Annotated in this window: 200 protein-coding genes and 1 tRNA gene (2 of these 201 running past the window's edge); 150 read left to right on the top strand and 51 right to left on the bottom strand. The window is 32.6% G+C overall.

What is annotated here, in order from left to right:
• From gldK to Q0829_RS16410, 5 genes are all read left to right on the top strand, one after another.
• A protein-coding gene (gene gldK, locus Q0829_RS16430) for a gliding motility lipoprotein GldK (protein ID WP_298545152.1) crosses the window boundary here: on the top strand, nucleotides 1–1176 show its 3' portion. Its footprint begins 198 nt before the window's first position; 1176 of the gene's 1374 nt are visible here — the last part of the coding sequence; its start codon lies off the left edge, out of view; it ends in the stop codon at nucleotides 1174–1176.
• Nucleotides 1177–1267: 91 nt separating this feature from the next.
• Nucleotides 1268–1894: a gliding motility protein GldL gene (gene gldL / locus Q0829_RS16425; RefSeq protein ID WP_298545150.1), complete on the top strand. Its 627-nt coding sequence runs from the start codon at nucleotides 1268–1270 to the stop codon at nucleotides 1892–1894.
• 42 nt (nucleotides 1895–1936) lie between these two features.
• Entirely contained in the window at nucleotides 1937–3484 is a 1548-nt protein-coding gene (gene gldM, locus Q0829_RS16420; RefSeq protein WP_298545148.1) for a gliding motility protein GldM, read from the top strand.
• 15 nt (nucleotides 3485–3499) lie between these two features.
• Nucleotides 3500–4390: a gliding motility protein GldN gene (gene gldN, locus Q0829_RS16415; RefSeq protein ID WP_298545145.1), complete on the top strand. Its 891-nt coding sequence runs from the start codon at nucleotides 3500–3502 to the stop codon at nucleotides 4388–4390.
• A 69-nt stretch (nucleotides 4391–4459) separates the two neighbouring features.
• Nucleotides 4460–5506, top strand: coding sequence for an FAD-dependent oxidoreductase (locus tag Q0829_RS16410; RefSeq protein ID WP_298545142.1), 1047 nt, complete (start codon nucleotides 4460–4462; stop codon nucleotides 5504–5506).
• Here Q0829_RS16410 and Q0829_RS16405 read toward each other — a convergent pair.
• Nucleotides 5498–5884 carry a DUF983 domain-containing protein gene (locus Q0829_RS16405; RefSeq protein ID WP_298545140.1) on the bottom strand — a complete coding sequence of 129 codons (387 nt, stop codon included), beginning with the start codon at nucleotides 5882–5884 and terminating at the stop codon, nucleotides 5498–5500. The genes Q0829_RS16410 and Q0829_RS16405 overlap by 9 nt on opposite strands.
• A 56-nt stretch (nucleotides 5885–5940) precedes the next feature.
• Between Q0829_RS16405 and Q0829_RS16400 the strand changes: the two genes are divergently transcribed.
• The 6 genes from Q0829_RS16400 to Q0829_RS16375 all read left to right on the top strand — a co-directional run bounded on the left by Q0829_RS16400 (nucleotide 5941) and on the right by Q0829_RS16375 (nucleotide 14789).
• Entirely contained in the window at nucleotides 5941–7857 is a 1917-nt protein-coding gene (locus tag Q0829_RS16400) for an ABC-F family ATP-binding cassette domain-containing protein (RefSeq protein WP_298545138.1), read from the top strand.
• 226 nt (nucleotides 7858–8083) lie between these two features.
• Nucleotides 8084–8539: a MarR family transcriptional regulator gene (locus tag Q0829_RS16395; RefSeq protein WP_298545136.1), complete on the top strand. Its 456-nt coding sequence runs from the start codon at nucleotides 8084–8086 to the stop codon at nucleotides 8537–8539.
• Between the two features lie 168 nt (nucleotides 8540–8707).
• The gene (locus Q0829_RS16390; RefSeq protein WP_298545133.1) at nucleotides 8708–9874 is read left to right on the top strand and encodes an HlyD family efflux transporter periplasmic adaptor subunit; all 1167 of its coding nucleotides are present in this window, start codon (nucleotides 8708–8710) and stop codon (nucleotides 9872–9874) included.
• Between the two features lie 2 nt (nucleotides 9875–9876).
• Entirely contained in the window at nucleotides 9877–13089 is a 3213-nt protein-coding gene (locus Q0829_RS16385) for an efflux RND transporter permease subunit (RefSeq protein WP_298545131.1), read from the top strand.
• Nucleotides 13073–14431: a TolC family protein gene (locus Q0829_RS16380; RefSeq protein WP_298545128.1), complete on the top strand. Its 1359-nt coding sequence runs from the start codon at nucleotides 13073–13075 to the stop codon at nucleotides 14429–14431. Before Q0829_RS16385 ends, Q0829_RS16380 begins: the two co-directional genes overlap by 17 nt.
• Nucleotides 14432–14606: 175 nt before the next feature.
• A complete protein-coding gene (locus tag Q0829_RS16375; protein WP_298545126.1) occupies nucleotides 14607–14789 on the top strand; it encodes a CPXCG motif-containing cysteine-rich protein in 183 nt (60 codons plus the stop codon).
• A 52-nt stretch (nucleotides 14790–14841) separates the two neighbouring features.
• Here the strand turns inward: Q0829_RS16375 and leuB are convergent, their stop codons facing one another.
• The 4 genes from leuB to leuC all read right to left on the bottom strand — a co-directional run bounded on the left by leuB (nucleotide 14842) and on the right by leuC (nucleotide 19814).
• Nucleotides 14842–15900, bottom strand: a complete 1059-nt coding sequence (leuB, locus tag Q0829_RS16370; protein WP_298545122.1) for a 3-isopropylmalate dehydrogenase — start codon at nucleotides 15898–15900, stop codon at nucleotides 14842–14844.
• A 125-nt stretch (nucleotides 15901–16025) separates the two neighbouring features.
• On the bottom strand, nucleotides 16026–17549 hold the full coding sequence (locus Q0829_RS16365) for an alpha-isopropylmalate synthase regulatory domain-containing protein (protein ID WP_298545120.1): 1524 nt from the start codon (nucleotides 17547–17549) through the stop codon (nucleotides 16026–16028).
• A gap of 110 nt (nucleotides 17550–17659) precedes the next feature.
• Entirely contained in the window at nucleotides 17660–18256 is a 597-nt protein-coding gene (gene leuD / locus Q0829_RS16360; RefSeq protein ID WP_298545117.1) for a 3-isopropylmalate dehydratase small subunit, read from the bottom strand.
• Between the two features lie 148 nt (nucleotides 18257–18404).
• A complete protein-coding gene (gene leuC / locus Q0829_RS16355) occupies nucleotides 18405–19814 on the bottom strand; it encodes a 3-isopropylmalate dehydratase large subunit (RefSeq protein WP_298545114.1) in 1410 nt (469 codons plus the stop codon).
• Between the two features lie 389 nt (nucleotides 19815–20203).
• Between leuC and Q0829_RS16350 the strand changes: the two genes are divergently transcribed.
• A tRNA-Met gene (locus Q0829_RS16350) sits at nucleotides 20204–20276 on the top strand.
• Nucleotides 20277–20763: 487 nt separating this feature from the next.
• Here Q0829_RS16350 and Q0829_RS16345 read toward each other — a convergent pair.
• From Q0829_RS16345 to Q0829_RS16335, 3 genes are all read right to left on the bottom strand, one after another.
• Nucleotides 20764–21687 (bottom strand): hypothetical protein, encoded by a 924-nt coding sequence (locus tag Q0829_RS16345; protein ID WP_298545112.1) that lies wholly within the window; start codon nucleotides 21685–21687, stop codon nucleotides 20764–20766.
• A 9-nt stretch (nucleotides 21688–21696) separates the two neighbouring features.
• A complete protein-coding gene (locus Q0829_RS16340; protein WP_298545110.1) occupies nucleotides 21697–25119 on the bottom strand; it encodes a hypothetical protein in 3423 nt (1140 codons plus the stop codon).
• Between the two features lie 166 nt (nucleotides 25120–25285).
• The gene (locus Q0829_RS16335; protein WP_298545108.1) at nucleotides 25286–25537 is read right to left on the bottom strand and encodes a hypothetical protein; all 252 of its coding nucleotides are present in this window, start codon (nucleotides 25535–25537) and stop codon (nucleotides 25286–25288) included.
• A 541-nt stretch (nucleotides 25538–26078) separates the two neighbouring features.
• On the opposite strand from Q0829_RS16335, the gene Q0829_RS16330 reads away from it, so the two are divergent.
• The 7 genes from Q0829_RS16330 (at nucleotide 26079) to Q0829_RS16300 (ending at nucleotide 37040) form a co-directional block, all read left to right on the top strand.
• Nucleotides 26079–27584 (top strand): aspartate aminotransferase family protein, encoded by a 1506-nt coding sequence (locus Q0829_RS16330; protein ID WP_298545105.1) that lies wholly within the window; start codon nucleotides 26079–26081, stop codon nucleotides 27582–27584.
• A 7-nt stretch (nucleotides 27585–27591) separates the two neighbouring features.
• Nucleotides 27592–28926 carry a lysine N(6)-hydroxylase/L-ornithine N(5)-oxygenase family protein gene (locus Q0829_RS16325; RefSeq protein ID WP_298545102.1) on the top strand — a complete coding sequence of 445 codons (1335 nt, stop codon included), beginning with the start codon at nucleotides 27592–27594 and terminating at the stop codon, nucleotides 28924–28926.
• Nucleotides 28923–30104, top strand: coding sequence for an MFS transporter (locus Q0829_RS16320; protein ID WP_298545099.1), 1182 nt, complete (start codon nucleotides 28923–28925; stop codon nucleotides 30102–30104). The genes Q0829_RS16325 and Q0829_RS16320 overlap by 4 nt, the downstream gene beginning before the upstream one ends.
• Nucleotides 30105–30114: 10 nt before the next feature.
• A complete protein-coding gene (locus Q0829_RS16315) occupies nucleotides 30115–32562 on the top strand; it encodes a GNAT family N-acetyltransferase (protein ID WP_298545097.1) in 2448 nt (815 codons plus the stop codon).
• 13 nt (nucleotides 32563–32575) lie between these two features.
• Nucleotides 32576–35020, top strand: coding sequence for a GNAT family N-acetyltransferase (locus tag Q0829_RS16310; RefSeq protein ID WP_298545095.1), 2445 nt, complete (start codon nucleotides 32576–32578; stop codon nucleotides 35018–35020).
• Nucleotides 35021–35089: 69 nt separating this feature from the next.
• Nucleotides 35090–36208 carry a heparan-alpha-glucosaminide N-acetyltransferase domain-containing protein gene (locus Q0829_RS16305; RefSeq protein ID WP_298545093.1) on the top strand — a complete coding sequence of 373 codons (1119 nt, stop codon included), beginning with the start codon at nucleotides 35090–35092 and terminating at the stop codon, nucleotides 36206–36208.
• A gap of 4 nt (nucleotides 36209–36212) precedes the next feature.
• Nucleotides 36213–37040 (top strand): crotonase/enoyl-CoA hydratase family protein, encoded by an 828-nt coding sequence (locus tag Q0829_RS16300; protein ID WP_298545090.1) that lies wholly within the window; start codon nucleotides 36213–36215, stop codon nucleotides 37038–37040.
• Between the two features lies 1 nt (nucleotide 37041).
• On the opposite strand, the gene Q0829_RS16295 is transcribed toward Q0829_RS16300, so the two are convergent.
• Nucleotides 37042–38061 (bottom strand): AraC family transcriptional regulator, encoded by a 1020-nt coding sequence (locus Q0829_RS16295; RefSeq protein WP_298545087.1) that lies wholly within the window; start codon nucleotides 38059–38061, stop codon nucleotides 37042–37044.
• Nucleotides 38062–38211: 150 nt separating this feature from the next.
• Between Q0829_RS16295 and Q0829_RS16290 the strand changes: the two genes are divergently transcribed.
• The 3 genes from Q0829_RS16290 (at nucleotide 38212) to Q0829_RS16280 (ending at nucleotide 43144) form a co-directional block, all read left to right on the top strand.
• Nucleotides 38212–40548 carry a TonB-dependent receptor gene (locus tag Q0829_RS16290; protein WP_298545645.1) on the top strand — a complete coding sequence of 779 codons (2337 nt, stop codon included), beginning with the start codon at nucleotides 38212–38214 and terminating at the stop codon, nucleotides 40546–40548.
• A gap of 31 nt (nucleotides 40549–40579) precedes the next feature.
• On the top strand, nucleotides 40580–41857 hold the full coding sequence (locus tag Q0829_RS16285; protein WP_298545085.1) for a DUF4374 domain-containing protein: 1278 nt from the start codon (nucleotides 40580–40582) through the stop codon (nucleotides 41855–41857).
• Between the two features lie 90 nt (nucleotides 41858–41947).
• The gene (locus Q0829_RS16280) at nucleotides 41948–43144 is read left to right on the top strand and encodes a PepSY-associated TM helix domain-containing protein (RefSeq protein WP_298545082.1); all 1197 of its coding nucleotides are present in this window, start codon (nucleotides 41948–41950) and stop codon (nucleotides 43142–43144) included.
• Nucleotides 43145–43413: 269 nt separating this feature from the next.
• Here the strand turns inward: Q0829_RS16280 and Q0829_RS16275 are convergent, their stop codons facing one another.
• Complete coding sequence (locus tag Q0829_RS16275) at nucleotides 43414–44235, bottom strand: dolichyl-phosphate beta-glucosyltransferase (protein ID WP_298545079.1); 822 nt, start codon at nucleotides 44233–44235, stop codon at nucleotides 43414–43416.
• 189 nt (nucleotides 44236–44424) lie between these two features.
• Between Q0829_RS16275 and Q0829_RS16270 the strand changes: the two genes are divergently transcribed.
• Genes Q0829_RS16270 through Q0829_RS16260 form a run of 3 tightly spaced genes read left to right on the top strand, consistent with a single transcriptional unit; the run spans nucleotide 44425 to nucleotide 50332 of the window.
• The gene (locus tag Q0829_RS16270; RefSeq protein WP_298545644.1) at nucleotides 44425–47571 is read left to right on the top strand and encodes a hypothetical protein; all 3147 of its coding nucleotides are present in this window, start codon (nucleotides 44425–44427) and stop codon (nucleotides 47569–47571) included.
• A complete protein-coding gene (locus Q0829_RS16265; protein ID WP_298545077.1) occupies nucleotides 47571–48788 on the top strand; it encodes a hypothetical protein in 1218 nt (405 codons plus the stop codon). Before Q0829_RS16270 ends, Q0829_RS16265 begins: the two co-directional genes overlap by 1 nt.
• A complete protein-coding gene (locus Q0829_RS16260) occupies nucleotides 48785–50332 on the top strand; it encodes a cellulase family glycosylhydrolase (RefSeq protein ID WP_298545076.1) in 1548 nt (515 codons plus the stop codon). Before Q0829_RS16265 ends, Q0829_RS16260 begins: the two co-directional genes overlap by 4 nt.
• Before the next feature lie 81 nt (nucleotides 50333–50413).
• Here Q0829_RS16260 and Q0829_RS16255 read toward each other — a convergent pair whose 3' ends face one another.
• The 4 genes from Q0829_RS16255 to Q0829_RS16240 all read right to left on the bottom strand — a co-directional run bounded on the left by Q0829_RS16255 (nucleotide 50414) and on the right by Q0829_RS16240 (nucleotide 53587).
• Nucleotides 50414–51625 carry a glycosyltransferase gene (locus Q0829_RS16255; RefSeq protein WP_298545074.1) on the bottom strand — a complete coding sequence of 404 codons (1212 nt, stop codon included), beginning with the start codon at nucleotides 51623–51625 and terminating at the stop codon, nucleotides 50414–50416.
• A gap of 115 nt (nucleotides 51626–51740) precedes the next feature.
• Nucleotides 51741–52976, bottom strand: a complete 1236-nt coding sequence (locus Q0829_RS16250; RefSeq protein WP_298545073.1) for a sugar isomerase — start codon at nucleotides 52974–52976, stop codon at nucleotides 51741–51743.
• Nucleotides 52966–53265: an STAS domain-containing protein gene (locus tag Q0829_RS16245; protein ID WP_298545070.1), complete on the bottom strand. Its 300-nt coding sequence runs from the start codon at nucleotides 53263–53265 to the stop codon at nucleotides 52966–52968. The genes Q0829_RS16250 and Q0829_RS16245 overlap by 11 nt, the downstream gene beginning before the upstream one ends.
• A 25-nt stretch (nucleotides 53266–53290) precedes the next feature.
• On the bottom strand, nucleotides 53291–53587 hold the full coding sequence (locus Q0829_RS16240) for an STAS domain-containing protein (RefSeq protein WP_298545068.1): 297 nt from the start codon (nucleotides 53585–53587) through the stop codon (nucleotides 53291–53293).
• A gap of 193 nt (nucleotides 53588–53780) precedes the next feature.
• Here Q0829_RS16240 and Q0829_RS16235 point away from each other — a divergent pair, with 193 nt between their 5' ends.
• The 3 genes from Q0829_RS16235 (at nucleotide 53781) to Q0829_RS16225 (ending at nucleotide 57052) form a co-directional block, all read left to right on the top strand.
• Nucleotides 53781–55850, top strand: a complete 2070-nt coding sequence (locus tag Q0829_RS16235) for a tetratricopeptide repeat protein (protein WP_298545065.1) — start codon at nucleotides 53781–53783, stop codon at nucleotides 55848–55850.
• Between the two features lie 153 nt (nucleotides 55851–56003).
• Nucleotides 56004–56465: a mobile mystery protein A gene (locus Q0829_RS16230; protein ID WP_298545063.1), complete on the top strand. Its 462-nt coding sequence runs from the start codon at nucleotides 56004–56006 to the stop codon at nucleotides 56463–56465.
• Nucleotides 56456–57052 (top strand): mobile mystery protein B, encoded by a 597-nt coding sequence (locus Q0829_RS16225; RefSeq protein WP_298545060.1) that lies wholly within the window; start codon nucleotides 56456–56458, stop codon nucleotides 57050–57052. Before Q0829_RS16230 ends, Q0829_RS16225 begins: the two co-directional genes overlap by 10 nt.
• Nucleotides 57053–57277: 225 nt before the next feature.
• Here Q0829_RS16225 and Q0829_RS16220 read toward each other — a convergent pair whose 3' ends face one another.
• The 6 genes from Q0829_RS16220 to Q0829_RS16195 all read right to left on the bottom strand — a co-directional run bounded on the left by Q0829_RS16220 (nucleotide 57278) and on the right by Q0829_RS16195 (nucleotide 64969).
• The gene (locus Q0829_RS16220) at nucleotides 57278–61237 is read right to left on the bottom strand and encodes a DUF4114 domain-containing protein (RefSeq protein WP_298545058.1); all 3960 of its coding nucleotides are present in this window, start codon (nucleotides 61235–61237) and stop codon (nucleotides 57278–57280) included.
• 120 nt (nucleotides 61238–61357) lie between these two features.
• Entirely contained in the window at nucleotides 61358–62074 is a 717-nt protein-coding gene (locus tag Q0829_RS16215; protein WP_298545055.1) for a LytTR family DNA-binding domain-containing protein, read from the bottom strand.
• A 15-nt stretch (nucleotides 62075–62089) separates the two neighbouring features.
• Nucleotides 62090–62410: an Hpt domain-containing protein gene (locus tag Q0829_RS16210; RefSeq protein ID WP_298545052.1), complete on the bottom strand. Its 321-nt coding sequence runs from the start codon at nucleotides 62408–62410 to the stop codon at nucleotides 62090–62092.
• Complete coding sequence (locus Q0829_RS16205) at nucleotides 62407–64002, bottom strand: PAS domain S-box protein (RefSeq protein ID WP_298545050.1); 1596 nt, start codon at nucleotides 64000–64002, stop codon at nucleotides 62407–62409. The genes Q0829_RS16210 and Q0829_RS16205 overlap by 4 nt, the downstream gene beginning before the upstream one ends.
• Complete coding sequence (locus tag Q0829_RS16200; protein ID WP_298545048.1) at nucleotides 64002–64541, bottom strand: heme NO-binding domain-containing protein; 540 nt, start codon at nucleotides 64539–64541, stop codon at nucleotides 64002–64004. The genes Q0829_RS16205 and Q0829_RS16200 overlap by 1 nt, the downstream gene beginning before the upstream one ends.
• Before the next feature lie 20 nt (nucleotides 64542–64561).
• A complete protein-coding gene (locus Q0829_RS16195; RefSeq protein WP_298545045.1) occupies nucleotides 64562–64969 on the bottom strand; it encodes a response regulator in 408 nt (135 codons plus the stop codon).
• A 445-nt stretch (nucleotides 64970–65414) separates the two neighbouring features.
• On the opposite strand from Q0829_RS16195, the gene Q0829_RS16190 reads away from it, so the two are divergent.
• From Q0829_RS16190 to Q0829_RS15875, 64 genes are all read left to right on the top strand, one after another.
• Entirely contained in the window at nucleotides 65415–67517 is a 2103-nt protein-coding gene (locus Q0829_RS16190; protein WP_298545044.1) for a tetratricopeptide repeat protein, read from the top strand.
• Nucleotides 67517–68254: a LytTR family DNA-binding domain-containing protein gene (locus Q0829_RS16185; RefSeq protein ID WP_298545042.1), complete on the top strand. Its 738-nt coding sequence runs from the start codon at nucleotides 67517–67519 to the stop codon at nucleotides 68252–68254. Before Q0829_RS16190 ends, Q0829_RS16185 begins: the two co-directional genes overlap by 1 nt.
• A 134-nt stretch (nucleotides 68255–68388) precedes the next feature.
• A complete protein-coding gene (locus Q0829_RS16180) occupies nucleotides 68389–68955 on the top strand; it encodes a hypothetical protein (protein ID WP_298545039.1) in 567 nt (188 codons plus the stop codon).
• Nucleotides 68956–68991: 36 nt separating this feature from the next.
• The gene (locus Q0829_RS16175) at nucleotides 68992–69381 is read left to right on the top strand and encodes a hypothetical protein (RefSeq protein ID WP_298545037.1); all 390 of its coding nucleotides are present in this window, start codon (nucleotides 68992–68994) and stop codon (nucleotides 69379–69381) included.
• Nucleotides 69382–69394: 13 nt separating this feature from the next.
• Nucleotides 69395–71038 carry a hypothetical protein gene (locus Q0829_RS16170; RefSeq protein WP_298545035.1) on the top strand — a complete coding sequence of 548 codons (1644 nt, stop codon included), beginning with the start codon at nucleotides 69395–69397 and terminating at the stop codon, nucleotides 71036–71038.
• A gap of 88 nt (nucleotides 71039–71126) precedes the next feature.
• Nucleotides 71127–71396, top strand: coding sequence for a hypothetical protein (locus Q0829_RS16165; protein ID WP_298545032.1), 270 nt, complete (start codon nucleotides 71127–71129; stop codon nucleotides 71394–71396).
• A gap of 114 nt (nucleotides 71397–71510) precedes the next feature.
• Complete coding sequence (locus Q0829_RS16160; RefSeq protein ID WP_298545029.1) at nucleotides 71511–71831, top strand: hypothetical protein; 321 nt, start codon at nucleotides 71511–71513, stop codon at nucleotides 71829–71831.
• Between the two features lie 18 nt (nucleotides 71832–71849).
• Nucleotides 71850–72155, top strand: coding sequence for a hypothetical protein (locus Q0829_RS16155; protein WP_298545027.1), 306 nt, complete (start codon nucleotides 71850–71852; stop codon nucleotides 72153–72155).
• Nucleotide 72156: 1 nt separating this feature from the next.
• Nucleotides 72157–72516, top strand: a complete 360-nt coding sequence (locus tag Q0829_RS16150; RefSeq protein ID WP_298545025.1) for a hypothetical protein — start codon at nucleotides 72157–72159, stop codon at nucleotides 72514–72516.
• Between the two features lie 41 nt (nucleotides 72517–72557).
• On the top strand, nucleotides 72558–73175 hold the full coding sequence (locus Q0829_RS16145; protein ID WP_298545023.1) for a hypothetical protein: 618 nt from the start codon (nucleotides 72558–72560) through the stop codon (nucleotides 73173–73175).
• Between the two features lie 14 nt (nucleotides 73176–73189).
• Nucleotides 73190–75121, top strand: a complete 1932-nt coding sequence (locus tag Q0829_RS16140; RefSeq protein WP_298545020.1) for a hypothetical protein — start codon at nucleotides 73190–73192, stop codon at nucleotides 75119–75121.
• A complete protein-coding gene (locus tag Q0829_RS16135; protein WP_298545017.1) occupies nucleotides 75114–75845 on the top strand; it encodes a hypothetical protein in 732 nt (243 codons plus the stop codon). Before Q0829_RS16140 ends, Q0829_RS16135 begins: the two co-directional genes overlap by 8 nt.
• A gap of 19 nt (nucleotides 75846–75864) precedes the next feature.
• Complete coding sequence (locus Q0829_RS16130; RefSeq protein ID WP_298545015.1) at nucleotides 75865–76158, top strand: hypothetical protein; 294 nt, start codon at nucleotides 75865–75867, stop codon at nucleotides 76156–76158.
• Nucleotides 76159–76190: 32 nt separating this feature from the next.
• Nucleotides 76191–76436: a hypothetical protein gene (locus Q0829_RS16125; protein ID WP_298545013.1), complete on the top strand. Its 246-nt coding sequence runs from the start codon at nucleotides 76191–76193 to the stop codon at nucleotides 76434–76436.
• A 122-nt stretch (nucleotides 76437–76558) separates the two neighbouring features.
• Nucleotides 76559–76918 (top strand): hypothetical protein, encoded by a 360-nt coding sequence (locus Q0829_RS16120; RefSeq protein ID WP_298545010.1) that lies wholly within the window; start codon nucleotides 76559–76561, stop codon nucleotides 76916–76918.
• 1 nt (nucleotide 76919) lies between these two features.
• On the top strand, nucleotides 76920–77339 hold the full coding sequence (locus Q0829_RS16115) for a hypothetical protein (protein ID WP_298545009.1): 420 nt from the start codon (nucleotides 76920–76922) through the stop codon (nucleotides 77337–77339).
• Nucleotides 77340–77352: 13 nt separating this feature from the next.
• Complete coding sequence (locus Q0829_RS16110; protein ID WP_298545006.1) at nucleotides 77353–77805, top strand: hypothetical protein; 453 nt, start codon at nucleotides 77353–77355, stop codon at nucleotides 77803–77805.
• A gap of 10 nt (nucleotides 77806–77815) precedes the next feature.
• Nucleotides 77816–78265 carry a DUF6756 family protein gene (locus tag Q0829_RS16105; protein ID WP_298545003.1) on the top strand — a complete coding sequence of 150 codons (450 nt, stop codon included), beginning with the start codon at nucleotides 77816–77818 and terminating at the stop codon, nucleotides 78263–78265.
• Nucleotides 78266–78273: 8 nt separating this feature from the next.
• Nucleotides 78274–78693 (top strand): DUF6678 family protein, encoded by a 420-nt coding sequence (locus Q0829_RS16100; protein ID WP_298545001.1) that lies wholly within the window; start codon nucleotides 78274–78276, stop codon nucleotides 78691–78693.
• Between the two features lie 30 nt (nucleotides 78694–78723).
• A complete protein-coding gene (locus tag Q0829_RS16095; protein ID WP_298544998.1) occupies nucleotides 78724–80040 on the top strand; it encodes a hypothetical protein in 1317 nt (438 codons plus the stop codon).
• A 39-nt stretch (nucleotides 80041–80079) separates the two neighbouring features.
• Nucleotides 80080–80382, top strand: coding sequence for a hypothetical protein (locus Q0829_RS16090; RefSeq protein ID WP_298544996.1), 303 nt, complete (start codon nucleotides 80080–80082; stop codon nucleotides 80380–80382).
• Nucleotides 80369–80614 carry a hypothetical protein gene (locus Q0829_RS16085; RefSeq protein ID WP_298544994.1) on the top strand — a complete coding sequence of 82 codons (246 nt, stop codon included), beginning with the start codon at nucleotides 80369–80371 and terminating at the stop codon, nucleotides 80612–80614. The genes Q0829_RS16090 and Q0829_RS16085 overlap by 14 nt, the downstream gene beginning before the upstream one ends.
• A gap of 11 nt (nucleotides 80615–80625) precedes the next feature.
• Nucleotides 80626–81135, top strand: coding sequence for a hypothetical protein (locus Q0829_RS16080; protein WP_298544992.1), 510 nt, complete (start codon nucleotides 80626–80628; stop codon nucleotides 81133–81135).
• Nucleotides 81132–81467 carry a hypothetical protein gene (locus tag Q0829_RS16075; RefSeq protein ID WP_298544990.1) on the top strand — a complete coding sequence of 112 codons (336 nt, stop codon included), beginning with the start codon at nucleotides 81132–81134 and terminating at the stop codon, nucleotides 81465–81467. Before Q0829_RS16080 ends, Q0829_RS16075 begins: the two co-directional genes overlap by 4 nt.
• Before the next feature lie 196 nt (nucleotides 81468–81663).
• Nucleotides 81664–82956: a right-handed parallel beta-helix repeat-containing protein gene (locus Q0829_RS16070; protein WP_298544988.1), complete on the top strand. Its 1293-nt coding sequence runs from the start codon at nucleotides 81664–81666 to the stop codon at nucleotides 82954–82956.
• A gap of 455 nt (nucleotides 82957–83411) precedes the next feature.
• Complete coding sequence (locus Q0829_RS16065; protein WP_298544986.1) at nucleotides 83412–83810, top strand: hypothetical protein; 399 nt, start codon at nucleotides 83412–83414, stop codon at nucleotides 83808–83810.
• A gap of 43 nt (nucleotides 83811–83853) precedes the next feature.
• Nucleotides 83854–84342 carry a hypothetical protein gene (locus Q0829_RS16060; RefSeq protein ID WP_298544984.1) on the top strand — a complete coding sequence of 163 codons (489 nt, stop codon included), beginning with the start codon at nucleotides 83854–83856 and terminating at the stop codon, nucleotides 84340–84342.
• Nucleotides 84343–84398: 56 nt separating this feature from the next.
• Nucleotides 84399–84851, top strand: a complete 453-nt coding sequence (locus Q0829_RS16055; RefSeq protein WP_298544982.1) for a hypothetical protein — start codon at nucleotides 84399–84401, stop codon at nucleotides 84849–84851.
• A 46-nt stretch (nucleotides 84852–84897) separates the two neighbouring features.
• Nucleotides 84898–85251 carry a hypothetical protein gene (locus tag Q0829_RS16050; RefSeq protein WP_298544980.1) on the top strand — a complete coding sequence of 118 codons (354 nt, stop codon included), beginning with the start codon at nucleotides 84898–84900 and terminating at the stop codon, nucleotides 85249–85251.
• 53 nt (nucleotides 85252–85304) lie between these two features.
• Complete coding sequence (locus Q0829_RS16045) at nucleotides 85305–85592, top strand: hypothetical protein (RefSeq protein ID WP_298544978.1); 288 nt, start codon at nucleotides 85305–85307, stop codon at nucleotides 85590–85592.
• Between the two features lie 93 nt (nucleotides 85593–85685).
• Nucleotides 85686–85817 carry a hypothetical protein gene (locus Q0829_RS16040; RefSeq protein WP_298544976.1) on the top strand — a complete coding sequence of 44 codons (132 nt, stop codon included), beginning with the start codon at nucleotides 85686–85688 and terminating at the stop codon, nucleotides 85815–85817.
• A gap of 117 nt (nucleotides 85818–85934) precedes the next feature.
• A complete protein-coding gene (locus Q0829_RS16035) occupies nucleotides 85935–87746 on the top strand; it encodes a leucine-rich repeat domain-containing protein (protein WP_298544975.1) in 1812 nt (603 codons plus the stop codon).
• 23 nt (nucleotides 87747–87769) lie between these two features.
• Nucleotides 87770–88030: a hypothetical protein gene (locus tag Q0829_RS16030; RefSeq protein WP_298544974.1), complete on the top strand. Its 261-nt coding sequence runs from the start codon at nucleotides 87770–87772 to the stop codon at nucleotides 88028–88030.
• A gap of 5 nt (nucleotides 88031–88035) precedes the next feature.
• On the top strand, nucleotides 88036–90093 hold the full coding sequence (locus Q0829_RS16025) for a leucine-rich repeat domain-containing protein (RefSeq protein ID WP_298544973.1): 2058 nt from the start codon (nucleotides 88036–88038) through the stop codon (nucleotides 90091–90093).
• A 41-nt stretch (nucleotides 90094–90134) separates the two neighbouring features.
• A complete protein-coding gene (locus Q0829_RS16020; protein ID WP_298544972.1) occupies nucleotides 90135–90338 on the top strand; it encodes a hypothetical protein in 204 nt (67 codons plus the stop codon).
• Nucleotides 90339–90426: 88 nt separating this feature from the next.
• The gene (locus Q0829_RS16015) at nucleotides 90427–91224 is read left to right on the top strand and encodes a hypothetical protein (RefSeq protein WP_298544971.1); all 798 of its coding nucleotides are present in this window, start codon (nucleotides 90427–90429) and stop codon (nucleotides 91222–91224) included.
• Nucleotides 91225–91229: 5 nt separating this feature from the next.
• The gene (locus Q0829_RS16010; RefSeq protein ID WP_298544970.1) at nucleotides 91230–91709 is read left to right on the top strand and encodes an imm68 putative immunity domain-containing protein; all 480 of its coding nucleotides are present in this window, start codon (nucleotides 91230–91232) and stop codon (nucleotides 91707–91709) included.
• A gap of 7 nt (nucleotides 91710–91716) precedes the next feature.
• A complete protein-coding gene (locus Q0829_RS16005) occupies nucleotides 91717–92145 on the top strand; it encodes a hypothetical protein (RefSeq protein ID WP_298544969.1) in 429 nt (142 codons plus the stop codon).
• A gap of 11 nt (nucleotides 92146–92156) precedes the next feature.
• Nucleotides 92157–92846, top strand: a complete 690-nt coding sequence (locus Q0829_RS16000; protein ID WP_298544968.1) for a hypothetical protein — start codon at nucleotides 92157–92159, stop codon at nucleotides 92844–92846.
• Nucleotides 92847–92939: 93 nt separating this feature from the next.
• Nucleotides 92940–93362 (top strand): hypothetical protein, encoded by a 423-nt coding sequence (locus Q0829_RS15995; protein ID WP_298544967.1) that lies wholly within the window; start codon nucleotides 92940–92942, stop codon nucleotides 93360–93362.
• Between the two features lie 2 nt (nucleotides 93363–93364).
• Nucleotides 93365–93961 carry a DUF6714 family protein gene (locus Q0829_RS15990; protein WP_298544966.1) on the top strand — a complete coding sequence of 199 codons (597 nt, stop codon included), beginning with the start codon at nucleotides 93365–93367 and terminating at the stop codon, nucleotides 93959–93961.
• Between the two features lie 2 nt (nucleotides 93962–93963).
• Nucleotides 93964–94245: a hypothetical protein gene (locus Q0829_RS15985; RefSeq protein ID WP_298544963.1), complete on the top strand. Its 282-nt coding sequence runs from the start codon at nucleotides 93964–93966 to the stop codon at nucleotides 94243–94245.
• A 2-nt stretch (nucleotides 94246–94247) separates the two neighbouring features.
• Entirely contained in the window at nucleotides 94248–95282 is a 1035-nt protein-coding gene (locus Q0829_RS15980; RefSeq protein WP_298544961.1) for a hypothetical protein, read from the top strand.
• 10 nt (nucleotides 95283–95292) lie between these two features.
• A complete protein-coding gene (locus tag Q0829_RS15975) occupies nucleotides 95293–95520 on the top strand; it encodes a hypothetical protein (protein WP_298544959.1) in 228 nt (75 codons plus the stop codon).
• 48 nt (nucleotides 95521–95568) lie between these two features.
• Nucleotides 95569–96111 carry a hypothetical protein gene (locus Q0829_RS15970; protein WP_298544958.1) on the top strand — a complete coding sequence of 181 codons (543 nt, stop codon included), beginning with the start codon at nucleotides 95569–95571 and terminating at the stop codon, nucleotides 96109–96111.
• Between the two features lie 19 nt (nucleotides 96112–96130).
• Nucleotides 96131–96442: a hypothetical protein gene (locus Q0829_RS15965; protein ID WP_298544955.1), complete on the top strand. Its 312-nt coding sequence runs from the start codon at nucleotides 96131–96133 to the stop codon at nucleotides 96440–96442.
• Nucleotides 96443–96453: 11 nt separating this feature from the next.
• Nucleotides 96454–97155: a hypothetical protein gene (locus tag Q0829_RS15960; protein WP_298544952.1), complete on the top strand. Its 702-nt coding sequence runs from the start codon at nucleotides 96454–96456 to the stop codon at nucleotides 97153–97155.
• 23 nt (nucleotides 97156–97178) lie between these two features.
• Nucleotides 97179–97631: a hypothetical protein gene (locus Q0829_RS15955; RefSeq protein ID WP_298544950.1), complete on the top strand. Its 453-nt coding sequence runs from the start codon at nucleotides 97179–97181 to the stop codon at nucleotides 97629–97631.
• Between the two features lie 37 nt (nucleotides 97632–97668).
• Nucleotides 97669–97974, top strand: a complete 306-nt coding sequence (locus tag Q0829_RS15950) for a hypothetical protein (protein WP_298544948.1) — start codon at nucleotides 97669–97671, stop codon at nucleotides 97972–97974.
• A gap of 68 nt (nucleotides 97975–98042) precedes the next feature.
• Complete coding sequence (locus Q0829_RS15945) at nucleotides 98043–98435, top strand: hypothetical protein (protein ID WP_298544945.1); 393 nt, start codon at nucleotides 98043–98045, stop codon at nucleotides 98433–98435.
• A 3-nt stretch (nucleotides 98436–98438) separates the two neighbouring features.
• Nucleotides 98439–99065, top strand: coding sequence for a hypothetical protein (locus Q0829_RS15940; protein ID WP_298544942.1), 627 nt, complete (start codon nucleotides 98439–98441; stop codon nucleotides 99063–99065).
• Between the two features lie 36 nt (nucleotides 99066–99101).
• Nucleotides 99102–99554 carry a DUF6210 family protein gene (locus Q0829_RS15935; RefSeq protein WP_298544939.1) on the top strand — a complete coding sequence of 151 codons (453 nt, stop codon included), beginning with the start codon at nucleotides 99102–99104 and terminating at the stop codon, nucleotides 99552–99554.
• 107 nt (nucleotides 99555–99661) lie between these two features.
• Complete coding sequence (locus Q0829_RS15930; protein WP_298544937.1) at nucleotides 99662–100018, top strand: hypothetical protein; 357 nt, start codon at nucleotides 99662–99664, stop codon at nucleotides 100016–100018.
• 5 nt (nucleotides 100019–100023) lie between these two features.
• Nucleotides 100024–100413, top strand: a complete 390-nt coding sequence (locus Q0829_RS15925) for a hypothetical protein (protein WP_298544933.1) — start codon at nucleotides 100024–100026, stop codon at nucleotides 100411–100413.
• Complete coding sequence (locus tag Q0829_RS15920) at nucleotides 100410–100916, top strand: DUF6678 family protein (RefSeq protein ID WP_298544932.1); 507 nt, start codon at nucleotides 100410–100412, stop codon at nucleotides 100914–100916. Before Q0829_RS15925 ends, Q0829_RS15920 begins: the two co-directional genes overlap by 4 nt.
• A gap of 9 nt (nucleotides 100917–100925) precedes the next feature.
• Entirely contained in the window at nucleotides 100926–101429 is a 504-nt protein-coding gene (locus Q0829_RS15915) for a hypothetical protein (RefSeq protein ID WP_298544928.1), read from the top strand.
• A 7-nt stretch (nucleotides 101430–101436) separates the two neighbouring features.
• Nucleotides 101437–101964, top strand: coding sequence for a DUF4303 domain-containing protein (locus Q0829_RS15910; RefSeq protein ID WP_298544925.1), 528 nt, complete (start codon nucleotides 101437–101439; stop codon nucleotides 101962–101964).
• Nucleotides 101965–101978: 14 nt separating this feature from the next.
• Nucleotides 101979–102539, top strand: a complete 561-nt coding sequence (locus Q0829_RS15905) for a hypothetical protein (protein WP_298544923.1) — start codon at nucleotides 101979–101981, stop codon at nucleotides 102537–102539.
• A gap of 6 nt (nucleotides 102540–102545) precedes the next feature.
• Nucleotides 102546–103244, top strand: a complete 699-nt coding sequence (locus tag Q0829_RS15900; protein ID WP_298544920.1) for a DUF6304 family protein — start codon at nucleotides 102546–102548, stop codon at nucleotides 103242–103244.
• A gap of 2 nt (nucleotides 103245–103246) precedes the next feature.
• Complete coding sequence (locus tag Q0829_RS15895) at nucleotides 103247–104233, top strand: hypothetical protein (RefSeq protein WP_298544918.1); 987 nt, start codon at nucleotides 103247–103249, stop codon at nucleotides 104231–104233.
• Between the two features lie 46 nt (nucleotides 104234–104279).
• A complete protein-coding gene (locus tag Q0829_RS15890) occupies nucleotides 104280–104771 on the top strand; it encodes a hypothetical protein (RefSeq protein WP_298544914.1) in 492 nt (163 codons plus the stop codon).
• Between the two features lie 184 nt (nucleotides 104772–104955).
• Nucleotides 104956–105093: a hypothetical protein gene (locus Q0829_RS15885; RefSeq protein ID WP_298544911.1), complete on the top strand. Its 138-nt coding sequence runs from the start codon at nucleotides 104956–104958 to the stop codon at nucleotides 105091–105093.
• Nucleotides 105094–105277: 184 nt separating this feature from the next.
• Complete coding sequence (locus Q0829_RS15880) at nucleotides 105278–106348, top strand: AraC family transcriptional regulator (RefSeq protein WP_298544909.1); 1071 nt, start codon at nucleotides 105278–105280, stop codon at nucleotides 106346–106348.
• Nucleotides 106349–106619: 271 nt separating this feature from the next.
• Nucleotides 106620–107768, top strand: a complete 1149-nt coding sequence (locus tag Q0829_RS15875) for an NAD-dependent epimerase/dehydratase family protein (RefSeq protein WP_298544906.1) — start codon at nucleotides 106620–106622, stop codon at nucleotides 107766–107768.
• A 273-nt stretch (nucleotides 107769–108041) separates the two neighbouring features.
• Here the strand turns inward: Q0829_RS15875 and Q0829_RS15870 are convergent, their stop codons facing one another.
• The 5 genes from Q0829_RS15870 to Q0829_RS15850 all read right to left on the bottom strand — a co-directional run bounded on the left by Q0829_RS15870 (nucleotide 108042) and on the right by Q0829_RS15850 (nucleotide 114309).
• Complete coding sequence (locus Q0829_RS15870) at nucleotides 108042–108911, bottom strand: hypothetical protein (protein ID WP_298544904.1); 870 nt, start codon at nucleotides 108909–108911, stop codon at nucleotides 108042–108044.
• Between the two features lie 154 nt (nucleotides 108912–109065).
• Complete coding sequence (locus tag Q0829_RS15865; RefSeq protein WP_298544901.1) at nucleotides 109066–109869, bottom strand: DUF4249 family protein; 804 nt, start codon at nucleotides 109867–109869, stop codon at nucleotides 109066–109068.
• Between the two features lie 4 nt (nucleotides 109870–109873).
• On the bottom strand, nucleotides 109874–112513 hold the full coding sequence (locus Q0829_RS15860; RefSeq protein ID WP_298544898.1) for a TonB-dependent receptor: 2640 nt from the start codon (nucleotides 112511–112513) through the stop codon (nucleotides 109874–109876).
• 249 nt (nucleotides 112514–112762) lie between these two features.
• Nucleotides 112763–113719 carry a FecR domain-containing protein gene (locus tag Q0829_RS15855; protein ID WP_298544895.1) on the bottom strand — a complete coding sequence of 319 codons (957 nt, stop codon included), beginning with the start codon at nucleotides 113717–113719 and terminating at the stop codon, nucleotides 112763–112765.
• A 71-nt stretch (nucleotides 113720–113790) separates the two neighbouring features.
• Complete coding sequence (locus Q0829_RS15850) at nucleotides 113791–114309, bottom strand: sigma-70 family RNA polymerase sigma factor (protein ID WP_298544892.1); 519 nt, start codon at nucleotides 114307–114309, stop codon at nucleotides 113791–113793.
• A 470-nt stretch (nucleotides 114310–114779) separates the two neighbouring features.
• Here Q0829_RS15850 and Q0829_RS15845 point away from each other — a divergent pair, with 470 nt between their 5' ends.
• A complete protein-coding gene (locus Q0829_RS15845) occupies nucleotides 114780–116324 on the top strand; it encodes an ATP-binding protein (RefSeq protein WP_298544891.1) in 1545 nt (514 codons plus the stop codon).
• 589 nt (nucleotides 116325–116913) lie between these two features.
• Here Q0829_RS15845 and Q0829_RS15840 read toward each other — a convergent pair.
• Together Q0829_RS15840 and Q0829_RS15835 are read right to left on the bottom strand one after the other, a co-directional pair.
• The gene (locus tag Q0829_RS15840) at nucleotides 116914–118068 is read right to left on the bottom strand and encodes a hybrid sensor histidine kinase/response regulator (protein ID WP_298544889.1); all 1155 of its coding nucleotides are present in this window, start codon (nucleotides 118066–118068) and stop codon (nucleotides 116914–116916) included.
• A gap of 22 nt (nucleotides 118069–118090) precedes the next feature.
• Nucleotides 118091–121669, bottom strand: coding sequence for a sensor histidine kinase (locus tag Q0829_RS15835; protein WP_298544886.1), 3579 nt, complete (start codon nucleotides 121667–121669; stop codon nucleotides 118091–118093).
• A gap of 589 nt (nucleotides 121670–122258) precedes the next feature.
• Between Q0829_RS15835 and Q0829_RS15830 the strand changes: the two genes are divergently transcribed.
• Genes Q0829_RS15830 through Q0829_RS15820 form a run of 3 tightly spaced genes read left to right on the top strand, consistent with a single transcriptional unit; the run spans nucleotide 122259 to nucleotide 123650 of the window.
• Nucleotides 122259–122720, top strand: a complete 462-nt coding sequence (locus Q0829_RS15830) for a hypothetical protein (protein ID WP_298544883.1) — start codon at nucleotides 122259–122261, stop codon at nucleotides 122718–122720.
• A gap of 56 nt (nucleotides 122721–122776) precedes the next feature.
• Nucleotides 122777–123199 carry a response regulator gene (locus Q0829_RS15825; RefSeq protein WP_298544880.1) on the top strand — a complete coding sequence of 141 codons (423 nt, stop codon included), beginning with the start codon at nucleotides 122777–122779 and terminating at the stop codon, nucleotides 123197–123199.
• A gap of 34 nt (nucleotides 123200–123233) precedes the next feature.
• Nucleotides 123234–123650 (top strand): response regulator, encoded by a 417-nt coding sequence (locus Q0829_RS15820; RefSeq protein WP_298544877.1) that lies wholly within the window; start codon nucleotides 123234–123236, stop codon nucleotides 123648–123650.
• 171 nt (nucleotides 123651–123821) lie between these two features.
• On the opposite strand, the gene Q0829_RS15815 is transcribed toward Q0829_RS15820, so the two are convergent.
• From Q0829_RS15815 to Q0829_RS15780, 8 genes are all read right to left on the bottom strand, one after another.
• Nucleotides 123822–125432, bottom strand: a complete 1611-nt coding sequence (locus Q0829_RS15815; RefSeq protein ID WP_298544875.1) for an isocitrate lyase — start codon at nucleotides 125430–125432, stop codon at nucleotides 123822–123824.
• A gap of 738 nt (nucleotides 125433–126170) precedes the next feature.
• Entirely contained in the window at nucleotides 126171–126662 is a 492-nt protein-coding gene (locus Q0829_RS15810) for an SDR family NAD(P)-dependent oxidoreductase (RefSeq protein ID WP_298544872.1), read from the bottom strand.
• Nucleotides 126663–126769: 107 nt separating this feature from the next.
• On the bottom strand, nucleotides 126770–127828 hold the full coding sequence (locus tag Q0829_RS15805; protein ID WP_298544870.1) for an XdhC/CoxI family protein: 1059 nt from the start codon (nucleotides 127826–127828) through the stop codon (nucleotides 126770–126772).
• Nucleotides 127829–127852: 24 nt separating this feature from the next.
• Entirely contained in the window at nucleotides 127853–128320 is a 468-nt protein-coding gene (locus Q0829_RS15800) for a (2Fe-2S)-binding protein (protein WP_298544867.1), read from the bottom strand.
• Nucleotides 128317–130584 carry a molybdopterin cofactor-binding domain-containing protein gene (locus Q0829_RS15795; RefSeq protein WP_298544865.1) on the bottom strand — a complete coding sequence of 756 codons (2268 nt, stop codon included), beginning with the start codon at nucleotides 130582–130584 and terminating at the stop codon, nucleotides 128317–128319. The genes Q0829_RS15800 and Q0829_RS15795 overlap by 4 nt, the downstream gene beginning before the upstream one ends.
• Nucleotides 130585–130589: 5 nt before the next feature.
• Nucleotides 130590–131258 (bottom strand): hypothetical protein, encoded by a 669-nt coding sequence (locus Q0829_RS15790; protein WP_298544863.1) that lies wholly within the window; start codon nucleotides 131256–131258, stop codon nucleotides 130590–130592.
• Nucleotides 131259–131260: 2 nt separating this feature from the next.
• On the bottom strand, nucleotides 131261–131959 hold the full coding sequence (locus tag Q0829_RS15785; RefSeq protein WP_298544861.1) for a DUF481 domain-containing protein: 699 nt from the start codon (nucleotides 131957–131959) through the stop codon (nucleotides 131261–131263).
• A 141-nt stretch (nucleotides 131960–132100) separates the two neighbouring features.
• Nucleotides 132101–133405, bottom strand: coding sequence for an epoxide hydrolase family protein (locus tag Q0829_RS15780; RefSeq protein WP_298544859.1), 1305 nt, complete (start codon nucleotides 133403–133405; stop codon nucleotides 132101–132103).
• Between the two features lie 309 nt (nucleotides 133406–133714).
• Between Q0829_RS15780 and Q0829_RS15775 the strand changes: the two genes are divergently transcribed.
• A complete protein-coding gene (locus Q0829_RS15775) occupies nucleotides 133715–133867 on the top strand; it encodes a hypothetical protein (RefSeq protein ID WP_298544855.1) in 153 nt (50 codons plus the stop codon).
• Nucleotides 133868–134173: 306 nt separating this feature from the next.
• On the opposite strand, the gene Q0829_RS15770 is transcribed toward Q0829_RS15775, so the two are convergent.
• From Q0829_RS15770 to Q0829_RS15745, 6 genes are all read right to left on the bottom strand, one after another.
• Nucleotides 134174–139480, bottom strand: a complete 5307-nt coding sequence (locus Q0829_RS15770) for a CHAT domain-containing protein (RefSeq protein ID WP_298544852.1) — start codon at nucleotides 139478–139480, stop codon at nucleotides 134174–134176.
• 406 nt (nucleotides 139481–139886) lie between these two features.
• Entirely contained in the window at nucleotides 139887–140216 is a 330-nt protein-coding gene (locus Q0829_RS15765) for a hypothetical protein (RefSeq protein WP_298544849.1), read from the bottom strand.
• Nucleotides 140217–140507: 291 nt separating this feature from the next.
• Nucleotides 140508–141956: a S41 family peptidase gene (locus Q0829_RS15760; protein WP_298544847.1), complete on the bottom strand. Its 1449-nt coding sequence runs from the start codon at nucleotides 141954–141956 to the stop codon at nucleotides 140508–140510.
• A gap of 180 nt (nucleotides 141957–142136) precedes the next feature.
• Complete coding sequence (locus Q0829_RS15755; protein WP_298544845.1) at nucleotides 142137–142886, bottom strand: LytTR family DNA-binding domain-containing protein; 750 nt, start codon at nucleotides 142884–142886, stop codon at nucleotides 142137–142139.
• Between the two features lie 8 nt (nucleotides 142887–142894).
• The gene (locus tag Q0829_RS15750) at nucleotides 142895–145936 is read right to left on the bottom strand and encodes a two-component regulator propeller domain-containing protein (RefSeq protein WP_298544842.1); all 3042 of its coding nucleotides are present in this window, start codon (nucleotides 145934–145936) and stop codon (nucleotides 142895–142897) included.
• A 280-nt stretch (nucleotides 145937–146216) separates the two neighbouring features.
• Nucleotides 146217–146783, bottom strand: coding sequence for a hypothetical protein (locus Q0829_RS15745; RefSeq protein WP_298544840.1), 567 nt, complete (start codon nucleotides 146781–146783; stop codon nucleotides 146217–146219).
• A 196-nt stretch (nucleotides 146784–146979) separates the two neighbouring features.
• Between Q0829_RS15745 and Q0829_RS15740 the strand changes: the two genes are divergently transcribed.
• Nucleotides 146980–147453 carry an RNA methyltransferase gene (locus tag Q0829_RS15740; RefSeq protein ID WP_298544838.1) on the top strand — a complete coding sequence of 158 codons (474 nt, stop codon included), beginning with the start codon at nucleotides 146980–146982 and terminating at the stop codon, nucleotides 147451–147453.
• 122 nt (nucleotides 147454–147575) lie between these two features.
• Entirely contained in the window at nucleotides 147576–148931 is a 1356-nt protein-coding gene (locus Q0829_RS15735; RefSeq protein WP_366893404.1) for an alanine/glycine:cation symporter family protein, read from the top strand.
• A 9-nt stretch (nucleotides 148932–148940) separates the two neighbouring features.
• On the opposite strand, the gene Q0829_RS15730 is transcribed toward Q0829_RS15735, so the two are convergent.
• On the bottom strand, nucleotides 148941–150890 hold the full coding sequence (locus Q0829_RS15730) for an OmpA family protein (RefSeq protein ID WP_298544835.1): 1950 nt from the start codon (nucleotides 150888–150890) through the stop codon (nucleotides 148941–148943).
• Nucleotides 150891–151193: 303 nt separating this feature from the next.
• On the opposite strand from Q0829_RS15730, the gene era reads away from it, so the two are divergent.
• The 3 genes from era to Q0829_RS15715 all read left to right on the top strand — a co-directional run bounded on the left by era (nucleotide 151194) and on the right by Q0829_RS15715 (nucleotide 159066).
• Nucleotides 151194–152075 carry a GTPase Era gene (era, locus tag Q0829_RS15725; protein WP_298544832.1) on the top strand — a complete coding sequence of 294 codons (882 nt, stop codon included), beginning with the start codon at nucleotides 151194–151196 and terminating at the stop codon, nucleotides 152073–152075.
• A gap of 397 nt (nucleotides 152076–152472) precedes the next feature.
• A complete protein-coding gene (locus Q0829_RS15720; protein ID WP_298544828.1) occupies nucleotides 152473–157386 on the top strand; it encodes a collagen-binding domain-containing protein in 4914 nt (1637 codons plus the stop codon).
• Between the two features lie 156 nt (nucleotides 157387–157542).
• On the top strand, nucleotides 157543–159066 hold the full coding sequence (locus Q0829_RS15715; RefSeq protein WP_298544825.1) for a choice-of-anchor I family protein: 1524 nt from the start codon (nucleotides 157543–157545) through the stop codon (nucleotides 159064–159066).
• 155 nt (nucleotides 159067–159221) lie between these two features.
• Here the strand turns inward: Q0829_RS15715 and Q0829_RS15710 are convergent, their stop codons facing one another.
• Nucleotides 159222–159974 (bottom strand): hypothetical protein, encoded by a 753-nt coding sequence (locus tag Q0829_RS15710; RefSeq protein ID WP_298544823.1) that lies wholly within the window; start codon nucleotides 159972–159974, stop codon nucleotides 159222–159224.
• 9 nt (nucleotides 159975–159983) lie between these two features.
• A complete protein-coding gene (locus tag Q0829_RS15705; RefSeq protein ID WP_298544820.1) occupies nucleotides 159984–160559 on the bottom strand; it encodes a sigma-70 family RNA polymerase sigma factor in 576 nt (191 codons plus the stop codon).
• 87 nt (nucleotides 160560–160646) lie between these two features.
• Here Q0829_RS15705 and Q0829_RS15700 point away from each other — a divergent pair, with 87 nt between their 5' ends.
• From Q0829_RS15700 to Q0829_RS15630, 15 genes are all read left to right on the top strand, one after another.
• Complete coding sequence (locus Q0829_RS15700) at nucleotides 160647–163832, top strand: CHAT domain-containing tetratricopeptide repeat protein (RefSeq protein WP_298544819.1); 3186 nt, start codon at nucleotides 160647–160649, stop codon at nucleotides 163830–163832.
• 193 nt (nucleotides 163833–164025) lie between these two features.
• On the top strand, nucleotides 164026–166626 hold the full coding sequence (locus Q0829_RS15695) for a T9SS type A sorting domain-containing protein (RefSeq protein WP_298544816.1): 2601 nt from the start codon (nucleotides 164026–164028) through the stop codon (nucleotides 166624–166626).
• A 125-nt stretch (nucleotides 166627–166751) separates the two neighbouring features.
• Nucleotides 166752–168911: a hypothetical protein gene (locus tag Q0829_RS15690; RefSeq protein ID WP_298544813.1), complete on the top strand. Its 2160-nt coding sequence runs from the start codon at nucleotides 166752–166754 to the stop codon at nucleotides 168909–168911.
• Between the two features lie 194 nt (nucleotides 168912–169105).
• On the top strand, nucleotides 169106–171859 hold the full coding sequence (locus tag Q0829_RS15685) for a CHAT domain-containing tetratricopeptide repeat protein (protein ID WP_298544810.1): 2754 nt from the start codon (nucleotides 169106–169108) through the stop codon (nucleotides 171857–171859).
• A gap of 130 nt (nucleotides 171860–171989) precedes the next feature.
• Nucleotides 171990–172223 carry a hypothetical protein gene (locus tag Q0829_RS15680; RefSeq protein ID WP_298544808.1) on the top strand — a complete coding sequence of 78 codons (234 nt, stop codon included), beginning with the start codon at nucleotides 171990–171992 and terminating at the stop codon, nucleotides 172221–172223.
• Nucleotides 172224–172444: 221 nt separating this feature from the next.
• Entirely contained in the window at nucleotides 172445–181000 is an 8556-nt protein-coding gene (locus Q0829_RS15675) for a PKD domain-containing protein (protein ID WP_298544805.1), read from the top strand.
• Between the two features lie 147 nt (nucleotides 181001–181147).
• Nucleotides 181148–181330, top strand: coding sequence for a hypothetical protein (locus Q0829_RS15670; protein WP_298544803.1), 183 nt, complete (start codon nucleotides 181148–181150; stop codon nucleotides 181328–181330).
• A 30-nt stretch (nucleotides 181331–181360) separates the two neighbouring features.
• Nucleotides 181361–181669, top strand: coding sequence for a hypothetical protein (locus Q0829_RS15665; protein ID WP_298544801.1), 309 nt, complete (start codon nucleotides 181361–181363; stop codon nucleotides 181667–181669).
• Nucleotides 181669–182085: a hypothetical protein gene (locus Q0829_RS15660; RefSeq protein ID WP_298544799.1), complete on the top strand. Its 417-nt coding sequence runs from the start codon at nucleotides 181669–181671 to the stop codon at nucleotides 182083–182085. Before Q0829_RS15665 ends, Q0829_RS15660 begins: the two co-directional genes overlap by 1 nt.
• 4 nt (nucleotides 182086–182089) lie before the next feature.
• Entirely contained in the window at nucleotides 182090–183133 is a 1044-nt protein-coding gene (locus tag Q0829_RS15655) for a S41 family peptidase (RefSeq protein WP_298544797.1), read from the top strand.
• Nucleotides 183134–183339: 206 nt separating this feature from the next.
• Complete coding sequence (locus Q0829_RS15650) at nucleotides 183340–183516, top strand: hypothetical protein (RefSeq protein WP_298544796.1); 177 nt, start codon at nucleotides 183340–183342, stop codon at nucleotides 183514–183516.
• A 92-nt stretch (nucleotides 183517–183608) separates the two neighbouring features.
• Nucleotides 183609–183767 carry a hypothetical protein gene (locus Q0829_RS15645; RefSeq protein ID WP_298544793.1) on the top strand — a complete coding sequence of 53 codons (159 nt, stop codon included), beginning with the start codon at nucleotides 183609–183611 and terminating at the stop codon, nucleotides 183765–183767.
• 87 nt (nucleotides 183768–183854) lie between these two features.
• Nucleotides 183855–184064 (top strand): hypothetical protein, encoded by a 210-nt coding sequence (locus Q0829_RS15640; protein WP_298544791.1) that lies wholly within the window; start codon nucleotides 183855–183857, stop codon nucleotides 184062–184064.
• A 355-nt stretch (nucleotides 184065–184419) separates the two neighbouring features.
• On the top strand, nucleotides 184420–185727 hold the full coding sequence (gene der / locus Q0829_RS15635; RefSeq protein ID WP_298544788.1) for a ribosome biogenesis GTPase Der: 1308 nt from the start codon (nucleotides 184420–184422) through the stop codon (nucleotides 185725–185727).
• Nucleotides 185728–185738: 11 nt separating this feature from the next.
• Nucleotides 185739–186347, top strand: coding sequence for a hypothetical protein (locus Q0829_RS15630; RefSeq protein WP_298544786.1), 609 nt, complete (start codon nucleotides 185739–185741; stop codon nucleotides 186345–186347).
• Nucleotides 186348–186367: 20 nt separating this feature from the next.
• On the opposite strand, the gene Q0829_RS15625 is transcribed toward Q0829_RS15630, so the two are convergent.
• Genes Q0829_RS15625 through Q0829_RS15615 form a run of 3 tightly spaced genes read right to left on the bottom strand, consistent with a single transcriptional unit; the run spans nucleotide 186368 to nucleotide 188801 of the window.
• Entirely contained in the window at nucleotides 186368–186697 is a 330-nt protein-coding gene (locus Q0829_RS15625; RefSeq protein WP_027395257.1) for a MerR family transcriptional regulator, read from the bottom strand.
• 2 nt (nucleotides 186698–186699) lie between these two features.
• Nucleotides 186700–187818: a CapA family protein gene (locus tag Q0829_RS15620; protein WP_298544783.1), complete on the bottom strand. Its 1119-nt coding sequence runs from the start codon at nucleotides 187816–187818 to the stop codon at nucleotides 186700–186702.
• 5 nt (nucleotides 187819–187823) lie between these two features.
• Nucleotides 187824–188801, bottom strand: coding sequence for a peptidoglycan DD-metalloendopeptidase family protein (locus tag Q0829_RS15615; protein WP_298544780.1), 978 nt, complete (start codon nucleotides 188799–188801; stop codon nucleotides 187824–187826).
• Nucleotides 188802–188975: 174 nt separating this feature from the next.
• Between Q0829_RS15615 and alaS the strand changes: the two genes are divergently transcribed.
• Nucleotides 188976–191606 carry an alanine--tRNA ligase gene (gene alaS, locus Q0829_RS15610; RefSeq protein ID WP_298544778.1) on the top strand — a complete coding sequence of 877 codons (2631 nt, stop codon included), beginning with the start codon at nucleotides 188976–188978 and terminating at the stop codon, nucleotides 191604–191606.
• Nucleotides 191607–191662: 56 nt separating this feature from the next.
• Nucleotides 191663–192610, top strand: a complete 948-nt coding sequence (locus tag Q0829_RS15605) for a GSCFA domain-containing protein (protein ID WP_298544775.1) — start codon at nucleotides 191663–191665, stop codon at nucleotides 192608–192610.
• 42 nt (nucleotides 192611–192652) lie between these two features.
• Here the strand turns inward: Q0829_RS15605 and Q0829_RS15600 are convergent, their stop codons facing one another.
• Together Q0829_RS15600 and Q0829_RS15595 are read right to left on the bottom strand one after the other, a co-directional pair.
• Nucleotides 192653–193072 carry a hypothetical protein gene (locus tag Q0829_RS15600; RefSeq protein ID WP_298544772.1) on the bottom strand — a complete coding sequence of 140 codons (420 nt, stop codon included), beginning with the start codon at nucleotides 193070–193072 and terminating at the stop codon, nucleotides 192653–192655.
• A gap of 195 nt (nucleotides 193073–193267) precedes the next feature.
• Nucleotides 193268–194071 carry a S24 family peptidase gene (locus Q0829_RS15595; protein ID WP_118460421.1) on the bottom strand — a complete coding sequence of 268 codons (804 nt, stop codon included), beginning with the start codon at nucleotides 194069–194071 and terminating at the stop codon, nucleotides 193268–193270.
• A gap of 291 nt (nucleotides 194072–194362) precedes the next feature.
• Between Q0829_RS15595 and Q0829_RS15590 the strand changes: the two genes are divergently transcribed.
• The 12 genes from Q0829_RS15590 (at nucleotide 194363) to Q0829_RS15535 (ending at nucleotide 209751) form a co-directional block, all read left to right on the top strand.
• Entirely contained in the window at nucleotides 194363–194518 is a 156-nt protein-coding gene (locus Q0829_RS15590) for a hypothetical protein (RefSeq protein WP_158596859.1), read from the top strand.
• Between the two features lie 2 nt (nucleotides 194519–194520).
• On the top strand, nucleotides 194521–197946 hold the full coding sequence (locus tag Q0829_RS15585) for a hypothetical protein (RefSeq protein WP_298544768.1): 3426 nt from the start codon (nucleotides 194521–194523) through the stop codon (nucleotides 197944–197946).
• 140 nt (nucleotides 197947–198086) lie between these two features.
• A complete protein-coding gene (locus Q0829_RS15580) occupies nucleotides 198087–199967 on the top strand; it encodes a hypothetical protein (protein WP_298544766.1) in 1881 nt (626 codons plus the stop codon).
• 12 nt (nucleotides 199968–199979) lie between these two features.
• The gene (locus tag Q0829_RS15575) at nucleotides 199980–200897 is read left to right on the top strand and encodes a hypothetical protein (RefSeq protein WP_298544763.1); all 918 of its coding nucleotides are present in this window, start codon (nucleotides 199980–199982) and stop codon (nucleotides 200895–200897) included.
• Between the two features lies 1 nt (nucleotide 200898).
• The gene (locus tag Q0829_RS15570) at nucleotides 200899–201396 is read left to right on the top strand and encodes a hypothetical protein (protein WP_298544760.1); all 498 of its coding nucleotides are present in this window, start codon (nucleotides 200899–200901) and stop codon (nucleotides 201394–201396) included.
• A 266-nt stretch (nucleotides 201397–201662) separates the two neighbouring features.
• The gene (locus tag Q0829_RS15565) at nucleotides 201663–204896 is read left to right on the top strand and encodes a M14 family zinc carboxypeptidase (RefSeq protein ID WP_298544758.1); all 3234 of its coding nucleotides are present in this window, start codon (nucleotides 201663–201665) and stop codon (nucleotides 204894–204896) included.
• A gap of 548 nt (nucleotides 204897–205444) precedes the next feature.
• Complete coding sequence (locus tag Q0829_RS15560) at nucleotides 205445–205873, top strand: TIGR02594 family protein (RefSeq protein ID WP_298544755.1); 429 nt, start codon at nucleotides 205445–205447, stop codon at nucleotides 205871–205873.
• Nucleotides 205866–206276 (top strand): phage holin family protein, encoded by a 411-nt coding sequence (locus Q0829_RS15555; RefSeq protein WP_298544752.1) that lies wholly within the window; start codon nucleotides 205866–205868, stop codon nucleotides 206274–206276. Before Q0829_RS15560 ends, Q0829_RS15555 begins: the two co-directional genes overlap by 8 nt.
• A gap of 184 nt (nucleotides 206277–206460) precedes the next feature.
• A complete protein-coding gene (locus Q0829_RS15550; RefSeq protein ID WP_298544750.1) occupies nucleotides 206461–207438 on the top strand; it encodes a hypothetical protein in 978 nt (325 codons plus the stop codon).
• 101 nt (nucleotides 207439–207539) lie between these two features.
• Nucleotides 207540–208148 (top strand): hypothetical protein, encoded by a 609-nt coding sequence (locus Q0829_RS15545; RefSeq protein WP_298544747.1) that lies wholly within the window; start codon nucleotides 207540–207542, stop codon nucleotides 208146–208148.
• Between the two features lie 224 nt (nucleotides 208149–208372).
• The gene (locus tag Q0829_RS15540; RefSeq protein WP_298544744.1) at nucleotides 208373–208729 is read left to right on the top strand and encodes a hypothetical protein; all 357 of its coding nucleotides are present in this window, start codon (nucleotides 208373–208375) and stop codon (nucleotides 208727–208729) included.
• Nucleotides 208730–208743: 14 nt separating this feature from the next.
• A complete protein-coding gene (locus tag Q0829_RS15535) occupies nucleotides 208744–209751 on the top strand; it encodes a type II toxin-antitoxin system antitoxin SocA domain-containing protein (protein ID WP_298544742.1) in 1008 nt (335 codons plus the stop codon).
• A 33-nt stretch (nucleotides 209752–209784) separates the two neighbouring features.
• Here the strand turns inward: Q0829_RS15535 and Q0829_RS15530 are convergent, their stop codons facing one another.
• Nucleotides 209785–211545 carry an aromatic amino acid hydroxylase gene (locus Q0829_RS15530; RefSeq protein ID WP_298544740.1) on the bottom strand — a complete coding sequence of 587 codons (1761 nt, stop codon included), beginning with the start codon at nucleotides 211543–211545 and terminating at the stop codon, nucleotides 209785–209787.
• Between the two features lie 216 nt (nucleotides 211546–211761).
• Between Q0829_RS15530 and Q0829_RS15525 the strand changes: the two genes are divergently transcribed.
• Nucleotides 211762–213441, top strand: coding sequence for a T9SS type A sorting domain-containing protein (locus Q0829_RS15525; protein WP_298544738.1), 1680 nt, complete (start codon nucleotides 211762–211764; stop codon nucleotides 213439–213441).
• 69 nt (nucleotides 213442–213510) lie between these two features.
• Here the strand turns inward: Q0829_RS15525 and Q0829_RS15520 are convergent, their stop codons facing one another.
• Nucleotides 213511–213939 (bottom strand): META domain-containing protein, encoded by a 429-nt coding sequence (locus Q0829_RS15520; RefSeq protein WP_298544736.1) that lies wholly within the window; start codon nucleotides 213937–213939, stop codon nucleotides 213511–213513.
• A 141-nt stretch (nucleotides 213940–214080) separates the two neighbouring features.
• On the opposite strand from Q0829_RS15520, the gene Q0829_RS15515 reads away from it, so the two are divergent.
• The 18 genes from Q0829_RS15515 to Q0829_RS15430 all read left to right on the top strand — a co-directional run.
• The gene (locus Q0829_RS15515; protein ID WP_298544733.1) at nucleotides 214081–214650 is read left to right on the top strand and encodes a TetR/AcrR family transcriptional regulator; all 570 of its coding nucleotides are present in this window, start codon (nucleotides 214081–214083) and stop codon (nucleotides 214648–214650) included.
• Nucleotides 214651–214728: 78 nt separating this feature from the next.
• A complete protein-coding gene (gene paaE, locus Q0829_RS15510; protein WP_298544731.1) occupies nucleotides 214729–215802 on the top strand; it encodes a 1,2-phenylacetyl-CoA epoxidase subunit PaaE in 1074 nt (357 codons plus the stop codon).
• Nucleotides 215803–215880: 78 nt separating this feature from the next.
• Nucleotides 215881–216861: a 1,2-phenylacetyl-CoA epoxidase subunit PaaA gene (gene paaA, locus Q0829_RS15505; RefSeq protein WP_298544729.1), complete on the top strand. Its 981-nt coding sequence runs from the start codon at nucleotides 215881–215883 to the stop codon at nucleotides 216859–216861.
• Nucleotides 216862–216920: 59 nt separating this feature from the next.
• Nucleotides 216921–217205, top strand: a complete 285-nt coding sequence (paaB, locus tag Q0829_RS15500; protein WP_027395271.1) for a 1,2-phenylacetyl-CoA epoxidase subunit PaaB — start codon at nucleotides 216921–216923, stop codon at nucleotides 217203–217205.
• A gap of 98 nt (nucleotides 217206–217303) precedes the next feature.
• Nucleotides 217304–218059 carry a 1,2-phenylacetyl-CoA epoxidase subunit PaaC gene (gene paaC, locus Q0829_RS15495; RefSeq protein ID WP_298544721.1) on the top strand — a complete coding sequence of 252 codons (756 nt, stop codon included), beginning with the start codon at nucleotides 217304–217306 and terminating at the stop codon, nucleotides 218057–218059.
• Nucleotides 218060–218148: 89 nt separating this feature from the next.
• A complete protein-coding gene (gene paaD, locus Q0829_RS15490) occupies nucleotides 218149–218652 on the top strand; it encodes a 1,2-phenylacetyl-CoA epoxidase subunit PaaD (protein WP_298544719.1) in 504 nt (167 codons plus the stop codon).
• A 1-nt stretch (nucleotide 218653) separates the two neighbouring features.
• Entirely contained in the window at nucleotides 218654–219037 is a 384-nt protein-coding gene (locus Q0829_RS15485; protein ID WP_298544717.1) for a VOC family protein, read from the top strand.
• 44 nt (nucleotides 219038–219081) lie between these two features.
• Nucleotides 219082–219861, top strand: coding sequence for an enoyl-CoA hydratase-related protein (locus tag Q0829_RS15480; protein WP_298544714.1), 780 nt, complete (start codon nucleotides 219082–219084; stop codon nucleotides 219859–219861).
• Between the two features lie 59 nt (nucleotides 219862–219920).
• Nucleotides 219921–221117 (top strand): 3-hydroxyacyl-CoA dehydrogenase NAD-binding domain-containing protein, encoded by a 1197-nt coding sequence (locus Q0829_RS15475; RefSeq protein ID WP_298544711.1) that lies wholly within the window; start codon nucleotides 219921–219923, stop codon nucleotides 221115–221117.
• A 121-nt stretch (nucleotides 221118–221238) separates the two neighbouring features.
• On the top strand, nucleotides 221239–221667 hold the full coding sequence (locus Q0829_RS15470; RefSeq protein ID WP_298544708.1) for a hotdog fold thioesterase: 429 nt from the start codon (nucleotides 221239–221241) through the stop codon (nucleotides 221665–221667).
• A gap of 32 nt (nucleotides 221668–221699) precedes the next feature.
• Nucleotides 221700–222245 (top strand): hypothetical protein, encoded by a 546-nt coding sequence (locus Q0829_RS15465; RefSeq protein ID WP_298544705.1) that lies wholly within the window; start codon nucleotides 221700–221702, stop codon nucleotides 222243–222245.
• A gap of 42 nt (nucleotides 222246–222287) precedes the next feature.
• Complete coding sequence (gene pcaF, locus Q0829_RS15460; protein WP_298544703.1) at nucleotides 222288–223499, top strand: 3-oxoadipyl-CoA thiolase; 1212 nt, start codon at nucleotides 222288–222290, stop codon at nucleotides 223497–223499.
• Nucleotides 223500–223875: 376 nt separating this feature from the next.
• Nucleotides 223876–226374, top strand: a complete 2499-nt coding sequence (gene paaZ / locus Q0829_RS15455) for a phenylacetic acid degradation bifunctional protein PaaZ (protein WP_298544701.1) — start codon at nucleotides 223876–223878, stop codon at nucleotides 226372–226374.
• A gap of 86 nt (nucleotides 226375–226460) precedes the next feature.
• The gene (locus Q0829_RS15450) at nucleotides 226461–227213 is read left to right on the top strand and encodes an enoyl-CoA hydratase/isomerase family protein (protein WP_298544699.1); all 753 of its coding nucleotides are present in this window, start codon (nucleotides 226461–226463) and stop codon (nucleotides 227211–227213) included.
• Nucleotides 227214–227249: 36 nt separating this feature from the next.
• On the top strand, nucleotides 227250–227591 hold the full coding sequence (locus Q0829_RS15445; protein WP_298544696.1) for a GIY-YIG nuclease family protein: 342 nt from the start codon (nucleotides 227250–227252) through the stop codon (nucleotides 227589–227591).
• 3 nt (nucleotides 227592–227594) lie between these two features.
• Complete coding sequence (locus Q0829_RS15440; RefSeq protein ID WP_298544694.1) at nucleotides 227595–228191, top strand: transferase hexapeptide repeat family protein; 597 nt, start codon at nucleotides 227595–227597, stop codon at nucleotides 228189–228191.
• A 133-nt stretch (nucleotides 228192–228324) separates the two neighbouring features.
• Nucleotides 228325–229665 carry a dihydrolipoamide acetyltransferase family protein gene (locus Q0829_RS15435; protein ID WP_298544693.1) on the top strand — a complete coding sequence of 447 codons (1341 nt, stop codon included), beginning with the start codon at nucleotides 228325–228327 and terminating at the stop codon, nucleotides 229663–229665.
• A gap of 140 nt (nucleotides 229666–229805) precedes the next feature.
• Nucleotides 229806–230686 carry the 5' portion of a branched-chain amino acid aminotransferase gene (locus tag Q0829_RS15430; RefSeq protein ID WP_298544692.1) on the top strand. Its footprint extends 193 nt past the window's final position, so 881 of the gene's 1074 nt are visible here — the first part of the coding sequence; its start codon is at nucleotides 229806–229808; its stop codon lies off the right edge, out of view.

The following is a 230686-nucleotide window of genomic DNA, read 5'->3' as shown; positions in this document are numbered from 1 at the left end:
AAGACAGTTACCGTTCGATCTTTCTACATGGACGAAACTGAAGTTACTAACAGTGAATACAGGCAATTTGTTCGTTGGGTTCGCGATTCTACCGTAAGGATGAAATTAGCTATAATGGCTGATGAAATGGGAAAAACTCCTGGTGATGACGGTATTGGAGAATATGCGTTTCTTGATGCGAATACCGAAGATATGTCTGTATATGAGAAATATGTCTATGACAATTATAGTGGAACCGGAGAAACAGGCTATGAAGGACGAAAACTCAATAAAGACATAGATATTGAATGGGATACCGATGATTATCCAGATGAGTTCTATACAGAAGTAATGGATTCTTTATATATACCATTAGAAGAGTCTTATAATGGAAGACGAACGTTTGATGTGCAAAACTTTAAATTCAGATTTACTTGGATGGATATTCAAGCTGCGGCTCGTGCGAAAAAAGGAAGAAGAAAAGATTTCGTTAAAGAGACTGTAATTGAAGTGTATCCTGATACTACTGTTTGGATCAAAGATTTTAATTATTCATATAATGAACCAATGCATAATGATTATTTCTGGCATAGTTCGTATGATGATTATCCAGTAGTTGGAGTTTCTTGGGAACAAGCCAAGGCTTTTTGTACCTGGAGAACTATAGAAAAGAATTCTTATCAGAAAAAACGTAATAAGGAATTTGTAAACTATTTTAGACTACCTACAGAAGCTGAGTGGGAATATGCGGCTAGAGGTGGGTTAGAATCAGGAACATACCCTTGGGGTGGACCTTATGCTTTGAACGACAGAGGTTGTTTCCTAGCTAACTTTAAACCTTTACGAGGTAATTATGCTGCTGATAATTTCTTATATACAGTAGAAGCAAAAACATTTGACCCAAATGATTATAATTTATATAACATGGCGGGTAATGTTTCAGAATGGGTGCAGTCTTCTTATGATCCTGCGGCCTATGAATATGTGTCATCAATGAACCCGAATGTAAATGATGATCAGAACAAACGAAAAGTTGTGCGTGGAGGATCCTGGAAAGATGTTGCTTATTTCCTACAGGTAAGTACCAGAGATTATGAATACGCAGATTCAGCTAGAAGTTATATTGGATTCAGAACGGTACAGGATTATATGGGTACTGACGTTACTGGAGAAGATAATACCCAAAATCAGAATTAGAATAAGTCCCAAAATTTATCTATCAACCTTAATTACTAACCCTTTTTTAATTTAATATTTAAAAAAATTTAAAAAACTAAACACATTTATTATGGCAAATTCAAAATCAAGCAAGAAATTAATGAACATGGTATACGGTCTGGGAGCGGCTGTAGTAATCCTTGGAGCGTTATTTAAAATTATGCACTGGCCTTTTGGTAATGAGATGCTTATTATCGGTCTAATTACTGAAGCATTAGTATTTACTGTGTCTGCATTCGAACCTGTTGATGATGATTTAGATTGGTCTTTAGTATACCCAGAGTTAGCTGGAGGAAATAAAAAAGACAAAAAAGAAGTTCAAACTCCTGAAGGAATGTTATCTAAGAAATTAGACGATATGCTTAAAGAAGCTAGATTAGATACTAACTTGATGAATAGTCTTGGAGAAAGTATCCGTAATTTTGAAGGTGCTGCTAAGGGTATTGCACCGAGTGTAGATGCTATCCAAGGAACTAAAAAATATAGTGAGGAAATGGCAACGGCAGCTACTCACTTAGAATCTTTAAATAGTTTGTATAAAGTACAATTAGAATCTTCTGCAAAACAAGCCGAAGCAAATGCTGCAATTGCTGATAATGCTAAGGCGCTTGAAGAGCAAATGAAAAGCTTGTCAAGTAACTTATCTTCTCTTAATGGAGTATATGGTGGTATGTTAAGTGCTATGAACAGAAACTAGTATTTAATTAAATTAAAAAAATAACTACCAAAATATAGAAACATGGCAGGAGGAAAATTATCACCAAGGCAGAAGATGATCAATCTGATGTACTTGGTATTTATAGCAATGATGGCATTAAATATGTCAAAAGAAGTATTATCTGCTTTCGGTTTGATGAATGAAAAGTTATCAGCATCAAACAGTATAGCAACAGAGCGTAATACAGCTTTTATGGCTGGTTTAGCTGATAAAGTTTCAGAGCAACCAGAGAAATATACACCACTTAAGGAAAAAGCTGATGAAATCAGTACTTTTTCTAATGAATTTAATGCATATGTAGAGCAATTGAAATCTGAATTGCTAGAGACTGCGGATGATCCAACGGATTATGAAACAATGGATAAGCCTGATGCTTTGGATTCAAAGTTCTTTGAAGGAGGAAAAACAACTGCGGCAGCTTCTGATTTTCTTGAAAAAATCAAAACTTATAAGGAAGGTGTTGTTACTGCAATACGTTCTGTGAAAGAAGTTGATGGTCAAGTAGCTGATGATGTAGAGAAAGCTTTTTCTACAGATGATGTAGAAAATAGAGATAAAGTAAAGGTTGATTGGTTGAAATATAATTTCGAAGGTTTCCCTTTAGTAGCTTCTCTTACCAAATTAACTCAAATGCAAGCTGATGTTAAGACCACTGAAAGTAAAGTATTATCTGCTTTACTAGCTGGGCAACAAGCTTCAGAACTTTCGTTTAGTAACTATGAGGCAATCGTTGTTCCGGACAAGACAGCTTTCTTTAGCGGAGAGAAGTTTAAAGGACGTATCGTTCTTGGTCGTTTTGATGCGACATTAAAGCCAACCAAAGTAATGGTTAATGGTAAGGAGCAAACAGAAGTAAATAATGGACAAATAATGTTAGATTTCCCTGCGGGTAATGTTGGAGAAAGAGAAGTAGAAGGTGAACTTCAATTTAAGGAAGGCGATTCTACTGTAACAATTCCAATTAAAAGTTCTTATGCAGTAATTCCGAAACCAAATTCTGCTGTAATTTCTGCAGATAAGATGAATGTGGTATACCGTGGAGTTCAGAATCCAATGACAATTTCTATTCCTGGTGTGCCTGCAGTTAATGCAACTGCACCTGGTCTTAAAAAGAGAGGTGGAGCTGGTAAATACGTAATGAATGTTACTACTGTTAAAGCAAGAGAAGTTAGTATTAAAGTAAGTGGTAAGCTTCCTAACGGTGCTACAGTAAGTGATAGTAAGAAATTTAGAATTAAAGATATTCCTAGACCAGTAGGTACTGTTAGAGGAGAAGATGGTAGTATCAAAATGTCTAAAAGTGGTCTAGATAAGGCTTCTATTGGAGCGATTCTTCCAGATTTTGATTTTGATATTAAATTAAAAGTAACAGGCTTTAAATTTAAGGTAGAAGGTCAGCCAACTGTAAACGTTAGAGGTGGTCGATTAGATTCTAGAGCGAAGTCTGCACTTAGAAAAGCTAAACGTGGATCTTCGGTTCAGGTGATAGATATTAAAGCACAGTTAACAACCAATGCTGGATATAAATTAAAGAAAATATCTCCGGTTATCGTTGAGTTAACGAACTAAAATAAACTAATAATTATGAATTTGAGAAATTTGTTATTAACCGTTTTTAGCCTATTCGTGACCTTGTTTTCGTTTGGTCAGGCTAATATTTTGAATGCTGATAGTCCAGAAGATATTGGAAAGAAAACGATCGAACAGATCCAAGCCGATAATGACCTTCCGCTGGAATATGGTTATGTGGACAAGCGTGATGTACTTTGGGCTAAGACTACTTGGGAGACAATTGATCTTGATGAGCGTATTAATTTCCCATTATATTATCCAATTGATACAGTTAATATCGGAGCAGATAGACGTGCATTATACGATGTTCTTTTAGCGAATGTTAAGAACGGAAAAATCCAAAAGATTTATGCAGATTCATATTTTACAGAAACACGTACATTAAGCGATCTTGATGGTACTTTGTCTAAGATAGATACCTTAGATTTAGGATATGAGCAATTTAATGCAGGAGAGCCTGTAGATCCACAGTATATTGAAGTAACTTCAATTAGTGCAGCGGATATTTCTGAATATAAGATTAGAGGTTATTGGTACTTTGATAAACGTCAGGGAGAATTAAGATATAGATTACTAGGTATCGCCCCAGTAGCTCCCGATGTAAACTTTATTAATGATGATGAACCGGATATGGTTCCATTGTTTTGGGTTTGGTATCCTGATGTGAGAGAGATACTTCATAATGCGAAAGCATTTAATAGAAAAAATACTTCTATGCCTTTTACATATGATCATGTGCTTAATGCCAGACGATTTAATTCTGTTATTTATAAAGAAGATAACATTCAGGGTGACCGGGAAGTTAATGATTATATAATTGACAACGCTTTAATGCAATTGCTAGAAAGTGAAAGAATTAAAGAAAGTATCAGAAACTTTGAAATGGATATGTGGAGTTACTAAACTCTGATGTTTCTAATATAATATATAAACGCCCAACTTACTAGTTGGGCGTTTTGTTATTTTTGATGTATGATAGATTATATAGTCGTTGGATTTGGATTATCTGGATTAGCTTTTGTAGAGGAGTTAAAGAAGAATAATAAGTCATTCCTTGTTTATGAAAATTATTCGCAGAAGTCTTCAAGGGTTGCAGGAGGATTGTATAATCCTGTAATACTGAAAAGATTTACAGCTGCGTGGCTGGCTTCAAAACAGATGGAACTAGCAATACCCTTTTATAAAAACATACAAGATAAACTTGGAAAACCCTTAGTGTACGAACTTCCAGTTTTGAGAAGGTTTAATAGTGTTGAAGAGCAAAACTTATGGTTCGAAGCTTGTGATAAGCCTATTTTAAGAACTTTTCTTTCATCTGAGTTAATCCGAAATGAAAATAAAGCCTTGGATATCCCTTTTCATTATGGAAGTGTTAAAGGGACTGGTAAGATTGATATTAAAAAGATGCTTTCTCTATATGTTTTAGATCTAGAAAAAAAAGAACTATTACTAAACGAATCGTTGGAACATAATAAATTAGTAATTGAAAACGATTTTATAACTTATAAAGGTTTAAAGGCTAAGAATATTGTTTTTGCTGAAGGTTATGGTGTAATAAATAATCCTTTTTTTAATTATTTACCATTGCAAGGGAATAAAGGGGAGTATATTATTATTAAATGCAAAGGTTTACAATTGAAAGAAGCAGTGAAATCATCCATATTTATTATTCCACTTGGAGATGATTTGTATAAGGTAGGGGCTACATATAATAATCAGGATAAAACACAGGATATTACTGTATCGTCTAGAGAACAGTTACAGATGAAATTAGAACGTTTCCTAAAAGTGGATTATGAAGTCGTTGATCAAGTAGCTGGAATTAGGCCAACTATCAGAGATAGAAGACCATTAATTGGAACACATCCTGAGTATGAAAATGTACATATCATAAATGGATTAGGAAGCAGAGGGATATTAATTGGACCTTATGTGGCGAATAAACTTTTTGATTTTATTGAGAATAAAAGGCCTTTAGAAAAGGAAATTGACATCAAACGTTTTGAAAATTTACGATAGGTTTTTCTTTTTTCCATAGTGCATAAAGATATTAATCCAGATATTCCTAGATAATCGAAGAATTATTGGGAAAAAAACCAATAAAGTACCAACTATTGCGAAAAATGTATTTAACAAATTTAGTCTTAGGAAAATATTTCCTATCACAAAGGCTGCCATGGCAAAAGCAATCCCGACGCCATAGCTCACATACATGGCTCCATAAAAAAATGATGGTTCTATCTTGTATTTAGTATTACAATGACTACAACGTTCATACATCTGAAAAACTTTCCCCAGTTTATAAGGATTCGTTTCCTTGTACATGCTTTCATTTTGGCAGACAGGGCATGTGCCTGTAAAGACGCTGTAGATTTTAGTTCCTTTTAAGAAGCCCATAGTACTTTTATTCTATCGCAAAATTAGTCATCTTTGCAGAAAATATTCAAAAGCTAATGTTAAACATACATAACCTTTCAATTTCATTTGGAGGAGAATATCTTTTCGAAGAAATAGCCTTTAGATTAAATGCAGGAGACCGGGTAGGACTAGTCGGAAAGAATGGTGCAGGAAAATCTACAATGCTTAAAATTTTATCTAAAGAACAAGAGCCAGATTCAGGTCAGATTGCTATGGATAAGGAGTTAAGGATTGGTTTTCTAAAACAAGATATAGATTTTGTCTTAGGAAGAACTGTACTAGAAGAATCCTATGAAGCCTTTACCGAAATAAAAAAAATAGAGAGAGAGATTGATGAGATTAATGCACAACTTGCCGAGCGCACGGATTATGAAAGTGAAGGATATAATCAGCTGATAACAGATTTAAGTGATCATACACATCAATATGAGATTCTTGGAGGGTATAATTATCAAGGAGAGACAGAACGAGTATTACAGGGGTTAGGATTTGTTAGAGAAGATTTTGGTAAGCTTACAGATACCTTTTCTGGAGGTTGGCGTATGAGAATAGAATTAGCAAAATTGTTATTACAGAATAATGACGTTCTTTTATTGGATGAGCCTACTAACCATTTAGATATAGAATCTATCATATGGTTAGAGAGTTTCTTAAAAAACTATCCAGGAGTTGTAGTTATCGTTTCTCACGATAAAATGTTTTTGGATAATGTAACCAATAGAACAATTGAAATATCATTAGGAAGGATTTATGATTATAATAAACCGTATTCTAAATATTTAGTACTTCGCAAAGAAATAAGAGATCAACAACTTGCTGCTCAGAAAAATCAATCCAAGCAAATTGAGCAAACAGAGAAACTGATCGAAAAATTTAGAGCAAAAGCTACAAAAGCTTCTATGGCTCAGTCGCTTATTAAAAAATTAGATAAAGTAGAACGTATCGAGGTTGATGAAGACGATAATGCTGTAATGAATATTAGTTTTCCGGTAAGTGTGCAGCCTGGAAAAGTCGTTATCGAAGCGGAAGAAGTGGGTAAGAGTTATGGAGAAAAAGAGATTTTAAAAGACATAAATTTATTAGTCGAACGAGGTTCAAAAACGGCCTTTGTAGGGCAAAATGGACAAGGAAAATCTACGCTTGCTAAAATCATTATTGATGAAATCTCACATAGTGGAAATTTAAAACTAGGTCATAACGTACAGATAGGATATTTTGCACAAAATCAATCAGAATATCTGGAAGGTGATATAACTATTCACGATACGATGATTAATGCTGCAAACGAAAAGACTCGAAGTAAAGTTCGAGATATGTTAGGAGCATTTTTATTTAGAGGCGATGAAGTTGATAAAAAAGTAAAAGTTCTTTCGGGAGGTGAACGTAATCGATTGGCTTTGTGTAAAATGCTTTTAGAGCCTTTTAATGTATTGGTAATGGATGAGCCGACAAACCATTTAGATATTAAGTCAAAGAATATTCTGAAGGAGGCGTTAAAAAGTTTTGAAGGTACATTAATCTTGGTGTCGCATGATAGAGATTTTCTACAAGGGTTGACCAATACTGTATATGAATTTAAGAATAAACAGATAAAAGAGTATCTGGGGGATATAGATTATTATTTAGAACAGAGACGAGTAGATGATCTTCGTGATATAGAAAAGAAGGATAAGCAGGTTAAGTCTACTTCGGATACAAAAGAAACTGCAAAACAATCTTATGAAAATCAAAAAAAACTAAAATCACTTAATAATAAGTTAAGTAATATAGAATCCAAGATCAATAAGATAGAAAAAGAGATCAAAGAAATAGACGTAGAATTGGCGATCAATTATGATCAGACAATTGCAGAACCAGATTTTTTTGATAAATACCAAGCAAAAAAAGATAAATTAGCTTCTTTGATGGATAATTGGGAAACTTTACAAGAAGAAATAGATACATTATCGTAATTTCTGTTTTAGGTGTAAAATTAGAAAATTATTCAAAAAATAGAGATGTAAAATAAGACTATTGTATTGTAACGCATCAATTTTTAAAGATCCTTGAATTAGAGTGTGTTACCTAAATGTTAAGATCAAACAAATCCCATACTTGAGAATAATTTTTATCGTTACTTTCAGGTACAACTGAATATTTATAGATATTTTTGTACCCGTAAATTAAATTATACAATGTATGAATGATACAAAAGCCATCGATTTAAATGCTCACGCACTATCTTGGGTTGGAAAGATTCATTATGATTTTGGGTTTTTAGTTCAAAAAGCCTTTGGTGAAAATGGGTTGGATTTATCCAAAGAGCAATGGAGCGTTCTTAAGCGTTTGAATGTTAAAGATGGACAACCGCAAAATGATTTGGCTTTTATTACCCATAGAGATAAGACTTCTATGACCAGATTGGTAAATACAATGGAGAGTAAAAATCTTGTGGTAAGAAAAAGTGATGAAAAAGATAGAAGAGTAAATAGAATTTTTCTTACAGATCATGGAAAAGAAGTGATAGAGAAGGTAACTCCGATTATGTATGACCTAATTCCGGCGGTACAGGAAAGTCTGAGCAATGAAGAAATTGAAAACTTGATAACTACGCTTAAAAAGATTAAAGTTAAAATCGCTGAAATAGCAGATTAACATAAATTAATTCTTAAAGAAAATTTAAAAGACATCTAATATATTTAGATGTCTTTTTTTTGTTTTAGGAGGGTGATTTTTTTTATGAGTTCTTTAACTGCAACACACGTTCGTTGTTGATAGTTTTGTGAGGCTTTTTAGATTAAAAGTTTAAACAAACGATTGTATATGAGAAATGTAATACTTTCTATCCTTGGATTATTACTTATAGCAGTAGCTTTATTTGGAGCAAAAAAGCTTATTGATAGTAAAACCAGAGTTAAGCCTAGATCTGCAAAGGTGATTAAAACCGTTTTTGTAGACACTATTAAAAACGGTACAGTCCCAATTAAGATCGCTGCTAGTGGTAATTTAACTGCAAAAAGAAGATTAGAGTTGTTTTCTGAAGTTCAAGGAGTATTTCGAGGAGGAACTAAACTGTTTAAAACCGGCCAGCAATATCAAAAAGGCCAAACATTAATCAGAATAGATGCCTCAGAATATTATGCTTCTGTACAATCTGCAAAAAGTAATTTATATAACTTGATTACTTCAATAATGCCGGATTTACGCTTAGATTATCCAGAGATCTTTGATAAATGGCAAAGCTATCTTACCAATTTTGATATAAATAAAGTAACACCAGAACTTCCTGAAACTGGATCAGAAAAAGAAAAATATTTTATTACAGGTCGAAATATCTACACAACATATTATAATGTAAAGAACCTAGAACAACGCTTGTCTAAGTATAGGATTTCTGCACCATTTTCTGGAGTACTTACAGAGGCTTTAGTCACAGAAGGAACACTAATTCGTCAAGGGCAAAAGCTAGGAGAATATATAGATACCAGTGCCTATGAGATTGAAGTAGCGATAGGAAAGGAATATTCGGATTTACTAAAAATAGGAGAATCTGTAGTGCTTTCGGATCTAAATAAATCTAAGACATATACAGGCGTCGTAACCCGAATAAACGGAAGAGTAGATCAAGCCACACAAACGATTACTACTTTTATTGAAGTCAAAGACTCCTCACTAAAAGAAGGAATGTATCTGGAGGCCAACCTGAATGCCAGAAAAGCCAGGAACGCTATAGAAATTGATCGTAATTTGCTTCAGGATGGAGATAGAGTTTTTGTAGTTAGGGATAGTATCTTAGATATGATTGACGTACAGCCTGTTCATTTTTCAGATAAGAAAGTTATCCTGAAAGGAATTCCAGATGGAGATGTTATTCTTAATAAACCAGTACCTGGAGCATATGCCGGAATGTTGGTAAAAATATATCAAGACAAAGAAAGGAAATCATCAACTGCTGGTAGTAAAGTTGGTAATGCTAATTCAAAACAGTAGTTATGCGTAAGATTATCTCTTATTTTATTAGATACCATGTTGCTGTAGATGTAATTGTCATTGCTTTTATTGCTTTTGGAATATTTGGAGCACTCTCGCTCAAGTCATCGTTTTTTCCACTTACAGATTCTAAAAACATCAATATAAGCGTTGTCTATCCTGGTGCTTCTCCATTGGAGATCGAAGAAGGGATAATACTTAAAGTAGAAGATAACCTTAAAGGTTTGGAGGGAGTGGAACGCGTAACTTCAACTTCCAGAGAGAATAGTGGAAATATCAATGTCGAAATTGAAAAAGGAAAAGATATTGATTTTATGTTGCTCGAAGTTAAAAATGCGGTAGATAGAGTACCTTCATTTCCTACAGGAATGGAACCTATCGTAACTTCTAAACAAGAAGCAATTAGGCCTACAATAGATTTTGCCATAAGTGGTACTGATATACCTTTGGTTACTTTAAAACAGATTGCCAGACAGATAGAAAATGATCTTAGAGCAATAGACGGCATCTCTCAGATTACAATTAGCGGTTATCCCGACGAAGAAATAGAAATCGCGGTAAACGAAAATGATTTGCTAGCCTTTAGACTTAGTTTTAATGAAGTAGCTCAGGCCGTAAGCCAAGCAAATATATTGACTACAGGAGGTACTATTAAGACCAATGCGGAAGAATACCTTATTCGAGCGAATAATAGATCATATTATGCAAATGAACTTTCTAATCTTATTATTCGCGCAGATGCATCTGGCCGTACAATTAGGCTTAAAGATGTTGCAGAGATTAGAGATCGTTTCTCAGAATCTCCTAATGCCACTTATTTTAATGGCAATCTTTCAGTTAATGTTCAGATAACGAGTACTAATACAGAAGATCTGATTTCTTCAGCAGAGAAGACTAAAGAATATATAGAACAGTTTAATCAGAAGTATAACAATGTTCAGCTTAATGTGATTAGCGATCGTTCTATCACGTTAGTACAACGTACCAAATTGCTTACGGAAAATGCAATTATTGGAATGATACTGGTACTTATATTCTTATCGTTGTTTTTGAATACTCGTTTAGCGTTTTGGGTAGCATTTGGATTACCGATTGCATTTTTAGGGATGTTTGTGTTGGCTGGATATTTTAACGTAACTATTAATGTATTATCGCTCTTTGGGATGATTATTGTAATCGGTATCTTGGTAGATGATGGTATCGTAATTGCCGAAAATATATACCAACATTATGAAAAAGGGAAAAGCCCTGTTCAAGCTGCTATCGATGGAACAATGGAGGTGATTCCTCCAATAGTTTCTGCAATTTTGACTACTATAATAGCTTTCGGAATCTTCTTGTTTTTAGATGGTCGTATTGGTGATTTTTTTGGAGAAGTATCGGTTATAGTAATTCTTACTCTTGGAGTATCATTGATAGAAGCATTAATTATTCTTCCTGCCCATTTAGCCCACTCCAAGGCTTTGAAGGCTGAGGATAAAAAACCTAAAAGAGGAATTGGAAAGCTGTTTTCTAAGCTTCGTTATATCAATACTTTTGGTGATAAAATCATGAGATGGCTTCGAGATAATGTGTATAGCCCGATGCTTAGTTTTTCACTAAAAAATAAACTTTTCACCTTTTCAATATTTATAGTTATACTCATCCTTACCGTAGGAAGTATCGGAGGAGGAATCGTAAGAACCGCATTCTTTCCTCGTATTGCCAGTGATGTAATTTCTATAGATCTAGGGATGCCTAATGGGACTAATGAAAAAATAACCGATTCTATTATTTCTATGATAGAAGAAAGAGCCTGGCTTGTGAATAAAGAGCTGAGTGAAGAATTTTTAGTTGGTGAAGATTACGAAGGAAAACAGTTATTCGAAAATGTAATCAGAAGTGTGAACTCTTCTTCTAATGCTTCTTTACGTATCAATATGTTACCAGGGCAAGAACGACCAAATGAGGTAAACTCTGGATTGGTTGCAAACCGAATACGAGAAAAAGTAGGTCCTGTTTTTGGAACTGAACGATTAATTTTTGGTTCTGGCGGGAATTTTGGGGGAAGTCCGGTTTCTGTTTCATTACTAGGAAGTAATATTAAAGAATTAAAAGCAGCGAAACAAGAATTTAAAACAGTTCTAGAAAATGATTCCAGGCTGAAGGATGTTGCGGATAATGATCCTGCAGGGATAAAGGAGATTCGACTAGAACTAAAAGAAAATGCGTATGCGCTTGGTCTTAATTTGCAAGACGTCATGTCTCAAGTAAGAGGAGGGTTCTTTGGAGTGCAGGCACAACGGTTCCAAAGAGGTCAGGATGAGATACGTGTTTGGGTTCGTTACGACAGAGAAAATAGATCTTCGATTCTGGATCTCGATAATATGAGAATTTCTACTTCAACCGGTGAAAGGATACCGATCAGTGAGATTGTCGATTATTCGATCGAGAGAGGAGATGTATCCGTTAATCACCTTGATGGAAGAAGAGAAGTTCAGATTTCTGCCGACTTAAAAAATCCTGAGACTACAAGTTCTACAGACGTACTAGAAGAAATTCGTACGATAATTATGCCTGAGATTATTGCGAAATACCCCACGGTAACACCTTCATACGAAGGACAGAATCGAGAAGCTGGAAAATTTCTAGGATCTTTAGGCCCTGTTGGTCTTACTGCATTAGCTTTAATCTATATTACGATTGCATTTACATTTAGAAGTTACAGCCAACCTTTGTTGCTTTTACTTCTTATTCCGTTAAGTCTTCCAGCAGTTGCATTTGGACATTGGGTTCATGGTTTTCCTATCAATATATTATCACTATTGGGAATTATAGCGTTAATTGGTATTATGGTGAATGATGGTTTGGTACTCATAGGTAAGTTTAATAGTAATTTACGAGCTGGGATGACATTTGATAGCGCTATTTATGAGGCAGGAAAATCTCGTTTTAGAGCCATTTTTCTAACTTCTTTAACCACTATTGCAGGATTGGCACCATTAATTTTTGAAGAAAGTCGTCAAGCAAAATTCTTGATTCCTATGGCAATTTCTATAGCATACGGAATTGGTTTTGCCACAGTACTTACCTTATTAGTATTGCCGCTATTTTTATCATTTAGTAATAAAGTAAAAGTAGGGACTAAGTGGTTGGCTACAGGAAATAAAATTACCAAAGAAGAAGTAGAACGTGCTATAAAAGAACAAAAGGAGGAACATGAATTACAAGCATAGATATATAGCAGGATTGATCTTGTTTTTGTTTATGGCTGGCGGTAACGCTTTTGCCCAAAAATTAACAAAACAAGAAGCAATTCGATTGACGTTAGAAAACAACTATGGAATTCTAATAGCCACCAATAATATCGAGGCAGCTAAAAATAATAAAGGAATATTAAACTCAGGGTATTTACCTACACTGGCAGCTAATGCAGGAGCAAATTATCAGGACGCATCCTCTACTACTTCATTTCCCGGAGTAATTAACCCAGACACAGGTCTGCCAAGAGAAGATATTGAAATAGATGGCGCTGAAACACAAAGATATAATGCTTCGCTTAATTTCAATTATACCTTGTTTGATGGCTTGGGGCGATTTTATAATTACAAAAGATTAAAAGAGCAATATAATTTGACAGAATTGCAAGCAAGAGAAACTATTGAGAATACGATATTACAATTGTTCTCCGTGTATTATGAAGTCGCTAGATTGACAGAGAATGAACAGGTTCTCGAGGAGACACTTAGGATTTCTAAGGAAAGAGTAACTAGATCCAACTATCAGTTTGAATATGGGCAGAATACAAAATTGAATGTATTGAATGCGGAAGTAGACGTAGCGAATGATAGTATTAATTTATTAAATACAAGACAACAGTTGATTAATACGAAACGAGATCTTAATATTATTGTGGATAATGAACTAGAAATAGAGTTTACTGTAGATACTATAGTGAACTTTACTTCAAGACTAGAGATAGATAGTTATTTAGAAAAGTCTATTGAAAATAATGTGACGCTATTACAAAATGAAAGTAACATTAGGATAAGTGACTACGATCTAAAAGTTAGTAAGTCAGGCTATTTGCCAGTTATAGGCCTAACTGGTTCATATGGCTGGAACGAAAACAGGAATCCACCTTCTGCTTTTTTTCCGGGTAATGTTGCAGATACTTATACATTAGCAGGTGGTGTGAGTTTAAGTTGGAATCTTTTTGATGGTGGTGGTACCATCACAAGAGTTAAGAATGCCAAAATTGCTTTAGATAATCAGGAATTGGCAAAAATTCAAGTAGAGCAACAGGTAAAAAGAGATATTGCTAATGCTTTGGGTAATTATAAGAATCGCTTAAAAGTTTATGAAATTCAGCAGCAAAATGTTCTTACTAATCAAAACAATTTTGATCGATCTAAAGAACGATTTAACCTTGGTCAAATCACCTCTATAGAATTTAGGCAAGCTCAAATTAACCTTATACAAGCCCAAACCAATAAAACATTGGCAAAATATGATGCAAAGCTAGCCGAATTACAATTGCTGCAACTTACAGGCCAATTGTTGAATATTGAGTTCTAGGTAGAATAACCTAACATCCATCAATTCGAGTACGTCGACTTAAGGTAAGGAGTAGTGCACTTCGATAGGCTATGTAGAACTATCGAGAATAGGGTTATTGATCGAAAAGATATGCTCGATAGTTTTGCTGATCCAGAATAAGTGTATTTAGAATGAATTCATAACTATTAATATAATGTTCGAACATTTTTTTCAATGCCCTTATTGTTGGGAGGAGATATCCATGCTATTAGATGTTTCAGTTTCTAATCAAGAATATGTAGAGGATTGCGAAGTTTGTTGTAATCCGATTATGGTGCAATCAAGATTCGAAGATCAAGAATTAGTATCTTTTGAAGCCTTAAGTATTGAACAGTAATTACTGTTGCATTAAACCTCACAGGTCTTTGAGACCTGTGAGGTTTGGTGTTTTATATATTATCTACCAACCAATCGCCTACTTCACTGGTTTTGTAGGCTTTTTGATCTCCAGCTAAATCTTCAGTAACAACACCTTCGTTTAGTGATTTATCTACAACATTTCTGATAGTTTGTGCTTCTTCATTAAGTCCAAAAGCAGTTTCGAACATCATTGCTGCGGATAATACCGTTGCTAGTGGATTAGCGATATCTTTTCCAGCGGCTTGCGGGTATGATCCATGGATAGGTTCAAACAACGCTGTTTTTTCTCCCAAAGAAGCAGAAGGCATTAATCCCATAGATCCTGATATCACAGAAGCTTCATCGGTAAGAATATCTCCGAATAGATTCTCTGTGATTAATACATCATACGAATTAGGCCATTGCACCAGTCGCATGGCTACGGCATCTACAAACTCATAACTTACCTCCACTTCAGGATAGTCTTTTTCCATAGCTTGTACCGTTTCTCTCCATAAACGAGAAGATTCCAGAACATTGGCTTTATCTACACAGCATAACTTTTTGCTACGTGTCATCGCCATCTCAAATCCTTTTTTGGCCAAACGCTTTACTTCTTCTCTAGTATACGTACAAGTATCATAGGCAGTATCTCCATTGTCTTCTCTTCCTCTTTTTCCGAAATAGATGCCACTGGTTAATTCACGAAGAAATACTAAATCGGTTCCTTCAATTCGTTCTTGTTTAAGAGGAGATTTGTCAATTAATGAAGGAAAAGTAAAAGTGGGTCTTACATTGGCAAATAATCCTAATTTCTGACGCATTTTTAGTAATCCCTGTTCCGGACGAACTTTTGCCGAAGGATCATTGTCAAACCTAGGATGACCGATTGCTCCAAATAATACGGCGTCTGCATTTGCACAAATCTCGTGAGTTTCATCGGGATAAGGCTCTCCTACCGCATCGATAGCGGCAGCCCCTGTTAATGCTGATGTCCAATTAATTTTATGCTCATATTTTTTTGCAACAGCATCGCAAACTTTTACTGCTTGATCTATAACTTCTGGTCCAATGCCATCTCCGGCTAGTAGTGCTATGTTTAATTCCATTCTTTTCTTTTATTCTAAATTCTATTTTATTAAGTTACTGTCATCTCGAGCGGAGTCGAGAGATGTTATATTCAAAAATCGATACATTTCTACTCCGCTCAATGTAACCGAGATATATGCTAAAATTATAATTCAATAATATTCAGCATTTTTTCTGTTGCTTTGATAGCAGAAACAGTTTGATCGGAATCTAGTCCTCTGGTAACAAATTCTTTTGCCTCAGTTTTCCAGGTGATAACGGTTTCGCATAGCGCGTCAGAATTACTTCCTGGAGGAATCCGAACGGCATAATCAATAAGTTTTGGCAGTGTCTTGTTTTTTTGTTTATATACTTTCTCTAATGCATTTATAAACGCATCATATTGTCCATCACCTTGTGCATGTTGCTCGATCACTTCATCATCCATTTTGATAGCAAGCGTTGCAGAAGGTTTTAGGCCTTTTGCATGATTTAGGACATAAGATTTGATTTTCACTTTGTCTTGATACAATTTACTGTCCAATACATCCGAAATGATATATGGTAAATCTTCTTGAGTTACGACTTCCTTTTTATCCCCTAGTTTAATAATTTTCTGAGTGACTTTTTTGATATCTTCTGGACTCAATTTTAGACCTAATTCCTGAAGGTTTTTTTCAATATTAGCTTTCCCCGAAGTTTTTCCTAATGCATATTTACGTTTTCGTCCAAAACGCTCCGGCATCAAATCATTAAAATATAGATTGTGTTTATTATCTCCATCAGCATGGATTCCTGCTGTTTGCGTAAACACATTATCTCCTACTACCGGTTTATTGGCAGGGATTTTAAATCCGGAAAATGTTTCTACTAGTTTACTAACTTTATACAGGGCAGATTCTTTTACATTGATAGCGACTTCTGGAAGATAGTCGTTAATTACTGCTACTACACTCGCTAGAGGAGCATTTCCTGCACGTTCTCCCATGCCATTCATAGTAAGGTGTAAGCCGTTAACTCCAGCTTTTACTCCTTCGATAGCATTGGCAACTCCAAGATCATAATCATTATGTGCGTGAAAGTCAAAATGTAGTTCAGGATATTTCTTTCGTAAAGCGGATATGTATGTATATGTCTCAGAAGGAATAAGAACTCCTAAGGTATCAGGTAACAATACTCTTTTTACTGGTTGTGTCGTCAAAAAATCAAGGAATTGGTATACATACTCAGGAGAGTTGCGCATACCGTTGCTCCAATCCTCTAAATACACATTGGTGATGATATCTTCTTGCGCTGCTTGCTGAAAAGCTAAAGCTATATCCTCAAAATGCTGTTCGGGAGTTTTTTTTAACTGATATGTGAGATGATTTAGAGATCCTTTAGTAAGAAGATTCTGAACTTTCGCTCCAGTATCTTTCATCCATTGTATGGATTTACCATTATCCACAAAAGTTAGTATTTCTACTTGATCAATATATCCATTTTCGTTAGCCCAATCAATAATGTTTTTAACCGCTTCAAACTCACCTTCGGAAACGCGAGCAGATGCAACTTCGATACGATCTACACTCAATTCTTCAATAAGAAGACGTGCGATTGTTAGTTTTTCTGAAGCAGAAAACGATATCCCAGAGGTTTGTTCACCATCTCGGAGCGTAGTGTCCATGATTTCCATTGATCGTATGCTCATGTGATTTGTTTTTGCGTTAGCCCTTCGACTTCGCTCAGGGCTCGATATAACGGACTTGCCTTTACTGTAATGCAGATAGTTTCACCTTATCAGAAATACCCAAATTATCTTTAAAAAGGACGCGTAGTTGCGAATTTCTGAATTTCTGATTTTATTTTAGTCAGATAATCGATATCATCATATCCGTTCAGCATGTTCTCTTTTTTATAACTATTAATGTCAAAGGATTCCGACTCACCAGAAGTTTTGATCGTAATCGTTTGCTGTGGTAAGTTTACTTCGATTTCTGTATCAGGATTTGTGTCAATAGCTTCGAATATTTTTTCTAAAAATTCTGGACTTACCTGAACGGGTAAAACACCAATATTAAGGCAATTACCTTTGAAAATGTCTGCAAAAAAACTAGAAACTACACATCTGAACCCATAATCATATACTGCCCAGGCAGCGTGTTCACGAGAAGATCCGGACCCAAAATTTTTACCACCTACAAGAATTTTTCCACTATAGGTTGGATTGTTTAATATAAAGTCTTCTTTTTGGGTGTTATCATTATGATATCTCCAGTCTCTAAAAAGGTTGTCTCCAAAACCTTTACGTTCTGTTGCTTTAAGAAAACGTGCAGGAATAATCTGATCAGTGTCTACATTCTCTATTGGTAATGGTACTGCTGTAGAGGTTACTATATTGAATTTATCGTATGCCATTTTTTAATTACGAATTATGAATTGAGAATTACGATTTCAGTATTCCAATTCTAAATTAATGTTATGCTAATGCTTCTTCTTTTAAATCCCTCATTCTTATTTCTCCCAAAAGGAGAAAAGGTTATAGGAATGTGTAATTAATTCTGATTTAGTTTATTACTTCTTCTAAAAGTGTTCTAGGATCAGTTACTACACCGGTAACTGCTGTTGCAGCTGCAACAAGAGGACTGGCTAGTAAAGTTCTGGATCCAGGTCCTTGTCTTCCTTCAAAATTTCTGTTAGACGTACTTACCGCTAGCTTTCCAGCAGGAATTTTATCAGCGTTCATGGCTAGACAGGCAGAACAACCCGGTTCTCTAAGCGTAAAGCCTGCTTGAGTAATAATATCTAAGATTCCTTCTTCTTTGATTAATTCTTCTACTTCATGAGATCCTGGAACTAACCAAGCGGTTATGTTTTCCGCTTTCTTTTTTCCTTTTATAATAGATGCAAAGGCTCTAAAATCTTCAATCCTACCATTCGTACAACTTCCTAGGAATACGTAGTCTACAGGTTTACCGATCATAGCATCTCCTTCATTAAAATCCATATATCCTAAGGATTTTTTGTAGGTAGCGACACCGCCTTCTACATTTGATGCATCCGGGATATGATTCGTAATACCAATTCCCATTCCTGGATTGGTACCATAGGTAATCATAGGTTCGATATCAGCTCCATTAAACGTAAGTTCTTTATCAAAAACAGCATCTTCATCTGTCTTTAAGGTTTGCCAATATTCCATTGCGGTATCCCATGCTTCTCCTTTTGGAGTTAATGGTCTTCCTTTAATATATTCAAAAGTTTTTTCGTCCGGTGCGATCATTCCACCTCTTGCCCCCATTTCTATACTAAGGTTACAAACGGTCATACGACCTTCCATAGTCATGTTGCTGAACACATCTCCAGCGTACTCAACAAAATATCCTGTAGCACCAGAAGTCGATAACTGAGAAATAATATATAATGCAACGTCTTTTGGTGTCACTCCAAAACCAAGTTCGCCATTAACATTGATCCTCATTTTCTTTGGCTTAGGTTGCATAATACATTGTGTAGATAATACCATTTCTACTTCTGATGTTCCTATGCCAAAAGCGATAGCACCAAAAGCACCATGTGTAGAAGTATGAGAATCTCCACAAACAATAGTTGCCCCTGGAAGTGTAATGCCATTTTCTGGTCCAACCACATGTACAATACCATTTTTCTGATGTCCTAATCCCCAATGCGAAATACCCCATTCTGCAGCATTTTCTTCAAGTGCTTTTAGTTGATTGGCGGAAAGTGGGTCTTCTACAGGTAAGTGTTGATTTATAGTTGGTGTATTATGATCTGCTGTTGCAAAAGTACGGTCAGGATATAATACAGTATTACCTCTGCTTTTTATGCCCAAGAAGGCCACTGGACTAGTTACTTCGTGGATGAAATGGCGATCAATAAAAAACACATCAGGTCCATTTTCTATGTTTCGTACTACGTGTGAATCCCACACTTTGTCAAATAATGTCTTACTCATTTTTGCGATCTTTACTACTATACGGATGATGCATTTCGCATCTTCTTATTAAAATGTTAAAAAGGAGGTAAATTTACGAGTTACGATAGATTTCAGCTAATAAAATCATAAAGAGAGGAGTAGTTTTAAGTATATCTCAATTTTAGCTAGAATTTTAGATAATTTGATAAAAAAGATATTGATTTTAGCAAATACCATTATTTTTATTTTAGTATATGATTTAAAATCAGAGTGTAAGAAAGGTAGCTTTAAAAAAAATGTTAGTTTTTGTTAAATATGCTTTGTAAAGCTAAAAAAGGTTGTATATTTGCCGTCCGCAAGGGATAATAAGTGATTTGTCGAGCTCATAACTCGAAGTTTAAGAGACAAGTAAATTACTAATTATATATCGCGAGGTAGAGCAGTAGGCAGCTCGTCGGGCTCATAACCCGAAGGTCACAGGTTCGAGTCCTGTCCTCGCTACTAAAACGAAAGCTTCACAGAAATGTGAGGCTTTTTTTCTTTGAATTTATTTTTGAAGAGGGCTCATATCCGCCTGAGGCGGACACAGGTTCGAGTCCTGTCCTTGCTACTAAAACGAAAGCTTCACAGGAATGTGAAGCTTTTTTCTTTGAATTGTTTTTTGAAGAGGGCTCATATCCGCCTGAGGCGGACACAGGTTCGAGTCCTGTCCTCGCTACAATGTATAATCTATTGATTTTCAAGGTTTAATTTTTATTTATAGACGTTTTTTCTTTTTGAAAAATTATCATTTTTTAACGTTTACGTACCGCATTTACGTACCGCAAATTTGAGTTTTTAGCTCTGAGAATCTTTTTTTCGTCTAAATTGAATTAGATTTTAGAAGCTTACCTGTTTTGTTTGTAAATAAAATTATATTATTTAGTAGTACCGATATTTGTTACTTCTCTAGGTGGTCACTACAGAAAACTGAAAGAAACTTTTTTTATCAATATGTTATTCCAGGAGCAAAAGCTTCTTCCCAATCGTGATAATTCATTTTTTGGATACTTTTTAGACCTTTTATAATTTCAGAATTTTCCCAGTTTCCATCAAGTATTTTTAAACCACCTTCTTCAACCAATATTTTATATAGATCAGATAAATTATCATCAATCTTTCTGGAAACCTTAATCACTTTTTCAGTCAATTTAAAATGTTTATCAAACATTTCAATGCCAGTACCTACAGCTATTCCTATGGCAATTACACCAATAACGCCTACGGCTGGACTAAAAGCAGCTAAAGCTGCAGCTCCCCCTAAAGTATTTATTGTAGAAGCTAAAATTAATCTTGCTGAAGCTTGTAGAACAACTCTTTTTGCAGACTTAATTGCTATGGTCTTGGCAATATATTCTTGTAAGAAAAATTTTGCTGTTACCATCACGCCTTCTCCAACAGCATCTGCAACTTTTCCTTCAATTAAACTTTTTGGAACTTTTGATGCCACAAGAGCTATACTAAGACCAAATGCTTTAGGCACTGATTTCATCTCTTTTCGTACATGTTGAACCGAATAAGAAACCTTAGTCACTTCGATTTTTTTATTAAGCTCCAAAAAAACTAATTTAATTTCTCCCGTTGCATTTACCATGAGATGTTTTATAACAGTCCTAGAGATAATGATAAAATTTACATGTACTTCTTCATATACTACTTTGTATTTTTTAAGCCAGTCGTATGCTTTAAAAGCATCAACAACAGTGCCTGGTTGAGTAGTTTGATTAATTGCTTCTTTAATAATATCATTCAGAATATTAATATCAATCAATACATCACTTTCCTTTAATAATAGATTTTTATTTGGAGATTGTATTGATGAAATTGCTGCTCCTGTATGACTTTGGATTGCGGGATCTAAACTTTTATGCATATTGAAAGGTTATATTCGTTGAGGTATTTCTTTCAGGTAAACTAAATCGACTACCCTAATCAATTCATATTTGGCTTCTGAATCTGATAGTGTAATCTCTTGAACTTGACTTGTCGCTATATCTAATACTCTATCGTCTAACATGATAAGCCAATTACCTTCTGAAAGTGGTTCTAGAAACTGAATTCGGACAATGTTATCGTTTTTGGTGATAGAAAATTCATTGTCATCTACGATTCTTAGTTGCGAATTACGATGTAATATCGCCGCCTTTGCCTCTATAAGTTTTGTCTCCATAGATGCTCTTCGCAATTGTTCTTCCCTCATGGCCTCAGAATATGGTTCTGTACTTGGATTCACTCCTAGTACAGAGTCTACATAAGTGGCTTTGCTTGGTAGGTTGATAAAATGTGTATTAATAGGTTCATTTTTGATTTTCAAATCAATCATGATTTCATTCGAAGTTGAAGAAGATGTCTCCTTATTTCTAACGAATACATGATCAAGATCTACGAGATAGTCATTGTGGATTACTTGCACAATAGATTGATATGCTAATTTAAAGATCTCCGTTTCTTCTTCAGGAGTAACACCGAATGATGATGTTAGTATAAAATCCTTCAAATAATCATTTAATTCTCTTCCTTCTTTTCTGTTAAAAACTACTTTATGTGTGATTCCCGAATCCTGAATAATTTCAATGGGATGAGTAATTTGCAACTCAAAATCTTTAACAAAAGTACCCGCAAAATAAGCATTATAGAGCTTGTGAAATAATAAATTTAATGAGACTCCTTGATTTATATTTTCCAAACTCATGGAAACTGATTCTTCATTACTTGAAGAAATCACCTCTGAAAAATCTTGAACTGTTTCTTCTTTGATAGATTTTGAATATTTACGTGCTGCTCTATCTGCGGTTGACTCAAATTCTTTAGTAAATTCACTTAATGAAGAGGAATCGTTACTGTTTTCACTATAACTAGCAGAACCTGAATTAGAACCATCAGAGGCGGAACCTGTAAGATTAAAACCTGATGAATCTTGAGAATTATCATTTGACTCAGTTCTTATTTCATCTTCGAGTTTTTGTTCGAAAGAGGTCTCATTTCCTGTTGAAATATCTAAAAAGTTTTTGACTGTTTTTCTCTTATCGAGTTTGTTTTCAAAACTTCTCTTATAAGTTATTTCCCTTTTTTCACCAGGAGAAAGCGCAATACTACTGCTTAATTCTCCTAACTCTGTTCCAGCCAATATTTTTCGATATTCTAAATGCTCTTTAATATGTATTTCAGGAAATGAAATTGGCGCTATTCCTGGCATAGGCTTATTAATCACATCATAATGTGTGATAACATTCCCTGCTGAAAATGAATAATCATAAACTGGCACGAAGACTACTAAATTTTTTCTAAAATCATCATCAACAATAGCTTGATCCATCAAATCAATTAATGAAGGGCCATTATCGGTAACATATTCTCCTTTTACTTTTTTTAATACATGTACATGTTTTCCCCTTGTAATGAGTTGTGTTTTGTGAGTTTCCCATATTTCTTCTCCAGGATTAATAGGAATATAGCTTGTATACGAATCCTTACGCTCTACTTTTTCAGTAATTGTTACAGTCACCCATTTGTATTTTCGTCTACCACTCCATGTTCTTCCATTTCGTTTTTTCTTTTTTACTCTTCTCTGGTGATTTTCAGTCCATATAAGACTATTCAGAGTTACTTTATATAGATTTCCAGGCTCAGGTTTCTTTATTTTTAAGTTTTTGATATGCTCTGGTGCTTTGTGTTCGTTCTTATATGGTTGATAAAAGTCACCTGAAACACCTGTTGTGGGAGTTTCTAAAAACAGTTTATATCCTAATGAAGAAGCATCAGATTGTAATTCATTCAATAATTGCTTTATCTCTAAAGATCGTTTCTTGAGTTCCAATAAACGTTTTGATAGTGCATTTAACGTTAGGTCTGTGTATCGATCATAAGTAATCGACTCAGCATTAGATGTTGATTCGAAAGATTTTTGAAGGATTTTTATTTGATCATCCAGAACTTCTCCTTCAGCTTTGAGTAGCCTATATTTTTCTAAAATTAATCTAGCTTCATTTCTCCCTATTGCATATCGATCAGAAATTCCTGAGTCATCATGATCATTTGTTTTATGAAGTAGTTGCACATTCACAATATCTTCATCCCAAGCCTTTTCCCAGTCTGAATTACTGGTAATACTATTTTCGATAAAACTAGAGCCATCTTCAAACTCTAAAAGATAATGTCTATCACTTACTATATCTATAACAACTGTAGATTTTTGAGGGACTTCTTCAAATTTGAATTTAGGAACTGATATTGTATGCCAATGATTATTGTTCTCATCTGCACCTTCTGATTTTAGTTTTCCTATAGAAATTTCTCTATACTCATTTCTTTCTATTTTTGCAGTATATAATTTGTACTCAAAATTATCGGCATTATAGGTTTTTATTATTTGAGCAATTTTATATTGTGCATCCTCAAGACTAACCCATTCATTAATTATAGTTTTAAAACCTGCTTTTGAAATACGAGCTTCCTCTGGAATAAATGAACTGATTTTTTCTACAAACTTGAAAAATTCTAAATCTAAATTGGGGATTTCAATATCTCTAATTTCTTCGATTCTTATGTTTCTATATCGAGGAGGGATAGTGATACGGCCAATCTCAGGAATCTCTCCAATACGAATAGGGACACCAACATCTGAATTGACATTAAAAGATTCTATTTCTGGTTGATCTATTAAACTAGGATTAGAATTATCATAAGGCTTAAATGGTAACTTTTCAGAATGATGAACTTTAGCAATATAGGTCACATTTTCAAGAGCTACCTCGATATTACTTATAGTAAAATTCAAATCCTTACCAATCATCAAATAAATCTCATCACCATTTTTGAATAACCTTGTGTAGGCCATCCATTTCACTGACGGAATTCCTAAACTTGAGAATGAAAGTTGAGTATCATTATGCTCTATATAATACTCATTAACATTGATTGTTGGGTAATAAAACTTGTTAATGCTTTTTTTATCATCAGGCTTTTGTCCCCAAGAATCTTCGAACATTTTTTTTACAAAACGTAGCTCTAAATTGCTGTCGTAAATATTCGACTGTATAATATCATCCCAATTGATCTTGAGTGAACGATAACGATTGAACGGAATAGTCTCTGCACTTTCTACTAAACGATTTTTGAGCTTTGCAATTTTGGCCTTTGCTTCTCGAGTCTCATTGGTATTAATTTCCGTTTGTTTTGAAATTAGTAATTGATCAACAAAATGTCCATTAGGATGTATTGCTATTGTCTTCTGTAGATCTTTAGTGAATTCATTTCGTTGTTTAGTCTGAAGACTATACAATGAATTTGACTTATAAAAATTCATAGTTAATATGTGAATGTTAGTACGTTTTTTTATTTTATGATAAAAATCTCAATTAATTATTTAAGTTTCTTTGAAGAACTTTTCTTTATTGATTTGGAGTTCAAGTCTTTTAAAATCATAATGAAAATAACAATTATCTCTTGTTTTTGAATGAAAAACGTATTTTTCATGGGAAATTTACACGTAATTTATTCATGAGTTCAGATAGAGTTTCTGTTCTTGTAAATTCTACAATTTTTATTTGCATAAAAGATGTGTTAACATAATTAAACTTCGGGATGTAACTTTCACCGGACTTTATATCATTATCATCAATACTTAACTTTTTATTCTTTAAATCAAAAGTTATGTTCTTTTTGTTCTGCCCTAATATTATTAGGTCATTGATTAATAAGAGAAGAAGTGCTAATTTTTTCATTTTAAATGTTTAGAACAATAAACATACAACAACAAAGTATCTGTTGAAATACCCAGTTAAGGGTATTTTTTAAAAACACCTTGATTAATTCCTGATTTTTACACATATAAAAACCTATTTATCAGAGTTTAATAAGTTTCTTTGGAAATTGTAAACCAATATGGAATCTTCAAATAATTGGTTAGATATTTTAATCTTTCCCGCTACAACAAATAACCACTTCTTAATGAAGTGGTTATTTTTGTTTATAATGGTTTTTATAGATCAATCCCAATTGTTTCATTTATGCAAATATTTTAATCGAACCGAAACAATATTTAAGAATCAGTTAAACAATGGATCCAAGCTAAAAACAATATTGATCTAGAAATTTCACTTTTGTTACCTTTCTAATTCTAGGAGTATAATTAATAAATATTGCCACAGTATTAATTCTTAGCACTGTTGTTAATTTACGTCTTTTTTTATCCTAAAAACGTCATGAATTTATTTTGACTTGCATCTACATTTGCAAAACTTATTTAGATCAAATAAAAATAATATGCTCCTCGACACACAAACAAACCTTGTATTAGATCAAAAAATTAATCAATTCTTTGATCCCGAATCAAAAGAAATATACAAAGAATCCATTCAAAAAACAGTTGATTATATTATCGACTTTTTAGATAATGACACCTTTTATAGTGGTGAATCATCAGATAATCTTCGATCAAAAATTGATCTAATAAAAGCAAACCCACAAATTAAACTTTCTATTGATGAAGCGTTACAGGAAATAAAAGAGTTATATCTGGAGCATACTATATCATTTCATCATCCTACTTATGTAGCGCACCTTAATTGCCCCGTTCTTATTCCAGCGATAGTTGGAGATATCATGGCAACATCAGTAAATACTGCTATAGAAACTTGGGATCAAAGTACTTCTGCTACGCTCATTGAACAAGAAATGATTCGATGGATTTGTTCGGAAATTGGATTACCTGATGTATCAGATGGAGTTTTTACTAGTGGAGGAACGCAATCTAATTTTATGGCACTTTTAATGGCTAGAGATCACTATGCGTTTCATCACTTTGGATTAAACCTAAAAGAAAATGGATGGTCCGATGTCGTTTCAAAATTTAGGTTTTTCTGTTCAGAGAAAGCTCACTTTAGTATAAAGAAAAATGCTGCTCTTTTAGGTATGGGATATAATGCAGTTATTCCCGTTGCTGTTGATAGTCAAATGAAAATGCAGTCAGAAGCCCTGGTACAAGCTATTGAAAAAGAAAAACAATTAGGAAATATTCCCGTAGCTATAGTTGCAACGGCGGGAACTACAGATTTTGGAAGTTTTGACCCATTAGATACCATTTCTAAAATTGCTAAAGAATATGATATATGGTTTCATGTGGATGGGGCATATGGAGGTAGTTATGTATTAACAGAAACACACCAATCTCAGTTAAAAGGAATTGAAAAAGCAGATTCTGTTACGATAGATTTTCATAAAACGATGTTTCAACCCGTTTGTTCAAGTGCTTTTTTAGTAAAAGACACCAACTTTTTTAAATATGTATCCTATTATGCAGATTATCTAAATCCACTAGAACACAGAGATGTAGAATGTCCCAACTTAATTGAGAAATCTATTCAGACCACCAGAAGGTTTGATGCATTAAAATTGTGGTTTACCTTAAAAATGACAGGAGCTAAAACAATTGGATCATTCCTGGAAAAAGTACATTATTTAGCATTAGACCTTTATCATAGTATCAAAGATGATATCTATTTTGAGATGATTCATAAACCAGAGCTAAGTACATTGGTTTTTAGATACAAAGCGCCAGGGATCGATAGAGATTCGATACATGATACTATCAATCTTTACATAAAAAATACACTTTTTAAATCCGGACAGGCTTCTATAGCAAGTACAAAGTTTGATGGAAAAATATATTTAAAATTCACCTTGCTCAACCCAAAAAGTACCATTGATAATCTTCTAGAAATCATTAACATGATTAAAGAGACAGGAAGAAATTATACAACTCATAATTAGTTCACTAATGAATACTAAAGAAGAAACAATATACGATTTTGTAGCAATTGGAGTTGGTCCTATGAATCTGGGATTAGCTTGTTTAACAGATACGATAGCAGAACTAGATGGTGTGTTCTTAGATAAAAAAGAGAACTTTGATTGGCATCCAGGAATGATGCTTCAGGATACAACACTTCAGATTCCTTTTATGGCAGATTTGGTAACACTTGCCGATCCTACAAATCCATTTAGTTTTCTAAATTATATCAAGGAACAAGGAAGAATATATTCTTTTTATATCCGTGAAAACTTTTTGTTGCTAAGAAAAGAATACAATCAGTATTGTCAGTGGGCAATTGAGAAATTATCTAATGTTCATTTTCAAAAAGAGGTTACCGAAATAACGTATGATGAAACTAAAAAAATGTACACTGTTTTAGTTCATTGTATGAAAACAAATACTGAAATATTTTATAAAACAAAAAAACTAGTATTTGGAACCGGTACACAACCTTATATTCCTGCCTGTTGCAAAGATTTAAAAGAAACAGCAATCCATTCTTCATCTTATCTTTCGCAAAAATCGACGATACAAACGAAAAAATCTATAACAGTATTGGGAAGTGGTCAGAGTGCAGCAGAGATTTTTTATGACCTGCTTCAGGATATTGATACTAAAAAGTATCAACTTAATTGGATCACGCGTTCTCCAAGATTTTTTCCTTTAGAATATTCGAAGTTAACCTTAGAGATGACTTCTCCAGAATACGTAGATTATTTCTTTGATTTGCCTGCTGAAAAAAGAGATGATTTAATCAAAAATCAAAAGCATTTATATAAAGGAGTTAATCAAGATTTAATTGCTAATATTTATGATTTGATGTATACCAAACAACTGAGTAATGAAGTTGCGATAGGTCTTAGAACAAATTCAGAATTAAAAAAAGCCAATTATGATGAGGTGTTGGATACATTTTATTTAGAAATACATCAAAAAGAACAAGATAAATACTATCAGCATACTACAGAAGCATTAATTCTTGCTACGGGCTATGGGTATCAACAGCCTGCATTTATAGAAGGAATCAAAGAACGCATTCGTTGGGATGAAAAAAACAGATATGATGTGCACCGTAATTATGCTATTGATCATAAAGGCACAGACATTTTTGTTCAAAATGCAGAACTGCATACACATGGGTTTGTAACCCCAGATTTAGGAATGGCCTGTTATAGGAACTCATACATCATCAAAGAGCTAACAGGAACAGATTATTATCCAATCGAAAAACGAATAGCCTTTCAACAATTTGAGGTTTCTGAAGAAGAAGAAATTAAGAAAGAAATCGGAGTATTATGAAAAATTTCTTAATCATAATGACACTGGTAGCAGTAGTAAGTGATTATCTGCTACATCCATTTTACCCTCAATTTTTCGAGAGTCGTTTTGGAGTTACTAATCCTGTTTATGTGGGATACTATTTTGCAGCCATTTGCTTTATGGTGATGATTTCATTTCCTTTTTGGGCTTATGTATCGAAAAAAGTAGTAGAACTTAATATTTTGGTATATACCCAATGTATTGCAGGAATATTTGCACTATGCTGTTTTTGGACCACTTCTTATACCTTGTTTTGGGTACTATCTCTGGTAATGATTCTGTTTAAAGGAAGCTATCTTTTGGTATATCCATACATTCTTAAAATTATAACAAAAAAAGAACACCCTACTACCATTGGAGTATTATCTGTTGTAGTTCATTTAGGAGGAATATTAGGTGCTGTTATCGGCGGATTGACAGTTGATTTAATAGATGCCAGTTATATCTTTTTAATTATGGCAATGGGTGATTTTATCCAAATGGGTATGAGTGGTTATTTGTTAAAGAGTAAAAGGTACACTACTTCAATTGAAAAAGAGGATACATCAATAACCAATACTAATAAACAGCTAATTCCAAAAGGATTTATCCTCAAAATAGGGTTGATAACGATGATGCTTTATTTCAGTGATTTTTTAATTAGGCCCTTTTTTGCCACGTATTGGGAAAGTATCTCTATATACGATTCTAAGCTAATTTCAGGAACTATGTATGCAATTCCGGGTTTTGTTGCATTACTAGCTTTATGGATGAACACTAAAAGAAAGGTTAATAATAATGGATATCAGGGAATCATTTCGGCTTTGCTTTTAGGAGTCATAGGATTGTTATTACAAGGCATTCCCTTTGAAGGAAGCATTATTATTGGGAGGATCATTTATGGATGGGCAATTTTCCAAGGAGTTGTAAAATTTGATGTATTACTATTCGAACTAAGTAATCCAGCATCGTATGCTATGGATTATAGCAAAGTTCATTTTTTTCAGAATCTCGGAGTGTTATTGTCTTCATTGTCTGTAGGAGTATTAGTAGAAAGTACAGGACTTCAAATGCCTTTTATGATTGCTTTAATAGGTTTCATAACAACGCTGATATGCTATTATTTCATTTTTAAAATTGAAATGAAAATAACTTCGAAAAAAATGATAAAAACATAAGTATATCTGTATGAAACAAAATAAAGATCATATACAGTATCTCGATAATTATTTGTTCAGCAAAACTTTTGAAGAATTGGGAGCGATCGAAATACGTCATTTCAGAATTACCCAAGATAGTGAAATACTGCATCAATGGGTAAATATGGAATATGCCGTGTTTTGGGGAATGCAAGGATATTCACTGACTCAGGTCGAACAAGAATATGCTAAACTCTTGCAACCAGATCACTATGATATTTTTGTTGGAGTTTATAACAACAAGATAGTTTTTGTATTAGAAAAGTATGATCCTACTAAAGATGTTATAGGTAGTTTATATGCTGCTACTCAAGATGATTGTGGTATCCATATTATAGTAGCTCCTCCGATTGTACGAATTCCAAATTTTACCTGGTACTTATTTGATACCATTATGGATTTTGTATTTCAGGACGAAACGATCAATAGAATCTTAGTAGAACCGGATATACGGAATAAAAAAATGTTCGCCTTATGCCAGCGAATTGGTTTTCAACTTGATAAAATAGTTGAACTTCCTTATAAAACAGCGCAATTAGCTTTCTTAGAAAGAAAGCATTATCAAGAAAACAAGCAAATACCAAAAATCAATAAAAGAAGTGCCATGAATACATTAGACAATGCCGTTTCGCCCCAGCAATCAATTGCTCACTTACAACCCGAAGTTTGGGTAAAAGTGAATACACTTTTTGTAGCCAAAGCTATCTGTGAATTTAGTCATGAACTTCTTATTAAACCAATAGTCTTAGAACAACTTAAAGATGGATGGAATAGTTATATCTTAAAAACAGATAATCCTACGATACAATATCAATTTAATGCAAAACCATTGGCATTGAATCATTTATATATAGAGCATCAATCCATCAAAAAATATGAAGAAAGTGAATCTGTAGTCATAGATGGTATTTTGTTTATCAAAGAATGTAGGCAACAACTAGGGATTAAGGATTCACAGATGCCTGTATATTTAGAGGAAATTATTAGTACTTTATATGGAAGTGCATTTAAGTTTTTAAAAGGAAATCCAACTTCAGAAGAGCTTGCGACCGCAGATTTTCAAACGATTGAACAGTCCATGACCGAGGGGCATCCTGGTTTTGTCGCTAATAATGGACGTATTGGTTTTGATAGTAGTGATTATAGGTCGTATGCTCCTGAAGCCGGTAATTCTTTTTCTTTACTTTGGTTAGCGGGTCATAAAAGTAGAGCCGTATATGCAGCTACTGATACTTTACCATACGATGTTTTGATACGACAAGAATTAGATGCAGATACACTAAAAAATTTTAGAGAAAGTATACAAAATAGAGGTTTTGATCCGGATGAATATTTTTTTATTCCTATGCATCCATGGCAATGGTTTAATAAGTTAGCCAATATTTTTTCACCAGAAATTGCTACAGGAAATCTAATCTGTTTAGGATATGGTCCGGATCAATACCTCGCTCAGCAATCCATTAGAACATTGTTTAATAATACCAACCCGAAGAAGTTTTACACAAAAACGGCACTTTCTATTTTAAACATGGGCTTTATGAGAGGGCTTCCTTTATATTATTTAGGAACTGCTCCCAAAATGGCAATTTGGTTAGAAGAGTTATTATACAATGATCCATATATTCAAGAGACTGGATTTAGAATGCTTAGTGAAATTGCTTCAGTAAGTTATGTAAATCCATATTTCGAAGAGTTTGGAGTGCATAACGATTATAATAAAATGTTAGCTTCCTTATGGAGAGAAAGTCCAATGACTGCTATCAAAGGTGGACAACAACCAATGACTATGGCAGCATTTCTGCATGTCGATCATCAAGGAGAAGCATTATTACCTAAAATTATTAGTGCATCAGGTTTAACGATTGGAGATTGGTTAGGTCGATATTTAAAAGCTTATTTAAGTCCATTGCTTCATTGTTTCTACCATTTTGATTTGGTGTTTATGCCTCATGGCGAAAACATAATCATGGTATTAGAAGATCATATTCCGGTACATGCGCTATTAAAAGATATCACAGAAGAAGCATGTATTCTCAATCCAGATATTGAATTACCGGATCATCTAAAACGTATGTATGCTCCTGTTCCCGAAGATGTAAAATTACTGTCCATATTCACGGATATTTTTGACGGATTCTTTAGGTTTATGTCACATGTTTTAGAGGCCCATGCTGGATTTTCTGAAACAGATTTTTGGAGTGTTGTAGCAAATAATATACACGAATATCAAGATCGATATCCAGAAAAAGAAGCTAAGTTTAAACAGTATGATTTATTCTCTTCAGAATTTCACTTGTCTTGCCTAAACAGATTGCAATTAAATAATCATAAACAAATGATTGATTTAGATGACCCTGTAGCATTATTACAATTTGCAGGAAAGCTAGAAAATCCAATTGCAGCTTATAGAAAAGATTTGGCAACTGCAATTTCCTAATTTAATAATACTCATGGAAGATATTACAACAGCAGAAAATATTGTTTTTTCGAGGACTATTGAAAATTTTGGAACGATTCAACTGCGCCATTTAGATTTTGAGGTGGATATCAAAACTATTTATGCGTGGGTAACTAATCCTTATGCTAAATATTGGGGGATGCTTGAGAAATCACTTGATGAAGTATATTCAGAATATACTGCATTGGTTTCTAGAGAAGATTATGATGTTTTCATAGGAGTTTATAATGGAGAACCTGTTTTCTTAATGGAAAAATATAAAGCCTCGACAGATAGAATTGCTGACTATTATTCAGCTAAAGATGCTGATTATGGGATGCATATTTTGGTAGCACCATCGGAAATTAAAATAACTGGTTTTACATGGAATGTATTTAGTACCGTACTCGAATATTTCTTTGAGTTACCGTATGTAAAGCGAATAGTAGTAGAGCCAGATGTAAGAAATGAAAAGATCCATATCCTTAATAAAAAAGCTGGATTTATATATCAAAAAGAGATCAACCTACCTGAGAAAAAAGCTGCATTAGCTTTTTGTGAGGAGATAGACTATCGAAAAGCAAAAAAAATAGTGCTCGAAAAAACAAGATTAATGAACAACTTACATACGATCAATCCGCTAATTTCATCAATTAATCATCTTAATCCCGGTATTTGGAACAGCGTAAATAGATCATTAGTGTGTAAAGCTATCAGCGAATTTTCCCATGAGCTAATATTAAAACCACAACTAAAAACTAAAAGTGATACGCTTACTAACTATGTCCTAATTGCAGATACACCAGGAATTACATACGAGTTTAATGCTCAAATACGCGCTCTAGATCATTGGGATATCGATGAAACTTCTATTATAAAAAAAGTCAATGACAATTCAGAACCTATAGATGCCCTGGCATTTATTGTTGATTTTGTATATACGCTAGAAATCCCAAAACACTTACTTTCTGTTTATTTAGAAGAGATTTCTAGTACATTATCTGGTGCGGCTTATAAAAGAGCGCACAATGATTTTTCATCAAGAGAATTAATAAATAGTTCTTTTCAGATAATAGAACATGCAATGACCGAAGGGCATCCTTGTTTTGTAGCAAATAATGGAAGAATTGGTTTTGATAGTAAAGAGTATATGCAATATGCTCCAGAAGCTGATCAACCATTTAAAATTTATTGGTTAGCCGGTCATAAAAGTAAAACTACTTATACAGCTACTCATAGATTTGAATACAAATCGTTAATGCGAAAAGAACTTGGTGTTCAGATGATTGCCGAATTTAATACAAAACTGGAGTCATTAGGTTTGGACACTACATCGTATATATTTATTCCTGTTCATCCTTGGCAATGGAATAATAAGATACTTCAGGTATTTGCAGCAGATATTGCGAATCAAAATCTAGTGTTCCTTGGTGAAAGTGAAGATTATTTCTCGGCGCAACAATCAATTCGAACACTTTATAATACAAGTAATCCACAAAAAATGTACACTAAAACTGCTTTGTCTATTTTAAATATGGGATTCATGAGAGGATTATCACCTTACTATATGCAGAGCACACCATACATTACTACCTGGATTACTGAATTACTGGAGAAAGATACATATCTTAAAAAAACAGGTTTTATGATGTTAGGAGAAGTTGCCACTGTTGGTTTTCAAAATACCTATTATGAAGTATTAGGAAAAACAAATCCTCATAACAAGATGTTATCTGCTTTATGGAGAGAAAGTCCGCACTCTAAAATCAAAAAGAATCAGCAATTAATGACCATGGCGGCCTTACTACACATCGACGCTAAAGGTGATTCATTGATTTCAGAATTAATTAAAGCTTCCTCTTGCGATACCACTATGTGGATTCGTACATACTTGAATGTATACCTAACACCTTTATTACACTGTTTTTATAAGTATGGTTTTGTTTTTATGCCTCACGGAGAAAATATTATTATGGTTTTAGAAAATCATAGTCCCGTAAAAATCTTAATGAAAGATATCACAGAAGAAGTGATTGTGTTTAATCCCGATCTTGAGCTACCAGAAAAAGTAAAACGATTATATACAAAGACTTCTGATAAGATGAAAGTACTAACCATCTTTACCGACGTTTTTGAGTGCTTTTTTAGGTTCCTAGCTCCAATCCTAGAAAGAGATCTTGAGTATTCTGAGAATGAATTTTGGAAAGAAGTAGCATTTTGTATTCGTTCTTATCAATCAGAACATCCAGAATTACAGACAGAATTTGATAAGTACGATCTTTTTGTACCGAAATTTGATCGATGTTGTCTGAATAGATTACAACTAAAAAATACGCAGCAAATGCTAAATCTTGCAGATCCAATGGCAAGTCTCATCCTAGAAGGAACTTTACAAAACCCTATTGCTCAATTTAAAAATAGTATTAAGAATGAAGATTCATTGGAACTGTCACACTGAGTTGGACAAAGTATCGAAATACCAATCGAAAAAACTAACAATTACTAATGTACCTTTTATCAAAAGAATATGTCAACTATAAAATCAAATAGAATATTAGCAATAGACCTAGCAAGAGGAGTAAGTGTATTAATGGTAATTATAGTCCATACATTATGGATATATGGGGATATTGCTACACAATCAGAAACTTGGTTAGGGTCCGTAGTCCATTTTATAGGAAAAGGAACACCTATGTTTTTAATTGCAATGGGAGTATCTTTTACATTATCTCGGAATCAAAGTGTGCTATTATCGATCAAGAGAGCCTTTTATATTTTAGGTGTTGGATATTTAATGAATTTTTTAAAATTTGTGCTTCCCGTTCTTGTAGGTACGGTACCAAATAATTTTATAGAAGCGTATGGATGGACAACACCCGTAAGTCTGGATAATATGATCTATATGTTAGGTACAGGGGATATACTTCAGTTAGCTGGAGTTTCATTACTGTTTATGGGACTTATAAACAAGCTTTCTAAAAATAAATATGTGCCATTGATTATAGCTTTTTGTATCGCAATCGTTACTAAAGAAATACACGGTTTTCGATTGGGAGTTAGAGGAGTAGATTATGTTTTAGACCTGCTTTGGGGAGCGGAGTGGAACGTATATTTTGCAGTATTTCCTTGGTTTTCTTTTATCCTTATTGGAATGTTCTTTGGTATGTGGTATAAAGAAAGAAATAAAAGCACAAATTACTTATTTAGGAGAATGTTACTAGCAGGGATTGCATTGATGATTATAGGTGGAGGATTATGTTATTATAATTTTGAATATCATTTTGGAGATTATTTCCATCTTGGTCCTGGAGGAACATTGTATCTGGCTGGTTTCAATCTTGTATTACTTTGGATTGCACAATTATTAGTAACAAGAATTAAAGAAAACAACATCTTTAGATTCCTCTATTATTGCAGTAAACGAGTAACTACAATTTACATTATTCAATGGGTGATTATTTGCTGGGGAATGGGTGCCTTAGGCTACCAAGAATTTGGAGTTACAGGCGTACTTCTACTAATTCCATTTTATATTTTGTTAACCCTAGGAGTTCAAAAGTTTGGGTTAGATAAATTACTTTCTAAAACAAAATCGAAAAAACAAACCCGCATAGCCAAAAAAAGAATGGTAATTTCAAAATCATGACACTATGAGACAGTTTGATTGCATTTCCATTGAGTATTTTAAAAAAGAAGAACTCTTACTGTGGAAAATAAAAGATACCGGAATGCCTAATTTTTGTTTAAAAGGTCTTCAGGAATTTAAAGAGTTCTGTATTTGGGTTCAGGAATATTTTTCGCATCCAGATAGACCGTTAAAATTTATAGTTTCAGGATCAGAACATCACGATGTTTATAATATGGGAGGAGATCTTTCATATTTCTTAGATAGTATCAAAACTGAGAATATATCTAAATTAAGAACTTATGCGCATTTATGTATCGATGCTATTTATAATATGTATACATCGTTTGGATTACCGGTTATAACAATTGCATTGGTAGAAGGTAATGCCTATGGAGGAGGATTTGAATGTGCATTGGCGCATGATTTTATAGTTGCAGAAGAAGGTGTTAAGTTTTGTTTACCTGAAAATAAGTTCAACTTGTTTCCGGGTATGGGAGCACATAGTTTATTAATTCGTAGAGTGAGTAAGGTGGATGCCGACATACTAATTAGAAGCGGGGATACTTATAAAGCAAAGTATTTACAGACGTTAGGCTTAGTAGAAAACATTGCTCAGAAAGGTGGCGCTATTCTTGAGCTATATAGATTTACCAAAATGATAAAAGAACGATTTAATTTTGAATATCATCATATTCAATGTAAAAAAATGATCAATCCTTTATCAAAGGAAGAGTTGTTAAAAATCACAGATCTATGGGTGCAGGCATGCATAAAAGTTAATACTTTTGATCTAAGGAAAATGGAAATTTTGGTAAATGCTCAATTTAGGAAAGTTAAAATGACTAATTAAATTATACTTTTTCGTTTTCAGAAGTATTTCTATATTTTTTGGGAGTAATCCCTTCTATTTTTTTGAAAGCAGCTGTAAAGTGCGTAGAGTTCTTATAGCCTACTAATTCTGATATTTCATAAATTGGGTTTTTGCTGTGAAGTAATAATTGCTTTGCTTTATTCATTCTTAATTCAATAGCATATTCAAAAATTGTTTTCCCAAATAAGATTTTAAACTCTCTTTTCAGTACAAAATCGTTTAATCCTACCTGTCTTGATAATTGATGAATAGCATGCTGTTTAGATAGATCAGAAGAAATTATATGTTGTACTTGATATAGTTTCTTTAGTAGGTTATCGATAGGAAGTTTATGTGCAGTTTGAGAGGATGTTTGAGTATTCTGTAATTTTAATGCTACCAATTCTAGCGTTTTGGACTCTAGAAATAATCGTTTTAATAAACCTTTTCGTTGATCACTTAAAATTTCTGAAAGTATATCCTGAGTTTTGGTGCACAAAGGTTTTAAAAAATGATCCTGAAGCTTTAATAAAGAATAGTTTTCTAAAATATTATAATCTTCATTGAGTTTATGTCTTTTTATAAAATCCATACTCATCCTGATTTTAACCTCTTTAAGACGTTTTCGTTTATGATAAACAATACTACCTTTAATGTTTGTTAAATATAAAAAATAACATTCCTGACTTTCATAAATCAGATCTTTTGGGATACCATTAATTTTGATAATTTGTTCTCCTTCTATAAGAAAAGACATTTCTAGGAAATCTTTATAAAGTTCTCCCTCCAGTCTTAGGTTCTTTTTTAATAGAACATCAAAAATAAAGATCGATAACCCTTCAAATTGATGCGTCTGAAGTGATCCTATACCAAACTGTTTCAGGAATTGAAATTTTTTTGAAACTATACCGCATTGTTCTTTAGATGTTATCACTTCTGTAACAGCTGATAAGGTGTCTATCTTTTTTGGGTCTTGTATTTCGGTTTTAAGCGACGTCTTTTCGCGTCTTTTTTTATCCATAATGCGTCATTTTTCTCTTCCCTTAGATCCTAATTTTGCATTTTAATTTTATTTAGACTAATTATAAATAATATATTTGAAGTCGCTAAAATAAATAAAAAATTGTTACAGTCAGTGGTTATTTTAAAAAGAAAAAATAGTGTCTTTTTGATGCTTTTGGTTACGCTCTTTTGTCAAGGTCAGGAGCTATTACAAGGCGTTGTTATGGATCAAAATTCAAATCCTATACCAGGAGCTTCGATTAAAGTATCGGAACTTAAAAATACAGGAACGATTACTGATTTTAATGGGAAGTTTACGCTTAGCCTGCCAGAAGGGACATACACTCTCAAAACCAGCTATATTGGATTCGAGACCCAATTATCTAACATTCATATAAACCCATCCGAAGAAACGTACATAAAAATAATTCTTAAACAGAGCATAGAAGAATTAACAGATGTTATCATTAAGGGAAAAACGGCAGCTCAAAAAACCAAAGAAAAAGCCTTTGAAGTAGAAGTTATTGAAACCAAAGGGTTAAAGAATAGTAGTGTAGATATTAATGCTATTTTGACAACAATACCCGGAGTGAATGTTCGACAGCGAGGAGGACTAGGGTCAGCTTTTGATTTCTCTTTAAATGGATTGTCTGGTAAGCAAGTAAAGTTTTTTATAGACGGTATTCCAATTGAAAATTTTGGGAGTTCCTTATCTCTGAATAATTTTCCAGCTACGCTTATAGAAAGAGCAGAAGTCTATAAAGGTGTAGTCCCTATTTATTTAGGAGCAGATGCGTTGGGTGGTGCAGTGAATATTATTACAAATCAACGTAAAAAAGATTTTCTGGATGTGTCTTATGACGCAGGCTCTTTTAATACACATCGCGCTACAGTGAATGGTCAGCATTACAATAAGAAAGGTTGGATGTTTCAGCTATCCTCATTTTATAACTATTCTGATAATAACTATGAGATTGATGATATTGAAGTAAGAGATGAATTAGGAAATGATACCGGCATCAGAAGAGATAATGTAGAACGATTTCACGATGCTTATAACTCACAAATGGTACGCGTACAAACTGGATTAGTTGATAAATCATATGCGGATCGATTGATTATTGGCTTTACAGTATCTGCAAATGAAAATGAAGTACAACATCCGATAGACCCACAAAATCCGTTTGGGGAAGTTTTTAGCGAAAATGATATTATTTCTGGATCTATCGAATTCGAGAAAAATAATCTTATTAAAGAAAGATTAAAGCTAAAAATTTACGGTTCTATTACGCAAAACAATGAAAGAGTTGTAGATACTTCGTCTCGTAAATATGACTGGTTTGGAAATTTTATTGAGCGTGGAGATCAAACACTAGGAGAATTTGAAGCCAGTAAAACACTATTTGAATTTAAAGATAATCTTCATCTAATAAATGCATTAGCTTCATATACTTTTAATGAATCAAATACACTGAATTTTAGTTATACTAAAAACTACATTCGACGTAAAGGAGAAGATGCGGCTAGAACAGGAAGAATTGCTTTTGAAGATCCTCATATTGTAAATAAAAACATACTAGGATTTTCTTATGATATCAAGCTGCTGGATACTCGATGGGATACTTCTATTTTTTCTAAAGGATATTTGTTAAACTCTGAAGGGATTGTCGAAGACCTTTTTACAAGCGTAGAAGAAGAAAGGTTTACACGATTCGAAAATACTTTTGAAGAATTGGGATATGGTGTTGCTACGACCTACAAAATTCTTGACAATCTTCAAGTCAAAGGATCCTTTGAAAGAACCTTTAGAATTCCTGAAGGTTATGAGGTCTTTGGAGATGGTTTTTTATTGAAATCAAACCCAACCTTATCACAAGAGAAAAGTTATAATGTCAATCTCGGAGCACTTTTCAATAGCGATTTTAATGGTTTCAAACTTCAGATGGATACGAATCTGTTTTTTAGAGAGTCTGAGAATTTTATAGCAATTAGGTCAGAAGGCATCTTTTCCAGATACTATAATACTGCCGATGCCAGAAGTACGGGTGTAGAAGGAGAAATAAGAATGTTGTATAACTCGTTCTTTCTGGATGTAAATGCTACCTATCAAAATATCATTGATAGAAACGCTGGAGAAAATGCAGGTGTAGATTTTTTAAGAAACCAGCGAATAGCCAATATTCCTTATCTATTCGGAAACGCTCGTATCGGAGGAGCATTCGAAAATATACTTGCTAAAAAGGACCAATTAAATATTTCCTGGAGCACGTATTATGTTCACGATTATCCACTTACATCTTTCGTAGAAGGAAACCCAGAAGATAGAGATATCATACCAGAACAGATTTCACATAATCTAGCGCTGGGATATTCTTTTGATGATGGGCGATACAATGTTTCAGTTTTAGCCAGAAATATTACAGATGCAAAAATCTATGACAATTTCGAAATTCAACAACCAGGAAGAGCTTTTTATATAAAACTTAGATACTATTTATCAAACTAAAATAAATTTTAAATATCAAAAATCATATACAATGAAAACAATACAATGGATAAAAAATGTAATGTTACTTTTAACAATAACCTTAGCGGTTACATCTTGTAGTAGCGATGATAATGGAGGGACTGTTATTGACCCGGAACCAACCTCTATGTCTAAATATGTAGTAGGATTCGAAGCATTTCCGGTTGGAGACGCAAGTCCTGTAGATTATATTTTAGAATTACCATCATTAACATCTTTAACTACAGGTGAAATCTCGGTAGAAGGTCAAGGAATTCCATTAAGAGGATGGAGATTTTTTCACGGTGCTGGAAATACAGTATTTACAGCCGGATATTCTGATGATGATAAATGTATTGCTTATCAATTAAATGAAGATGGAGCATTAGAAGAAAAAGCAAATTTCGCTTTTCAATCTACTTTAGATAATTACGCTGCCTTAGATGATGATACGTTGTTAGCTGTAGAGCTGACCTATGGAGGTTTATCGGATAAACGTTTTCATTTCGTAAACGCCACAACCGGTAAACTAGAAAAGATAGAAGAACACCCAATTGATATTGATATGGGTGATGGTACAGCAGAGAATCCTGGATCTATTCCTTGGGTTACAGGTATGGTACTAAGAGATGGTAAACTATTTATTTCTTATCATAAATGGTTAGCGGATGGATCCTTTATTACTCCAGATGTAGATCGTGCTTACGTAGCTGTGTTTACTTATCCGGAATTCGAATTAGAAAAAATAATCGAAGATGATAGAACAAGCCCGATTGGTGTTAATGGCCATAGTACAGGTATTGAACAAACAGAGAATGGAGATATCTATTCTTTTTCTACTTCTGCATTAAGTGCTGGTTTTACAGCTGCTTCTAAACCTTCAGGAATTTTAAGAATAAACAATGGAGCAACAGAATTTGATACAGATTATTTCTTTAATGTAGAAGAAGCTACTAATGGAGGAAAACTTTTTTGGATGGATTATGTTGGTAATGGAAAAGCGATTGCAAGAATAATTGTAGATGACTCTAATGGAGCTGGAGAATGGGGGGCATTTTTTAAGAAAGATGTATTTAAAATGGTGGTGATTGATTTAGTGAATCAAACTGTTACTGATGTAACTGGAGTACCAACTCATGGGCATCGTTACACATCACCAATGTTTATAGAGGATGGTAAAGCATATATTAGTAGTTCTACGGATACAGAAACATATGTTTATGTTGTAGACCCTGAAACAGCAACGGCAACAAAAGGGGCCAAAGTTCTTGGTTTAGGCCTGAAAGGAATATTTAAGATCAGTAACTAACCAAATTTTCTTAGGAAAGAGACTCCGATAAACATTTATAATTAGAAATAAGTAACTGTTTTTAAACCCCATTTATATCCAAACCCATAAATGACAAGAAAAAAAAGAAATAATAAACGTAAAAGGATTTTACAAATTCATAAAATACTAGGATTAGTTACAGGCGTAGTACTTTTTATTGTTTCCATTACTGGTTGTTTATGGGTTTTTAAAGAAGAAATTGAAGGGTTTTATGATGATTATAAATATGTGACTATTGAAAATAAAAAATTTATAACATCATCTTCTGTAAGACATATTGCAGAAGAAGTTATACCTAATAAAACAATTCATGGGGTCATTTATGGTAAACCAAACGAAGCTATAGAAGTTGTTTTTTATGAAGCAGAACCTGAAGTGTTTTACCATAGTGTTTTTTTAAATCCATATTCCGGTGAATTCATTAAAAGAATAGATAATGATACTGGCTTTTTTGGTTTTATATTAAAAGGTCATTTACGATTATGGTTGCCGGATGCCATTGGTTCCAGAATAGTATCATATTCCATTTTATTATTTTTAATAATCTTGATAAGCGGACTTTTTCTTTGGTGGCCAAAAAATAAAAAAAATTGGCGTCAGAGATTAAAATTTGATTGGAATAGTAAAACAAAATGGAAACGTAAAAATTTTGATTTACATACCGTTACAGGGTTCTATATATCTTCATTTGGGTTGATTCTAGCATTTACCGGTTGTGTGATGGCTTTTAATTGGTTTTATTTCATTGCATATAAAGCTACTGGAGGTGATAAAGCTCCACAATTTATCATCCCTAATAGTGAAAGTGTATACAATCAGAAACCGGATGATACGCCTATTTATGATCAACTCATTCCTATGTTACAAAAAAAGTATACGGACGCTAAAACATTCGAATTACATTATCCCGAAAATGATTCTACATCAATTCTTGTAGAAGTAAGTAATTCTAAAGGTCTATATTATAATATGGATTACCTTTTCTTTGATCAGAATACCTTACAAGAAATAGAGACTCCTAGTATCTATGGTAAATACAAGAATGCAAAATTTGCAGATAAAGTAATCCGTATGAATTATGATATTCATATAGGGGCAATAGGAGGTATTGCCGGGAAGATTATTGCTTTTTTGGTAAGTTTTATTTGTGCTTCACTGCCTGTGAGTGGTGTTTTGCTATGGTATGGGAGAAAGTATAAAAAGAAAAATATTATCAAATCTAATCAGGATAGTATAAGTAATGAGATAAGAAAGGAATTAATTTGATTTTTTCCTGCATTGATAAAAAAAGAATCTTCTTTGGTTACTTCTTAAGGCTGTAGCGTATTTTTTAGATCATTTTGTTTTAACTGATATTTGTATTTTTCTTTAATGATTACATGAGCATAGTTACCAGCTTTATCCGACATTATTAAGTATTGTGTTTTTATAAAGTACATTTTTAAGTTTGCTACAATCCCATATTTTTTCTTTTAAGATAGGCTCGAATTTGATTGGATAATTGATCATGGTAATCAGTTTTAGGAGATTATGAGTTATGCTACCAAAGCTGTTACTGGCATCCCAAATATTTCTATTACGGGTTCAGTTATTTGAACAGAATCAGAATACCTTAAATTTTGTAATACATTATAATTGAACCATATTGATAATAATCTGTAAGGAATCTCTAGTGAATCTTTAATCCCAAGTTTTGAGTCCTCCATATGTACCCATCTTTGTAATGGTTGTTCATAGATTTTGTTTAGGATTATTACTTTGCCAAAGTGTTTTTTCATTCTTAAAAACATTTCTACATCAAATAACCATCGGCTAAAGAAGTTTCTTTTAAATAATATAGGAACAAGCTTTGCTCTAAATACTTTAGCACCACATTGAGTGTCTTCTATTGGTAATCTTAAGATGAAGAATACTAACATCTTCACAATTTTTGAGAAAACGGCTCTTACAGAATTTTTTTCTATGGCTTCAGATGCATTCTTTGCTCGTGATCCAAATACCATACTTAATTTGTTGTTAGTTTTTAAGGTTTTTAGAAGCCCATCAAAGTCCTCAAAATCTGTAGACAAATCGGCATCAATAAACCCAATAAAAGTAATATCACCTCTACTATGAAGATATCTGGCACCAGCTCTAACCGCTGCAGCCTTACCCGCATTCTTTTTTATATCGATAACACTAACTTTAATAGGGTTTTCGGATTGTATTTTTTTTAATACAGAGATGGTATCGTCTTTGCTTCCATCATTTACAAAACATAAATGGAATTCGTTTTCTTTATTTATGAAGTCTAAGAATGCCGTTACATTTAACCTCTTTTCTTCATTATAACACGGTATGATGATTCCAGTTTTCATAGTAGATTATTTTGGGATTACACCTCGAAATTAGCAGCGATTGACGCTCAAAAAGGATGAATTTCGATGAGTGGAAAATTGCTGTCGATGAATGGTTTTTATCGATAGATGTACCATTCGTCTAAACCAAAACCTTTGTTGTATATTGGAGTAGAATTCCCTACTGTGTGTTATTATGGTTGTCACTGGATGATTATTTCTTTATGGCAGGAATTCATTATCAGAAAAAAATATACTTTGGATATAGAGAAAAAAATTACAAATAAGTATTTGATAAGTGCATTGCTAATAGGTGTCGTTTTTCACGGGACCACTATCTTCTTTACGCTGGAATCAACTTATGATGCTTTGATTCATCTATTTTTTGCAGATCACTATGCTAATAGTTGGTTTGATCCTTGGAATTATAGCTGGTATACTGGATTTACCGTGATGGGATATCCGCCTCTAGTACATCAGACTATTGCATTGTTATCTTATATAGGAGGGTTAAAGTTTGGTTTGTTTGGAGTAGGCATCATAGCGGTTATACTTTTTATTACTGGTATATATCGATTCACGCTACTGTTAACTTCTAATAGAACTGTTGCTGGTTATGCTGCTATTCTTGCTGTTTTTTCTTCTTCTTTTGTAGAGACGCTACATATTTTTGGACAATTACCTAGTATTGTAGGTATTTCAATTTTAATGCATGCCTTACCAGAGATTTACTTGTGGATTAAAACGGGAGCATATAGATATTTGATCACTTCACTTAGCTTAATTGCAGTTACAGTTACCTCCCATCACGTAACTCCAATCTTCGGAATGGTATTTTTTATTTTTCCCTTGATTGGTATGGTAATTATGGATGTCTCAAAAGACAAGGTTATTGCATTTAAGAAGGTTACCTTTTCTGTTTTTCTTTCTACTTTTTTTAAGTTGTTTAAAAGAATTGTAAGTTTTGGGATTGGATCTCTGGTATTAATTATTGTTTGTATTTTACCCTATTGGATTAATACCAAAAATAACCCGATTACACAGGTTCCAATACCGCATGGATCAAGAGATAATTTTCTGGAGGTTACGTCTTCGGGATTAGTATTCTTTTTGATACCGTGGGGGATTATGTTATTCATACTTCCTTATATATGGTATCGATTTTTTAGTAAGCGATACTTATTTTTTGGTTTATCTATTTCTTTACTAACCATTCTTGGAACGGGAGGTACAACACCTATCCCAAGAATGATACTTGGTGAGAATGCATTTAATATTCTTACCTTAGATAGATTTACGCTCTGGGCCTCTATTATGGCATTGCCGATGTTCGGGGAGTTTGCTTTTCGGTTTATAGAAGGTGATTTAAAACAATACATTCAGCAGAAATTTGGAAGTATATATCATAGACTCTTAGGAGGGCTTTTGGTTGGAGCATTTATTTTTACTGCAGTATTTACAATGAGTCTAGGGTATTTTAGACCTTCGCAACCCCAAAAACTAAAAATGTTACCGATCGTTAATTTCTTAAAACAAGATCAACATGATCATTGGCGATATTTGCCTTTGGGGTTTGGAGATCAGATGGCTTGGTTATCTACCCAAACACAAGCCATGACCGTTGATGGAAATTACCATTCTGCAAGAAGATTACCCGAACTGACTACCAGAGCAGTAGAAAGACTAGAAAACTCAAAATTTAGAGGAGTAGAAGGTATTGGTTCTCTACAACAATTTCTAACAGTGCCAGAAAAGTATAGTTTAAAATATGTGTTTTCGAATGATAAATTCTATGATCCAATTTTGTATTTCTGTGGATGGCAACGATTACAACAATTAGAAAACGGAATTATGGTTTGGGAAAAACTCAATGTACCACCTTTATCTACCATATTGCCTAAAGATGAAGTGCCTGTATTTCAAAAATTAATGTGGGGATTGATTCCTGTGGGAACAGCCATATTAGCTTTTGTGTTAAATATTCAGATGCTTTGGATACGAATACTTAAGTCATCGAAATTAGGCGTTCCTGAGTATTTAAAACATGGACTATCTTATCATAAGTTTAGCCGCAACCTAGTAAGAATATCCCATACTTGGAGTTTTGTAATCCTATTAATTTTTGGTTTTGGGATGTATGCATTTTATATTAAAAATGCAACACAAATTAGCCCCAAAAATGTTATAGCGGCATACTATGATGCGTTAGATTTTAAGGAATTTAAACGGGCTTATTCTTATTTAGATCCTCAAAGTAACAAGGCTCTTGATCAATATATGCTCGAAGTTTCGGTTGCAGATGGATTACTTAGCTCTTATGCGAAATTGGATGAAATAGTAACAAAAGTTACGGAGCAAACTGATAGTACAGCCAAAGTCAAAGCAATTACAAAATGGATAACTCCCTTAGAAAAAATAGATAAAACATTTTATCATGAATTGGTAAAGCGACAAGGAGATTGGTATTTACATCCCGTAGCTTATGATTTAGATATCCCACCAGATCAATTGTTTGCTGAGAACAGAACAGCGTTTTATAATCACGGACGTCGCAGAATAACCTCTGAGCAAACATATCATGAAGATGTACTTAAACAACCCGTTTTAGAAGTTCTTACAGCAAAAATCGTTAAACATCAACAACGGTATAGTATTGTTGGAGAATTACAGAATGTGGATAATGTACCAGCAGATGTCATTGTTACAGGAACATTATACGGTAAAGAAGATAAGAAATTAGCGGCTTATAATGTAAAACATCAAATGAAACATAAACTGATGCCAAAGGAAACTACTAGTTTTCGTATTAATTTTGAAGGTATTGCCTGGATGAATGATAACGAGTCAAAACCAAAAACGTTTAATCCGGATCAGTTTACAGCAGTAAGTTTAGAAGATATTCCTCAAAAGTTTAATCTTCAATGTGCGGGAAATGTAGCGACCACTGACTTATATAAGGAAATTGCAGTTAATGATATTTCAATACAAGAGAATAAAATAAACGGATTTCTTTTTAATTCAGGATTGCAAGAAGTTACGATTCCACAATTATTGATTTCGTATTATGATACTAATAAGAAATTGCTTTGGGTGGATCATCAATATCTTGAGGAAGGAATACGACCACAACGAAAGCAGTTTTTTTCTTACTCATTGTTGGATATTTCTCCTTTGGAATTAATAAACGAAGACTTAGATTTTGTTTTTGTGAATGGGTTATCAAATGCCGAAATCAGTAAAAAGATAGTTCCTAGTCGAGATCAAGGACAACTATATGATCAACTTTTATCTGTAAACGGTAAAGGATTTAATTATATTAAAATAGAAATAAATACATATATAGCTTCTATAAATTAATGAGTTTAGAACGAAAACATATTATCTTTTGGTTACCCATATTTCTTGTATGTTGTATTGGTTTTACAGCAGTATTAAAAATTCCTAGGCAAGTATCGGCAGTTATAGAAACTAAACAGAAGGTATTTGAAGCAGGAGAGACGATTTCATTAAATTTTAAGCTGAATATTCCGGCTAAAACTCAACTTTTTTTACATGCTTCATTTGGTAGTACAGTATTGGAGTCTGATACAGCACGCTATATATTACCTGAGTTTATTTCCAATAAAAAAGGGATCATATATTATATGCTGCTGCATAATTCTAAAATAATACTAGAAGACACAATAGAAGTTAAAACTAATACTACAAGTCCTGTACAATTAGAATCTTATGTTGGACCACCAAGTATTATAGCCGGAGGAACAGATTATACAATGCAAGTAGTTGTACCTACTGATGTATATGATAATCCGTTGCCAGATAGTACTGCAATGCGTTTCAAGCATCAGTTCTTGGATACTAAAAAAGAAGAAGATTTGTATAGTAAGGATATGATAGGTTGGGTAAACATATTCTCTTATGAACAATCTGGGAGATTATTAATATCATCAAAAGTTAAAGAGGTGGCTTCAAAAGAATTTTCGGTTGAGATATTTCCTTCATTGCCTCAAGATTTTCAGATCAGTAGTAAACGAAGGCATTCATATGCAGATGGAAATCAAATTACCAAATTTATCACATCTACACTCAAAGATGATTACGGAAATATTGTGAGTGATGGTACTTTGGTTGAATTTAAAGTCAAAAATAAAAACGGAACTATTTTACAAACACAAGGTAGCACCGTGAATGGTCAAGCTATAGGCAAAATGCTACATCCAGATCATCAGGATATATGGGAAATAACAGCTTTTATTCCCGGGATTGCAAAAAGCAATGTAATACAACTCGAATATGCGGCGGTTCTTAATGATCTTAAGGTGAAGTTTTCTGAGAATAATCGTGAGATTATCGTTGGCCCGTTGTTAAGTTTTATGGAACAATTAATCCCAGATGGGGCAATAGTGACTTTAAAAATAGAAAATGATAAAAGTGTTGAAACTAAAATCAAAACGTCATCTGATGGAATTGCTAGATTTATCCTTAAAAAAGATTTCTACCCTTCAGGAGAGTATACTATAAAAATAAAAGCCTTAGGAGCTCAAAAAGAGTTTTCGCAGATACCATTACAATGACAAATTGGAATAAAAACATATATAGATCTTTAATCATTTCTTCTTTTCTAGGAATAGTACTACTAATTCTTTTTGGGATTGGTAAAACATTGTCATATCTCAATACCGGTGCAGATAGATCTTCGATGTTGCACTTAGCATTAGATAAAGCTCAAGTATATCTTCCCAAAGTAATTTGGAGTGATACTATCAATCCAGGCAGACCTATAGAGAAGCAAACATTACTTGATATAGAAAAGGATTATCTAAATGCCTGGTACGTGCGTCAAGTAGCATATCAGACAAATTTGACCAGTGGAATTGATGATTATTATACAATTAGCGCACAACAAAACCTCATAAAAAACCTGGAGGTAAATAAACAAGAGAATATTTCTATAAAAGGAACTACCACCAACCACAATCTAGCATTGGATTTTTATAGTGCAGATGGGCAGTTAGCTGTTTTGACTGATAAAAATGTAAAAGAATATCAACAGATATATCAAAAAAATCAGCTTCTTCTAGAAACTGAAATACAGTCGAATTATCAGGTTATGTTATTGTTAGAAGATGGTTTTTGGCGGATACGACATCTAGTAAAAGAAAAAACCCAAACATCAAAAGAGATACTGCAAACGGATGGATTTGTTAAAGTGATCGGCACTAAAATCTATGTTGATAATCAAGAATTTCAAATCAAAGGAATTAATTATTATCCCCAAAAAACACCTTGGGATATGTTTGGAGATGACTTTAATACACATGTAATTTCTAAGGATTTTGATATTATAAAAACGATGGGGCTAAATACCATTAGAATCTTTCTGCAGTATGAAGATTTTGGAAAAGCATCAGTAAAAAATGAGAAACTACATAAATTAGAACAAGTATTAGATCTGGCTGAAGCTAAGGATTTAAAAGTGATTGTTACCTTATTTGACTTTTATGGCGACTACTCGGTGTTAGATTGGACATTAACACATCGTCACGCAGAACAGATAACAACAGCGTTTACGAATCATAGAGCGATATTAGCCTGGGATGTTAAAAATGAACCTAATCTTGATTTTGAAAGTAGAGGGAAAGAAAACGTAGTAGCGTGGCTGCGCGAAATGATACTTCAAATAAAACAATATGATTCAAATCATTTAGTCACTATTGGGTGGTCTGATATAACATCAGGCGGTATTTTGAAGGATGAGGTAGATTTTGTCTCTTTTCATTACTATCAAGATATTGATATTTTTGAAGAAACATACAAAGAATTGAATAGCAAAATAAATAAACCTCTGGTTTTACAAGAATTTGGAGTGTCTAGTAATCGAGAGTTTTGGAATCCTTTTGGTACTTCAGAAAAAAAACAGGCTGCTTATCATGAGCAGTTTCAGAAAATAATACAGGAACAAGATATCCATTACTTATCCTGGACATTATATGATTTTGAAGAAGTGCCAGAAAGTGTAGTCGGTAATTTACCTTGGCGGAAACATAAGCAAAAGCATTTTGGGTTTATTGATAAAGCAGGGAAAAAGAAGAAGGCTTTTGAGTTTACCGGGAACTAAAAAAAACACCCACATTATATGTGGATGTTTAGCAATCACGACGAAGGGCAACTCAATAGGGATAATCAAGTTATTATATTTTTATACGGATCTCATTTTTGTTTTTGGTAGTCTTATACTGTTTTGTTGAATACCTATAAACTCTTCTATATACATTCCTGTAATTCTGCTCATAGGATACGCTGTGGCTGCTTTATAATTTGCCATACCTAACTCATTTCTATACATTGGATCTATGACTATTTTTTCTATGGCATTAGCAAGGCTATTTACACTTTTTGGGTCAAAAAACGCTCCTTGATACCCTTCATCTTGCACCAGAATACTTAAGTCCCCGAGATCTGGCATTACAACTGCTTTTCCGTAACTACCGGCCTGATGTAATACTCCAGAACTTCCTGTAGTAGCTGTGTAAGGAAATACAACCACGGCACTTTCTCGAAAGATTGTTGGTACATCTTCTTCTGCCACATATCCTGTAAAGGTTATTTGAGGTACTTCTGCATACTTTTCTTTCATCGATTCTAGGTAGCCTGATACATTAGGATTATCTGTTCCTGCAATTACAATTTCTATGACAACATCGGTTCTTGATCGTACTTTCTTGACAGCCTCGATCAGTATCTCTACTTTTTTATAGGTGCCAAATTTTCCAAAAGTCATAACCTTTAGAGGTCCTTCAGGTATTTCATACGATGGTATTGAGGGTAACCCAAATGTACCATGCGGAATTAGAATAACATTATCTGCGTTATACTTTTTTTCAAGAATATCAACGTATTTATTGATGGTTACTGCTACAGTATCAGCTTTTAATATGAGCTTGGTAAGAGATGTTCCTATAAAATTATAGACTTTTTGTAAGAACTTATTTTTGGTAAATCCTGCACTTTGTAAATCAACTTGCTCCAAGATGTTATGTAATAAAACAATGGTTGGGATTTTTTTTATTTTACACAATAAAGGGAGAAATAATCCCAATGCCGCTGGAATTTTTTGATCTCCAAACTTCATGAATTGTAGATTGAACAGTATCGCATCCGGAGCTGTCTGTTTTACTGCTCGCATTACTGAAAAAATAGTAGTGTAGCTGTTAAATGTCCAACATTGCTTAATTGTAATTTTACAACCTTCTTCAGAGAATTGGATATTAGCTTCTTCAGGTTTTGTATCAGTTAATAACACTAATTCTGAGATTTCTGTTTGTTGTCTGAAATGTTTTACCAGGTGATAAGCGTATTCATTCAAGGTTACTTTGCTAGGAGGATACGCGGTTACAATTGCAAGTTTCATAGTAGTTTCTTTTGATTACACTACAAATATGATTGAAAATCAATTGTTTATTCTGTAAGTTTCGATGAGTTGCAGTTAGGTTTCGATGAGTGGTTAGAATATAACGATGTGTCCTTTATTTCTTTTTGCTTTGAACCCAGAAATATGTCAATTGTACAACCAGTAATATTGCCATTGCTATGATTTGCATTAACACAACCTGTGTTAATGAATCGTGATAGAAGATAATGAGAACCACTTGAGATATTCCCAGAAGGCCAGATATCACTACAGGGATATATCTGTCTAATGATAAGAAATAGTAGGCAAATATGTTGGATATCGCAAATAGTGATGTAGCCACTGCATATTTCCATAGTAATGGAGCAATAGTCATATAATCGGATCCAAACATCAAGTCAATGACCAATTTTGGGAAAAGATAACATCCAGAAATTATAATAACGGAGAGTAAAACAATATAGCTTACATATTTAAAAAGTATTGCCGTATGTGATTGCCCATCTTTCTGTTTTTGTACGACTTTTGGTAATAATAGCATTACAAACATCCACGCAACAAAATATACAACACGTCCTATTAATGCCAGTGAAGCATATAACCCTGCTTCATACAGATCAAAATAATGTTTTACCAATAAAATATCACTGTTATTAATAATGATCTGAGTACCTTCATAAAATGCGGTAAGCACAAAAAATTGTATAACGTGTTTTGAATGTTCTTTTGATAGTATTTGTTTCTTAAGAATAGAAATACGTTTAGTTCTAAATGGCATTAATCCAAATCCAAAAGAAATAAGGATGCCTACTGCTATTAGTATAGAGGGCTTAAAAGGCAAAAAATATATCAGGATTAACGTGATTAATAACCTACTCATCATTTCTCCATGATAGGTGATCGCTAGATTATCAAATTTCTTTTTGCCTTGATACATACCCCTATTTACGCTCATAATGAAGTAAATGGGAATTCCAAACCCAAAAATAGTGAACATCAAATGAGACTGTGTGTTAAAGATTTGCTGTAAATCTTTGGCAAATGCAATTATCAATACTCCCAATATTGTTCCTGTAATTGTAGCATATCTATAACTAATGTTTACAAAAGTGGTAAACACTTGCTTTTCAAATAATACTGAAAATTTTGCGGTAGCTATTTGAAAGGTCATTGCTATAAAGGATAGTACTAATAAAAAGGTGATCAATAATGCAGCATCTGCAAAAAGTTCTGGACCAAGAATTCTTCCTAATAAAAGATTATATAGATAATTACCGCCATTAACAATAAGTACACTACCCATAAACTTTTGCTCGGCGCTTAGTTTTGGTATGTAGGTATTAATAGTCATTTCTAAAGATATAAGTAAGTTGATTCTTTTTTAAAGCATTCACTACTGTTCTATTTCCTTTTCCTAAGACAAAAAGGATTTTACTTCTTCTACAAGCTTTTTGATGTAAATAGATAAGAACTTGCAGCGCACTCTTATCAATAGTATTCACTTTTTTTAAGCACATTACCACTTCTTCATATTGATCTAGTAAATGATCAAAGTGATCCTTAACTTTTTTAGTGTTTTCTAAAGTGAAACTTCCTTTCACTTCAAAGGTTCCTAGTTTATTTTGTATTTGTAGTTTCATAATAGTTGTGTTTTGGGTTTATGTTTTATACAAAATCACTTCTTAGGATGTAGTTTACTTTTCCAAAGGCGTTTCGAATATTTTTATTCTCTTTTCCTATGACGCAAAATATTTTATTAAGCTTCATAGCATTTCTATAAAGTGTAGTTAATACTTGTACTCCAGAAGCGTCAATTTTGGAAACATGATCAACGGATAAGATTATCTGGTCAGATTTTGATAATAACTGTTCACAATGCTGTTTTAGAGACCTTGTATTTTCTCCTACAATGCTTCCACTTATTTCTATAATTCCGTAGTTGTTTTTAATTTGAAGTGCCATATTATTTTGATTTTTGAGGTTAATAACACTACAAATATGAAGGTAAAAAGTAGGGTTTTGTTTTGGATTTCGGTGAGTTGCAATTTGGTGTAGACGAATTGCGAAATAGTACCGTTGGAAAAATGGAGAACGTCATAGCGGTCATAAAATAGATGCTTACCTTGTAGAAAAGAAACCCAAATAGCCTATACTTATGTCTCGATTACTACCTTTTATATTTTTCTGGTTATCTATACTATTTTCTTATGCACAAGAAATGCAAGAAGGTTTTACGTATTTGGAAACCTCCAACTATACAGAAGCCATAGCTTTTTTTGAAAATGTTTTAAAAACCTTTCCCGAAAACCGTACCGCAAGACTTTGTTATGGAAGAGCTGTTGGACTAGCAGGAGATTCAGAAAAAGCTGTTGCTATTTTTACAATATTGAAAAATGAATATCCCGAAGATTTTGAAATCAAACTAAATTATGCTGAATCCTTACTATGGAACAGTCAGTTTTCTGAAGCAGCATCCTATTATGAGATACTAACACTGGAGAATAAAACTAGTTTCCCAGCAGTTTTGGGGTATGCGAATACACTTTCTAATCTAAAAAAATATAAAAGGGCATTAGATTGGGTAAACAAAGCATTACAATTAAAAGAAGGAAACCCAAATGCATTGATTTCAAGAAAATATATTCGGTTAGGATATGCTAATGTACTATCCCAGGATAAAAAATATACAGAGGCATTAACATTGTTGGATCAAAATCTACTGGATTTTCCTAATGATAAAGATACTCAGCTCAATAAAGCAAACATACACCTAATAAGTAATGATCTTGTAGCTGCAGAAAAAACATATACCGCTTTAGCAACTAATGCAAAAGATAGTATCATTTCTTTAAACGGTTTAGCTTTGGTAGCTCATAAAAATAATAAAGAAAAGAAAGCACTTTCTCTAGCTACTACAGCTATCTCAAAAGCAGAAAAATATAAAGAGGATAAGGATCTGTACTTGTCTACCCAAGAGCGATACACCCAGGCATTATTATGGAATAGAGAGTTTACTGCAGCAAAGGAACAAATAGATCAATTGAAGCTAATGTATCCTAATGAAACCAGAGTAACATCTTTGCAAGCAACCTACGGGATGTATACGAGCAGATTTAAAAATAGTATAGATACGTATACTACCATTTTGGATAAAGATACCACATCGTTTGATGGTAATTTAGGAATTGCTAATGCCTATAGAGCAATAGGAGAAGATATGAAATCCTATGAATATGCTTTTAAGACATTACAGTTGTATCCAAAACAGCCGGATGCCGAGAAATTAATCAAAACACTTAAAAAATCTCATACTCCTTTTGTAAAGCAAAAAACTGCTTTTACCTTTGATAATGGAGATAATGAGGCCGTAAGTGTAGGTTTGACTTCAGAAATACCACTTTCGACAAAATTCAAAACGATTGTGAATTATACATATCGTAAGACAAAGAATACAGTTCTAAAAAACGAAGCTACTTCTCACAATGCAACATTGGGAATGGATTATACAATGAATGGCAAAATTTCGATGATGGGTACTTTAGGAATCACAAATGCCGAAGGATTTACCAATACGTTTACATCACTTGTTGGCGAGGTCTTGTTAAAAATTAAGCCTTTTAGATTACAAAATTTAGATATCGGTTACAAAAGGGAGCTGCAAAACTTTAATGCGGATCTATTGAACAGAGAGATTATCATGAATAATTATGTGCTTACTTATAATCTGAGTACAAATATTAATCTGGGTTGGTATACGCAACTCATACATACCTCGCAAACGGATGATAATACCAGAAACCTATTATTTACATCATTATATTATTCTTTTTTGAATAAACCTGTGCTGAAAGCAGGGGTCAACTATCAATATATTTCTTTTGATGATCAAGTACCTACGATATATTTTAGCCCAGAGCAGTTTCATTTGGGAGAAGTATTTGTTGAGCTGGTAAGCGATCCCCAAAAACAATGGTTTTATAGTGCTAGTGCTGCTCTTGGTCAGCAATTTGTAGAAGACGATCCAAGTTCTTCAACATTTAGAGCAGAAGGAAAACTAGGACATCAGTTTTCGGATCGATTTATGGCCAATGTTTATGGTAAGTATAGCAATATAGCCTCAGCCAATGCTGCTGGATTTGAATTTACTGAGTTTGGTTTTAAACTGAAATGGTACTTCTTAGAAAGACCTGTTTTTGATAAGAGGATTGTGAAGTTGAAGCCTTAGATATTCCATAGTTATCCTTATTCATTTATATCTTACAATTTAGTAATATCTTTAAAAGTAAACTTAAAGGTTTACTTTTTTGTTTTTTTGTAAATTTTTTAGTTTACTTTTTTGTAAATTTGTAAACCTATATATTTACAAAATATATGATTAATGAGAAATAAAAAGAAGCTTTTAATTGAACAACTGGATCAAAAACTGAAACCTTTTCAAGAAACAGAAATGATTCTGATCCCAGATAAAGGATGGATACATACTATTCGAACTACTCTTAATATGACTATGGCTCAACTTGGAAACAAACTAAATATAACGCGACAAGGTGTAAAAAGTATTGAAGAAAGTGAAGCTAAAGGCACGATATCAATTAAATCATTAAAAGAAGTAGGTAAAGTTTTAGATCTAAAACTTGTATACGGGTTTGTACCAAAAGATGGAACTATTGATAACTTAATTAGTTTAAAAGCTGAGAGATTGGCTCGAAAAATAGTATTAAGAACCCATCAAAATATGAAACTAGAGGATCAAGGAATACATAATGATAAAATCAATCAATCCATTATTGACTTAACAAATGAAATAAAAAGAGAAATGAGAAAGTCATTATGGGATTAAATCTAAAATATGCTAATGGGCAGACACCTTTGGACGAAGAAGAAAAAGAAGGACTTAAAATAAAAACAATAACCACACAAAAAGAGTTAGATGAATTTGAGCAATTAAATATTGAAAAAGCGGTTGAATGGACTATTCATGCAAATTTAAAATTGGAAAAAATATTATCAGAAAAGTACGTAAAAGACCTACATAAAAAAATGTTTGATGATGTATGGAAATGGGCAGGAGAGTTTAGGAAATCTGATAAGAATATTGGGATAAAATGGTCACAAATTCCAATAGAATTAAAAAACCTAATGGATGACACAAAGTACTGGATAGAAAACAAAACGTACCCACCAGAAGAAATTTCAATTAGATTTAAGCATAGAATTGTGACAATTCACTGTTTTCCTAATGGAAACGGAAGGCATTCTAGGATGATGGCCGATATTATAATAGAATCTCTTTTCGGAAAAGAAATATTTACTTGGCATCAGTCAAACATGGTTAAGGCAGACGAAACAAGAAAAAATTATATTACAGCATTAAGAGAAGCAGATAATGGAAATATAAATCCTCTAATTGAATTTGCTAAAAACTAAACCTAATGTGTTGTATCTGTTACTGTTTATTCACCATCTTGCATTTTGAATGTATTATAATAAAATGTTCTTTTTTAGCTCAGTTTTCAGAATAAAAATAAACCGTAGCAATTACCATGTTTGATACTGGATCCAATCTAACACAAGCTTTAATTTTCAATAAAAAAATAGCGAGAACAAAATATCATTTTATCCTCGCTATCAACCCAAACCTGAAACTAAGCTTTACTGTTTTTTCATAAAACTGCTTTGATATTTTATATTATTGCTATCGGTTATTATGTATTTATAGATTCCTGTTTTTAGGTTTTTGGATTCAAAAACAGCTTCGTCATTAGTTACCATTTGCAGCTTTTCGTTTCTTACAATTCTTCCTAACATATCTACTACAGTAATCATCATATCTCCTTGTACAGTTTTTGGTATTTTAATATGCGTTGTAATAGAAAATGGATTAGGATAATTAGTGATTTTAGTAACTGTGACTGCACTTTGATCTTCTGTACTTAGTATATTAGATTGTATAAATGATGTGTTCTGAATATTTATACCAAAAGGGGAGAAGGTTTGATAATCTCCTTGTATAGAAAACACAATGCTTCTTACGTCTTCAATATTAGTTACTGATTGATTTCCATTAGTAAAATCAGAAAAATTAATGGTGTATATTTTGTTTTCTGGATTTGCTTTTATTTCGAATCTAAGTCTATGGTTCCAATCTGTAAGATCTTTAGTAACCATAATCACCTCTACATCTTTAGTAGTACTCATTTCAAATTGTAGTGCTTCATAGTCAGAAACATCTAAAGTAAGCTCTCCAGCCAGTACATTTCTAAATAAGTTTAAGGTTTCTTTTACTTCTCCTGTTACCGTTGCACTACGTTCAATTATATATGCACCTTCTTTTTCTATGCGTGTATGTTCTAATACTTCAAAATTTTCGATAATAGCACCTTGCTCTTGAAAATCTATTCCCCAAGGACCATCTGCCAAATACAATGCATCACGTTTGGTAGTATTTTCTCCTTGAATAGAAAACCCAATATCAAATAAATATCCAGTGTCTAAAGTAATTTGTTCATGATATGACCTAGATAATGTCACGGTTTGTATATTATTTTCTTCCTCAGACAATTCAGTTTTTCTGATATTACTGGTAAAAGTCATTTGACTTGCTCCTTGCTTATTAATCATTTGTAATGTTAATTTTCCATTAGAATATTGTCCTTGTTTCACAAAAACATCAGGAACGCGCTCCATTACTTCATGGCTGCGTAATGGTTTGTCGGCAACAAATTCGTTTATAATGTGATTTGCAATATTAGCTACCTGAGATACTGATCCACCCCAAACTTGGAAATTTTTATAATCACCTTCAGGATAGTCAGCGATATTCCATAAGCTATAGATTTCATTTTCTGATGCTTCTTCTTTGATAGAGAACGTCAGTGCATATTCTATTTCTCCTGATGATCGCTGAATTTTAGTGCTTATAATGGTGTGACCTTTGATCATTACGGTTCTCACATCTAATAGTTTAGAGCTGTTGAGTCGATCACAAATCGTTTTAGAATGATCATAAATACTACCTTTGGTTATTGTCGCCAACCCTGCAGCTACTCTGCTATCCGCCTGGTAATAATCAACTGAAAAAACAGCTTCGGCATTTGTTATTCCGATTAAATCTTCAGGACTAGATACATAGGTGGTTTCATTACCTAATAATCCAGTTTCCGGGAAATAAGCACTTAAGTCATCATTATTTGCTGATTTATAAGATTTCTTCTTGGGTTGAAAAGGTTGTTGTAATTTTTTAGTGTTGAAGATTGAATTTGTTTTTGTTCTGTTGAAATTTCGTTTTGCGATTAAACTTGCCAAATCACCATTACTTTCCAATCCACCATCGTTTGCTGAGGTAACATCTGTTGCAGTATCGATACCAACATAATTGTCTGTTTTGATAGCAGTATAAGGACTTGCCGTTATATAAAACAATGCGTCATTAAAATCTTGATCGCAAGAAGCATAATCTCTTCTAATATCCTCAAATCCTAGTATAATTCTTTCATTGTCTGGATCAGATAATAGTACATTATGATAACGTAATGAAGGGTTGCTTTCAGGGTTATAATCTGGATTAGAATGTAATTGCCAGTTTCCTGTCCCTACACAACCATCTGACCAAGCATTAGCTAATAAGACCCATCCGATTCCTGTATCAGGAGGAAAACTCCCTATGTTTACCTTGTCTCCAATTTCAAGACTACCGCCGCTTCCTACTGCGGATACATTAGGGAAAATAATAGTAATATCTTCCGGAACTGGTACTGATGGGCTGGGATCATTGATATCATAAGTATAAAACCCTAAAGTATTTTTATATCCCGCGCCTTCTCCAACAAAAGTAATCCAAATATCAGCTTCTTCTTCTAACACAACATCAGTATCGTAACCAGATGAAATATAGTGTGGATTAAAATCAGGTACTGGATAACCTTCAGGTAACGCATCATTAATCATTGTAATCGTTTCTTGGCTCACCATATCCCTTTGATCTAAATAGAAAGGAGTGCCATCAGAAGAAAATTCGCCTAAATAGTTGTATCTGTCACATATTTCCGGAATGGGAAAACTAGCAGGTGTTTGTCCTCCGTTTTCGGGAGAAAAACTAGTTTTTCTTAAATCAAAGTTATCATCTAATCCGTCTTGATCCGAATCATTACCTGAAGCAATTGTTTCTGCAATTCCATCACCATCACTATCGTAAGCTTCGGTAGTATCCAATACCCCATTATTATCAGAATCAATATCCAAATGATCATAAATTCCATCATTATCAGTATCTACTGTTCCGTTTATGTTACCTCCAAAATCAGTATCAAAAGCATCATCTAGTCCATCTTTATCATCATCTGTATTTGACAACTCAATATATGAATAGCTATTTTGTCCTTCGATAATATCTACAATACCATCATTATCGGAATCTGTATCATAGCAATCATAGATTGTATCATTATCAGTGTCTAACGGAATAAATATATTTCCGGTTTGATCTATGTCAAAAGCGTCGGGTATTCCATCATTATCAGTATCTGCATAATTCGTGTCTAACGCATTATATATTCCATCATTATTGGTGTCTTTGTCATCTTGCCCAGCTTCTACAATATCATAAATTCCATCGTTGTCTGAGTCAATATCTAGAAAATCAGGCATGCCATCTCCATCTCTATCAAAGGCATCTTGTACAACATTATCACCATTGCCACTAAAGTCATTATCAAGATAATTGAACAAATCATCATCATCATCGTCGCCATATGGATCTATACCATTACATTCTACAGTGTTTATAATTCCATCTCCATCAACATCTGCATCCATAGAGTCAAGTATACCATCCTGATCTTTATCTAATGGAGAAATACCGCTAGCACATTTAAAACCGTCATTAGAATTGGTGGTTTCTGTAAGGTTAAGTAAAGTAGCCGTTGGTGTAGCACTTTCATAATCATTGATAAGATATAATCCACCGTTATTGTCGGATAAATACAAACGATTATTAGCATCTGCATACGCAGCTCCAAAAGTACTACTTGGTAAATTGGCTACTGGCTTGCTTGTAAACACAGGAGTACCAGAGGAAAGATCCCATTTATATAATTTCCCTCTACTCCCTCCATAAAAAGCTCCATTTACATAGGCAATATCCGCACAAGTACTTGGAGAAGCTACATCAACTTCAATGGTCTCAAAAACAGGAGAGGATGAACCATTGTATTCATTCAGGTTAATTATTTTATGAAATGTTTTTTTGTTGGTGTTTTGAAAAACCCAAAGACTCCCTTCTGGATCTACATCCGCAGCGTAACCACCTCCAAAAGCCGTCGTGCCATCTGGTGTTAAAGCTCCAAGATCAACTACTTTGTCTTTTCCAATTCTAAGTAAATGTTTATCACTCTTTTTAATAGCATATAGAAAATTATCAACAACATTGTATCCTCCAGCGTTATAAGAAGAATAGGAGTGTAATGCCTCAGAGTAAGATCCGGTTACAGGATCATATGCTTTCATTACACCAGAGATAACTTGATAAAAATTACCTTCATTACAATCAAAAGGTTGTTGGGCATTTATAGAGGCTGTGATAAGAAGTGCTAATAGGAAAGTAACTTTTTTCATAATACAAATAGATTTTGGGTTTCAGATACTCAAAACTACTTGATATGTACTATGAAAGTGGTTGTTATTCGGTCATTGGACGTTTGCTATAGATGAATGGAAGTTAAGGTCAGATATGGATTATAATAAATTGAGACGTTTCATTAATTCTGGACGATTAGAGCGACTTACAGGAATTACATCTTTTTCGATAAGGACACTGTTATCTTCGATATCAATGATTTTTTTGATATTAATTACATAAGAACGATGCACTTTTAGAAAGAGATCATCAGGGAGTTTCTCTTCAATCTTTTTAAGAGTTGAATGAACGGTATAGTTTTGATTTTCAGTTTTGATAAGGATATAATCCCCTTTGGCCTCAATAATATTAATGGTAGGGATATCTATTTTAATGAGTCGTCGGTCAATATTGATATATAGGTCATTTTCTTCAGAAGAAGCCACTTTTGAAGATTCATTAGGTGTTTTTGTAGTAGTGTTCTTAGTTGAGCTTTCTGCTTTTTGAATTGCCTTAAGAAAGCGGGGTAGCGTTATTGGTTTTACCAGGTAATCAACAATACAATCATACTCAAACGCCTCTAAAGCAAAGTTTTTATCAGAGGTAGTCAATATTATTTTAGGTGGATTTTTTAAGGTTTGAATAAAATCAAATCCTGTAAAATCTGGCATATGAATATCTAAAAATATAAGATCTACCGTTGAGCTGTTTAAAAATTTAATTGCCTGAATTGCATTAGGAAATTCCTCAATAACATTAAGTTCTTCAACCTGTGAACAAAGTTGTTGAATAATTGCTCTTGCAGTTTCTTCATCATCTATAATTATACAATTCATATAGGTAGATTATTTTTAAATTGTCTTAAGAAAATTATCTATAGCATCTAAAATTAACATAAATTCTGCAAATAAAGAGGGATTATTCTCCTTTAATCCTTCTTCAAAGTCAATGGCAACCTGATACCCGGTTTCGAACCCTAACATTCCTATTTTATGTTTCAATTTATGTACGTTTTCTGCAGCTTTATCAAATGCTTTAGTATTATAGTTTGAAAGAAACTCTTTTTGTTCTTCTGGAAATTCTCTTTTTACAATACTGATTAGTTTCTGCTCGAAAGTATCGGATCCAGCTGCCAGTTCTTTGATATAGATAAGATTTGGTGTTTCAGTCATATCTTATTTTTTAAAGTGAAATAAAAAGTGGTTCCAATTCCTTCTTCGGATACGAGCCAAATTTTACCATCATATAAATCCACTATTTTTTTGACTATAGATAATCCTACTCCAGTGGATTCATTTTTATCATCCAAAGTTTGAAAAATCTGAAAAATCTTATCATGATATTTCTTTGAAATCCCAGCACCATTATCGGTTATCGCAAATTCCCAAAACTCATCTTTTTGCTCACAAGAAACCGTTATAACGCCTTGTTCTTTATCATTATACTTTACCGCATTATTTAGTAAATTTTGGAATAACTGTTGTAAACTAAATTTATCTCCAATCACAACAGGTAACTCTGTTATGATTTTTATGGTAATATGATTAGGAATATGTATTACATCTATGATATCAGTTACAATATCTTGAAGTGCAATATTTTGCTTAGGATGGTTTACTTTATCAATACTAGAATATTTAAGAATACCACTAATCAAATGATCCATCTTATCTACTTTTTTAAGCAGCATATTTAGAGAATTATGAGCATTAGCATCTAACACCTCTGCATAATCTTCTTGCAACCAAGTTAACAATGCATTCATACTACGCAATGGGGATTTAAGATCATGCGAAACAACATGCGCATAATCATTTAGCTCTTTGTTACTCTTTTCTAGATTTTTAACCAGTTTATCTCTTTGTTTTTCAAACTCCAATTGTTCAGTGATATCTTCAATTAGAGCAACCTGATATTTTATGCTTCCATCCTCATTTCTTACTGCCGCGACATTAGTCTTAGCCCAAAACCAGGATCCATCTTTTTTTACATACCGTTTATTTACAGAAAAATAATCAATCTCGCCATCATTCATTTGCTGCATTTTACTAGCGGATTCTAGATATTCATCTTTTAGAGATATGTTTTTTACTTCTTTTTGTAAGAGTTCATCGTTAGAGTATCCTAGTAAGCTTTGAAAGGCTTTATTAGTTTGGAGAATTTTTCCGAATTGAGTAAGCGCAATTCCCAAAGAAGAGTTTTCTACTATAGCTGATAATTGTTTTTTCTGTTCTTCAAAGATTTGTTTCTGTTCTAATTCTTCGGTGATATCTCTTACAATGCCTTGTGCCGCAATGGGTTGTTTTTTGTTGTTCAGGATTAAACTTGCATTAATATGTACGGTTCTAACTCCTTTATGTTTGGTATATACTCTTGCTTGATAATTTGAGAATGATCCTTCGGCTACTAGTTTTTGAAAAGAGGTCATAGCATATTCATAATCCTCTTTATAGATTAATTTTACAATATTTAATTTTTCTTGATTGATGTCATAACCAAATAATTCTTTGGCCGAGTGATTCATTTTAATCACATTTCCAGAGATATCCATGAGTACGTAAGCATCAACGAGATTTCCGAAAACACCTTGTAGTTCTGAGGTTTTTTCGGTGAGCCCATCTTCGAGTTTTGCATTAGCGTCCTTAAGCTCCTGAGTGATTTGGTATAGCTCCTTGGACTTACCCTCAAGAATTTGTTCTGCCTGTTTTCTTGCTGCTTTTTCTCTTTGTAAGGCGCGTTGTAATATTTCTAACTCATTACTCATTAATGTTTGGTGATGCTAAATTTAACTTCGGTTCCGTCTTCTTTTATTTTTTCAAGAAGAATCGTTGCGGTATTGTTATAATGTTCAAAGGTTTTATTCATTAACCCCAAACCAAAGTTATACATTGCTCTACTGGATTTGTAGATCATAATTAGAGTTGTTTGTGTTTTTTCTAAAACTTCAAAGGTCGGAAGTTCAGCGTCAGGATATATCTTTTGTACTTCTACATGAATATGATTTTCGATAGACGAAAGTAATTCGATAGGATCTTCATATTTGTTGATTAATCCTGGGTAACTAGCTACTAGTACACCAAAAAAATGCTCTGCGTAGGTCAGCAGTAAATCATCAATACTAATACTGGTATGCTCACTTAAATGAGTTAATAAACTAAGCATTTCTGAAAAATCATAGGTCCCCACAGAAGTATAAACACCACCTGAAGCTAGTGCAGATTGTTCAATAATTTTATCTACGACTTCCAAACCAAATTTGTCTTCAACCAATTCTAACAATTCTGTAAACACGATACCTTTCATATGCTAAGTAGGGTTTTTAATTATCTTTTTATAAGTTCATTTACACTCCAATATTCGATCAAACATTTTATTTTATAGGCGTAATCTTCATATTTTAATGGTTTGACTATATATCCAGCAATTCCAACTTCATATGTCTCTTTAAGATCATTATGATTACTTGAGGTACTGAGTATAACTACTGGGGTATATCTTAGAGCATGGTTTGACTTTAGGATTTTTAAGAATTCTAAACCATTCATTTTTGGCATATTAAGATCTAAAAAAATTAGATCTGGAAGTTCTTTGTTATTTTCTAAAACCTCTAATGCCTTTTCTCCATTTTCTGCTTCTATCAAGGTATGATTATAATTGTTTTTTTGCAAGACTCTTGTGAATTTTAATCTTTCAATTTCATCATCTTCAATTAATAAAAAAGTTAGACCCATTGTTTTTTGTGTTTTAATTTAAGTTAAAATATAGCAATACCAGTATATAAAGATGTTCTTTTATTATTCAATACAACTATATCTTTCGTCGAAAGATACTTTTAGTGTAGATGAATGGTAGTTTTGTATAGACGATTAGAAATAAAGTTTTTTACATAGTTTAATATGTAGATTACTCGAATAGGGCTAAAAGAAAAAACTCTTAGAAAAAACCATAACACGATCGCAAAGGATCTTTTTAGGATTAAAACTTACAAAGGGATTAGTATTCTTAGAATACCCAGTTTACTCAATAAAATTAGTATAATGACCTCTATTTTTTTGATTTAAAGTTTTAATAACCGTTCTTTATTTTATGAAAATAATGAATAAATCTATTATTTGTTTAGTATGTTTCTTATCTTTTTGTGCAACTGTTTTATCTCAGAATAGAAAGATAGATAGTTTGAAAAACGAATTAAAAAACCATCTTCAAAAAGATACAATCCGAGTAAGGATTCTGAATAATTTAGCATATTATAATTACCGAAATAATCCATCACTATCGTTACAATATTCTGATAGAGCTGGGAAGCTTGCTGATGAGATAAAATCTAAAAAAGGAAAAGCCCGAAGTTTTTATATGAAAGGTATTACCTATATGGAACAAACTAATTTTGAAGTTTCCATTAATAATTATAAGAAGGCGATAGAATTATACACTTCTATAAATGATTTAAAAGGATTAGCTGGTTGTTATAACGCTATGGGAGTGTTACATAAATATCGAGGTAATCTGAAACTCGCTCTTGAATATTATGAAAAAGCTTTAGAAATTGATAAGAAACTTGGTATAAAAAAGAATGTTCCTCATTATCTATATAACATAGGTAGTATTTATGCTGATACCGGAAAAGATCAAGAAGCTTTAACCAATTTTGAAAAAGCACTAAATTCCTTCAGCAAGGATAAAAATCAATATGGTATACTCAGTTGTTTAAACACCATGGCTTTGGTCTATGAGAATCGCGGAAATTATCCTTTGGCGGTAGAGTATCATAATAAATCATTAGAAGTTGCCAAAAAATCTGGAGATTCACTAGGTGTTTTTCAATCTTTAAATAACATCGGAAATGTATATAGGCAACAGCAATTGTATGATAAAGCATTGAGCTTTTATAATCAAGCGATAGATATTCCGCAAACTAATCGTAATATAAAAAGTACTAATGCTATAAAAAATAACATGGGTGTGATTTATATTGATAAAGAAAAATTTACTACTGCTATCCCCTATTTTACTGAAGTAATTAAGCTTAGTAGAGAAATTAAGGATAATGAACAGTTAGCTGTTAGCCTTAATGGTTTAGGTTTTTCGTATTTGGGAATTAAAAAATACCCAGAAGCTTTAGCTAGTTTCCAAGAGTCAAATAAAATTACTGCCGTAAATCAAAAAAAAAATGATTTGGTTGGATCTTATATAGGTATGTCAACTGCCTATTATTACATGAAAAAATACAAGTTGGCATTGACCAATGCCGAAAAAGGTGCTCAATTATCAAAGAAATATAGGTTTTTGATACATGAACGCGATGCTTATGAATTACTTTCTAAAATAAATAATGAATTAAAAGATCATAAAAAAGCTTTTGTAAGTAATGAAAAATTAAAAAGATTAAATGATAGTCTTTTTAATGGAGAAAACATTCAGAAAATTACGCAAATAGAATATGAACACAAATACAAAAATGAACTAGAATCTGCAGAAAAAAGAGAATTAAAGCTAACCAAAACTGTAAAAACCACTTCTCAGAATTTAGAAAAATCTCAGCGTAATTTATTACTTGGTGTGATTGCCTTTTTGACAACTACTATAGTTTTAGGAGCAGTAATTTTCTTTTTGAAGTTAAGGAATGAAAAATCTAAAACTCAAAATATTGTAATAGAACAAAAACTGTTACGCTCACAAATGACACCTCATTTTATTTTTAATTCCCTTTCGGTATTACAAGGCATGATTCTAAATAAAGAAGAAAAAAAATCTATTTCTTATCTGTCAAAATTTTCAAAGTTATTACGCATTACTTTAGAAAACTCTAGAGACAAAACAGTATCTCTTACTCAAGAATTAATTGCTGTAGAAAACTATTTAGAGCTTCAGAATATGGAAGCAGCACAAAGTTATGAGTATACTGTTTCAGTAGATGATGTAATAGATAGTTCTTTGTTTAAAATCCCTCCAATGTTAATTCAACCATTTATTGAAAATGCTATAGAGCACGGTTTTAAAAATCAAAAAAAGGATAAGATGATTGATATACTTCTTACATATTCGAATAAAGAATTAAGATGTGTAATTAAGGATAACGGGATTGGTATTGATGCTAATCAAGAAAAGGAGAATAAACATAAAAAATCATTGGCAACAACAATAACTTCTGAACGATTAAAAATGCTATCCAAAGATTTTAAAATGAAAGGTTCGGTTACTGTTGAGGATAGAAAGAAATACGATAAGCAAGGAACAATGGTTACTTTAGTAATTCCTTATAAAATAGAACTGACATAATGAAAGCATTGATAGTCGAAGATAAAGCATATATTAGAAAAGGCTTACTGAATTTATTACAGTTAGTAGAAACGGAGGTAGAAGTAATAGGCGAATGTGAATCTGTAAAAGAAGCAGTAATAGTAGCAAATGCTTGCAAACCTGATTTAATATTTTTAGACATTAACCTTACCGATGGTACTGGTTTTGATGTTTTAGATCAGACCGAAAACCTTCATTTCAAAGTAATATTTATTACCGCTTACGAGGAATACGCCCTTAAAGCTTTAAAAATTGGTGCAGTAGATTATCTTTTAAAACCAGTAGATATAGAAGAACTACAAATAGCGTTGCAAAAAGTTAGCAAATTACCAATAGATGAACAAAAGCAACAGATAAAAACCGTTAAGGAAGTCTGGAATAATGAAGACTCTAAATTGATATTATCCCTTCATGATAGTTTTCAGGTTATAGATTTAAAGCAACTTTTATTTTGTGAGTCAGATAAAGGATATACTACTTTTTACTGCAGTGATAATAAAAAGTATATGGTTTCAAAAACCTTAAAGGAATTTGAAGACCGTCTTTCTAAAGCTAATTTTACACGCCCACACCAGTCGTATATGGTCAACTTAAAATTTATTGACAAATACGATAAGTCGGGTGTTATTTACCTGAAAAACGGAAAGAAAATACCAGTTTCTTCTCGAAAAAAGGAACACTTTTTAAATGTTTTTTTAAACTGGAACAATAGCTAAAATTACCTCTTTCGCGAATATTTTTTGAACTATAGCACTTATTCATTCTAAAACTTCAAAAATAGATTCTCTATTTTCTGTATCCACCTTCCTTTATACTTTTATCAGTGTATTAATAGAAAAACACACTGAAAATGAAAGTATTGAAATTTACACTAGTACTAATCTCAACAATTATATTAATCTCCTGTAGTGGGTCATCCGATATGCATTCTGCAGATGTAAAAGGATTTGAAGCCATAGAAAAAGAAATAAAAAGCAAATTTGGAGATAATTCTTATTTCACGGACTTGACAATTACTCACAATAATTCTATTGGAAATATTGTGGGAGTAACTGTTACTGAAAATCCCGGATCATTAAAAATGGGACAATGGAATCTAACTCAAGATACTTGGAAACAAAACTCTGAAATTTCTCTTGAAGTTCCTGAAGGAAGTGAAGCAGCAGATTTCATGTTTCAATTAAATGATAAAATTAATCTTTCAAAATTAGGAGAGTTGACAGAAAAGTCGAGTAAACAATTAAATGAGGAGAAAAAAACAGAAAATCCAACATTGAGCACTGCTTATATTTTTTTTCCAAAAAACGGAGATATTTCAAAGGCCGAATATCATGTTAATCTAAAACCAGAAAATGGGGGTACAACTTTTAGGTTTAGGTATAAATTAAATGGAGAACTCATTAAAATGGATTATTAATTTTTTAGAATATTTAAAATCAAATTGTTTATGCAAATGGAAAAAATAATTACTATTAATAGCGAATATCATTCGTTAGATACACTTCGAGAATTTTTAAAAACTTCATCTACTTTTGAGTGTTCTAAAGAATACGATAAATGGGAAGTTAGAAGAGATACTAATGGACAAATTGCACAATGTCTTATCCTTAAAAAAAGTTCCATGCACGCTGTGAAAATCTTTTTCGTAAGCGAGGATACTATAAAAATAAATTATATCATACCAAGTTCAATAATGAATGCTTATTTTGGTAAAAGTGTTAAAGCAAGAAGAAACATTATTGAAATAATTGCCGAGAAAATAAAGCAAACCTTACTTGCTTCCAATCAGAAAAAAGCTTTTGAAGAGTTAGAAATGGCGGTTAGTAAAGCAACCGTGAAGTAAAACAAATCTTAAAATGAAATATTATATACTATTTATCTTTTGTTCAATCAGTATTCAAGCGCAAACCTATGAAGGAACTATCGGGAAGCATCGAATATTTTTAGAACTAGATATAGATTATAATGATGATCGGGCAACGGCATTTTATTTTTATAAATCTCAGCTACAAAACATTCAATTAGAAGGAAGTTTTAGTAATAATGAGTTAGTTCTTTTTGAGAAATTTTCTGATATAAAGGAACAAAAAGAATTATTTACGCTAATAATAAACAAGGATACAATAGCGGGCACTTGGAAAAACAAAGGGAAAACGTTACAAGTTGATTTGAACAAAACAACCAAGAAAATTGATGATTATAAATTAATGAACTTGGAGTATGCCAGAGATAGCATAACTATTCATAATACAAAAGAGCTTGTTTGGTTTACAGAAAAGTATTCCAAAAAATCACTATTCAGGCTTGGTAATGGATTTACTTCATCTGAGCGTGAATTTATGAACCCAAAACTAGATACGATACATGCAAATTATGCTACCATAGGATTAGATTGCGGTTGGGCAGATATAAATATTGAAATGGAACTCATATCTAATCAATATATTAGTTTTACAGAGTATTCATCTATTTATTGTGGAGGAGCACATCCCAATCACAATATGGTAGGATATAATTTTGATTTCAAAAACAAAAAACAATTAGATAGAATAACAGATCTGTATCCCAATTTAGATCACTTTCAATTATTAAAAAGAAAGTATGAAAACGATACTGATTTTGATGATGAATGTGGATATTTTACAGATGGTGAATGGATTTGGGAATATTATTCTTGGGTGCTCACAAAAAATGGGATAACAATTACTCCTTCATATCCACATGCCATGACTCCTTGTGAAATAGGATTTCCGCTAACCTATAAAGAATTACTGGAAACCGACTCTTCTAAAAAAGTTATTCAAGCTACCATTGATTCAGTAAGCATCAGCGAAATAAAACAATATAGTGAAGAGTTTCCTACTATTTTTGACTACTATAAATATGAAAAAATTGATAAAGTAGATGTGTGGTCGGATAAAATGTTTGGAAGGTGTTGCTCAAATACAGACCTAACTTTTAATGAAAATTTATTCTTTAAAATCGATTCCAATTTTAATGATAATCGATATCCAATTTCAAATTTATCAGATACCAGATATTCGACTGCTTATGTTTTTAAGCCTGGTGCCAAAGTAAAAATAAATTTGCAGCTGGATTTGAGTTCGGATAAATCCTTTTTATCAGGTAAATACTCTAATAAGAATTTGTTGAAACCTAATGATTTGATTATGAAACCTATAAAATTAAGTGTAATCAACGGGTATGTTAAATCCAAAGCGCTCTTTTATCAAAATGCTAGAGTTAAGGAGATGAAAGTATATGTCAATAATATATATAAAGAAACAGTTATTTTGTTAGATACTCCATTGGTTCAACAATTTGAAGTAGACGCTGTTTTTAAAACAAACGATACAATTACTTTAGAACCCATAACTTTTTATAAAGGAAGCAAATATGATGATATATGTATTTCAGAAATACAAACAAACCTAGGTAGAATAGCGGTTTCTGAGTTAAATAAAAAACATAATTTAATGGAATTAATAAATAAAAATTAAACATATAAAGCTACACTTGAAATTTTTAAAACAAATCCTAACCTATCTAATTTGGACAACCATTGCCATTTTATTAGGCATTGGCTATATGAGAATTGTATTAGGCCCTAATAAAGCATCTACGGAGGGTTTATGGTACCTACTCCATATTTTCTTTGATTTGGGGTTATTTCATGTAGGTCTTGTAATTGGAGTTGTAATTGCATTTTTATTTATTTTATTAGATATTTTTTATTTGAAAAAGAAGCTAAAATCTAATAGTAAATCTAGTGTTATTCGGTTTGGTTTTCTTCTTGTTATCACTGCATTTGTTTCAATAGTGCATTATGTGTTAGAAAAAGTTGTAGATGTCATTTAGAAAACAAAAAGTAAAAATAATTCATCAACAACTGGAGAAAAAACTACTCAAAATAACAAAACAAAGTAATTGTTTTATCCAATAGTTTTAGAATTGAAATACACTTTACATAAAATGAATGTAATTATAAAAATCCTAAAACAAATTTTATCGTACTCAATTTGGGGCATTATTGCTGTTTTATTGGGTGTAGTTTATATGAAACTTGTTTTAGAAAAAGAAAATAGCGGGTTTATCGAAGAGTTAAGAGAGCTTCATATTACAACCGTTATAGCAGGTATTACTCTATTGCTTTATATCATTTTGGATATTTCTTACTTGAAAAAGAAATTAAATAACAGTATAAAAGCAGTAATTATCCGCCTGATGTGTCTATTGATCATAACTATTATTGTAGGTGTAAATTATAGAGTATTAGATAGGTTTTTGAGTTAGTTAAGAAAAAGGTAAGAAATGACAATAATAGAATTCGAAAATAGAGCAAAATCCCAAAATGGATATAACAGGCAGTTAGATGGGTGGAAAATAATTGATATTCATCAAATACCTATCGAATTTGATGAAAAAAGTGAAGTTGATTTCTATTGCTCTAATGACAAAACAGTGTATTTATTAAGACTTAGATATAGAGAGACGGAGTTTTATGAGATAAATAATGCAAACAGAAACATTCCTTATCTGATTGCTGAGCTGCCTATAAAGCGGATAGATGATGGAGTGCTAAAAAAAATATTGAATAAATTTAAATACAAGAGCTAAAATGAAATTACAAGCTCTACGAGTACCTTCAGGATGGAAAGTGAACTGGAATATGTTTTACGAACAAGACATAAATGAAGAAAACCGTTTGTATGAGTTTTCTAGCTCAACACTACTTTCTATTTCGAATATTCAAAAAAATAGATGTATAGAGTTGATTTGGTATCCTAAAGGTGATCTGAACGGGAAGTACATATTAGAAGTTTTTAACCTTGTTGAAAAGTATAACCCTAAGAAAAAAATAGTAGAAAAAGTTCCTGAGAATTTTGACCCCGAAATTACTTTCGAAAGTAAAAATAGGCAGGAAATAGTAAATAAAATAGAAGCGTTGACTATAGATTTAAAGCCATATAAACAGTAACAGCTGATTAGCTGAAAACTGAGGTGCTTAAAAAGATACAAATGGAAATTATACTAATCATTTTCTTATTACTACTTGTAATTATAGTCTTATTCTTTTTGTTTACAATCTTTAAATGGATTTTCCGAAAAAAAGTAAGAATAATTGGAGTGCTTATTTTGTTAATGACTATTGGTACTGGTATCACAATCAATAAACTTTTTTTTATAAAAATGGAGTTTATACAATCAAAGGTATATCCAGATTTATATATCATTAAAAATCCTTCAGAAGATGAAAATGTTCTACAAAAGGCCATAAAAACAATTGTTTCTGAAAAAACAAAGCATCAGATTGATAGTAACTTTTTGAAGAATTCTAAGAAAAATTCGATCCATTCAATTGGAGATGTAGCGTATCATATCAATTTCTATGAATACACCAAAGGTTCTTTTTTTATGCCTTTTAACGATGCGGGGACGTATTATTTTATAGAACACGAAGAAGATCCAGGCGGTTTTAGTGTTGAAGTTTTAGATATGTATTCGAATTACCATATTGCTGAGTTTAATTTGAAGTTTTGTGAAAATGATACTTTAAATTATTATGGAACTATCAATTTTTATAAAAACAGAGAAATTACTAAAACAGACACTATTTTAAATTATTGTAAAAAATAGAGAACATTACATAAATGAAAAACATATATATATTAATTTTATTTACACTCATCTCTTGTGCTAAAAACACAAAAGAAAAAAAAGAACCAGTAGTCAAGGCACAGGATGCTATTAAAGAGGTTGTAGAATCACCAGTTGTCAAAGCAAAAAACGCTGTTGAGACTGTAGAAGATATTTCGGGAGTATACGAATTGATACAAGGCGAAAACCATATGATTGGTTCAGAAAACTTTGAAATGTATAAAGCAGCTATTGTTATCGATCGACTTTCTGAAACTGATTTCGGCTTCTATTCAGCCTATAAAGTAAAGGACATTTCGCCAATAGGAGATTTTGGAATTTTTAGAAACTTTAAAAATGATTTTTATAAACTAGCAATTTGTGATGAGAAAAAAGTTGAGGGATACACCAAAGACAATTTTACAAATGGATTGTATTTGCATAATAAGGTATTCATTTATAAAAAAGGAGATTCATTAGGCATTGTTCAATATGGAAGCAATTTTAGAAATTATATGCTCTATAAGAAAAAGAAAAATGAGTCCAATTTTTATGTGTCTTTAGTTAAAACAATGAAGAATGCTAAACAGGATTATCAGGAATACCTTAAGGAATACGAAAAAGCAAAAAATTATAATGCTTCTAAACTGCGTATAAAACATGATTTCAATGGTGATGTTTGGAGAACGAAACACATTCACAATGAAGATTATGCCAGTTTTGAAACCACGCACTCCTATCAAAACCCATATCAAGAAGGTACCTTTATACAACAAGATGCTATTTTTAAAAGTCAATTTAAAAACTCAGGTTTTCACCGTATTATCAACAAAATCAGAATAAAGTCTTTACCATTAAAAGAGACTACCAATTTTGATGATTTTATAGAAGAAGGGGATTATAAAAAAGTCGACGAAAAAGGATTGAAACTAGAAGAAGTATATCCCGATTTTTATAAAGAAGGTTATAATTATCGAGGAATAGGTTCATACAGGTTAGCATTCTCTCAAAAATTTCATACTGCCGTGGTAATAGTGTTAAAAGGAGATAACGAAATGGAATCAGTACTCGTCAATTATAATTTGAATGGAGATATTATCGACTCTAAAGTAATTGCTTATGATGAAATAGCAGAAGGCCAATCAAGAATTGAATCAAAAATAGAAGAGGATAAACTAACCATAAATAACATCCTTTGGATTGACGAAAAACAAGAAACAACAGAGATGTTTGAAATACTAGATAATGGAAAAATTAAACTCATTACTACAAATAATTCTTTAATTGATGAGGTAATACAACAATTGGGTTTAAACAAACAAACAATTAAAACAGATTTAGTTGTTTCTAAAGTTCGACCTAATAATAATAACGAAACCATTATTGTGATTCCTGAAATTCATGGAGAATATGACGAACAATTTTTCGAGCTAAACAGTCATATTGTCGTTGCAAACAATACAACAGCTAAGATTACGCACAAATATTTTGAAAGTTATAAAACAAACGGTTGGATGTCGGATGCTGTAAGATTAGCTGAAATAAAAATAGACACAGCTCCATATATGGTTTCGGAAAATAAAAGAGCTTTTGGTATAAGAGTATATTTTCATAATAATTCGAAACCAAACCCATATAGTAAAGAAATCATTTCCTTGTATATGAAATCGAAAGATTCTTTAAAAAAGGTGTTACATACTTATGATGTAATGGAGTACGGAGGTGAATGGGATACCAGTTGTTATGGAGAGTTTATAGGAGTTAAAAGAACGCTCATTGTTTCTAAAGAAAAGACTAATGATTACTTTGATATTATAATAAAAAGTAAGATTACTGAGACTAAAAACTATGAAGATGAAAATGGAGAATGCGATTCTAAAGAAACAGTTGCTAATGAAACTTCAGTATTAAAGTTTAATGGAAAAACATATGTCAAAAATGACTAATAAAACTATTTTCACAGGTATTTGGGGTATGTTTTTTACAGTATTGATGTACGCTCAAAACAATAATGTAAAAACACAATTACAATTATTACAAACACCTTTAGACTATGAGCTTCCTATAGATAGTAAAGATTTTTCAGAAATTAAAAACGCTAACTTTTTAACTAAAAATGGAGATGAAAAGGTGTTTGATATCAATAGCAATAATGTACATCTAATAGATCTCAATAGTGATGGCCAAAAAGATATTATTTACCAAGATACTCGTCATTATCAAACAACTGTAGTATTGGTAAAACAAGGCAATGATTTTGTTGAAATATGGAATGGATCAGGTACATTAGTTGACATGAAATTAGGAAAAACACACACTATATATGTTCTATGTAGAGCTATAGGTTGTTTAAACGAGACGTTGTTATCAGAATTAGTTGTTGACAATAACAACACGGTTACCGAGCATATAATTGCACTTCATACGGATACTAAATTAACAAAGTTAAATACCACATTTGAACAAAAAATACTTTCAGGAATCTTAAGAACACAGCCGAGTATAGATGACAAAAAGAAAACAGATCCTTGTACAGGAGATGTAAAAACAGGAAATCAACTAAGCGTTATAGAACACAAAGATGTAATAGTGATTAAAACACAAAACGAGTGGTGTTTAGTGGTTTTAAAAGAAAAAGAACAAAGTAGTATTGGTTGGATAAAAGTGTAATTCAAGGTAACAAGAACATATGAAACTAAGCGAATCATTTAGCGGAGCATTAAGGACCTTTGCCTATTTTATGGCAAGCGGCACACACTATGAATTAAAAGGTATTGATTACCTCAAGCTGTATGGAGAAGAACCTAGTGCCATAGAACAAGTATTTGCCATATTTGCTAATGTGATTGAGTTAGATGAACATGGAGAAGTTCTGAATGCAAAGTATGCAGAAAAAAGAGCCGTAGATTATATCCGCTCATATTGTGACCCAGAATTTAAAGTAGCACCTCCTTATGAAGATTGGGAAATAGAATTGTATTAATGTGTACAAGATAACAATACAAAATTATGGAAATGGATAAAGATATCATGGATATTATACATCGGGATTTTAAACCCGAAGAAGTACTAATAATAATTAATGAACTTTCCTCTATCACCTTAAATCATGTAATGGCAGCGTCAGAATATAATTTAAAAAACACTAGAGTATCTATTTTGAAATTAGCGAAAGGAAATATCAATAAAGTTATTGAATTAACCAAAAGTGCCAAGATCGACTTTCGTGATGTAATTATGTGGGCAACTCAAGAAGAATAAGTATGAAAAAGAAGAACATAAAAAATAAAGGACAGTTATGCAATATAAAAAACACCAGAATGATAATCGCTTTATTTTGTATGCTGTTTTGTGTATCCTGTATATCATCTCAGGTACAAAAAATGAAAAATCATATGCATAAAGAATTCATAGCAAAAGTCGGAGCTGTTTATGAAGAAACACCAGATGATAACCCTTGTGCAGGTAGTGAGATCTATCTAACATTGCTATTTGATAAAAAACAAGTGTATGTTACTGAAAAAGAAATATCATCCTGTGATAAAGAAACTACAAAGGAAATAGGAACATTTGATTGGGAATTAAAAGATAATAAAGAAATAGCTATTGATTTTATACCACAAAAAGTCCAGGGAACATACGCCGAAAACTTATTTTTAGAACTCCTTGATAAACAACTTGTAGGAAGAATAAAGCATGTAAACGGGCAAATTGTCGAATACATTTTCAAAGAGAAAAACTAAAATGTACATTATAGGAGAAATATTAGATACTAATAGATTAAAGACAATTTATGCCGTTTTTGAGGATAAAAAAAGTGTTGAGATGTATAACAAAGAGTATCAAAATCAACTTAATCTAATTACGGTTGATACGGTATTTCCTTTCTTTTTTATTGAAGAATTTAATAGTAAAAAAAAGTATTACCAATATATTACCAAAGATGAATTAGAAAACAGAATCCGAAAAATTAAATCCTTAGGTCATGATACGTTTGTATATTTTAATTTATGGCGAATAGATGAGAGTATGTATAACAAGGATTTTCCCAACGAACCCATATTAAGAGGTGTAGACTTTCATATTCATTTTACAGATACAGATATCAAAGAAATTGAAAGCAAAGGTTTTGATGCCTACTGGGGCGATATTAGAATAGCTTAAATATAGTAGAAATATGGAAAATGGATGTACCATAGCAGATGCAATGAATACGTATAACACTGCATTAAAGATTATACTATCTAAAGGGTATAAAATTTTTCTTATACCAGATAAAAGAGAAGAATATTTTGGTGATTTCTGTGCCGTAAAAGGCAATCGTAAATTCATCGGAGGTGACCCATTAAGAGTATTAGGACTTGTTTCAATTTGGGAAAATACAGGTGATGATTGGCAAAACAGTCATTTTTCTGAGCAAAATATAAATGAAGAATCTTTGTATGATCAAATTCTTTCAAGAGCCTATCCAGATAGTGTGGAAGACTTCAATAGTTTATCGGATAAAGAGTTTAAAGATTTTGTGTTGGATTACAGATTGTTTTTTACAGACGTTTTAGATGAAAAATTTCCTAAAAGTCCATCAAGAGAAGATATGTTTCAATTAGTTAGCACATTTTATTTAAAGTAGAAAATTAAAAATGGGAACTATAAAAGCAGAAATAGCACAAGCAATAAAAACATTAAAGCTAAAGCAAGAAGATATATGCTTGGTTTCAGATGTTAAAAGTTTGTATTTAGAGCTGTTAACTCACTTTGTAAAATCAGGCGATAGAAGATGGTGGTGGGAAGATTTTAAACAAGAAGCCTTTTATTTTAAAACGTACGAGTTTCCATTTAAAGAGCTGATCCATATCATCCCTAAAGATGTTAATAAAGTCTGGCTAATGGTAGAAGATGACGAAGAAGCTTATTACCCAATTTATGATTGCAAACCATCTGTGATTGCCCAGTTGATAGGAGAATGTTCTGCTTTCGAATATTATATGATCGACAAAAATAAACAATGGTTGTTATGCGAAAATCACAGCGATCAACTAATAGGTGTTGGAGATCAGTTAAGAATTATTAATAAAGATAAGTTGAGGTAACGTACATTATGTCTAGAGTAGATAAATATCAGCTAAAATTACAGCAAGAAATTGACAGTAGAGCCAGTTTTATGAGCGATACTAAGTGGAAGGCTTTATTCTCATTGCTAAAAGATGTAAACCCTCAATATGTTACAAAGGTAAAATTACTTTTGGATGATACAATTCGAGAATTTACAATACCGGATGAAGAGAGTTTTTTGAACGAAAAATATATAGAAGAATATTGGGGAGTTTTTGAATTGAAAGAAATTGAATGGATATTAATCCCTTCTGAAATTATATCTGAAAGGAAAAACCGTGAAGAGTTATTAACTTCTAAAGTCAAAACGCAAAACATTGAACTGATAGAGACAGCATTACAAACAGGAAAGCAATTTGAATATGAGCTATCGAAATCGGGATTAAAAGTTTATGGTTATAAATAAAACGGCTATTTAAAGATGAAAACAAAAAATATGAAAAATAAAACCTGGTCACTTGTATTACTTGCCATTTTACTATGTGTTTGCACAAATGCTTGTAAAGACAAGCCAGTAACACCAAACAAAACAGAAAGCGACTCTAAGCTTGAGATAGGGAATAGAAATGAAGATACTGTACAATCTAAATCAGAGAAAAAAACACCTACTCCAAGTAAATTGAGCAGTGTATTAAGACTTAATGAAAAAATAGAATTCGGTAAAATATATACAGATACCGTAAATTTTATAAGCTTTGATGATAACTATGATTATTGGTACTTTTTAGCTCAAAAAAATAAAGATACTGTACAAATAATGTATTCCGTCGATATTCCTATAAACGAATTAGTTAAAGGAGATAAAATAGAAATCAATTGGGGAATGAAACGTTTAGAAGAAGCAGGAGATCCTGAAATTTCATACGTTAAACCTTATTTAGTTTCATTCAAAAAAATCAGCTCCACAAAACCCACCGATAAAAATATAAAAGTGTTATGGCGAGAAACAATTTATGATGAAAGTTTAAAAACAGATGTCAATACTATTGTGCTTAACAAAGACTATCAAAAAAGCATCTCTAAACCCGAAAGAGCAGCTTTGGGTTATGTAGCTACGTTTATAGGAAACGAATGCGAATGGGATGGAAAACCAAATGGAAATAGAAGCAATCTTACATGTATGCTATTGTCATATTTAGATTTAGGATATCAATGCTCTGATAAACACTTAAATTTTTTGAAAAAATCGTTTTCAAAAGATACGGCAGCCCTAAAAAAACTTAAAAGGTGTCGCACGATACCCAATACCTCTACTGTACAATCAACATTTAATGCAATATCGATGGAAACCAATACAAAAGAACAAACGATATTGATTAACTATGAGGTTACAGTAATTAATATGCGAGAAAATGGCGTATCAAGTTATACCAAAATAGACACATTTAAATATGATGAAGATCAAATAATAGTACTTAATTCAGAAAAGATGAGCAACAGCATATCGGCTAATACTGCCGATAAGAATAATAATTCGTTCGTGATATCTTGTGGATCTGGATGTGCTATGACTTATTCTGAAAATAAAATTGTATCGAAAAGTAATGCAAAAGAGGTAACATTTAAAGTTGAAATGTATATAAATGAAAAGTTATCAGAAGAATATTATCAAACTTATATATACAACTGTGACATTTCAAAAGAAGGAGTGCAATTACAATTAAAAGGAGATGATGGTTTTATAATAGAAGAGCAACACCCAGAAATTCAGGAAAATCTGAAGTCCTATATAGGTAGATTATGTAACAAATAATCTTCTGAAATTACGTATAGAAATAAAGAATTACTGCTAATGAAACTACTACTCGTAGATAAAAACAACGAGCATAAAGCCGAAGTGCTTGTAGAAAGTTTTGAGGATAATTTGGTGCAAGGCATTATTGTGTCTCATACATTTGATAAGAATTTGATTCAAAAAATCACAGAGTTTGAAGATCTGGTAAACAGTTTTGTTATTGGAGAGTTATTGGACGAAGTAACCGATCAATTAGACGCTTATGGATGGGAGGTAACAGGCAAAGATTGGACGATTTATGCTTTTCAAGTATTTGAGCTGAAACACATTTCATTTAGAATTAAAAATGACAAAAAATAAATTTATAGCAGTAGTACAGCAATATATTGAAAAAGGAAACTGCTATATACATAAAGATCGAGAGATACTTCTTGATTTTAAAAAGTCCGGAGGCACTAAAGAGGTAGCTAAAAAATTGTTAGAAGAATTAGCTTCAGAACTATCCGACAACGAAACCTTACAAGATAGAGTGTACGATATACTCGATATTGTAACAGGTTGGTGTAGTGCAGAGGTAAGGGTTTGGAAATAAAAATATTTGTAATGGATCTAAAAAATTGGAAAATTAATGATGAAGGGGATTATTTAAATTCTGTATCCAAAGTAGATATTCCTTGGCTAGAACGTCTATTGGATATTTGGATAGATTTAGAAAATGAACAAAAATGGTTCACACCAATTCAGACAAATGTACTAGAAAAGTTTAAGTCCCTTCCCAATTCAAACAAAATAAATGTACGTACAGAATTAGAAAAAGTGTACTTCAACGAACTTAAAAAGAATAGGGTTCAAAACATTGAATATGTAGATATTCTAGAAACCATTAATTGGAGAGAAACTCAAATATGTATTCCACAACATGGGCAATCAGAGAACCACTATGCTTTATTGCTTCCAGAAACAAATTGGAAGCTTGTTGGCAGTAATTTTACACTTGAACTGGAGCTGTTATTCACCAATAATAAAATTGAATTATGTCAGGAAATGAGTGGATTATGGTGTAGGCCAGAATGGTTTGAATACTATTTAAAAAGACCAAAAAGTGTTTTATGAAAAACAAATTTACTTCAACTGATTTTATAGCAGAACTACAATTTTTAAACACCGAACAAGGAGGTAGAAAAAACCCTGTAACATCAGGTTATCGACCACATATAGAATTCGAAGAATATCCAGAATATCTAACTTCTGGGCAGCAAACGTATTTAGGGCAAGAAACCGTTGCTCCAGGAGAAACTGTGTTGGCAGAAATTTCAATGTTGAGCAAAGATCATTTTACACATAAACTCTATGAAAATATGTGTTTTGAGTTTTATGAAGGAAAACATAAAATAGGATCAGGAAAAGTATTGGAGATTGTGAATGTACGTTTGAAAATGAAATAGTCTTTTTTCGCAGATTTGAATAAGTTATTTGTAGTAAACTAACGAATATAGATTACTGCGCTACGAATATGGATTGACTATATATTTATAAAACAATTATATTTAATATAGCAGAGTGTTATTATTCGTATACTATCAAATTCGATGTATCAAAGGAATAAATGTACTTATACAAACAAGTTGTAAATAATTAAAAATGATTAAACCTTCATCAAAATACCTTCTTTTAATTCTCCTAATAAGTAGTTTAAATGCTTTTTCGCAAGAGAGAAAAATTAGAACAGTAAATAATATTGAAAGTTTTTTTCAAGCGCTTGATAATGATACAGAAATAATTGTAGAAATAGATACATTAGACTTTACGTCTTATAAATTATCAAAAAATCATGGAGTTAAAAATTTTGAACTAGCTACTAATAAATCAAAGTTATTTGCTAGTAACGAAATGAAAACTTTTGTCGTTCAAGCTGGAGAGGGATTGGTTTTATATGGCTATAGTAATCTAAAGATAAGATCGAAAAATAATTTAAATATCATTTCGCATAATGAGTATGATGATATTTTAACATTTCGCAATTGTAATAATATCTCTCTTGAGAAAATATCAATATTCCATACTTATCCAACCTGTACTGGCAATGTGTTGTCTTTTTATTTCTCTGATGATATTACATTAAAAGAAAGTAGTTTAAATGGTAGTGGAGGAATTGGACTTTACTTAATAGGAGCTAATAAAGTAACCTTAGAAAAGACTTCGATTTACAACAATGCTTTTAATGCTATTTCAGCTATTAATTCTAAAAACGTTAGTTTTTTAAATTGCGATATTTATGAAAATAATACTTTGGATACCTATTTTTTAATAGATACTCAATTTAGTGAGCTATACTTTGATAATTGTAATTTTTATTCTAATAATGCAGATAGATTATATAATAACAATGATGATATAGATAATTATGTTTTAGACATAGAAGAAGTGGGATACACTAAATATTTTAAAGATGACAACAGCAAAGAATATAATTTTGATGTAAAACCATTTATTCCTTCATTAATAGATTGTTCTTTTGATGCAAACGAATTTGAGTTCTTTCAAGATCAAAAAGAACATACATTGAATAATAATATTCATCAAAAAGTCATACTTGATTTATTTTTGAGTTCTTTAATTAAAATTATTGATGAATATTGGAATAATAATTTAGAAGTTTATAAACTAATGAGTTTTATAGCTAAGGAAAATATTTTTTTAATGAAGGAAGAATTTAAAACGCAAAATGATTTTTTAAATTTTTACTATGATTACAGAACTAACAAGGAATACGGAACATTTGATGCGTTTAATTCTTTAGAAAGTATAGAGAAAATAGCTGAAAACACCTACTCAATAAAAATTATCGCTTCCTACAAAGATAAACCTATCGAAGTTGAATGGATTATTGAATTTAACAATGATAATGAAATCATAAAATGGACTCAAACTTAAAAACATTAACTGTTCATGACTACATATAGAGTTTGATGAATATCCAGAATATATAACTTCTGGAAAGCAAACGTATATAGGCCAGCAAAAAGTTGAACCGGGAGAAACTGTGTTGGCAGAAATTTCAATGTTGAGCAAAGATCATTTTGCACATAAACTCTATGAAAATATGTGTTTTGAGTTTTATGAAGGAAAACATAAAATGGGATCAGGAAAAGTATTGGAGATTGTGAATGTAAATTTGAAAATGAAACAACTGTTTTTACAGATTTGATAAATTATTTGTAGTAAACTAACGAATATGAATTACTACGCTACGAATATGGATTGACTATAGATTTGTAAAACATATATTTTTAATATAGTAGTGTTTAAATATTACTAGATCATCAGATAAGATGAATAAAAAGAATGAAGAAACTGTAAGTAACTAGTTGTATTTAATTGCAAAAAATATGAATGATTTCTACAAAATAGATGAAATAGGAAAAATGAAGTACTTAAGCAATTTGCGTTGTTTTAGTAGTTTAAAGGAATTTAAAATTAAGAGCTACACAATAACAATCGAAATTAATTCAATCGATGAAAACGAAGCCAAAAGCCTCCATACTTATATTCATTCAACGCTACTTGAAATTACAACTTTTGATAGAAAAGCAAAGAAAAAATTAAAAGAACTATATAATCCAACTGAGAGAGAACTTGAGGAAATTAAAGTCAGTATTGTGAGTTTTCATATAAATAAAGATTTTGATTTATTTTATAATCTTCCTAAAGGTTCTCCTATGGAATATTTAAGCATTAAATTCTCCGAAGACGGAGTGGTAATTGATTCCGGAGGAGGAAATTATTAAAAAATAAGCCAACCAAGATAAACGTTAGACCCAATAAACACGAATGAAAAATCATTTTGAGATAAGAGAAGTAAAAAAGGAGGATAAAAAAATAAGTTTCGACTTTTTTATAGACGGGAAAGCACTAACCGAATGGTTACATATTGGTCGTTTTGATTTGGCTTATTCTGATTTTGATTTAGATATATTGGAAGTTGATACATCTAAGTTTCCAAATTATGATAGAACAAAAATTAACAAAAATACTGTTGCTCAGTTTTTAGGAAATAAACAGCCGTCTAATCAATTCGCAACAAACCGAATTGTATTGTATAGATGTCATTGTGGTAGTGATTATTGTGGTGTTATTTCATTTATTTTAGATAAACAAGATGATTTGATAACCTGGAAGGAGATCACCTATGAGAATGATGATTTTGAATATGATAAAGAGATTGAAAACAGAGGAATACAACCAATAAAGGAACTGAGATTTTCCAGAAGGGAATATGAATTGGAGTTTGAAAACTATTTAGAAAAATACTGTAACTGACATAGTATAAATAATAGTGGTTTAAGGTATAAAATGAACGTAAAATATAAAATGTTATGACTAAAAAAATAGTATTAAATCTTACGATACTGACTATTACAATCTTGTTTTTTAGCTCTCATGGAAAAGCTCAAGAAATGAAAAATATGTATAAGACTGAACTAGAAAACGGAGCTTGGATAACTGACAATATATTAGGGTTAGATCCTAACATTAAACAATACAATTTAACAAAGTTTATTGAAAGAAAATTTGCTGGTAATTTGACTAGTTTTGGAGATGAAATGGTTTTTAATAGTAGTTATGTTGCACCTTGCGGGAATGATAATTTTACAACAGTAATCGGGAAATATGAATTCCTTGACAAAGAAAAAATTATCATTTCAGTTGATACTGTTTCGTATTCTGGTGAATGGAAAAAACCAACGGAGCACCGGAAACCAAAAAAGATAATTTTTTTAATCTCTAAAGTCGATGAGACAATAGTTTTTACAAAACAAAATGAGTAGAAAAACTAAAACGAACCAATAACTTAACCAATCGATCAAATGATACATGGCCTATACAATTAAAAAATCTGAAATTATTGACTATTCACCAGAATCTTTAAGGGATTTCGAATTGTTGATGTATGAATACATAGACAATCTGCATTTTACGTTAAACCCCAGAGAGTGTTTGAAAAATGCTGATGAATATATTGCGATTGCCAAAGAAAGGTTTCTAAAATCTGGTTGGGCAGGAGATGGCAATATCGAATTAATCTGGGTGCCGCCTTTTATGCTAAAAGATCAGGATGGCAAGACTTTATATTGGAAAAAAACGAAAGGAATTGTTGTCTGGCATGTGAAACAAGAAAGTGATGGGATTTCTTGGTTATTAATTCCAAGTGAATTAAAACTGACCTAAGAAAACCCATCTCCAAACGTAGATAACCATATTAAATAATGAAAATTAAATCAATGAATCTACTAGAAAAAACTATCAATAATTTAGGACTCATAAGAACCATACATCATAACGAGCAAGTATATAAACTGATTTGTTTGATACGTACAGAAGACAGACGTCCTTTTCAGGCAGATTGGTATAAAGGAAAAGAATCTTATCTAGTAGCAGTAGACGAAAACGGACATTTTTTCCTTAGACATTCTGGAGGCTATGTTTTTAAGTTAGATCCAAATACCAAAAAAGAAGAACAGATTGCTAAAAGTGAAAATGAATTTATCAATATAATAGTGTGGGATTAAAGGACTAACCCGATTGAAGGAATATGAAATATTTTGAAGAAACACTATTTCAAGATTGAATTATAAAAGTAATGGTACTTATCTAAAACCAATATGGAAGATCAAATACTACAAATAGAAGAATTACTAGGTGTAACACTAGAAAAGTACGATTACAAAAAAGAAGATCAAGTGAATACATATAATACTTGGTCAAACAGTCCAAACATAAGAGAACTTATATGAGAAAATGTAACTATTAAAAACATCCATGTTTTATTACCATTTTCTATGTACCTACACACCTTAAAATTAATTAACTGTACCATTGGTAGTATTTGCAGTCTATATAACTTCGAAAACTTGGGAAACTTAACATTAAACAATGTTACCATTACTAATGTTGAGGAGTTAACTATCGAAAACAAAAGTTGTAATACTGCCTATAATGGAAATTTAATGCACGTAAACTTGGAAAACATGAACATTAAGCATTTAGGTGTTTTACAACCTATGGCTAAAAATTTGGATCATGTGTTTATTACCAATTGTACCATTCATAATTTTTATGAGGTGAATTTGTTTCCCAAACTCTATGATTTACGACTTGATGGTGTAGTTATCAAACAATCTGATGAGGATGTAATTTATGAGGCAGATTCTGAAAGAAATTTCACGTGGTTATCTCTTTTCAACATGGAGTTCGAGGATATTGATTATTTTATTCCAATATCAAAAGGTTTGCATGGGATTACACTCAATGGTTGTACTATTGGTAGTATCAGAAAATTAACTGAATTTGCTGGTTTACAAGAATTTGAAATAGATGCCTCAACCGTAATTAATGATGTAGCATTAGAAAAAGAAAATATAGCATTATTTCGGCTTAAAGAGTGTATCATTTCGACAAACGAAGATGATGTAAAAGCAATAGATTTTGATATACAAAAATTAGCTGCTATAGCTACTAGTATAGAAACAATCACTTTTAAAAACGATGCGATATCTAATCTATCATATCTTACAAATTTTGAAGTATTGACAGCACTAAAATTCGATCGAGTTACAGCAAGATTACGTCACTTTTTGCCTGTAGCAGCACAAATTAGTTCTTTAGATTTTTCAGAATCGACGATTAAAAATAGATCCGAAATACAGCACTTTAAAAACCTGGAAGTATTAAAAATTGATGCCAATACCTCAAAAGAAAGTTTCAAAGATTTTAAAACATTACTTCCCTTAAAAAATCAATTAAAGAAATTCGATTTCTGGGAGTTTTCTGATTGCAGTATTAAAAACTTAGAATTCATTGAACAGTTTACAGCATTAGAGTCTGTTTTTATTCTATATGCTTCAAAAAAAGTAGCTCAACGTGTTTTCTCGTTACCTAGTTTAAAAAAGTTATCGATCAATATCCGAGCAAAAAAAACACAAACATTTAATCTAAAAACTCTTAAGAATATAGAAGAACTCTATATAGAAAACGATAGTTCAGTAACCCTAAAAGGGCTTGAAAACCTTCAGCATTTAAGAGTATTAAGCCTAAAAGATTCTTGTAATGCAAAAGGAATCCATGAAATTAAAAAACTTCGGTATTTAAAGATAAATGAAGCAATAAATATAAGTGAGTTACCAGCAATAAATACACTTACAAAATTAGAAATCGATGTTACAGAAGCATATGAAGTTTCAGGATTATCACGGTTTATCAACCTTAAAGAACTTTCAATAAAAGGGACTAACAAAATCACCTTAGGGCATTTGCCTAATTTAAAAGTGCTGGATATTTCCAACATATTTCCAAAAGAAATTGATTTTTTAGATGATTTACCCAACTTAGAAAAATTGTCTTTAGAAAATAACTGCCTAACCGAGGTAAAAGGGGTAGATAAACTCATCAATCTGAAAATGTTGAATATTTCAGAAAACACAATTCAAAACATAGAGGGTTTAGCAAACTTAAAAAACTTAGCGTATTTAAATCTATACGAAAATAAAATCTCTGATATCACTATATTAAATGAACTACCAAATTTAAAACAGGTAAATATTGCAGGCAATCTTATTGAAAAACCAAAAGCTTTAAAACAATTAAATATTCCTGAAATCGCAGTTTTTTATGGATTACCTAAAGTGCCTTTTTGGATATGGGAAGATCAGGATTTTGAATTGTAATAGCTGTATAAAACAATAGATAAATGAAATTAGAAGAAATAAAAAAAGAAGCAAAGCGATGCAAGTGTGGTGATATACCATCATTATCATCAAAAATCACAGAACTAAAAAACAAAGGCGTTTCATTTTTGGGTTGTGTAGCATTTGTTCAGGTGAACCAGAAAATTTCATTAAAAGAAGCGCAAGAATTAACCCTACAGCTACAAGCATATTCCAAAGATGAAAAGAGAAGGATTGAAGAGGGAATTGATATAATGTTAAGTGATTTTAAGGAAGAAGAATAGATAGGATGGACAAACTTAAAAACATAGAAAAAGCACTCCATATAAAGTTTGAAAAACATGAGTATGGTAAAGAGCAAACCAATACCTATGAATATTTTGAACATTATAAGAGAATAACTTCATTAACCCTTCAAAATATAAGCATTGACAATCTGGATCTCTTTCTACATTTGGTCAAAGAAGTGTCTAGGTTAACCTTTATCAATTGTACGATTAAGGATATTAGTGACTTGATTAAGTTTGAAATCCTACGTGAACTTACTTTAGATAAGGTAGCTATTGGAAATATAGATGAGTTGTATACTAATAAAAGTTGTACAACTGCTTACGATGGTAATTTAAAGCATATCAACCTTAAAAATATGACCATTGACCATTTAGCAGTATTGCAGCCTATGGCAAAAAAAATCGATCATATTTTTATTACAAATTGTACGATTCATAATTTTTATGAAGTTAATCTATTTCCAAAACTATATGATTTAAGATTAAATGGCGTGACCATTAAGCAATCTGAAAATGATATCATTCATACTGCAAAACAGGATAGGAATTTTATACGGATTTGTTTGCGGGATATGACATTTGATACTATAGATCTGTTTTTACCAATATCAGATAATGTAGAACATATTATCCTAAATGGATGTACAATAGATACGATTAAGCACATTCATCAATTTTCTAAGCTAAAGCGTTTAGAGATTGATTCAGGTACTGTTATAAAAGATCAACAACTTTCTCAAGATAAATCAAGCACATTTACCATAAGTTATTGTTCCTTAGGAGAAGAAAGATCTTATCCAAAAGCAAAAGTCAACTTGCAAAACTTAGCGTCTATAGCTCATTATATCAAAAGCTTAGAATTTCATCAATACGTACCTGATGACATGACGTTTTTACAACACTTTACCCAGCTCGAAAAATTAGATTTTCAGTATAGTAATGTTACCATTAGTAATTTTATACCCATAGCGCCTCAAATAAAGGAATTGTATTTCAGTCAATCAGAATTAAAAGAATCGGCACAACTAAAAGCGTTTACACAATTAGAAAAAATTACATTTTACACCAATCCGCACGAAAAAGGATTGATAGATTTAAAAAAACTCTTACCATTAAAACATCAACTTATAAAATTGAAAGTAAATGAAGATGAGGTAAAAAACGTTTCCTGCATCAAAGAATTTACGGTATTAGAATCTCTGGACTTAACAGTAACTTCTATTGCCGAAACAAAAAGTATTTTAGCTTTTAAAACCCTTAAACGATTACGATTATTCATTGATATTGAACCCGAACCAGAAGATATTATAGCTATAGATGTAAGTACTATAACGAACATAGAGACTCTAGAACTTTGGTGTTATTTTTCTATCGAACTTATAGGTATAGAACATCTTCAAAAGTTAAAAAACTTTACACTTTATGGAAATTTAAAAAACACAAGATTAGATACCTTACAGAACCTAAAGTACTTACGATTAGATGAAGATACTGATATAAACGAAATACATTCTATAAAATCTTTAAAAACACTAGTGCTAGAAACATCAAAAGAATCTAAAATTGATGCTTTAGAGCAATTCCCTAATTTAGAGAATTTAAATATTACTGGTACTGCAAATATTGATATAGGAAAACTTAATAAACTCAAGATTTTGAGAATACAAGGAGAGTCCAATTTAACAAATACAACTTGTTTTGATAATGTACCAAATCTTGAAAAATTGGATCTGGGCTGCTGTAATATAGCTGAAGTTAAAAACCTGGAAAAGCTTACCAATTTAAAAGTATTAGATCTTTCAGAAAATGGAACTATAGAAAATATAGACGGATTAAAAAACCTTAAAAAATTAGAACAACTTAACTTATATAGTAATAAAATTTCTGATATCAGTGTGTTAAACACACTCCCTAATTTAAAAGAAGTCAATTTAGCAGATAACGGTTTAGAAAAAAAAGAATACCTATCCCAACTAAAAAAACCAGAAATAGCTATTTTTTATGGGTTGCCTTTTGTACCCTTTAGGATATGGAAAGACCGCTATTTTGAATTGTAAAAATGAAATAATTGAAGGTATTTATCTTTTAGGATACTATTATGAAATATGAACTTAATAAAGGAGATTTTGTAAAAATTGGTAACGATACAGGAGTAATCGTTTTTCTTGTAGGAGAAAAAGATACACCTGCAGAACATTTAGGGATTTGGTTTGGAGAAACAAACGAAAAAGGAAAACCTAAATATAGAACAGTGCCGATAGATTATTGCAAGAAATTAAATTCAATAGATGTTTATCATTGAATTCATTGATAAAATGATATTAACTCTTAAGATCAATAAAACTAATAATGGAAAAAATAATAGGTAAAACACTTACAGTCCATAAACAATGATAGAATTAGATGAATTACATATTTGGAGAAAATTAAGTAGTCCATATAGAAACTCAGAAGTAATACCATCACTCATTCAGGAACTTTCAAAAAGTTTGAATAAAAAAATTGCAGATGAATTAATATGGGAACATATTTATCACCAAGGATCAGTATACGAAAATACACTTGCCACCGTACCTCATGTATTAATGATAATTGAAGAGTCTGATGATATCGAATTTAATATTGATGTATTAGCTTCTCTAGGAGTCGTTTTAATTTACCTAGACAATATATCAGAGTTAGAGCAAATATTTGAAGAGGATCATCTTAATGAAAAAGAAAAAAATAGAATTCAGATAGCATTTATGGATTCGATAGAAAAGTTTAGAAACCTTGTAAATAAGTATTCGCACAATACTGAAATTTTGAATGAAGACTCCAAAAGATTTTATTTAATCGCATTTTTAGTCTCCATAAAAAGACATAAAGAAGCTGAAATATTTAAAACCTTTAATATCAATGACGAATATATTTTTGTATGCCCTACTTGCGAAGAAGAAACTTTTTTATGGAATGAAGAGAATGTTTTAAACGCGTATAGCAGCGATCCTACTACAAATAAAAACCAGGAAAAATTAAGAATTGATGTAAATACATCTAATATCAATCTGGATTGGCTAGAAAAACCAATTGACATAATGAATATCAATTCGCTAAAACCATTAATCCCATATTTTAAAGGAGATATAAATTGCCATAGTTGTAATAAAAAACATAACGTATTTAAAGGAATAATGAATAGTATATAAAAACTATGATAGAAAATTGGAAAGACACTGCATTCGGCTCTGATTTTGGAGGGGATTTTTTAGAGCTAGTAGAAAACATAACTAGTGATACGCTCACTATGGATTTGATATATACGCATAGCGATGTAAAAAAGTATATTGATAATCCTGATCTACTTCATGAAAGAACAGACAACAATGTGAGGTTTACAAATTCAAAATTCGAACAGTATATTCATTTCGAAGATTTGATTATTGCACTTTCAGCAATAATTGTCGAAGCTGGAATACATGGACAAGTAGATTTAACCAAAGCGTATGGTAATAAAGTATTGAAATTTCAAATGAATAAAGAGGAAATAACACCAGTATATGAGGCTTTACAAACAATATACAATACTCCTGATAGCTATGTTATGTTTGAAATGTGTATGAAAGAAGAACGAGAAGAAACACTTAAGGATATAAAGGATATCTTATCAAGATTTGAAAAATTAGTAAACTAAAATGAGTATGAATTTTGAAATTATTGGAGAAAAAAGCACTGCGAATATTGATTTGATAAAGAATATGCTCAATTTTCCAATACCAAAATCATACTTGGAGTTTATCAAACATTATGGATATGGAATCATTTCAGAAAATGTTGAATACCTGAACATAATAACACCAGATAAAAATTTCTTTGAAAATAATTTTAAAGAAGATATTGATTTATGGGAATGGAAAGATGATTCGCAAAAAGATAAAATACATAATAGCATATTAATTGCCCATACATTTGATGGACAACATGTGTATTGCACTCCATCTTCTTTTTTGATACTTCCTAGATTCGAAATACCAATCGAATTTGATACTTTTAACCAAGTAATACAATATTATATAAACAACTATAATATGATTAATACAATTAAATATAAAACGCATAAGGGATATTGAATTCATGAAAAATGAATAGAAGTGTAAAACAAATAGCAGAAAAAATTATTGGAAGACATCTTTTTTTAGAAGAAGGAATGAAGCAATCAAGTATTTTCGAACAAGAAAAACGATTGAATATCAAAATCCCAGCTACGCTCAAAGAACTGTACCTTACCTTAGGAAATAATGCATTATTTACAGATGGTTTTCATCATTTTGCTGAAGTTGCAGCACTATTTGTGAAAGATAATAAGTTGGTGTTTCTTCAAGAAAATCAATCTGTAGTGTATTGGGCTGTTGATTTAACAGATTCAAAAACAGTGTATCAAACTTCCGATCAAAATTTTGATGAAACTGTTGAATGGTATAGTGAAGAACTAAGTTTAGATCAATTTATTGAAATGATCTTATATGTTCAATGTGTCATGTCTGATGAAAGTTTTCATGCGAAGGCAAAAAGTGGATTTCAATATTTTGCATCACTGGACATTAGTGAATACCATAGTAATGAAAAATCTAAGAATTTTATAGATACCTTAGAAAATGATTATAAAGAAATAATACGTGGTAATGGATTGAGAATCTATTGGGATCCTGAAACAATACTCATGTATTTTCTCAATAAAGAAAACCAAATAAGTGATATGATATTGACGTGTACAAAAGATGAAGCAGTACTTGATAAAATGATTGATGCATATGGATTTAATCAATTATAATACAAATATAAACTACCACGCTACGAATATTGGTTGACTATAGGATGCTAAGATTAAGTGATGTACTATTGATGGAGGCATTTGCAAACTATAATGAATATTAGAGATCGATATACGGAAATAATCAATGGAATGGAGTCTGAGGACAGACTTGTTCAATGGAACACCATGGTTACATGGTGTAGACTATGGATTGAGGAACAGCATAAAGAATTGAAACCTCTTCTTAAATTGATCGAAAAGTGTAAAGAAATTGGTTTTTGGGAACGATACTACCCAAGTCAATCTCAAAATGCCTTGGGGCTTTCGTTAGGAAAAAATTATCAGGAAAGATATGATTTACCAATGGTGTATATTAGTTATCATACCATGGATGATAATTTCGGGATACAATACCAAAAAGGACAAGGAGGCAAAACCACAAGAATAGCATGTGGGAGTGAGGTATCCAATAGTAATTTTCAAGAAATAGAACTTTGGTTGAATGACAAAAGTAATAATAGTAGGAAACTATAAAAATGACTAAAAAAGAAGCATTAATTAAAAAAATAAATGAAGCTTTTAAAAATGTAACACTCGGAGATGGAATAGGCCTTTGGGAAGCACAAGGGCACGATGATAGATTGACCGTTAGTGAATGCAGAAAACTAAGAGCTAAAGATGAAAAAGAAGATTGGATAGACATTCCATTAATTCATTTGTATCAATGTAGTAGTTCGTTATCATTTTTTGATGCCAAAGGAATGCATTTCCATTTACCAATACTATTGCTGTTTGCGATTGGTTTTTTTAAAAAAGAAGAGAAAAAATTATTAGAAAAAGGGCTTCTAAAAGGATGCACAGAACCTCATATCGAATTTCATTTAATGGAAATATTGAGTAATAACGAAAGTGCTAAAAAATATTATAAAGAACGCTATTCTTTATTGACTATAGAACAACTGCAGTGTATCAGAGATTTTTTTGAATATAAAAAGAATCTATTAGAAACTTACTATAAAAGTAATGAGGCCAGAGAACTTGGTTTATTACCCGCAGCTGTTGCATATGACACCGACTATATACAATTGCAAAAAGCAATAGTATGTTGGACAGATGAATTTCAAATCAAATAAAAATGAACGAATCTAAAATATATATCGATTTTAATGAAATGATAGCATGCGATTTAATACTGTTAGCAAAAACTGATTTCAAAAAAGACGCTAATGGTACTACAATTGAACTAAAAGAAGGTATGAAGATCAAAGTATATATGGATGATGAAGATGAATTTGGAAAACCAGATAATTTAATTGCACACGGAACAGTAGAACCAAACAACAGTGGCGCATTTAAAACCTGTAAATGGAATATACGAATTGATAAAAACGGCATTCGTCACGAATCAGAGTTATAAGTATGAATCGTTTGATAATACATAGAACAAATTTTGTAATTGCGTTACTATTGCTTTTTAAATTCAATAGCAATGCACAGGGTAGCAATATCGTATACTATGAAAATAATAAGATTGCCGTAAAACATCAAAACGACTCTATTTATTTTTATAACAGTTTAGGAGCAATAAGAAAGATAATTAGTCTTAAAAATAACAAATCGACTCCTTTTGGATTGCCGCAGGAGGTTCAAGAAATTATCTACAATGGAGAAATTCCAGAGAAGGTGGAAATTTCAGGAGAAACATTCCCTACCTATCTATATAAAAAACGATATACTGATGCGGGAATTGTACTTTGCTCTGAACGTATTTACTATAATAAATTAGGGTTAAAAACAGGATATGAAGAAATCTGTCCTGACGATACAGGTGGTTCTGACTATCATTTTGGAGGAAAAAACATATATAAATACAATCAATATGGGTTGTTAATAGAAAAAGAAGGTGTTATATATAATTACAACAATTACGGGCAATTAATCCAAAAAAAGAATAGAAATATATCTTCTAAAAAAGTATATCGAGACGCTAAATATAAATATAACCAAGGTAAATTGTTCGAATGTACTATAGACATAATAAATTCAAATCCAGAATATAATAAGACACTAAAGCTAAAATATAAGTATAACAATAAAGGTTTGTTGTCCGAAATTATAAAAAATAGTAGAAAAAAAATTGTAATCGAATATAATAATGATAATAATGTTACTAAAGTAAGTGAGGTTAAAAATTGGAGAGATAAAAAGTACGAACACACATATCTAACCTACTATTATGACACCAAAAAAAGAATTGAAAGAATTCAAATTGACCATCAATATAGCTACTCTGATCAAGATCTGCGTTTTATGTATGATGAAGATGAGAATTTAGTACAAAAGATTTTGAATGGAAAAATAATTGAGAGCTTCGGTTATGATGATAAAGGAACCTTAATTTACATAGGAAGTAATGAAAGATGGGGTGAGGATAAAGTTTTAGTTAAGTATTAAATAATTTACGATGAAATATATACACTACATTATACTAACAATATTAGGATGTGTTACCACTTTCTTTATTTGGATGTATATTCAAAGAGCAAATCTTGATTATAATACTGAAGGTACATTTTTATCTATAGAAGATGGAGTAGTTTATACCGAACAAGCAAAAGAAGTTTATGGAATTCTTGCACTTTGCGGGCTGATTTCGACAGTAGTGTTTTTTTATAAATTTATAAGGAAATGATTAGTACAAAAGAAATCGCAGAAGAATAAAAATGTTTTTGAGATTAACATGAATAAATTACATATAATTTTTACAATATTCTTTGCATTGACCCTACAGGCTCAAACTACTAGTAATGAAAATAGAATGCTACATACTATTTTTAAGGTTATTAATGCCAAGTCACATACTGAGATACCTCTTGCCATTATAGAAATTAGTGTCGGAAATAAAAAAATTGGTGAAGTTCAAACAGATTTTGACGGACTAAGTCCTTGGAATATATGCTCTAAAAAAATGGGAGGTAATAAAATTAAGATCAAAGTATTAGGAATGAATTATAAACCATTTGAAGAAACGTATTCCCTTAAAAAAGACACGATACTTGCCATTAAACTCGAGTCTGAAACAATAAAATTTAAGAATCGAGGAGAATGGGAAACCTTTATAAGAAAAGAATTAGGGATTCCCTTCTGCGGAACAGGTTTAGAAATAGATACCGAAATAGAAGCTATGGAAAATGGAATGTACCAACATTGTGACGGTCGTATGAAAAGATTCAATGATATCCCTGTAAACGAATTGTACCAATGGGAAAAAGTAGCAAAGTAATTAAATAAAGAGAAGGTACATGACCATAGAAGAAGCCAAAAAATTGATACACAAAGAGTATACTTCTGATACAGGATTAGATCTACTTTTTAGGATGAGTGCAGATGTGGAAGAAGAACGAATAACAGCTTTTTTAGAAGCATTAAAATCTATAGAACAATATTATGCAGACAAAAAAACTATAGAAAAAAAGTTAGTGTACCAACTCTTTAGTATGAACCAAACGCTAAGAGCTAGTATGGGTCATTGGAAAGCAAGTAGACCAGAAGGATTAGATACCGATACCTGTTTTAAAATTTTTGACGGGATACGTAGTGTTTTTTCAAAATAAAGAATGTAAAAATGAAGTATAACCTAGCCACTATTTTCGAGAAAATTACAAAAGCATCTATGTATGATGAAGATTGTAGTTTTACAATGAATGAATTATGGAAATGGGTAGTTTTTGATTCCGAAAATATGGAGCTAAATGATTCGCTGACGATACATGAACCTTCAGGGATCGCTATTAAAGGAAGAGAAACAGTATTAGACAAAACGACTTGTATAGAAGGAGAATATTTTCTTTTTGATTTTATTGGTCATGCACCTTCGTATAGGCTGAACACCTTAGAAAATCCTCAAGATATAGTCAATGTAGTGTTGTCAAAATCAGGTATTTTTAATTCATTCACAACTATACAAATTCCTATTGTCAAAGGTGAAGTTTGTAATCTGAACGAGATCATAGCATTGATTTATAAAGAAGAATTAGAAGAAGAACTAATCTATCAGGAATTGATAAACGATTTTCAAAAAATACTACAAACAACGATAAACGACGATACATTTTATAGTGCTTCAAAAGAAGCTGGAAATTGCATTGTTAAATATAAAAACAAAGGAATATCTCAACAACAGGCTTATAATACCATATATGCAATTAAGCTAGTATATAGAGCTTTGGGAATTGATCATTTGGATGATTTTATCGATGAGATTTTAGATTATATATGTGGTTATATAGGAAACAAAGAACTGTGGATTTGGGATAAAAAGTTGTAAGAAGATTAGTATAGAAAAGTGAAATGATAACAGTTGGATCCATAACAAGAGAAGAAGCGACAGCTATTTTTCCGTTTTTACAAGAAAAATACAGAGGAAGAAGAAAAGAAATAAAAGAATATACACATAAGTATCCAGAATTTGTGTTTTGGATATATCCAGATGGTAAATTATTTGATGCCAAAGAAGCTCATAAAAAAAATACACCAAAAGGCTTTGACTATATTCTGCAGGATGAACCCAATTATGGTGGGTTTTTACGAGGTAGATTAGCCAGGCAATTCGAAGAACAAATTATCGTAATTTATTGTGAACCTGAAGTATTACATCTGAATAATGAAAAAATAGAACAATTTTTAACCGGAATCAAAGAAATCCCATTGCCAGTAGCTGATACAACATTAGTCATTTCTGATAATGGAGATATATACGGTACCATAACCGATATAGAAGAACGATTAGAAATTACAGATTGAGAATTTGGGAATAATCCTAAAACAAAAATAGAACCTTATGGCGTTAGATTTTCACAGATTTGATAGCAACGAACATGTATTTGGTTTAGATGACAAACAATATGCTCATCTAGAAAACCTGTTTGTAGAATTTAAGCAAAAAACAGGAATCTATATTGACCCATATAGAGATTCAAGACTATCTATGGATCATCAAAAAACAATGCTAAAAATAATAGATGCTTGGATTGATGTAGCAGATCTTAACAAAGATAAGCGAAAGACAGTAACCGTTATCTGGTTTAAAACATGGATGGGTTATTTTTCTAATAAAAGTATGGATATAAAGATATTAGGAGATTGAATCACTTCAGTAATAAAAAAACGGAAAAACTATATAAAAAACAGTAAACACCAAAGAAATTTTCATCTATGAATAAAAACAACAACCGCAAAACTTTCATAATAACTTTGATCATTGTTTTAATAGGATCTCTTGGTTTTAATCTATACCTATGGAATGAAAAACGATTATATAAAGCAGAAGTCATAAAGAAAAACAAAGCCATTACGGAGATTCGTAATGTGATAAAAATTGTTACACAAACACATAATTCTATTGAAGCTGTTGAAGTCGCTCTAAAAAAAGATTTTAATATTAATTCGGGGATTATGCATGATAAAATGGATGACACATATTCTTTGGTTGTTACCCCTAAAGATTGGAATCAAATTGATCATCAGGAAATATGGACATTTATGGGTTTACAAATTGTTTTTGATAAACAGAAAAAGTTTCAACAAATTGATTTTTATAAACCGTAAATAGTGAAAGAAAAAGAAGCACTTCAAAAAATAAAAACACTAAGAGAAAAGTTGTCCATTCCTCTAGACGTTGCAATGCAATTGATGAAGGAAAATAATGGAGATATAGTAATGTGCGAACAAGAATTTCATAGAAACAACATCAATACTATTTGTAGACTAGCTGAATGCGATGAAATAGTAGCAGAGAAGTATTATCAAATCTGCAATTTTGATATCCAGAAATCCATTAAAAAGATTCACCAACAATTATTTTTTCTTACGACCACCCCAAAAGAAACTATTGATAAAATAGGATTCATACTATGGGCAGAAAATGAAAATCTAGATACATATGTAACTTCAAGAGACAGAAGCCTGTTTATTCAGACAAAAGATTTTGACTTTGTTATGGATGTTTTTAAATCCGTTTTTCCAATTAAAGACCAAAAAGGAGATATAATTGATAATCATTTTAGTACGACCAGTAGTAACTTTTTTGATAATAAAACCAGTCGAATTATTGTAAACAGAATAGCAAAAATCAAAACCAAAGATGCTGATGTAGAATCTTTTTTGAGAGATCTAATCAAATGGTTTAATATCCAACTAAGGTATGCAGATACTATAGTTGTTTATGGAAATTTATAAAGATCGTATGCAATAATAAAAAATAGAATTTTAAAAATGAATAAACCTTTAGTTGCAATATGGGATACCGTAGGTTTGGGAATTATTATAGAATTTCCAACAGGAGTTTTGATAACGAATCAAACAGGAGGAACTACCTGTTTACATCCTGAAATTGAAGGCGTTTATGTACCATTAGCAAATGATTATAAAGAAGCAACCAAAGAATTTTTAAGCCCAGAAATTGCGCTAATAGATTATTTTGAAAGTGCAAAATATAAAGGAAGTGGTGCTATAAAAGGTATTGATCTAGAGGATGTAGCCGTCATAAATGAAATACTTGCACAGTTTAGTTTACATAAAATGATAACTATAGATCTAGAAAAATTGCAAGAATCTCATGAAGCCTGGATTTATATAGAAATTAGTCAAGATAGTGATCTAGGAATACTTAAAGGGTTTTCTGAAGATCCTTTAAAAGGAGTATTAACCTGGTCTAATAGTGATTAATACCAGTTATTGTTTGAATTTATTGGAAAAGAAAATGGAGATTTTTTTATTTCAATGAAGAAGAAAAATCAAGCATAGCTGGGCTACTGTTTATTTTTATCCTGAAATTGAGGCACAAAAAGGAACATTTTATTACGGTAAATTCTAATGATAAATGGTATAAAATGGGTTTTGAATATAAAATTATAGCAAATTTTACAGAGAAAGAGATTTCAGAGATTAAACGTGTATTAGAAACAAGTAAAGATTTTGATAAAAAATACGAGTTCAATACAAAAGTATTTTGGGATTTTAGACAACTTGATAACAAAGGTAAGATGCCAAATATTAGTATCTGTTTCGAAAACGATGGAATTTACGTTTGTAGGTATGATGGAAGTTATTTGTGGAAAAATCTAATTCCTTTAAAAAATTATATAGAAAGCAAAAAAAATAAATACACAATACTTGACTATCAGGAATAGCAAATATGATGAAGCAATTAAAAATAGATAATATAAGTCTCTCTGATTTCGGAATTAAAGAAATGTCACTTGGAGAAAATTATGATGAAATAAATATTGTTTCAGATGGTTCCATTAGAATTAGTGATTTAGAAAGGTATAATGAAACACGAATAACAATAAAAAAATGGGAAAAATTGTGTGTTAGTAAATACATAACAAAAGACCCATCTACGGATGGGTATTATGTGAAAATAGATTGGATGAATAGTATGGAAACATTTGACTGTATTCAAGAAATTCTTCTTAATGAAGAAACAACACTAGTATTAAATGGATTTAGTAAAGAAAGCGATGGTTGGTTGACTTATAAATTTTTCGAGTTTGAATATGAAATAACAATAGCATCAAAGTGAAAAACCAAGACAAATACAATTTATATACTTCCAGTCATCTAAAAGATATGACTGTATTCGAACAATACAAATACCTTACAGAAAATGACCAAGATATTGTAAAGCTCAAGCAACAAATAAGAGGCATTGCAATGCGTAAAAAACTATCATCTGTAATGAATGATACCAAATGGCTCGAGTTACAACAAGGAATAGAGAATTTACCTTTTCCTCCAGCCTATAATGAAAAATTGGTACAATGGGATAAGGCTACATTTAGTTTTAAAGATATAGAAAAAGAGCCTGCCTATTTTGGAGATTGGTCTAGTTATTGGGAAGAAGGACTTCCTATATTTTTTACGATCGAATGGCTTGAGATACGACCTAAGCATAGAAAAAGCGAAGGGCGTTTAGTTCCGCCAAAAATAGTAGATGAGACGGAAGAAGTAATTAGTTTACTTAAAAAACTAAACATACCTTTTGAAGAAGAAAATGGAACTGTAATTATATATGGTTATAAATAGAATGTTTACATGAAGTTAAAAATACCTATTGAAATAGACCTGTTAGAGTTTTTTAAAACAGGAAAGTTTGATTATCTAAAACTAGGACAAACCAAAGAATGGATTATAAATAATTTTCCGGATCCAGATTGTTATAGTCCAGATTTTTTAACTGAAGAAGTCAATATTTGGACGTATGGAGGAATTGAACTTTTTTTTGAAAATAAAAAACTCTATTTAATATATTCTGATCATTGGTATGAAGGAAAGTTAGAAAGCAGTAATCAAATAAAACTAGACAAATGGATCTTTGAAGATATAGACAAGCTAAATCTGAAATTTGTAGTAACAGCATTAAACACTCATAACATTGATTACAAGAAAAAAACAGATAAGCTAGGTGTTCTTTTAAGACTGAATAGTGGAATCGAATTAACTTTTGAAAATATAAATGATGTTGAGGATATAGATACAAACGACTTTCATCTAAGTTCGTTTGGATTAGTAGCCGAAAACCCAAACCGATGGAAATAGTAAAAACATGGATTTTAATACTTTAAAACAACAAATAAAAAAGGTCACTAAAAAGGCATTTATAGAAAATGTTGCTAAATATGGAAAAGACATCTGTGCCTTCGCTTTAGTTAGTGATGATGGCGCTATGACTGTTGTTCCATACACCAATACCAAAACGCATTTACAAAAAATGCAAAAAGAAGATCCGGTCTACAAAGAAGTATATGAGTTTGAACCTGCAGAATGGGATACATCAGATGGAGCAAATGATGAGATTGATGAAATTTGTGACATCCTAAGTCAACAAGCTTTAAACGAAAATATAGACTTTGTAACCTTTAAGAAACAGGTATTCGAAAACTGTGTTCAAGTATTAGAAGAATTACAAAAAGATAACTTTTTTAAGGATAGTTTAACGAAGGATATTTTGGTACTTTTTAGTATTTCGGATACAAGTGAATCTGAAGAAAATTTGATAAAATGGGCAAAACAGGTCAATCCCAATGAGAATGGAGAGCGTTATGAAGCCTATCAGAATAAAGTATGGGAATAAAAAATAGATAAAAAATGATAAAATTTACCGAATGTCTAAATGATACCTGGGATTATTTCTTTTTAACTGATCCTGCAAACTTATTATTGTTTAAACAAGAAAACGATTTGTCAGATGATATAATGAATGAATTTACAACCAATGAAAGTGCCGAATTAGCAATAGAAAAAGGGGTCATAATTCCTATGAGCAACATTAAAAATCAACCATATACCATTTTTTTTAACACAACTAATCAAACTTCTATATTTAAGGAAGACAAGGGTTTACTATTGTTCGAAAAAACAGGGTATATCTTAAAAGTTATCAATAATGAAGTTTGTTTACTAACCGTTCCTTACTTAAAGAATTGGACAGAGGCGGGTAGTATTAGTCATTTAAAAGAAGCAGTTAAAACTGGCGTTAGACAAAAGATTGTACTAGAAAATGGTTGTTATGCGATCACCATTTTAGGAGGATTTACTTTAGAAAATGACATTGAAGAAGCTACGTTCGAGTTTCAGTTTACATTAGTATCAATGGGAACAAAAAGTAACATAGATAACATTGGTTTTCCATATTTAATAGAAAAGTAAATACCTATGCGAAAATACTTAGCAACATATCAAGACCAAAGAGGAACAGAAGAGGTTGTCATAAAATCTGATGGTAGTGATATGTATTTTACCCTAAGAGGGATTGATTTTGAAGGACAAGATTTTGAAATGTTGGGAGCAGAAGAGATTGATGATTCTAAATTCGATTATGAAATGTTTCAGGATGGGTCAGGAGATTTAACCAACTTTACGTTAGCAGTAACAATTCCTATTTTACTTTTTGATTCGATCAAAAAAAATAAATTTACAGCACCACTAATAGTACATGTAGAAGTTGGTGAAACTACAACTATTAAAGGTTTAGATAGCGAACTTACTTGCTTGATGTTAACTACATCCTTTGGAGAATTTACTGTTGAAAAGAAATTAGAATGGATGGAAGATGCATTGATAGCCATACAAAATCAATTACCAGAACATATCTATTTAAATACTTGTTTGAGTTGCAAGTACTCCAACTATCACCCTGTTGGAAATGGCATGTTTGGTGGGTTATGCTGTTTCAAAAATTACAAAGCAGCGATAAGACAAATGAACAATAAGTATGATTTAATGAATTCATGGACAGAAGAGAGAGTAAAAAATAAGAGTCTGTTTTTTGTACAAGAAACCTTTGATTGCCAAGAGCATCAACTACCTACAAAAGAGGATTGGTTTTATAAGGATTGGAGAAAAACAATATAGAAATGGAAGAAAAAGAAAAGGTGATACATACTTTGTTTTATAAGGAGATTAACGCCTTATTACGTGATCAGTTTTCGGTAATACAACAAAACATAACACCACAATATGAACAACTTTTAAAAGAAAGAGAATTTCCATATCCATTACCCATAATTTGTCAATTTGAATATGCCAGCTGGGGAAGAAATAAACAATGGCGATTAGAGTTGGATTTTGATGAGTATCAATGGTCTGATAAAACCGTAAAACCTCATTTTCTAAATGCATTAGTATTTATAGAAGTAGGAACAGAATGGATTCATTTTAAATACCAACTCTGTAGTTCTTTTAATGATTCTTTAGAACCAAAAGAAACTGAGAAAATAGAAATTAAAAGGCTTAATGAAACTGAATTTGTCGATAAAAAAATAGACGAAGTACAATTGTTTTTAGATAACTTACCTAAGAGATTTATTCAAGAAACAGAAAAAATAAACTTTAATGAATTAGAATATATGGAGGAAGATGTAGTAATGAACAAAAAAATTCAAGATAAATGGAAAGAAGGATTTGTTATTGGCTTTGACTGTATTGCATACGGAGACGGTTACGTCATTATGGGGAATACGTATTGCGTGGAAAATAGCGAGACAAAAGAAGTAAAAAGACACTGGTTTCCATTATGTGATACAACACTTTCTGGCATTGAAAGGCATAATGAAGATATTTGGACCGAGATAGATATATTTCATGGCTCTTTTAAATATAAAGACAAAACTATTGTATTTGGAGATGGTGCTATGGGTAACGAAGGATATGTAGCCTCTCTTAATGAAGATAAAACCTTAGATTGGAGTATTTTCTTTACATTTTCTAATCCTATACACAAAGCCGAAGTAAAAAATGAACATTTAATTTGTTACGGGGATACAGGTGCAATTATTGATATAGATTTAAACAATATTACCAAAATAAAAGTCATCCAACTAAACGATTGGGCAGAATACTAAAACAACTATATTCTGAACTAAGAGTGCATGTAAAATAATGTATTAAATGATGTCAAAGATTATTGAAAACTATGAGAATAAATTAAATCTTGCAAAAGCTAGACTTAAAAAAGCAAGTCTAGCGATTAGAACATCAAATACGGGAAAAGAGTGGCAGGAGTTTAATGAAGCTTCTCATAATCTTCTCATTTGCGAACGTCAACTCGCTGCTTCAAAAAATACAGAATATGCCGATATTATTGACTTTCCGGAAACTTGGGATGTAGGAGCCCCGTTACCTCATTTATTTATGAATGATCATAAAACATATTTGCTGTTTTATGTAAAATCAGTTGACCCAAACTGGGATGGAACGTATACTACTATGGTGGATACTACACGTGATAACATTGTCTCTTTGGCTTTAGTAGAATTTGAACATTGTACGTCTGCTAAATTGGGCGCTCCAAATGATGAGGTATTCGAAGGACATCCGCTATATGAAAAAGGTCTTGAACTCTATGCGCCTCTAAAAATTATGAATTCGAACTGGATATAAAAAAATCAGAAAATTGGAAAAACACTAAGCATTTCTTTTTTTGCTTTCACGATATTACTTTTGAATGTATTGCACATTCTTTTGAAGTTGAATTATACCAAACTAGGTTTAAAAAATTACTAAGCATAGTATTTGAGAAATTAACAAACTAAAATATAAGTGAAATAACGTTTCATATAAAAAAATGAACTATACCTTACTATCTGTTTTACAACAATTATCTACTATTCACTTTAAAGAAATAGGAGCTAAGTTCACAATCAAAGACTTTGCGCGAACGGCTAAGTTTAGAAATAATTCTATTGAAATAGATAAAGATTAGCCCGTAAATTAAGAAGAAAGTTATTCATTAAATAGGTTACAAAAACGGACTGCAGAAATTCTCTCATCCATTGATTTAGTATAGGGTAATTTCTTGGCAATAGCTCATTTATTCAACTCCTCATTAAAAAAGTCAAATTATTACTACTTTAGCAAAGCATTTTAATACTTTAAAAGTTCATTAAATGTCCACTTCAGTAGCTATAGTTTCAGGAATTGGTGCAATTCAAAGTATATTATTTGCCCTATTAATTTTTATAAAAAAAGAGAGAAACAAATCAGATTGGATATTGATGATATGGTTTCTTGTATTCTCAATTCATTTATCGTTAAAACTAAGTATTGGGTTTTATGAAGTTACCGTGATAGATATTTTAATCATGACCATTAGTTTCTTACATGGTCCGTTTTTTTTATTCTATTCAAATTCAATTCTTGGAGCGCATTTTACGAAAAAGAGTCTTTTACATTTCGTCCCATTTTTATTCTTTTTTATAGGATGTTTTTATGTAGAAGATATTCACGAACCTAATTGGGAAGTGATACTTCTTATTGTGAAATTAATTTCATTGATTTTTTATCCTTCCTTTATATTGTATCATTTCAAGAGTAAAATTAGATTTTTGAAATCCAAGACTTCTAACAGTGCGGTTTTAGAATATTTTTGGATTAAGACCGCCGCTATTATTTTCTTAGTCAGTATGGGGATTAGTATGATACGACTTGTTACAGAGTTGAGCGTAGGTGTGTCATATTTTGAATTTGTAGATGTACTTCGGTATACTATTTTAGTAATGATAATTGGTTTTTATGGATTGAAGTATGGAACGATTTACAAACCAGAAGAAGTATCTGATAATCTAAGTCCAAATAAGGGGAAATATAAGCACAGTCCATTAAAGACTAATGAAATTAATAACATTCGTCGCCTTATCAATCAATATTTTAAGGAAGATAAATCATATTTAAATCCTGATTTTTCTTTGACAATGTTATCCAGATCAATAGATATTCGTAAACATCATTTATCTCAGGTAATAAATTCTGAAATGAAAACTACTTTTTATGATTTGGTCAATACTAAAAGAATTGAATACGCTACTCATAAAATTAGAGAAGGGGAAAGCTCTTATTTAACAATGGAAGGCTTAGGGTATGATTGTGGATTTAATTCCAAGTCAGTGTTTTTTTATCATTTTAAAAAACAAACCGGAAAAACGCCTGGGCAGTATAAGAAAGAAATGAGTACGAATTAATTAATACCTTCTAATACATCATTTAAAACTTCAATATTTGTTTGACAGCAATAAATAATATTACTGTTAATAGAAACTCGATATTTTCTTTTTTGAAAATTATGTCTAAATATTTACCTAAGAAATATCTAAGGGATTCAAAAATATCGGATAGATAAACGTATACGCGATAGTATTGTTTATTCTTAATTACATAAAGTAAAAAGAGAAGCTAATAACGATTATAGAATTTAAGAACTCATTAAAATAACCCCTTCAATATTAAAAGTAAATGAATAAAAGAGAATTTATTAAAACATTTGCGGCAGCTTCTGCATTAACCTTGGTTAATCCAATAGAGGTCTTGGCGGGCAAAACAATTAGTAGTATAAATAAAAATGTACTCATACTAGGTGGAAGAGGTTTTATAGGTCCTAGCATAGTGCAGGTTTTTTTAAAGGCTGGTTATAACGTGACTTTATTAAATAGAGGAAAAACTAATCCGACACTTTTTAATAACCTACCTATTATTATATGTGATCGAGAAAAAGAAGATAAGAAGGAACTCAAGAATATTGATAGAAAGTACAGAGAATCCCATTGGGATATCGTTGTAGATACATGGCAAAAATCACCAAAAGCAGTTGCAGATTTTCTTGATGAATTTAAAGGGCGTATCGGCCATTATCATTATATATCAACAGTTTCTGTATATGATAAATGGGATAAGAAATTTATTGAAGAAACAGAACCTTTAAATCCACTCCCTAAATTTCCTAAAACAATACAGGAGGATTTTAGATATGCTATAAGAAAAACTTTTGCAGAAGAAGCTATACGCGAAAGAATGGATAACTATACCATATATAGATCTCATGGGATGAAAGATTTTAGGACTACCAGACCAAATGACCCAAGTGCTCAACCTTTTTGGCCTGTGAGATTTTATAGAGGAGGAGAGATACTTTTGCCAAATGTGCAAGATCATCATATTCAGGTAACAGATGTTCAAAGTCTGTCCAATTTCATTTTGCATTGTTCTAGGACTAAAACTTATGGAGAGTATAATGTAGCTTATCATTCAACACCGTTTAAAGATTTTGTGTCAAGCCTTATTTTAGCTACCGATATGCCAAAAAAATTACATTGGATTGATGGGGAGTTCTTAATAGAAAATGAATTATTGCCCTATAAAATAGTCCCTCTGTGGAAACCCAAACCGGCAGGGTCGTATTATTTTAATGTTCAAAAAGCTATTGGAGCTGGTTTGATTAACAGGTCTATGGTGGATATGATAACTGATCAATTAAATGGGTACAAAAGTAGATATCCAAATGATGATGTTAGATTTGGGGAGGTCATAGATGGGAATAAAATTAAGTATTATTCTATTGATAAGGAGAAGTCAGTCATTGATAAATGGATTGCCAGACAAAAGTGATATGATAGTACCTGTTATTAAATTATTGTTCAAAAAAGAGGTTGTCTGAAAAGGATTAAAAATACGTGTCGGTACATTGAGCAAAGTAGAAATGTAATCTGTTTTCCAATGAATTAACAGACTTCGACTAGGCTCAGTCTTTTATATATTTAGCTTTTCGGATAACCTCTTTTTGTTTTACTAAAGTTTAGATTTATAGAGGTTTACAATAAATAAACTATATAATCTTTAGCTTTTAAATGATTTTGATTGTTGTGCATTCCAACAGTATTATCAGTTTTGTAATTGTATTCCGAATGCCTCTTCAAAACCTTGTGGAATGAAGTCATTAATCGTTTCATCATGATCTCCAGAACCAGTAATTATATTTGTGTTTTTAGACTGTAAAAATTCAATTTCTGCAGATGTAAGTCTACCGACTGCTTGATCTGTTTCTCCGTATACATAGGTAATACTAGATAAGTCATCAAAAGAAGCAAGAAGTTCGGTATATCTATTCATTGCAAATCCTGCAGCTAATCGGTTTAAGTTTCTATCGATAACATCCGCTTCTGGTTCTTGATCCAGAATTGGATTAATTCCGTTTTCGAAATACCCAGCCCTTCCTTCAGAAAAAGCTTCCCATACAATTGCATCCATATCTAACCTACCTGCTATAATCAAATAGTTGTCTGCTACGTCTATCCCTTTTTTTGCGATAAGATCTTGTGTTACGAAAGCTCCAAATGAAATTCCTAAAACATAAACTGTTCTTCCTTGATCTTTAAAATATTTGACAACTTTGTATAAAATTTCTACGCTTTCTACATCAAGATTAATAGCTTGATCAAATGTTATGTCATTACTTTCGAATTGGTCTGAATTTAATGTTTGTGCTTGGTGCACATTTACAGCTAAAAGGTCTGTAGTATCAAAATTTTGAAAAACCTCATCAACTTCGCCCGTACTAAGTTCAGTATCAGGACCACTTTGTACATTGATCAAAACGACAGGAGCATCTTCCTCTCCTTTAAAATAAATTAAATCTTTAATTTCTTCTGATATTTCAAGAGGTTCATCAGTAACGATAACATCATCAGAGTCGCAGCTGATGAAAAATAATGATAGAATAAGGACTGTTGTGTACATGCGATAATGTTTCATAATAATTTAAATTTGAATTGTTTGTAATAATTTGATAGGGTACACCTCCATTAAGGTAACCTCCTAAAAATGTAGTAATTGATTGAAATCAAAGGATAGCATCAGGATAGTTTAATGTCCTGATATATCTATAAAAAATATATTTGACGATTGATTAGAAATCTATAGTAATCGCAGTTAACCCTGCTATACCAAAATTGCCGAGAACCAATTCATCCGTTACGGTGTTAGTAATATTACCAACAAGATTGACAGGTAAAAATAGAGAGGATACTTCCGGTTCATTTCCTTGGTTACTAATGACATTGCTATAAAACTGAAACGTAGTGAAGTTAATATTGCTGATGTCTACACGTAACGTTTCGCCTTCGTTCATACCAGTTATAACAAGAACTTTTTCTTCCTCTTCATTGATAATTCTGTCATTGGATACGATCAATTCATCAGAAATTAATACACCATCTTTAAGAATTTCTAACTGAATTAAATAGAAATTTTGTACATCAATTGGACCGGTGAAAGTAATTCGAATACTATCATCAGTTTTTACCATATCTGTAATAGGAATAGGTGGTCTTAAAATTTCTTTTTCTGATATAAGTACAGTTTCATCTTGTAACATCACTTCTATCCAATAAGTGTTGCCTATAATAGGAGTGATCATCTCTGCACTGGTATACTGGCCATTATCAGCAATAAATGAATCCGAAACTAATGAGACAGTATCAGATGCATCTCGTGTAAACAACGATATCTGTGCGTCATTTACAGCACTAAAGGTCGTATCGGTTACTGGAACAGTTTTTTGAACCTGAACCGAAACAAAACCTTCCTCGTTTGTTAATAATCCGGAAATGAATACCTGCTCTTTAAATTCAAAATCTTGACTAATATCCTCAACACAACTTATAAATGTGAATAATGAAATAAATGTTATGTATATATGTAGTTTTTTCATGGTTCTAAAATTTAAAATTGTAGGATATGAAAGGAATTGGTGCGGCGATAAAAGAAATTTGAGACGTTTCTAATTGGTTATCGTCAAAAACAGAATTAACTGAAAATGCGTTTTTGCGACCATATACATTATACATACCAAAATTCCAGCTTCCTTTCCAGTTAGTTTTAGGATTATCAGTAGGTGTATAAGTAAACGAGATGTCTGCTCTATGAGTGTTCGGGATTCTAAATGCATTTCTGTCAGAATAGGTGATAAATGAATCTCCGTCTAAAGTCAATCTGCCATTAGGCTGGGTGATAGGTCTTCCTGTTTGATAGGTAAAAAATGCTCCCACTTCCCACTTTTTAGATAATTTGTAATTGGCAGTGATATTAAATATATGCGGTCTATCAAAATTCGAAGGGAAATAGGTATTGTTATTAATTTGCTCTGAAGAGAAATTACTTTTCGTTTTTCGTTTTGATACAGAATAAGTATAGTTTACATTTCCAGTTAACCTTCCTTTGTTTTTATGAGCAGCTAATTCTAATCCATAAGAAAAACCTTCGGCAGCTACTAATTCGGTTTCTAAGTTGTCAAAAACTCCTAATCTAGCTCCATTTTTATAGATTATTAGATCATCAAATGTTTTGTAATATCCCTCCACCGAAAAATTATAGCTTTGATCTTTGGTGTCATAGGCGAATCCGGCAGAAAATTGATTTACTTTTAACGGAGCAATATGTTCGCCAGAAGGTTTCCAAGTATCGTTTGGTAATGTTATAGTTTGTCTATTAATGGAATGTATGTATTGAAACATTCTGTTATATCCTATTTTAAAGGCTTTTCTATCATTAAGATTATATTTTAAAGATATGCGCGGTTCTAATCCAGAATAAGTTTTCGATATCTCGTTATTTTTTATACTTCTATTCCCAATAATTGAGTTTTGTGTTTGCGGAAGATTAGGGTCATAGATAGCAATGTTTTCTGCTCCAAAATTAGCAAACCATGAATATCGTAAACCTGTTGATAATGATAGTTTATTCCATTGTTTTTCGATACTATAATAAGCAGCTAGTTCTAATGCCTTTTCTTTGTCTAAAATTTCGTTACCTGCTGTACTGGTAATTTTAGGAATGAATTGATATAAATTACCATAGAGACCAAATCGCATTAAGGTACTAGGACTTGAATAATAAGTGAAATCAGGCTTAAAAATCCAATTCTCAATTGATCTTTCGACGGTCTCTTCAATATCTTCTTCAATTTCTTCTTCTCGAAGATCTTCTCTCTGTCCTAATGAGAAATCGTATTTACTATAGATACCTGTTATATTAGAAAACAATCTATTAGAAAAAGTATGATTCCATCGTAAGGTAGCAGTAGTATTTATCCATCCAAGATCTAAATCAGAATCAAATCCTCCTTCGCCGTTTTCTTCTTCTTGATTAAATTTTAAGACATCCGCAGCAAAAATACCTGAAGCATATAGTCTATTATTTTTATTAATGTTCCAGGTAAGTTTGGTGTTTAAATCATAAAAATGGAATTTATCAACAGCCTCATTACCTTTAAATAACGGAAAAAACACATCAAAATAAGATCTCCGGCCAGAAGCTAAGAAGCTTACTTTATCCTTTTTAATAGGACCTTCTATGGTAAATTTAGAAAACAATAATCCTAATCCACCTTCTCCTTTAATTCTCTTTGAGTTACCATTTTTTTGTCTAATTTCTAGTACTGATGATGCTCTACCCCCAAAACGTGAAGGAATTTCACCTTTATATAATTTTAATATTTTAATTGCATCTGCATTAAAAATAGAAAACAATCCAAATAAATGGGATGTGTTGTACAAGGGAGCTTCATCAAGTAGAATTAAGTTTTGATCTACGTTTCCGCCTCTTACATTAAAACCGCTAGTTCCTTCGCCAATACTACTAATCCCTGGTTGCGTTAAAACTGCACGGGTAATATCCGGCTCCCCTAAAAGAGATGGTAGTTTTTTAATTTCCGAAGCAGTCAAGCTAGTGGTTCCTCCAAGAATAGGATCTACCTGACTTTTATTATTATAATTAGATGCTATTATAACTTCATCTAGCTCACTGGAAGATGGTTGAAGCTCTATCTTTATATTTTTATTCGCTTCTAATTGAACATCAAGCGTTTTGGTTACATAGCCCAAATACGAAATCTCCAAAATATAATCTCCTTTGGACAATGTTATGGAATAAAAACCATATTCATTGGTAAATACTCCACTGTTGCTGTTTTTTATAATAATACTGGCGCCCAAAAGTGTTTCACCAGTACTTGCGTCGGTAACAATCCCGCTAATCGTAAAATCGTCATCTTGCCTTTCAATTTTAGAAAGAATAATATGATTTTTTTTGATTTTGAAAGAAATTGTTTCATCCTTGAAGAGTAACTCGAGGGCTTCTGCTACATTTTTTTCTATAATTGTTATACTAAAATTTTGGCCAATATCGATCACATCATTACTAAAGATAAATGTGTAAGATGTCTGTTCTTCAATTTTATATATAATTGATTTTAATGAACTATTTTCTTCCGTTAGCGTAACGCTGTTTTGAGAGAATCCATTAAATGCCAGCAGTTGAAAACAAAAAATTAGATAAAAAAAGAAAGATAATTTCATTAAAAAAATAGTTTTTCTATACCTGCTTTTTGGCAATAGTATACCCTGAAAAAGGTTTATTTTCATACATTTGAATATTGTTAATTAATACTGATTTTGCGATTAGAATTTTTTGACATTTATAGTGGGAAAATGGCAGTTTTCCCACTTTTTAGTGAAACTCAATTTTAAGAATCCGCGATGGCGGAGAACTCAAAATTGTAAGTTGAACTAATCCCGCTTTTTAGCGGGATACTACTTTAATAACTTTTATTCAATTATCCACTCATTGGTTTTTGTGTTTAGTTTATACGTAAATTCTTTAGAAATTTTTAGTATTTCGAAAATCTCATTTATAGGAGTTGTAGTATTAAAAGACCCGGTGAATTTCGAATTCGCAATGTCTTCATTTTTAAATCGGATTTGTTTGCCAAATTGAGCTTTTAAATCGATGGCTATTTCTCTAAAGATTTTGTTTTCGAATTGTATTTTTCCTTCTCTCCAGGCAATACCAGATGCATTAAGATCAATTTTGGATTTTACTACTTCTTTGGTATGCTTATAAAAGGTTACTTTTTCATTAGGGATCATGAGCACCTTTTGTTTAAACTGCTCATCAGAGGAAACTTCAACTTTACCAGTAAGTAATTTTGTTTCGGTAGTTGGACTATCTATATAGGATTTTACATTAAAACTAGTTCCTAAGGCCTTTACTGTAATATGATCTGGTGTAGTTACCGTAAAAGGGTGTAATGTATCTTTTGCAACTTCAAAAAACCCTTCTCCTTCCAATGATAAAGTCCTTGGAGTTTTGATATGATAAGATAATTTACTTGAAGCATTTAGCCAAACATTGGAGCCATCCGGTAGTGTGATACTTTTTTGTTCGCCAAAAGTCGTTTGTACCACTATTAAATTCTTATCTAGAGATAGTGTATCGTAAACATATATTCCAGAAATTATTACGATCAATACGGCCGCATACTTCAACATTTCTTTCCAAATCCGTGTTTTTGGTTTAACAGTAGTAAAGAATCGTTTTTTTGCTTGCTGGACAGAAGGGTCTTTCGTAGCAGTATGTTTATGGATGGTTGTTATTTTGGTAAATAGTGCTTCATCAAAATCGGGAGAGTTTTTCCATTTTTCTACTTTTAGAATAGTAGTATCATCCGCGGTCTGCGAAATATATTCCCAAAGTTCAGTTTCTGTAATTTTAAAATGCTCCATACCCAAAAGGTGTTAATTAGATATAAGACGTTTGCGGAGCAGGGGTACCCTATTAAAATTTTGATTTTTTTTTATAAATATTCTTTTAAGCCTTTCTTAAATGCTGCTAAGGCCTTTGAAATATGGAGTTCTACAGTTTTTATAGAAATGCCTTTTTTTTGTGAAATTTCTTTGTAGGTAAAACCTTTATCTCTTGATAATTTAAAAATATCTGTTGTTTTTTGTTCCAATGTAGTATAGATATTTTCGATGCGCTCTACCAATTCCCATTGTTTATCAATCTCAGTTTCTATCGTAATATGGAGCGCATATAAATTAGTGTGTTTTTGCCTGGTTTGTTTTTTTCTGAAATCATCTATAATTTTATTTTTAAGTGTTGTAATCAAAAATGATTCTATAGAACGTTCGGATTCTTTGACATTCTCAAAATTTTCCCAAAGCTTGATAAATGTTTCTTGAACTAGCTCCTCAGAAAGATCAGTTTCTTTTAAAACTTTAAAGGCATAATTGTATAGTTTGTTATAATGTTTATCAAACAAATTAGAGAATTTGGCCTCTTTGATGGAATAAGATGTAGTTTTTTTATTCAAATAATTTGAGTAACGGTAGATTGCTAAATTATATAAAAAACGTTCAAAATTCCTTTCTGTTACATTTTACTTTATTTCCTTGATTTTTTCATATTAAAAATGAAATTTTGATACTAGATATAATGGCTAAATGACAATGTTGTATATATTAAGAGCTAATTTTTAACCATTCTTCACTAAGTTTAAGGTGGTATAAAACAAAACAATGATTTAGGTATCGAATCTGGTTTGTGGTGAGAGTTATTTTCTAGAAATCAAAACGTATTTTTATGTTTAATTATGTTTAGGAGGAGTAGTGCATATTCTTATTCATTGATCAATTGGATGATGATCATAAAAATAGTATCTTTAATTGACCTGTAGGAACAAGTTTATTATCTTCAGAGTACGGGTAGATTTAACATACTTTTTATAGCAGGATGTAAGATGGTTATAAATATTAGGGACAGAAGTTACTAATTTAAGATAATATGGGATCTATAGTTAATCAAGAATATAGACTAAAATTTCAAAAAAACATGCAGCTTATTGTAGTGTCTTTTGATGGAGTCATAAAACAAACTGATGCTGTGTTATTTAATTGGGAAGAAGGGAATTCCATCTTTGATATACATCCGTTTTTTGGAATTATTAAAGAGTTATTAAAAAAAACAAATCGAATCGATCAAGAGCACACTTTTCCCTGCGTCCATTTTGAGGAATCATCTAAGGTTAAAATATGTGATGTAACTATTAGTATTGAGTCTACAGAGGTACTGGTGGCTATTTTTGAATACACGAAAAAATACCAAGAACTTACTAAGATTGTACAACAAAAGAAAGAGACTAAGATTATTAATAGAGAGTTAGAGCTAAAACATCAGTTTTTAGAGCAAAAAGAAGAATTTAAGAATAGTCTTATTGCTAATATCAATCATCAAATTAAAACACCGTTAACTGGTATTATTGGTTTCACTGAGCTTTTAGAAAAAACCAAACTAAGTTTTGATCAAGAAGAAATGCTCGGTATTATAAAACGAGAGAGTAAATATCTAGAATCCATTATTACGGATATGTTGGATATTTCAAAAATCGAAGCAGGTACTTTAGAAATAAAAAAAGAAAACTTTGATTTCGTAAAACTTATTGACGAGGTTAAGGAAAGATATATACGTCAAGCAAAAGAAAAAGATATTGATTTTGAAGTTTATCTGGATGAAAATATACCACAAGAACTTATTGGTGATCCAATAAGAATACAACAAATACTTCTCAATCTTCTTAATAATGCCTTTAGATATACAAAAGAAGGTAAGATAAGTCTAAAAGTGACTAGAAATTATCAGAAACACACTAAACTTAGTGTTAACTTTAATGTATCAGATACAGGGCAGGGGATTGCAGAGGAAAACTTGGAATTCATATTTGATAGGTTTACCCGATTCCATGAAGATAAGCAGGTTACTGGAACTGGATTAGGTTTAACGATTGTTAAGAATTTAGTTGATCAAATGGAGGGAACTATTAAAGTAATCAGTACGATCAATGAAGGGAGTTCATTTAGTCTTAATCTTCCCCTTAAAACTGAAACAATAGACACTCAACATACAAAGAAAATTAAAAAATATAAGCTCCCGAAAATTAGTAGAAAATTTAGGGTTTTATTGGTAGAGGATAAAGAGGTAAATCAATATTTGGTGATGAAATTATTAATTTCTCACGGAAGTTTTTTTGTCGATACTGCAACGAATGGTAAAGAAGCAATAAAATGTATTGAAAAAAAGAAATACGATATTATATTAATGGATCTTATGATGTCCCCAATGAATGGGTATACAGCTACTCATAAGATTCGAAATAACTATAGTGACAAGGATATATCACGGATCCCGATAATCGGATTTACTGCTCAGAATGCAAAGGGAGAAAGGGAAAAATGTCTTAGATCAGGTATGGACGACTTTATCAATAAACCATTTGTACAAGAAGATCTGCTTAATAAGATTTACAAACACATATCTCGCAATATTGACTAATATAGATTCGTAAAAGGGTTCTATTTATTTACTCTAACATATATTAATTCATACATCTGAAATAATAATAGAGTATAAAAAAAGAGTTTTTTCCATATTAAAACTTCTCTTTTTACACTCTATTCTTTATACTTATTTCAAAAAGAAATAAGTATTTTTTTGTAATAAAGTAATAATCTATCGATGTATCGCGTTACTACTTGCCGCAGGCAATTGAGAAATAAATTTTTTAAATGCTTTTAGGTCAACGACCAAGATTCCGTAAAAAATTTTCATACTTGTGTGTTTTAAATTAAATAAAAAATTATTAGTATCACTGAATTAATAAACTGACAATCAATTAAGTTTAGAGATATTAAAAATTAAATATTTCTTTTTCAATGAGAACGAAACTAGCTTGAGCTACATAAGATTCATATTTTTTAAGGAAATTAAAAAATAAAAAATCGATGAAATACACTTTATCCGATAAAGTGCAGGTTTGTGTTTTTTTAAGAGGTGATATGCGTGTAAGTTATTGTAATATAGAGATGTAGATTCTTTTGTTGTTGTAGACCTTATTTATTGATACATTAATTTTAGAAATTCTTTATGAGTTGTAAGGAATTACAAAAATAAACTCACTACCTTTTCCTAATACGCTTTTTACGGATATGGAACCGCCACTCTGTTCAATTAGATCTTTACATAGAACAAGACCTAACCCTGTACCCATTTCTCCAGATGTTCCGGTTTGTGTGTCCACCGTTCTATCTTTAAATAAATTCTCTAAGGTTTCACTACTCATCCCTATACCATTGTCTTTGATTGATACCTTAAGAGAATCTATCAAAAACTCAGTCTCTATGGCAATAATTCCTTCATCCAAGGAGTATTTAATAGCATTAGCAAGTAAGTTTCTAATTACAAAGGATAACATGTTCTTGTCTGCATAAATAATATAATCAGGGTCTATATTATTATGGAGGTTTAGTTTTTTCTTTTTGGTTCTTTCCTCAAATAAACTTAATACCTCCTGAGTAATTTCATACACATCTACATTAGATTTGGTATCCTGCATATTTGCTAATTGAGATTTTGCCCAATACAGCAAATTGTCTAATAGTGTTTGTACTTTATTTAGCTCTAGTCTTACCACAATTGTATATTCCCTTAATTCTTCTTCGCTAAGGATATGCTGGTCGTCATCAAATAATTGTAAAAGCCCATCTAGTGTAGCCAATGGTGATCTAACATCATGAGATATAATTGAAAAAATATTATCCTTTAATTTATTAAGCTTTTTAAGTTCTTCGTGTTGTTTCGAAATTAAAAGTGCTTGGTTGGCTATCTCATCATTATTTTTTTTAATTTTTAGATAAGCACCTTGTAGTTTTAGTGTAGCACTTACTCTTGCCATAAATTCGAGCTTGTCAAAAGGTTTTTTTAGGTAATCATGAACACCTGCGTCAAAACTTTCCTTCATCGATACGGCATCAACCTTTACTGCAGAAATCATTATAAAAGGAATATCTCTTGTTTTAGATGATTGTTTTAATGCTTTTAACAATTCTAAACCATTCATTTCTGGCATGCCCCAGTCTGATAAAATTATATCAGGCATGATTTTTTCGGCTAGTCCAAGAGCTATTTTCCCGTTAGGAGCAGAGTATATCTTTTTTCCTAATTCCATCTCTTTTAATAACAGACTTATGTATTTGATATTATCAGGTTGGTCATCTACGACCAATATAGAGTATTCCATATAGGTGTTTATACTATTGATCTTAGTTTACTATTGTCTTTACAACTAATTGTTTAAGATAAAAAAAAGCATTTTCATCAAAACTAGTAAGGGCTTCCATCATCATTTGCTTCCATCTTTTAATATTCTCGGTTTCTTCTAAATGGTCAAAAATATCAAACCATTCACCTGTTTCATAAATGGTTAAGGTATTAATTTTTTCTGTAAACGAGTTGAATAAAGTTAGGTCTTCTTCTTGGAATCTTAAAACATACAGAGGACTCTTATAATCATTGCTTTCGGTTTTTTCAATATTGTTAACTAAAATCTTATCTTCCATTTTAGAAACATTAAAATAGAATGAACTCCCTTTGTCAATTTCTGATGTTACCCAGATTACACCTTTATGAGCTTCTATAGCCATTTTACAGAAGGTAAGCCCTAAGCCAGTAGAACGAGTGCCTCCAGAATCTCTGGCTTCAGCTTGTGAGAACTTGGCGAAGATAGATTGTAGCTTTGGTTTAGGGATTCCTATTCCATAATCTTTGACACATACAATGATCTCATCTGGATTGCTTTTATTTACATCTCCCAAAATTTCAATTTTACTATCAGTAGGAGAAAATTTAATAGCATTTGATAATAGATTGACAAAAACACGCTCAATAATATGCCTATCGACATTTACGGTATATTCTTGTTTGATTGTATTACGGATTTGAATTCTCTTTTCATAGGCGAGAATCTCAACTTGTTTCATTGCTTCAATTACTATACTTTTAAGATTACTCTTCTCCAGCTCAAGTTTTACTTCGGCATTTTCAAACTTTTGAACTTCTAACATATTCTCTATGAGGTGAAGCATTTTCTTACCCGATTTATTAATGCTTTCTAAATCTGTATTAGAAGAGTGCTCAGAAGAATAACCCAAAATAGTTACTAAAGGGTTTTTAAGATCGTGAGCTAACATCCCTGTAAACTCATTTTTAAATTGTTCTAACTTTTTTAATTGCTTATAGGCATCTTCAGTTTTTTCCTTTTCGCTTTTGAGGGCTATATTTTTTTTCTTTATTGTTATCGTTCTTTGTTCTACTTTTTCTTCTAACAGCTTATTATGGCGTCTGACTTGGTTTATCCTTACCCAATAATATATATATCCGGATAATAAAAATAGGAAAATAGCGATTCCTCTATAATACCAGTTCATATACCAAGGGGTCGGAATATATATAGAAACACTAGCGTATTGCGTATGCCATATTTGATCACTGTTTGTAGATTTGATTCTTAACTCATAGTCTCCAGGAAGCAAATTTGTGAATTCTAAATACCTATTTTTGCCTACAAAATTCCAATTCTCATCACGTCCAATAAGCTGATATGCATATCTAATGTTAGCAGCTTTATCTGGATTGAGTGCAGCATATTCAATAGTTATACGCTCTTTGTATGGAATTTCTAGTTTTTTAGATAAAGTAGTTTGTACACTATCTTCTATTTTAATATTTGTGAACGCGACTCGTGGGAAATTGACTTGAGAACTTACATCTTTTGGATTAAAAAAGGTGACACCTTCTTTACCTCCAAAATATAATGTTCCATCATCGGTTTTGGCGAATGCTTCTAGATTATAATCATCGCTGCCTAATCCGTCAAGGGTAGTGTAATTGATAAAACTTTCTTTAACCGGATCAAAACGGGACAGTCCATTGTTAGAACTTATCCAATAGTTTTTATAAGAATCTAATAACATACCCATAGTTGAGTTATTAGATAGCCCGTTTTTTTCGGTATAGTTAAGAAATTTATTTTCTTTATAATAGAACTTATTGATTCCTCCTCCTAATGTAGTAATCCAAAAAAAATCTTCGTTTGGGACATAATAAATATGTAGTGTTTTATAATTATTTAGGCTGTAGTCTTGTTCTGGATTAGGTAGAAATCTTTCAAATGTATTCGTAGTTTTATCATAGGCATTAAGACCACCACCATAAGTGCAAATCCATATTAAACCATTTTCACCTTGATAAAAAGAAGTAATATGATCATCACTTAGAGAGTTTGGATCATTCTTATCATGAATTATAGACTTAAAATCATCTGTTTTTGGTCGATAAATATTAATTCCTCCGCCGTAGGTCCCTATCCATAACTCGCCATCATTATCTTCAAATAAGGCTGTAATAATATTATGATTTAAGGTATTAGTTTTTCCAGGTTTTGGTAAATAACGCTTGAAAACGCCAGTTTTTTGATCAAATTTATTTAGTCCACCTCCCCAGGTGCCAATCCACATTGTATTATTTCGATCCTCATAAATAATTCGTACCCAATCGTGACTTATTGTATTTACATCGTTTTTGTTATGTTTATAGTGTTTAAATTGATTTGTTTTTGGGTTATAGGAATTAAGCCCACCTCCAAAAGTTCCAAACCAAAGGGTATCTTGATGATCCAGATACATGCAATACACATTATTATCACTTAATGAATTGTCATTTTTAGGATTATGTTTTAATGTTCGAAAAGGTGTTGAAATCACCTTGTCAAAACCTTTGGTATAAAAACCAACGTATAGGACACCATTGGTCCCAGGAAATATACTACTCACATCATTGTCAAATAATGAGTTAACGTTGTATGAATCTTTTACATAATTAAAAAAACGATTTTCTTTATATGAAAAATAAGATAAACCCTGAGTAGCGCTACCGATCCAGAGAGCATCTTCAAATTTTGTAATAGTTTTTATTTTATCATCTGCTTTGTAGTTAAAATTGCCTGCTTGATTTTTATAGAAAACAAAAGATCTATTAGCTTCATCATATCTTACTAAACCGTCTTTATCAGTTCCTATCCAGGTATTGCCCTTTTCATCAGAATATAGACTCCAGATTACTTTACTTAAAAAAGAATCTGTTTCGAGAAAATTGACTACATCAGATCTGTCAGATGAAATTTTAAAAAGACCTAAATTCTCTGTGCCTACCCATAAGTTATCATAAATATCTTCAGAAATAGCACTTATTTTGGCATTATTAGGAATAAGATCAACAAGTTTAAACGCTTTATTTTTATCAGAAAATGTAAATAGTCCTTCGCCTTCAGAACCAATATAAAACCGTCTATTTTTATCTTCAAAAAGAGCTTTGACAGCTAGAGTGCCGGATGATTTTTTATTATCCCGAATGAAATAATTAACGAAGTCACCAGTCTTGTGATTGTATTTACTTAATCCGGCTTTTGTTCCAAACCATAGTGTTTTATTCTTTTTTTCTAAAATTGTCCAAACGGAATTATCAGAAATCGAATTGTCATTATTAAATTCATTTTTATAAGATGTGAAATTATAACCATCAAACCTATTAATTCCTCCAAAATTGGCAATCCAAAGATAATCTTGTGAATCTTGATAAATGAAATTTACACTACTTTGGTTAAGACCATCTTGTTTCCCGTAGTGAATAAATTTTTGAGATTTTTTTTGAGCTGATATAGTTAAACTAGAAAGTAGTAGAATGACACATGAAATAAATATTCTTATAACAGGAATTCTAAATACATAACTTTTTCTAAAACAAGTTGTTTTCGTTATTGATGTTATGTTGCTATTGTATATCATACGATTTCTATATACACATCTTTTGTTTAATTTTTAAAATTATTCAATACTTACAATTTAGGTGCTTCAAAAAAAGAGAGATTAGCATTTAAGCTAAGCAATCAATTATTTTTTTGAATATCATATGTGTACGATAATTCTACATAAAAATAGTAAGACATCTGTTTTGTATAAAATCTTGATTATTTGTTTCAAAGATAATTATTTAAAAACCCTATCTGCAACTCATATTCAAATCTAAGGTTCTATAAAGTTCAAAATAGGTTTTTTTCGTTCCAGAAGCAAAATTTAGAGTTTACGAAATTAAATTAAGACAAAGAATTGGTGAGTCTAACATAGCTATTGGTTCCATAAATTAATAGTGTCTAAAAAAAAATACGGATAGTTAGTAGTTAGATTACGGCATAGCCTTAATTGATGTTTTTTAAAGTTAAACATTTGATAATAAATAACTTAGTTAATTAGAAATAACGTGCATTTTATCCGATAAAGTGGCTCTTTGACGAAGAAAGGTGTTTGAGTTTTTTATCGGAATTGCCTTTTTGTGATTTCGAATCTAATTTCGACTCAGAATTATAAACTATGTTATATGAAGACGATTAAAAAAATTTCGATGATTTTGTTTTTTGTGAATTTCACCATTTTGTATTCACAAGATGAGGAATTTTATTTTTCAGAAATAGGAATCTCAGAACAAACTGAAACCAAACAACAGTATATACCTAAAGAAATTATTATATCCAGAGAATATACGTTGATATATAGATTAGAAGAGTATAAATCCATGATTATGCGTGCCAAAGAATTAACAGATGCATTGTCAGAAAATGATATTAGAATTCAAGATGGATCTATTACAAAAGCGCAAATCAAAAAGTGGAAAAGAGATTGGGTAGAGGCGAAACTACTAAATTTCAGACTAGATGATTATACCTCAATGTATCATAAAGTAAATTATCCAATATTAAAATATCTGAGTGTTGGAGTTTTAAGTGATTATCAAGGCTTTTCTGAAATTTTCACTAATTCTGCTCAATATGCTGGTTTCTAAAAAGAAATTAGCATAGTAAAATACCGCCCTTTTTCTCTCTTAAAGCCAAACATTAAATGAATGATATTATAACCTACTCATTATTGATTGATGATGATAAAGCAACCAGCTTCTTTAATAAACATGTGTTATTAAAACACAAAGCTTTTAAAGACGTAAAAGTAGTTCAAGAGGCGAAAAATGCCCTAGATTATCTAAAGAATTTGAATAATCAACTATATATAAAACCAGAGCTAATTTTTTTAGATATCAATATGCCTTTTATGAATGGTTGGGATTTTTTGAAAGAATTTTCGAATTTGGAAAAAGATATTACCGATGGTATAAAAATCATAATACTTTCTACTTCCAATGATCCTAACGATATAAAAAAAGCCTTTAAAAACGAATTGGTCTATGACTTTATTAATAAGCCTTTATCAAATGAAATTATTAATCAAGTGATAGAAAAACACTTTTCATACAAAGTAGCAAAGTAAACTTAATTTTAAACTATATATCCCATAGAGACTTATGAAAAAACTAAAATTTTTACTTATTGATGATAGCCCATCTACTAACTTTTTTAATAAAGTAATCATAGAAAAAACTTCTATGTCCGAAGAAATACAAATTGCTAAGAATGGAGAAGAAGCTATGCAAATTTTGAATTCTTTTTATATCCCCGACCTAATCCTATTGGATCTTAATATGCCTATAATGAATGGATGGGAGTTTTTAGATGAATTTCAAAAATTAAAAGGGCACTGTAAGGATGCTATGATTATTTTAATGCTCGGAGCGGCATTACCCGAAGAAAAGAAAGATCTAATTAAGACTATTTCTAATGTAAAAGGAACTATTGGGAAAATGCTGACCAACAATATTGTAATGGATTTAGTTATTAAACACCAGGAGAATCCTACAATTGACAAATGTGAAGTGTATTGATGCTTAATTTGGCCGAGTTTGAAACTATTGGAAACTGCTGTTAGATAGAAACAAAAAATCTTTCAGGTTTAATCAAAATAGTAATGCCTTTCAAGTTCATCAACTTTGTTAAAATAAAAAAAGGTGACCCTAATATAGGCCACCTTTCTTTAAATAACTTTGATAGAAGTTTTATTTATCTAAAGCCATTGCAGGCTCTTCAGTAGTTGTTTTAACTTCAAATTGATTACTAGTGTTTTTCTCACCACCAGCTTTTAAAGCTTTTTCACCAGCAAAGAATGTTTTATGATCATCTCCTAAATCTGAACCTGCCATACGTTGGTGTTTTACACAAGAAACTCCTTTTCGTATTTCCTGACGTTGCACAGAATCTACATATTCTAACATTCCTCTGTCTCCAAAATACCCTTGTACAAGATTATTCATATGTAATGCAGTCGTGTGGTATGTTGGTAATGTAATTAAGTGATGGAATACACCAGCATCGCGAGAAGCCTCTGCTTGGAACATTCTGATCATTTCGTCTGCTCGGTTTGATAACTCCGTACCATCATATTTAGCATCCATCAGTTCAGCACGGTTATAGGCAGATAAATCTTCGCCTTGTTCGGCCATAAGGTCGAATGCCTGTTGACGGAAGTTGATAGTCCAATTAAAAGATGGGGAGTTATTGTATACCAATTTAGCATTTGGAACCTGTTCTTTTACTCTATTTACCATATGTGCAATTTGCTTCACATTTGGAGTAGGAGTCTCGATCCATAATAAATCCGCACCGTTCTCTAAACTTGTAATACAATCTAATACAACACGGTCGATATTAGATCCGTCTTTAAATTTATATAAACCATTAGGTAATCTTACCGGACGAACTAATTTACCATCACGCTTGAATAATACATCATTTTCATTTACCTCATCGATAAGAACTTCTTCTGCTTCTACAAAATCCATATACTGTGATGCCAAGTCTCCTTCCTCCTGAGATACCGGTAGTTTTTGTGTTAAACCAGCACCTTCAGAATCCGTTCGTGCAACTATTACACCTTCATCTACACCTAATTCTAAGAACGCATATCGAAGAGCATTTAGCTTAGCGATAAAATCTTCGTGAGGTACCGTAACTTTACCATCCTGGTGACCACATTGCTTAGCATCCGATACTTGATTTTCTATTTGTAGCGCACAAGCACCAGCTTCGATCATTTTTTTCGCTAAAAGATAGGTCGCTTCTTCGTTACCAAAACCTGCATCAATATCTGCAATGATTGGTACAACATGAGTTTCAAAATTATCAATCTCTTCCTGAACATCTTCTCCGGCATCCAGACGACGAAAAAGATCATTTAGTTCTACAGCATCCGCTTGACGCAAAAAGGTATATATTTCTTCTATTAGCTTAGGAACCGAAGTTTTTTCGTGCATAGATTGATCAGGTAGAGGTCCTAACTCAGAACGTAACGCTGCTACCATCCAACCAGAAAGGTATAAATAAGTTTTATCGGTTGTACCTTTATGTTTTTTTACTGCAATCATTTTTTGTTGAGCAACAAAACCATGCCAGCAACCTAGCGATTGTGTATAATTTACGCTATTAGCATCATAAGCTGCCATGTCTTTACGCATGATAGCAGCTGTGTATCTAGCAATATCTAATCCTGTTTTAAATCTATTTTGCATAGCAATACGCGCAGCATTTTCTGGACTTATGGTTGCCCAGGTATTTCCATGTTTAGCCTTTAGTGTGCGTACAGTATCAAGTGCCGAATTATAAGTAGTCATAATGTAATGTTTTATATTTTATTTTAAGGATAAAGTCTTTATTTCGAGTTATTTGGTTTTTGTGGGCTGTAGACGTACGAATTGTAATCAATCGTGTTATTAATAGCCCAATTGGTAACCAGTGTTTTAGTTTTTACTTGAGATTTCATCTTTTTAGATTTTCTTAATTAATAATTTGAATTCCAATTGCTACATAGTAGCGCCTACCAGATTCTTTTTTTTGTAATATGTTTTACAGTGTTGTAGTAAATTAATTACAGGACAATATTATAAAAAAGTTTTTGATAAAAAAAGCGAACGTTCGCTAAATACATTAAAAAGTATAAAAATTATTTGTTCGCAGGAAGCGTTTTTTATAAATGAAACATGATTAAGAGAATAGTTAAAAGCTTATTTATGTACTGAAAATCAATTAGATGTGGTTCTTGTTAAACTTTTGTCATTTAAATATCTAAGCTTTTTGGTTTGTTGAAATTTATTTTTGATAAAATTTAAAAAAGACAGAATATCCTGAATTTTGATGCATTCTACTCTCCTTTTTTGAGGAAATGAATATGTTTTACCCCTATCTTTCGTCCTTAGGTTTAATGAAAAATTCACACTATTATAGAGATTTCATGGGCCGGAATTCTATAAGGATTCCGTTTTAGTTTTTTGGAATGAAGGAGAGTAATTGTATTGATGTTATTTCAAATACTCAGAATAGGGTTAATGCTTTTATCAAGAGTTAAATTATAATTATTTTGATAATTTGGAGCAGAATGTGTTTACATCTTGGAAAGCATACTCCTCATGCGGATAATGGGCAAGTCCACCACCGGTAAATAAAAGCTTTCCGCCTCCATTTTTAATCATATTAGGTAATGCAATTTTGGCCACCCTTATAGCGCCCATCACATTGATATCGAAATCTTTATGAAAATTATCAGTGCTATAGCTCAATGCAGTTCCTTTTGAAGCCTTGAAAGCATTATATAATACCATTTTAGGTGCACCTTGTTTGATAAAAGCTAGATTAATTTGATGCTCCAGCATTTTATAGTTACCACTATCTGCCTCAAAGACCGAATTACGAATTCCTAGCTTGTTCAGTTCCGAACTATATTGGATAAGCTTGTCAGCAGAACGCGAAATCAGCGAAATTATATAACCTTCCTTTCCGAATTTTTTAGCGACCGACATGCTGATTCCTGGACCTGCTCCTACAATGATAATATGTTTACTTTTCATACTTTTTCTGTAGTCTTTTAATACATAGTTTTACCTCCAGTGTTTTTATATCTTCTGCTAGTGTACCTATACTTATTTACCATTTATTTTATTTATATGTGCTGAAATTATCCTACAAAACTTGTGTCCAGTGTTACTAAACCTTTGTTACTCATTATTGATGTTATTTCGGCTATTATTGAAATAGCGATTTCCTCTGGAGTTTCTGCGCCTATAGGTAGTCCTGCGGGACTATAAATGCAATCTAAAAATGATAATTCGGCATTTGGCAAAAAATCTAGTATCTTATTTTCTAATTGCATTTTCCGTTTGGTAGACCCTATTATACCTATATATTTAGGTGGAGCAGGAACCAATTTTAATAAGTACTGAAAGTCTTGTGAGAAACTATGTGTCATTAATACAACTGATGTGAATAAATCAATAAAATTAAAATTGATTGTTTCAGGAGGTTCGAATTTTACGGTTTTTGCATCAAGGAAATTAATTCTGTTTTCAGTGTTTTTACTGGATGTTATAACGATAACATTCCAGCCTAAAAATGAAGCAGCTCTACAAAGTTTTATCGCATCGTGTTCAGAGCCTACAATTACAAGCTGAATATCGGGATTGATAGTCTGATTAAACTTTTCAAAATGGTTTTCTTCAGGAAGAACAAAATATTGATTAGTTGAGATTTTTATCCCATTGATATAGAAGAGAGATCCGAAGTCACCTTCGATTTCGTCCATTTTTCTATAAAAAGAGACGATTTCAAAAGATTCCCTTTTTTCAATTGCATTTAAAATTAATAAACAATCATTCTTATCTAAATGAAAAGGCTCAATCAAAATATATAAAAATCCTTCGCATCCTAATTTATATCTTCCATCATAGGAAATCACTTTAGATACATTTTTATCGAAAACACTAAGAGCACTGCGGTATAACTGTTTTTCTACACAACCGCCACTTATTGCTCCCATCATAGTACCATCTTGAGCGATTGCCATTCTCACTCCTTGTTTCCTGTAAGAAGAACCATCTAATCCAACTAATGAGACCAAAACAGTTTTGACCCCCTTGTTTTCTGAATCTTGATAAAAGTTTATGATGTTCTTTAGCTCAAATGATTTCATCGGGTCGTATATAATTAGTTTTAGCAATCCAGAAAAAAGATTACGCATTCTTAGTAGGCTTGCTTTTCAATCTTAATTCTGTTCTTTTTTTATTAATTCAGCTGATTTGTGTATAGCTTTTCTTACTCTACTATAAGTTCCACATCTGCATAGATTGGTTATTGAGTTATTAATATCTTTATCACTTGGGTTAGGGTTTTTTTCTAACAGTTTGACTGTGGACATTATAAAACCGGATTGACAATACCCGCATTGAGGTACCTGTTCTTCTATCCAGGCTTTTTGTACAGGATGTAATTTTTGTCCATTAGAAATTCCCTCAATAGTTGTAATTGATTTACCTGCTGCATACTTAAGAGGAAATGAACAAGACCGTACCACTTGGTCTTCTACATGCACTGAGCAAGCACCACAAAATGCTTTGCCACAACCAAATTTTGTTCCCTTAAGTCCGACGGTATCCCTAATAACCCATAATAAAGGGGTTTCTGGATCATCTTTAACTTCTGTAACTGTACCATTTATTTTGAATTTTATCATAATGCTGTAAATTTTTTAGTAGGTTTTTGCGAGATGGGAAGAAATTCTGAATAGTAGCGGGTATAAATACCATGCTTTTTTAAAGGCAAACTTCTAAAGCGTTTCCTAGTAGCAACGAATATGGCATTACAAAGTGCGGGAGCAGTACAGATAGGTCCTGACTCTGCGATACCACCTATTTTCTCTTCACTGTTTACAAAAACGGTTTCTATTTTAGGGTTAAATTCAGGCATTGCCAATATGGTATAATCGTTAAAATTACTTTCAGCTGTCCGACCATCTTTAAAATTTATTTCAGAAGTTAAAGCTGCAGTCAACCCCCAAACAATACCACTCTCTATAGATGCTTTTGATATTCCTACATCCAGTACGGTACCACAATCTATAGCTGTGGTTATCTGATGTATATCTAGTATTCCAAAAGCATCTATTGATATCTCTACTACTTGTGCAACAAAGGATTCAAAAGAATGTGTAATCGCTACTCCCTGATAATGACCTTTCATTTTTGGACCATACCAGTTCGAGGCTTTAGCTACTGCATCTAGGATCGCTTTTGAGCGCTTTTCAGTCACTAAATTTTTTCGATAGATGATAGGGTCAATATTGTTTTTTGAGGCCAATTCATCTATAAAACACTCCACAGCAAAAACATTTGGACCATAACCAGTGGTTCTCCAAACCGATGCAGGAGGGGGAATTCGTAATAAATGTGTACGCATTCGATAATTCGGAAAATGGTAGGGTGTTTCTTTGGCACCTTCTATAATTGAAAAATCTTCTCCTTCATATACATGGGCAACGGCTGTGGCAGCTTGAATAACCGAAGGTGATATAAGTTTTAAGTCCAATGCTGTTGGATATCCTTCCTTATTTAATGATGCTTTTATGCCTTGCATCACTCCTGGTCTATAGAAATCATGCTGCATATCATCTTCTCTAGACCATAGCAACTTAACGGGTTTTCGTATTTTTTGTGCCACAAAAACAGCTTGATAGATATAATCGGCTAGTAATCTTCTCCCAAAACCACCTCCTAAATAGGTGCGATTGATGGTAATATTTTCTTTAGCAAATCCTAATTCCTGAGATACCAAAATCTCTGCCATTTCTTGACCTTGAGTGGGTGCCCAAACCTCTACTTTGTTCCCTTTTACCTCAGCTGTAGCATTCATAGGCTCCATGGTTGCGTGACTTTGCCATGCACTATAATATTGAGCTTCATGAGTGTTTTCGGATGCGTTTATGATAGTTTCAGAGTTACCTTCGTTTAAGGTTTCGAACCATTCAGAGCTAGACATTTTTTTCTCATAGGTATTATACAAAGAATCGCTATCCATTTTACTATTCGGTCCTGAATCGTAAATAACGGTAATTGCATCCAATGCCTTTCTCGCTTGCCAGTAGCTTTCGGCCACAACAACAACACCTTCTTTTTTTGGAAACCCAGGACGGTATGCAACTACTGGGTTAGCTACCCGCATTCTAATTAAACTGACAAAACCTTGCATGTCTCGCACATTATTCTCCTTGATCTCTTTTATCTTTCCTCCAAAATATGGACACATTTCAATGACAGCATAAACCATTCCTGGGCGCTCTACATCGATGCCAAATTCAGCCCTGCCAGTCACTTTATCAGGAATATCTACTCTAGGCAACGATTTATTTCCAACAAGTTTCCATTCGCTACGCTTTTTTAAGGTTGGGTTTTTAGGCGGTTTAAGCGTATTCGCTTTTTCAACAAAATCACCATAAGGTGCTTTTTTGGTAGTTCCCTCAAGAAATATGTAGCTGTTCTCAGTGGTAAGGTCGTTAACTGATACGTTCCACTCTAAAGCAGCAGCTTCTTTTAGCATCTCTCGTGCTGTCGCAGCGGTCATCCGCAACACATCATGGAAGGCTCTAACACTTTCAGCATTACCTGTAAACTGAAATTTGAATTTTGGATTTTGAAAAGCAGGATCTGTAAGACCTCTTTCGATACTTACCTTGTTCCAATCTGCATCCAATTCGTCCGCGAGGATGGCGGGTAAGGTAGTCCTGATTCCCTGTCCCATTTCTGCTTGGTGAGAAATAAGGGTAATCCCATTGTCTTTGTCAATTTTCACAAAAGCATTTAAAGCAATTTGAGCTGCTGGGTTATTTTCTTCTATAGGTAAATAAAATCCTTGAAGCAAAAGACCACCTGTTGCTAACCCAGTTGTTTTTAAAAAACCTCTACGAGAAACTTTTGTTACGTTTATTTTATTGTTTAATTTCATAATTATCAATCTTTATTTTTTGGTACTTCAGCTCCCGTTTCTAACCATTTTTCCAATATTTCCACAAATTCATCGTGCGGAATTGATATCGGTTCTCGACCTGGTCCAGGATTCCAAGCCCATAATACCAGTGGGTCATCCCTCATATGTTCTACCAGATCCTTCGGTGACATATTTCCGTTTTGTTTCTTATCTAACAATCGAGCTCCCAGTTCAGCATCATCCAAACCGATCCAACCCATAGAAAGTGGAGCTAGATGCCATCGTGATATTAGGGAATCACCAAGTTGAGGAGCTCCTGGCACTCCGGAAACCAGATTATTAGAAGCTTGATGACAGTTCGTACATTTCATTCCAGTCATTCCTCTATCCTCAGGTCCACGTTGTACATTAAAAAGGTGTTTGTGCATATCGTCTCCTTGTCTCGGATAGTTGTCGTTTGGATGGCAGTTGATACATCTAGGATGTCTCAATACCTTTGTTATCTCTTCAAAGTGCTGTAGTGATTCCTCTTTAATCGAGTTCTCATCTATTGAGACATAACCATTATCGTTGTTGTTTAGTTTACATCGTACCATGCTTACTAAAAGTACTAGGCACATTGTAATCAATAAACCTGGTCTTTGCCATTTTGAATTTTTTACTGATGCTGTTTTTTTTACAAATAAATTCATTCTTATTTACCGTTTTTAAAGGTGAAACCAATATTGATAATAGAGTCAAACTCGGGACTAGAAGTTGTAACAATCGATTCATAGGTCATAATCCATCCAAGCCTTACAAAAAGTTTTTCAATTACAGGAACCAGGAGTGCAAAATTCCCATAGGCGTTATAATCATCCAATTTTTCCAAGGAAGGTTGTATCCAGCATTCGTATTCAAATCTTGGCCCTTTTGATAATTGAATCAAACCAAATAAGCGAGGGGTAATCCTCCAAGCACTTTCAGTGTCTTCCGCCATTCCATTAATACTATCATCAAAGACCAAATCATAATTAGTTCTCTGATGTATGATTGTGGTTGTAAACTCTAGCTTAAGATTCTCTTTATCTATTAGATGTATACCACCACCGATGCCTGCAAACCATCTAAAATTAATAGCTCTTGTGTTACTTAATTCGAATCCAACTATAGCCAGTGGGAAGTATTTGTCCGTTAGGTTCAATCTAAAAATGTTATATGTAAAAAAATCATTCTCTTTAATTTTTCTCCTTACTTTTCCTACCTGATAGTTCATTACCACACGATCGGACCATGCGCTATTACCTACGGTAAAAACACCTAAATTATTGAACAATACCCGCTGATTGCCATCATCACTAATAAATCCAGAAGCTGTTATGTCATATGTCCATATTAAGCTATCTCTAGCCACAGTGGTGTTTTGAGCATTTAGAGAACAAACATCGAGTAAAAAAAAGATCCCAACCAAAAATTGAATGTCATAGCATTTTCTTTTTAACCTTGTGGCTTTTAAATTCATTATTCGTTACATATGATTAAATTGTCGTTTATTTTATTTTTCAATATCCTTGCTGAAAAATTCAAGTACGTCCTTAACAAAAAGCGCTGGTTTTTCTACGGCTGCAAAATGACCTCCGCCAGACATTTCGGTCCACCGTACAATTTGGTATTGATCTTCCACCCAAGAACGTGGTGGCATCGCATTTTTTAAATCTTTTGGGAAATTGGCAAATGCTGTGGGGACGTTTACTTTTTTTCCAGGTGTAGGATGAAATATTCCATTATTCTCTAGCCATGCACCATGATACCACCAAACAGAACTATCAATAGTATCTGTAAGCGCATAAATCATTACGAAAGTAGCCAGGTCTTTCATCGAAATGGCTGTTGTAAGATCCCCTTCGTGGTCTGTCCATGAATAGGCCTTATCCAATATCCACCCAGCTATACCTACTGGATTATCATGAAGTGCAAAAGCGACCGTAGTAGGTTCTTGCGATTGCATAAAAAAGTAATCGAATTGTACTCTTTGGAATATTTGTCCCTCATCAAACCATGCCCGTTCTTCTGGAGTACGGTTTTCGGGTTGTTTCCAATCCCAAGGAATGATGTTCATATGCACGCCCACTACATTTTCTGGATGCCTTGCCGCTAATTGTGAAACAATTAAAGACCCTATATCACCGCCTTGGGCACCAAATTTTTGATATCCTAAAACTTGGGTCATTAATTTGTGATATAGATCTGCCGTGGTTTTCGGACCTATCGCTTTATTCTCGGCTAATGTCGACCAGCCAAAACCAGGAACAGAAGGAATTACTACTGTAAGAGCATCTTCCGTATTACCGCCAAACTTGGAAGGTTGTGTTAACCGTTCTATAATGTTTAAAAATTCAAATACTGATCCGGGCCAGCCATGGGATAAGATTACGGGTCTAGGATTATTGCCTTCCCCTTTAACATGATAATAGTGAATATTATAGTCGTCTATGTTTACTCGAAATTGGTCAAATTTGTTCAGAGCAGTCTCTTCGGTACGCCAATCGTACTCTTTCAGAACAAAGGTTCTAAAGGTTTCCATGAAATTGCTACTAGTGCCGAGATCCCATTTGCCAGTAGTGAGTTTGTCAGGGAATTTTGTGCTTTTAAATTGTGTCAATACTCGATTTAGCTTTTCTTGCGGAATATTAATTTTAAATGGTTCCGGTTTTCCTACTTGACCTGAACTAGATTCAGATATCATTAATGATAAAAATACTATCATTAATAGAGGTTTGACTTTTAGTATTGAATGCATCATATTGTTTTTAAGTTTTAGTTTGATTTGTTTTTTTGATGTCTTCTGTAAGATGTACATTTTTATAAATAGATAAATAATTTATAACCATACATCTTAGCTTTATGTCTTTAATAATGAGTGTGATAAATCCAAATAAAAATGATGTGCTTTTTACACATAGATTTAAGGTTTTAAAAAATCGTCACTTGATTAACTCTTGCGAAAAAGAGTATTGTTTATAATGAATTTATAAGCAAAAAAGAACAATGTCAAAACTAATCTACCAATAAGGTGATTTCATCTACGAATTACGAAACTAAAAAATACCTTATGCGCTTTTGCAGTCTATATTGTATCTGAGTTAATAATTTTCATCCTAAAAGGAGAGTGCCCAAAGAAAAACAGGATTATGGGAATTTTGATATTAAAGCCATCAAAAAAGAACATGAGAATGAAGAAGGTGAAACTATATTAGAAGCTCTCAAAAAGACAAATTGGCGTATATGTGGAGATAAGGGGGCAGCAACTATTTGGAATTAAACCGACTACTTTGGAGTACAGAATGACTAAATTGAGGTTAAAATAGTTAATAATAGATGTTAAAAATTGACTACGACATCTAGAGTTTCATTAGCATTTTTGTAGACGAAAATCTGATGTTTTATATCAAAGAAAGAAAAGTGTTAATACCTTTATTATGTTTGTAAAATGGAAGTCAGAGGCATGAAAAAATGCTAAATTCCCTACCAATACATACTGTATTTCACTTAGTAAAACAGCAGGTTGTATAGCAATATGGAATACAATAATTTTTTATCAGAAGTTTCCTAAACCAAAGACTACATTTTAGTCTGTTTCTCGATGTAACATTTTTCGTATTTCTGTCTGAATTGATTGTAGCTGTTTACCAAGAGTTTCATCCTCGATATAATGCAGTAAAAAATTAATTTGCCTTATTTCAATATTAATATAACGTGGGCTATATAAAAGTTGAAATACATTTTGATAGGTTTTTATAATATCTATCTTAGGATCAACCTTGAAATCATTATTCAGTAACATCAAACTGTATTGAGTTTCTGTGATACCTATTTGAATCGATACATCAAAATTCACAGTATTCATGTTTCGTAATTTCTCTTGTAATTGCAATAAATAATCTTTTACATTACTTACCTGCTGAAGCGTTTTAATAGTATTTAATCGCTCATTAAGTGTTTTACTTTTTCTTAGTTCTAAAATATATCCTAAGAAAATTAAATTGGTAATAGCATCAAGATAATCTCCATCATCTATATCACCAGAAGCAATTTCAAAAGCTTCAGTATACAATGAAAATGCCTTTTCTAAGGATTCGATTTGTTTTTTGGGAGTATCCTTAAAAAGTAAAGAAGACATTTTAAAAGCATTAGCTACAATGTTTAGCCGTTTTGGATTACGCCCCAGTAAACACAGTTTTTTTATTTCATTCAAATCATCTTCGACACTTTCTGAAGTTAAATGATAAGATTTTATGGTGCAATAGTGTTGAAGCGCACAAATTGAAAAATTTCCATTGGGTATTAAAAACAATTCTTTAAATTTTGAAAGGGCTATGTTTTCCATTCCTAGTTCATCATAAATCAAGGCTTCTTTTTCTATGACCACTGCATCCAGTAAATCTGCTTTACGGGCTTTATGGAGATAGTTGTCTAATTTTTCTAAGGTTACAGAAGTATTATGTTCCTGATCTCTTATGGCTACTAGCAAGTTATCCATATCCGTATGGATTTGATCCGGGATTACATATTCTAACCCTTCGTGTTCAGTACCTTGATTATTATTGAATTTGTAAAATGGATTTCCATAACATTGATAGGCGCCCCAGGTATTGGTCGCTGGGTGATTCTGATAACAACTCATACGTGCTTTTTGAACGGATTGCCCAAAATTATACCCCATAAACATATTGTTATAAAATGTTTCTGCAAAAGTTTTTGCTGCTGCGTCGTTCACAGCCCATCCAGAAATCACAATTGCTTTTACACCCATTTCTATGAGTTGTGTTCCAACATCTGCTGCTAAACTATATCTGGATTTATAATACTTATCATCTTCCGCATTCAACGCTCCAGAATAACAACAGTTTATAAATACAAATTCTGGTACTGTACTGAGCTGTTTTATCATTCCGGGATCAATAAATAAATCACCACCAATGGCGATTCCTACTTCTCCTTTTTCGGGATTATAAACACCATGTCCTGCAAAATGAAGCATCTTATATTCATAATTAAATAATTCTTTTAAAATATCCGAAGCTTCCATTCGTATTACCGGATTAGGCTTATAGCTATTGGCCCGCATTTGATCGGCTACCCATTCTGCTTCTATTTTTGCTGCTATAAGTGGTTTTAGATCATCACGATCATATAATGGATCTCCAACGACTAGCACATTGTTGTTGTTTAATCTTGCATTTTCAACTTGATAACTATCCTTGGTAATTAACTGTCTTATAAACCCTGCCATCACAGAAGCTGGCATTTTATCAATATACCTATCGTGTAATAATTCCCAGGGAATCTGGGCAGCGCACTTATTTAGTTTTACTACCATACTATTTTGATCCCTGAATATATTCTTAAAATCATTGGGAATTAACATTTCAAAAAGAGTCTTCGATAATTTTTTATTCCATGAAGATTCCAATATATCTTTATCCAAAAGATGCTTCACATGGCGAATTCCAATTCCTGTTGTCTTTTTTTCGACTCTAGCCTGATTATTATTTGTGTATACTTCCAGTTTATTTTCTCCGATGCAGGCAATATGTAAGTTTGACCATCTGGTATATGGATTTTCTTCAATTAAATGACGCCTTTTGGCTCCAGGCATTCGTATAATTTTGGGATTTAGCTTGAACCTAATTCGTTCATCTTGCTTTTGAATCCGATTTAAACAAAAATATGCCTGACTGGAAAGTGATTGATAGTAGTTCACGATCTCTACATTTTCAATAGGTCTCAACCCCTCATTGGTTCTTTTGATATAATTATTTGCTTGAGTTACTCCAAGAAGGATTCCTTTGATTGATTGTTCTATCGAAAGTTTACCGTATCCAATACCGATCATTACAAAAGAAAGTCCTTTAGAGTATTGCTTTGCTCTTGGAAGCGTGTAATTATCTCTCATGAACATTGCATATTTTCTGACAGCAAGGTTTACAGTTTTTGCTAAAAGAAAAGAGGTGAGTTCATCAGGTAAACCTAATCCACAAACGATAGCTCCTTTAGGTTTTGTTAGAAGATTAAAAAACACTTCGCTTTCTCCAATTTTACCAGGATAATGACCAATTCCCATCCTTTGAGAAAGCCTACCTCCCAGATAACTATCCAGTGCTTTTTCTGCACTTAAAATCAAGTCCATAAAAAAGTGCCCTACCATAACAGGAAATGATGATGCTTTTAAATCCCCGTGTATAACATCTACTCTTAATTCATTAGTTTCGATTTTGCTACTGACTTTTCTGCCTCCAAAGATGGTGTTGAATACTTCATCAGAGTCGAATAGCGGAACTGGGTATTCTTCTCCTTCCGTAATAATTTCTTCACTTCTAAGAGAAGATTCTGAAGTCATCAATGCAGTAGTACTTCCTATTTCTAAAATATCGCCAACTCCTTTAAACACTTCGTCTTCATCAGCAAGACTTCCGTGAGTTGCATTAGCATAATAAAGATTTTTACTTCCGATAAGCGGTTTTGGGATTCCGGTATCCCAGGTAACACTTCCATCTCCTCTAGAAGTAGATCTGTATATAAGTTTCTTTTTACTCGAAAAAAATCTGTTTCCTAATCTATAATCAAATACAGTATGATCATCCTTACCACAGATGTAATAGATATTTTTAAAGAAGTCATCTTTACTATTAATGTCTTCTAAAAAAGATAATACTTCTTCTCTATATTCTTCAAAGTGATGGAGTGATGGTTGATTGCTTTTGGGGTTAGGCATAGTATCTATTTTGGCATCTTCTTTTAGTTCATCCCAAAACTGTGACTGCCAAAAAGGGCGATTTTCTGTACTTTCGATAGGTAATAATTCGAATACTCCTTTGTATTTCCAAAATATACGTAGTAATTCTTTTCGATTATGTTTAAAATCCAACATAGCAAGTTGCTTAACTCTACCACTATGTCCGGTAAGAACTTCCATGATTAAGTAAGAGCCTAACCAGGGGGTGCCGAGCATGATAAATTTGTTTAGATTATTTTTTCTATAATCTTCCCAGAATTCCTTATGTGCCATCATACATTGTCGCACAACAAGACCACCCATAGAGTGTGCTACTATATGAATATTTAGGTCTTTTGATTCTTTATGAATTTTTTCTATTTCCTTTTTTAATTCATCAGCGGCTTTAGATATCGAAAGACGCCAATCGAATTCTAAAGTAACTACATCATACTTCTTGTTTAGATATTGGGCAAAACCATCATAGTACTTCTCGATAACACCAGAAGGTCTTATTTTATCATTACTAATATTTAATTGAGTCGCTATTGCTCCTTTTTTTATTTTTTTAAACTGTACCCATAGTTCTTCCTCACCTTCAGCAAGTGCTGATCCCATAATACCTGGAATAATTATGACAACATCTCTTTCATATGTAGTAGGTTTGTAGCTAACACTTTTCATGGAGAACCACTTCAATAAAACACCGCGATCTCCTTCTACATTGACCTTTCTTCTAAATAATGAAGTATGTGTTTTTTCAGAAACAGACAATGCTTCTAATATGGCTTGAGTGGTATCAGGATTCGAGAAATATCTAAAATGATTCGTATTACTATTTTGAGATTCATAAATAAACATACCATTGCTACGCTGAATGCCATGATACATGCGTTGTGTATCTACGACTAAGTCATTAGGTGAGAAATAAAATAAATTGGCTAAAATTACTTTCAAAGATTCAAAATTGAATCCACCAATCTCAGCATCTCCTGCTATGCAGTACAATTCACTCTGAACTTTAGAGATTCCACTATTCATCATTTGCTGAAAAGCGGACTCTGGCATCATACTATTGAGTCCTGGTAATACTTCTGGATCTTCTTTTTGAGCTAGTAACTCTAGTAAAAAGGATTTAATAATTCCATATATAGGATTACTAACTCCCAAGCCTAAGGATACTGCATTTAATAATAAATTAAAAAAATGATCTACTCTACGTGATAAGATCGTGGTACCACTTGATGGCGAAGCTACTCGTACAACTTTGTTTACATAGAGACGATGAGTCTCCGCTTTTTTATTAATTTTCTCTATAGTCTTGGTTAAGGATTTGTTGTTTTTTCGAACAATATTTAACTCTTCTTCGTTAAATCCAATAGTACCATTAGATCGATTGCGATAATCGCATTTTGCCAAAATATCGGCGACCAGGCCTCCTCTAGAATGGCTTAGTATATCTATTTCGCAATTTTTTGATATGTTTTCTAAAAAGGTTAAAGCGTTATCTAATGGGCTTTTAGAAAGTGTCTCATGTTCTAAAGCTATGATTCTACCTTTATAGATTGCTGCCAATTCTTGCCAAACTCCATTTCCTATGAGTTCTCCAAATGATTGTTGAGCAGTGGACAGTGTTCCGTGTAGTAACAGTAGATATCTGCCGTTTTTATGATCTTCTATATCATAAGGTCTACGCTCCATATTAGCATCTAGACAATAAAGGCCGGGTTCTGGCTGTACCTTTTTATCATATTGTATTCCTAGTACTTTTATCGCTGTTGCGGCAGTATTTTTTGATTTGAATATATTAAACAGCTTAATAGCTGCTTGTTTAATACTTCCTCTTGACGTTTCTTTGGATAATATAAAAGGTTCGAATACGTAATCTTCTTTTCCTGTAGAACGGCTCGACTGCACTTTTGTATCATAGATTTCCTGAATATCATCCAGGTGACCAATCCACTCTGTTTTATCAGTAAATTGAATTGCCAATAAATCGGTGTCGTCAACATCAATTTTTATGGCTTCATTACTTGAACGAGTAGACGATACTTCTATACATTTTTCTAATTCATATGTTTCTTTTAGATGTTCAGGTAATAAATGAGACATCTTATTCGCATCTATTTTTTTTCCGAAGAGTTTTGCGGTTTTCGTCATGATACAGAAATTGTAGTTATAATCTTTGTTTACATCGATACTATCAAAAACACTATCTTGATAGGGGTAGTGATAAACAGGGTAGATTGTTCGTCATCCGCAAATTCCTAAGCATTTATTAATGCCACAACATTGTTTTTTAAAATGGATAGAAATAAAAAAACCGTTTTCAAATCTGAAGTCTAAAAACAAGCTAATCTTACTAAGATGATACGTGGTAAACGTTAAGTATTATAAAATTAAATAAATTAAGCTAAGGATCTACTGTTTGGTTGTGAAAATTCCCTTAAATATAATTTTAAATAGCTGTAAATCAGCTGTTAATTGGGTAAGGTGTAATATTCAAAAAGAAATTATGAATCTTAGTTAATGTTAATATCACACCTTACTGCATAGTGTTTTTATTTTATGGAGTGTCTTCTCCTTCACCTACAGGTTCTTTACCAGTACTAAGAGATCCCCATTTTAATGTAGTATGAAACTTTACATATACTGGATCTTCATTTCTTAGCGTATCAATCAAGGTTTCCATCTCAGCTTCGTGGAAATAAATGTTAAGAATGTTATTGGCGTGCTGTACATTTTGTGGTAGTGCTTGTCCATCCTTTATGATTCCAAAATATCCCAAATATTTGTTATTTGGATCATATAGATACAAGAAGCCTACTTGTTTTCCTCCAGAATAATTACTAATAATTAGTGTGCTATAATCTTTAATTTTGTGTGAAACTACCATGTTGTTTGGTTTAAAAGTTAAATTTTGTGTGGTCACAAAAATAAGTTTAGATATATAGTAAGAAAAGAGTTAAAAAACTGATTGTTAAGGGGTTGTTTCCCCTTTAGGGATGCTTTTATTAGAATTTTTTATATTGAATCTAGTATGTGAAAGTAGAAACCTGTAATGAAAATTCTAATATTTTCTAAATACTATGCTGTGTACGGTAAGATTTAAAAGAATAAGATTGATTTGTAATTACGATTGGGTTTAGAATCATTTGTAAAATCTATTCCTATCTAAGACGTCGTTTTAATTTTTCTTTAGATGATTTAGAATAAAAGCCATCTCAATATCTTTTTTTGAAACCCATTCATCTAAGGTTGGATACATAATAAAATCTGGAATTGTACCCCTCCCAAAATTCTTTTTTGAGTCTACTGCAGTAGTATATTTTTGTAATGGTATTGTAATCGACATATTACCGTGTATTGGGATTTCAGGCATCATTCCGCTAGTGTTTCCTTGAAATCCACCACCTGTTTCTTGTCCGATTATTTTGGCAATATTATTTTCTGCAAGAATTGCTACAAAGTCGCTACAGGAAGACATACATAAACCGTTGGTTAAGATATAAACATCTCCTTTATAGTTGTTCTTAGCGGGATTTTGAATCTCATAGTAATCAAATTCATTGGTTTGCTTAGCTTTTTGCCAGTGGTATGCGTCGCCTACTTTTATAGGTTTCTTGTAAAAAAGCCGATTAACTCCTGTTATTTGCCCGGCAGTTTGTTCTGTTACTTCTATCTTTTCCCAATATCTAAAAGGCTTATTAAAAAAGTAACTTGCTAAAAATACAGCATTACCATCCGTTCCTCCGGCATTATATCGAAGATCAATAACCAATTTCTGGATTTCCTGATCTTTTAAATTTTGGAAAGTTTTTTTTATGAATTTTCTGAAATTCTGACCATTTTCTTTTATAGTAGTTTTGGCAAAAGAACGAATTTTTAAAAATGCAACATCATTTTTAATTTCTAAATGTAGTTGTTCTTTATCTGAACCTTCTTGCGATAGAAATGAAGGAAAAGCTTCCTTATCAATACCATCCAGTTGGAACATTTTAATTTCGTCATTAACCTTCACTTGAATGTTAAAAGAAGTCTCACATTCAATAATACTTTGATACCAAAATGAAAAACGATGATTGAGCAAAAGTATTTTTAATGTTTCATTATAACCATCAGAAGGGATTGTATTTAATAATGTTTCTAATATTTCGGAGCTCGATTTACCATTAATAGTAATGAGCTCACTTTTGATGGGCAATTCCTTATTATTCGAAAGGTTCTCCGTAATAAAAATCCTCTTATCTTTAGCTATGAATATGTTTACAGGAAGCAGTTTGTAGGTTTCGTCTAAATACGTATGGTAGCTTTCTGATAAATTTATCGAAGTGTGAAGACAACCAATCTGCGCAAATAAAGGCTTGAGTTTTCTGTAATACGCTATGGCTGTTAATGAATCTGTTATAGTCTGAGTAGTCGAATCTATAATGTTATCAAAAGACTCTTTAGTCGTATATCTATAGAATCCAGGATGTCCTTTTTCTATACTTATCATAAGTTCTTTTGTCCAAACTTTTAAGCTATCAGCGGAAAACTTTTCTAGAGGATCAAAGGATGTTTCATCTTGAGCATTGCTATTAGCTATAATGAATACATTGAATAAGATCAGTATTATAAGTTTTTTGTTTTTCATATGGATAAATTTCTACAAATAGGATAGTATAGAGACGCAAGTTGTAATGCGATAGTTGCAGAAAACCGTTTTGGATTTTACGAGATGCTAGCAGTATATCTAAAATCGTATTGTTTTTATCTATTACTATGGGATTTGGGGGTAAGGTACTAGGATCTTATATTCGACTAAGTACTTATTTTACCTATGCATACTATCCAAAATTTCCATAACCTCAACCTTTTTACGAACGGATACAGGTACATTTTCACCGTTTTTAAGCATGAGATAACCACCATCAGCTTTTATAAAAGCACTGATACATTGTAAGTTGATCAAATGACTTTGATGAACTCGCAGAAACTGATAATTTTTAAGCATATCAGCAAAATATTTTAAAGTTTTGGTCACAAAAACCTTTTGACCGTCTTGTAGATAAAAGATGGTGTTGTTACTATCAGATTCGCACCGCACGATATCATCCAGACTTACAATTATAATTTTATCTAAGGTATGAAGCGATATTTTATCTGGCTTTTGCTCTGGGGCAGATAATGTATCTTTAAGTATATCCAGACGTTCCTTATTAGGTTGGATTTGTTGCTTCGCTTTCTCAACAGCCTGTGCTAATTCTTCATTAGAATATGGTTTTAAGACATAATCTATAGCAGCAAATTTAAAAGCTCTTATTGCATATTCATCACTAGCAGTAACAAATATAATTTTGGATTTTAATTCCGGAAATATTTCTAACACATCAAATCCAGTTCCATCACCAAGCATGATATCCAAGAATAGTATATCTGGTTCATTAGTTCTTAAAGCTTTAGCAGCTTCAACGACACTTCGAGCAGTATCAATAATTTTTATTTCGGGATGGTTTGTTTCCAGATCACTTTTTAAAAGTTGAAGCGCATCTGGCATATCTTCTACAATAATAGCTGTTAGCATAGTGGTTATTAATAGTCTGTTAATAATGGTATTCTGAACGATATTTCGGTGCCGGCTACAGATGCATCTTCTTCTAGAATTTCTTTTATCTGTAGTGCATCTTTTCCTGAGATTGATTCTAATCTTTCTCTAGTTACCGTTAGAGCCATGGATTGATGATCAGTTTTGGTTTTTGCTTTTTGAGATTGAAAAATACCCAATCCATTATCTAATATCTTACAATGTAAGAATTCTTCATCAGTATCAAAAAATACTTTTAGTTTTCCGTCTCGGTTTCCTTTTAGGATACCATGTCGTATTGCATTTTCTACAAAAGGTTGGATAAGCATCGGCGGGATCAAAACCTCTTCCGGATCAAATTCTGAATCTATAGTAATTGTATACTCAAAAGACTTATTAGCCATTAGTTTTTCTACTTCGATGTAGTGTTTTAAGGTCTTCATTTCCTGATCAAGTGTAATATGATCTTTTCGAGAATTATATAGAGTTTCTCTAAGAAGTGTAGCAAATGTATTGATGGTACTATTCATTTTAGTTGGGTTGCTCGTTCCCATAGCTTTGATACCATTTAGGACATTAAAAATGAAATGAGGGTTCATTTGTAAACGCAATGCCTTTTGTTCTAAAGAGAGTAAATGATTTTGCATCTGCAATTTCTCTCGTTCTTCATTGTTTTTTAATTTAACTTTTCTAATGTATAAAAATGTAATGATGGTGAGCACTAAAAGTAAGATCCCAAGCATGGTGAGCTGAAACCATATTTTATTATAGATCGGGCTATCAATAAATATTTTGAAAGTAATAGGTTGGCTTTCTTCCCATCTATAATTTCTGGATTGAGCAGAAAATGAATGTGCTCCATAAGCCAAACCTGCCAGGTTTTGCTTTTTTTCTGATGACCAAGGGCTCCAGGCGGTATTATTCAATTTATAACGATATTCTATATCGTTAGGATGATCTAAATCTATAGTTTTATAGCTGAAGGATAATTCTGTTTGTTCTGGAGATAATTGTAATACGTTATCATTTTTGGCCCATATATCCGGATTAATAGAATCCAGTGTTTGGTAGGCTATTTCAACATTTTCGAAGTGTACCTCAGGTTTAATAGTGGCTTTACCAATTTCTCCTGGTTCATATTTAGTTAATCCATAGATGGCACCAAACCATAAATTGCCTTTTGTATCTTTAGAAATTGCATTAAGACAGGTTTCGATTCCCAAAAAACCATCATTTCTTCCAAAATGAAGAACATCTTTTATTTGGTTGAGAAGATTAATCTCTACACGGTCTACACCACGTTCGGTTCCAACCCATAGATTCTCTTCTTTATCAAATATCATTTGATAAATGTTGTTAGAATATAAATTCTTTTCCCCATTTAATTTTTTAAAAGAAAGATCCCCGTCTAAACTACTCCACCATATTCCTTGCCCTGCCGTTCCTAGATAAAGTTTGTTGTCTTTAAAAACAAAAGAATTAATTGCGATTTTTTGATCAAGGACATTACGATGATGTGTGACTTTATTTTTTTTAATAAACCCAATACTTCCATTTTCTGTAGAATACCATATTTTACCTTTTCCGTCAGATGCCATATGTTTGATCTCTAGGTCTTTTATTCCTCGTTTTTTAGAGAACCTTCGTATGGATCGTACTTTATGTTTTTTATAATCATATATAAATCTCGTAATTCCAGAAGAGTATGTAGCTGCCCAAACAGTATCATTAGAGATATGTATTGATCTTACCCAGTTGGCTGATAGGCCACGTTTTTTGTTGATGATATAGTTCTTAATTACCTTTTTAGTAATAGTGTCCCTCACAGGATTTTTAGAGCTTTTATTGGTAATGATGATACTATCTTTAAGTTTAATTTCTTTTAATAAAATACCTTTTCCTTCTGTGCCTGCCCAGATATTTCCTCTGTTATCACTAGTAATACTTTTGATTTTTACTTCAGATAACCTCTTGTCTTGTTTAATTTGGTGTATTCCTGTACTATCTATTTTTATAAGTCCAGATTCCGAATTAGATGCCCAAATTTCGTCATTGAAGGTATGAACAGCGTATACTCGATTTCCCTTTAATCCCGTATCCTGATTGTAGTGTGTAAAATTATTTTGAGAATATTTATAAAATCCTCCTCCCGATGTAGCAATCCATATGTTGGATTGACGGTCTAAAATACATTTTCTAATATTAGACACTGCTAATCCGTTTTTACGATTTATTTTTTTCTTTAATCTGTAATTAGTAGCATCTAATATGGTGACGCCGGCGTTGTTTGTAGAAAACCACAATTCTGTATCTAGAATAGAAATATTATTAACGCTTAATGGTTCTTGTATCCATTTATTTCCATAGCTTTTTGCGTTGGTATTTAAAACTAAGACTCCTTGATTTATGGCAGCTGCAAATACTTTTGTTTTATGATATAGCGCAGTAGTAAAATTATAAGCACTATGTCTTACCATAATACTAGCATCCTTATCAATCTTATTTAGTTTCCAAAGTCCTTTATTCGTGGCAACCCAGAATAGTTTGCCATCAAATACTATATCATTTACAATGCTAGTATTTATTTTGGGATCTAATTGTATTTTTTTTAATCCAGAAGTTGGAGTGTATATATGAATCCCTACGTTAGTAGCAAGATAAATTTTATTATGGATTCTGAATATTTTATTTATTTGTAATCCTTCAAAATTCAGAAATTGCTTTTTTGTTTTAATAGAAAGTCCTCTTCTAGTTCCAATAAACAAACTATCATTAGCAAAGTTCAAAGAATGGATATAGTTAGACAATAGTCCATCGTCTTCATTCCATGTTTTAAATTCTTCTCCATTGAATCTGCTTAGACCCCCACCTCGAGTTCCGAGCCATAAATACCCGATATCATCCTGTATGATATCATATACTTGTGATTGAGGAAGCCCATCTTCTAATGTGTATGCTCTTAGTCCATTATTCTGCGCAAATAATGTGTGGATAGAATTTATCCATATGACAGCAATAAGAAGTAAGTAAGAAAAGTGATTGGGGCTCATAAAAACTAATGTTTGATAACAAATATAATCAAACTGTTTTTTTTGTTTTGTAAACCCATTAAATACTTAGATAAAAAAGTGTGTTTTGTAAAACCGTATACAAGCAGGCAGTTTTTTTGGGAAAAACAATTGGAAATAATTGGACGCGCCTGCTGTATACATTGGTTTTATATATTAATAGAAAACCTTAAAGCTTAATAGAATAGTGAAAAAAAATAGAACAATGCAGTACAATAAAATAATAGAGTAATAAATAGTATAGTTCTCTTTACTTAAAATATTAGTAGCTGGTAATTGCTGTATTCTTTGGAGTATTAACTTTGTTGTCATTCCAGGTTAAGCTTAATTTTAGATTTACGTATTTTGTTTCTAATTTTTCGTTATATAAATATTCTGTCTCTAATATATTACCTTTTATACCATATTCTTGGCTTGGAAATGTATATTGAGAATTGGTGTCTGAGTTTTCACAATAAACATTAGTTAATTGCGGGAGTGAAACAAGTTTATCTTCATTAGTTACCATAAAATAGTAAGATTCTACCTGCGCACAACACGATAAATACTCCACTTCCATCTTAATCACCTCAGAGACCCCTTCCAGACCAGGATTCTCTAAGGTGGTGATAAAGATGTCCTCAAAAAGCTCAATATCATTGATAGTGAAAGTAGTTAAGTTTTCTGAAATTCCCCCCAAACGTACCAGATTAACAATGCAAGTTGGTTGTTCTGATCCATTCTCTTTAATTTCAGTAACTGCTGCGTACTTTCCCGTTTTCTGAAAACTTTGTGCTTTCATAAACTGAAATCCTATAATTAGGATGAAAAAAACAATGATCTTTTTCATAACAGTATATTTTGAGGTTGATTATTTTGTACGAATTTATGTACTTAATCTAGTTGTGAAGTTGGGGTTTTAGAATTCGTTGCTATCAATTTAGAATTCGTAAACCTCATTACGGTTTTAACATAATTCGAATGAATTGTCTATTCTACAAACCATTTTTATTGCTATTAGATTCTTTACTATTTACTTTTGTGATATGATAGATAACTTTGAAAATGAGTTTTTTGGTATTGGAATTCAAAATGGGAAAACACCAGAGAATCTAGGCGTTCTATGGAGAACTGCTCAGAATATGGGAGCGAGCTATATATTTACAATAGGTAATCGTTATGCTAAACAAGCTTGTGATACACATAATGCTGTAAAAGCAATGCCGTATTTTCATTATGATACTTTTCAGGATTTTTATAACCACCTTCCCAAAGGAGCCATGCTGGTAGGTGTAGAATTAACAGAAAAAGCAGTTGCGCTAGAAACCTTTAATCATCCTAAGCGATGCGTATATCTATTAGGAGCAGAAGATCACGGGTTATCTAAAATAGCTATAGAAAAATCACATTTCTTAATTAAGTTTAGATCAGAGTTAAGTATTAATGTAGCTGTAGCGGGTAGTATTGTGATGTATGATAGAGGAATAAATAAACCACGATTTATTAGAAGTATAGAGTAATTTTTTTGTCGTCAGGCTATCCACGTACACGGTATCTTGCTACTATACTTAACGCAAACAGGAGTATACTTTCAATTTTAAAATTCTTTTTTAACTACATTTATAGTATACAATGTAGTAATATGATTAAAACCTTAGAAACCACAATTGCAGCATTTAGTTCTTGGATATGGGATTGGCCTCTGCTAATCCTATTGATCGGTGGAGGATTATTTTTTCTGATATACTCTCGTTTTACGCCTTTTTTATATTTCAAACATGCTATTGATATACTTAGAGGGAAATATGATAAAGAAAATGCTCCTGGACAACTGAGTCATTTTCAGGCATTATCATCGGCAATTGCTGCTACGGTGGGAATGGGAAATATTAGTGGCGTGGCCATAGCATTGGTTATGGGTGGTCCGGGAGCTATTTTCTGGATGTGGATCAGTGCTTTGATTGGTATGGCTACTAAATTTTATACCTGTTCCTTGTCGGTAATGTATCGATCCAAAAGTGAGGAAGGAACTACTCTTAGTGGCCCAATGTATGTGATCACAGAAGGATTAGGAAAACGTTGGAAACCATTAGCTGTTTTCTTTGCATTAGCAGGATTAATAGGAACATTACCTGCATTTACAGCAAATCAACTAACACAAACATTAGTAGATGTATTAGACTGGAATGAAGGTGATAAACTTTATATAGGTCTTGTTCTTGCTGTTATTGCATCTTTCGTAATTCTTGGAGGAATTAAAAGAATTGGTTTAGTAGCAAGCAGACTGGTGCCTATTATGGTGGTTCTATATTTTATCACTGTGTTTACTATTCTGGTATTACAATTTGATAAAGTGCCTGAAATGTTTGTTTTGATTTTTTCTGATGCTTTCTCAGGAGAAGCTGCAGCTGGCGGTGCTTTAGGATATTTAATTAAAACTGGTGTAAAACGAGCTGCTTTCTCTAACGAGGCAGGAATCGGAACTGCCCCAATGATGCACGGAACAGCTAAAACTAATGAGCCTATTCGAGAAGGTTTAGTTGCTATGCTCGGACCAGCAATTGACACATTATTAGTTTGTACTTTAACTGCGTTAGCAATTTTATCAACAGGAGTATGGCAACATTCTGAGGATAATGGAATTTCGTTAACGTTACAAGCATTTAATTCCGTTTTACCATATGGAATAGGAGATGGCGTTGTAATAATTATGGTACTTGTGTTTGCTTTTTCTACCCTGTTTTCTTACTCCTATTATGGAGTTACTTGTTTAGGATTTTTAACGCAACCAAAATATGGTAAGTATTACAATTATATTTATATACTATCTATAGTAATAGCAGCAGTAGTTAAGATAGATTTTGCAATTAATTTAATTGATAGTGCATTTGCATTAATGGCAATTCCTACAGTTATTTCTGGATTATTACTGGCTAAAAAGGTTAATATTTGCGCAAAAAAATATTTTGAAAAATTGAAAGTTAACGCTGATGTTTAACAGGCATTATTATTTTCTAACAATAAATTCACTTCTTCTATTTTCTTGATGCTCTTCTTCTGTGCAAGGAACGCCATTAGTACATTTATTAATAAGACGTCGTTCTCCATAGGCTTTTCCTCTTATTCGTCTCCAATTAATACCGCCATTTCGTATAATATAACGCACAGTCGCTCGCATTCGTTTTACACTAAGTCTTTTGTTGTACCAATAACTGGATCTACTATCCGTATGAGAACGAACCTCAATTTTTAGGTTAGGATTTTGTTTCATAACAGTTATTACCTTTTGCAAATCTGCTTCTGCATCTGGTCTGATCTCATCAGTATCCAGATCAAAAAAGATAGTTCTTAGTTGTAGTGGAGCCACAATGTCATCTCCAATATTAACAGGCTCCGAAGTAGTGGACAATAATTCCTCTCTTTTAAAATCAATAGGAACTTTATTGGTTGTTTCATAAGAAGTTTTTGATCTAAAAATGATATCGTTAGGATTAAACCCTTCAATAGACGCTCTTATAATATATGTTTTGTCACAATCAACTTCAAAACTATAAGAGCCATTATAATCGGATTTTATTTTACTTACTATATTTCCGTCAGTATCTAATAAAGATACATCTATATTAGCTAAAGGTTCTTTAGTTTCATTATCCGTAATGATACCCTTAATATATTCTTTGCAAGATGTAATTAGCTCTTCCGTTTGCCTAAAACTATAAATGTCATCGTTACCCTTTCCTCCCTTTCTATTACTGGCAAAATATCCTGTTCTATTTTCTTCATTTAGTACAAAAGAGAAGTCGTCTTTAGGACTGTTTATCGGTTTACCTACATTGAATACTTCGTAAGTACCATCTTCTTTGGAGATAGCTACAAATACATCTAATCCCCCTAGTCCAACATGTCCGTCACTGGCAAAATATAATCGACCGCTATCACTTATGTAAGGAAAAGTCTCTCTACCTTCAGTATTAATACCATCACCTAAGTTTTTTGGCTTCCCATATTTTCCTCCAGGGAGGATGTCAACAACAAATAAATCAGATTTACCTCTTGTACCTTTCATGTCACTAGCAAAATACAATTGCTTGCCATCTGGACTTAAGGCAGGATGAGAAATAGAGTAATTATCACTATTAAAAGATAATTCAGTAATATTAGTCCATCTTTGATTGGTTAGAGTAGCTTTATATAATTTTAATAAAACCACACCTTTTCGATTCTTTCCCAGTTTGTTGTTAGTAAAGTTATTTCTGGTAAAATATACTGTGTTTCCATCTTTAGTAAAACTAGTAGAAGATTCGTGAAACTTAGTGTTTATTTTACCTTTTAGTTTTTTTGGTTCCTCCGTAGATATATTATCTTCCTTAATAGTTGAAGAGAAAAGATCTAAAAAAGGCATTTGATTCCATTCATGAACTTTAGAATTTTTACTACGAGAAGAAGCGAAAACAATTTGACCTCTATGATCAAAACTTGGTGCATAATCCGAATACTCAGAATTAATCTTTAATTTGTATAAATCATATTTACCTGATTGCATTTCTATAAAATCCAGATAGTCACGTTTGTTAATGAAAGATTTTGCCCGTTTATCGTTTCCGGTAACAATGTTAAATCTTTCCATAATAGCATCTGCATCACCATAGCGCTCAGCACTTTTTAAACTTTGCGCATATCTAAATAAATACTCAGGTTTTGTTTCTTCAGAAAAGTTCGAAATTAATTTTTCATACCATTGGATTGACTCTTCTAATTCTCCAGTGAAATAATAAGAGTCTGCAAGTTTTCTATATAGGTCATAAGAGGAATACCCTTGGCTAGCGACATCTAGGTAGATATCACGTGCATTAATATATGCTAATGCTTCAAAACTTTGATCAGCTTTAGCGAGTTGCTTGTTTCTATCTTGTCCGAAACTAGGATATGAAAACAATAGCAATGTTATCACAGACATACATAAATGTATATTGCAATATGTTTTCCAAGAAGGTGAAAAAAAGATTGAATAGTTTCCCAAAATGATCCCAGTATTTTTAAAATAAATTATTTGTTTTCGTGGGGTTTTGAAAACGTACTGGAATTAAATTTACGAAAAATTAACAAAAGGTTTATTTTCTATATTGTTTTTTTACTTTTCATAGTTATAACTACTAGGCTATTTTAGCTATAAAAATAATAGCTATTAGGATAAATAATCCTTTGTAATATTGGATAAACTTGCAGAATAATCAATTAACTTTGCATCAAAATATTATGTATGAGTCATAAAGCTGGTTTTGTAAATATTATAGGAAATCCTAATGTCGGAAAATCTACTTTAATGAATGCTTTTGTTGGAGAAAGGCTATCCATTATTACTTCTAAAGCGCAAACCACAAGGCATCGAATTCTAGGTATTGTGAATGGAGAAGACTTTCAGGTAATTTTATCAGATACTCCAGGGATTATTAAACCAGCATACGAGCTACAAGAATCTATGATGGGATTTGTAAAATCTGCTTTCGAAGATGCGGATGTTCTCATTTATATGGTAGAAATAGGAGAAAAAGAGCTTAAAGATGAAGCGTTTTTCAATAAGATCACTAACGCGAAAATTCCAGTATTTTTATTGTTGAACAAGATTGATCAATCCAATCAGGAACAATTAGAAGAGCAAGTACAATTTTGGGCAGAAAAAGTACCCAACGCAGAATTATATCCAATCTCAGCCTTAGAAAACTTTAATGTTAAAGAAGTATTTGCGAGAATCATTGAATTATTGCCGGATTCACCACCTTTTTACCCTAAAGATCAACTAACGGATAAGCCAGAACGTTTTTTTGTAAACGAAGCTATTCGAGAAAAAATCTTAATGCACTACAAAAAAGAAATTCCATATTCTGTAGAGGTTGAAACCGAAGAATTTTTTGAAGACGAGAAGATTATAAGAATAAGATCAGTGATTATGGTAGAACGCGATTCTCAGAAAGGAATTGTTATTGGTCACAAAGGTGCTGCGCTTAAGAGAGTTGGAGTAGAGGCTCGAAAAGAATTAGAGAAGTTTTTTGGAAAACAAATTCATATCGAGTTGTATGTAAAGGTTAATAAAAACTGGCGTAATAATGAACGTCAATTAAAACGCTTTGGTTATAATCGCTGATTTTCGGAATAAAATATGTTAAATAAAAAAGCCTTGTAAGGTTTTGTAAGTGTTTCAATTTTATTATTTACGGTAAAACTGTATTTTGAAGATAAAATGCTGCATTTGAACGTTTTTACACCTTTTTTTAATGCTTTTTTAAAGTGAATCCTCTAATTTAGCAGAATTAACATATTTAAAACGCCCTAAAATATGATATAAACATTACTTTATCTTCACACATTTTTTTTAAGTAACGGCTTAACTTTAAAAAACAAATAAATTTCAAAAAGGTTACCTCATTTGTACTGTCAAGGACTGTTACGATTTTTGGTGTCTTCTGTATTTATTTAAGTAAAACCCAAAATAAATTAACCAGACTGAATTTTTCAAATTCAAACGAAAAAACAACTACACAATGTCAAAAACTACTAACAAGCTTAACTTGTTAAGCAATAAAACTGGAGCAACTCCAATTGTTTCGTCTTTATTTGGCTTAACTATGATCGTCATTTTTATAATGACATCTGGATTTAAAAACATTGATGGAAAGAGTAAAGTAGCATCTTATTCAACAACATCGATATGTAATAATCCATTATCAGAAGCATTAGGATATAATGCATTTGTAAGATACAATACCACGGTCCACGGAGGAGATACCGAAGGTCCTATTGCATTAGGAGGGGATTTAACTATTGATGGAATTATTACATTAGCCGCTCAAACGGCAGGTTCTAACTTTTTCAATGGAGATGATCAAGCATCATCATTGGTGGTAAACGGGAAAGTGATTTATACTTCTGGAGAAGGAATACATCTTAATCAAGGATACACCAAGGTAGGTGATTTAAATGGCTCTTCAGTTTTTGATGTAGATTTTAATTTTGCATCAGTCAATACGAGACTTACTGCTGGAGATTACGATGCTAAGCCAAGGATTCAAGTACAGAGAAAACAAGCTCAAAATTCGGTTGGTCAAGCTAATTTGATTGATTTCGAAGCAGCTTTTGCATTATTCGAGGCAAAGTCGATTTCTTATAGTAATATGCAATCCAATGTAGATATAAGTAACGATAACAAAATCTTGCTTACTCAGAATGTAATTAATGTTTTAAATGTTACCGGAACAGAGTTACAAAACCTACCTTATTTAACTTTTGAGAATACTCCAAATCAAAATACGCCATTAATTATCAATGTTGATGCATCTGGTGATTTCGAATGGAATATCTTAAACCTTGCCGGAATCGGAGATCAACAAGGGGCATTTATTATTTGGAATTTTTATAATAATTCTAGTCTTACATTAAAAGGAGGATCAACGATTATAGGAAGTTTACTAGCTCCAAAGTCAGATGTAATTAAAGATTCTTCAGGAAATATTAATGGACAAGTAATTGCAGCTAATTATGATCATATTCAAGGAGAATTGCATCAACACGTATTTGATTCTTGTACTGATGATGAAATAAGTTGTCAATTAACAGTTGATGCAGGAGAAGATGCAGAGTTTTGTGGGGAAGGAGAAGTAACACTTACAGCTACTATATCCGGAGAATCAGAGTGTGTTGATTGTACTGGTGAATATGGTGTAGAAAATACAAATAACTGTAGAAGGGATCAAGACTACGTAATGTGGTTAACGGATGGTAATAATCCAAGATGGTTTTCCAATGTAGATTTAGAGTGGAATGAGTTAGGAGATGGTACTGCTACACTTACCGGGACAATTTTTGATCATACATTAACCCAGATGACTTATGAAGTAAATGCTATATATTCGGGAAGAACAAGTACTACGCCAACAAATAGTCCTAAAGGACATGAATGTAATACTGAAGACGAATCGGCATGGATTTATTATACAGGTTTAACAGGGACAGTAGCGAGTACTGATGGATCCTGGTCTATTGATTTGTCAAGAAGAGGTCCAGCTTTTCAGTTAGGAAATGGAGCAAATGTAACAGAGACAGAACAAGGGAGATATGGAGCATGTGGTTGGTTTAATACCACAGATGGTCAGTACAATAGAGGAGACTTTAACTTTAATCTCGGAGATTGTGTTACAACCTCAACTACAGAGGTTAACTATTTATGGTCTACTGGCGAGACTACTCCGTCAATTACAGTGAACCAAGGAGGAACATATACTGTAACAGTAAAAGATTGTGAAAATTGCGAGGCTTCAGATTCTGTTGAAGTTGTAATAAATGATGCACCTCAAGTAAATGCTGGTGAAGATCAGGAAATTTGTTTAGGTGATGAAGTAACTTTAACAGCTACAACTGATGGTAACGAAAGTTGTGAGAGTTGCATCGAATATGGTATAGAGAATACTGATTATTGTAGAGGGAATCAAAATTACGTATTGTGGTTAAAAGGAGGAAGGTTCTTTTCTAATGTAGATTTAGAATGGAATGAACTTGCGGATGGATCTGCTACATTAAAAGGTACTGTGTTCGATTATACAAACACGCAATCAAATTACGAGGTAGATGTAGTTTTCACTGGAAAAACAACGGATACACCTGCTAATAGTCCTAAAGAACATGAATGTAATACTGAGGATGAATCAGGATGGGAATATTATACGGAATTTACTGGTACAATTACCAGTGCAGATGGATCTTGGTCTACAAGTTTAACAAGAAGAGGTCCTTCATTCCAAATAGGTAATGGAGCTAATGTAACGGAAACACAACAAGGAAAGTTTGGAGCTTGCGGATGGTTTGATACTGATGATAACGAATATTCTGTAGGAGATTTTAATTTTAACTTAGGAGATTGCATAACTTCAGAAACAAATAATACTTCTTTCTTATGGTCTACAGGAGAAACAACAGAGAGTATTACTGTATCACCAGATGAAGATACTGAGTATACAGTAACTGTAACAAATTGTAATGGATGTTCAGCTACAGATGAAGTAATGGTATTGGTTAATTCTGCTGCTGTTGATGCCGGTGATGATCAAAATGTTTGTTTAGGAGAAACGGTAACGTTAACAGCTACAGGAGAAGGAATGTTTTTGTGGTCTACAGGAGAAACAACAGAAACTATTACTGTATCGCCAACAGAAACTACAACATATACAGTTACAGCAACTAACGAAACTTGTGAGGCTTCTGATTCTGTAACCGTTATTGTAAATGATCCTGTAATAGTTGATGCCGGAGAAGATGAGGAAATATGTTTAGGAGAAGAAATAACTCTTACTGCACAGGTTAGTGGTATAGAAAATTGTACAGATTGCACAGAGTATGCTATTGAAGGGACTGATTATTGTGGTGCCGGAACTCACGATTTTGTGATTTGGATGACAAATGCTGACAGAAGTGATAAAAGATGGTACTCTAATGTTGATTTGGTTTGGGAAGAATTTGCTGATGGTACAGCAAAGTTAACAGGAACCGTTTTAGATTATACGGTAACTCAAGAAACATATGAGTTGGATGTGACATATTCAGGTAGAACTACTATAGCACCTACAAATAGCCCTAAAGAGCACGAATGTAATACTGAGGATGCAACCGGTTGGACGTATTATCCTGAGATGAGTGGTACCATAACTAAAACAGATGGTTCAGAAGTAATAACTATAACAAGAAGAGGAGAAGCATTCCAAGTTGGAAATGGGGCTAATGTTTTTGAGACTGAGGAAGGTAAAAATGGTGCTTCGGGTTGGCTGAATGTAGTTGATGGTTATTTCGCTTATGGAGATATCAACATTAATTTTGGTGATTGTATTACAACAGGAGCAGGAGAAGCAAATTATTTATGGTCTACTGGAGAAACTACTCAAAGCATTACTGTATCACCAGAAGAAGATACAACGTATACGGTTATCGTAACTAGTTGTACCGATTGTGTAGGTGAGGATGAAGTAACAGTAACTGTAGATTCCGCAACAGCAGATGCTGGGAATGACCAGGATATTTGTGCTGGAGATACAGCAACACTTACGGTTGTTGGAGAAGGAGATGTAGTATGGTCAACTGGAGCAACAACTGCTAGTATTGAAGTTTCCCCTCAGGAAACCACTACTTATAGTGTTACAGTTTCTAATGGTAGTTGTGAGGCTACTGACGAGGTAACAGTAACTGTAGATTCTGCAACAGCAGATGCTGGAAGTGATCAGGATATTTGTACTGGAGATGCGGCAACACTTACGGTTGTTGGAGAAGGAGATGTAGTATGGTCAACTGGAGCAACAACTGCTAGTATCGAAGTTTCCCCTCAAGAAACCACTACTTATAGTGTTACAGTTTCTAATGGTAGTTGTGAGGCTACGGATACGGTAACAGTTGTAGTAAACTCTGTAACTGCAGATGCAGGAGAAGATCAGACTATAGCTATAGGAGAAACTACTACTCTTACTGCAACGGGTGGCGGTACATATTTATGGTCTACTGGTGAGACTACAAGCACTATTGAAGTTTCCCCTCAGGAAACCACTACATATAGTGTTACAGTATCTTTAAATGGGTGTTCAGCTGTTGATGATATTACTGTTTTTGTAGAAGGTTGCTCTGTTACTGCAGATGCCGGAGAGGATCAAACAATTTGTAATGTTATTGATTCTATACCTGATACTTTTATGGATAGTGAAGTTTCTAAAATGATGCAAGAAGTAACTTTGACTGCTAATGGTGGAGATACATATCTTTGGTCAACTGGAGAGACTACACAATCTATAATTGTAGCTCCAACTGAGACTACTACATACTCCGTTATTGTTACTTCGGGTGTTTGTAGTGATATAGATGAAGTAATAGTTAGTGTTATTAATCTAGAAGCATATGCTGGAGAAGATCAATTTATTTGTTCCGAAGGAGAAGGCGAGGGATCTTTTACAAAATCTACTCAGCCAGTAATTCTTACTTCTTCAGAAGCAGATTCCTATCTTTGGTCCACAGGAGAGACTACAAGGACTATTACAGTATCTCCAGAAGAAACTACTACTTACGAAGTAACAATTTTTATTGGTAATTGTAGTGATTCAGATCAGGTAACAGTTTTTGTAGATGAAGAAGACTGTGAAGAGGAGGAAGAAGAAGGCTTTGATGGAGCTTCGGTAACAGTATATCCAACATTATTAAAATCCGGAGAGACAATTACTGTAGATGTAATGTCTAAGATAGATCAAAATGTATATGTGTCTTTTTATAGTATGTCTGGAGCTACCATAATTCCGACAGCTAAAAATGTAATTCAAAAAGGTAAAACATCTCTAACTTTCGATATGGTTGGATCGATACCTTCTGGAATGTATTTGGTAAAAATAGATAGAGAAGAAGGTTCTGAATACAAAAAGATTATTATAAAATAGTATACATTCAAAAAATAATATTTTTAAAACTGCCTGGAAATTTTTTTTCAGGCAGTTTTTGTATAAAAGAATAAATTATTTATAATTTATTCTTTTCATAACATTAAGGATATACTCATTATTGATTTTTGATAGCTAATTCAAATCAAATTAATAATGAAAACCATTAATAAAATTGTTGTAATTCTTGCTGTAGCAAGTATGTTTGTTTCTTGTAATTCTGATGATGATATTGTCGTAGACCCTATTGATACAGCTGATTTAACTTTTGAAAAAATAGGAGCCTTCAGTAATGGTACTGGCGAAGAAGGATTTGCTGAGATTTCAGCATTTGATCCTAGTACCAATAAGTTGTTTATTGTGAATCCTAATGATACCGAAATATCAGTTTGGGATTTATCTAATCCGTCAACTCCTATACCTGGTACAGATATAACAGTGAATGGAGTTCCAAATAGCGTAGCAGTTTCTAACGGAGTAGTTGCGGTTGCTTTGGAAAACGCAGCTAATAAACAAGCTAATGGAACTATCGCAACTTATAGTTCTGATAATCAATCTTTATTAAATACATATGATGCAGGAGCACTACCTGATATGGTAACTTTTAGCCCAGATGGTAAATTCATCGTAGTTGCTAATGAAGGTGAGCCGGATGATTTGTATGTAAATGACCCAGAAGGATCTATTACTATTATAGAAGTAGCTTCCGGACAAATAACTAATGCTGGGTTTACTGCTTTTAATGGTCAAACTATTGGCAATGATTTTAGAGTTTTTGGCAAAGGAGCTACTTTGGCGCAAGATGTAGAACCAGAATATATAGCCATTTCAGATGATTCCAAAACAGCATATGTTTCATTACAAGAAAATAACGGATTAGCTGTAGTAAATCTAGATACTAAAGTAGTTACAGACATTCTTGGGCTGGGATTAAAAGACCATTCATTGCCTCAGAATCAATTGGATGTAAGTAATAGAGATGATATTTCTGGGAATTTTAAGAATTGGCCCGTGTTTGGAATGTATCAACCGGATGCAATAGAATTTGTCTCTATTAGTGGTGCAAATTATATAATTTCTGCAAATGAAGGAGATGCTAGAGATTATGATGGGTTTTCTGAAGAGGAAAGAGTAAAAGATTTGGTTTTAGATCCAATCGTATTTCCTGATGCTGCAACTTTGCAGTTAGATGAAAACTTAGGAAGATTAAAAACTACCACAGCTAATGGAGATACAGATGGAGATGGAGATTTTGATAAAATCTACGCATATGGAGGAAGATCCTTTACGATCTGGAGTACATCAGGAAACGTTATATATGATAGTGGTGATCTAATTGGTAAAAAGACTTTTGAACTAGAGCCTATGCTTTTTAATAATGATGAAGGTGAAATTGATGATCGATCTGATGATAAAGGAGCAGAGCCAGAAGCAGTAGAAACTTTAAAAATAGGAGACAAAACATTGCTCTTTGTTGGATTAGAAAGAACCGGAGGCGCTATGGTATTCGATATCACAAATCCTGCAAGTCCAACGTTTTTAGATTGGATGGTAGATACTGCAGATGTTGGGCCAGAAGGACTAATAGCAGTAAAAGCGGAGGATAGTCCAACAGGAAATGATTTAGTAATTATTACCCATGAGGTTTCTAATACTATAGCAGTTTATGAGATTAAGTAATCGTCCATAAAAAGTTTGATGTTTTACAGTAACCAAGATATCTGTAATTGTTTTTATCTTTGAAGTAAGTAATTATTTCACTGACTGACTATCAATTATGAAAAAGTTCAATAGGTCGATGCGCTGACCGTTGAGCTTTTTCGTTTTTAAAGAACTTATTCGTCTTCCAAATCTTTCAATAAAGCAATTGCATTTTTTTTGTACCTGGTGTTTTGAGAAATCAATTCTTTTAGAATTGGAATCATACTATCTTTTTGATTCATTTTTAAATAGGTAAGTGCTAAAAACCATTGAGCATCAAAATAATTTGTGCTTTCTGTAGAGAAAGCTTTAAATAACGTTTTGGCTTTTATTAATTGATCGGTATTAAGATAACTGTTCCCTAAGCATAGCTTTAACTTTTCTTCATTTGGTTTTTGTAAAACTAATTTTTCCAGATCAGTGATAGTCTCTTGATATTTTTGATTTTTATAATTGAACAAAATGTCTTTAAAAACCTTATTTTCCGTGTCATCAGCACCTCGTTTAATATCACCAATAGGATATGGAGTATAATACATGGCATATAAATCTTGTTCAGTAGTATTTTGAAACCAAAAAAAGGTAGATACTCCAATAATAAAGATGATAGAAGCAGCAATCTTCCAGTAAGATGATGATGCTAGTGTTTTTTTCTTTTGTTTAGTATTCTCTTGCGCTAATTCTTCTTTGGCTGTTATCAATTTTTTCCTAAAATCGATTGCTTTTGTATTTGCAAGCTCATTTTGAAGTTCTTTGTGAATTGTTATTTCATTCTTGAGCTCAGGATTAGCCTCTATAAGAGTTTTAAAACTTCCTAATTCAGTCTCAGATAATGAACCCTCAATATATGCTTCTATTTTTTCGAATAGTTCTTGTGTCATTTCCATAGTTGAAACTTATTTAGTGTCTGTTTTCAATTCTTCAAAAACTGGATCTATCTTGATTAATTCTGTCAACCTTTTTTTACAATTGAATTTTTTCTTTCTTATATATGATTCAGTACTATTCCTTTGTTTTGCAATATCTTTCATAGATAAACCTTTAAAAAAAAGTGTTAGTATCTCTTGACAAACAGGACCTAGTTTCAAAAAACATTTCTGGTATACGTAGCTTCTTTCTTTTTGCTCAATTTGATCAGTTATATCTTCAGTGTCCGAAGCGACAATAGAAAGAATACTTTCATGTTGTATTTCTTTTTTATTCTTTCTTAATGAATTCATCCACATATTTCTGCATACAGAATAGGTGTAAGTTCCTAATGAAGAAGTAAGCTGTAATGAATCATCAGTTAGTTTCTCATAAATAAATACCATAGCATCCTGAAAAATATCTTCAGCATCTTTTTCACTTCCAGAATTTTTTAAGATAAAACTTTTCACTTGAGGTAAATATTTTTTGTAGAACGCTGTAATAATAGCTTGATCACCTGCAACAATTCCTGCTATAATTTTGTTTTGTTCGTTGTTACTCATTGATTAATGTTAAATAACTGTAAATTGTTACCTGGTTCGAATAAAATAATGACGATAAAAGTAACATATTTATTTTTTTAACTACTAATGAATAGAGTTTCAAAACTATATAAAACTGAAATACAGAAGAAGTATATGCAAGTAAATCTTGGTCTTTTAGTAATTGTATTTTTTTTATGTGCTGGTAAAGCCGGATATTCCCAAACCGTAAAAGATACTTTACTTGCTCGTCAATACCTGATTACAGGAGATTCATTAGTATACAAAGAAGATTATCATAATGCTATTAATAATTTTCAAAATGCCGCTATAGGTTTTAAAGAAAATGCTTCCTGGAAAAGACAGGTTGAAAGTCTTATAAAAATAGCAAATACTTACTTTTATTATCTAAATGATTATGAAAATGTAATTCTTATTGCGGATGAAGTGTTGGGTATTTGTAATAAAAGGCTTGAAAAAGAAACAGTATTAGAAGCTAATGCTCTTACTATTAAAGGGCTAGTCTATCATAAAAAAAACCAATATAGTAAAGCAATAGCCCTCTATAAAACAGCGCTTCAAATCCTGCTAAAAAAAGTTGGGAGGTATCATATCGAAACAGGAGATCTGGAGATAAATATGGGGATCGCTTATGATGATTGGGGGCTTTCTGAAGAAGCGCAAAAACATTATACAAGTTCTTTAAAAATAAATCAGGAGCTCTATGATGAGGGAAAAAAGAATCGATTGAATACGGTGTATTTAAACTTGGCCGTTGTATATAGTAGATTAGGATTATATCAACAAGCAATCCCACTTTATGAAAAGGCTATTGCTTTAGATATAGAAGAGTATGGAGAAAAAGATCCGTATTTGGCAGAAAGCTATTGTAACTTGGCAGGCAATTACAGCAAAATAGGAGAGCATTATACATCCCTTCAGTATTTTTATAAAGGACTAAATATTTTTAAAGAAAACCTCAAGGAAGGAGATGAATACTTTGCGATACCTTATAACGGGATTGCGACCCAATATACAAAGTTAGATAAACTAGATAAAGCACTCGAAACATACAATAAATCTTTAAAAATTTACCAGGATATTTATGGGGATACTCATATAAATACAGCAGAGATTCTATGTAATATTGGAGGAACTTATAGAATACTTAAAGAGTATGATAAGGCTCAGGATTATCTAAAAAAAGCTGAACAAATTATAACGTCTCTTTTTGATAAAAACAATAGAAATTTATTTTTTTCAAACTATGAGTTTGGTCAATTATATGAACAACAAGATCAATACGATCAGGCAATTGAATATTATGAAAAGAATCTTGCTATCGCACTACAAAACTTTGGATTAAAAAATCAAAATACTTCAGAAGCATATATAGAAATTGCAAGAATTCAATTGGTAAATAAAGAATATCAGCAGGCTATAGATACCTATCATAAATCCATCATTGCGGGATCCAAAAAGTTTAATGATACAAATATTGATGCAATCCCAGAGAATAAAGATTATTTTAATGGAGATACGCAATTAACAGCCCTATACGGAAAAGCAAAAGCAATAAAACTACTGGCCAAAACCCAGAATGACGTCCAAAATGTCGAATTAGCATATCAACATTTTTTTACGTGTGATGCGATACTAGATGAAACCAGAATATCATATCAATCAGCAGAAGATAAGATGTCTTTGGAAAAAAATGCAAAGCAATTATACCAAGAGGCTATCAGTACCGCACTATGGTTGAATCAAAAAACTGGAGATGACAACTATCTGAAAGATGCTTTTTATTTTTCGGAGAAGAACAAATCCCGTTTGCTGAATGAGCAATTAAGAAAAACAAAAGCTACTAACTTTGCAGGAGTTCCTTCTGATAAAATTAAAGAAATAGAGGAAGTGAAGACCAAATTGGCAAAATATACCTCAAAGCTATATGAGTATAAGGGTAATCAGGATACCATTAATACTAAGGAAATACAGAAGTATGAGGATTTAGTATTTTCATATACTCAAAAAAACGATTCAATAACTAAAAAGATAGCGAGCTCATATCCTAAATATTATCAACTAATTTACAATCATGACATTATTTCTGTAGAAGATATTCAAGCAAAATTACCTGCAAGAACAGCGTTTCTGGAATATTTTGTGACAGAATCAAAAGTCTATAGTTTTTATATTTCTAATGATGAGTTTACCGTGAAACCATTACATATCAAAAACCTTGAAGAAAAAGTTATTGGTTTTAGAGAGGCAGTTATTCAAAAGGATATGAATAGATATTCTCAAATTGGGAGCACGCTATATAAAGATTTAATCGTCCCGATCGAGTTAAAAGAAGAAGTAGATCAAGTAATTATTGTACCAAGTGGTATTTTATGGCATCTTAATTTTGATCTATTAATAACCAAAGAATCCGATGATTCGAACCCCCAGGAGATTTCATATTTCTTAAAAGATAAGGTGATTAGTTATGCCAATTCTGCGGAGTTGTTCTTTTCTGAAAAATCAGAAAAACAAGATGTTTTACAAGAATGCCTGGCTTTTTCGTTTTCAAATGATAATGCATCTACATCTTCCTCTATTTCGATGAATACCTTACGAAACACCAAAGATGATTTACCCGGTGCCAGAAAAGAAATTAAGGCAATTTCAGAAATTGTTGATGGTAATTATTTTTATGGAAAAGAAGCAGGAGAAGCTAATTTTAAAAAACATGTAAATCAATATGATTTATTACATCTCGCCATTCACGGAGAACTAGATGATAAGCATCCGGAGAACTCAAAACTATTCTTTACACAGGATTCATTATCAAGTGAAGATAATTACCTATACAATCAAGAAATATATAATCTGGAGATCCCAGCGGGATTGGTTGTTCTAAGCGCCTGTAATACGGGTTCAGGAAAAATTTCTAAAGGAGAAGGGGTGATGAGTTTAGGAAGAGCCTTTCAATACGCTGGAGCTAAAAGTTTACTACTTACCTCCTGGGAAGTCTCTGATGATACTACTCCAGAGATTATGAAAAACTTCTATCGTAATCTTTCTGATGGCATGAACAAAGCAAAAGCATTGCAGAAGGCAAAACTACAATTTCTGAATACAGCAAATATGTATGAAATGGACCCGGTATATTGGGGAGGTTTCTATGTATTGGGAGATATTTCGGAAGTTAATCTATCTAATGCAAAATATGGATACCTGTATGTATTGATTGTTGTAGTGATAATAGTAATGGGGATTTGGTTTTTTATAAGGAAAACCAGAAAGATATAAGTCTAATGCATTCATAACCAAATAATAATATGATGTATTGATAAAAAAGACTATTTTTGCAGGCCTAAAAAATCACAATAGGATAGGGGTAACATTCTAGTGATTTTAAACATAAAGTATAACTGAAAAAATAATAGAAGATAAGGGGAGCTTCTTTTTTATCAGATATGCAACCCAAAATAAAATAAACAAAGTGAGAAAAAAATTATTCTTTTTTGTGGGACTTATGATGAGTCTTACGGTATCAGTAGCGCAACAGGTCCATGTCGGAGACCTTATACTAAGCTCCCAGACAGAAATCGACAGTTTCAATTATTCAGAGATTCAGGGGAGTTTAACTATTCAGGAATCCAGGGCTGGAGATATTACAAATCTAACACCTTTAGAAACACTAGAAATTCTAGGAGGAGGTTTATTCATTATAAAAAATAACAATTTACAGAACCTTAATGGTCTGTCGGGTATAACAACAGTGAATGGAAACCTGGAAATCATGAATAATGCGGATCTTACTAATGTAAGTAGCCTCTCTAATATAGAACGGGTATTTGGTAGCATTAAGATTCATGCAAATCATAGACTTACTTCCCTAAGTACATTTGATGGACTTAGTACACTTGGTGGTGGATTAAGTATACATTGGAATATGGGACTTGCCACACTGGATGGATTTAATAATATAGAACGAATCGGGGATCATCTGGAGATTACATCTAATCTAAATATGACTACGATCTCCGGACTAAGAAATGTAACCTATATTGATGGCCATTTACGAATCGTAAATGCGAAAATATCAGATATAAGCCCCCTAAGAAAAGTGACCAGTATTTTAAGTCTTATTCTTAAAAAAACTCCTATTTATAATCTGGATGGATTATCAGGAATCACTGAAATCAGGGGAGGTTTATATATTCATAACAATCCATATCTGCAAAATATCAAAGGAATATCAAAAGCACTAATAGGGAACTTCGTTACCTTGGATTTTGAGAATAATCCCAACCTCGAAACTATAGAAGGAGCCGAAAAGATAACCAGTATTAACATAGATATACGATTTGTTGGAAATACGAAACTAAAAAATCTGGATGCATTGTCTAATATCATGTTTGTGATTGATGATGTAGAGATTACTGGTAATACAAATCTCGAAAGCGCTTGTGGAATTGTTCAATTGCTAGAAGATCCTTCTTTGGTGTATAGAGGAACGATTACCATAGAAAATAATGGAGCAGATACTAGTGATATAGAGCGTATTATTGATGTATGTAATAATTGTAGAATTTATTTTGGCGATATATTATTAAGTGATCAATCGGATATTGATAATTTTAGATATTGTAAAGTTAATGGAGATGTCATTATCGAAGAAGCTTCACGTGGAGAGATCACAAATGTAAATGGATTGTCAAATTTAACAACAGTAACAGGAGATTTGGTGATTAAAAACAATGAAAGAATTGAGGATCTTAATGCGCTTTCTAATTTGAGTGTATTAAGAAGGGATTTTATTATTGAAAATAACACTTCACTTACTGATCTAGGTAATTTCGGTTTGTTAAAAGCGACAGGTGGCTCTTTAAATATTGTTAATAATCCATCAATCGAAACACTCGAAGGGTTTTCAGAATTGAATGTGTTAAGTGGAGATTTATATATTTATAACAATCAAAACCTAAGAAATCTTGATGGAATAAGTCTAAGAGCTTTTGATTTATTTAGGTTTTGTGATATTAAAATTGGTCAAAATAACAGCCTAACTAATATCGATGCTATTTCCAATGTAGGACTAGTTCCAGGTAGTGTAATTGTCTATGATAACTCTAATTTACAAACATTAGATGGACTTTCTGGAATTTTTGGGATACAAGATGAACTATCTGTTACGGATAATACAGGATTACAAAATGGTTGTGGTATTGTCGGCTTGATAGAGCCTGCTCCCATATGGCGATCCATCATACAGCCTTCAGTAGGTGCAATATCGAATAATGGCAGTACATCAAGTAGTGTAGAAGATATTATTAATTTTTGTAAAAAAACATATTTTGGAGACCTCACACTAAGGTCTCAAGAAGAAATAGACTCATTTGATTACGAGATTATCAGGGGTACACTGATTATTGAAGAATCCGTATCAGGAAATATTACCAGTTTAGATCCATTATCTAGCTTATTACAAGTGGATGGCGTAGTGATTAGAAATAATGCATCACTTAGAGGTTTAGGGGGATTGGCTTTTAGTCTTCTCGATGTGGTAGAAGATAATGATAGCTTTATATTAGATAATAATCCACTGCTTTTTACATCAGATGATCCTAATGTGAGATCTCGGGACTATTTTGAGCTATATTACGTGTTGTGTTTAGGCACTATTCAGGAAGCTCAAGTGCGATATAGTGATACTGAAGCCTATGAGGTGATTCGGGAGTATCCGGCAGGAAGTGTACGATGTATACCTGGACCGTCTCCTGTTTTTAAACCCAGGCAACTAAAACCCAGAAAAAAGATTGTTCAGCAATATTATAACGGGAATGAGGCTATAAAATCTCAGAAAATGATGCTGTATCCTACGGTTACCGATGGAGTAGATATTACGATTAATGGTTTGTCAACTGATTTTTCCTATACTATTTATAGTATGACAGGGATGTTAGTGAAACAAGGCTCTTTCCAAAACGAAGCAGAGCTCAAAACCATTCGATTAGGAAGTCCTCTGGATACAGGAATGTATCTTATGAAGATACAAGAAAATGATAAGGTGACTACCTTACGATTTATGGTAAAATAAGTTTTAGAAGCATATAGATTTGTTAAGCTCCCGTTTTTGGGAGCTTTTTTTATGTCATTTTTTAAAAGAAGGGGGGTAATGTTTTGTGCTGTTGTTACATAAAGAGGAAATAAAAACATGAAAACATGAAAAACATAATTACATTAATTTTAATAATCTTATCCACAGTCGTTTACAGCCAAATTACAGAAATCCAAAAACCAGATGATAATCCTTTGAGTTTTGTTGGGTTGGATGGTGCGTATAATGGCGAGATTTATTTCACTACATTAAATACACAACTGCCAATATGGAAAAAAGAGTTTTGGAAAATCAATTCTGACGATAATATTATTAATGTTCCTATTAGTAATGATCCCAGTGTAAACGGTATAGACGTTGTGTATTCTTCAGGGGATGAATTGTTTGTTTGGATTAACGAAAGTACAGGCTCCTCATTGATACGATATAAAGATAATACTAGGTCTATTGTTTTAGATGATAATAACAATCCGATAAGATATGCTAGTGAATTTATAGCATATAACGGTCTGCAATATTTCGTTTCAAAAGATGAAAGTGATAGGTTTTTTAGGTCATATGATGGAAATGTAATTACTAGACCTGATATAGCATATCCCGAAGGCGGTTTTCTTGGCATTGAAATTTTAACTACCTACAAAAATGAATTGTATTTTATTGGTTGGACCAATTTAGGTAGACAAATATGGAAGTTTGATGGAGATTCGGTAACAGCAGTTTCTGACATTGGAATTTACCCTGAAGATGAAATCGTAAATTATAAGGATGAACTATATTTTGTACAGGAATATCGTGATCAGTTTGGAATTGGTGAAAAATATGAGCTTATAAGGTTTGATGGCCAAAATTTTAGCACGGTTGCAACAGAAAGAAGAAGGTTTTACAATTTAGTGGCGTATAAAGATATTCTTTGTTTTAACAAGTTTGTTCCGGAAGAAGGTTATTTTCGATTTCACAAATTTGATGGAAATGCCATTACAGAATTTAGCAATGAAGGAATAAATTATACGATAGAACGTCCAACAGTATTTCAAGACAAGCTATTTTATTTTGCAGAAGAAGTTGATAAAGTAGTTTTTAAATCTTTCGATGGGATTGTAGAAAAAAACATTGGAGAATTTAGTCCCTATCCGAATGACCCCATAATAGTGTTAAATGATAGTATGTATTTTTATCAGATGGGAGGACAAGGTACAATTTGGAAATATAAAGAAGCTTCTTGTGATATTCACCCTGGAGATTTGAAACTAGAATCACAAGAAGATATCGATACTTTTAACTATTGCGAAGTGGCAGGTAGCCTGACTATCGAAGAATTGGTAACAGGAGATATTGTGGATTTAAGCCCACTCAATGTGTTAGAAAATTTAGGAGGAGATTTAAAGATTTATCGTAATAAAGCACTCACTCAAATAAATGGATTTCAGAATCTAACGGCTATTAATGGTACTTTAGAACTTAGAGGAAATACGCTGGTAACCAATATTGATGGACTCAGTAATATAACAGCACTACAGAGACTAGAATTGTTTAACAATTTTAAATTAGAGAATATCGACGCATTATCTAACATTACCACACTAACAGATGTAAGAATTACTAACAATAATCTAGCAAATCTTTATGGGGTAAGAAATCTGGAAACTATTACGAATATTCTCTATCTAAACAATACCAAATTACTTAATCTGGATGATTTAAGTAACCTACAAACTATAGCAAAAGCGATGTATCTATATTCTAATAGTACATTAGAAAACGTGGACGGCTTGCAAAATATGGTAGTAGATAATGCGATACATATAAATAATAATGTAGCATTAAAAAATCTCGATGGACTGAATAAAGTATTATCGCTTAGCAAAGATTTTGTACTAAAAAACAACAAAGGCTTGGAGAATGCTTGCGGAATTAAACAATTGTTAGCAGAAAATGCTGTAGGTGGTACTATTGAAATTTCTATGAACGGTCCTAATGCAAGTAGTATCAATGCTATTATGAATAGTTGCCTTCCATCATTAGGGCTGGTTATGTATCCAACCGTAGGTTATGGTAATCACATGATAGTAGAAGGTATAAAGGCCCCGTCATTTACGTATATGATTCATAATCTTTCTGGAATATTGTTAGAACAAGGAACCATATCTAATGCAAACGATATTAATACTGTCATCTTTCGTAATGTGCTTGGTTCGGGAAATTACATATTTACCGTAGAAGAATCTGGTCAAAGGACTTCAGTACAATTTGTGGTGCAATTTTAAATAAAGGAATATAAAGGCTGCCTGAAAAGCCTTTTGCCTATCATTTCGAGCGGAGTCGAGAAATAATATGTGTGGATTTTACCACGTATTGTTTCTCGGCTCTCCTTTAATTTGATATTTTCCGGTTTTATGTATTTTTCCAACAGTTTTTTGTAATGTTCAGTACAGAAAATAGTTTATAACAAGTAATAAGAATGATCAAAAGACAATCTATGTTTTATAAAAATTTGATTTTTGTTTTATTTCTCTTGGTTTGCCATATGATCGCTGCACAATCATCGACGTCTTGTAATGAATCTTTACTAACCCAGATTGAAAAAGCTAAAGAAGCTTATAAATTGGCTAATTATGAAAAAGCTCAAGAGCTCGCTATGAAAGTATTAGATAATGAAGAAAAAAATAACGAATTATCTTGTGTTGCGGATATTTATCATTTGATAGGAAAAATAAGAACAGATGGATTTAATGATCATGAGCAAGCATTAAATTATTTTCTGAAAGAACAATTTTGTAGACAGAAAAGTAATCAAAGAAGCACTATAGATATTGGTAATTTGAGTTATTACAAAGGTATATGTTATTTCCATTTGGGAGCATATTATAAAAGTAAAAAATATTTTCAATATGCTTTTGATTTATTAGTAATAGACAATAATCAGGATAGTAATTTGAAAGGGTTTATGATGTATTTATCTTCTATTTATATGGTTCTCAATGATTTTAAAAGGGTCGAAGAATTTTTGGAGGAAAACATTAAACCTAGATTAAATGAAACAAAATTCAATATAAATCTATTAGCTTTTTATGAAATTAGAGCAAACTTATTGATGAATCAAAAAGAATATAAAAAAAGTTTGGATTTGCATTTTAAGGTAATAGAAATGTATAAAAAACATCTTCCTGAAAAAAGAGAGAGAATTGCTGGTCTACTTTATTTTACAGGCCGAGTTTATTATCATATGGATAATGTTGATGAAGCTATAAAATATTTTAAGAAAGGATTGAAGCTAACAAAACGAAACAATAAATCAGTATATAATTTTGGTTTAGGCGAAGCTTATGTAAAAAAAAGACTTTTTTTTGAGGGGTTAGATTGTTTTCAAAAAGGAATAGTTGATATCACGCAAAATTATGATGATTACTCTATAGCAAATAATCCAAAACCAAATGATTTTTATACCGATTACGAGTTCGTTCTTGCTTTACTACAAAATAAAGGAGAAACGTTGAAAAATATTTATAAATCTAATTGTCAAGAAAAATATTTAAAATTCTCCATAAAAACGTTTCAAAAAGCTGATACGTTAATTGCGGTTAAATATAAGAAAAATCAATCTGCGGAAAGTATTTTATCAACAAATCATTTTTTATCTAGTATATACTCGAGCCTTATTGACAGTTATTGGTTGATGTTTGAAAAGACAGGAAAAGCAAAATATCTTGATTTGATGTTCACCTATTCCGAAAAGAATAGGTCATTTCTTTTAAATCAATCTCGTAACAAAAGTAAATCTGATGCAGTCTCCTTAATTCCACAAAACATCATTAATAAACAAAAAGTAATAGCTTCAAAAATCGCACAAAATCAGTCAGCAGCTCTTAACTATCAAAATGTAAATAATAGCAAGCCGTTAGAAGAAATTAAAACCAAACTTTTCTCTTTAAACTTAAAAAAAGACTCTCTAGAAAGTGTCATAAGAAAACAATATCCTAAGTATCATCAACTTACTTATGATAATACTATTATATCGGTAAAAGAAATCCAAAATAAGTTGTCTAAAAATGCTACCTTATTAGAGTGTTTTGTTGCCGATAGTACCACCTATGCTTTTACAATTTCTAAAGATAAATATGGCGTAACATTATTGGAAATTGATAGTTTAGAGGATACTATTACACAGTTTAATAATGCCATTATAGCTAAAGATGCTGAGAACTATAATGAATTGGCATATTCATTATATCAAAAGCTTATTGTTCCGGTGCAGCATACATTAAAAGGCGAAGAGCTTATTGTTGTGCCAGATGGTCCGCTTTGGCATCTTAATTTTGATCTATTGTTAACACAACAAACTACATCAGAAGCCTATCAAGAATTGCCTTATTTCCTTAGTGAAAAAGTCATTAGCTATGCGAATTCTGCAAACTTACTGTTTAATCAAGTATACGATGATCAGAAAAAGAATATAAAAGAGTGTTTGGCGTTTTCTTTTGCAGATACAACCAAAACTGATCAGGGAAGCACTATGGATTTGGCGGTACTGCGCAATACGGATGATGATTTACCCGGTACACGAAAAGAAATCAAAGCGATATCCGAAATCATAAATGGGAAGTATTATTATGGAAAAGAAGCAATTGAAGATAATTTTAAAAGTAATGCAACTAACTATAATATTCTTCACTTAGCCCTACACGGAGAAGTGGATAATGAACATCCAGAAAATTCTAAGTTATTTTTTACAAAAAATAAAGATAGTATAGAAGACAACTACTTATACAATCATGAATTGTATGCGATGGATATTCCTGCAGAATTGGTAGTACTTAGCGCGTGTAATACTGGCGCTGGAAAAGTGGCTAAAGGAGAAGGGATTATGAGTTTAGGAAGGGCGTTTCAGTATGCGGGAGCTAAAAGTTTGGTGCTGACCAACTGGGAAGTATCCGACGAAACCACTCCCATATTAATGAGAAATTTCTACGCTAATTTAAAACAAGGAATGAATAAAGCCAAGGCTTTACAGCAAGCAAAATTACAATATTTACATACTGCAAATGTCTATAATTCTGATCCCTTTTATTGGGGAGGTTTTTATCTGATTGGAGATACAACTGCTATTGATTTTAATGAGAAATCATCGCATTGGTATTGGGTAAGCCTGTTGTTAGCTTTATTGAGTATGATTCTTGGGTTTTGGTTTCTTAGACAAAAAAGAAAAAGAAGTTGATCGATTGTTTAATTATAAAAGCTCTCTAAGTAGGAGCTTTTTTTATGTCATTTTTTATTTAGGCAAAGGGGTAACATTTGTAGTGATAAATACATTAAAGGTTCACTTATTAAAATTAAAAAACCGAAACATGGGAAACAAGAAATTTGACATTAAGGGAATGCAAGTATTAAGCAAAGAAGATCAGAAGTTCGTACAAGGTGGTATGAAATGGAGAGGACGTAGACAAAGTTGTAATGTAGCATATAGTGTCTCCTCAGCCTCAGCATATACCAATGCAATAAGAACTGCTTTACGATGTGGAGGATATGCTTCGGATTATCTTCATTATAATATAGAACTTCCAGCTTTCTTAGATGAATAACATCTGTATGATTAGTTAACAGAAAAATGTATCGAAAGTCATAGCATTAGCTATGGCTTTTTTGTTTGCGTAAAATAAACATTACCTCATCTACTATCACATACATACTAACATAGCCATCATCTTCTAATCTTCTTTTTAGTTTTTTTAAACGAGGGGGGTAACATATACAAGCTTGATTACATAAAGAGAGATTAAAAACAAAAAAGTAAATCAATCTTATGAAAAAAACAAAAACTATCACCCTATGGTGTATACTGCTCTGTAGCTTTTTATGGAGTGGGTATGGAATGAACAATAAAACATTTCCTGATGACTGCACCGAAACAGAGGTAGAGGCAGCTGCTTTTAGAATTACCAATATAAAGGTAAAAAAACAGGACAATGATCTTAATATGGGAACTGTGGAAATAGAGGTAAAAGGTGGTGATCCTAATTTTACCTTCAAAATTATTGGTTCGACCAACGACCAAAAGGTGAGTAGTTCTAATACAGAGACTTTTACCAATTTAAAGTATGGGGATTATAAAGTTGAGGTAAAAGATAACAATAATACTACCGCCACTGGAAGTTTTACTATTGAATTAATTCCGTCTATAGATTCATTTTCTATAAATGACAGAGATGGAGTTTCTAGAACAACTGCCAGAGCTGGAGTCGGAGATATTATTACAATAGTAGGGTATGGTTTTGGAGATCAAAGAGAGAACCCGGATACAGGATATAAAGGACAAATACATTTTGCAGGGGAAACTCTTGGCGGCACAAATAGTTTAAGAAGAATAAGAAAAAATGATGATGTTGATTACCTAGTTTCAAAAGATAATAATGGTACAATATCAGAATTTTGGACAAATAGAACAATAAAAATAAAATGTCCTTCGTCTGTAGATTCAGAAAAAATTACATCTTCTAACGGTGTAATAGAATTACCATCTGCAGCGACTGGATATATTAGTGTGGAGAATTATTTCGGGGATATCGTCAATAGCACTACTGATTTAATAGTAGACTATTCGATATCGAATTATTTAGACGATAGAGACTTCCCACATCATAAATATCCCCAACCTATAGTTAAAAAAAATAACCTTAATGGCTATGTGTTTCATATTGGCGATAATCTTAAAAATAATCATGAAGCAATCTTTACTATAGAAAAAGTTTTGAGAGATTGGTCTTGTGCATTAGGTATAACTTTAGAAATAAAAAGAAAGGATAATACTGGTGAAATAGACTTCGCTATTTCAAAAAGCGAAAAAAATGATGGAAAGAATATAATATATATTAATAATAATATCGGAGATAGACATGGTTTTTCGGGCATTAATAGCAATGGGTGCACTGGTCTCTTCTCAGATGTTGATAATGATTTTGATTATAAAAGTTTTGGGTATGCTTATAATGCAGATATTGCTATTAGCACAAAAAATGTTCAATTAAGCATTATTGATTCTTATATGCCAGGTAAAATTGATCTATATAGTATAGTTGCACATGAGATTGGTCATATCCTTTCATTAGGTCATATAGTGGATCCCAATGAAATAATGCATCATTCAACGAAACCTCAAAGATTAACTATTAATTCGAACTCAAAAACTTTAAATGCGGCAAATTATATAGTTGATTATAGTAGACTTATTGATTTTACATCTACATGTGGTGATCAATGGAGTGTTAATCCATTGTCTTTTACTCTTAATAAAGATAGTGGCTGTAATGACAATATTATTACAGATTTTCAAGTATCTCAAGTTGTAGGAGATAAAAATAAAATACAGTATAGTGATCTTTCAGAAGGAGGAACAATCAAATCTTGGTATTGGCAGTTTGAAGGAGGAACTCCATCATTTTCATTTTCAAAAACACCTCCGATAGTTGAATATCCGAGAAACGGTAATTATGAAGTTACTTTAATTGTTAATGGAGATATTCAAAAACGTAAAACAAGTAATGTCAAAGTAAGTAAAGATGATCAATGCACCAACCCAAAAGCGCAAAACCGTAAATCCAGCGATTGTATCGACGTAAGCTTTAACTACAACCCCAATCAAAACATTACAGTGGGTCAAGAAATCCAATTTACAGCCGATGTTTCTGGGGGGACAGGAACTTTGCGTTATGAATGGGATTTTGGTGATGGTAATAAACAATATGTTGCAAATCCAAAACATGTATTTACCAGCTCAGGAGCACCTGATGTAACATTATCTGTACGTGATGATGCTAGTCCAGATCCTATTGTAGTGGCTAAGCAAGTGATCGTTTCAGATGATAGTGCTACTGGTAATCCAGTAAACTTTACTGCAAATGTTACTTCGGGTCCTGCACCTTTAACGGTCTCTTTTACAGGACCAAATTCGCCTAATATAAAATCATATAGCTGGACTTTTTACAAAGGAAGTGATGGAGGTTTTGAATATTCTGATCAGCAAAACTCTACCATAACTTATGGAGATTGGGGTGATTACAGTGTAGAGTTAGAAATTGAATATACAAATGGCCAAGTATTTACTAGCTATAAAGAAAACTATATTAACGTTGGTTATCCAAAACCACCATACTCAATTGAGATAGAGAGTGCCTGTAATAGTAATGATTTTATTAATAATATTACTCCTTGTAACAATAGTTATCTGCCAAACGATTTTATTTATTTTACAGCGAGAGATATATTTGGGTCATTTGGAACTCCAGTTAGTTGGAGTTGGGATTTTGGAGATGGTAATACAAAAACTGATACGGGATTAGTATCCATAGTTAGTAATGCATTTGATAAGGGTGGAAGCAAAACCATAACAGTAACAAGCACAAATACGGAAGGTCAAACAGCTACGGCCTCTAAAACTATTTTTATAACGGATACTGATCCAAGCATCGAAGCCTATTTTGTGAAATCAAAATATGATTTACGATATACATCGGGTCCCACTACGTTTACTGATAATAGCATTATAAAAAATATAGCTCCCGATAAACTTGAATATTTTTGGGACTTTGGTAAGGGAGCTTCTCCTAAAACCGCTACAACAAAAGGTCCTCATCAAGTATGTTATGATGGTGATACCCCTGCAGGTTATAGAGATGTAAGTTTAACCGTATCTGCTAGAGTGAATGGTATAAATCTTCGAGATAATATAAAAGAGCCAAATGCTGTTTATGTAACAGAAGGAGGAAACCTATTTGAGTGTGGAAAAGGTTGTGAATTCAATGTAACGGATATATCTGTCGATAAATTAAATAAATATGGAACTAAGGCAGTATGTCTTAGTGATTCTCCCACACTATATGTAATAAGTAGATCTCCTGGATCAGAATGTAATTTGGGGTGGACTGTTAGAGACCTTAATGGTGATGCTTTTAATGATAGAATAATAGCAAGAAGAGAAATTGTAAACTTTCAGGAGATAGTAGATTGCCGCTTTGACCTTGGTAAGGGATATAATTGTGTGCAAGAAGATTTTAATTATCGACAGTTTGAAGCACTGCCATTAAGAGCCTATATCGAAGAAAGAATAAAACGAACAGGAGAATCATATCCAATAACCCTGGATCTTGAGATTCGTCTTAATAATATAACGGCACCAGCCGATGCAAAAACGTATCGTATAGAAACTATAATCGATAACCCTAATCTAGACGTACAAACTTCCCAAAATGCATGTTTAGAACAGTCATTAGAATTATGGCCAGATAGGGTAGCCCATCCAAATGAAGAATATCTTTGGACGGCTAATAACCCCACTCTGCTTAGCTATTTAAGCGCTACCAATATCCCTAATCCTATATTTACCAGATTAACAGGTGTAGGAGAGCATACATATAATTTAAAAGTAACAAATACGCAAACAGGTTGTTCAGATTCAAAGTATATCACTATTAATGTTGGAGGACAAGTAATTGAAGATAAAAAGTTCTTTATTAAAACCAATGAACCCCAGTCTTTAGAAGTTCCCATGTTTATTTCTGGAAATACTCCTAAAAATTATAGTTGGGTACCTTCAGATCATCTTAGTAATCCTAATATTGCGAACCCGATATTTAGTGTTTCAAATTCAGGAATTTATGATTACACGTTAACGGTAACTGACGAAATCGGTTGTAGTACGATAACTAACATACGTGTTGAAGCTATCGCACCTGATGATTGCGATAGGATCTATAATGGGGATTTAATCGTTACAAATCTAAACCAAGCTTGGGAAGCAAATCAATATTGTGTTATAAATGGTAATTTGATTGTTGAAGATGACCCTAATACAAGTGATATTGAAGATAATGGTGTGACTATATACAGAGATATAAAGCACCTAAGGTCATTGTCTAACATAAAAAGGATACAAGGAAATTTAATTATTAAGAATACTCCCTTAGATACATATCAGGCATTCGAAAAGCTAGAGTATATAGGAGGTAATTTTATAATTAAAAATTGCAGAACTTCTGGTAGAGGATTTATCAAGTTAAATAAAATAGAAGGGCACTTAGCTATCGAAGATAATAGTCTGATAGACGTTACTGCTCTATTTGGTTCTCTGACTTCTGTTAAAAAAATCAGTATTAATAATAATATTACATTAGAATCTGCTTTACGTCTTCCTAATCTTAAATCGGTTCTTGAAGGTATTACCATATCAAATAATGGAAACCTTTTTAGAATAACGAATATGGATGCATTAGAAGAGGTAGGACCTCTAATGATCTCAAATAATCCCAGATTGGATCATATTACAGATTTTTTAAAGCTTACTACTCTTGAAGGAGATTTAAAAATTGATAATAATCCAAAACTTAGATGGGTTGGACTTACAAAGCTTGAAGACGTTAATGGAGATCTATTAATTACCGATAATGAAGTCTTACAAAACATAATTGGTACAAATCAATTATCATCAATAAGGGGTAAACTGAATTTGTATGGAAACCCTTCTCTTAAAGACGCTTGTGCCTTGTCTTATGTCCTTGAAGTTCCTGGTAGAATAGGAAGTTATCAAACAGATATACGTGATAACGGCAATACTACAAGCACTGCTGATGATATAATTAATAACTGTAATAATGGTTGTGAATATAATGGTGACTTAGTTATTGACTCTCAGCAACAGGTTGACAATTTTAGGTATTGCAAAATTAATGGAAACCTAACAATCATTCAAGAATCTTATGATCCAGCGATTGGGTGGAGACTAATCGAAAACCTACAAGGATTAAGTGTATTAGAAGAGGTAAACGGAAATTTTAAAATTTTAAATACAAGTCTTTCTTCTTTACACGGTTTATCCAACCTGTTGAAAATAGGTGGTAACTTGGAAATAAAAAATAATGAGTACTTAAATGATGCATGCGATATTTTATATCTTTTAGAGAATGAAAACGCAGTAATAGGTAATAAGGAGATATCACAAAATGGAATTACTACAAGTTCCGTTAACAACATCCGTTACTATTGTAATGTCTCAAGTTGTGAAAATGTTTATAATGGAAATCTTGTGCTGGATTCTCAGGAAAAGGTGGATGAGTTTAACTATTGTAGTGTGAATGGTGATTTGATTATTGATGAATATAATGGTAGTATTACAAATATCGATGCTTTATCGTTACTGACGAAAGTTACTAATGGTAGTTTAATCATAAGAACAAACTCTCAGTTAACAAACTTAGATGGGTTGAGGAACTTAGAATTTGTGTCGGGAGCATTAAAAATTGAAAATAATAATTCTATAACAAGCTTAGAAGGACTTTCCAATTTACATTATGTTCAAAGTATTATCATACGAAACAATCAAAATTTATTAAATCTTAAGTTATATGGGCTTTCTAATTTGGCTGGTGTTAGTACATTGTCAATGAATGGGAATTCAACATTAGAGAGTGCTTGTAGTATAGTAAACTTAATTAAAGACCCTAAACATGCTCGTTATATATATAGTAACGGCCCAAATACTAGTAATACACAAATTATAGTAGATAACTGTTCAGCAGTTAATTGTGTATATGAAGGAGATCTTATTCTTGAATCACAACTACAAATAGATGCATTTAAGTATTGTGAAATCAATGGTAGTTTAACTATTGATGGTAGCTCAAGTAATTCCTATATTTTTGATTTGACACCATTGTTATCATTAAATAAGATTAAAGATAATCTTACCATTATAAATAACAAAGATTTAACTAATTTAAACGGATTACAAAATCTAACTTTTATAGGTGGTGATGTATCTCTTCGAAATAATACTATATTAACTAATGTAGATTATTTATCCGGAATTAATGAAATCAAAGGCAATTTTACTTTAGGAGGAAACAGTAACCTGTATAGTATAGATGGTCTTTCCAAACTCGTAAGAATTGAAGGAACTTTCTCTCTAGATAAAAATAAACTAACTAATCTTAAAGGATTATCCAGTTTAACTTCAATTGGAGGAAGGTTCTTATTGTTTCAAAGTAATTTATCTAATTTAGATGGATTATCTAGCCTTACATCAATTGGAAATGCAATACAGATTATAGAAAATCCATTACTTACTAACGTTGATGGATTGTCAGGAATTACAAGTGTATCTGGCTCGATCGGTAGGCTGGATATTAGAGAAAACCCAGGTTTAGAGAATCTAGATGGTTTGAGGAATATTATTTCCATAAGTGAAAATCTAGATTTATCTTACAATACGCGTATTCAGAATGCTTGTGGTATTATCCAATTGTTAGAAAACCCTAATTCGGTAGGAGGGATTATTAATATATCAAATAATGGTTATAGCTCTAGTTCACCAGAGGCAATTACAGAAAATTGTAACCCTTGCTTATATCCAGATACTGTAATACTAAAAGATCAAGAAGTAGTTGATCGATTTAATTATTGTGAGATTAAAGGTAATTTGATTATACAATCTGGCGATAGCGAACCTATAACAAATCTTAACGGTCTATCCAGTCTTGAAAAAATATATGGAAATCTTACTATTTATTATAACAAAGAATTAATAAATATCGATGGATTAGAAAATCTCACAACTGTTACTGGAGATATTCAAATCTATAATAATTCAAAATTAGAAAATGTAAACGGTTTTAGAAATCTTACAAATTTCTCAGGAAAATTGGAAATTGAAAGTAACTTTGAACTATTACATCTAGATGGATTTAGTGGACTTACTTCTATCAAAGGAGGGTTGATCCTATTAGAAAATGGTAGTTTAGAAAGTGTATCAGGATTGAGTTCAGTAGCATCAGTGGAGAATGGTGTTATAATTGACTCCAATAATCTGCAAAATTTAGATGGACTTCAGAATCTTAAGAATGTTAAAGGAGGTTTTAGTTTAGTATATAATAGATCGTTAGAAAATGCCTGTGCTATCGTAGAGTTATTATCAACACCTGGAGCTATTTCAGGTAATATTTCCATTGGTAATAATGGTCCCACTACCAGTTTGGTTCAGGATATTTTAGACAGTTGTAGCCCTTGTAACGAGGTGCATCCAGAAAACAATGTGATTTTATCATCTCAGGCACAAATCAATGCTTTTGATTACTGTGAAATCAAAGGAAACCTTACTATTGACGATACCGCTGGAGATATCACCGATCTTAGTAACCTAAGTAAGCTAGAAACGCTGGGAGGAGGATTATATATAAAAAATAATTCGGGGATTACTAATTTAGATGCTTTTACGAACCTTACCTTGATTAATGGTTCATTAGAAATATCCAATAATGCCAGTTTAGCGGATTTAGGTGGCTTATCAAACATTACAAATATTAGTGGAAATATAAATATTTACCGCAATAATAAGATCTTATCGCTAAGTGCTTTTAATAACCTTACTACGCTTCAAGGTAACCTAACTATTTCTTGGAATAATGGTTTGACCGATCTAGATGGTTTTATCAATCTGTCACAAATAAGTGGTTCCTTGGAGATTAAGGGTAATGATTATCTAAGTACGGTAAACGGTTTTAGTAATCTTACTAAAATTATTAAAGACTTTAGAATCATCAATAATAATTTGGCGAACCTTTCTGGATTTGCGAGGTTAAGTAGTGTAAAAAGCCTGGTATTTAATAATGCGAATCTCACAAATTTAGATGATCTATCTAATATACAAGAGATTAGAGGAGGTTTGTATCTGTATGGTAATAGTAAACTACAAAACATTCAAGGATTATCATCCTTAGTGCTAGGTGATATCGGATTATTACATGTATTGGGTAATCCTTTATTAGAAGATCTTTCAGGATTAGAAAACCTACAAAGTGTTAGGGTTGAGGTTAGAGTAGTCAATAATCAGAATTTAGTAGACGTAGATGGTTTATCTGGTTTAGAAAGCATAGCAAAAAAATTAGAGATAAATAATAATTCGAATTTGGAAAATGCTTGTGGGATTATAAAGCTGTTAGAGAATCCAGATGCAGTTGGTGGAATATTAGTTATAAAAAATAATGGCCCAAATGCCAGCTCTGAATTACAGATCAAAGAGTATTGTACAGGAGATGTTCAATTGCTAAGAACCAGTAACACGGATCTTTCTAAAAAAGTAACAAATGAAATCATGTTGTATCCGAATCCTGTGGTAGATGAACTTCATATACAAAGTAAACGCACGATTACAGAAGTTACTATCTTTAATTATACAGGAGCAATTATTTATAGCAGTAATGTTATAAAAACCAATAAGCACACTATTGAGCGCATGGATTATCCTGCAGGTGTGTATTTTGTGCAAATCAATACAGATCAAAAATCTACAATGAAAAAGATCGTGATAGAGTAAAATATTGATTGATTTGATGAATATTAAATTACCAAACAGCCAAGATTTTCTTGGCTGTTTTTTATTCTTTTCAGAAAACAAGGGGTAACATTTTCTATGTTTCTAACATAAAGTGCAAGGAAAACAATAAAGTAAAACAATAACAAAATGAAAAAAATTATTGCACTCTGTTTCATTGTGCTGCTTTCTAGTTGTGGAGTAACTATTAGATCTGTAGTGGATACTAAGATTTCTAATGCTCCTTATAAAAATATTCTTATCGTAATTACCTATGAAAATGGGGTGACTAAGAATTTTACGAATAAGCTAAAAGAAAAGTTAGAAACGTGATTCACTACGGACCAAAAAAAAGTAGAAGTGGTGCTAAATCAGCAAAAGAGAACATCACTAACGCTTAACCACAAGAATAGTATTGATCAAACGATCGAGAATAAAATCCTAAGTGATCAAAAAGATCTTCTTTTGATTTTTAAACCAACAGACTTGTTCTTTTATGAAGGAGCTCTCCAAAAAGCTACTTATGAAATTGTAGGAGTAGATACACAAACTAAAAAAGAAATCTGGAAAGCGAATTTTTCATCTGCGAGCTCCTTTGGACCAGCATTATTTGCTGAGAAATCCGTACAGAAAATTTATAATAAGTTGATAACAGATCAAATACTGCAATAATGAGAATTATACAAACTTTTTGGATTGTACTGCTTGTAATATCCGTGATATCTTGCGGTCCAAAAGAAGATACTCCATACGAATCAATTATTTTTGACCCACCTGCTTGGTCAATAGGTACTTGGGATAATGAAGCCCCGGAGGCTTTTACCAAAACGCTGATATTTACAGAAACCAATATTATTTCAGAATTTATGGATGGATCTACATTGGATTATAGTCAATCTATAACTCCCAACACAAATAATACAATCATTGAAGAGATTGCTACAGATAATGAATATTCCATTATAGTACGGGTAAGCTTTCCTGATGACGAAGAATTTGTTTTTACCAGAACCTTTAAAAAAACGTCTACCACTTCACTCACTTTTTATGACGATTTGGAGGAAATAGGAACTTTTGTTAAAAGATAAAATCATGAAAACTAAATTAAAATATGTAATTGCGATACTAGCAATAGGATATACAACCAGTTCTTATAGCCAAAGGTATACTGTAAAAGATAGTATCACCGTGTATACAGATAGTGTTTTTAACATTCTACAGAAAAAAAACCTGTACAGAGAAAAAATAGATTGGGCTTCTTATAAAGAAAGATTTTTGAAGGTGGCTACCACCAAGAAATCCTTTAAAGAGTTTTTACCAATGTTTGGTAAAGTTTGGATGGATTTAGGAGATAAACATACTTCTATAAACACATCAGATATGCAAATCAAAAACCCTACCGTAGGAAATTTTGATGGAAGCGAGTTTAGTGCAGGTTTGCTAGAAAGATACCAGCAAGGGAATTTTAATTTTGAGTGTAAAGTATTAGACGATCAATATGGGTATATTTTAATGCCGAGTATAGATCTACCCGATGGAAAAGATATCAATTCGATTACGCAAAAAATGTATGATCAAATCCAGACAATAGCAAATAATCATAAGTTAAAAGGATGGATTATCGACCTTAGACTTAATATGGGAGGAAACACATGGCCGATGATAGGAGCCCTATATGAGTTATTGGGTGATGGAGTGTTTGGAGGTTGGAAATATGAAGACCGTACAGAAAAAATATACCTTAAAAACGGAAAAGCATATCAGGAAGAGGATATGATACTCGCCATAAAAAGAATACCTTTTGACGAGATGAATACCGTAAAAGTAGCTATCGTAACAGGAGTTTTTACAAATAGTTCCGGTGAGATTACAGCGATTGCCTTTAAAGGAAGAAAAAACACCATTTTTATAGGAGAAAAAACAATTGGATTAACTACCACAAACCATACATACCGAATGCCTTTTGACACCTATTTTAATAATGCAGAAGCATACGATGTGGATCGAAACGGTCAATTTTATGAGCACATCATACCAGGTATTGCTATTCATAAATCAGATAACTTTAAGAATCTACTAGAGGACGATAATATCAAAGAGGCAATCAAGTATTTTAATAATGGAATTAAGCAATGAGTAACTGAGAACTTTCAATCTTATAAATCATTGATAATTAAGAGTCAATTATGTAATGTGGCTTGTTTTTAAATAATTTGATGAAAATAGGGGGGTAACATTTCTGATCCTGCTTACATAAAGGATATGCTGCGCAGCATAGACATATATCCTGAGTGTCTTTAAAAGTTCAGGAACATTCATAAATCATTAAATTTTATAAAGTTATGTTACAAAACATTTTAAAACTAGAAGGGGTTACGTCATTGAACAAAAAGCTTCAAGAAAACATTAAAGGGGGCAACTATTTCACAGGTTCAGGTGTACTAAGATGCAGAAATACGAGCGATTGTAGAAATGCTCCGGAAGAAGGAGTTTGCATAGATGGGTATTGTTTTACCTAAAATGTTTTAATCCAGATAACTCGGATGTATCATCCGAGCTTATTGTCTAGACAAGAAAAACACATAATTCATTAAAAAAGAAATTAAATATCATGAGAAAACCTAAAGCAAAACTTGCAGTAGAGAAATTATCACTAACAAAAATCTCTGTGGTCAAATTGGATAATCTTACACAAGTTATTGGAGGTGATATTCCTAGTCAGGGATTTACAAGTTGTAAAACTAACATAAACGTAGTAGAAATTTATTAAAAGGATAAAACTTGAAAACAAAATAGACATACATCCCGAGTGTCTATAAACTAATTCGGGTTTCATAAATCATTAAATAATTACGTTATGTTAAAAAACATTTTAAAATTAGAAGGAGCTACATCATTAAGTAAAGAAAAACAAAAATCAGTAAGAGGAGGAGGGTTTCTGCCTTTCACTCCTTATGACGCAGAAACTTGTAGAAACGTATGTGGTGGGCAATGGGATGGTCTATGTATGTTACCAGAAGATTCACCTTGCATTCAAGACGTTATTTACAATGAACCAGGCATATAAGGTAACACATTAGATATTTCAAAAAAGCTAGGATATCTCCTCTCCCAATACGGGATAAAATTGCAATCGTGATAAAGGAATAGAATGGGGTTTTCTATGTTTACCTTTTCATACATTGCTATAATCCAGTTATGGTAGCGATGCTGATTTAATATAGAGGAGATTAACACTTCGCTGATAACAGCCACAAACTAAAGTGCGTGGCTGTTATTTTTAAATTATGGACCAAAATTCATTTCTGAAGTATAAATACGTTTAACCCCCTCACTTTTACATTATTTGTCTGATATGTAAACTTCAATAGTTTAGGTAGAATAAAAAGACTAATTTTGCACAAATTTTAGAATTTAGGATAATGAGTAATATAGTGGCAATTGTAGGGAGACCTAATGTAGGAAAATCTACATTCTTTAATAGACTGATCCAGAGAAGAGAAGCAATCGTAGATGCGGTAAGTGGAGTTACCCGTGATCGCCACTATGGGAAAAGCGATTGGAATGGTAAAGAATTCTCACTGATAGATACTGGTGGTTATGTAGTAGGAAGTGATGATATTTTTGAAGCAGAGATTGATAAACAGGTAGAGCTTGCTATTGATGAAGCAGATGCTATTATCTTTATGGTAGATGTAGAGTCTGGTGTTACCGGAATGGATGAAGAAGTTGCTAACTTACTGCGTAAAGTCAATAAGCCGGTTTTTTTGGCTATCAATAAAGTTGATAATGGTAAAAGAGCAGAAAATGCTGTAGAGTTTTATAGTCTTGGACTAGGAGAATATTATACTATAGCAAGTATTAACGGAAGTGGTACAGGAGAACTTTTGGATGCCTTAGTAGAAGCATTACCGGAAGTAGAAGAAGTAGAAGAAACTGAACTGCCCCGTTTTGCGGTTGTAGGAAGACCTAATGCAGGAAAATCTTCATTCATTAATGCGCTGATAGGAGAAGATAGATATATCGTTACAGATATTGCGGGAACTACTCGAGATTCTATTGACACTAAATATAATCGATTTGGTTTTGAGTTTAATTTGGTTGATACAGCAGGAATAAGACGTAAAGCTAAAGTTAAAGAAGATCTGGAGTTTTACTCGGTAATGAGGTCTGTTCGAGCGATAGAACATAGTGATGTATGTTTGTTAGTAGTAGATGCCACTAGAGGGTTTGATGCGCAAGTGCAGAATATATTTTGGTTAGCAGAACGCAATCGTAAAGGGATTGTGATTCTTGTAAATAAGTGGGATTTAATCGAAAATAAGGAAAGCAATACCTTAAAAGATTTTGAAAAACATATCCGTAAACAAATTGAACCGTTTACAGATGTTCCAATCGTATTTATTTCGGTATTAACAAAGCAACGACTTTTTAAAGCGATAGAAACGGCTGTAGAAGTGTTTAAAAACCGTTCTAAAAAGATAAAAACCAGTGTGATGAACGACACTATGTTGCCTATTATAGAAAGAAACCCTCCGCCAGCATATAAAGGTAAATATGTGAAAATTAAATATTGTATGCAATTGCCTACACCGCAACCTCAATTTGCATTTTTCTGTAATCTACCGCAGTATATACGAGAACCATACAAAAGATATCTAGAGAATCAATTACGTAAAGAATTTGATTTTCATGGAGTACCAGTAGCTGTTTATTTCAGAAAGAAATAGAAATCTTTATAATGAAAAAGCCTATTCTTATAATACTCTTATTACTAATATTTGTCATTTCAGGTATTAGTTTCCTTCTTGTTAAAAGTAGTAGAGATGTTATTTCTTCATTTGGAGAAATGGATAATAAATTGAGTAAGAGTAGTGTTTTTGTTGACAGAGAAAATGATTCGTTATTAAATGCAATAAAAGACGAAAATCTTTTAATTAAAGCTAGGAAGGTAGATTCTTTAATAACCAGTTTTAAAGAATATTTAGCTTCTGTAAAGCAGGAGATGTTAGGTGTAAAAGATCCTAAAAATTATGAATTAATGGATCAGCCTAATAATATGTTTTTTGCTGAAAGTGGTTTGTCAGAAAAAGGAAAAGAGTTTATAGCAAAAACAGATCAGCTAAGGGAGAATCTTATTGTCTTGGTAGAAAGCCCGAAACTAAAAACTAAAATCACTAATACCTTAAGTACGGAAGAAGTGCGTGATAGAGATGGTAGAAGACGGAAATGGTTGGAATTCAATTTTAAAGATTTTCCAGTAATCGCTAACATCACAAGACTTACTCAGATGCAATCAGATGTTATTGCAATTGAGTCGGATATTTATAGAAACTACATTATCGAATAAGAATAATAACTTCATGAGGACTAAAGCTGCTCTTTAATCTTCAATAATTGCCCTCTAATAGATTCTAATTTTCTAATAATATCAAAGCTATCCAAAGCTTCTTGTTTTTGCTCTTTTAGATGAATTTTAGCACCTTCTAAAGTAAATCCACGTTCTTTAACCAAGTGGTATATCAACTCTAAGTTTTTGATATCTTCAGGAGTGAATTTTCTATTTCCTTTGGCATTCTTTTTTGGCTTTAGGATATCAAATTCTTTTTCCCAAAAACGAATAAGAGAAGCATTTACGTCAAATGCATCAGCTACTTCGCCGATACCATAGTACATCTTTTTTGGTAAGTCAACATACATAGTTAATTCTCGTTTTTTTGGGTAAAACTTCCATCTTCTTCAAACACCAGGTTACTTTCCGGAAAATCTTCCTCCGTCAGTTTTTTAATTTCTTTTAGCGCTCTTTTTTTATCATCCATAAAAGGATATACCTCATCAATTTGTTTAGCAGAATGAAGTTTTCCTTTGATAAAATTTCCTTCCGGATCTACTTCTATTTCTGCAATAGGAGCATATCCTTTAATTCCAGTTAGATTAAACCTGGAATAGGTGCAGAAATTACCTAAACTATAAGCGATAAACTTATTGTTATATACTTCAAAGGCTCTGGATACGTGAGGTCCATGCCCTAAAATAATATCTGCTCCGGCATCTATCAGCGTATGCGCAAATAGATAGACATTTCCACGATCTTCTCCATAAAAGCGTTCCGTTTTTCTGGTTACATGCGTGTGATCAGTTCCTTCTGCGCCTCCATGAAAAGAAACAATAACAATGTCTACTTTTTCTTTTAGTTCTTTGACAATGCCTTTTGCCTTTGTTAAGTTATGAATTTTTACGCAATCTTTGTTTGGGGCAAAGGCACAAAATCCATACGTGATTCCATTTTTTTCGAATATGGTAGATTCCTGAGCAAAAATCCCGGCATAAGCAATATTATGTTTTTCTAGAGTTTTAGCAGTATTCTTAATGCCGATTGCTCCAAAATCTCCTATATGATTATTGGCGATACTCATAACATCGAATCCAGTTTCCTCTAAGTATTTACCAAATGACTCTGGAGATCGAAATGAATAACATTTAGAAGGATCAGAACATCGTTTTGCATTTTCGCCTTGATCTGTAAGGGTTCCTTCTAGATTACCAAAAAGAATGTCTGCTTGTTTTAAAACAACATTTACATCATCAAAAGGACCTTTGTCATCTGGTGGCATGTAATGTTCCTTAGGAAAATTAGTGCCCATCATAATATCTCCTACAGCCATCAGTTTTATGCTTTTAGGAACCGAAAGCTTTTCCATTTCTAACTTAAAATCCTCAACGATTACCGTCATAGAGTCAATGGCTTCTTTTGAAAATTTCTGTGCTTGTATAGTGTAACTAAAACCAATTAGAATTACAAAAAGAAGTGCTTTACGCATAAGATTTAATCTAGGGTTTCATTTATTAATTTGGAAGCTTCTAGCATAATATTAAACTCTTCAGAAGTTAAACTTCCGTAGTAGAAGTTACGTGGATTGATACGGTCACCATCTTTAAATATTTCATAATGTAAGTGAGGAGCAACCGATCTACCAGTACTTCCTACATAACCTATGACATCACCGCGTTTTACCTTCTGTCCTTTTTTTACATTGTATTTGCTTAAATGGGCATAAAGACTCACATAGTTAAAACCGTGATCAATGCGAACATGCTTTCCATAACCTGTAGAGTTAGCATCTGCTCTAGTAACAACGCCATTACCAGAAGCATATATTGGAGTCCCAGTAGCAGCAGAAAAATCCATACCATAATGAAACTTTCTTGCTTTTGTAAAAGGGTCACTTCTCCAACCATATCCAGACGCCATGCGTTTTAAATCAGAGTTTTGTATGGGTTGAATAGCCGGTATCGTAGATAGCAATTCTTCTTTTTGCTCTGCCAGATCTTTAATTTCATCCAGAGAAATAGATTGTACTGCGATTTGTTTAGTTAATTTGTCTATTTGCCTTTGGCTTTCGATAATCATTTCGGAATTATCATAACCTTCATAGCCTTTATATCTATTAACTCCTCCAAATCCTGCTCCTCTTACTTCTGCAGGAATTGGTGGAGCACCAAAATAAAGACGATATATATTATCATCTCTTTGAGCAATTTCGTCTAGAACAGCATGATCTTTCTTCAGTTGTTTGTTCATAAGCTCATACTGAAGCTTCATGTTTTCTAATTCTCGTTTATATGCTTTTTCCTTAGGAGTCTCTAATTGAGGAATATTAAGATAGATTAGTAATAACACAAAACCAGCTAAAAAAGCACCAAGAACACCCAAAATGGCAAAACCAAATTTACGTCCTTTCTTTTGCTCAATTCTACGATAAGATAGCGTCTCGCTATCGTAGTAATATTTAACCTTTGACATAATCTAAAATATACTATTTTTGCAGGATGTTAGCCAAAAATAGGCTTGTTTATACTTTGGGGCTGGAACAAATATAATAAAATGTGACTAAGTCCGGAAAAAACTGACAAATATCGATAGCATATCTTCAGATAACTAATGATAATTAATTGATTATAAAGAAAATATAAAAAAATGAAATCCCAAGACATCAGAAACCAATTTTTAGCGTTTTTTGAATCCAAAAAACATAGTATAGTGCCTTCTGCACCTATGGTGATTAAAGATGATCCTACCTTGATGTTTGTCAATGCCGGAATGGTTCCTTTTAAAGAATTCTTTTTAGGTAATACTATTTCTAAGAACAAAAGAATAGCGGATTCTCAAAAGTGTATAAGAGTTAGCGGGAAACAAAATGATTTGGAAGAAGTAGGTTTAGATACTTATCACCATACAATGTTTGAAATGTTAGGGAATTGGAGTTTTGGAGATTATTTTAAAACAGAAGCTATTGAATGGGCTTGGGAATTGCTAACAGAGGTTTTTGGGATTGATAAAGATATTCTATATGTCTCAGTTTTTGAAGGAGCAAAAGATGAAAATCTCAAAATGGATCAGGAAGCCTACGATTTATGGAAAAATATTGTTCCAGAAGATCGTATCATTATGGGGAATAAAAAAGATAATTTCTGGGAAATGGGAGATCAAGGACCTTGTGGACCTTGTTCAGAAATTCACGTAGATTTAAGATCTGAAGAGGAAAAAGCAAAAATACCAGGTCGTGATTTGGTCAATCAGGATGATCCGTTAGTGGTAGAAATCTGGAATCTTGTTTTTATGCAGTATAATCGTAAAGCAGACGGTTCTCTGGAAAAACTACCAGCACAACATGTCGATACAGGAATGGGATTCGAGCGTTTGTGTATGGCATTGCAAGGTGTGAAATCTAACTATGATACAGATGTGTTTACACCACTAATCAGAGAAATAGAAACTATAACCAATGCTACGTATGATAAAGATAGTATACCAACAGACGAAAATGGTAAGGTAAGTGTGGCAATTCGTGTAATTGCAGATCACCTTAGAGCAGTTTCATTTTCTATAGCAGATGGTCAACTACCTAGTAATACAGGTGCTGGATATGTTATCCGAAGAATTTTAAGAAGAGCCATCAGATATGGGTTTACATTTTTGGGTACCAAAGAGCCTTTTATCTATAAACTAGTAGATACGCTCAGTAATCAAATGAGTGATGCTTTTCCAGAATTGAAATCTCAGAAAAATTTAATCACCAATGTTATAAAAGAAGAAGAAAACTCATTCCTAAGAACGCTAGACCAGGGATTAGTATTGTTAGATAATGTAATTAAGAATACGAAAGGTAAAGTGGTTTCAGGAGAAAAAGTGTTCGAATTATACGATACATTTGGTTTTCCTGAGGATCTTACAGCTTTAATTCTGTCTGAGCAAGGATATGAATATGATATAAAAGTATTTAAAGAAGAATTACAAAAACAAAAAGATCGTTCCAGAGCTGCTTCTGAGGTGAAAGCTGGAGACTGGGAGGTTTTGATTCCTAATGCCAAAGAGGAATTTATAGGATATGATCATACTTCAAGCAAGACAAAAATATCTCGATACCGCAAAGTGAACAGCAAGAAAGATGGAGAGTTGTATCAATTAGTTTTAGATAATACACCTTTTTATCCAGAGGGTGGAGGACAAGTTGGAGATAAAGGATATCTAGAAGCTTCTAATGGTGGTGTATGCTATATAATAGATACTAAAAAAGAGAATAACTTGATTATTCATTTTACAAAAAGTTTACCTAATCATATAGAAGATACTTTTACAGCAGTAGTAAGTGATAAGGCGCGTGCTACATCGGCAGCTAACCATTCTGCAACTCATTTGTTACATCAGGCATTGCGTTCAGTTTTAGGAACCCATGTAGAGCAAAAAGGGTCTATGGTACAAAGTTCGAATTTAAGATTTGATTTTTCTCATTTTGCTAAAGTATCCTCAGATGAGTTACAGCAAGTAGAAGATTTTGTGAATGCTAGAATAAGAGAAGCGTTACCACTGGAAGAAAAACGAAACATATCCTATGATCAAGCTATTGCTGAAGGAGCAATTGCTTTGTTTGGTGAGAAATATGGAGATGCTGTTCGTGCAATCCGTTTTGGAGAATCTATGGAATTATGTGGAGGGATCCACGTGCAAAACACTAGTGATATATGGCATTTTAAAATAACATCAGAAAGTGCGGTAGCGGCAGGAATCAGAAGAATTGAGGCGATTACCAGTGATGCAGCTAAGGATTATTTTACTAACCAATCCGAAGTGTTTTCTGAGGTAAAAATTATTTTGAAAAATCCAAAAGATCCTATTAAGGCGATTACAACGCTGCAAGAAGAGAATACAAGTCTTAAAAAACAGATTGAAGTACTACTCAAGGATAAAGCAAAGAATCTAAAAGGAGAACTTAAATCAGAATTTGAAGAAATAAACGGGATTCAGTTTTTAGCTAAAAAAGTGGATCTTGACCCGGCAGGAATAAAAGATTTGTCTTTTGAAATAGGAGGAGAAATAGAAAATACATTTATGCTTTTTGGAACTGAGAATAATGGTAAAGCATTATTATCTTGTTATATTTCTAAAAACCTAGTCGAGGAAAAAGGACTAAATGCTGGCCAGGTAGTTCGTGAGCTTGGAAAGTACATTCAAGGCGGTGGTGGCGGTCAACCGTTCTTTGCAACAGCTGGAGGTAAGAACCCAGCAGGAATAGAAGAAGCTTTGGAAAAAGCTAAACAATATGTATAACTAAAAAGATATCCCTTAGCACTCCTTTGTGGGAGAAGTTAAGGGGTTATAAGTCAATGATTCTACAAACCAAAATACCCTTAAAACCTCAGCAACCTAAAATAGATTACGATGCTGATTTATTATTGTTAGGATCTTGCTTTGCTGAAAATATCGGAGAAAAGTTTGAGTATTTTAAGTTCAAAACCTTGATCAACCCTTTTGGAATACTTTTTCATCCGAAAGCAATTGAAACTTTTCTTTGGATGGCTACTCAGAAAGAAAAATATACTGAAACTGATTTGTTTTATCATAATGAACAATGGCATTGTTTTGATGCACATTCTAAGTTAAGTCATCCAGATCAGAAACAGTTGTTGCAATCTCTAAATGAATCCTTGGCTCATGCGCATCAGAAGATTAAATCCGCTACCCATATCTGTATTACATTAGGTACGGCTTGGGTATATCGTTTACAGGCACTAGATATGGTGGTTGCAAATTGTCATAAAGTACCACAAAAGGAGTTTGTTAAAGAATTATTGTCTGCAGAGGAAGTGGGTCAGTGTTTGCAAAATAGTATTGGTCTGATTAGAAGTCTAAATCCAACCGTAAAGATTATATTCACCGTATCTCCAGTTAGGCATAGCAAAGATGGTTTTGTAGAAAATAATCTAAGTAAATCACACCTGATTGCTGCCGTGCATAAAGCAATAACTTCTGATAATAACTGCGGTTATTTTCCTTCTTATGAAATTATGATGGATGAACTAAGAGATTATAGATTTTATGATACGGATATGATTCATCCGAATCGGGTTGCTATTGATTATATATGGGAATATTTTAAACAAACTTGGATTTCCGAAGAAGCATTAAAAACGATGCATAGAGTTAAGGAAATCCAAAATGCAATAGCCCATAGGCCATTTAATCCAAAAAGCAAGCAACATCTTTCTTTTCTGCAAAATTTAGAACATAAAAAGCGTGAACTTCAACAAGAATACTCTTTTATCAAATTTTAGAATTTTTCTTATTTAAAATTTTTAACTTGAATGAAGACATTTTTAGTTAAAAATACTAGATATAAGTTGTAAGCTGCCCACTATTACCCCAGCTCCAAGCGAATCAATTCCAAAAGGATTGTCCCAAGATTGTTGCCTCAATGAAATTTGTACAACTGGATCAAAAAGGGATTTATGAGTAAAAGCGTTGTTTCTTATAACCAAGAATGGGCGCGCTCTCGAAATTCCAAAAGATGGATAGTCTGATACTATTACAGTTCCTAAGAGTAGCCTATGGTCATAATCATTTTTGCTAATCCCGGTTAAACGATAACTAGTAGGAGTGGTAACTGGAATAGAGTCTATGATCAATGTTTTAGTTTTCTTCTTATAACTTAAGGATGGTGTTTGTATGGATTGAGAACACAAGGAACCGATAAAAGTAAATGATATAATAAAAAATAGAAGTTTAGAATTTCTCATACTAGAAAATTAGTTGTTCAATTAGTTTGTTTATAGCATCAAAAAACATTCCATAAATATATATATTATAATGTTTACCTATTGGTATTTAGTAACACTAAAGGTTAGGATAGATACATAAGTACAAAAGCTTTATTGTGAGGTTTTTTTACGTGAGATCGGGTAATAACTATATTGGTTATGCCCGATCTTTATCTAATTATTTCTTCTCAGTTCTTCTTCTAGTATAACGATTTTGGTTTCTAAATCATGCAAACGATCATATACATCAACTGGTTCCGGCATTTGTTTAGAAGCAAACATTGTAACATACCAAGCTTCCATGATTTCTTCTGAATTGATGGTATAGGTTGGGTAATTACCATCTTTGTTGTCGGATTTAAGAATGAGCTTTCCTCGTTCCTCGATTCTATTAATAATTCTTTTTAATACGATACCATCATTTTTACTTACAATAACATAGATGCGTCCATCCTTAATATCATTCAAATCCTCTACATATTTGCCAAAAACCAAATCTCCATCAAAAAAAGTACGCACCATAGAATTCCCTTGTACTTCAAAACATCTAAAGGTACCATTAGTTAGATGTGGCATATTAAAAGAAGGTAAGGTTTCTATAAATTCGGTATCTCCATATCCATCCAGATATCCGGCTCTTGCTTTGATGGGAACATATACTACATTTTCATCGCCTTCTTGATTTACAGCAACTACTTGTGGGATTCCACCATATGTTTGAGTTTCTTGGTGTTTTTGTTTCAATAATTCCTTGCTTTTTCCAAAAAGGTACTCTGGATCAATATCGAATTCATCGATAATACGTTCCAGTAAATCATATCCGGGTTTAGTTCGTTTTCTAGAACCATCAGATTGTAGTCTTCCCGTAGTAATGCTATCTATTGTTGTGCTTGTTACTCCTATTCGTTTAGCAAAAGAATGATTGTTTAAGCCAAAAAAATCTATTATTTCCCTAATTTTTTCATCTATCGCTACCATTTTTTAATTTTTTTAGTTAAAAACATATGATGAAAATAAATTTAAACATTTTACAGAATATTTCTGTATTTTGTTGTTATTTTCTGTAAAATGTTGTATATTTGTACTGTAATTAGTTGCTAAAGTACGAAAAAGAATTCATAATCAAACATTTGTGTTATTTCTATTGCAACATTTTCAGGTGAACTAGTATAAGACGTCGTGCTAAAATCACTTTAGACGGTTAACTATTCAAACAAAAGTTTGAATAGGGTGGTATTTCTGTGTCTAATTTAAAATTAAAAAGGACCTATGCAACGAAGTAGACTGTTATTAGAAAAGCGTAAACAGTTTGTTCAGAATTATGTCGAAAACAATTCAGAAAAACAAATGAAAGTCATTGTCGAAGAGTTGATAGATCAGCTCTTCATTTCAGAAAAAACAATTTATAACATTTTAAAAGACTAAACATGAGTCAAAACATTAAGAACACATTATACAGATTTGTAACCATGCGTTCTCCAGAATTAATCGGGGATCAAGAAAAAGCAAATGGATTTATTAGTTACCCATCCGTTTCTAATGATAGCGTAATTATCTCAGCGGCTAGATCTTCAGATTCTATTGAGATGGCTACTAGTGCTCTTGCTGAAGCGGTAACAACGTATGTTCCGAAATACACTTCTATTGATGATCTTAAGAATGATGTACCAGATTTAGCAGACTTTGCTAGGTGGTTAATTGCAAATAGAACAAAGTTAACAGTTGCAGAAACTGATGCTAAAATAGCAGATGTGGATGGAGAAGTGCTTACGAATGGACAGTTATTACAGATATGGGATGATTTACATAGCAGTATTTTAACAGAAGGATCTCCTTATTTAAGAGATTTGTTGTTGTCATTAATTGTAGCGGACTATTTTGTAAAAAAGTCTGTTAGATTAGAAAAAACAGATGAAGCTTATAGAAAATTAGCTCAAACCAGAGTTGTTATTGATAAATCTTTATTCGATCAAGGTTCGAGTCCGATAGACCCTAGACCTGATCAGCCTGTAATGGCAAAAGATTTTCAGAAAGAAATGAATATTGCAATAGCTACGGAGAAAAATGATGAGCTAAATGCTATTCTTGCAGAGGTGGAGCGTGCAGAAATCCTCTATATTAAAGAAAATCAAAAAGCACAGGAATCTTATCAAAAAAAATATGATGGCCAGATACAGAAAGCTTATGCTGATGCTACTATTGTTGATAAAGTGATAGAAGATTCTAATACAGGTAATAATATAGCTATTCAAAAATATGAGAATTTAAAACTTCCAGAATATGATTTTATTCCAACAAATGAGTTAGAAGACCCTAAGGTTCTTAGTTTGTTAGGTGATAACACAAAGTCTTATGTAAATTCTTTAAGTACGAATTTCCTAATAGATTCTCTGGCAGAAGTAAAGGAAATGGTCTCTGAAAAAATCAAGGAGAACAATGAGCTTATCTCTGAGAATACTGAATTAGGAACAAAGCAAATAAACGTGTTGGGAGCAACGTTTCCGGTATTGGGAGTTTCTGATGGAAGTGCGTTTACGTATAGTTGCTGTACTTTGGGACAGATTGAATCTAATCGATATTCGATTATAATGACCATAAAAGTTCCAGATTCGAGTCTTGATGTAGCAAGTACTTTGTATCACGTAAACTTTGCAGACGGCACGAATAATACCAATGGAGCTTTTACGCAAAGGAAATTTAACAATAGTATATCTCTTATTTTATCAAAAGGGATCATAATTAATAAACCAATTGCACGATTTAAGGGTGATATTACATTCTCTAATGGAGCTAAGTACAAATTCAATATTCCTGGGTTTAGTACCAATGGATGTTCTACTGGAGCATTGACATTAGTTTCTGGAGGTAATCCAGGAAGTTCTGACGATGAAGCGCCTACTGGTTTTGGAATTCAACGTTTAGGAATAGCAGATTATCGTAAAGTAGAGCAGGAAGTGTGTTGTTATGTTCCAGGAGAAGTCTCTCATATCGAGAATATTATGGCGCGTGAGTATAAAGAAAAATCTACCAGAAGATTGCGTAGACAAGAAGATACTTTGACTACATCCACGGAGCAAGAAACGGAAACCTTAACGGAAACAACCTCTACTGGGCGTTTTGAGATGAATCAAGAGGTAGCAAGTATAATTGCTAAAGACCAATCCTTTGCTGCAGCGGCTGGAGTGTCGTATTCTAATGCCGGATTTAGTGCCAACGCCAATGTGAGTTATGCTAATAATACTAGTAAAGAAGAATCAAATCTTCAAGCAGTAAGCCAAGCAAAAGAATTAACAGAAAGAGCATTAGATCGCGTAGTGCAAAAAGTACGAGAAGAACGTGTGACAAAGGTAATCGAAGAATATGAAGAAAATAGTTCACATGGATTTGATAATCGTAAAGGAGACAAGCATATCTCAGGGGTATATCGTTGGGTAGATAAAATTTATAACAATAGCATACTAAACTACGGTAAGAGATTAATGTATGAATTTATGATTCCTGAGCCTGCTGCTTTTCATGATGAGGTAGTGAGATTAAAAGGAGATATTGATGCAGAAGTGTTAATAAAACCAGTAGATCCAAGAGTGTCGAGTTCGTTTAATCTTTCTAATCCAACAAAGGTAAATGATAGTACAGTATCACATTGGGCTGGAATTTATAATGCAGAGGTAGATAGCATTTCTAGAAGAATAAAAGTTTCTGAATCTTTTAGCGTAAACGGGAATACTTATATGAGTGCCCATAATTATCCAGGTGCGAGCAACTTTAATATGAGAATTCCAGACGGGTATAAAGCTACTTATGCTAATATGGATGCAGGATTTGTTTTTGTTCCAAAAGGTATAGAATATACATATGCTACGGTTTCAGTTGGAGATTACCATTTCTCAAAAGGAGGAGCAAGCTGGGATGAAAAACGAAGTTTTTCTCTTGGAGGTATTGAAAAGGAATTGGCAGTTTCTGTCTCTGGTGCAGATGTTGGGGGAGTTCGTATTAATGTAGTAGCACATTGCGATTTAACTGATAAGGCGCTTAAAGAATGGCAGCAACAATCTTTTAATACAATTATTGAAGCTTATGAGACCAAATTGGCTGAATATGAAGAAAAAATTGCTGAGCAAAGAAAATTACAAGATGAAACTTTTAAAACCAATCCAGGGTTCTATCGTCAAATAGAGAAAACGGTACTTCGTAAAAACTGTATTACGTATTTGCTAGGTAATGAAAATATTGGCAAAGACATGATTTTGGAAAGAAATAAACTAGGAGAAATCAGACCGGATCATACAAACGATAGATTAGATTCATATGCAGCAAAAGTTAAGTTTTTTGAACAAGCTTTTGAATGGGATATTATGAGTTACCAGTTTTATCCGTTTTACTGGGCTTCAAAATCTAAATGGAGTAGTAAATATATTGTAGAGAATAATGACCCGTTATTTAAAGCTTTCTTGCAAAGTGGGATGGCCAGAGTAATCATCACAGTACGTCCCGGGTTCGAAGAAATGGTAAACTGGTATTTGGCTACAGGTCAGATCTGGAACGGTGGTCAAGTGCCAACGATTGATGATGAAGAATTCGTTTCTATTGTAGAAGAACTTCAGAACCCAGAAAGTGTAGTAGAAGAAACTTGGGAGACTCGTGTTCCTACTTCTCTAACAGTTATTCAGGCAGGATCAATTGGTCTTAATGTAGAAGGATTGCCTTGTGATTCTGATTGTGCAGACTGGTCTCAGTTTGATTCGGATCTTAATCCAATCCAGCAAACTGATGAATTGATTGGCGGCAGTGATGAGTCTACCGATAAAGTTGGTATTGGATCCGACACCGTCGGAGATACAGCAGTATCATAATTTCATTTAAATATAAGGAAAAGGTGAGTTGTAAAACATGAAAAACGGTTTGTAATTCACTGCATACAGTGTTCCCGCATATTAAGGCTTAGGGGACACTGTATGCCTTAAAATAAGTGTTAATACAAAAGAAAATAAGTATGTATGCATATGAATATGGTGTCAAGAATTTTGATAAAAAATACCAGCCATTTCCAAATATTACCGTTTTCAATGATAAAATTGAGATACTAGACGAAGACAATACTGCCGAAACAGGATTCGGAATTTATCAGGAAATTATATTGCTGGAAGACTCGGATAAAGCCGAGTTGCAAGAATCAGGAACTACATATCCTGCGACAGTGGTAGAAGATTATCTGATTCCTCAACAGGTTTTTGTGAATACTGAAGAACGAAGAAGAGTAAATAAATTGAATAGAGAATTTGATGTTTATTCATTTGAAGCTAAGTTTTTTGTTCATATTCCAGAAAACAATGTGCTGGATGAGGTAGTAATAACGGCTCAAAGAACCGGAAGAAAAACAAAATTTCCTCCAAGACTTACAGAACTGAATGATGAATTGAATCAGAAAAAAACATCTGTCATTCTTTTTATCTCTAATGATGGTGTAAAACTAGAAAGAGCTTATCAGAAAGCAACAGATATTTTAGATAATGAAATTGTATTGTTTATAGAGAAAAATGATACATACAATCTTTTTGGTTCTGTAGTTAGAATACGTTCGGGTAGTTCTATCTCACAGAATGCTGATCTTCCGTTTAAAGATATTACGAAGCTTGCAAAAGTCTATGACTTAGATGTAAGCAGTGGAGCAGTTCTAGAAGTGTTACAAGATCATTTGAAAGACAAGAGTAGTAATTTTTACTTTATAAGAAAGGCACTGCTTTGGGGAAGTCGAGTCAGTAAAATCCCTATAAACTTTGCTTTGGGAACGATTGCGGATGCGATGGATGAGGTTTCTAAAGCGATCGAGAATAACCTGAAGATTGGAGAAAATTACTATAAAGCGTACGATAAAGATGGAAAAGTATCTGAAACGTACACGCCTATATTACCAGGATTCGATTTGATTCAGGCTGCGGATAAAACAAATGAGAATACCGATGACGAACAGGGATTGACTCAATTTATTAGAATTCTAAATGCATTGGAAACACAGGTTCAGCGTGGAGTGGATGCTGTACAGATAGATTCGCTTAAAAAATATATCAAAAGAAGACTTAGTGTGTTGTTTGATGTTATAAAAGAAGCTAAAGGATTTATTAAAGATATCATAGGTCAGGCTGTTGGTTTTATCAAAAGCTCTTTTGTTTTTATCAATGCTTTTTTGGTTGGGATTATCAATAGTTTGGTAGATGTAATAAAAGGGATTTTTGATATCATCAGTTTGATCTGTAAAGCAGTTGTTGGGTTAAATAATGCGCAGCAAAATACCTTAGAAAATCCGAGTTCTCAATTTAGTCTATTTATGGAGATGTTTGAGAATGCTATGGAAACTACTGTAAAGTTGTTTACGCTCAAAAATATTAAGGCATCTTTTGTGTTTATGGGGCGATTGTTTCTTCGCTTTTTAAGTTCTCCGCCGAGTGTAAATATTACAGGAGATTCGCTAGGATATGGTATTGGGTATCTGATTGGTTTTATAGTCGAAGAAGTGGTGTTTGGGATTCTCACCGGAGGTGCAAAAACCGTAGGAACGGCATTACAACTAGCGATAAAATCCTATACTTCATTAGCTAATGGAGTATATAAAGCTGTAAAAAGAGGTATAACGATGAGTGTGGACACCTTTTTATCTTTAATCGCTTTTATCCGTAAAAAACTTGAAGATTTTCCTAAGATGTTAAAGGATCTGGAGAAGTGGTTGGATGATGTATTTCAGGCAGGAAAAAGAGTGATTGATGACGCTTATAAAGCATTATTAAGTAGCCAGGAGCAACAACTTTTAAGAAAAATGGGATTTACACCTACTAAGTTTGATAACGGAATATTAACGCTTTGCCCTTTGGGTAAATAACCCCAATAAGAAATGAGAAAATGGTTAAAAAAACTTCTCAGTTTTTGGGAAGTGAAACAAGATGTTAGAGTTATCAAGTCTAATATACTGCAAAATCCACATCTGAAAATTGTGTGCAAAAAGGATACGAGTTTAGTATTGGGGTGTTTTAGTGTACTTAGTAAGGGTAAAAAGAAAGTTCTGAATTGGAAAGGAGATGAATTGGTAGTTGAGAATAAACCTTTTCAAATTCGAAAAGAATTAAGTCGAATAGAAAAAGAAGCTAAAAAAGCTAATAAAAGTGTTACCGAGTATCTTGATGATGTCATTAAAATAAGAAAAGCTTCTAAGTTTATAAACGAATATCTCGAATTGAGAAAAAAATATTTAAAACTCAATAAGAGAGGGCTTTACACTCTTTGGGATGATGTAAATGTGATTAAAAGAGAAGTCTTAGGAGAGAAGGAATTGTTTAATCTATATTTTAAGTATTTTAATAAATATCTTCGAAGAAGTAAAAAAGGGAACAAACTAAAAAGTAAATTGGAGAGAAGAAATTTTGCTGAGTTTGAAATTAAACGTTTTGACGGTAACGGAAAATTGGTGGAGAGAACTTTTGAATTATCTCATTCGGGAAGAGATAGAATAGATAATGATTTTTTAGATGTAGTAACAGATCCCAAATTTCTTAGAAATGTCGAAGATTTTGAAGGTGTGCGAAGAGGTTTCGACTCAGAAGTTCGCTTTATTTATAATTTCATTCAAGAGCATTTACCTAAAAAAGGTACTTTTGAGATTACAACTAAGAATATCTTTATTGCTTGTGATAGTTGTAAAAGAGAATTATTAATGTTGCAAGAGTTGATAAAGGGTCGAGGGACTATAAAGGTTGTTTCTGTTGATAATATTAAGGGTACCAAGAATTTAAAAGATTACTTAAGAATAAAATAATATGGAAATTAAATATTTAAAGAGTTTTGCTGATAATCCAACTCTAGCGGGTTGGACTAATAAAGGTCTTAGTATAGCTCAAATACAGGATTTAGAAATTCAGTATTTAAATGGAGCTCAGTTTCCAAGGGCTTATAGAGAGTTTTTGTTTTTAGCTGGAGAACGAACTTATATTGAAGCAGATATTGTTGATTGGGAAGATATGATTGAGGATGCTGAAGAACAATTCGAAATATATGGTATTTCTAAGATAGACAGACCGATATGGATTACAGATCAGGTAGATGCTTGCCAACAATTTGGATTTATTTATTTGGATGAAAATGTAGAAGATCCTATTATTTATAACTGTCGTCCTGCTTATGTGGATTTGGGGGATAAGTTTATCGAGCCAAGACCGCAAGGTGTATTTAGTAACTATATTGATGTATGTGTAGAACGAGCAAAAGTTATTGATGAATCCTTGAAAAAAAGAAGAGAACAAGGACTTAATGATTAAGCAAAATTAAACCACTAAAACCGCTCAATTCGAGCGGTTTTTTTCTATTCTTTTTTCTCATCATGATTACTTCTTAAGGTGATCATGAAAACACAGTTTAACTAGTTAACCCATTGGAAAACTGGAGTGTAGATTGGTGAAAAGATCTGTTGTTCTACAACGATTTTATTCTTTTTTTAACTTATCTTTAGGATTAATTAAACCAATTTAACTGTATTGACCGCTACGTAACCAAAGTATGTCACACACAAACACTCTTAAAAACCATGAAGAAAAAACTAACACTTGCCTTATGGGTCTGCATGATCCTAGGTACTTCACTATTTGCACAGCAAACTCAAAAAGAACGTGCTATTGAATATCTAAACCTAAAAGGAGAGGTAATATTCGATATCGTTATAAACAGTCCTGCTCAATTACAGTCTCTTACTCAAGAGTTATCCATTGTTCATTATGACGAAGCTACGGGAATTGTAAAATTAATGGCTAATCAAACACAATTTGATCAGTTTTTACAAAAAAATATTCCTTTTACTACAACACAAGAAGATAATATTATTGGGTACAGAACTATGACCTCGGACCTGTTAGTAAAAGCAGCTACGTTTCCGTTAACTGCATATCCTACCTATGCTGATTATGTAAGCATGATGAATGATTTTGCTACTAATAATCCTACAATATGTCAAGTAGAAAATATTGGAGCTACAACGGAAGGAGATAAATCCATACTTTTTGTAAAACTATCTGATAATGTTGGGTCAAACGAGCAAGAACCTCGTGTGATGTATACCTCTTCGATGCATGGAGATGAGATTGCGGGGTATCCTATGATGCTCAATCTTATTGATTTTTTATTAACTACATATAATGACACTTCACATCCAAGACATGCCGAGATTAAACAACTGTTGGATAATAATGAAGTGTGGATTAATCCATTAGCGAATCCAGACGGAACGTATAGAAATAGTGCGGGTAATACATCGGTAGCTAATGCTACCCGAGGGAATGCTAATAATGTAGACCTCAACCGTAACTATCCGGATCCGGATGATGGAGCAAATCCAGATGGTAATAGTTATCAAACAGAAACGCAGCATTTCATGAATTTTGCAGCCTCCAGGCATTTCGTGTTATCGGCTAATTTTCATGGCGGAATAGAACTAATCAATTACCCTTGGGACACATATGCTGGAGCACATCCTGATGAAGATTATTTTGTTCACGTATCAGAAGAATATAGAGATTTTTGTCAGCAAAATAGTCCAAATGGATATTTTGATGCGCTTAATAATGGAATTACTAATGGGTATGATTGGTACGAAGTACAAGGAGGACGACAAGATTATCAAATCTACTTTCATAAAGGAAGAGAAGTAACTGTAGAACTTTCTAATGCCAAAACACCAGCAGCAAATCAATTGGTTAATTTTTGGAACTATAATCAGGAAGCATTGATCGGTTTTCTAAAACAGATTAATTACGGAATTCGTGGTGTTGTAACAGATGCTGTTACTAATCAAGCAATTGATGCTAAAGTGACTGTAATGGGAAAAGAAACCTATGAAACTTGGACACCGACAGAAATACCAGAGGGAGATTATTACAGACCTATTAAAGCGGGAACCTATACCTTGATTTATGAAGCAGAATGTTATGAATCAAAAACAATCACAGGTGTTACGATTGCGGATGGTCAAGCAGTGATTCAAGATGTTCAACTTACACCAATAGGAGCGGTAGCACCTACAGGATTGGTTGCATCTTCTGTGCAATCAACCAGCGCTAGTCTAAGTTGGTCAGATAGTGCGGGTGCTACTTTTGATCTGAGGTATAGACAAACTGGTACTGCCAATTGGACTGTAGTTTCAGTAGCAACCAATACTACTGATCTTTCTGGTTTATTGGCAGAGACGACTTATGAAGCCCAAGTACGTAGTATTTGTGCAGGAACTACCACATCACCGTATAGTGATTCCACATCCTTTACCACCACCACGGTACCTGCCTGTGCCGGAATATCAGCTTTTCCATATACTGAAGGTTTTGAAGCGAATCTAGGAGCGTGGACAGATGCGAATACGGATGATATTAATTGGACCCGCGATAGTAATGGAACACCGTCTAACGGTACAGGACCATCTTCTGCTCAAGAAGGATCTTTTTATATATTCACAGAAGCATCAGGTAATGGAAATGGCTATCCCGGAAAAGTTGCATTACTAGATAGCCCGTGCATTGATCTTGGGGCGCTAACTGGAGCAACCTTAGAGTTTGGATATCATATGAACGGAACCAATATGGGATCTTTAGAGGTTTTGGTAAGTACTGACGATGGATCAAGTTATACTTCGCTTTGGAATAGAAACGGAACTCAAGGAAATCAATGGAACCAAGCGTCGATAGATCTTTCTGCATATGTAGGATCGGTTATACAACTTCAGTTTAAAGGTACGACTGGAACTGGATTCCGAAGTGATATGGCAATTGATGATCTTAAGATTTTGTCTACCACCCCAGATACTCAGGCACCTTCGGTACCCGCAAATCTGTCTGTTTCTAATATTACAGGTACAACGGCTGATTTATCCTGGAGTGCTTCTACGGATGATATTGGAGTTTCTGAATATGAAATTTATGAAGGAGCCAATTTGATAACTACTTCTGTTGCTGCAAATACTACAGTTAGTGGGTTGAACCCTAATTCGGAATATACGTTTGTTGTAGTGGCAAAAGATGCTGCAGGAAATAGCTCTTCAGCCAGTGATTCTGTAACTTTTACCACGACAGGAGTCGTAATAACTTATTGTAGCAGTCAAGGTAATAATGTAAATGATGAATATATCGATTATGTAAGTATCGGAGGAATTGATAATGCCACAGCAGCAGCAAGTGGATATACGGATTACACTAATCTAACAGGTGCTGTATCCTACGGGCAAAATACAATTGTATTAAGTCTTAATTATACTGGAACAGTATATACAGAATATTGGAATGTATGGATTGATTACGACCAAAATGGAACTTTTGATAATTCAGAGAAAATAATTTCTGAATCCACCCGAAGTGAAGCGAATCAATCATATGACTTTACAGTACCGTCTAGCGCGCTTGCGGGAGCTACAAGAATGCGTGTAAGTTTAAAGTACAATGCCACTGCCACTCCTTGTGAAACATTTACCTATGGAGAAGTAGAAGATTATACAGTAAATATTGGAGGAACAACAGTTTCTAGAGCAAATACTGAGATTAGCATCAATCCTACAGAAATATTTCAATTATACCCTAACCCTGTAACAGAAGGAGTTTTATTTGTAAAAGGTATTTCGGATAAAGATGCTAGCATTACAATCTATAATTATGCTGGACAAAAAGTAATAAATACAAAAATAGGTGATGGTAATATTGATGTAAGTAACTTATCTAACGGATTGTATCTATTACAGGTAGGAAATGACGCTGAACGAAAGATAAAAAGATTTATAGTACGATAAAATTTTCTGTCTGAAATCCTTTTCTCTGGAAAGGAGAAAGGAATTTTTTAAAAGGCTGGATTTCGGGTAAATCACCACGAAATCCAGCCTTATTTTTACTCCCGTAGTTGCAGTAAGTAAAGGGGAATAATCTTTATAAACCCTTGTTGTATTCGTATATTTGTATAAGCTTTTCAACGTACTGTAAATCATTGATTTTAATGACAAATTGATGATAAAAGTGCACTAACAGTTTACTGTAATTCTATGCAAAAAAGAAAGAGATTTTTTAGGTTCCTGCAGGTTTATAATTAAGCTCTAAAATCATAACTTTTTTGCGCAATTAATCTATTTCTAAGTAATGAATACAATTCAAAAAGAATCCTCAAAAAGGAAGTTACGAAGTTTCGTGATGAATATGATAGATTTTTTTGAATAGGAATAATTTACAAGGAAGAAATCAAAACATTTTTAACGTGTGAAATGAGTCATAACTACTAAGTTGATGCGAATCTTATGTTGTATGGCGAATTCCATATGACAGTTAAAAAACAATAAAAAAAGAACAGATGAATATTTTAGAAATGGCGCTATCTCAGTATGGTGTTACTGAGATTAGTGGCTCCAAAGATCATCCACAGATCGTTTCCTATTTTAATGAACTTGGGTTTGATGGCAAACAATTGAAGGATGAAACTGCCTGGTGCAGTGCATTTGCCAATTGGGTGGCGAAAAAAACCGGTTATTCCTATTCTGGTAAGCTTAATGCTCGTAGTTGGCTCAATATAGGGCAATCTACCAATACTCCTAGTGTAGGAGATGTAGTTGTCTTGTGGCGTGAAAGTCCCAGTAGCTGGAAAGGTCATGTTGGTTTTTTTATCAAAGAGACAAAAGGGTTTGTGTATGTTCTCGGAGGTAATCAAAACAATAAGGTATGTATACAGGCATATCCTAAGAATCGAGTTTTAGAGTATAAAAAATTAATTAAACATGGATAAAATTATAAATATGGCATTCTGGTTACTTACGATCCTATCACCTGTTAATGGAGTGATGATGACGATGGTCTTCCTTATTTTGGTAGATTTTATTACTGGGTCGTATGCATCCTATAAAAACAAAATTCCGATCAGTAGTAAAGGAATTGGCAATACGATCTCAAAGTTTTTTATCTATAATTTGGTGATTCTGGCATCTTTTTTATTAGAAACCTTCATTGTAGATGAGGTTCCTTTTCTTAAGATAATTGCTGGATTCGTAGCCATTACAGAGATAAAATCTATTTTAGAAAACTTCAATAAAATTTATGGTATAGACCTTTTTAAAGCGCTGGTGACTTTGCTAAAGTCAGGAGGCCTTTCAGAAACCATAAGCAGTATCTCTAAAGAAGGAAAAAAATAAGGAGATACATATAAATTTCTGCTCTTCTGGCTATTTCTTAATTGATATCATAATGAATATCATTACCCGTCACCCTTAATTAGTTGTGACAAGGATATCTATGTGATAAAATCAAACTCAAGAATAACCAGAGAGTGGCAGTTTTTAAAAGGAAAACAATTAAATAATATATTAAAAAATAATAATGTCAATAAAAACTAAAGAAGAATTAAAATCATATTTTGAAACAGGAGATATTCCTACAGAGCAGCAATACGAGCAGTTAATAGATGGTTTTTATCATAAAAATGATGGAGAAATCATTAAAGATGTAGTCAAGGATGCAGATAAGGCTATCGTAATCGAGTTTACCAATGGGACTACACTAGATATTCCGAAGTTTTGGGATATGGATCAGATACATGGATTGTTAGAAGCACTAACAAACAAGGTGAATACAGAACCTAACAAAGGGTTATCTAGTAATGATTTTACAAATGCAGAAAAAGAAAAATTAGCATCCTTATCTTTATCAGGAGGCGGTAGTGTTACAGTTGATAATATGTTATCTGCAACATCTGTTAATCCTGTTAGAAATAATGTGATCAATGCAGCTTTAAGTAATAAGATTTCGGTTACTGATGGTGATTATAAAGCATTAAAAAACTCTGTTTTAAAACATGATATAAGAACATATGCCAATGTGAAAGTCGATGAAATTACTTTTGATAAAGATTTTATTGAAGTAGATAAGCTTCAGGATGCTGATGGTACGGTTATCGGAAGCTTTTTCTTTGTGAAAAATATTTACTCATCCTCTACTGGTGCATTCGCATATTTTAAAAATAAAGGCAAAATAAAGGTTAGAGCAAATAGATACCCTCTCTCCTTTATTGTGGATACTACTAAAGAAACATTTGTTCATGGTAATTATGTAGGATATAGAATGATATCGTTTAGTGGTCCTGTAACTAATAAATTGTTAGAAGATGTTTCTTTAAAATTTGAACTTATTCAGGTTGATACAATGGATGATGAAATGGAATCTATTAAGAACCGTCTAATTGAGAATATAGATATTGTAAATGGATATTTACAATTGTCTACAGATGCTAACCCAAGAAAAATAGTAGCTCAGGTCTCTTTAAAAATGTTAAAGACTGCTTTGGATAAAGTAGTATAGCTACCGTGATTGATGATGTGAAATAATAAAACCAGGTTGCATTTAGTTGTAACCTGGTAAACTTTTCAAAATTTAAAATTCTAAATTAAATGTTGTATAAAATGTCAAGCAATAAGTCTTTGTTGCTTATTATATTGGTACTGTTTATTTATATTTTGACCCAGAGACAATGTAATATAAAAGAAGTAGATAGATTAGAGAAACCACAAATAATAGTAGTAAAAGATACCATTTACCAAACTAAGGTAGATACGTTTCAGGTTCAAACTACCAAGTATAAAACAGTATATGTGCCTAAAACAACTACCGAAAGTATTCCTAAGGTTGTAATTAGCGAGAAACAAAGAGTTTTTGAAAAAGAAAAACATCTTTTTGAAGAAGCTAGGGAATATCGAGATACATTGTATAACGATGATATAGAGATCTACAGCTATAATTTGCTAAAAGGAGAATTATTGAATAGTGATCTCGCGTATAAATTAAAAGTTCCTCGAGAAATTAAAACAACTACCACCATAGAGCACCCACCAATATATAGAAGTGGTTTGTATGGTTTTGGAGAAGTTGGTGGTAATCATGAACAATTTAACAACATAAGTCTTGGTCTACAATATAGTCGCAAAAGGAATTGGTTCTTCAGCTATAGATTAAACTTTATTGAATTATCAAGTATAACTCATAATGTTGGTGTGGGGATTCGAATACGATAGGGCCAAAGGAGGTGTCTGAAAATATATATCTGGTATGATTGTGGGATTGATTGTATATGCCTAGCTATTTGGCTAAAATTAAGAGATTAATCAAAAACAGTATTAGCAGTCATAATAATTTTACTTTAAAGTTGAAAAATAGTTATAAAATAATGAATTAAACACTTTAAAGTTGTTTTTTGAGAGGTTTATGTATATGTTTGCAAAGTGTTTAACACATTAATATGGCGGATAAATTAATTGTAAAATCTTTTTTGCAGGAACTTAAGGCGATTATAAAGTCTCTAGGAATAATCTTCTCCAATCGCCCTAAAAATAGTATTCAGAATCTTGCAGATTTAAGTATTACCGCTAAAATGCGTGAAGAAATAATTCTCAATTTAGAAGTTGAGGATTATAGTGAAGGGCCTTTAGAAGAAACTCAACAGGGAGGAACTGAAATGTGGGTTTTTGGAAAGGTGATTAAAGGTGAACAAGTTTATATTAAGATGACTATTTCAAAAATGACAGGAGGAGCAGTTTGTATATCTTTTCATAAGGCAGAGTATCTTATGGAATTTCCTCTTAAGAATCTAAACTAAAAAATTTAACAGTTATGAAAAGTCCAATCACAGGTAAGGAAATGACCTTACAAATTGAAAAGAGTATTTTGATTTTTCGAAAAGAAGAATTTGAGTATAATCACAAAAGTTATTTATGTAAGGATAGTGATGAATCATTTACAAGCACTGAGTTAGATGAATTTAATTTGAATCAAGTTTATAATCAATATAGGGACAGACATAATATACCATTTCCTGATGAAATAATTAAATTAAGAAATACTTATAGATTATCAGCGGGAATGATGTCTCGTATATTAGGTTTTGGAATTAATAGCTACAGGAATTATGAAAAAGGAGAAGTTCCAAGTTTAGCAAATAGTAAGTTAATTAATACAGTTTTAAATAGTATAAGGAATTTTAAATTACTAGTTGATTTAAATAATGATTTAAATGACGAAGAGAAAATAAAAACTCTTAAAAAAATCGATGCTGTAATAGAAAATTACAGGGAAAATAAAGATGATAAAAGATATGTAAGCATTTTATTTGAAGATAAACTTCCAGATAATTATTCAGGTTACAGAAAACCAAGTATGGAAAAGATGTCAAATATGATTTTGTTTTTTGCAGAAAAACTAAATCCTACAGAAACAAAGATGAATAAATTATTATTTTATTCTGATTTTTTTAACTTTAAGAAGACAGCTTATTCAATAAGTGGAGCGAATTATATGGCACATAATTATGGACCAGTTCCAGTAAGGTTTGGAGGTATTTTTGACTATACAGCTAATAAAGATTATATTTTTATAAAAATGGAAGATTATGGAAATGGGCATTGGGGCAAATGTTTTTATAAATCTAGTAGCAAAGATTTTAATTCAGAATTATTTAGTTCTGAAGAAATAGAGTCTTTAAATACTGTTTTAAGGGTATTCGGAGATTTTAATGCAACCCAAATTATGGAAAAAAGTCACGAGGAAAAGGCTTGGGTTGATAATGAAAAACAAAAAGGACTGATAGATTACAATTATTCCTTTGATTTATTGCATATCTGATTTATAATATGTTTGTGAGCATAAAAACAAATATTACCCTATCAAGGCATCTTGGATAATAATTTCTATACCACTATCGATCAAGTGTTTTATTTCTTTCTTTTTAGCTTTAACATTTTCTAGATGTTTTAAAATATGATCTGCAAAATTAGGATCTCTGTCATGGATCAATTCATAGATTTCAATTGATAATAACCAATCCTCTGGATGATCTTTTTTTACGATAGCAAAAACTGCTTCCAAAGAAAATCTAGTGTTTTCGCCATTTCTAACATTTTTAACCGCTTGATATAGAGAGTGTAATTCTTCTTCTTTAGGGGAATAGGTTCTTTTGATTGTATTCATGTCTGGGTTATGAGTGACCATATCGAAAGAGTAGTCATCAGCAGGTCCCGAGAAAGCTGATATAATTTCTTTTCCTACAGCAAAATCAAAAGTTCCCCATTCAGGTTTGAATAGGTACTCATCTTTATACTTGATGGTACATTCTTTAAACTGAATGAGAATAAGTTCTCCCTTTATATTTCTCATTCCAGTGATATTAATTCCAGCAACTGTGATTCCACTTTCGAACTCAAATTCTATATACTCACCATCGTAAAAATTATACGCTTTTAAGTCTCTGGGAGACATGTTTTCTATAGCCAGATTGATTCCTTTCAATTTTCCAAGAGGCGATCTAAAACCGTTAGGATGAGCATCAATTCCCTGGCCAATCAATTCTTTTTCCCGGTGGGAAAGTGCAGTAGGACCTTCGGTTTCAAAATAAATAACCTCGTTGTCTTCATTCTTGATCATTCTTGTAAAAACCCCAGAGATTTGTAATCCAGTACTAAGTTCTATGGTTCCCAGATTTTGAGATTCAATAAGTTTGGCAAGTCCACGATGTCCTCCTTTTCGTAATGCCATCGTATCTGCAAATTCTTCCAGAACTTGACATAGATAAGCGAAATCAGGGGTTACGAATAATTGAGGTTGAGGTTTCGTAATATCAAAATCCTGAAATGCAGCATCTGGAGTGTATGGAAGTTTTTGCACATTACCCGTCATACACCATTCACTTTCTCCAATAGAAGATAGTAATCCTGCACCATAAATTTTTGGTTCGTCTATAGCTCCAATTAGGCCATATTCGACTGTCCACCAATGAAGATTGCGGATCAAAGCCATCTCTGAAGGTTCTGATTTTTGGTTCTGTAACTCGTTAACCCTTTTTTCTGCATTTTCGATAGCGATAGGATCAGTTTCTGGAGACTCTTTTAATATAGAAAGTGTACGTACCGCATCGTACATATCATAATCTTTCTTAGACGAAATCGCTTTACACCCAATTTTTCCAAAACGACGTAAATATTCAGCATAATCAGGATTCGCAATAATGGGTGCATGTCCCGCAGCTTCATGAATAATATCCGGAGCAGGTGTATATTCTATGTTTTCTAATTGACGTATGTCGGATGCAATCACTAGAATATTATACGCTTGAAACTCCATAAAAGCATTTGGGGGAATAAACCCGTCTACAGCAACTGCTGCCCAACCAATTTCTTTAAGGATTCGATTCATACCATACATACTTGGTATTTGATCAATAGAAATACCTGTTTTTTCTAATCCTTTCAAATAAGAGTTGTGCGCAACTTTACTTAATGAAACAACATTTTTACGCATCACATACCTCCATACAGCCTGATCAATGGGAGTATATTCATCATAGTTTTGAGGCTTGATAAATTGTTTAAGATGAGGAGGTAGTCTGTCAAGTAAGGGGTTGGATTCTATTTGTGATGACATTTATAAATTAGATTTTAAGCAAGGTTTCTGTTTCGGAAAAGTACTGGTTTTACAGTTAATATTAGAATTAATTAACTAATTTTGTTAAGATGGTGTAGGGTTTTAATTGCGTATGCTGTTATTATTATAAGTGGATTATGTAATTTTTTGCCATTTATAAAATATATATTTATAATTAATGAAAAATAGACTAACTTAATACATCACACAAATATTATGAAAAAAATTATTTTATGTGCCGTAGCATTACTTTGTTGTATAATTGCTAGTGGTCAAGTTACAAACGAAGGGAAACCAAAGAGTTGGAATACTGAGTTCTTAAGTATTGAAAAGCAATCTCTAGTGGCTATTGAAATGCCTGATTTTGACTTAATAAAAATTCAAAAAGAAGATGTTATAAATGATCAGGATAGATCAAAAGTATATCGTTTTGGTTATGAGTTTGATGTGAATTATAACATAAATAATTCAGGTAAGTGGAGTCAATTATCAAACGGTGATTGGATTTGGAGGATTCGATTTAAATCTAAGAAAGCTCGCACGATGAACTTTGTCTTTAAGAAATTTAGATTGCCTGAAGGTGCATCATTATATTTATATAATATTGATAAATCAGATTTGTTAGGAGCATATACAAGTACTTTTAACAGGGATGATGAAATGCTAGGAACATGGTTAGTAGAAGGAGAGGATATAGTTCTTGAATATTTTGTTCCTAAGTCAGCAAAAGGAAAAGAAAAACTACAAATATCTAAAATTGTTCACGGATATCGTTCAGTTACTGATTTTGATGTTCAACAAAAAGCTTTGAACGATTCTGGTGATTGTAATCAAGATGTAGATTGTCCTGTGGGGAGTGACTTTGATGATATAAAAGATGAATTAAAGAGAGGTGTAGGACTTATGGTAGTTGGTAGTTCAGGGTTTTGTACAGGAACTTTGATTAATAATACCAATAATGATGGAGCTCCCTATTTCTTGTCTGCAAATCACTGTTTTGAAAATAATAATACTGGCGCTGTAGGTAATACTTCGATATGGGCATTTCGATTCAATTGGATAAGTCCTAATCCATCATGTGCTACTACTACAAATAGTACTAATGGAACTTTTGATCAAACTACGAGTGGATCAACGATATTAGCACGTAATACAAAGTCTGATGTTTTACTACTTAACATAGACTCAAGTCTTCCTGATAGTTGGGATTTGTATTGGGCTGGATGGGATAGAACCGGAACGGCACCTAGTTTTGCTATAGGGATTCATCATCCATCAGGAGATATTATGAAGGTATGTAGGGAAAATCAATCTCCAACCGAAAGAATTATTGATTTCAATGGTAATCCTACTACTGAAATGTGGAATGTTGCTGATTGGGATCTTGGGGTAACAGAAAGAGGCTCTTCTGGGTCTGCATTGTTTGATCCTAGTGGTAGAATTATAGGTCAGTTAGCTGGTGGTGCGGCTGCTTGTGTATTTACTAATGATAATGATCAATTTGATGTATATGGTAGATTTGATGTCTCATGGGATTTTGGAACTACTAATGCTACAAGGCTTTCTAATTGGTTAGACCCAGCTAATACTGGAGCAACTACTTTAAATTCATTAGCCGAAGAGATTACATTGAGTGTTAATGAAAATAAATTGGATAACAGCACTGCGCTTTACCCAAATCCATCTAATGGGGTATTTAATGTATCTAATAACTCTGGAAGTAGATTGACCTATAATCTGTTCAGTATCACAGGTCAATTAGTAGGAAAAGGTGAGATGATTGATAAAAATACCGTATTAGATATGTCTGCTAATGTTAGTGGGATATATTTTATTTCTATTACGGATGCAGCTACTAATGTGAATATTACGAAGAAGCTTGTGATTAATAAATAAAAATCATTTCATATAAAATAAAAAAGGTTTGGTAAATTATTTACCAAACCTTTTTTATTATCTCTGTTTTTATTTAGACTTTTTTGCAACAATAATTTCTTTTTCACTTTCATTTTTGAAAGTTAGCATAGGGTCTTTTAAGTTTTTGGTTTTTAATTCAGAAAGTGCCTTAAAGAAATCCTTTTCTATTCCTGCAGTTTTTTCGCAATATCTTTTTGAAGCCATTGGATAGCCTGCAGAAAAATTTTCCCCCTCTGTAGTGTAGTTACAAGAGTAGGTGTTGCATCCTGAGAATCCGGACATTGTATTATTTTCAGGACTTATAACTATGGTCAGATTATGTTCAGAAACGTCTTTTCCATAGAGGGATGTAACTACATATGTGCCATCTGGTTCTACTTGATTTTTAGTTCCAGTGTTTTTAGAAGTAGCTGTATTTGTGCTATTACAATTACAGAATAAGGTAAGAGAAATTAAAAGTAAGCCTAGGTATTTCATAATGATTTGGATTTTGTGTAAAACATCAAAGCGATGTATATTATTTCTAATATAACAAATTTATTATATTTTAGTCTTTAATCTTAGTTGTGATAGATTAATTAGAAATTATTTTTATCTAAATAACAAGCCCATTTGTCTATGAAACAAGAAGGTAGAAAGCAAGAAATAGTAAATGCTGCGGCGATTCTTTTCAAGGAAAAAGGGTATAGCGCAGTTACGATGAGAGATTTGGCTACGGCTATGGGTATAAAAGCTGCAAGTTTGTATAATCATATCCAATCCAAACAAGAGATTTTATCAACGATTATTATTGAGCTTGCAGAAGAATTTACTCATGGAATGAATCAAATAGTAGATTCTGATAGTAGTTCAATTCAGAAATTAGAGAATATAATAAGTCTTCATATCGATGTTACGCTTCGAAATGCAGATGGTTTAGCCTCACTTAATAATGATTGGATGCATTTGGAAGAAGATAATCTTCTGTATTTTGAGAAAATGCGTCAAGATTATGAAGATAATTTCAGACAAATTGTTAAAAAAGGAGTAGAGATGAATGAGATCAAATCCAATAATATAGAGATTATTGTCTTTTCCACATTATCTACACTCAGAACGCTCTATTTATGGTATCCAAAACAGAAAAATATTGATGCCAACATTCTTAAAAAAGATATGATATTTGTGTTGTTACAAGGAGTAGTTTAAAATTAACAATTAATTAATTGCGTATGAAACTAACAATTGTTAGTTTTGTTGTACTATAACGATATAGTATAATATTTCATGAGTGATTTTCATACCATAAAAATAGCCGAGGTTCTTAAAGAAACCAAGGATTGTACTTCAATAACTTTTGATATACCTCAAAACTTAAAAGAGGAGTTTTCATATAAACAAGGTCAATATCTAACATTGAAAACAATACTAAATGGAGAAGAAGTAAGGCGTAATTATTCCTTGTGCTCTAGCCCTATTGAAGATAAGTGGCAAGTAGCAGTAAAGAGAATTGAAGGTGGTCTTTTTTCGAACCACGCTTGCAATATTTTAAAGGCTGGAGATACATTAGAAGTTTTACCACCTAACGGAAGTTTTTATACGGATGTTGATACCACTAAATCCAAGAATTATATTGTTTTTGCTGCAGGAAGTGGGATTACACCAATTCTTTCAATAATCAAAACACATCTTGCTTTAGAGCCTAATAGCACATTCAAGTTGTTTTACTTGAATCGCACTGTTAAATCTATTATCTTTAAAGAAGAGATAGAGGCTTTAAGAAATACCTATTTTGGAAGGTTTGAGATATTTTATTTTTTAACAAAAGAACATCGAGATATTCCATTACTAAATGGAAGATTTACTTCAGAAAAACTAAAAGAACTTACAGATAAGGTTATAAATGTTCCAGAAGTTGATGAGTGTTTTATTTGTGGTCCTGAAGAGATGATTTTCTTAATAAGAGATGAATTGGTCGAAGCTGGCTTGTCCAAGAATAAAATTCATTATGAATTATTCTTCTCTGGTGTTACAGAAGAAGATAAAAAAAGAGCTGCAACCGCAGTAGAACATAAGTTTGATGGAACCGAAGTGACCATTATTGATGGTGGTAAAGAATTTCATTTCGGAATGGATGATGAGTATGATAATATCTTAGATGGTGCATTGGCAGCAGGAGCAGATCTTCCTTTTGCTTGCAAAGGAGGTGTTTGTAGTACTTGTAAATGCAAACTAGTGGAAGGTGAAGTAGAGATGAAAATAAATTATGCATTAGAAGAAGATGAGGTGGCAAAAGGATTAGTATTGTCTTGTCAGGCAGTACCAACCACTGAGAAAGTAGTGGTAGATTTTGACGTGTAATTTTTTGTCATTCCAGCGCGTCACACTGAGCTTGTCGAAGTGTAGGCTGGAATTCAAGTCACTATAAAACTTAGAATTATGAGTGAAAAAGAAATAAAAAACACTGGGGCTGAGCCTAGTCGAAGTCTGGAAGAACTCTTTGATCAAAGAATTGCCAGAGACGAAAAAATTGAACCAAAAGATTGGATGCCAGAAAAGTATCGAAAGACCCATATCAGGCAGATATCACAACACGCACATTCAGAAATTGTGGGAATGTTACCAGAAGGTAACTGGATATCCAGAGCACCATCAATGAGACGTAAAGTAGCATTGTTGGCTAAAGTACAAGATGAAGCCGGACACGGATTGTATTTGTATAGTGCTTGTGAAACTCTGGGAATTTCTAGAGAAGAACTATACGAACAGTTACATACTGGAAAAGCTAAATATTCTAGTATTTTTAATTATCCAACATTAACCTGGGCAGATATCGGAGCTATAGGTTGGTTAGTAGATGGCGCTGCAATCATTAATCAAGTTCCGCTTTGTAGTACTTCATATGGGCCATATGCCAGAGCTATGATTCGTGTTTGTAAAGAAGAAAGTTTTCACCAGCGACAAGGATTTGAGATCATGATGACCTTGGCAAACGGAACTCCAGAACAAAAAGAACTAGCTCAGGATGCATTAAATCGTTGGTGGTGGCCATCCTTAATGATGCTTGGGCCAACAGATGCAGAATCCGTGCATACAGAACAATCAATGAAATGGAAACTAAAACGTAAAACCAATGATGAATTACGTCAACAGTTTATAGATCAAACCGTGCCACAGGCTGATCTTATTGGCTTGACAGTTCCAGATCCAGATTTAAAATGGAATGAGGAAACAAAACATTATGATTTTGGAGACATCGATTGGGATGAATTCTGGCAGGTAGTTAAAGGCCATGGCCCTTGTAATAAAGAACGATTATCGGCAAGAGTAGACGCTTGGAACGAAGGAGAATGGGTTCGTGATGCTGCAATGGCTTATGCCGAAAAACAACAGGATAATAAAATTAAGAAAGCAATTTAATAAATTCCTTGTTGATATTTTCTCGCTATTAGAGAAGTTACAATAAGGGCGTATTGATTATGAAAAAAAATTGGCCACTTTGGGAAGTCTTCGTTAGAAGTAAAAATGGTTTAGAACATCGCCATTTCGGAAGTTTACATGCTGCCGATGAAGAAATGGCATTAGAAAACGCCAGAGACGTGTATACGCGTAGAAGTGAAGGAGTAAGTATATGGGTAGTAGAATCTAAACATATTACTGCTTCTAATCCAGAAAACAATGGGGAGTTGTTTGAACCTGCTCAAGATAAAGTGTATAGGCATCCTACATTCTATACATTACCAGATGAAGTAAAACATATGTGATTATTGTTGTTACAATAATTACAATTCCCGTGAAGGCGGGAAACTTATAAAGGGAACCTAAAGTTAATCAAAAGATACCCGCTTTCGCGGGCAGTGTAATGAAAAAAGAAAATCTTATACAATACATCTACGGGATTGCCGATAATGCTTTAATACTAGGTCAACGTCTTTCTGAATTATGTGGACATGGTCCTAATTTAGAAACGGATATCGCCTGTACAAATATGGCACTCGATTTATTAGGGCAAACTCGTAGCTACTATCAATATGCAGCTCATCTGTCTGGAGAAAAAGTTACAGAAGATGATATAGCTTTCTTGAGGACTGAAAGACAATACAAAAATGTATTACTGGTAGAACAACCAAATACGAATTTCGCGTATATAATTACACGTCAGTTTTTTTATGATGTATTCCATTTATTGTTATTGCAGGAATTACAAAATAGTAAAGATGAAACACTTGCTGCAATTGCCAAAAAAGGAATTAAAGAAGTAAGTTATCATCAACGTTTTTCTTCAGATTGGATAAAAAGGCTAGGAGATGGAACTGAAGTAAGTCACCAAAAAACTCAGGAAGCAGTTAATGATCTTTGGAAATTTACGGATGAATTATTTCAATTGACAGAAGAAGATAAAAATGCTGTTGAATTAGGGGTTGGAGTAGATGTTAGTCTTTTAAAAGAAAAGTATTATCAGATAGTGGGTGAAGTTTTAGAAGAAGCTACTTTATCTGTTCCAGAACTTAAGTGGTTTAGAAAAGGTGGTAAAGAAGGAATTCACAGTGAACATATGGGCTACTTGCTTTCGGATTTACAATATATGCAACGCACATATCCTAATATGAAGTGGTGACAACTAAATTGTCATCCCAGCGTGTCACACTGAGCCTGTAGAAGTGTAGGTTGGGATCTGTTTAATGGAATAGATCAAGAATTAAAAAAATGACAATTGAACTAGAGCAACATATTGACCCTAAACTATTCTCGATTCTTGAGAAAGTTAGTGATCCGGAAATTCCGGTATTATCTATTATGGATATGGGAGTTGTTCGATTTGCTCAAATGGTTAATAATATTGCTCAAATTAAAATCACACCAACATACAGTGGATGTCCGGCAATGGACGTGATCGGTGATGATATCATCAATGCTTTTAGTCAAGAAAATATAGAAGCAAAGGTATCCTTAGTGCTATCCCCAGCCTGGACAACCGATTGGATCACTCCAAGAGGTAGAAAAGCACTTGAAGAATATGGAATTGCAGCTCCATTAGAAGAAGATGCAGATAAAGAAGCTTTGCTAGGGAATAAGAAGATCGTAAAATGTCCTCAATGCGGCTCAACCAACACAAAAATGATAAGTCAATTTGGTTCAACAGCTTGCAAAGCATTGTTTCAATGTGAAGACTGTCTTGAACCTTTTGATTACTTCAAATGTTTGAAATAATATGCTGGGACTTAGAACTACAATATATAAAGTTAGTGATCTGAAAAAAGCCAAAGAATGGTATGCAAAAGCTTTTGCTACAAAACAATATTTTGATGAACCATTCTATGTAGGTTTTAATATCGGTGGATATGAACTTGGACTTTTACCAGAAGAAGCTATTGTAAAAGATAAAGCAGATAGTGTACTTTCCTATTGGGGAGTAGATGATATTCATAAAACCTATCAAAATCTCATTGAATTAGGAGCTAAAGAACACGAAAAACCTACTAATGTCGGAGGTGAATTGATGGTAGCATCGGTGAAAGATCCTTGGGACAATATTATCGGAATCATATATAATCCAGAATTTAAAATAAAAAGTTTAACAGATTTAAAAGAATAACCTATACTCCCTCTCCTTCTGGGAGAGGGTTGAGGTGATAGCCTATGAACTCAATAGAATTAACAATAGAAAACAGAATTGCTAAAGTCACCTTAAACCGTCCTGAAACTTTTAATAGTTTTAATAGAGAAATGGCATTAAGATTACAAGATACTTTAGATGCTTGTGAAACAAATGATGAGGTTAGAGCAATAATCTTAACAGGTAATGGCAAAGCATTTTGTGCCGGTCAAGATCTAAAAGAAGTTACTTCTCCAGAATTAAATCCTGGTTTTAGAAAAATACTGGAAGAACATTACAACCCTATAGTAAAGAGAATACGAAGTATTGAGAAACCAATAATTGCGGCAGTTAATGGTGTGGCAGCCGGTGCTGGAGCAAATATCGCTTTAGCTTGTGATATAGTAGTAGCATCAGAAGTAGTAAGTTTCATTCAGGCATTTAGCAAAATTGGATTAATACCCGATAGTGCTGGAACTTTTTTTCTACCAAGATTAATTGGCTTTCAAAAAGCATCAGCATTGATGATGTTAGGAGATAAAGTAACCGCAAAAGAAGCAGAAGAATTAGGAATGTTATACAAAGTATTTCCTGCCGAAACTTTTGAAGAAGAAGTACTTAAACTAGCTTCCAAAGTTGCTAAAATGCCAACAAAAGCCCTAGGGTTGACTAAGAGATTGCTAAACCAATCAATGGTTAATACTTTGGATCAGCAGTTGGCTATAGAATCTGATATGCAAATAGAAGCAGCAGAAAGTGAGGACTATGCAGAAGGGGTAAATGCTTTTATAGAAAAAAGAAAACCAGTTTTTAAAGGAAAGTAAAACACGATTCACAAAATATAAATGTAAAAATTGTAAATCGTAATTCTTAAATCAAAAATATGATTATAGGCGTAATAGGATCCGGGACAATGGGTAGTGGTATTGCACAGGTGGCAGCTACTGCTGGCTGTAAGGTAAAAGTTTTTGATACTAAGCAGGAAGCTTTAGATAAAAGTAAGCTTGCTTTAGAAAAAATTCTTTCTCGTTTAATCGAAAAAGGGAGAATTGATGAAACAGAAAAAAAGCGTATTCAATTAAATATCTCTTATGTAAATACACTAAAAGAACTTAGTGATACCAATCTTACCATTGAAGCGATCATTGAAGATTTAAATATTAAGAAAAAAGTATTTTCAGAATTAGAAAGTTATGTTTCTGAGGATGCTATTATAGCATCCAATACTTCTTCATTATCCATTGCTTCTATCGCTTCCTCATTACAAAAACCAGAAAGATGTATAGGAATTCACTTCTTTAACCCAGCTCCACTAATGAAATTGGTAGAGATTATTCCTGCTGTACAAACTTCTGATGAGGTTAAAAATAAGGTTGTTAATATTATCAAAGATTGGAAAAAAGTAGTAGCAATTGCAAAAGATACACCAGGCTTTATTGTTAATCGCGTAGCAAGACCTTTTTATGGAGAATCACTTCGTATTTATGAAGAAGGATTGGCCGATATAGAAACTATTGATAAAAGTTTAAAAGAATTAGGAGGTTTTAGAATGGGACCTTTTGAGCTGATGGATTTCATTGGAAACGATGTCAATTATACCGTGACCGAAACAGTATTTAAAGCCTTTTATTTTGACCCAAGGTATAAACCATCTTTTACTCAAAAAAGATTATCTGAAGCTGGATATCTGGGAAGAAAATCCGGCAAAGGATACTATAATTATGATGAGAAAGGTAAGATGTTATCTCAAAATGTAATCAGTTCTGTCACTTCGAGCGGAGTCGAGAAGTTATCCAAAGAAGAACTTTCACAATACATATATAATAGAGTATTAGTCATGTTAATTAATGAAGCTGCAGATGCATTATTCTGGAATATAGCTTCAGCAGAGGATATTGATAATGCCATGACCAAAGGAGTAAACTACCCAAAAGGATTACTGTCTTGGGCAGATGAAAAAGGAATTGATTGGTGTGTTAATAAACTAGATAAACTATATAACGAATATCACGAGGATAGATACAGATGCAGTCCACTTTTAAGAAGAATGGAACGGGAGAACATAACATTTTTCTCATAGCGTTGAGGAATGAGGTTGTAGGTTACATATAGAAAAATGATCACAGAAATTTTAAAGCTATTACTTTTAGAATTCAATGAATACTTAAAATACTCTTAATTCAGATACTCAAAAACTAAAAATGAACTCAAAAGCTCACATACTCAAAAACTCACAAACCATTCCAGATAAAATGCTTAGTCAGGATGCTTTTAGTCAATGGTTAGGGATTGAGGTTCTAGAGGTAGAAAAAGGAAGATGTAAAGTAGGTATGACAGTCCGAAAGGAAATGCTTAATAGTATGGGTAAAGCTCATGGAGGAATTTCGTATAGCTTGGCAGACACTGCTTTTGGCTTTTCTGCAAATACGCATGGTAAGTATGCAGTTTCAATTGAGACATCCATTAATCATATTGAAGCATTAGAAGAAGGAGATTATTTAACCGCTGAAGCGGTGACCGATATAGCAAAAACTAAAATTGGATTTAATATCGTAGAAGTCAAGAGAGAAGAACAAATTGTGGCGCTTTTTAAAGGAGTTGTCTATAGAACCAATAAAGAATGGGAATAACTAGTAATCACAAAACCAAAGAACATAAACTAATGAGAATTTTTTTAGTAGTAATATCACTTTTATCGGTTATTTCCTGTGGAAAGGAAACCAAATCAAAAACCGAAACATTAGAAGGAACAGAACCTATTGTAACAGAAACCAAAGAAGAAATTTCAGAGGAAGTCCAAAATGCGATGGGAGATCTTTTTAGTGATCAAATAGTAATGGAGGTAGACGAAACGGTTTTTGTGATTGATAACGGGACAAATCGAGCAAACGAAGATATGTCTGCGGGTATAATGAAAATGTTAGCGCCCCAGCCTTATGATATTTTCAAAGCAAAAATGATGAAAGAACCTGAAGAACAAAATGGAGTAACTTCTTTAGGAATCAAAGAAGTTGAATTAGGAGGCAAAAAAGTACTTGTTCAGAAGTCAATGACGCTAGATCAAACAGGAGAGAAAATGATCATGATGATGTATGCAATACCAGCAGGAGAAAAAACAATAATGATATCTTCTTATTTCATGGGAAAGGAAGAATCTAAATATTTACCATTAATAGAAAAATCAGTGATAACAGCAAAGTTGAAGTAATATACTTTTCTGCTCAAAAACTCACATACTCAAAGACTACAAATGAAAGAAGCATATATAATAGATGGAGTTAGAACTCCGATAGGAAGCTATAAAGGAACCTTGTCAGCTGTCAGAACAGATGATTTAGGAGCTTTGGTAATTAAAGAATTGGTTAAGAAAAACCCTAATATCCCCAAGGAAGCTTATGATGATGTGATTATGGGATGTGCAAACCAAGCAGGAGAAGATAATCGTAATGTAGCAAGAATGTCACTATTGTTAGCAGGACTTCCTTTTACGGTACCTGGTGAGACGATTAATCGATTATGTAGTTCGGGTTTATCAGCTATTGTGCAAGCTAATAGAGCTATTAAAGCAGGAGATGGCGATCTTTTTATTTCAGGTGGAGTAGAAAATATGACACGTGGACCATATGTAATAGCAAAACCTTCTTCAGCATTTGGTAATGATTCTAAAATGTATGACTCTAGTTTCGGATGGCGTTTTGTAAACAAGAAGATGCACGAACTATATGGAACAGATGGGATGGGGACTACTGCAGAGAATTTGGTAGAAAAATACAATATATCCAGAGAAGATCAAGATGCTTTTGCATATTGGAGCCAGATGAAAGCCACTAAAGCGCAAGAATCCGGAAGACTAGCAAAAGAAATTACAACTGTGGAGATTCCACAAAGAAAAAAAGATCCAATTCAGTTTTCTAAAGATGAATTTATCAAGCCAACTACTACCAAGGAAGTATTAGGTAAGTTACGTCCGGCATTCAAAAAAGATGGAAGTGTAACTGCAGGAAATGCATCAGGATTGAATGATGGAGCTGCAGCAACAATAATAGCTTCCGAAGAAGCCGTTAAAAAATACAATCTTAATCCAATCGCTCGAATTGTAAGTTCAGCAGTGGTAGGAGTAGAACCCAGAATTATGGGTATTGGTCCGGTTCAGGCTTCTAATAAAGCATTAGAAAAAGCTGGAATCACAATGGCCGATATTGATGTGATTGAACTCAATGAAGCTTTTGCTTCACAAGCATTAGCCTGCATCAGAGAATGGGGATTAAAAGATGACGATCCGAGAATTAATCCTAACGGAGGATCCATTGCGATTGGACATCCGTTGGGAGTAACAGGAACTAGAATTGCCTACTCTGCAGCCTTAGAATTACAAGAACAAAATAAAAGATATGCACTAATCACCATGTGCGTTGGAGTTGGACAAGGATATGCTTGTGTAATAGAGAATGTCAATTTTTAAAGATATATATAATGCATCATTGGTTATTCTAGTGAAAACTGGAATCCAAAATAAAGTAGTTAAAATTGAAGATAGTGTTTTTGAAAATAAATTAGCGTGAGCAATTTTAAAGGATAGAATAAAAACGTCCTAAGAAACTTCAACGTAAAAAAATGAAGTGAATAGAACGTAAAAATTAAATTCGCAAAATGTTAGAATGAATAAGCTGCTTCAAAACATAATTGATCAAAAGAAAGTTCAAACTAGTAATAAGGCTTCATTTAATTTAGTGAAGAGAACGAAATTTTTAGTTGAAATTTCTTAAGACTAGACTTTTTTGTTTCTTTTTTGGGCAATGCAAAAAAGAAATCATTAGATAATAAAGAAATATTTTAATATGAATGTATTAGAAAGTTACATAAACGGAAAATGGACAACCGGTTCAGGAGATGGATTAGTAATGCACGATGCTGTTACAGGAGATCCTATTGGGTTATCTACAACACAAGGATTAGATATTCCTGAGGTGTTACAATATGGTAGAACCAAAGGAGGAGAGATTCTTAGAAAAATGACTTTTCAGGAACGAGGAAACATGCTTAAATCACTAGCACTGTATCTTACCAAAAGAAAAGAACAATTTTATGAACTAAGTTATAGGACAGGTGCTACACGTGTAGATAGCTGGATAGATATAGAAGGAGGTTTTGGTAATCTTTTTGCCAATGCATCTTTACGTAAATTATTCCCCAATCAATCCTATCATGTAGAAGGTGATCCAATTGATTTATCAAGAGGCGGAAGATTTATGGCACATCACATTTTGGTGCCAAAACAAGGTGTGGCTGTTCATATCAATGCCTTTAATTTCCCAATTTGGGGAATGCTTGAAAAATGTGCAGTGAATTGGATGGCAGGAATGCCGGCAGTGGTTTTACCAGCTCCACAAACGGCATATCTTACTGAAGCAGTCGTAAGGGTTATCGTAGATTCTGGAATTTTACCTGAAGGATCCTTGCAATTGTTAAGTGGAATGACTAAAAACATTTTAGATACAGTTGCTTCTCAGGATGTAGTAACCTTTACAGGTTCTGCTCATACAGGAAGAATATTAAAAGCACATCCTAGATTGATAGAAGAATCAGTTCCATTCACTATGGAAGCAGATTCATTAAATGCTTGTATTCTTGGAGAGGATGCTGTGCCTGGAACTCCGGAGTTTGATTTATTTGTTAAAGAAGTTCGAAAAGAAATGACCGTGAAGACTGGTCAGAAATGTACCGCAATACGCAGAATTATTGTACCATCAAAACTTATTGAAGATGTACAAATAGCTTTAGGAAAACAATTGGACAAAGTAACCATTGGTGATCCACGATTGAAAGAAGTCAGAATGGGAGCATTAGCAAGTAAGCAACAAGTAGAAAGTTTTAGGAATAATGTTTCCGAAATAGCTAAAACTGCTCAAATTGTATATGGTGATCTCGATAAAATCGAAACAGTAGGAGCAGATGCACAAAAAGGAGCCTTTGTGAGTCCGATTTTGATGAGACAAGACAATCCGTTTCAGCATATTAATGTTCATGAGATTGAAGCCTTTGGTCCAGTATCAACCATAATGCCTTATGATACGTTAGAAAATGCAATTACCTTATCCCAGATGGGAAAAGGATCTTTAGTATCTTCTATATTTACATATGATGATCAGATAGCTAAAAAATATGTAGTGGGAGCAGCTTCACATCACGGTCGTATTTTGGTTGGTAATAGAGAAAATGCAAAGCAAAGTACAGGGCACGGTTCACCATTACCAATGCTTACGCATGGAGGACCAGGAAGAGCAGGAGGTGGAGAAGAAATGGGTGGAATGCGCGGAATTAAGCACTATATGCAGCGATGTGCAATACAAGGAACACCAACAACCTTAACAGAAGTAACTGGAATTTATCAGGCAAATTCAAAGTATAAAGAATCAGATAAACATCCATTTGCATATCATTGGGAAGATATCCAGCCAGGAATGTCGCTCAAAACACATAAACGCACAATAACCGATACAGATATTATAAACTTTGGAAATCTGACATGGGATCATTTTTACGCTCATACAGATATTACTTCTTTAGAAGGAAGTATTTTCGAAAAACGAACTGCACATGGATATTTTATCTTGGCAGCAGCTGCAGGGTTGTTTGTATATCCTAATAAAGGACCCGTTGCAGCCAATTATGGGTTAGAGGAATGTAGATTTTTAAGACCTATTTATCATAATGATACAGTGTATGTCAGATTAACATGTAAACAAAAAATTGATCGCGATCATCGAGGTAAAGAATTACCAAGTGGAATTGCAAAATGGTTTGTTGAGGTATTTGATCAAGACGACGAATTAGCAGCAATTGCTACAATTTTGACGATGGTACAAAAGAAATCACCATTTGTACAAGTAGATAGAGCAAATATTGAGGGATATTTAGCAAAGCTAACAGAAGAAGCTAAACCTAAATGGGGAACAATGACTCCACAGCATATGTTAGAGCATATAGAGAAAACGATACGAATTGGTGCAGGAGAGATTCAGGATTTTCAAATAGCAACACCAGAGAAGTATATGGAGAAAGTTCAGGAAATGGTATACAACCATAAACCAATGCCAAAAGGACATAAGCACCCTTTAATGAAAGAAGGAACATTAGAAGATTTGGCTCATGAAGATTTAGCAACAGCCAAAATAAAATTGTTAGAAGCAATGGATGAATTTGAAACTTATTTCAGAGAAAACCCTGAAGCAATTACGAAGAATGCAGTATTTGGAGAAATGAATAAGTTCGAATGGGATCTTTTGAATGTAAAACACTTGAATCATCACTTTGAACAATTTGGGTTATTAGATTAATTGGAATTAAGAATTGAAGTTTAAAATTTAAATAAAAGACCCTAAAACTCCCTCTCCTTTAAAAGGAGAGGGTTGGGGTGAGGTTCATGACAGCACCATACGTAAACATAGACATAGAAAACGGAGTGGGAACAATAGAGTTCTTTCATCCAGCACATAATTCATTACCAGGAGATATTTTGGCAAAACTAGCACAAACAATTACGGAGGCAGGAAACAATGATGAAATTAAAGTTATTGTACTAAAAAGTGGAGGAGATAGAACCTTTTGTGCGGGAGCAAGTTTCAAAGAATTGATCAACATTAATGATGCGGAATCAGGTAAAGTTTTTTTCTCAGGCTTTGCCAATGTGATTAATGCCATGCGTACCTGTCCAAAATTTATTATTGGACGCGTACAGGGTAAAACTGTTGGAGGTGGTGTAGGAGTTGCATCTGCCACAGATTATTGTATGGCTACAAAATTTGCTTCCATTAAGCTAAGCGAGTTGAATGTAGGAATTGGTCCCTTTGTAGTTGGACCAGCAGTAGAACGTAAAATTGGATTGTCTGCAATGACGCAAATAGCGATTGATGCCAATTCATTTTATGATGCTGAATGGGCTAAAGATAAAGGGTTATTCACGAAGGTTTTTGAAGATACAGAAACATTGGATGCAGAAGTGAAAGAATTTGCGGAACATTTATGTACTTATAATCCTGAAGCCATGAGAGATATGAAGAAAGCCTTTTGGGAAGGAACAGAGCATTGGGATACGATGTTAGCTGATAGAGCAGTAATAAGTGGACGATTGGTGTTATCTGATTTTACAAAAGAAACATTAAAACGGTTTAGGTAAATTCCTGCGGAGGCAGGAATCTGTAATGAAGTAATAATGAAACATTGGTATATCTATATAATGGCAAATAAATCCAATAAAGTTATATATATAGGATGTACTGATGATTTGGAAGCAAGGGTATTAGAGCATAAAAACAAAGTTTATAAAAAGTCATTGACAGCAAGATACAATTGTAACAAATTAGTATATTTTGAAGAATTAGAAAATGGGTCTGAAGCTTCCAAAAGAGAAAAACAAATGAAGAAATGGAAAAGAGAATGGAAGGACAATTTAATAAATGATATGAACCCTACTTGGATAGACATTTCTTTAAATTGGTCTAATAGTGTTAATTCAGTTTATAAAATTAAAAGATCCCTGCCTACGCAGGAATAAATTATGATTTATAGCTTCAAAGGATATATACCCGTAGTACACGAAAGTAGTTTCGTACATCCGTTAGCCGCAGTAACAGGTAATGTTATTATTGGCAAGAACTGTTACATCGGTCCTGGAGCAGCTATTCGCGGAGATTGGGGCGAAATCATCCTAGAAGATGGAGTGAATGTACAAGAAAATTGTACCGTACATATGTTTCCTGGTAAATCTATGGTGCTTAAAGAAAGTGCACACGTAGGTCACGGAGCTGTAATTCACGGAGCTAATCTAGGACGTAATTGTCTGATTGGAATGAATAGCGTTATCATGGATGATGCAGAAATTGGAGATGAATGTATTGTTGGAGCCATGTCTTTTGTGAAAGCAAATACCATTTTCCCGAAACGAAGTTTGATCGTTGGAAACCCAGCGAAGACAATAAAAGAGGTAAGCGATGAGATGATTAACTGGAAAACGAAAGGAACAAAGTTATACAAGCAATTACCTGCAGATTGTTTTGAATCATTACAAGAAGTAGAACCATTAAGAGAAGTACCTAAAGATAGACCAACGCAAGAAGCGTTTTATAAAACTTTAGAAGAATTTAAAAACAAGTAATATAATTTACCTTGATGTCACACTGAGCTTGTCGAAGTGTTGTCATCCCAGACTTGATCTGAGATCCATTATGGAGGAGTTTATAAATTAAAAAAGTCAAAAAATAAAAACTAACGAACATTAGTTAACCAAAATGTCTAGAATAGAATTAAAAATGCCCAAAATGGGCGAGAGTATATCAGAAGCTACCATTCTTAATTGGTTAAAGAATGTAGGTGATACCGTGGAAGAGGATGAAACCATTCTTGAAGTAGCTACGGATAAAGTAGATTCTGAAGTACCTGCACCTTGTACAGGAGTTATTTCCGAAATACTTTTTGAGCCGAACGAAGTAGTTGAAATAGGCCGGGTGATCGCTATTATTGAAGCAACTAATCCAACTATAAAGAAAGAAGATTCTCCCCTTCTGGAGGGGGAGATGTCCACCAAAGGCGCACAGAGGGGGAGATTAGCAAAGGAGAATATTAAAACAGAACAAACAGCCTCAAGAAGTGTTGCTCGTGGAATATCTAATTCTGATTTCAAGATTAAGAATTCTGGGGACAATGACGGGTTCCTTTCTCCCTTAGTAATCAGTATTGCGCAAAAAGAAAACTTGACTATAGAAGAAGTTCAGAGTATAGCTGGTACCGGAGATGGATGTAGAATTCGTAAGAGCGATGTAATGCTATATCTTAAAAATAGAAAGTATCCATTACCTAGTAGACCACAACCACTTGCGCCTAGGCCGTCCTATAATCCACCTCCAATTTCTTATGTAGAAGGAAAAGATCGTATCGTAGAAATGGATCGTATGCGAACCATGATTGCGGATCATATGGTCTATTCTAAACAGACATCACCACATGTTACCAGTTATATAGAGGTAGATGTTACGAATATGGTGAATTGGAGGAATAAAGCGAAGCACGAATTTTTAGAAAAGCATGGTGAGAAATTAACATTCACTCCAATTTTTGTAGAAGCAGTGGCAAAAGCAATTCAGGAGTATCCAATGATTAACGTATCAGTAGATGGTAAAAAAATTATAGCTCATAAAAATATCAATATAGGTATGGCAACAGCATTACCTAGTGGTAATTTGATAGTGCCTGTTGTAAGAAATGCAGATGAAAAAAACTTATTAGGTTTAGCCAAAAATGTAAATCATTTAGCAACTAGCGCAAGAAATAACGCATTGAAACCGGATGAAATAGGTGGCAGTACGTTTACGATTTCTAACGTAGGAACTTTTGGAAGTTTAATGGGAACACCTATCATCAATCAACCAGAAGTTGCCATTCTTGCATTAGGAATAATCAAGAAAAGACCGGAAGTAATTACCACAGAAAAAGGAGATGAAATAGCAATCAGAAGTATGATGTATTTATCATTATCCTTTGATCATCGAGTAGTAGACGGGTTTTTAGGAGGCTCTTTTTTACGTAAAGTAGGAGATGAATTAGAAGCTTTTGATATAAATAGAGAAATCTAAATAATAATAAATGCGCAAGGGATAGCAGCGACATCCTTTTCTGTCACTTCGAGCGGAGTCGAGAAGTAAGACAGAAAAGATATAGCGAATAGCCCGATTCCGAGAGGTACGATTCGGGATGCGCCCAAAATAAAATCGGAATGGAACAACAAATCAAAATTACCAGAACATCGGAGTCTAAATTAAAGGATATTGATTTTGAGAATATCCCTTTAGGGAGGGCTTTTACAGATCATATGTTTATATGTGAATATGAAGATGGAGCATGGCAGAACCCAAGAATTGAGCCTTTAGCAATGATTCCTACGCATCCTGCGGCAATGGCGCTACATTATGGTCAGGCTATTTTTGAGGGAATGAAAGCTACTGTTGGTCATCACAATACGCCATTATTGTTTAGACCCGAAGAAAATGCAAAACGTTTTAATCATAGTGCTGCTAGAATGGGGATGCCATCAGTTCCTACAGATCTTTTTGTGGAGGCTGTAAAGCAAATTGTTGCTGTAGAGCATAATTGGATTCCACCACAAGAAGGAAGTGCCTTATACTTGCGTCCTTTTATGTATGCAGATGAGCCATTTATTGGTATGCGAGCAGCCACAAGTTATAAGTTTATTGTAATCTGTTCTCCGGCGGGGCCATTTTTCACAAAAAAGATCAGGCTGTATGCGGAGACAGAATATATTAGAGCTGCTGATGGAGGAACTGGTGAAGCAAAAGCAGCTGGAAATTATGCAGCGGCCATTTTGCCGACAGAAAAAGCCAAAGCTAAAGGATTTGATCAAGTATTGTGGTTAGATGCTAATGAACATAAGTATGTTCAGGAAGTTGGGACTATGAATATCTTTTTTAAAGTAAAAGGTAAGTTTATAACGCCGGCAACTACAGGTTCCATTCTAAAAGGAATTACAAGGGATAGCGTTATTACATTATTAAAAGACAAAGGTTTTGAAGTAGAAGAACGGGCAATTACTATTGATGAGGTGATTGCATACGCTGAAGAAGGAACCTTAGAAGAGGC

The sequence above is a fragment of the uncultured Aquimarina sp. genome (genome assembly GCF_947492405.1).
GTDB lineage: Bacteria > Bacteroidota > Bacteroidia > Flavobacteriales > Flavobacteriaceae > Aquimarina.
This window is presented reverse-complemented; position numbering and strand designations above follow the sequence as displayed.

Bases quoted from the DNA above. Each gene is read 5' to 3' on its own strand.
- Q0829_RS16000 (WP_298544968.1), top strand. From the start codon at position 92,157: ATGAATAGAAGTGTAAAACAAATAGCAGAAAAAATTATTGGAAGACAT.
- Q0829_RS15580 (WP_298544766.1), top strand. From the start codon at position 198,087: ATGTATGCATATGAATATGGTGTCAAGAATTTTGATAAAAAATACCAG.
- Q0829_RS15715 (WP_298544825.1), top strand. From the start codon at position 157,543: ATGAAAACCATTAATAAAATTGTTGTAATTCTTGCTGTAGCAAGTATG.
- Q0829_RS16270 (WP_298545644.1), top strand. From the start codon at position 44,425: ATGATTATTTCTTTATGGCAGGAATTCATTATCAGAAAAAAATATACT.
- Q0829_RS15520 (WP_298544736.1), bottom strand. From the start codon at position 213,939: ATGAAATACCTAGGCTTACTTTTAATTTCTCTTACCTTATTCTGTAAT.
- Q0829_RS15690 (WP_298544813.1), top strand. From the start codon at position 166,752: ATGAAAAACATAATTACATTAATTTTAATAATCTTATCCACAGTCGTT.
- Q0829_RS16225 (WP_298545060.1), top strand. From the start codon at position 56,456: ATGGGATTAAATCTAAAATATGCTAATGGGCAGACACCTTTGGACGAA.
- Q0829_RS15615 (WP_298544780.1), bottom strand. From the start codon at position 188,801: ATGTCAAAGGTTAAATATTACTACGATAGCGAGACGCTATCTTATCGT.
- paaA (WP_298544729.1), top strand. From the start codon at position 215,881: ATGAGTGAAAAAGAAATAAAAAACACTGGGGCTGAGCCTAGTCGAAGT.
- pcaF (WP_298544703.1), top strand. From the start codon at position 222,288: ATGAAAGAAGCATATATAATAGATGGAGTTAGAACTCCGATAGGAAGC.
- Q0829_RS15915 (WP_298544928.1), top strand. From the start codon at position 100,926: ATGAAGTTAAAAATACCTATTGAAATAGACCTGTTAGAGTTTTTTAAA.
- Q0829_RS16160 (WP_298545029.1), top strand. From the start codon at position 71,511: ATGAATGTAATTATAAAAATCCTAAAACAAATTTTATCGTACTCAATT.
- Q0829_RS15975 (WP_298544959.1), top strand. From the start codon at position 95,293: ATGAAATATATACACTACATTATACTAACAATATTAGGATGTGTTACC.
- Q0829_RS15530 (WP_298544740.1), bottom strand. From the start codon at position 211,545: ATGTCATCACAAATAGAATCCAACCCCTTACTTGACAGACTACCTCCT.
- leuD (WP_298545117.1), bottom strand. From the start codon at position 18,256: ATGGCATACGATAAATTCAATATAGTAACCTCTACAGCAGTACCATTA.
- Q0829_RS15770 (WP_298544852.1), bottom strand. From the start codon at position 139,480: ATGACGAAAACCGCAAAACTCTTCGGAAAAAAAATAGATGCGAATAAG.
- Q0829_RS15535 (WP_298544742.1), top strand. From the start codon at position 208,744: ATGAAAAGTCCAATCACAGGTAAGGAAATGACCTTACAAATTGAAAAG.
- Q0829_RS15890 (WP_298544914.1), top strand. From the start codon at position 104,280: ATGATGTCAAAGATTATTGAAAACTATGAGAATAAATTAAATCTTGCA.
- Q0829_RS15560 (WP_298544755.1), top strand. From the start codon at position 205,445: ATGAATATTTTAGAAATGGCGCTATCTCAGTATGGTGTTACTGAGATT.
- Q0829_RS16230 (WP_298545063.1), top strand. From the start codon at position 56,004: ATGAGAAATAAAAAGAAGCTTTTAATTGAACAACTGGATCAAAAACTG.
- Q0829_RS16120 (WP_298545010.1), top strand. From the start codon at position 76,559: ATGAAAAATCATATGCATAAAGAATTCATAGCAAAAGTCGGAGCTGTT.
- Q0829_RS16220 (WP_298545058.1), bottom strand. From the start codon at position 61,237: ATGAAAAAAGTTACTTTCCTATTAGCACTTCTTATCACAGCCTCTATA.
- leuB (WP_298545122.1), bottom strand. From the start codon at position 15,900: ATGGAATTAAACATAGCACTACTAGCCGGAGATGGCATTGGACCAGAA.
- Q0829_RS15480 (WP_298544714.1), top strand. From the start codon at position 219,082: ATGAACTCAATAGAATTAACAATAGAAAACAGAATTGCTAAAGTCACC.
- Q0829_RS16010 (WP_298544970.1), top strand. From the start codon at position 91,230: ATGATAGAAAATTGGAAAGACACTGCATTCGGCTCTGATTTTGGAGGG.
- Q0829_RS15945 (WP_298544945.1), top strand. From the start codon at position 98,043: ATGAATAAAAACAACAACCGCAAAACTTTCATAATAACTTTGATCATT.
- Q0829_RS16085 (WP_298544994.1), top strand. From the start codon at position 80,369: ATGACAAAAAATAAATTTATAGCAGTAGTACAGCAATATATTGAAAAA.
- Q0829_RS15600 (WP_298544772.1), bottom strand. From the start codon at position 193,072: ATGAGAAATTCTAAACTTCTATTTTTTATTATATCATTTACTTTTATC.
- Q0829_RS16095 (WP_298544998.1), top strand. From the start codon at position 78,724: ATGAAAAATAAAACCTGGTCACTTGTATTACTTGCCATTTTACTATGT.
- Q0829_RS15470 (WP_298544708.1), top strand. From the start codon at position 221,239: ATGAACTCAAAAGCTCACATACTCAAAAACTCACAAACCATTCCAGAT.
- Q0829_RS16385 (WP_298545131.1), top strand. From the start codon at position 9,877: ATGCGTAAGATTATCTCTTATTTTATTAGATACCATGTTGCTGTAGAT.
- Q0829_RS16005 (WP_298544969.1), top strand. From the start codon at position 91,717: ATGAATTTTGAAATTATTGGAGAAAAAAGCACTGCGAATATTGATTTG.
- paaZ (WP_298544701.1), top strand. From the start codon at position 223,876: ATGAATGTATTAGAAAGTTACATAAACGGAAAATGGACAACCGGTTCA.
- Q0829_RS16375 (WP_298545126.1), top strand. From the start codon at position 14,607: ATGTTCGAACATTTTTTTCAATGCCCTTATTGTTGGGAGGAGATATCC.
- Q0829_RS16290 (WP_298545645.1), top strand. From the start codon at position 38,212: ATGCTTTTGGTTACGCTCTTTTGTCAAGGTCAGGAGCTATTACAAGGC.
- Q0829_RS16400 (WP_298545138.1), top strand. From the start codon at position 5,941: ATGTTAAACATACATAACCTTTCAATTTCATTTGGAGGAGAATATCTT.
- Q0829_RS15630 (WP_298544786.1), top strand. From the start codon at position 185,739: ATGAAAAAGCCTATTCTTATAATACTCTTATTACTAATATTTGTCATT.
- Q0829_RS15980 (WP_298544961.1), top strand. From the start codon at position 94,248: ATGAATCGTTTGATAATACATAGAACAAATTTTGTAATTGCGTTACTA.
- Q0829_RS15625 (WP_027395257.1), bottom strand. From the start codon at position 186,697: ATGTATGTTGACTTACCAAAAAAGATGTACTATGGTATCGGCGAAGTA.
- Q0829_RS16410 (WP_298545142.1), top strand. From the start codon at position 4,460: ATGATAGATTATATAGTCGTTGGATTTGGATTATCTGGATTAGCTTTT.
- Q0829_RS15960 (WP_298544952.1), top strand. From the start codon at position 96,454: ATGAAGTATAACCTAGCCACTATTTTCGAGAAAATTACAAAAGCATCT.
- Q0829_RS16015 (WP_298544971.1), top strand. From the start codon at position 90,427: ATGATAGAATTAGATGAATTACATATTTGGAGAAAATTAAGTAGTCCA.
- Q0829_RS15810 (WP_298544872.1), bottom strand. From the start codon at position 126,662: ATGAAAAGTAAACATATTATCATTGTAGGAGCAGGTCCAGGAATCAGC.
- Q0829_RS15650 (WP_298544796.1), top strand. From the start codon at position 183,340: ATGTTACAAAACATTTTAAAACTAGAAGGGGTTACGTCATTGAACAAA.
- Q0829_RS15740 (WP_298544838.1), top strand. From the start codon at position 146,980: ATGATAGATAACTTTGAAAATGAGTTTTTTGGTATTGGAATTCAAAAT.
- Q0829_RS15860 (WP_298544898.1), bottom strand. From the start codon at position 112,513: ATGAAATTATCTTTCTTTTTTTATCTAATTTTTTGTTTTCAACTGCTG.
- Q0829_RS16200 (WP_298545048.1), bottom strand. From the start codon at position 64,541: ATGAAAGGTATCGTGTTTACAGAATTGTTAGAATTGGTTGAAGACAAA.
- Q0829_RS15605 (WP_298544775.1), top strand. From the start codon at position 191,663: ATGATTCTACAAACCAAAATACCCTTAAAACCTCAGCAACCTAAAATA.
- alaS (WP_298544778.1), top strand. From the start codon at position 188,976: ATGAAATCCCAAGACATCAGAAACCAATTTTTAGCGTTTTTTGAATCC.
- Q0829_RS15670 (WP_298544803.1), top strand. From the start codon at position 181,148: ATGAAAAAAATTATTGCACTCTGTTTCATTGTGCTGCTTTCTAGTTGT.
- Q0829_RS15795 (WP_298544865.1), bottom strand. From the start codon at position 130,584: ATGAAATTAAACAATAAAATAAACGTAACAAAAGTTTCTCGTAGAGGT.
- Q0829_RS16245 (WP_298545070.1), bottom strand. From the start codon at position 53,265: ATGAAACTACAAATACAAAATAAACTAGGAACCTTTGAAGTGAAAGGA.
- Q0829_RS15800 (WP_298544867.1), bottom strand. From the start codon at position 128,320: ATGATAAAATTCAAAATAAATGGTACAGTTACAGAAGTTAAAGATGAT.
- Q0829_RS16050 (WP_298544980.1), top strand. From the start codon at position 84,898: ATGGCCTATACAATTAAAAAATCTGAAATTATTGACTATTCACCAGAA.
- Q0829_RS15570 (WP_298544760.1), top strand. From the start codon at position 200,899: ATGGAAATTAAATATTTAAAGAGTTTTGCTGATAATCCAACTCTAGCG.
- Q0829_RS15720 (WP_298544828.1), top strand. From the start codon at position 152,473: ATGTCAAAAACTACTAACAAGCTTAACTTGTTAAGCAATAAAACTGGA.
- Q0829_RS16340 (WP_298545110.1), bottom strand. From the start codon at position 25,119: ATGAATTTTTATAAGTCAAATTCATTGTATAGTCTTCAGACTAAACAA.
- Q0829_RS16285 (WP_298545085.1), top strand. From the start codon at position 40,580: ATGAAAACAATACAATGGATAAAAAATGTAATGTTACTTTTAACAATA.
- Q0829_RS16330 (WP_298545105.1), top strand. From the start codon at position 26,079: ATGCTCCTCGACACACAAACAAACCTTGTATTAGATCAAAAAATTAAT.
- Q0829_RS16320 (WP_298545099.1), top strand. From the start codon at position 28,923: ATGAAAAATTTCTTAATCATAATGACACTGGTAGCAGTAGTAAGTGAT.
- Q0829_RS16365 (WP_298545120.1), bottom strand. From the start codon at position 17,549: ATGAGCATACGATCAATGGAAATCATGGACACTACGCTCCGAGATGGT.
- Q0829_RS15735 (WP_366893404.1), top strand. From the start codon at position 147,576: ATGATTAAAACCTTAGAAACCACAATTGCAGCATTTAGTTCTTGGATA.
- Q0829_RS16325 (WP_298545102.1), top strand. From the start codon at position 27,592: ATGAATACTAAAGAAGAAACAATATACGATTTTGTAGCAATTGGAGTT.
- Q0829_RS16055 (WP_298544982.1), top strand. From the start codon at position 84,399: ATGACTAAAAAAATAGTATTAAATCTTACGATACTGACTATTACAATC.
- Q0829_RS15440 (WP_298544694.1), top strand. From the start codon at position 227,595: ATGATTTATAGCTTCAAAGGATATATACCCGTAGTACACGAAAGTAGT.
- Q0829_RS15575 (WP_298544763.1), top strand. From the start codon at position 199,980: ATGAGAAAATGGTTAAAAAAACTTCTCAGTTTTTGGGAAGTGAAACAA.
- Q0829_RS16255 (WP_298545074.1), bottom strand. From the start codon at position 51,625: ATGAAACTTGCAATTGTAACCGCGTATCCTCCTAGCAAAGTAACCTTG.
- Q0829_RS16395 (WP_298545136.1), top strand. From the start codon at position 8,084: ATGAATGATACAAAAGCCATCGATTTAAATGCTCACGCACTATCTTGG.
- Q0829_RS15550 (WP_298544750.1), top strand. From the start codon at position 206,461: ATGTCAATAAAAACTAAAGAAGAATTAAAATCATATTTTGAAACAGGA.
- Q0829_RS16175 (WP_298545037.1), top strand. From the start codon at position 68,992: ATGGAAAAAATAATTACTATTAATAGCGAATATCATTCGTTAGATACA.
- Q0829_RS15595 (WP_118460421.1), bottom strand. From the start codon at position 194,071: ATGGTAGCGATAGATGAAAAAATTAGGGAAATAATAGATTTTTTTGGC.
- Q0829_RS15700 (WP_298544819.1), top strand. From the start codon at position 160,647: ATGAATAGAGTTTCAAAACTATATAAAACTGAAATACAGAAGAAGTAT.
- Q0829_RS15790 (WP_298544863.1), bottom strand. From the start codon at position 131,258: ATGAATTTATTTGTAAAAAAAACAGCATCAGTAAAAAATTCAAAATGG.
- paaE (WP_298544731.1), top strand. From the start codon at position 214,729: ATGAGTGATTTTCATACCATAAAAATAGCCGAGGTTCTTAAAGAAACC.
- Q0829_RS15445 (WP_298544696.1), top strand. From the start codon at position 227,250: ATGAAACATTGGTATATCTATATAATGGCAAATAAATCCAATAAAGTT.
- Q0829_RS15745 (WP_298544840.1), bottom strand. From the start codon at position 146,783: ATGAAAAAGATCATTGTTTTTTTCATCCTAATTATAGGATTTCAGTTT.
- Q0829_RS15655 (WP_298544797.1), top strand. From the start codon at position 182,090: ATGAAAACTAAATTAAAATATGTAATTGCGATACTAGCAATAGGATAT.
- gldN (WP_298545145.1), top strand. From the start codon at position 3,500: ATGAATTTGAGAAATTTGTTATTAACCGTTTTTAGCCTATTCGTGACC.
- era (WP_298544832.1), top strand. From the start codon at position 151,194: ATGAGTCATAAAGCTGGTTTTGTAAATATTATAGGAAATCCTAATGTC.
- leuC (WP_298545114.1), bottom strand. From the start codon at position 19,814: ATGAGTAAGACATTATTTGACAAAGTGTGGGATTCACACGTAGTACGA.
- Q0829_RS15730 (WP_298544835.1), bottom strand. From the start codon at position 150,890: ATGTCTGTGATAACATTGCTATTGTTTTCATATCCTAGTTTCGGACAA.
- Q0829_RS15895 (WP_298544918.1), top strand. From the start codon at position 103,247: ATGGAAGAAAAAGAAAAGGTGATACATACTTTGTTTTATAAGGAGATT.
- Q0829_RS15475 (WP_298544711.1), top strand. From the start codon at position 219,921: ATGATTATAGGCGTAATAGGATCCGGGACAATGGGTAGTGGTATTGCA.
- Q0829_RS15875 (WP_298544906.1), top strand. From the start codon at position 106,620: ATGAATAAAAGAGAATTTATTAAAACATTTGCGGCAGCTTCTGCATTA.
- Q0829_RS16070 (WP_298544988.1), top strand. From the start codon at position 81,664: ATGATTAAACCTTCATCAAAATACCTTCTTTTAATTCTCCTAATAAGT.
- Q0829_RS16065 (WP_298544986.1), top strand. From the start codon at position 83,412: ATGAATGATTTCTACAAAATAGATGAAATAGGAAAAATGAAGTACTTA.
- Q0829_RS16145 (WP_298545023.1), top strand. From the start codon at position 72,558: ATGGAAATTATACTAATCATTTTCTTATTACTACTTGTAATTATAGTC.
- Q0829_RS16250 (WP_298545073.1), bottom strand. From the start codon at position 52,976: ATGACTATTAATACCTACATACCAAAACTAAGCGCCGAGCAAAAGTTT.
- Q0829_RS15515 (WP_298544733.1), top strand. From the start codon at position 214,081: ATGAAACAAGAAGGTAGAAAGCAAGAAATAGTAAATGCTGCGGCGATT.
- Q0829_RS15885 (WP_298544911.1), top strand. From the start codon at position 104,956: ATGAACTATACCTTACTATCTGTTTTACAACAATTATCTACTATTCAC.
- Q0829_RS15780 (WP_298544859.1), bottom strand. From the start codon at position 133,405: ATGTACATCTTACAGAAGACATCAAAAAAACAAATCAAACTAAAACTT.
- Q0829_RS15985 (WP_298544963.1), top strand. From the start codon at position 93,964: ATGAACGAATCTAAAATATATATCGATTTTAATGAAATGATAGCATGC.
- Q0829_RS15835 (WP_298544886.1), bottom strand. From the start codon at position 121,669: ATGATATACAATAGCAACATAACATCAATAACGAAAACAACTTGTTTT.
- Q0829_RS16100 (WP_298545001.1), top strand. From the start codon at position 78,274: ATGTCTAGAGTAGATAAATATCAGCTAAAATTACAGCAAGAAATTGAC.
- Q0829_RS15660 (WP_298544799.1), top strand. From the start codon at position 181,669: ATGAGAATTATACAAACTTTTTGGATTGTACTGCTTGTAATATCCGTG.
- Q0829_RS16210 (WP_298545052.1), bottom strand. From the start codon at position 62,410: ATGACTGAAACACCAAATCTTATCTATATCAAAGAACTGGCAGCTGGA.
- Q0829_RS15545 (WP_298544747.1), top strand. From the start codon at position 207,540: ATGTCAAGCAATAAGTCTTTGTTGCTTATTATATTGGTACTGTTTATT.
- Q0829_RS15855 (WP_298544895.1), bottom strand. From the start codon at position 113,719: ATGGAGCATTTTAAAATTACAGAAACTGAACTTTGGGAATATATTTCG.
- Q0829_RS16030 (WP_298544974.1), top strand. From the start codon at position 87,770: ATGAAATTAGAAGAAATAAAAAAAGAAGCAAAGCGATGCAAGTGTGGT.
- paaC (WP_298544721.1), top strand. From the start codon at position 217,304: ATGAAAAAAGAAAATCTTATACAATACATCTACGGGATTGCCGATAAT.
- Q0829_RS16080 (WP_298544992.1), top strand. From the start codon at position 80,626: ATGGATCTAAAAAATTGGAAAATTAATGATGAAGGGGATTATTTAAAT.
- Q0829_RS16170 (WP_298545035.1), top strand. From the start codon at position 69,395: ATGAAATATTATATACTATTTATCTTTTGTTCAATCAGTATTCAAGCG.
- Q0829_RS16115 (WP_298545009.1), top strand. From the start codon at position 76,920: ATGTACATTATAGGAGAAATATTAGATACTAATAGATTAAAGACAATT.
- Q0829_RS15710 (WP_298544823.1), bottom strand. From the start codon at position 159,974: ATGGAAATGACACAAGAACTATTCGAAAAAATAGAAGCATATATTGAG.
- Q0829_RS16110 (WP_298545006.1), top strand. From the start codon at position 77,353: ATGGAAAATGGATGTACCATAGCAGATGCAATGAATACGTATAACACT.
- Q0829_RS16075 (WP_298544990.1), top strand. From the start codon at position 81,132: ATGAAAAACAAATTTACTTCAACTGATTTTATAGCAGAACTACAATTT.
- Q0829_RS16040 (WP_298544976.1), top strand. From the start codon at position 85,686: ATGGAAGATCAAATACTACAAATAGAAGAATTACTAGGTGTAACACTA.
- Q0829_RS15815 (WP_298544875.1), bottom strand. From the start codon at position 125,432: ATGACTACTTATAATTCGGCACTTGATACTGTACGCACACTAAAGGCT.
- Q0829_RS15955 (WP_298544950.1), top strand. From the start codon at position 97,179: ATGATAACAGTTGGATCCATAACAAGAGAAGAAGCGACAGCTATTTTT.
- Q0829_RS16155 (WP_298545027.1), top strand. From the start codon at position 71,850: ATGACAATAATAGAATTCGAAAATAGAGCAAAATCCCAAAATGGATAT.
- Q0829_RS15990 (WP_298544966.1), top strand. From the start codon at position 93,365: ATGACTAAAAAAGAAGCATTAATTAAAAAAATAAATGAAGCTTTTAAA.
- Q0829_RS15450 (WP_298544699.1), top strand. From the start codon at position 226,461: ATGACAGCACCATACGTAAACATAGACATAGAAAACGGAGTGGGAACA.
- Q0829_RS15435 (WP_298544693.1), top strand. From the start codon at position 228,325: ATGTCTAGAATAGAATTAAAAATGCCCAAAATGGGCGAGAGTATATCA.
- paaB (WP_027395271.1), top strand. From the start codon at position 216,921: ATGAAAAAAAATTGGCCACTTTGGGAAGTCTTCGTTAGAAGTAAAAAT.
- Q0829_RS15760 (WP_298544847.1), bottom strand. From the start codon at position 141,956: ATGAAAAACAAAAAACTTATAATACTGATCTTATTCAATGTATTCATT.
- Q0829_RS16180 (WP_298545039.1), top strand. From the start codon at position 68,389: ATGAAAGTATTGAAATTTACACTAGTACTAATCTCAACAATTATATTA.
- Q0829_RS16265 (WP_298545077.1), top strand. From the start codon at position 47,571: ATGAGTTTAGAACGAAAACATATTATCTTTTGGTTACCCATATTTCTT.
- gldM (WP_298545148.1), top strand. From the start codon at position 1,937: ATGGCAGGAGGAAAATTATCACCAAGGCAGAAGATGATCAATCTGATG.
- Q0829_RS15555 (WP_298544752.1), top strand. From the start codon at position 205,866: ATGGATAAAATTATAAATATGGCATTCTGGTTACTTACGATCCTATCA.
- Q0829_RS15925 (WP_298544933.1), top strand. From the start codon at position 100,024: ATGATGAAGCAATTAAAAATAGATAATATAAGTCTCTCTGATTTCGGA.
- Q0829_RS15540 (WP_298544744.1), top strand. From the start codon at position 208,373: ATGGCGGATAAATTAATTGTAAAATCTTTTTTGCAGGAACTTAAGGCG.
- Q0829_RS15705 (WP_298544820.1), bottom strand. From the start codon at position 160,559: ATGAGTAACAACGAACAAAACAAAATTATAGCAGGAATTGTTGCAGGT.
- Q0829_RS15825 (WP_298544880.1), top strand. From the start codon at position 122,777: ATGAATGATATTATAACCTACTCATTATTGATTGATGATGATAAAGCA.
- Q0829_RS16345 (WP_298545112.1), bottom strand. From the start codon at position 21,687: ATGCATAAAAGTTTAGATCCCGCAATCCAAAGTCATACAGGAGCAGCA.
- Q0829_RS15905 (WP_298544923.1), top strand. From the start codon at position 101,979: ATGATAAAATTTACCGAATGTCTAAATGATACCTGGGATTATTTCTTT.
- Q0829_RS15685 (WP_298544810.1), top strand. From the start codon at position 169,106: ATGATCAAAAGACAATCTATGTTTTATAAAAATTTGATTTTTGTTTTA.
- Q0829_RS15590 (WP_158596859.1), top strand. From the start codon at position 194,363: ATGCAACGAAGTAGACTGTTATTAGAAAAGCGTAAACAGTTTGTTCAG.
- Q0829_RS16140 (WP_298545020.1), top strand. From the start codon at position 73,190: ATGAAAAACATATATATATTAATTTTATTTACACTCATCTCTTGTGCT.
- Q0829_RS15465 (WP_298544705.1), top strand. From the start codon at position 221,700: ATGAGAATTTTTTTAGTAGTAATATCACTTTTATCGGTTATTTCCTGT.
- Q0829_RS16275 (WP_298545079.1), bottom strand. From the start codon at position 44,235: ATGAAAACTGGAATCATCATACCGTGTTATAATGAAGAAAAGAGGTTA.
- Q0829_RS15845 (WP_298544891.1), top strand. From the start codon at position 114,780: ATGGGATCTATAGTTAATCAAGAATATAGACTAAAATTTCAAAAAAAC.
- Q0829_RS15970 (WP_298544958.1), top strand. From the start codon at position 95,569: ATGAATAAATTACATATAATTTTTACAATATTCTTTGCATTGACCCTA.
- Q0829_RS16300 (WP_298545090.1), top strand. From the start codon at position 36,213: ATGAGACAGTTTGATTGCATTTCCATTGAGTATTTTAAAAAAGAAGAA.
- Q0829_RS15995 (WP_298544967.1), top strand. From the start codon at position 92,940: ATGAATATTAGAGATCGATATACGGAAATAATCAATGGAATGGAGTCT.
- Q0829_RS16060 (WP_298544984.1), top strand. From the start codon at position 83,854: ATGAAAAATCATTTTGAGATAAGAGAAGTAAAAAAGGAGGATAAAAAA.
- Q0829_RS15870 (WP_298544904.1), bottom strand. From the start codon at position 108,911: ATGAAACATTATCGCATGTACACAACAGTCCTTATTCTATCATTATTT.
- Q0829_RS15485 (WP_298544717.1), top strand. From the start codon at position 218,654: ATGCTGGGACTTAGAACTACAATATATAAAGTTAGTGATCTGAAAAAA.
- Q0829_RS16185 (WP_298545042.1), top strand. From the start codon at position 67,517: ATGAAAGCATTGATAGTCGAAGATAAAGCATATATTAGAAAAGGCTTA.
- Q0829_RS15620 (WP_298544783.1), bottom strand. From the start codon at position 187,818: ATGCGTAAAGCACTTCTTTTTGTAATTCTAATTGGTTTTAGTTACACT.
- Q0829_RS16305 (WP_298545093.1), top strand. From the start codon at position 35,090: ATGTCAACTATAAAATCAAATAGAATATTAGCAATAGACCTAGCAAGA.
- Q0829_RS16090 (WP_298544996.1), top strand. From the start codon at position 80,080: ATGAAACTACTACTCGTAGATAAAAACAACGAGCATAAAGCCGAAGTG.
- Q0829_RS16105 (WP_298545003.1), top strand. From the start codon at position 77,816: ATGGGAACTATAAAAGCAGAAATAGCACAAGCAATAAAAACATTAAAG.
- Q0829_RS15585 (WP_298544768.1), top strand. From the start codon at position 194,521: ATGAGTCAAAACATTAAGAACACATTATACAGATTTGTAACCATGCGT.
- Q0829_RS15820 (WP_298544877.1), top strand. From the start codon at position 123,234: ATGAAAAAACTAAAATTTTTACTTATTGATGATAGCCCATCTACTAAC.
- Q0829_RS16130 (WP_298545015.1), top strand. From the start codon at position 75,865: ATGAAACTAAGCGAATCATTTAGCGGAGCATTAAGGACCTTTGCCTAT.
- Q0829_RS16315 (WP_298545097.1), top strand. From the start codon at position 30,115: ATGAAACAAAATAAAGATCATATACAGTATCTCGATAATTATTTGTTC.
- Q0829_RS16020 (WP_298544972.1), top strand. From the start codon at position 90,135: ATGAAATATGAACTTAATAAAGGAGATTTTGTAAAAATTGGTAACGAT.
- Q0829_RS15675 (WP_298544805.1), top strand. From the start codon at position 172,445: ATGAAAAAAACAAAAACTATCACCCTATGGTGTATACTGCTCTGTAGC.
- Q0829_RS16280 (WP_298545082.1), top strand. From the start codon at position 41,948: ATGACAAGAAAAAAAAGAAATAATAAACGTAAAAGGATTTTACAAATT.
- Q0829_RS15805 (WP_298544870.1), bottom strand. From the start codon at position 127,828: ATGCGTAATCTTTTTTCTGGATTGCTAAAACTAATTATATACGACCCG.
- Q0829_RS15640 (WP_298544791.1), top strand. From the start codon at position 183,855: ATGTTAAAAAACATTTTAAAATTAGAAGGAGCTACATCATTAAGTAAA.
- Q0829_RS16260 (WP_298545076.1), top strand. From the start codon at position 48,785: ATGACAAATTGGAATAAAAACATATATAGATCTTTAATCATTTCTTCT.
- Q0829_RS15950 (WP_298544948.1), top strand. From the start codon at position 97,669: ATGGCGTTAGATTTTCACAGATTTGATAGCAACGAACATGTATTTGGT.
- Q0829_RS16380 (WP_298545128.1), top strand. From the start codon at position 13,073: ATGAATTACAAGCATAGATATATAGCAGGATTGATCTTGTTTTTGTTT.
- Q0829_RS15880 (WP_298544909.1), top strand. From the start codon at position 105,278: ATGTCCACTTCAGTAGCTATAGTTTCAGGAATTGGTGCAATTCAAAGT.
- Q0829_RS16165 (WP_298545032.1), top strand. From the start codon at position 71,127: ATGAGAATTGTATTAGGCCCTAATAAAGCATCTACGGAGGGTTTATGG.
- Q0829_RS15680 (WP_298544808.1), top strand. From the start codon at position 171,990: ATGGGAAACAAGAAATTTGACATTAAGGGAATGCAAGTATTAAGCAAA.
- gldL (WP_298545150.1), top strand. From the start codon at position 1,268: ATGGCAAATTCAAAATCAAGCAAGAAATTAATGAACATGGTATACGGT.
- Q0829_RS15525 (WP_298544738.1), top strand. From the start codon at position 211,762: ATGAAAAAAATTATTTTATGTGCCGTAGCATTACTTTGTTGTATAATT.
- Q0829_RS15755 (WP_298544845.1), bottom strand. From the start codon at position 142,886: ATGCTAACAGCTATTATTGTAGAAGATATGCCAGATGCGCTTCAACTT.
- Q0829_RS15865 (WP_298544901.1), bottom strand. From the start codon at position 109,869: ATGAAAAAACTACATATATACATAACATTTATTTCATTATTCACATTT.
- Q0829_RS15840 (WP_298544889.1), bottom strand. From the start codon at position 118,068: ATGGAATACTCTATATTGGTCGTAGATGACCAACCTGATAATATCAAA.
- Q0829_RS16240 (WP_298545068.1), bottom strand. From the start codon at position 53,587: ATGGCACTTCAAATTAAAAACAACTACGGAATTATAGAAATAAGTGGA.
- Q0829_RS16295 (WP_298545087.1), bottom strand. From the start codon at position 38,061: ATGGATAAAAAAAGACGCGAAAAGACGTCGCTTAAAACCGAAATACAA.
- Q0829_RS15565 (WP_298544758.1), top strand. From the start codon at position 201,663: ATGAAGAAAAAACTAACACTTGCCTTATGGGTCTGCATGATCCTAGGT.
- Q0829_RS15750 (WP_298544842.1), bottom strand. From the start codon at position 145,936: ATGAGCCCCAATCACTTTTCTTACTTACTTCTTATTGCTGTCATATGG.
- Q0829_RS15645 (WP_298544793.1), top strand. From the start codon at position 183,609: ATGAGAAAACCTAAAGCAAAACTTGCAGTAGAGAAATTATCACTAACA.
- Q0829_RS16205 (WP_298545050.1), bottom strand. From the start codon at position 64,002: ATGAGTAATGAGTTAGAAATATTACAACGCGCCTTACAAAGAGAAAAA.
- Q0829_RS16235 (WP_298545065.1), top strand. From the start codon at position 53,781: ATGTCTCGATTACTACCTTTTATATTTTTCTGGTTATCTATACTATTT.
- Q0829_RS16310 (WP_298545095.1), top strand. From the start codon at position 32,576: ATGGAAGATATTACAACAGCAGAAAATATTGTTTTTTCGAGGACTATT.
- Q0829_RS16405 (WP_298545140.1), bottom strand. From the start codon at position 5,884: ATGGGCTTCTTAAAAGGAACTAAAATCTACAGCGTCTTTACAGGCACA.
- paaD (WP_298544719.1), top strand. From the start codon at position 218,149: ATGACAATTGAACTAGAGCAACATATTGACCCTAAACTATTCTCGATT.
- Q0829_RS15910 (WP_298544925.1), top strand. From the start codon at position 101,437: ATGGATTTTAATACTTTAAAACAACAAATAAAAAAGGTCACTAAAAAG.
- Q0829_RS15965 (WP_298544955.1), top strand. From the start codon at position 96,131: ATGACCATAGAAGAAGCCAAAAAATTGATACACAAAGAGTATACTTCT.
- der (WP_298544788.1), top strand. From the start codon at position 184,420: ATGAGTAATATAGTGGCAATTGTAGGGAGACCTAATGTAGGAAAATCT.
- Q0829_RS16150 (WP_298545025.1), top strand. From the start codon at position 72,157: ATGAAATTACAAGCTCTACGAGTACCTTCAGGATGGAAAGTGAACTGG.
- Q0829_RS16215 (WP_298545055.1), bottom strand. From the start codon at position 62,074: ATGAATTGTATAATTATAGATGATGAAGAAACTGCAAGAGCAATTATT.
- Q0829_RS16135 (WP_298545017.1), top strand. From the start codon at position 75,114: ATGACTAATAAAACTATTTTCACAGGTATTTGGGGTATGTTTTTTACA.
- Q0829_RS16195 (WP_298545045.1), bottom strand. From the start codon at position 64,969: ATGGGTCTAACTTTTTTATTAATTGAAGATGATGAAATTGAAAGATTA.
- Q0829_RS16335 (WP_298545108.1), bottom strand. From the start codon at position 25,537: ATGAAAAAATTAGCACTTCTTCTCTTATTAATCAATGACCTAATAATA.
- Q0829_RS15935 (WP_298544939.1), top strand. From the start codon at position 99,102: ATGAATAAACCTTTAGTTGCAATATGGGATACCGTAGGTTTGGGAATT.
- Q0829_RS15830 (WP_298544883.1), top strand. From the start codon at position 122,259: ATGAAGACGATTAAAAAAATTTCGATGATTTTGTTTTTTGTGAATTTC.
- Q0829_RS15900 (WP_298544920.1), top strand. From the start codon at position 102,546: ATGCGAAAATACTTAGCAACATATCAAGACCAAAGAGGAACAGAAGAG.
- Q0829_RS15765 (WP_298544849.1), bottom strand. From the start codon at position 140,216: ATGGTAGTTTCACACAAAATTAAAGATTATAGCACACTAATTATTAGT.
- Q0829_RS16125 (WP_298545013.1), top strand. From the start codon at position 76,191: ATGGATAAAGATATCATGGATATTATACATCGGGATTTTAAACCCGAA.
- Q0829_RS16025 (WP_298544973.1), top strand. From the start codon at position 88,036: ATGGACAAACTTAAAAACATAGAAAAAGCACTCCATATAAAGTTTGAA.
- Q0829_RS16045 (WP_298544978.1), top strand. From the start codon at position 85,305: ATGAATCTACTAGAAAAAACTATCAATAATTTAGGACTCATAAGAACC.
- Q0829_RS16390 (WP_298545133.1), top strand. From the start codon at position 8,708: ATGAGAAATGTAATACTTTCTATCCTTGGATTATTACTTATAGCAGTA.